The organism is Acinetobacter sp. 1000160 (assembly GCF_000588715.1).
Lineage (GTDB): Bacteria > Pseudomonadota > Gammaproteobacteria > Pseudomonadales > Moraxellaceae > Acinetobacter > Acinetobacter courvalinii.
Genome location: NZ_JFWP02000001.1, coordinates 403,700 through 634,385 on the forward strand (window position 1 = coordinate 403,700; position 230,686 = coordinate 634,385).

The 230,686-nt window shown below is 41.1% G+C and carries 228 protein-coding genes and 1 pseudogene (2 of these 229 cut by a window edge); 82 read left to right on the forward strand and 147 right to left on the reverse strand.

Annotated elements, in window-relative coordinates:
* From J699_RS16370 to J699_RS16350, 5 genes are all read right to left on the reverse strand, one after another.
* Window positions 1–543, reverse strand: the 5' portion of a protein-coding gene (locus J699_RS16370; RefSeq protein WP_318533238.1) for a TonB-dependent receptor. Its footprint begins 2,619 nt before the window's first position; only the first 543 of its 3,162 coding nucleotides appear in the window; its start codon is at window positions 541–543; the stop codon falls past the left edge of the window.
* A gap of 196 nt (window positions 544–739) precedes the next feature.
* The gene (locus J699_RS16365; RefSeq protein WP_032869662.1) at window positions 740–1,750 is read right to left on the reverse strand and encodes a FecR family protein; all 1,011 of its coding nucleotides are present in this window, start codon (window positions 1,748–1,750) and stop codon (window positions 740–742) included.
* A complete protein-coding gene (locus tag J699_RS16360; protein ID WP_032872596.1) occupies window positions 1,751–2,269 on the reverse strand; it encodes a sigma-70 family RNA polymerase sigma factor in 519 nt (172 codons plus the stop codon).
* Window positions 2,270–2,565: 296 nt separating this feature from the next.
* On the reverse strand, window positions 2,566–4,974 hold the full coding sequence (locus J699_RS16355) for a TonB-dependent hemoglobin/transferrin/lactoferrin family receptor (RefSeq protein ID WP_416202124.1): 2,409 nt from the start codon (window positions 4,972–4,974) through the stop codon (window positions 2,566–2,568).
* Between the two features lie 106 nt (window positions 4,975–5,080).
* A complete protein-coding gene (locus tag J699_RS16350; protein ID WP_032882687.1) occupies window positions 5,081–5,773 on the reverse strand; it encodes a type 1 glutamine amidotransferase domain-containing protein in 693 nt (230 codons plus the stop codon).
* Between the two features lie 89 nt (window positions 5,774–5,862).
* On the opposite strand from J699_RS16350, the gene J699_RS16345 reads away from it, so the two are divergent.
* From J699_RS16345 to J699_RS16335, 3 genes are all read left to right on the forward strand, one after another.
* Window positions 5,863–6,282: a MerR family transcriptional regulator gene (locus J699_RS16345; RefSeq protein ID WP_005285892.1), complete on the forward strand. Its 420-nt coding sequence runs from the start codon at window positions 5,863–5,865 to the stop codon at window positions 6,280–6,282.
* A gap of 105 nt (window positions 6,283–6,387) precedes the next feature.
* Window positions 6,388–7,191 (forward strand): type 1 glutamine amidotransferase domain-containing protein, encoded by an 804-nt coding sequence (locus J699_RS16340; RefSeq protein WP_032869775.1) that lies wholly within the window; start codon window positions 6,388–6,390, stop codon window positions 7,189–7,191.
* Between the two features lie 181 nt (window positions 7,192–7,372).
* Window positions 7,373–8,410: an acetoacetate decarboxylase gene (locus J699_RS16335; RefSeq protein ID WP_032869658.1), complete on the forward strand. Its 1,038-nt coding sequence runs from the start codon at window positions 7,373–7,375 to the stop codon at window positions 8,408–8,410.
* 309 nt (window positions 8,411–8,719) lie between these two features.
* Here the strand turns inward: J699_RS16335 and J699_RS16330 are convergent, their stop codons facing one another.
* Window positions 8,720–9,958: an NADH:flavin oxidoreductase/NADH oxidase family protein gene (locus J699_RS16330; RefSeq protein WP_032869655.1), complete on the reverse strand. Its 1,239-nt coding sequence runs from the start codon at window positions 9,956–9,958 to the stop codon at window positions 8,720–8,722.
* A gap of 173 nt (window positions 9,959–10,131) precedes the next feature.
* Window positions 10,132–10,962 carry an alpha/beta fold hydrolase gene (locus J699_RS16325; protein ID WP_032869652.1) on the reverse strand — a complete coding sequence of 277 codons (831 nt, stop codon included), beginning with the start codon at window positions 10,960–10,962 and terminating at the stop codon, window positions 10,132–10,134.
* 427 nt (window positions 10,963–11,389) lie between these two features.
* Between J699_RS16325 and J699_RS16320 the strand changes: the two genes are divergently transcribed.
* From J699_RS16320 to J699_RS16305, 4 genes are all read left to right on the forward strand, one after another.
* Window positions 11,390–12,286 carry a hypothetical protein gene (locus J699_RS16320; RefSeq protein ID WP_032869647.1) on the forward strand — a complete coding sequence of 299 codons (897 nt, stop codon included), beginning with the start codon at window positions 11,390–11,392 and terminating at the stop codon, window positions 12,284–12,286.
* A gap of 35 nt (window positions 12,287–12,321) precedes the next feature.
* Complete coding sequence (locus J699_RS16315) at window positions 12,322–13,566, forward strand: saccharopine dehydrogenase family protein (RefSeq protein WP_032869644.1); 1,245 nt, start codon at window positions 12,322–12,324, stop codon at window positions 13,564–13,566.
* 56 nt (window positions 13,567–13,622) lie between these two features.
* Window positions 13,623–15,068: a coniferyl aldehyde dehydrogenase gene (locus tag J699_RS16310; protein ID WP_032869641.1), complete on the forward strand. Its 1,446-nt coding sequence runs from the start codon at window positions 13,623–13,625 to the stop codon at window positions 15,066–15,068.
* Window positions 15,069–15,157: 89 nt separating this feature from the next.
* A complete protein-coding gene (locus J699_RS16305; protein ID WP_032869639.1) occupies window positions 15,158–16,144 on the forward strand; it encodes an NAD(P)H-quinone oxidoreductase in 987 nt (328 codons plus the stop codon).
* A gap of 61 nt (window positions 16,145–16,205) precedes the next feature.
* Here J699_RS16305 and J699_RS16300 read toward each other — a convergent pair whose 3' ends face one another.
* Window positions 16,206–17,183 (reverse strand): NAD(P)H-dependent flavin oxidoreductase, encoded by a 978-nt coding sequence (locus J699_RS16300; RefSeq protein ID WP_032869637.1) that lies wholly within the window; start codon window positions 17,181–17,183, stop codon window positions 16,206–16,208.
* Window positions 17,184–17,461: 278 nt separating this feature from the next.
* Between J699_RS16300 and J699_RS16295 the strand changes: the two genes are divergently transcribed.
* Window positions 17,462–17,764: a DUF3817 domain-containing protein gene (locus tag J699_RS16295; RefSeq protein WP_032869634.1), complete on the forward strand. Its 303-nt coding sequence runs from the start codon at window positions 17,462–17,464 to the stop codon at window positions 17,762–17,764.
* A gap of 70 nt (window positions 17,765–17,834) precedes the next feature.
* On the opposite strand, the gene J699_RS16290 is transcribed toward J699_RS16295, so the two are convergent.
* From J699_RS16290 to J699_RS16275, 4 genes are all read right to left on the reverse strand, one after another.
* Complete coding sequence (locus J699_RS16290) at window positions 17,835–18,866, reverse strand: M20/M25/M40 family metallo-hydrolase (protein WP_032869631.1); 1,032 nt, start codon at window positions 18,864–18,866, stop codon at window positions 17,835–17,837.
* Between the two features lie 186 nt (window positions 18,867–19,052).
* Window positions 19,053–20,516, reverse strand: a complete 1,464-nt coding sequence (gene iaaH, locus J699_RS16285; protein ID WP_032869629.1) for an indoleacetamide hydrolase — start codon at window positions 20,514–20,516, stop codon at window positions 19,053–19,055.
* A gap of 68 nt (window positions 20,517–20,584) precedes the next feature.
* The gene (locus J699_RS16280; protein ID WP_032869626.1) at window positions 20,585–21,316 is read right to left on the reverse strand and encodes a response regulator transcription factor; all 732 of its coding nucleotides are present in this window, start codon (window positions 21,314–21,316) and stop codon (window positions 20,585–20,587) included.
* 125 nt (window positions 21,317–21,441) lie between these two features.
* Window positions 21,442–22,461, reverse strand: coding sequence for an AraC family transcriptional regulator (locus J699_RS16275; RefSeq protein WP_032869624.1), 1,020 nt, complete (start codon window positions 22,459–22,461; stop codon window positions 21,442–21,444).
* A 114-nt stretch (window positions 22,462–22,575) separates the two neighbouring features.
* Between J699_RS16275 and J699_RS16270 the strand changes: the two genes are divergently transcribed.
* From J699_RS16270 to cueR, 4 genes are all read left to right on the forward strand, one after another.
* Window positions 22,576–24,108, forward strand: a complete 1,533-nt coding sequence (locus tag J699_RS16270) for a flavin-containing monooxygenase (protein WP_032869772.1) — start codon at window positions 22,576–22,578, stop codon at window positions 24,106–24,108.
* Complete coding sequence (locus J699_RS16265) at window positions 24,109–24,951, forward strand: SDR family NAD(P)-dependent oxidoreductase (RefSeq protein WP_032869622.1); 843 nt, start codon at window positions 24,109–24,111, stop codon at window positions 24,949–24,951. It begins immediately after the preceding gene.
* 295 nt (window positions 24,952–25,246) lie between these two features.
* Entirely contained in the window at window positions 25,247–27,733 is a 2,487-nt protein-coding gene (locus J699_RS16260) for a heavy metal translocating P-type ATPase (protein WP_032869620.1), read from the forward strand.
* Window positions 27,734–27,744: 11 nt separating this feature from the next.
* A complete protein-coding gene (cueR, locus tag J699_RS16255) occupies window positions 27,745–28,203 on the forward strand; it encodes a Cu(I)-responsive transcriptional regulator (protein WP_005230570.1) in 459 nt (152 codons plus the stop codon).
* Window positions 28,204–28,301: 98 nt separating this feature from the next.
* On the opposite strand, the gene J699_RS16250 is transcribed toward cueR, so the two are convergent.
* The 5 genes from J699_RS16250 to J699_RS16230 form a co-directional block, all read right to left on the reverse strand.
* Window positions 28,302–28,490, reverse strand: a complete 189-nt coding sequence (locus tag J699_RS16250; RefSeq protein WP_004653564.1) for a heavy-metal-associated domain-containing protein — start codon at window positions 28,488–28,490, stop codon at window positions 28,302–28,304.
* 105 nt (window positions 28,491–28,595) lie between these two features.
* Window positions 28,596–28,937 (reverse strand): ISC system 2Fe-2S type ferredoxin, encoded by a 342-nt coding sequence (fdx, locus tag J699_RS16245; protein ID WP_032869619.1) that lies wholly within the window; start codon window positions 28,935–28,937, stop codon window positions 28,596–28,598.
* A gap of 107 nt (window positions 28,938–29,044) precedes the next feature.
* Complete coding sequence (locus tag J699_RS16240; protein WP_032869617.1) at window positions 29,045–29,356, reverse strand: DUF305 domain-containing protein; 312 nt, start codon at window positions 29,354–29,356, stop codon at window positions 29,045–29,047.
* Between the two features lie 279 nt (window positions 29,357–29,635).
* Window positions 29,636–31,840 (reverse strand): OsmC domain/YcaO domain-containing protein, encoded by a 2,205-nt coding sequence (locus tag J699_RS16235; RefSeq protein WP_032869615.1) that lies wholly within the window; start codon window positions 31,838–31,840, stop codon window positions 29,636–29,638.
* Between the two features lie 247 nt (window positions 31,841–32,087).
* Window positions 32,088–32,960, reverse strand: a complete 873-nt coding sequence (locus tag J699_RS16230; RefSeq protein WP_032869613.1) for a LysR family transcriptional regulator — start codon at window positions 32,958–32,960, stop codon at window positions 32,088–32,090.
* Window positions 32,961–33,049: 89 nt separating this feature from the next.
* Here J699_RS16230 and J699_RS16225 point away from each other — a divergent pair, with 89 nt between their 5' ends.
* The 3 genes from J699_RS16225 to J699_RS16215 all read left to right on the forward strand — a co-directional run bounded on the left by J699_RS16225 (window position 33,050) and on the right by J699_RS16215 (window position 34,842).
* A complete protein-coding gene (locus J699_RS16225; RefSeq protein ID WP_032869611.1) occupies window positions 33,050–33,949 on the forward strand; it encodes a DMT family transporter in 900 nt (299 codons plus the stop codon).
* Window positions 33,950–34,034: 85 nt separating this feature from the next.
* Window positions 34,035–34,394, forward strand: coding sequence for an ArsR/SmtB family transcription factor (locus J699_RS16220; RefSeq protein ID WP_005230578.1), 360 nt, complete (start codon window positions 34,035–34,037; stop codon window positions 34,392–34,394).
* Window positions 34,372–34,842, forward strand: a complete 471-nt coding sequence (locus J699_RS16215) for an SRPBCC family protein (protein ID WP_032869608.1) — start codon at window positions 34,372–34,374, stop codon at window positions 34,840–34,842. The genes J699_RS16220 and J699_RS16215 overlap by 23 nt, the downstream gene beginning before the upstream one ends.
* 612 nt (window positions 34,843–35,454) lie before the next feature.
* On the opposite strand, the gene J699_RS16210 is transcribed toward J699_RS16215, so the two are convergent.
* The 7 genes from J699_RS16210 to J699_RS0218340 form a co-directional block, all read right to left on the reverse strand.
* The gene (locus J699_RS16210) at window positions 35,455–36,258 is read right to left on the reverse strand and encodes an SDR family NAD(P)-dependent oxidoreductase (protein ID WP_032869606.1); all 804 of its coding nucleotides are present in this window, start codon (window positions 36,256–36,258) and stop codon (window positions 35,455–35,457) included.
* Window positions 36,259–36,616: 358 nt separating this feature from the next.
* Complete coding sequence (locus tag J699_RS16205) at window positions 36,617–37,780, reverse strand: hypothetical protein (protein WP_032869604.1); 1,164 nt, start codon at window positions 37,778–37,780, stop codon at window positions 36,617–36,619.
* Window positions 37,777–39,114 (reverse strand): TolC family protein, encoded by a 1,338-nt coding sequence (locus tag J699_RS16200; protein WP_032882688.1) that lies wholly within the window; start codon window positions 39,112–39,114, stop codon window positions 37,777–37,779. Before J699_RS16200 ends, J699_RS16205 begins: the two co-directional genes overlap by 4 nt.
* Complete coding sequence (locus tag J699_RS16195; RefSeq protein ID WP_032869598.1) at window positions 39,111–40,697, reverse strand: GH3 family domain-containing protein; 1,587 nt, start codon at window positions 40,695–40,697, stop codon at window positions 39,111–39,113. Before J699_RS16195 ends, J699_RS16200 begins: the two co-directional genes overlap by 4 nt.
* On the reverse strand, window positions 40,694–41,482 hold the full coding sequence (locus tag J699_RS16190; protein WP_171070871.1) for a hypothetical protein: 789 nt from the start codon (window positions 41,480–41,482) through the stop codon (window positions 40,694–40,696). The genes J699_RS16195 and J699_RS16190 overlap by 4 nt, the downstream gene beginning before the upstream one ends.
* A gap of 186 nt (window positions 41,483–41,668) precedes the next feature.
* Window positions 41,669–43,216 carry a DHA2 family efflux MFS transporter permease subunit gene (locus tag J699_RS16185; protein WP_032869594.1) on the reverse strand — a complete coding sequence of 516 codons (1,548 nt, stop codon included), beginning with the start codon at window positions 43,214–43,216 and terminating at the stop codon, window positions 41,669–41,671.
* Between the two features lie 20 nt (window positions 43,217–43,236).
* Window positions 43,237–44,298, reverse strand: coding sequence for an HlyD family secretion protein (locus J699_RS0218340; protein WP_032869592.1), 1,062 nt, complete (start codon window positions 44,296–44,298; stop codon window positions 43,237–43,239).
* A gap of 731 nt (window positions 44,299–45,029) precedes the next feature.
* On the opposite strand from J699_RS0218340, the gene J699_RS16180 reads away from it, so the two are divergent.
* Complete coding sequence (locus J699_RS16180; RefSeq protein WP_032869590.1) at window positions 45,030–45,902, forward strand: bile acid:sodium symporter family protein; 873 nt, start codon at window positions 45,030–45,032, stop codon at window positions 45,900–45,902.
* 54 nt (window positions 45,903–45,956) lie between these two features.
* On the opposite strand, the gene J699_RS16175 is transcribed toward J699_RS16180, so the two are convergent.
* From J699_RS16175 to J699_RS16130, 11 genes are all read right to left on the reverse strand, one after another.
* On the reverse strand, window positions 45,957–46,958 hold the full coding sequence (locus J699_RS16175) for a 2-dehydropantoate 2-reductase (RefSeq protein WP_032869588.1): 1,002 nt from the start codon (window positions 46,956–46,958) through the stop codon (window positions 45,957–45,959).
* Window positions 46,959–47,112: 154 nt separating this feature from the next.
* Entirely contained in the window at window positions 47,113–47,988 is an 876-nt protein-coding gene (gene hchA, locus J699_RS16170) for a glyoxalase III HchA (protein ID WP_032869586.1), read from the reverse strand.
* A 108-nt stretch (window positions 47,989–48,096) separates the two neighbouring features.
* Window positions 48,097–49,101 carry an NAD(P)H-quinone oxidoreductase gene (locus J699_RS16165; protein ID WP_032869584.1) on the reverse strand — a complete coding sequence of 335 codons (1,005 nt, stop codon included), beginning with the start codon at window positions 49,099–49,101 and terminating at the stop codon, window positions 48,097–48,099.
* Window positions 49,102–49,105: 4 nt separating this feature from the next.
* A complete protein-coding gene (locus J699_RS16160; protein WP_032869582.1) occupies window positions 49,106–49,984 on the reverse strand; it encodes an AraC family transcriptional regulator in 879 nt (292 codons plus the stop codon).
* A 218-nt stretch (window positions 49,985–50,202) separates the two neighbouring features.
* Window positions 50,203–50,706, reverse strand: coding sequence for a hypothetical protein (locus J699_RS0218345; RefSeq protein ID WP_032869580.1), 504 nt, complete (start codon window positions 50,704–50,706; stop codon window positions 50,203–50,205).
* A 123-nt stretch (window positions 50,707–50,829) separates the two neighbouring features.
* On the reverse strand, window positions 50,830–51,522 hold the full coding sequence (locus J699_RS16155; RefSeq protein ID WP_032869579.1) for a GntR family transcriptional regulator: 693 nt from the start codon (window positions 51,520–51,522) through the stop codon (window positions 50,830–50,832).
* A gap of 6 nt (window positions 51,523–51,528) precedes the next feature.
* On the reverse strand, window positions 51,529–55,134 hold the full coding sequence (gene uca / locus J699_RS16150; protein ID WP_032882689.1) for an urea carboxylase: 3,606 nt from the start codon (window positions 55,132–55,134) through the stop codon (window positions 51,529–51,531).
* A gap of 19 nt (window positions 55,135–55,153) precedes the next feature.
* On the reverse strand, window positions 55,154–56,992 hold the full coding sequence (atzF, locus tag J699_RS16145; protein ID WP_032869572.1) for an allophanate hydrolase: 1,839 nt from the start codon (window positions 56,990–56,992) through the stop codon (window positions 55,154–55,156).
* Between the two features lie 248 nt (window positions 56,993–57,240).
* Window positions 57,241–57,597 (reverse strand): winged helix-turn-helix domain-containing protein, encoded by a 357-nt coding sequence (locus J699_RS16140; protein ID WP_032869570.1) that lies wholly within the window; start codon window positions 57,595–57,597, stop codon window positions 57,241–57,243.
* Between the two features lie 59 nt (window positions 57,598–57,656).
* Window positions 57,657–58,766, reverse strand: coding sequence for an S-(hydroxymethyl)glutathione dehydrogenase/class III alcohol dehydrogenase (locus J699_RS16135; RefSeq protein ID WP_032869770.1), 1,110 nt, complete (start codon window positions 58,764–58,766; stop codon window positions 57,657–57,659).
* A gap of 14 nt (window positions 58,767–58,780) precedes the next feature.
* On the reverse strand, window positions 58,781–59,056 hold the full coding sequence (locus tag J699_RS16130; RefSeq protein ID WP_004653592.1) for a metal/formaldehyde-sensitive transcriptional repressor: 276 nt from the start codon (window positions 59,054–59,056) through the stop codon (window positions 58,781–58,783).
* Between the two features lie 296 nt (window positions 59,057–59,352).
* Here J699_RS16130 and J699_RS16125 point away from each other — a divergent pair, with 296 nt between their 5' ends.
* The gene (locus J699_RS16125) at window positions 59,353–60,861 is read left to right on the forward strand and encodes a phospholipase D family protein (RefSeq protein ID WP_032869569.1); all 1,509 of its coding nucleotides are present in this window, start codon (window positions 59,353–59,355) and stop codon (window positions 60,859–60,861) included.
* A 14-nt stretch (window positions 60,862–60,875) separates the two neighbouring features.
* On the opposite strand, the gene J699_RS16120 is transcribed toward J699_RS16125, so the two are convergent.
* The 4 genes from J699_RS16120 to J699_RS16105 all read right to left on the reverse strand — a co-directional run bounded on the left by J699_RS16120 (window position 60,876) and on the right by J699_RS16105 (window position 64,452).
* On the reverse strand, window positions 60,876–61,499 hold the full coding sequence (locus tag J699_RS16120; RefSeq protein WP_032869567.1) for a class I SAM-dependent methyltransferase: 624 nt from the start codon (window positions 61,497–61,499) through the stop codon (window positions 60,876–60,878).
* Between the two features lie 19 nt (window positions 61,500–61,518).
* Entirely contained in the window at window positions 61,519–62,109 is a 591-nt protein-coding gene (locus J699_RS16115) for a uracil-DNA glycosylase family protein (protein ID WP_032869565.1), read from the reverse strand.
* A 302-nt stretch (window positions 62,110–62,411) separates the two neighbouring features.
* Entirely contained in the window at window positions 62,412–63,830 is a 1,419-nt protein-coding gene (locus J699_RS16110; RefSeq protein ID WP_032869563.1) for an iron-containing redox enzyme family protein, read from the reverse strand.
* 145 nt (window positions 63,831–63,975) lie between these two features.
* Window positions 63,976–64,452 carry a hypothetical protein gene (locus tag J699_RS16105; protein WP_032869561.1) on the reverse strand — a complete coding sequence of 159 codons (477 nt, stop codon included), beginning with the start codon at window positions 64,450–64,452 and terminating at the stop codon, window positions 63,976–63,978.
* A gap of 437 nt (window positions 64,453–64,889) precedes the next feature.
* Here J699_RS16105 and J699_RS16100 point away from each other — a divergent pair, with 437 nt between their 5' ends.
* Together J699_RS16100 and J699_RS16095 are read left to right on the forward strand one after the other, a co-directional pair.
* A complete protein-coding gene (locus J699_RS16100; protein ID WP_032869559.1) occupies window positions 64,890–65,567 on the forward strand; it encodes a DUF421 domain-containing protein in 678 nt (225 codons plus the stop codon).
* 237 nt (window positions 65,568–65,804) lie between these two features.
* Window positions 65,805–66,455 carry a glutathione S-transferase family protein gene (locus J699_RS16095; protein ID WP_032869557.1) on the forward strand — a complete coding sequence of 217 codons (651 nt, stop codon included), beginning with the start codon at window positions 65,805–65,807 and terminating at the stop codon, window positions 66,453–66,455.
* Window positions 66,456–67,179: 724 nt separating this feature from the next.
* On the opposite strand, the gene J699_RS16090 is transcribed toward J699_RS16095, so the two are convergent.
* The 11 genes from J699_RS16090 to J699_RS16045 form a co-directional block, all read right to left on the reverse strand.
* The gene (locus tag J699_RS16090; protein WP_032869555.1) at window positions 67,180–67,806 is read right to left on the reverse strand and encodes a glycine zipper; all 627 of its coding nucleotides are present in this window, start codon (window positions 67,804–67,806) and stop codon (window positions 67,180–67,182) included.
* A gap of 386 nt (window positions 67,807–68,192) precedes the next feature.
* Window positions 68,193–68,786: a DUF4142 domain-containing protein gene (locus J699_RS16085; protein ID WP_032869553.1), complete on the reverse strand. Its 594-nt coding sequence runs from the start codon at window positions 68,784–68,786 to the stop codon at window positions 68,193–68,195.
* A gap of 1,093 nt (window positions 68,787–69,879) precedes the next feature.
* Window positions 69,880–70,221, reverse strand: coding sequence for a hypothetical protein (locus J699_RS16080; RefSeq protein WP_032869767.1), 342 nt, complete (start codon window positions 70,219–70,221; stop codon window positions 69,880–69,882).
* Window positions 70,222–70,604: 383 nt separating this feature from the next.
* Window positions 70,605–71,624 carry a spore coat U domain-containing protein gene (locus J699_RS16075; protein ID WP_032869551.1) on the reverse strand — a complete coding sequence of 340 codons (1,020 nt, stop codon included), beginning with the start codon at window positions 71,622–71,624 and terminating at the stop codon, window positions 70,605–70,607.
* Window positions 71,615–74,074, reverse strand: a complete 2,460-nt coding sequence (locus J699_RS16070) for a fimbria/pilus outer membrane usher protein (protein ID WP_032882690.1) — start codon at window positions 74,072–74,074, stop codon at window positions 71,615–71,617. The genes J699_RS16075 and J699_RS16070 overlap by 10 nt, the downstream gene beginning before the upstream one ends.
* Before the next feature lie 9 nt (window positions 74,075–74,083).
* The gene (locus tag J699_RS16065) at window positions 74,084–74,788 is read right to left on the reverse strand and encodes a molecular chaperone (protein WP_032869547.1); all 705 of its coding nucleotides are present in this window, start codon (window positions 74,786–74,788) and stop codon (window positions 74,084–74,086) included.
* 71 nt (window positions 74,789–74,859) lie between these two features.
* Window positions 74,860–75,390 (reverse strand): spore coat U domain-containing protein, encoded by a 531-nt coding sequence (locus J699_RS16060; RefSeq protein ID WP_005286003.1) that lies wholly within the window; start codon window positions 75,388–75,390, stop codon window positions 74,860–74,862.
* Between the two features lie 616 nt (window positions 75,391–76,006).
* Window positions 76,007–76,453: a hypothetical protein gene (locus J699_RS0218350; protein ID WP_032869545.1), complete on the reverse strand. Its 447-nt coding sequence runs from the start codon at window positions 76,451–76,453 to the stop codon at window positions 76,007–76,009.
* Between the two features lie 295 nt (window positions 76,454–76,748).
* Window positions 76,749–77,066: a hypothetical protein gene (locus tag J699_RS16055; protein ID WP_032869543.1), complete on the reverse strand. Its 318-nt coding sequence runs from the start codon at window positions 77,064–77,066 to the stop codon at window positions 76,749–76,751.
* A gap of 375 nt (window positions 77,067–77,441) precedes the next feature.
* Window positions 77,442–77,684: a hypothetical protein gene (locus J699_RS16050; protein WP_005230642.1), complete on the reverse strand. Its 243-nt coding sequence runs from the start codon at window positions 77,682–77,684 to the stop codon at window positions 77,442–77,444.
* A gap of 223 nt (window positions 77,685–77,907) precedes the next feature.
* The gene (locus J699_RS16045; RefSeq protein WP_032869541.1) at window positions 77,908–78,675 is read right to left on the reverse strand and encodes an AraC family transcriptional regulator; all 768 of its coding nucleotides are present in this window, start codon (window positions 78,673–78,675) and stop codon (window positions 77,908–77,910) included.
* A 101-nt stretch (window positions 78,676–78,776) separates the two neighbouring features.
* Here J699_RS16045 and J699_RS16040 point away from each other — a divergent pair, with 101 nt between their 5' ends.
* Window positions 78,777–79,919: a multidrug effflux MFS transporter gene (locus J699_RS16040; RefSeq protein WP_032869539.1), complete on the forward strand. Its 1,143-nt coding sequence runs from the start codon at window positions 78,777–78,779 to the stop codon at window positions 79,917–79,919.
* A 73-nt stretch (window positions 79,920–79,992) separates the two neighbouring features.
* Here the strand turns inward: J699_RS16040 and J699_RS16035 are convergent, their stop codons facing one another.
* From J699_RS16035 to J699_RS16020, 4 genes are all read right to left on the reverse strand, one after another.
* Window positions 79,993–80,208 (reverse strand): hypothetical protein, encoded by a 216-nt coding sequence (locus J699_RS16035; RefSeq protein WP_032869537.1) that lies wholly within the window; start codon window positions 80,206–80,208, stop codon window positions 79,993–79,995.
* A gap of 20 nt (window positions 80,209–80,228) precedes the next feature.
* Window positions 80,229–81,335 carry a minor capsid protein gene (locus tag J699_RS16030; RefSeq protein WP_032869536.1) on the reverse strand — a complete coding sequence of 369 codons (1,107 nt, stop codon included), beginning with the start codon at window positions 81,333–81,335 and terminating at the stop codon, window positions 80,229–80,231.
* Window positions 81,336–81,675: 340 nt separating this feature from the next.
* Entirely contained in the window at window positions 81,676–82,809 is a 1,134-nt protein-coding gene (locus tag J699_RS16025) for an OmpW/AlkL family protein (protein WP_032869534.1), read from the reverse strand.
* A 222-nt stretch (window positions 82,810–83,031) separates the two neighbouring features.
* Complete coding sequence (locus J699_RS16020; RefSeq protein ID WP_032869532.1) at window positions 83,032–85,215, reverse strand: TonB-dependent siderophore receptor; 2,184 nt, start codon at window positions 85,213–85,215, stop codon at window positions 83,032–83,034.
* 465 nt (window positions 85,216–85,680) lie between these two features.
* Between J699_RS16020 and J699_RS16015 the strand changes: the two genes are divergently transcribed.
* From J699_RS16015 to J699_RS16000, 4 genes are all read left to right on the forward strand, one after another.
* Complete coding sequence (locus J699_RS16015) at window positions 85,681–86,481, forward strand: hypothetical protein (RefSeq protein WP_032869529.1); 801 nt, start codon at window positions 85,681–85,683, stop codon at window positions 86,479–86,481.
* A 655-nt stretch (window positions 86,482–87,136) separates the two neighbouring features.
* Entirely contained in the window at window positions 87,137–87,544 is a 408-nt protein-coding gene (locus J699_RS16010) for a hypothetical protein (RefSeq protein ID WP_032869525.1), read from the forward strand.
* Window positions 87,545–87,550: 6 nt separating this feature from the next.
* Window positions 87,551–88,372: a hypothetical protein gene (locus J699_RS16005; RefSeq protein WP_032869523.1), complete on the forward strand. Its 822-nt coding sequence runs from the start codon at window positions 87,551–87,553 to the stop codon at window positions 88,370–88,372.
* A gap of 243 nt (window positions 88,373–88,615) precedes the next feature.
* Window positions 88,616–89,209 (forward strand): undecaprenyl-diphosphatase, encoded by a 594-nt coding sequence (locus J699_RS16000; RefSeq protein WP_032869521.1) that lies wholly within the window; start codon window positions 88,616–88,618, stop codon window positions 89,207–89,209.
* 107 nt (window positions 89,210–89,316) lie between these two features.
* Here J699_RS16000 and J699_RS15995 read toward each other — a convergent pair whose 3' ends face one another.
* The 14 genes from J699_RS15995 to J699_RS15930 all read right to left on the reverse strand — a co-directional run bounded on the left by J699_RS15995 (window position 89,317) and on the right by J699_RS15930 (window position 101,399).
* Window positions 89,317–90,165: a hypothetical protein gene (locus J699_RS15995; protein ID WP_032869520.1), complete on the reverse strand. Its 849-nt coding sequence runs from the start codon at window positions 90,163–90,165 to the stop codon at window positions 89,317–89,319.
* Between the two features lie 405 nt (window positions 90,166–90,570).
* Window positions 90,571–91,020 carry a hypothetical protein gene (locus J699_RS15990; RefSeq protein WP_005230669.1) on the reverse strand — a complete coding sequence of 150 codons (450 nt, stop codon included), beginning with the start codon at window positions 91,018–91,020 and terminating at the stop codon, window positions 90,571–90,573.
* A 253-nt stretch (window positions 91,021–91,273) separates the two neighbouring features.
* Window positions 91,274–91,534 (reverse strand): hypothetical protein, encoded by a 261-nt coding sequence (locus J699_RS15985; protein ID WP_005230671.1) that lies wholly within the window; start codon window positions 91,532–91,534, stop codon window positions 91,274–91,276.
* A gap of 172 nt (window positions 91,535–91,706) precedes the next feature.
* Entirely contained in the window at window positions 91,707–92,804 is a 1,098-nt protein-coding gene (locus tag J699_RS15980; protein WP_032869518.1) for an LLM class flavin-dependent oxidoreductase, read from the reverse strand.
* Between the two features lie 185 nt (window positions 92,805–92,989).
* Window positions 92,990–93,688: a histidine phosphatase family protein gene (locus J699_RS15975; RefSeq protein WP_005230676.1), complete on the reverse strand. Its 699-nt coding sequence runs from the start codon at window positions 93,686–93,688 to the stop codon at window positions 92,990–92,992.
* A gap of 189 nt (window positions 93,689–93,877) precedes the next feature.
* A complete protein-coding gene (locus J699_RS15970) occupies window positions 93,878–94,750 on the reverse strand; it encodes an MBL fold metallo-hydrolase (protein WP_032869516.1) in 873 nt (290 codons plus the stop codon).
* A gap of 2 nt (window positions 94,751–94,752) precedes the next feature.
* Window positions 94,753–95,172 carry a DUF6691 family protein gene (locus J699_RS15965; RefSeq protein ID WP_032882691.1) on the reverse strand — a complete coding sequence of 140 codons (420 nt, stop codon included), beginning with the start codon at window positions 95,170–95,172 and terminating at the stop codon, window positions 94,753–94,755.
* Window positions 95,172–95,588, reverse strand: a complete 417-nt coding sequence (locus tag J699_RS15960) for a YeeE/YedE family protein (RefSeq protein ID WP_032869512.1) — start codon at window positions 95,586–95,588, stop codon at window positions 95,172–95,174. Before J699_RS15960 ends, J699_RS15965 begins: the two co-directional genes overlap by 1 nt.
* 133 nt (window positions 95,589–95,721) lie before the next feature.
* Window positions 95,722–96,198, reverse strand: coding sequence for a DUF6438 domain-containing protein (locus J699_RS15955; RefSeq protein WP_005230682.1), 477 nt, complete (start codon window positions 96,196–96,198; stop codon window positions 95,722–95,724).
* 158 nt (window positions 96,199–96,356) lie between these two features.
* Window positions 96,357–97,061, reverse strand: coding sequence for a 2-C-methyl-D-erythritol 4-phosphate cytidylyltransferase (ispD, locus tag J699_RS15950; RefSeq protein ID WP_032869510.1), 705 nt, complete (start codon window positions 97,059–97,061; stop codon window positions 96,357–96,359).
* On the reverse strand, window positions 97,045–97,416 hold the full coding sequence (ftsB, locus tag J699_RS15945; protein ID WP_005230686.1) for a cell division protein FtsB: 372 nt from the start codon (window positions 97,414–97,416) through the stop codon (window positions 97,045–97,047). Before ftsB ends, ispD begins: the two co-directional genes overlap by 17 nt.
* A gap of 125 nt (window positions 97,417–97,541) precedes the next feature.
* On the reverse strand, window positions 97,542–98,831 hold the full coding sequence (gene eno / locus J699_RS15940; RefSeq protein ID WP_005230688.1) for a phosphopyruvate hydratase: 1,290 nt from the start codon (window positions 98,829–98,831) through the stop codon (window positions 97,542–97,544).
* A 45-nt stretch (window positions 98,832–98,876) separates the two neighbouring features.
* Window positions 98,877–99,734: a 3-deoxy-8-phosphooctulonate synthase gene (gene kdsA / locus J699_RS15935; protein WP_005286061.1), complete on the reverse strand. Its 858-nt coding sequence runs from the start codon at window positions 99,732–99,734 to the stop codon at window positions 98,877–98,879.
* Between the two features lie 33 nt (window positions 99,735–99,767).
* Complete coding sequence (locus tag J699_RS15930) at window positions 99,768–101,399, reverse strand: CTP synthase (protein WP_005230692.1); 1,632 nt, start codon at window positions 101,397–101,399, stop codon at window positions 99,768–99,770.
* Window positions 101,400–101,769: 370 nt separating this feature from the next.
* On the opposite strand from J699_RS15930, the gene J699_RS15925 reads away from it, so the two are divergent.
* Window positions 101,770–102,276, forward strand: a complete 507-nt coding sequence (locus tag J699_RS15925) for a hypothetical protein (RefSeq protein WP_032869765.1) — start codon at window positions 101,770–101,772, stop codon at window positions 102,274–102,276.
* 74 nt (window positions 102,277–102,350) lie between these two features.
* On the opposite strand, the gene J699_RS15920 is transcribed toward J699_RS15925, so the two are convergent.
* The 4 genes from J699_RS15920 to J699_RS15905 form a co-directional block, all read right to left on the reverse strand.
* Window positions 102,351–103,436 carry a YheT family hydrolase gene (locus J699_RS15920; RefSeq protein ID WP_032869508.1) on the reverse strand — a complete coding sequence of 362 codons (1,086 nt, stop codon included), beginning with the start codon at window positions 103,434–103,436 and terminating at the stop codon, window positions 102,351–102,353.
* Window positions 103,437–103,450: 14 nt separating this feature from the next.
* Window positions 103,451–104,170 (reverse strand): SGNH/GDSL hydrolase family protein, encoded by a 720-nt coding sequence (locus J699_RS15915; protein WP_032869506.1) that lies wholly within the window; start codon window positions 104,168–104,170, stop codon window positions 103,451–103,453.
* A 39-nt stretch (window positions 104,171–104,209) separates the two neighbouring features.
* Window positions 104,210–104,617, reverse strand: a complete 408-nt coding sequence (locus J699_RS15910; protein ID WP_005286072.1) for a nuclear transport factor 2 family protein — start codon at window positions 104,615–104,617, stop codon at window positions 104,210–104,212.
* Between the two features lie 67 nt (window positions 104,618–104,684).
* On the reverse strand, window positions 104,685–106,709 hold the full coding sequence (locus J699_RS15905) for an NADPH-dependent 2,4-dienoyl-CoA reductase (RefSeq protein WP_032869504.1): 2,025 nt from the start codon (window positions 106,707–106,709) through the stop codon (window positions 104,685–104,687).
* Between the two features lie 124 nt (window positions 106,710–106,833).
* On the opposite strand from J699_RS15905, the gene J699_RS15900 reads away from it, so the two are divergent.
* Entirely contained in the window at window positions 106,834–107,394 is a 561-nt protein-coding gene (locus tag J699_RS15900; protein WP_032869502.1) for a PadR family transcriptional regulator, read from the forward strand.
* On the forward strand, window positions 107,394–108,314 hold the full coding sequence (locus J699_RS15895) for an alpha/beta fold hydrolase (protein ID WP_032869500.1): 921 nt from the start codon (window positions 107,394–107,396) through the stop codon (window positions 108,312–108,314). The genes J699_RS15900 and J699_RS15895 overlap by 1 nt, the downstream gene beginning before the upstream one ends.
* Window positions 108,315–108,360: 46 nt before the next feature.
* On the opposite strand, the gene J699_RS15890 is transcribed toward J699_RS15895, so the two are convergent.
* Entirely contained in the window at window positions 108,361–109,404 is a 1,044-nt protein-coding gene (locus tag J699_RS15890) for a 3-deoxy-7-phosphoheptulonate synthase (protein WP_032869498.1), read from the reverse strand.
* A 616-nt stretch (window positions 109,405–110,020) separates the two neighbouring features.
* Between J699_RS15890 and J699_RS15885 the strand changes: the two genes are divergently transcribed.
* On the forward strand, window positions 110,021–111,592 hold the full coding sequence (locus J699_RS15885) for an ATP-binding cassette domain-containing protein (RefSeq protein WP_032869496.1): 1,572 nt from the start codon (window positions 110,021–110,023) through the stop codon (window positions 111,590–111,592).
* 57 nt (window positions 111,593–111,649) lie between these two features.
* On the opposite strand, the gene J699_RS15880 is transcribed toward J699_RS15885, so the two are convergent.
* From J699_RS15880 to argC, 5 genes are all read right to left on the reverse strand, one after another.
* Window positions 111,650–112,012, reverse strand: a complete 363-nt coding sequence (locus J699_RS15880) for a YnfA family protein (protein WP_032869494.1) — start codon at window positions 112,010–112,012, stop codon at window positions 111,650–111,652.
* Window positions 112,012–114,297: an ATP-dependent Clp protease ATP-binding subunit ClpA gene (clpA, locus tag J699_RS15875; protein WP_004772396.1), complete on the reverse strand. Its 2,286-nt coding sequence runs from the start codon at window positions 114,295–114,297 to the stop codon at window positions 112,012–112,014. The genes J699_RS15880 and clpA overlap by 1 nt, the downstream gene beginning before the upstream one ends.
* A gap of 733 nt (window positions 114,298–115,030) precedes the next feature.
* A complete protein-coding gene (clpS, locus tag J699_RS15870) occupies window positions 115,031–115,444 on the reverse strand; it encodes an ATP-dependent Clp protease adapter ClpS (RefSeq protein ID WP_165569270.1) in 414 nt (137 codons plus the stop codon).
* 22 nt (window positions 115,445–115,466) lie between these two features.
* Window positions 115,467–116,216: a DUF6776 family protein gene (locus J699_RS15865; RefSeq protein WP_032869492.1), complete on the reverse strand. Its 750-nt coding sequence runs from the start codon at window positions 116,214–116,216 to the stop codon at window positions 115,467–115,469.
* 81 nt (window positions 116,217–116,297) lie between these two features.
* Window positions 116,298–117,347: an N-acetyl-gamma-glutamyl-phosphate reductase gene (gene argC / locus J699_RS15860; protein WP_032869490.1), complete on the reverse strand. Its 1,050-nt coding sequence runs from the start codon at window positions 117,345–117,347 to the stop codon at window positions 116,298–116,300.
* A gap of 295 nt (window positions 117,348–117,642) precedes the next feature.
* On the opposite strand from argC, the gene J699_RS15855 reads away from it, so the two are divergent.
* From J699_RS15855 to J699_RS15845, 3 genes are all read left to right on the forward strand, one after another.
* Window positions 117,643–119,160 (forward strand): hypothetical protein, encoded by a 1,518-nt coding sequence (locus J699_RS15855; protein ID WP_032869488.1) that lies wholly within the window; start codon window positions 117,643–117,645, stop codon window positions 119,158–119,160.
* A gap of 144 nt (window positions 119,161–119,304) precedes the next feature.
* A complete protein-coding gene (gene phoA, locus J699_RS15850; protein WP_032869486.1) occupies window positions 119,305–120,789 on the forward strand; it encodes an alkaline phosphatase in 1,485 nt (494 codons plus the stop codon).
* Between the two features lie 124 nt (window positions 120,790–120,913).
* Window positions 120,914–121,525, forward strand: coding sequence for a CDP-alcohol phosphatidyltransferase family protein (locus J699_RS15845; RefSeq protein ID WP_032869484.1), 612 nt, complete (start codon window positions 120,914–120,916; stop codon window positions 121,523–121,525).
* On the opposite strand, the gene J699_RS15840 is transcribed toward J699_RS15845, so the two are convergent.
* Complete coding sequence (locus tag J699_RS15840) at window positions 121,522–122,217, reverse strand: M48 family metallopeptidase (RefSeq protein ID WP_032869482.1); 696 nt, start codon at window positions 122,215–122,217, stop codon at window positions 121,522–121,524. The genes J699_RS15845 and J699_RS15840 overlap by 4 nt on opposite strands.
* Window positions 122,217–122,888 carry a ribose-5-phosphate isomerase RpiA gene (gene rpiA, locus J699_RS15835; RefSeq protein WP_032869480.1) on the reverse strand — a complete coding sequence of 224 codons (672 nt, stop codon included), beginning with the start codon at window positions 122,886–122,888 and terminating at the stop codon, window positions 122,217–122,219. The genes J699_RS15840 and rpiA overlap by 1 nt, the downstream gene beginning before the upstream one ends.
* Window positions 122,889–122,992: 104 nt before the next feature.
* On the opposite strand from rpiA, the gene ilvA reads away from it, so the two are divergent.
* The 4 genes from ilvA to J699_RS15820 all read left to right on the forward strand — a co-directional run bounded on the left by ilvA (window position 122,993) and on the right by J699_RS15820 (window position 127,278).
* Window positions 122,993–124,531, forward strand: coding sequence for a threonine ammonia-lyase, biosynthetic (gene ilvA, locus J699_RS15830; protein ID WP_032869478.1), 1,539 nt, complete (start codon window positions 122,993–122,995; stop codon window positions 124,529–124,531).
* A 152-nt stretch (window positions 124,532–124,683) separates the two neighbouring features.
* Window positions 124,684–125,049, forward strand: a complete 366-nt coding sequence (locus tag J699_RS0218360; protein ID WP_032869476.1) for an SCO4402 family protein — start codon at window positions 124,684–124,686, stop codon at window positions 125,047–125,049.
* Between the two features lie 239 nt (window positions 125,050–125,288).
* Complete coding sequence (locus J699_RS15825; RefSeq protein ID WP_005286116.1) at window positions 125,289–125,939, forward strand: potassium channel family protein; 651 nt, start codon at window positions 125,289–125,291, stop codon at window positions 125,937–125,939.
* Between the two features lies 1 nt (window position 125,940).
* Window positions 125,941–127,278, forward strand: a complete 1,338-nt coding sequence (locus J699_RS15820; protein WP_005230730.1) for a TrkH family potassium uptake protein — start codon at window positions 125,941–125,943, stop codon at window positions 127,276–127,278.
* Here J699_RS15820 and J699_RS15815 read toward each other — a convergent pair.
* From J699_RS15815 to J699_RS15805, 3 genes are read right to left on the reverse strand one after another with little or no spacing between them, the layout of a single operon-like run.
* A complete protein-coding gene (locus J699_RS15815) occupies window positions 127,266–127,793 on the reverse strand; it encodes a cysteine peptidase family C39 domain-containing protein (protein WP_032869473.1) in 528 nt (175 codons plus the stop codon). The two genes, J699_RS15820 and J699_RS15815, sit on opposite strands and share 13 nt — an antisense overlap.
* Window positions 127,794–128,960 carry a phospholipase A gene (locus J699_RS15810; protein ID WP_032882692.1) on the reverse strand — a complete coding sequence of 389 codons (1,167 nt, stop codon included), beginning with the start codon at window positions 128,958–128,960 and terminating at the stop codon, window positions 127,794–127,796.
* Window positions 128,961–128,980: 20 nt separating this feature from the next.
* A complete protein-coding gene (locus J699_RS15805; RefSeq protein WP_032869469.1) occupies window positions 128,981–131,920 on the reverse strand; it encodes an insulinase family protein in 2,940 nt (979 codons plus the stop codon).
* Window positions 131,921–132,351: 431 nt separating this feature from the next.
* Here J699_RS15805 and J699_RS15800 point away from each other — a divergent pair, with 431 nt between their 5' ends.
* The 11 genes from J699_RS15800 (at window position 132,352) to J699_RS15760 (ending at window position 140,612) form a co-directional block, all read left to right on the forward strand.
* Window positions 132,352–133,365, forward strand: coding sequence for an adenosine kinase (locus J699_RS15800; RefSeq protein ID WP_032869763.1), 1,014 nt, complete (start codon window positions 132,352–132,354; stop codon window positions 133,363–133,365).
* A gap of 16 nt (window positions 133,366–133,381) precedes the next feature.
* The gene (locus J699_RS15795; protein ID WP_104021878.1) at window positions 133,382–133,687 is read left to right on the forward strand and encodes a Rieske (2Fe-2S) protein; all 306 of its coding nucleotides are present in this window, start codon (window positions 133,382–133,384) and stop codon (window positions 133,685–133,687) included.
* A 22-nt stretch (window positions 133,688–133,709) separates the two neighbouring features.
* Window positions 133,710–134,321 (forward strand): OB-fold-containig protein, encoded by a 612-nt coding sequence (locus J699_RS15790; RefSeq protein WP_165569271.1) that lies wholly within the window; start codon window positions 133,710–133,712, stop codon window positions 134,319–134,321.
* Between the two features lie 553 nt (window positions 134,322–134,874).
* Window positions 134,875–135,066, forward strand: coding sequence for a cytochrome oxidase putative small subunit CydP (gene cydP, locus J699_RS15785; protein WP_004653758.1), 192 nt, complete (start codon window positions 134,875–134,877; stop codon window positions 135,064–135,066).
* The gene (locus J699_RS15780; RefSeq protein ID WP_005230736.1) at window positions 135,066–136,643 is read left to right on the forward strand and encodes a cytochrome ubiquinol oxidase subunit I; all 1,578 of its coding nucleotides are present in this window, start codon (window positions 135,066–135,068) and stop codon (window positions 136,641–136,643) included. Before cydP ends, J699_RS15780 begins: the two co-directional genes overlap by 1 nt.
* Window positions 136,640–137,785 (forward strand): cytochrome d ubiquinol oxidase subunit II, encoded by a 1,146-nt coding sequence (gene cydB / locus J699_RS15775; protein WP_032869465.1) that lies wholly within the window; start codon window positions 136,640–136,642, stop codon window positions 137,783–137,785. The genes J699_RS15780 and cydB overlap by 4 nt, the downstream gene beginning before the upstream one ends.
* Before the next feature lie 14 nt (window positions 137,786–137,799).
* Window positions 137,800–137,901 carry a cytochrome bd-I oxidase subunit CydX gene (gene cydX, locus J699_RS19035; RefSeq protein ID WP_000270276.1) on the forward strand — a complete coding sequence of 34 codons (102 nt, stop codon included), beginning with the start codon at window positions 137,800–137,802 and terminating at the stop codon, window positions 137,899–137,901.
* 4 nt (window positions 137,902–137,905) lie between these two features.
* Window positions 137,906–138,202, forward strand: a complete 297-nt coding sequence (locus tag J699_RS15770; protein ID WP_005257841.1) for a cyd operon YbgE family protein — start codon at window positions 137,906–137,908, stop codon at window positions 138,200–138,202.
* Between the two features lie 202 nt (window positions 138,203–138,404).
* Window positions 138,405–138,662 carry a hypothetical protein gene (locus J699_RS15765; RefSeq protein WP_032869463.1) on the forward strand — a complete coding sequence of 86 codons (258 nt, stop codon included), beginning with the start codon at window positions 138,405–138,407 and terminating at the stop codon, window positions 138,660–138,662.
* A gap of 1 nt (window position 138,663) precedes the next feature.
* Window positions 138,664–138,951, forward strand: coding sequence for a hypothetical protein (locus tag J699_RS0218370; RefSeq protein WP_032869461.1), 288 nt, complete (start codon window positions 138,664–138,666; stop codon window positions 138,949–138,951).
* A gap of 2 nt (window positions 138,952–138,953) precedes the next feature.
* Window positions 138,954–140,612, forward strand: a complete 1,659-nt coding sequence (locus J699_RS15760; protein ID WP_032869459.1) for a PepSY-associated TM helix domain-containing protein — start codon at window positions 138,954–138,956, stop codon at window positions 140,610–140,612.
* Window positions 140,613–140,705: 93 nt separating this feature from the next.
* Here the strand turns inward: J699_RS15760 and J699_RS15755 are convergent, their stop codons facing one another.
* Window positions 140,706–141,395 (reverse strand): DUF2057 family protein, encoded by a 690-nt coding sequence (locus J699_RS15755; protein ID WP_032869457.1) that lies wholly within the window; start codon window positions 141,393–141,395, stop codon window positions 140,706–140,708.
* A gap of 1,166 nt (window positions 141,396–142,561) precedes the next feature.
* Window positions 142,562–143,023: a hypothetical protein gene (locus J699_RS15750; protein ID WP_032869761.1), complete on the reverse strand. Its 462-nt coding sequence runs from the start codon at window positions 143,021–143,023 to the stop codon at window positions 142,562–142,564.
* A 421-nt stretch (window positions 143,024–143,444) separates the two neighbouring features.
* Between J699_RS15750 and J699_RS15745 the strand changes: the two genes are divergently transcribed.
* Entirely contained in the window at window positions 143,445–143,933 is a 489-nt protein-coding gene (locus J699_RS15745; protein ID WP_032869455.1) for a pyridoxamine 5'-phosphate oxidase family protein, read from the forward strand.
* Window positions 143,934–144,143: 210 nt separating this feature from the next.
* On the opposite strand, the gene J699_RS15740 is transcribed toward J699_RS15745, so the two are convergent.
* The 5 genes from J699_RS15740 to J699_RS15720 all read right to left on the reverse strand — a co-directional run bounded on the left by J699_RS15740 (window position 144,144) and on the right by J699_RS15720 (window position 147,599).
* A complete protein-coding gene (locus tag J699_RS15740) occupies window positions 144,144–144,740 on the reverse strand; it encodes a nitroreductase family protein (protein ID WP_005230755.1) in 597 nt (198 codons plus the stop codon).
* A gap of 132 nt (window positions 144,741–144,872) precedes the next feature.
* Window positions 144,873–145,463, reverse strand: a complete 591-nt coding sequence (locus J699_RS15735; RefSeq protein ID WP_032869453.1) for a tetratricopeptide repeat protein — start codon at window positions 145,461–145,463, stop codon at window positions 144,873–144,875.
* A gap of 101 nt (window positions 145,464–145,564) precedes the next feature.
* Entirely contained in the window at window positions 145,565–146,680 is a 1,116-nt protein-coding gene (gene ftsY, locus J699_RS15730; protein WP_032882693.1) for a signal recognition particle-docking protein FtsY, read from the reverse strand.
* Between the two features lie 116 nt (window positions 146,681–146,796).
* Entirely contained in the window at window positions 146,797–147,126 is a 330-nt protein-coding gene (locus tag J699_RS15725; protein ID WP_005230763.1) for a hypothetical protein, read from the reverse strand.
* Between the two features lie 113 nt (window positions 147,127–147,239).
* Window positions 147,240–147,599: a hypothetical protein gene (locus J699_RS15720; RefSeq protein ID WP_005286172.1), complete on the reverse strand. Its 360-nt coding sequence runs from the start codon at window positions 147,597–147,599 to the stop codon at window positions 147,240–147,242.
* A gap of 226 nt (window positions 147,600–147,825) precedes the next feature.
* On the opposite strand from J699_RS15720, the gene J699_RS15715 reads away from it, so the two are divergent.
* The 3 genes from J699_RS15715 (at window position 147,826) to J699_RS15705 (ending at window position 149,341) form a co-directional block, all read left to right on the forward strand.
* Entirely contained in the window at window positions 147,826–148,059 is a 234-nt protein-coding gene (locus tag J699_RS15715) for a hypothetical protein (protein ID WP_005230766.1), read from the forward strand.
* 334 nt (window positions 148,060–148,393) lie between these two features.
* A complete protein-coding gene (locus J699_RS15710; protein WP_009512710.1) occupies window positions 148,394–148,771 on the forward strand; it encodes a DUF2750 domain-containing protein in 378 nt (125 codons plus the stop codon).
* A gap of 138 nt (window positions 148,772–148,909) precedes the next feature.
* Entirely contained in the window at window positions 148,910–149,341 is a 432-nt protein-coding gene (locus J699_RS15705; protein ID WP_005230768.1) for a CBS domain-containing protein, read from the forward strand.
* Window positions 149,342–149,401: 60 nt separating this feature from the next.
* On the opposite strand, the gene J699_RS15700 is transcribed toward J699_RS15705, so the two are convergent.
* Window positions 149,402–150,616, reverse strand: a complete 1,215-nt coding sequence (locus tag J699_RS15700; protein WP_032869451.1) for an aspartate aminotransferase family protein — start codon at window positions 150,614–150,616, stop codon at window positions 149,402–149,404.
* A gap of 164 nt (window positions 150,617–150,780) precedes the next feature.
* On the opposite strand from J699_RS15700, the gene grxD reads away from it, so the two are divergent.
* Window positions 150,781–151,122, forward strand: coding sequence for a Grx4 family monothiol glutaredoxin (grxD, locus tag J699_RS15695; protein ID WP_004772459.1), 342 nt, complete (start codon window positions 150,781–150,783; stop codon window positions 151,120–151,122).
* Between the two features lie 51 nt (window positions 151,123–151,173).
* Here the strand turns inward: grxD and J699_RS15690 are convergent, their stop codons facing one another.
* Window positions 151,174–151,497 (reverse strand): hypothetical protein, encoded by a 324-nt coding sequence (locus tag J699_RS15690; RefSeq protein WP_032869449.1) that lies wholly within the window; start codon window positions 151,495–151,497, stop codon window positions 151,174–151,176.
* Between the two features lie 88 nt (window positions 151,498–151,585).
* On the opposite strand from J699_RS15690, the gene J699_RS15685 reads away from it, so the two are divergent.
* Both J699_RS15685 and J699_RS15680 read left to right on the forward strand, forming a co-directional pair.
* Entirely contained in the window at window positions 151,586–152,014 is a 429-nt protein-coding gene (locus tag J699_RS15685; protein ID WP_032869447.1) for a guanosine-3',5'-bis(diphosphate) 3'-pyrophosphohydrolase, read from the forward strand.
* Between the two features lie 55 nt (window positions 152,015–152,069).
* Window positions 152,070–152,990 carry a LysR family transcriptional regulator gene (locus J699_RS15680; RefSeq protein WP_005230772.1) on the forward strand — a complete coding sequence of 307 codons (921 nt, stop codon included), beginning with the start codon at window positions 152,070–152,072 and terminating at the stop codon, window positions 152,988–152,990.
* A gap of 31 nt (window positions 152,991–153,021) precedes the next feature.
* Here the strand turns inward: J699_RS15680 and map are convergent, their stop codons facing one another.
* On the reverse strand, window positions 153,022–153,816 hold the full coding sequence (map, locus tag J699_RS15675) for a type I methionyl aminopeptidase (protein WP_032869446.1): 795 nt from the start codon (window positions 153,814–153,816) through the stop codon (window positions 153,022–153,024).
* A 358-nt stretch (window positions 153,817–154,174) separates the two neighbouring features.
* Between map and brnQ the strand changes: the two genes are divergently transcribed.
* Entirely contained in the window at window positions 154,175–155,476 is a 1,302-nt protein-coding gene (brnQ, locus tag J699_RS15670; RefSeq protein ID WP_032869444.1) for a branched-chain amino acid transport system II carrier protein, read from the forward strand.
* 422 nt (window positions 155,477–155,898) lie between these two features.
* Window positions 155,899–156,159, forward strand: a complete 261-nt coding sequence (locus J699_RS0218375) for a hypothetical protein (protein ID WP_005230776.1) — start codon at window positions 155,899–155,901, stop codon at window positions 156,157–156,159.
* Between the two features lie 13 nt (window positions 156,160–156,172).
* On the opposite strand, the gene J699_RS15665 is transcribed toward J699_RS0218375, so the two are convergent.
* Window positions 156,173–156,628 (reverse strand): hypothetical protein, encoded by a 456-nt coding sequence (locus J699_RS15665; RefSeq protein WP_032869442.1) that lies wholly within the window; start codon window positions 156,626–156,628, stop codon window positions 156,173–156,175.
* 136 nt (window positions 156,629–156,764) lie between these two features.
* Here J699_RS15665 and J699_RS15660 point away from each other — a divergent pair, with 136 nt between their 5' ends.
* Both J699_RS15660 and J699_RS15655 read left to right on the forward strand, forming a co-directional pair.
* Window positions 156,765–157,622 carry an alpha/beta fold hydrolase gene (locus tag J699_RS15660; RefSeq protein ID WP_032869439.1) on the forward strand — a complete coding sequence of 286 codons (858 nt, stop codon included), beginning with the start codon at window positions 156,765–156,767 and terminating at the stop codon, window positions 157,620–157,622.
* 639 nt (window positions 157,623–158,261) lie between these two features.
* Window positions 158,262–158,726, forward strand: coding sequence for a MarR family winged helix-turn-helix transcriptional regulator (locus J699_RS15655; protein ID WP_005230779.1), 465 nt, complete (start codon window positions 158,262–158,264; stop codon window positions 158,724–158,726).
* Between the two features lie 50 nt (window positions 158,727–158,776).
* Here J699_RS15655 and J699_RS15650 read toward each other — a convergent pair whose 3' ends face one another.
* From J699_RS15650 to J699_RS15630, 5 genes are all read right to left on the reverse strand, one after another.
* A complete protein-coding gene (locus tag J699_RS15650) occupies window positions 158,777–159,442 on the reverse strand; it encodes an SOS response-associated peptidase (protein WP_005230780.1) in 666 nt (221 codons plus the stop codon).
* 79 nt (window positions 159,443–159,521) lie between these two features.
* The gene (locus tag J699_RS15645; protein WP_005230781.1) at window positions 159,522–160,142 is read right to left on the reverse strand and encodes a 2OG-Fe(II) oxygenase; all 621 of its coding nucleotides are present in this window, start codon (window positions 160,140–160,142) and stop codon (window positions 159,522–159,524) included.
* A 181-nt stretch (window positions 160,143–160,323) separates the two neighbouring features.
* Window positions 160,324–162,486 carry a malate synthase G gene (locus J699_RS15640; protein ID WP_009512736.1) on the reverse strand — a complete coding sequence of 721 codons (2,163 nt, stop codon included), beginning with the start codon at window positions 162,484–162,486 and terminating at the stop codon, window positions 160,324–160,326.
* A gap of 290 nt (window positions 162,487–162,776) precedes the next feature.
* On the reverse strand, window positions 162,777–163,922 hold the full coding sequence (gene zapE, locus J699_RS15635) for a cell division protein ZapE (protein WP_004772477.1): 1,146 nt from the start codon (window positions 163,920–163,922) through the stop codon (window positions 162,777–162,779).
* Window positions 163,923–164,040: 118 nt separating this feature from the next.
* Window positions 164,041–165,060, reverse strand: coding sequence for an AraC family transcriptional regulator (locus J699_RS15630; RefSeq protein ID WP_032869437.1), 1,020 nt, complete (start codon window positions 165,058–165,060; stop codon window positions 164,041–164,043).
* Between the two features lie 155 nt (window positions 165,061–165,215).
* On the opposite strand from J699_RS15630, the gene J699_RS15625 reads away from it, so the two are divergent.
* Window positions 165,216–166,730: a flavin-containing monooxygenase gene (locus tag J699_RS15625; RefSeq protein WP_032882694.1), complete on the forward strand. Its 1,515-nt coding sequence runs from the start codon at window positions 165,216–165,218 to the stop codon at window positions 166,728–166,730.
* Window positions 166,731–166,966: 236 nt separating this feature from the next.
* Window positions 166,967–168,193 carry a multidrug effflux MFS transporter gene (locus tag J699_RS15620; protein ID WP_032869433.1) on the forward strand — a complete coding sequence of 409 codons (1,227 nt, stop codon included), beginning with the start codon at window positions 166,967–166,969 and terminating at the stop codon, window positions 168,191–168,193.
* A 25-nt stretch (window positions 168,194–168,218) separates the two neighbouring features.
* On the opposite strand, the gene J699_RS15615 is transcribed toward J699_RS15620, so the two are convergent.
* Window positions 168,219–168,794 (reverse strand): TetR/AcrR family transcriptional regulator, encoded by a 576-nt coding sequence (locus J699_RS15615; RefSeq protein WP_032869431.1) that lies wholly within the window; start codon window positions 168,792–168,794, stop codon window positions 168,219–168,221.
* Window positions 168,795–169,002: 208 nt separating this feature from the next.
* On the opposite strand from J699_RS15615, the gene J699_RS15610 reads away from it, so the two are divergent.
* Window positions 169,003–169,920 (forward strand): lysine exporter LysO family protein, encoded by a 918-nt coding sequence (locus tag J699_RS15610; protein WP_032869429.1) that lies wholly within the window; start codon window positions 169,003–169,005, stop codon window positions 169,918–169,920.
* 12 nt (window positions 169,921–169,932) lie between these two features.
* Here J699_RS15610 and pyrF read toward each other — a convergent pair whose 3' ends face one another.
* Both pyrF and J699_RS15600 read right to left on the reverse strand, forming a co-directional pair.
* Window positions 169,933–170,613 carry an orotidine-5'-phosphate decarboxylase gene (gene pyrF / locus J699_RS15605; RefSeq protein ID WP_032869427.1) on the reverse strand — a complete coding sequence of 227 codons (681 nt, stop codon included), beginning with the start codon at window positions 170,611–170,613 and terminating at the stop codon, window positions 169,933–169,935.
* 113 nt (window positions 170,614–170,726) lie between these two features.
* On the reverse strand, window positions 170,727–171,275 hold the full coding sequence (locus tag J699_RS15600; protein ID WP_005286223.1) for a helix-turn-helix domain-containing protein: 549 nt from the start codon (window positions 171,273–171,275) through the stop codon (window positions 170,727–170,729).
* A gap of 89 nt (window positions 171,276–171,364) precedes the next feature.
* On the opposite strand from J699_RS15600, the gene J699_RS15595 reads away from it, so the two are divergent.
* Together J699_RS15595 and J699_RS15590 are read left to right on the forward strand one after the other, a co-directional pair.
* On the forward strand, window positions 171,365–172,021 hold the full coding sequence (locus J699_RS15595) for an AzlC family ABC transporter permease (RefSeq protein WP_032869425.1): 657 nt from the start codon (window positions 171,365–171,367) through the stop codon (window positions 172,019–172,021).
* On the forward strand, window positions 172,018–172,344 hold the full coding sequence (locus J699_RS15590) for an AzlD domain-containing protein (RefSeq protein WP_032869423.1): 327 nt from the start codon (window positions 172,018–172,020) through the stop codon (window positions 172,342–172,344). The genes J699_RS15595 and J699_RS15590 overlap by 4 nt, the downstream gene beginning before the upstream one ends.
* An 83-nt stretch (window positions 172,345–172,427) precedes the next feature.
* Here the strand turns inward: J699_RS15590 and J699_RS15585 are convergent, their stop codons facing one another.
* From J699_RS15585 to J699_RS15450, 28 genes are all read right to left on the reverse strand, one after another.
* On the reverse strand, window positions 172,428–172,793 hold the full coding sequence (locus J699_RS15585) for a lipopolysaccharide assembly protein LapA domain-containing protein (RefSeq protein ID WP_005230795.1): 366 nt from the start codon (window positions 172,791–172,793) through the stop codon (window positions 172,428–172,430).
* 14 nt (window positions 172,794–172,807) lie between these two features.
* The gene (locus tag J699_RS15580; RefSeq protein WP_004653854.1) at window positions 172,808–173,110 is read right to left on the reverse strand and encodes an integration host factor subunit beta; all 303 of its coding nucleotides are present in this window, start codon (window positions 173,108–173,110) and stop codon (window positions 172,808–172,810) included.
* A 156-nt stretch (window positions 173,111–173,266) separates the two neighbouring features.
* Window positions 173,267–174,949 (reverse strand): 30S ribosomal protein S1, encoded by a 1,683-nt coding sequence (gene rpsA / locus J699_RS15575; RefSeq protein WP_004639293.1) that lies wholly within the window; start codon window positions 174,947–174,949, stop codon window positions 173,267–173,269.
* 115 nt (window positions 174,950–175,064) lie between these two features.
* Window positions 175,065–175,745: a (d)CMP kinase gene (cmk, locus tag J699_RS15570; protein ID WP_032869420.1), complete on the reverse strand. Its 681-nt coding sequence runs from the start codon at window positions 175,743–175,745 to the stop codon at window positions 175,065–175,067.
* A 9-nt stretch (window positions 175,746–175,754) separates the two neighbouring features.
* A complete protein-coding gene (locus tag J699_RS15565) occupies window positions 175,755–176,195 on the reverse strand; it encodes an SRPBCC family protein (protein WP_005286233.1) in 441 nt (146 codons plus the stop codon).
* A 66-nt stretch (window positions 176,196–176,261) separates the two neighbouring features.
* Complete coding sequence (gene tadA, locus J699_RS15560; protein ID WP_032869418.1) at window positions 176,262–176,771, reverse strand: tRNA adenosine(34) deaminase TadA; 510 nt, start codon at window positions 176,769–176,771, stop codon at window positions 176,262–176,264.
* A 6-nt stretch (window positions 176,772–176,777) separates the two neighbouring features.
* Window positions 176,778–177,902 (reverse strand): enoyl-CoA hydratase/isomerase family protein, encoded by a 1,125-nt coding sequence (locus tag J699_RS15555; RefSeq protein ID WP_171062204.1) that lies wholly within the window; start codon window positions 177,900–177,902, stop codon window positions 176,778–176,780.
* Window positions 177,899–178,612: a uracil-DNA glycosylase gene (gene ung, locus J699_RS15550; RefSeq protein ID WP_005230812.1), complete on the reverse strand. Its 714-nt coding sequence runs from the start codon at window positions 178,610–178,612 to the stop codon at window positions 177,899–177,901. The genes J699_RS15555 and ung overlap by 4 nt, the downstream gene beginning before the upstream one ends.
* A 43-nt stretch (window positions 178,613–178,655) precedes the next feature.
* Window positions 178,656–179,252 (reverse strand): 6-pyruvoyl trahydropterin synthase family protein, encoded by a 597-nt coding sequence (locus J699_RS15545; protein WP_032869416.1) that lies wholly within the window; start codon window positions 179,250–179,252, stop codon window positions 178,656–178,658.
* Between the two features lie 107 nt (window positions 179,253–179,359).
* Window positions 179,360–180,319, reverse strand: a complete 960-nt coding sequence (gene gspK / locus J699_RS15540; protein WP_032869414.1) for a type II secretion system minor pseudopilin GspK — start codon at window positions 180,317–180,319, stop codon at window positions 179,360–179,362.
* Between the two features lie 4 nt (window positions 180,320–180,323).
* Window positions 180,324–180,938 (reverse strand): type II secretion system minor pseudopilin GspJ, encoded by a 615-nt coding sequence (gene gspJ, locus J699_RS15535; protein ID WP_005230818.1) that lies wholly within the window; start codon window positions 180,936–180,938, stop codon window positions 180,324–180,326.
* Window positions 180,935–181,393, reverse strand: coding sequence for a type II secretion system minor pseudopilin GspI (gspI, locus tag J699_RS15530; protein ID WP_228133435.1), 459 nt, complete (start codon window positions 181,391–181,393; stop codon window positions 180,935–180,937). Before gspI ends, gspJ begins: the two co-directional genes overlap by 4 nt.
* Window positions 181,394–181,430: 37 nt before the next feature.
* Window positions 181,431–181,979: a pilus assembly FimT family protein gene (locus J699_RS15525; protein ID WP_005286249.1), complete on the reverse strand. Its 549-nt coding sequence runs from the start codon at window positions 181,977–181,979 to the stop codon at window positions 181,431–181,433.
* A gap of 11 nt (window positions 181,980–181,990) precedes the next feature.
* Complete coding sequence (locus J699_RS15520) at window positions 181,991–182,599, reverse strand: TetR/AcrR family transcriptional regulator (protein ID WP_005230824.1); 609 nt, start codon at window positions 182,597–182,599, stop codon at window positions 181,991–181,993.
* A gap of 41 nt (window positions 182,600–182,640) precedes the next feature.
* Complete coding sequence (locus J699_RS15515) at window positions 182,641–183,414, reverse strand: TatD family hydrolase (RefSeq protein WP_032869412.1); 774 nt, start codon at window positions 183,412–183,414, stop codon at window positions 182,641–182,643.
* Window positions 183,415–183,438: 24 nt separating this feature from the next.
* The gene (locus tag J699_RS15510; protein WP_005230829.1) at window positions 183,439–183,783 is read right to left on the reverse strand and encodes a PilZ domain-containing protein; all 345 of its coding nucleotides are present in this window, start codon (window positions 183,781–183,783) and stop codon (window positions 183,439–183,441) included.
* A gap of 358 nt (window positions 183,784–184,141) precedes the next feature.
* Window positions 184,142–184,447 (reverse strand): hypothetical protein, encoded by a 306-nt coding sequence (locus tag J699_RS15505; RefSeq protein WP_032869410.1) that lies wholly within the window; start codon window positions 184,445–184,447, stop codon window positions 184,142–184,144.
* A 204-nt stretch (window positions 184,448–184,651) separates the two neighbouring features.
* Complete coding sequence (locus J699_RS15500) at window positions 184,652–185,635, reverse strand: DNA polymerase III subunit delta' (protein WP_032869756.1); 984 nt, start codon at window positions 185,633–185,635, stop codon at window positions 184,652–184,654.
* Window positions 185,636–185,639: 4 nt separating this feature from the next.
* The gene (gene kdsB, locus J699_RS15495) at window positions 185,640–186,401 is read right to left on the reverse strand and encodes a 3-deoxy-manno-octulosonate cytidylyltransferase (RefSeq protein WP_005230832.1); all 762 of its coding nucleotides are present in this window, start codon (window positions 186,399–186,401) and stop codon (window positions 185,640–185,642) included.
* Window positions 186,402–186,410: 9 nt separating this feature from the next.
* Window positions 186,411–187,418 (reverse strand): tetraacyldisaccharide 4'-kinase, encoded by a 1,008-nt coding sequence (gene lpxK, locus J699_RS15490; protein ID WP_032869408.1) that lies wholly within the window; start codon window positions 187,416–187,418, stop codon window positions 186,411–186,413.
* Between the two features lie 2 nt (window positions 187,419–187,420).
* Complete coding sequence (gene msbA / locus J699_RS15485) at window positions 187,421–189,148, reverse strand: lipid A export permease/ATP-binding protein MsbA (RefSeq protein WP_009512732.1); 1,728 nt, start codon at window positions 189,146–189,148, stop codon at window positions 187,421–187,423.
* The gene (locus tag J699_RS15480; protein WP_005230836.1) at window positions 189,145–189,573 is read right to left on the reverse strand and encodes an ExbD/TolR family protein; all 429 of its coding nucleotides are present in this window, start codon (window positions 189,571–189,573) and stop codon (window positions 189,145–189,147) included. The genes msbA and J699_RS15480 overlap by 4 nt, the downstream gene beginning before the upstream one ends.
* Before the next feature lie 14 nt (window positions 189,574–189,587).
* Window positions 189,588–190,217, reverse strand: a complete 630-nt coding sequence (locus J699_RS15475) for a MotA/TolQ/ExbB proton channel family protein (RefSeq protein WP_032869406.1) — start codon at window positions 190,215–190,217, stop codon at window positions 189,588–189,590.
* 47 nt (window positions 190,218–190,264) lie between these two features.
* On the reverse strand, window positions 190,265–191,152 hold the full coding sequence (locus tag J699_RS15470) for a ParB/RepB/Spo0J family partition protein (protein WP_032869404.1): 888 nt from the start codon (window positions 191,150–191,152) through the stop codon (window positions 190,265–190,267).
* Window positions 191,149–191,931: a ParA family protein gene (locus J699_RS15465; RefSeq protein WP_005230839.1), complete on the reverse strand. Its 783-nt coding sequence runs from the start codon at window positions 191,929–191,931 to the stop codon at window positions 191,149–191,151. Before J699_RS15465 ends, J699_RS15470 begins: the two co-directional genes overlap by 4 nt.
* A 17-nt stretch (window positions 191,932–191,948) precedes the next feature.
* Window positions 191,949–192,584, reverse strand: a complete 636-nt coding sequence (gene rsmG, locus J699_RS15460) for a 16S rRNA (guanine(527)-N(7))-methyltransferase RsmG (protein WP_032869402.1) — start codon at window positions 192,582–192,584, stop codon at window positions 191,949–191,951.
* Window positions 192,585–192,758: 174 nt separating this feature from the next.
* Window positions 192,759–193,448: an N-acetylmuramate alpha-1-phosphate uridylyltransferase MurU gene (murU, locus tag J699_RS15455; protein ID WP_032882695.1), complete on the reverse strand. Its 690-nt coding sequence runs from the start codon at window positions 193,446–193,448 to the stop codon at window positions 192,759–192,761.
* Complete coding sequence (locus J699_RS15450; protein WP_032869398.1) at window positions 193,448–194,461, reverse strand: aminoglycoside phosphotransferase family protein; 1,014 nt, start codon at window positions 194,459–194,461, stop codon at window positions 193,448–193,450. Before J699_RS15450 ends, murU begins: the two co-directional genes overlap by 1 nt.
* A gap of 118 nt (window positions 194,462–194,579) precedes the next feature.
* On the opposite strand from J699_RS15450, the gene J699_RS15445 reads away from it, so the two are divergent.
* Together J699_RS15445 and J699_RS15440 are read left to right on the forward strand one after the other, a co-directional pair.
* Window positions 194,580–197,042 carry an LPS-assembly protein LptD gene (locus tag J699_RS15445; protein WP_032869396.1) on the forward strand — a complete coding sequence of 821 codons (2,463 nt, stop codon included), beginning with the start codon at window positions 194,580–194,582 and terminating at the stop codon, window positions 197,040–197,042.
* Window positions 197,042–198,358: a peptidylprolyl isomerase gene (locus J699_RS15440; RefSeq protein WP_005286291.1), complete on the forward strand. Its 1,317-nt coding sequence runs from the start codon at window positions 197,042–197,044 to the stop codon at window positions 198,356–198,358. The genes J699_RS15445 and J699_RS15440 overlap by 1 nt, the downstream gene beginning before the upstream one ends.
* 107 nt (window positions 198,359–198,465) lie before the next feature.
* Here the strand turns inward: J699_RS15440 and fba are convergent, their stop codons facing one another.
* The 3 genes from fba to J699_RS15425 all read right to left on the reverse strand — a co-directional run bounded on the left by fba (window position 198,466) and on the right by J699_RS15425 (window position 201,172).
* Complete coding sequence (gene fba / locus J699_RS15435; RefSeq protein ID WP_005230849.1) at window positions 198,466–199,503, reverse strand: class II fructose-bisphosphate aldolase; 1,038 nt, start codon at window positions 199,501–199,503, stop codon at window positions 198,466–198,468.
* A gap of 203 nt (window positions 199,504–199,706) precedes the next feature.
* Window positions 199,707–200,858, reverse strand: coding sequence for an ATP-dependent RNA helicase RhlB (rhlB, locus tag J699_RS15430; protein ID WP_005230851.1), 1,152 nt, complete (start codon window positions 200,856–200,858; stop codon window positions 199,707–199,709).
* Window positions 200,859–200,959: 101 nt separating this feature from the next.
* Window positions 200,960–201,172, reverse strand: a complete 213-nt coding sequence (locus tag J699_RS15425; protein ID WP_004653893.1) for a cold-shock protein — start codon at window positions 201,170–201,172, stop codon at window positions 200,960–200,962.
* Window positions 201,173–201,529: 357 nt separating this feature from the next.
* Here J699_RS15425 and J699_RS0218380 point away from each other — a divergent pair, with 357 nt between their 5' ends.
* From J699_RS0218380 to J699_RS15405, 5 genes are all read left to right on the forward strand, one after another.
* Window positions 201,530–201,769 (forward strand): sulfurtransferase TusA family protein, encoded by a 240-nt coding sequence (locus J699_RS0218380; protein ID WP_032869394.1) that lies wholly within the window; start codon window positions 201,530–201,532, stop codon window positions 201,767–201,769.
* A 131-nt stretch (window positions 201,770–201,900) separates the two neighbouring features.
* Window positions 201,901–202,770: an RNA polymerase sigma factor RpoH gene (gene rpoH, locus J699_RS15420; protein ID WP_005230860.1), complete on the forward strand. Its 870-nt coding sequence runs from the start codon at window positions 201,901–201,903 to the stop codon at window positions 202,768–202,770.
* A gap of 107 nt (window positions 202,771–202,877) precedes the next feature.
* Window positions 202,878–203,243, forward strand: coding sequence for a DUF423 domain-containing protein (locus J699_RS15415; protein ID WP_032869392.1), 366 nt, complete (start codon window positions 202,878–202,880; stop codon window positions 203,241–203,243).
* 9 nt (window positions 203,244–203,252) lie between these two features.
* A complete protein-coding gene (gene thiS / locus J699_RS15410; RefSeq protein ID WP_032869389.1) occupies window positions 203,253–203,450 on the forward strand; it encodes a sulfur carrier protein ThiS in 198 nt (65 codons plus the stop codon).
* Window positions 203,451–203,473: 23 nt separating this feature from the next.
* A complete protein-coding gene (locus J699_RS15405) occupies window positions 203,474–204,259 on the forward strand; it encodes a thiazole synthase (protein WP_004639328.1) in 786 nt (261 codons plus the stop codon).
* Between the two features lie 329 nt (window positions 204,260–204,588).
* On the opposite strand, the gene J699_RS0218390 is transcribed toward J699_RS15405, so the two are convergent.
* From J699_RS0218390 to yaaA, 4 genes are read right to left on the reverse strand one after another with little or no spacing between them, the layout of a single operon-like run.
* Window positions 204,589–204,990 (reverse strand): hypothetical protein, encoded by a 402-nt coding sequence (locus tag J699_RS0218390; protein WP_032869387.1) that lies wholly within the window; start codon window positions 204,988–204,990, stop codon window positions 204,589–204,591.
* Window positions 204,980–205,603, reverse strand: a complete 624-nt coding sequence (locus tag J699_RS15400; protein ID WP_032869385.1) for a metal-dependent hydrolase — start codon at window positions 205,601–205,603, stop codon at window positions 204,980–204,982. Before J699_RS15400 ends, J699_RS0218390 begins: the two co-directional genes overlap by 11 nt.
* Window positions 205,604–205,612: 9 nt before the next feature.
* On the reverse strand, window positions 205,613–205,876 hold the full coding sequence (locus J699_RS0218395; protein WP_005286314.1) for a hypothetical protein: 264 nt from the start codon (window positions 205,874–205,876) through the stop codon (window positions 205,613–205,615).
* A 21-nt stretch (window positions 205,877–205,897) separates the two neighbouring features.
* Window positions 205,898–206,680, reverse strand: coding sequence for a peroxide stress protein YaaA (yaaA, locus tag J699_RS15395; RefSeq protein WP_032869383.1), 783 nt, complete (start codon window positions 206,678–206,680; stop codon window positions 205,898–205,900).
* A 126-nt stretch (window positions 206,681–206,806) separates the two neighbouring features.
* Between yaaA and J699_RS15390 the strand changes: the two genes are divergently transcribed.
* Both J699_RS15390 and J699_RS15385 read left to right on the forward strand, forming a co-directional pair.
* Window positions 206,807–207,436, forward strand: a complete 630-nt coding sequence (locus J699_RS15390) for an alpha/beta hydrolase (protein ID WP_005230875.1) — start codon at window positions 206,807–206,809, stop codon at window positions 207,434–207,436.
* Between the two features lie 133 nt (window positions 207,437–207,569).
* Window positions 207,570–208,268: pseudogene (locus J699_RS15385) on the forward strand (DUF2157 domain-containing protein); the annotation flags it as partial.
* On the opposite strand, the gene rtcR reads toward J699_RS15385, so the two are convergent.
* Window positions 208,269–209,870 carry an RNA repair transcriptional activator RtcR gene (rtcR, locus tag J699_RS15380; RefSeq protein ID WP_032869381.1) on the reverse strand — a complete coding sequence of 534 codons (1,602 nt, stop codon included), beginning with the start codon at window positions 209,868–209,870 and terminating at the stop codon, window positions 208,269–208,271.
* 67 nt (window positions 209,871–209,937) lie between these two features.
* Between rtcR and J699_RS15375 the strand changes: the two genes are divergently transcribed.
* The 6 genes from J699_RS15375 (at window position 209,938) to J699_RS15350 (ending at window position 215,429) form a co-directional block, all read left to right on the forward strand.
* Window positions 209,938–210,900 (forward strand): ribonuclease Z, encoded by a 963-nt coding sequence (locus tag J699_RS15375; RefSeq protein WP_032869379.1) that lies wholly within the window; start codon window positions 209,938–209,940, stop codon window positions 210,898–210,900.
* A gap of 297 nt (window positions 210,901–211,197) precedes the next feature.
* Window positions 211,198–212,466, forward strand: coding sequence for an RtcB family protein (locus J699_RS15370; RefSeq protein ID WP_032869376.1), 1,269 nt, complete (start codon window positions 211,198–211,200; stop codon window positions 212,464–212,466).
* Between the two features lie 29 nt (window positions 212,467–212,495).
* Complete coding sequence (locus tag J699_RS15365; RefSeq protein ID WP_032869374.1) at window positions 212,496–213,053, forward strand: hypothetical protein; 558 nt, start codon at window positions 212,496–212,498, stop codon at window positions 213,051–213,053.
* A gap of 27 nt (window positions 213,054–213,080) precedes the next feature.
* Window positions 213,081–213,539: a DIP1984 family protein gene (locus J699_RS15360; RefSeq protein ID WP_004806564.1), complete on the forward strand. Its 459-nt coding sequence runs from the start codon at window positions 213,081–213,083 to the stop codon at window positions 213,537–213,539.
* Between the two features lie 258 nt (window positions 213,540–213,797).
* On the forward strand, window positions 213,798–214,847 hold the full coding sequence (gene rtcA / locus J699_RS15355; protein ID WP_032882696.1) for an RNA 3'-terminal phosphate cyclase: 1,050 nt from the start codon (window positions 213,798–213,800) through the stop codon (window positions 214,845–214,847).
* Window positions 214,848–214,859: 12 nt separating this feature from the next.
* On the forward strand, window positions 214,860–215,429 hold the full coding sequence (locus J699_RS15350) for an RNA 2'-phosphotransferase (RefSeq protein WP_005230896.1): 570 nt from the start codon (window positions 214,860–214,862) through the stop codon (window positions 215,427–215,429).
* Window positions 215,430–215,447: 18 nt separating this feature from the next.
* Here the strand turns inward: J699_RS15350 and J699_RS15345 are convergent, their stop codons facing one another.
* From J699_RS15345 to pheA, 4 genes are all read right to left on the reverse strand, one after another.
* A complete protein-coding gene (locus tag J699_RS15345; RefSeq protein ID WP_032869372.1) occupies window positions 215,448–216,908 on the reverse strand; it encodes an aminoacyl-histidine dipeptidase in 1,461 nt (486 codons plus the stop codon).
* 103 nt (window positions 216,909–217,011) lie between these two features.
* Window positions 217,012–217,395, reverse strand: coding sequence for a hypothetical protein (locus J699_RS15340; protein WP_005286345.1), 384 nt, complete (start codon window positions 217,393–217,395; stop codon window positions 217,012–217,014).
* 287 nt (window positions 217,396–217,682) lie between these two features.
* Complete coding sequence (locus tag J699_RS15335) at window positions 217,683–219,932, reverse strand: bifunctional prephenate dehydrogenase/3-phosphoshikimate 1-carboxyvinyltransferase (protein WP_032869370.1); 2,250 nt, start codon at window positions 219,930–219,932, stop codon at window positions 217,683–217,685.
* A 75-nt stretch (window positions 219,933–220,007) separates the two neighbouring features.
* The gene (gene pheA, locus J699_RS15330; protein ID WP_004772565.1) at window positions 220,008–221,117 is read right to left on the reverse strand and encodes a prephenate dehydratase; all 1,110 of its coding nucleotides are present in this window, start codon (window positions 221,115–221,117) and stop codon (window positions 220,008–220,010) included.
* 195 nt (window positions 221,118–221,312) lie between these two features.
* Between pheA and J699_RS15325 the strand changes: the two genes are divergently transcribed.
* Both J699_RS15325 and J699_RS15320 read left to right on the forward strand, forming a co-directional pair.
* A complete protein-coding gene (locus J699_RS15325) occupies window positions 221,313–222,251 on the forward strand; it encodes an alpha/beta hydrolase (RefSeq protein WP_032869752.1) in 939 nt (312 codons plus the stop codon).
* 116 nt (window positions 222,252–222,367) lie between these two features.
* Entirely contained in the window at window positions 222,368–222,994 is a 627-nt protein-coding gene (locus J699_RS15320) for a hypothetical protein (protein WP_032869365.1), read from the forward strand.
* Between the two features lie 50 nt (window positions 222,995–223,044).
* On the opposite strand, the gene J699_RS15315 is transcribed toward J699_RS15320, so the two are convergent.
* Window positions 223,045–224,190, reverse strand: a complete 1,146-nt coding sequence (locus tag J699_RS15315; RefSeq protein ID WP_032869363.1) for an acyl-CoA dehydrogenase family protein — start codon at window positions 224,188–224,190, stop codon at window positions 223,045–223,047.
* 247 nt (window positions 224,191–224,437) lie between these two features.
* On the opposite strand from J699_RS15315, the gene J699_RS15310 reads away from it, so the two are divergent.
* Complete coding sequence (locus tag J699_RS15310; protein WP_032882698.1) at window positions 224,438–225,436, forward strand: glycosyl transferase family protein; 999 nt, start codon at window positions 224,438–224,440, stop codon at window positions 225,434–225,436.
* A 62-nt stretch (window positions 225,437–225,498) separates the two neighbouring features.
* On the opposite strand, the gene J699_RS15305 is transcribed toward J699_RS15310, so the two are convergent.
* From J699_RS15305 to J699_RS15295, 3 genes are all read right to left on the reverse strand, one after another.
* Complete coding sequence (locus tag J699_RS15305; RefSeq protein ID WP_032869359.1) at window positions 225,499–225,999, reverse strand: hypothetical protein; 501 nt, start codon at window positions 225,997–225,999, stop codon at window positions 225,499–225,501.
* Window positions 226,000–226,100: 101 nt separating this feature from the next.
* The gene (locus tag J699_RS15300) at window positions 226,101–226,373 is read right to left on the reverse strand and encodes a YeaC family protein (protein ID WP_032869357.1); all 273 of its coding nucleotides are present in this window, start codon (window positions 226,371–226,373) and stop codon (window positions 226,101–226,103) included.
* Window positions 226,370–227,278 (reverse strand): NAD(+) kinase, encoded by a 909-nt coding sequence (locus tag J699_RS15295; RefSeq protein WP_032869750.1) that lies wholly within the window; start codon window positions 227,276–227,278, stop codon window positions 226,370–226,372. Before J699_RS15295 ends, J699_RS15300 begins: the two co-directional genes overlap by 4 nt.
* A gap of 234 nt (window positions 227,279–227,512) precedes the next feature.
* On the opposite strand from J699_RS15295, the gene mrcB reads away from it, so the two are divergent.
* Both mrcB and J699_RS15285 read left to right on the forward strand, forming a co-directional pair.
* On the forward strand, window positions 227,513–229,927 hold the full coding sequence (mrcB, locus tag J699_RS15290; RefSeq protein WP_005230907.1) for a penicillin-binding protein 1B: 2,415 nt from the start codon (window positions 227,513–227,515) through the stop codon (window positions 229,925–229,927).
* A gap of 21 nt (window positions 229,928–229,948) precedes the next feature.
* Entirely contained in the window at window positions 229,949–230,494 is a 546-nt protein-coding gene (locus J699_RS15285; protein WP_032869355.1) for a tetratricopeptide repeat protein, read from the forward strand.
* A gap of 2 nt (window positions 230,495–230,496) precedes the next feature.
* Here J699_RS15285 and J699_RS15280 read toward each other — a convergent pair whose 3' ends face one another.
* On the reverse strand, window positions 230,497–230,686 hold the final stretch of the coding sequence (locus J699_RS15280; RefSeq protein WP_032869352.1) for an NUDIX domain-containing protein. The gene runs 722 nt beyond the window's last position; the window shows 190 of its 912 coding nt (coding positions 723–912); its start codon lies beyond the right edge, outside the window; its stop codon occupies window positions 230,497–230,499.

The window sequence follows — 230,686 nt, forward strand, 5'->3', positions numbered from 1 at the left end:
GAAGCGCTCAATATAGTCTTTGCCTGCATAGACTGAAGAGCGGTTGGCATCATACACCCTGTTACTGCCCTGAGTATCACGATTTTCCTGACCAAAGACTACAAGCGGAGTCAAGCGAACGGCTACTTCATCATTCTGAATCTGCTGAGAAGTTGTATTATTGATTAATGTCGTTGTGGGCGCAGTGATACGATGGGTATTTTGAGTCGTGTTAGGCGCCAGCGTATAGCCTTGGCCGACTTTTAGGGCATGAAATGTTGAAGAGGCTAAAATGTGTTGAAAGCCTTGTTCCAGCGCAAAGCTACCTTTTAAACCCGAACTGCTTTGTCCTTTTAACTGTTGCGCATCAATGGCAATTGAGGTACCGGATTGTTCTGCAAACTGGTTCAATACATTGGCCAGGGATCCTGCCGGAATATCGTAGGTCTTTATATCCGCAGTTTCCGCATAGGCGTGTTGTAAAGGCAACGTTAAACTACCTATACACACCGTATGTATTGCAAATGCGAGTGTTGAAAATCGAAATAAGTTCCGATTTTGCATTTTCCCTTTTCCAGTGTTGTTCATTGTACCGCCCCGGTAAATCGAAATAAGAATCATTTAATATGTTTGAATAAAATGATCCAAATGAATTGCTTCTACTTACTATGACGAACAGCTTTGAAAAAAGTGGAACCTGAATTTAAAAAAAAATTTAATTTTTTTGAACATAAATAGATAAATGCCCGCCATATTACGGTCATTGGGTATTTTTTGTGGTAACGACAACCAGATAAGGCGTAATTTGATACACCTCTATCACTGGAAAAACGCTTGCCAATAATTTGAGTGAATCATGGGTCTGGTCCAAAGGCAAAACGGCATTGACTTGAATCTTATGTAATGCCGCTGAGTTAAATAGGATTTTGCCCTTATAGTTTTGATCCAGTTGTTTTAACACCTGATCAAGCGGCAAATTTTCTACCATCAGCTGATGTTTCTGCCATTTTTGTTGTTCATTATAAATATTGACTGTGGACAGTGCTTGTATGCCGTGTTGATTCAGACTTACAGCCTGGCCTGCGTTGACAATGACGGAGGGTTGGGAATACCCATTGGCCGCATGTACCCGTACCTGGGAATGTAACATTTTTAACTGCGTCGCTTCAGTTGAGTAGTCCACGCTGAACGCCGTACCTAGCGCCTGAATCTGGCCATGCGGCGTTTTGACAATCAATGGCCGGTGCGGATCTTTGGCTACATCGATATAGATCTGCCCTTGTACTAATTCGATCACACGTTGCTTGCCCTGAAAATTGACGTTGACGGCGCTCTTTCCACGTAAAATCAGACGAGAACCATCTGCCAAGGTTTGATCGGTCCATTGGGCCGTATCTCCTTGAATATCTGCCGTCAAATAAGCCACAGAATAATTCGTTAAAAATAACATTCCACAACTGAACGCAAATAAGGCAAGCGAAAAAGCACTTCCTGCACGCAGATATTTATAGGTTTTGCTAGAGCCCAACCCTGCCTTAAGCGCAGATTTAACCAGCTTTTTATCAGGGATGGCTTGAGATACGATCTGAATCGAATGGATGCATTGCTCAATATCTGCGGCTACTTTCTGATGATGCTGACTGCGCTGTTTCCATTGGTTAAACTTCAATTGAGCATGATGACGTGTCGATTCGTCATCTGAGCTGAGTTGCACAATCCATAGTGCCGCTTCTTCTACCAGTTGACGCTGATCAGGTTGATCTATCGCCATTTATACCGCATCCATAAGTAGTCGTGCCTGATAGCACTGGACCAGACAGCTTGCCAGATACTTTTGGATCATTTTGCTTGATACACCCAGTTGCTGTGCGGTTTCCTTATGGGTGTAGCCTTCCAGATAGTGCAGAATAAACGCCTGTTGGGCTTTGGCAGACACCCCTTCCAGTGCCTTGCACAGTTGTTCAAGCGCCTGAATAATCTGCATCTGGTCTTCTGGTGAAGCAACGGCGTCCAGCATGTATTCCATCTGGCTTAAACCATCCAGATATGCTTGCTCGATACGCTTGCGGCGCACCTGATCAATCAGTAAGTTCTTGGCAATAGAGGTTAGATAGGCACGCGGTTCTTTGATCCCTAAAAGTTCATCACGGGTCTGTAGAAGTTTAATAAATGTATCCTGAACCAGATCAGCCGCTTGCTCGGTATTGCCCAGTTTTTGCCTCAACCATTGGTGAAGCCAGCCACGATGGTTTTTATATAATTCATCTATAAGCAGCGGGGTTCTGTTCACAATGATCTGACTCAAACAATGCATATTTAAATGATAATAATTATCATTAACAAAAGTCAAGGTGGATTGAAGCTTTCTCTGATTTTTATGTTAAATACATGATATATTGATTGAAATATCGACAAAAACTAAAATTACTAGTGAATTTTAAAAGAGTAAAAATCTTGTCTATTGGTTATTTAATGGTTTTAAGCCGGCAACCACTTCATCTGATTTATACAGCGCCACATGCTGGTTGAAGCGCTGTACGGTTGAGTGATGCATTCAGCTTTAATGAATTTACTCTACAGAGAAGGTTAAAATTTCTGGGAAATACTGAATTTATAATCCCGGCCTGTGCCAGTCATATATTCACCCAGATACATCTTGTAGTCTCGATTAAACAGGTTATCAATCGATATATTTAAGGTAGGCCCTTTTGTCCCGATCGGTTGCCAGTCCACATAGACACCATGCAATGAATAACCTTTGGTTTTCGGCAGCGAAAATGAAGAGGCAGCGATAGATTTGTCATTGTCCGAAAGACTACGGTCTTGTGCCGCCACAAAAATCCCGCGCCAGCCCATCGTTAGGTGATGCTCTGGCACATTCACGCCCAAAGTTGCTGTGGCTTTTCGCGGTGGAATATCGGTCATCCAGGTTTTCTGGTCAAACCATGGGTTGACTGGGGAGTTATCTCGTTGCCCGCGAATATAAGAATAGGTTAATCCGGTAAACCACATGGGCTGGTTATAGAAAAGCTCGGCCTCATAGACTTTGATCGTATAATCATTCACATTACGATAAAAACCATGAGGATATTTTCCATTGCAGTCATTGATGCTGCCATTGCCGCCGTTGGCATTGTTTTCAGCTTGTGCTTTGCAGAAGGTGGAACGGTTACGGAAGATTTCATCAGATCCACGATTACGATGATAGGTCAGGCGAACTTGTAAATGGTCATCTTCGGCAAATACATCATCGAAGTTCATTTCATTGCCTAAGCGAAGCGCGAACATTTTTTCAGGCGATAAATAACGACTGGTTGAAGGTACAGAGGTGATCGCGGATTGCACATAATATTGTTCATCGACACGGGGCGCACGCCAGGTTTTACTGATATTGGCAAACCAGGTCAGATAATCGGCCTGCTTCCAAGCCAGTGCTAAACGCGGCGACCAGCCAGTGTAGGTTTTGCTTGAATAATCATGTCCCGCTTCAGGGTCGTTATAGCGTGACGCACGGTTCGGTTTACCCGTGTTGGTAATATGGTCGTAGCGAATAGAAGGCGTAATGGTGACATTATTGATCTGATATTGGTCCTCCACAAAGGCACTCAGCATCTGCTGATCCCCAGCCGGCATATAATTTGGCTCATAATAACCAAAATTATAATCTGGCTTTTTCGAGTTGGTTTTATCGTAAATCAGGGAGTTCTGCTCCATTTTCTGATATTGCGCACCGACTTTTAATTTATGTGTGCCATAGTCAGTATCAAAATCACTGATATTACTGAGTTTAAAAGCCGTGTTGGTATAAGTGACCCAGCTTTCATTGCCCAAGGTTGCAGCTGATCCATTCACACTCGGTAAGCGCTGGTCATGTTGATCTGTCTTGGAATACGAAGCCGTGGCTTTAAAGTTCACATAAGGATTGGATGCCGGATTGAACTCATAGCCGATGGAATAGCTGCTATCTTTCTGGTCACGGTAAACCAGGCGGCGTTTCCATGCCTCTTCATAGCCATATTTCTTAATATCGGCTTCGGTTGGTACTGCATCCTGATCACGCATGGCAGCAAAAGGTTCCCAGCCATCATGCCCGCTTTGCATGGCATTGAAAGTGATTTTCTGACTGTCGCTTGGATGGAAATTCAGCTTGGCCAGATAGGTGTTTTGTTCTTGGGCGGAGTATAAAAATTTTGTGCCGTCTGGGCGGGTCACATTGCCACTATCACGATTGGTGTAATAAAACATGCCATCGACCAGGCCATTGTTGCTTTGAGCATAAACCGCACTGGTATAAGTATTTTGCTGGTTATTGGAAAAACGCGAATACTTTAAAAATGCACCGACCTGCTGATCATCTTTCAGTAAATCCGTTGCATCTTTGGTTTCTAGTGTTACTTTACCGCCAAAACCACCATTACCGACTTCAACATTATGCGGCCCTTTATCGACCGTAATTTTCTTTAAAATTTCGGGTTCAATAAACACTGAGCCCTGCCGATATTTATCAAAACTTTTAACCGAGTCATCCAGGGTAATCGGAATATCCTCGACACCGCCCATCCCTAAAATATTAATGGTCTGCCCACCTGGTCTTGGAGAACCCGCAGATCCTACACTGGGCATATGATCCAGCAATTGTGCGACATTATTGGCTTGATAACGGTCAATAGCTTTCTGGTTTAATACACTCTGACCAAACTGGAGGGTATCGTCTTTTTCGGCCTGTACCACGATCGGTGTCATCTGATAAATCTGGTTCTGGGCATTACTTTGGGCCGAACTCTGAAGTGATTTATTTGATAATGACGTTGTGCTTTCGGCATGGCCTAACGGCTGCACTGCAACGCTTTGGCCCGCATTTAAATTCATGGATAACGCTATCGCAGTTGCCAACAACAACGGTTTACAGACCATACCCTGTGTAAGTGGCTGATTCAGATGTGATTCACCAAGAATTGCACTGTGTTTCTTGGTGAAATTAAGGGAGTGTGTCATTCAATTATAAAACTTTACCTAATTGATAATAATTATCGTTTACATTTGTAATTTTGTAAACAAAATCATGTTATTTTTCTATCAATTAATCTGCTTATCCGCTCATTTAAGCTTTTTCTAATGCTTCAATGATGGCTAAAGCAGTCACACGTGCTGAAAAAGGATTCTGCCCCGTAATCAGCTTGCCATGCTGAACCACATTTGGCATAAACGGAATCAGTTTCTTTTCATATTTCGCGCCACGTTGTTTAGCAAGTTGTTCGGCATTATAGGGCACTTTTTTCGCCACCCCTGCCAGTACTTCTTCACACCAGGCAAAACCGGTCAGTTTTTTACCCGCAATCAGATATTGTCCATTTGCAAGCTGAACATTGAGCAATCCACAATAACCATGACAGACACTGGCAACGATGCCACCATGCTCATAAATATTGCTGGTGATCTGTTGCAGTTCAGGATTGTCTAAAAAATCCCACATCACGCCGTGCCCACCGGTGTAATAGATCACATCGTAATCTTGCCAGTTGATCTCAGCAGGTTTTTTGGTGGTTTCCAGCAACTGCATAAAGGCAGGATCATTTTTGCGCTTTAAGACAGATGCATCCGCGACGAAACGCTCCAGTGATTTGGGTTCAATTGGAGAGTGACCTCCCAAAGGGCTTACAATATCCTGAATATAACCCTGTTTCTCAAATTCATCGTAGGCATGGGTCACCCCCCGGAGCCATAAACCAGTGGGACGATCAACTGTTTCATATTGAGCAATATTGGTCACCACATGCAGGATACGTTTAGACATTTTTCACCTCAGCTTTTACATTATTTTTAGTCTTGCTTTTAGCCCACTATAAGTCTAAAGTTAGCTTTAATGTCAAGAGGAAATCAGTAATGAATATTAGCGAATTATCAAAACAAAGCGGTTTAAGTACGCCTACGATTCGTTACTATGAACAGATCAAACTGTTACCCAAGGCAAAACGTAAATCTAATGGCTATCGGGAATATAGTGAAAATGATCTGAAACAATTATTCCTGATCCAGCAAGCACAACAGGTTGGCTTTTCGCTGACAGAGATCAAGGCTTTTTTACCGTCGAATGTGACGACTTGGGATCACGATATCCTGATTGGTTTGCTGGAAAGTAAAATTAAGGATATTGAAGAATTAGAACAGAAACTGGCCATGAGTAAACTCAATCTTCATATGATGATTACAGCAATTAATAACAAGCCGGATGAAATTACCTGTGAAGAAAATGCACAGCGCCTGCTCAATCTTTATTATACCGCTGATAAAGCTGAAAAATAATCATCTTTTCTAATGGTTTTTGCTGAGCAACGGATAGGAAGCTATTGACCTTAAAGCCTACTTTAAGCATAGGATGATTGACAGGTGATTGATGAGGAACCTGTCATGTTGCAACGTTGGAATTTTCAAAAGTGGTGGATCAGCCTATTTATGCTGGTCTTTTCGGTTAACCCCGTCTTTGCTGGTGAACCTGGGCAAAATGTACACACCCCGTCCTTAGGCAAAATTCTGGTGGTGATGACCAACCACTCAGCTTACCCTACCCGTTCAGACCATACTGGCTTATGGCTAACCGAACTTACCCACTTTTATGACATTGCTCAAATGGCTGGTTATGACATGGATTTTGTCAGTCCGCAAGGTGGCGCAGTTCCACTGGATGAGCGTAGCTTAAAACCAATTTATCTGGATAAATCTGCCAAAGCTCATTTAGCCGATCCTAAGTTTATGCAACGTTTAAACACCACGCTTGCCCCGAAAGCGATTGATCCATCCCGCTATAAGGCCATTTATTATACTGGTGGTCACGGCACCATGTGGGATTTTCCAAACAATGAGGGCCTGAAAAAGATCAGTGAGCAGATTTACCAGCAAGGTGGCGTGGTCTCTGCTGTTTGTCATGGTGTAGGAGGCTTGCTGCCACTACAGGACAAAAATGGCAAAGCTTTGATTGCAGGCCGAAGCGTGACCGGATTTGCCAATATTGAAGAAACCCTTTCAGGGATCAAGTCCCAAGTCCCTTTTTCCTTAGAAAATGGATTGGTCCAGCGCGGTGCAGACTACAAGCGTGCCTGGGTTCCATTTACGTCTTATGTGGTTGAGGATGACCGCATTATTACCGGACAAAATCCACAGTCGAGTAAAGAAATTGCAGAAGCTGTGGTCAAACGTCTCGCTACTTTAAAATAAAATATCGCTTGAAAAGCCAGATTTTTGAATCTGGCTTTTTAACATCCCCCCTGTTCAGTGAACTGATATCTCCCTACTGATCCATTCTTCCCGTGCATGGCTTGCATAAAATCCTGCAAAAATGCTTGACCTTAAAGTGAACTTTAATCTTAGCATTTCAAATATGAACCGGAGGAATCTCATGAATTTTAATCATCGTTATTTAAATCGCTCTATCTCGGCGATAGCCGCAAGTGTGTTACTCAGCACTGCAACTTATGCCATTGAGCCGAAGCAACCTGCCAATACCACACAGGACACAGCGCAAACCACAGTGGTCGAATTTGGTCCGTACAAAGTCAATGTACCTAAAGGTGGTTATTACGATCGTTTTCGCATGAATCCGGATCTAGATGAAGTGGCAAAAGATCCAGCCGCTGGAAATATTGATTATTTCCGTACTATTCCTAAAAAGCTGGTGGAAACCCGTGTGGGGAAAGTCTGGTCACCGAATTTTTACTATCGGACCAGTAATGTGCAATTGTTGATGCTTGCCCCAATCGCAAAACTAAAAGCCAGGCTTCCTGCACCCCTTGAACCTTTGCAGCCTTTTCCTGGCTATGGTCTGGTTTCACTGACCTTCTTTTCTTATGCTGTGGGGGATGTTGATCCATACGATGAAGTTTCGGTTGCCATTGTGGTTCGTCAGCCCGGTGCACATCATTTCAATAGCACTGAACTATTGAGCTCAATGCGCAGCCATAAATACTATGGTCATGTACTGGCTTTACCTGTCGATACGGAAATAGCGCGTGTCCGTGGTGTCTATGGCTACCAGTTGCCCAAATGGCTGACACCGATTGACCTGAATATTGGCAGTCAAACACTGAAAGCCCAGATTTTTAATACCGATGGCACCCCAGATCTAAGCCTCAGCGCAGCTTTGCCAAAAATTAAAACAGTGAAGCCACAGTCAAGAATTGAAACCAAGACCATGTATCAACTGGTTGACGGGAAATGGCACAGCACCTCGGTCCAATCAAATACACTGGCATTTGGACAAAAGTTATTTCCAAAGGATGTGCAACTGGTGCGTAGCGGCGGCCCACTGACGAAGCTTCTGGATGATTTAGGTGCAGCGAAGATTTTACGTCTGGATGTGGTGAAAGATGCCCAATTGGCACTGAATATGCCAGTTGCTTATCCTGCACTGGATCAAGCCAGTCAGCATAAAAAATAAATGTATTCCATAACTGACACCCGCTTTCAGACTGAAAGCGGGTGTTTTTTTATTTGAGTTAAGCTAGTTATCGTTCTAAGCAGAAAACAAACTTGAGAATTACCATTTTAGTCCATGATTTTTCTTTAGTTTTAGGTCAAGCGAATCATCTTATACACGACAGCATAGGTTGTAGCGCACTTGCTTTGATCTCATTGTCTGCCTGTAGGGTGCAAAAAGAACCATAACTAAAAAAGCCAATGGCAGAGGGACTGTCATTGGCTTTAGCTTCAGGATGTAACCGATAAAAACATGTCCAAGCTGTATCTTTTAACAGGCTGCACTATAGTGACGCATCCGGTTTTTATAGAGACGGGTGCGGCGTGCCATCGCAGCTTGTTGCAGAATTAGTGCCCATGCTGGAGAAACTTTAGGATTCGGGCGTTTTCCAAGGCTGAGTTTACGCAACTGAAATTTTACTGTAGCCATATTGGCCAAAGACGCCAGCGTTTTGTTTTTCCAGTGGATAGGCTTTAATTCAGGTGCCGTGTTCTGCCCTTGCTGCCATTGATGAGGAAGATTCGGCTCGATAGCCAAAGCAGTGGCAATCCCGACCATATCCACGCCGCTTTCAATCACCTGTTCCGCCACCTGTATACGGCGAATTCCACCCGTGACCATCACGGGCATCTTGGCGACCTTACGAATCTCCTGTGCAAATTCCAGAAAATAGGCTTCACGGGCCAAAGTGCGGCCATCGCGTGCCTGACCTTGCATGGCTGGTGCTTCGTAGCTACCACCAGACAACTCGACCAGATCTACAGCCAGTTCATTTAGCATCTGCACCACTTGCTGCGCATCTTCGGCACTAAAACCACCACGCTGGAAATCTGCCGAATTGAGTTTTACTGCAACAGTAAAGGTATCAGCAACCACAGCGCGTACTGCTTTAACGATCTCGATCAGAATGCGTGCCCGATTTTCCAGAGAACCACCCCATTGATCCTGTCGTTTGTTGCTCAGGGGGGAAAGGAACTGGCTGAGCAGATAACCATGCGCTGCGTGAATTTCAACCCCGGTAAAGCCGGCTTTTTCACCCAGACGTGCGGTATTGGCAAAGCGGTCAATCACTTCCTGAATCATGGCCTGATTCATTTCAATCGGTGTATTAAAACGATCTGACATTTTGCCCAGATCTAATGCAACCGCCGAAGGTGCCCAAGTCTCCTGACCTAAATTGGATTGCATCTGACGCCCCGGATGATTGATCTGCAACCACACTTGTGCGCCTTTAGAACGACCGATTTGTGCCCAGCGTTTAAAGCTTTCCAGATGCTGTTGATCTTCCAGCACCACACCGCCAGGTCCGGTCATGGCACGGCGATCGACCATCACATTACCGGTAATGATTAAACCAACGCCGCCATCCGCCCAGGCCTGATATAAACGCATCAGTTCTTCCGACGGTGCATGATTTAAGTCTGCCATATTTTCTTCCATAGCAGCTTTGGCAATGCGGTTAGGGATCTCGGAACCATTCGGGAAAACCAGTTTTTCAAATACTTTCATTATTGTGACCTCATTGAGTATGGATTTACTTTAAGATTAAAGCTCACTTTAATGTCAAGAGGTTTATCAAATGGAATAAGATATTTTTTATAAATATTTTTAGATTCAGTTATTTAGATCATAAAAAATAGAGGCACGTAGGCCTCTATTTTAATTATGCTAAGTAAAATGGATTATTGACGAATAAATGCCAGTAAATCAGGATTAATCACATCCGCATTTACGGTGAGCATCCCATGTGAGAAACCTTTATACGTTTTTAACGTGCCGTTTTGCACTAGCTTGGCTGACAATGCGCCCGAATTTTCATAAGGAACCACCTGATCATCATCGCCATGCATCACCAGTACGGGCACTGAAATCTTTTTCAGATCTTCTGTAAAATCGGTCTGGGAAAAAGCCACAATGCCATCATAATGTGCTTTGGCACCCCCCATCATGCCTTGGCGCCACCAGTTCCAGATCACAGGCTCAGATGGTTTGGCATCAGGACGATTAAAACCATAGAAAGGACCGGCCGGCAAATCATAATAAAATTGCGATCGGTTCTTGAACAACTGGTTTTGCAAGTCATCAAACACTTCTTTCGGTAAGCCGTCAGGATTATTCGGCGTTTTCACCATAATCGGTGGTACAGCACTGACCAGCACGGCTTTGGCAACATTTTCTTCGCCATGACGCGCGATATAATGCGCCACTTCCCCGCCTCCGGTGGAATGTCCGATATGAATGGCATTCTTGATGCCAAGATGTTGCACGACTGCAGCGACATCATCGGCATAATGATCCATATCATGTCCATCCCAAACCTGACTGGAACGACCATGCCCACGACGATCATGTGCGACGACACGGAAACCTTCGTTTAAGAAAAAGAGTAACTGGGCATCCCAATCATCAGAACTGAGTGGCCAGCCATGATGGAAAAAGAGGACCTGTGCATCGCGTGGACCCCAATCCTTATAAAAAATCTCTACACCATCTTTTGTCGTAACGTACGCCATCTTTGTTTCTCCTGTGTAAGCTTTACACTGTCGAGTCATGATCTATGTTGTAATGCATGTCAGTAAAATCACATTATTTTTAAGACTATCCGCAGGGATAGTAACCCTATACTAAGATTAAAGTTCACTTTAAGGTCAACACTTTTTGTCCCATTCTGATCATAAAAATGTAATTTTATAAATCATAAATAAAAGATAATTTTTAACATTAATATTTGAAATAAAAAAATTTATTTAATTTTAAAAGTATTCAGCTGTCTGTTGTGTTTACATCAATTCAACCTATCCGATGCAGGTTTTTCTAAAACTGAAACTTTAGGGCTTGACATTAAAGTCGACTTTAATCTTATAGTGATTTCAGGTGAAAAGTGCTTTGGGTTCCAATATAGGCATTTTAAATGACTTGATCAATGAAAGGTTAACGAAGATGAACAGCAATAAACAGTTTACTGAAGTTGAATTTGGACAGCACAAGGTGAGCGTTCCTAAAGGCGGCTACTATGACCGTTTTAGAATGAATCCGGATCTGAATGAAGTTGCTCAGGATCCTGCTGCCGGAAATATCGATTTTTTTCGCAAGATTCCAAAACAGCTGGTGGAATCGAGAGTGGGTCCGGTCTGGGCACCGAATTTTTATTATCGTAGCAGCAACGTACAAGTTCTTATGTTAGCGCCGCTGCAACAGCTAAAGCAAAAGTTACCCTCTCCTTTGGAACCGTTACATGCCTTGCCAGGTTATGGATTGGTTGCACTCACCTTCTTCCATTATTCTGTTTGTGATAACGATCCTTATAACGAAGTTTCAGTTGCAATTGTAGTGCGTAAACCCAATGCACATGGGCCACATATTCTGGAGTTAGCAAACTCGATCCGTCAACGTCATTTCTATGCCCATGTATTGGCCCTGCCTGTTGATACCGAAATCGCCCGCGTGCGTGGTGTCTATGGCTATCAACTGCCGAAATGGCGTACCGAGATCAATGTCGAGATCGGCCCCGAACAAATTAATGCTAATCTGACCGACACTCACGGTAAGGTTGATCTCAGCCTGACTGCGGTGACACCGCCTTTAAAACCGGTGAAATCTGAATCCCGAATGACTGAAGCCACCATGCTACATCAGGTTGATGGCAAATGGCATCAGACACTGGTGCAATCCAATCCGCTCTCGTTTGCACAGCAGTTATTACCAGAAAAAGTCGAACTGATTCGTCATGGTGGACCTTTAAGCCAGTTACTGGATCAGCTGGGTGCCTCCAAGATTCTTCGTCTGGATGTGGTGGAAGATGCTCAGGTGGTACTGAATTTGCCAAAACCGCTTTAAATTTCAAACAACTTAAAAATCAAGGAAAATAAACAATGACACAAAGCAATTATGATCTTGTTGTATTCGGTGCGACCAGTTTTGTCGGGCAAATCCTGACCAAATATCTGGCAGAATATTTGTCGACCCAACATGAACAATTGCGCTGGGCCATTGCCGGTCGCTCTCAACAAAAATTACAAGAACTGAAAAATAGTTTAGGTCGTTTGGGTGAATCGTTGCCCATCCTGATCGCGGATGCGGGCAATCCAGCTGAACTGAATGCCCTGTGTGCACAGACACGTGTGGTGGTTTCAACAGTTGGGCCTTATGCCTTATATGGTGAACCGCTGGTTCAGGCCTGTGTGAACAACGGTACAGATTATTGTGATCTGACCGGCGAAACCCAGTGGATCAAAAAAATGATCGAGAAATACGAATCTCAAGCCCAACAGTCTGGCGCCCGTATTGTGCATTGTTGCGGTTTTGATTCGGTTCCATCGGATATGGGGGTTTATTACTTACAGCAACAGGCACAAAAACAGTTTGATGCGCCGGCAACCCAAGTCAGCATGCGGGTCAAGACCTTAAAAGGCGGTGCATCCGGCGGTACGGTTGCAAGTCTCATCAATGTCATTCAGGAAGCTGCAGCCGATCCTGCCCTGCGTAAAGATCTGGTTAATCCTTATGTGCTTTGCCCACCTGATCATGGCAACAGCCAACGACAAATTTATATTAAATCCGCGAAATTTGATCCTGATTTTAATGCATGGATTGCGCCTTTCGTGATGGCAGCGGTCAATGAGCGTGTCGTGCATCGTTCTAACGCTTTATCGGGTAATGCCTATGGTCGCAATTTTAGTTATAACGAAGCCATTTTAACGGGCGAAGGCTTAAAAGGACGTTTCAAAGCCTTAGGCGTGGTTTCTGGCTTGGGCGTCTTCATGCTCGCAGCAGTGACGAAACCGGTAAGCCAGCTCATGGAACGTTATATGTTACCAAAACCAGGTGAAGGTCCGACACCAGAACAACAGCTTGCAGGACGGTTTGATTTACGTTTTATCGGTAAAACCGAAGGAGGACAAAAACTTAGGATCAAAGTGACGGGCGACCGTGATCCGGGCTATGGGTCGACCGGAAAAATGCTGGGACAAGCCGCCTTGAGTCTTGCACTTGATCATTATAAAGAAGGTCAAAAGACGGGGCGTTCAGGGGGCTTCTGGACACCAGCCAGCATGTTTGATGATCGGTTTATTCAACGGTTGACTGAGCATGCTGGACTTACCTTTGAACAGATTTGAATCTAGCTGAAAACTAAATGTCGGCAGTTGATCTGCCAGAATTTATGAGGTTTAAGATGGACACTTTAAACAATAGTAGTAATGTGAATAATCTATCCGAAATATTGAGACAGCAGCGTCAGGCTTTTTTAGCCAGCGAGCCGCCGAATTTAGAACAACGCAAAGCCAATCTGGCGAAGCTACGTGCAGCGGTAATCGCCTATCGTACTGAGTTACAAACGGCTGTCAGTGAAGATTTTGGACATCGTTCAGCCCATGAAACAGATATCATGGAACTGGTTGGCGTTGTACAGGCGATCGATTATTTATCACGTCACTTACGTCGATTCATGAAAACAGAGCAACGTCATGTCAGCCTGATTTACCGTTCGGCAAAGGCCTATGTCGAATACCAGCCCAAAGGGATTATTGGCGTAATGTCACCATGGAACTACCCTGTTTCATTAACGCTGATTCCGCTCGCCACTGCATTGGCCGCCGGTAACCGGGCAATGATCAAACCATCAGAGCTAACGCCACTCACCAGTGAAGTGATGCATCGTATGCTGGCAACTATTTTTTCAGTTGATGAAGTTGCTGTGATTCTAGGTGGGCCTGAGGTAGGCGCTGATTTCAGTGCCTTAGCGTTTGACCATTTATTATTTACCGGCAGTACCGCTGTGGGTCGCAAAGTCATGCAGGCCGCCAGTGATCATCTTGTCCCGCTCACGCTTGAGCTTGGCGGTAAAAGTCCGGTAATTGTTGCGCGTGGACATGTCAATCGTCGGACCATGACCAGTATTGTGTATGGAAAACTGTCCAATAGCGGACAAACCTGTGTTGCGCCTGATTATGCACTGGTGCATGAAGATGATCTGGAAGATTTTATCCAGCAATTCAATGAAACGGTGACACAATTTTACCCCGATGGACCAGATTGTCAGGATTATAGTTCGATAGTAAGTGAGCGGCACTATGTACGTTTGCAAGGGCTGCTTGATGATGCGCGTCAGCACGGTGCGCGGGTGATTGAAATCGGGGTAAAACCTGAATCAGCGTCAAATCGTATTCGTACCCTGGCACCTAGTTTAGTGGTGGGCGCACAGGACGATGATGCCATTATGCAGCAAGAAATCTTTGGGCCGATTTTACCGATACGCACCTACCGTCATATTGATGAAGTGATTGACTATATTAATCAGCGGGATCGTCCACTTGCCTTATATTATTTTGGGGAAAAAGACGCGGACTGTAAAAAGTTATTGAGACGAACCACATCGGGTAATGTCGGCCTCAACAATACCATCATTCATGTGGCTCAGGATGATTTACCTTTTGGTGGTATCGGACCAAGCGGTATGGGAGCCTATCACGGCATCGAAGGTTTCCGCTCCATGAGTCATGCCAAAGGTGTTTTTGATCAAGGAAGCTGGAATCTTCCTAGTCTGCTACATGCCCCATTCGGTAAACTTATGGAATTGGCCCTTGTCGCCACCTTAGGCAAAAACAAGTCGGGTGCTTAATTCTGGTTTAACTCAATGCAGTAGTTGTTCTTTGTTGGCACTACTGCAGTCTATGCAAAATTATAAAATATCGAATAAGGTTCAATCTTATGAAATGTATTACCTTTAACGGTGCGGGTGGCCCCGAAGTTATTACGGTCAGTGAAAGACCAATGCCGGAACTGACCGATGACGGCGTCTTAATTGAAGTAGTTGCTGCCGGAATTAATGGACCTGATGTCATGCAACGTCAGGGCTTATATGCACCGCCACCGGGTGTGACCGATATTCCTGGACTGGAAGTCTCAGGTATTGTCAAACAGGTGGGGAAATCGGTCAGCAAATTTAAAGCGGGTGACGAGGTCTGTGCACTGGTACCGGGCGGTGGCTATGCTGAATATGTGGTTGCTCATCAGGACAATGTACTCTTTATTCCCGAAGGACTGACTTTGGTAGAAGGCGGTATTTTACTTGAGACCTTTATGACCGTCTGGTCGCATTTATTTCAGCATGCCAAATTCCGTCCGAATAGCTCGATCCTGATTCATGGCGGGACATCAGGTATTGGCACGACAGCCACCATGTTGACCCGGGCATTTGGTGCAACGAAAATTTTTACCACGGTTTCAAGTGCTACACAACAGAAGGCAAGTCTGAGTATTGGTGCCGATGTTGCCATTAATTACAACGAACAGGATTTCGTTGAAGAAGTTAAAAAACATACCGATGGTAAAGGTGTGGATTTTGTTCTGGATATTATTGCAGGCGATTATATCCAGCGAAATTATGAAGTTGCTGCGATGAATGGTACGATTTTACAAATTGGTGTCTTAAAAGGCCTCGCACAGAACCTCAATATTTTTCCGATGCTGGCAAAACGCCTTACCCATACTGGCGCAACTTTACGCTCACAGTCACCCGAAGCCAAAGCGGAAGTCATGTCAGCCTTGCAGGAAAAAGTCTGGCCTCTAATTTCTAAAGGCCAAATCAAACCATTACTTTATCAGTCTTTTGATCTGGAACAAGCGCGTCAGGCACATGAGTTTCTAACCCAGGGACAACATGTGGGTAAACTGGCATTAATTGTTCAAAAATAATGATGATAGTGCTTTGAAAAGCACTAAAATTATGATTTTCAGCGCTTTATTTCATCAAAGGCTAACCCAGCATTAAACGTTGTCTGGCTGCAAGATATTCTCTTTCAAGACGATCAACCAGCTCGGCAACCGAAGTGGTTGCTTTCACTGCATTTAAACCTTGACCACATCCCCAGATATCTCGCCACGCTTTCACTTTATGCTGTGTACCATCTTCACTAGAGGTACTAAAGTCCATGTCTTTTAAGTTACCTTCTGGCAGATTGGCTGGATCAAGCCCCGCTGCACGAATACTGGGGGCCAGATAATTACCGTGTACGCCGGTAAACAGGTTGGAATAGACAATCTCATCTGAGTTATGGTCTACGATAGCCTGTTTGTAAGCAGCCGTTGCATTGGCTTCATGGGTTGCAATAAATGCAGAACCGATATAACCAAAATCAGCGCCCATTGCCTGCGCGGCCAAAATGGCATCCCCTGTCGAAATTGCGCCTGATAAGGCCAAAGGTCCATCAAACCATTCCCGGATTTCCTGAATCAATGGAAATGGATTTTTCACGCCAGCATGTCCGCCTGCGCCAGCAGCCACCGCGATTAAGCCATCTGCCCCCTTTTCAATCGCCTTTTGGGCAAAGCGATTATTAATCACATCATGCAAGACTACGCCACCATAGCTATGCGTGGCCTCATTAATTTCAGTACGGGCGCCTAGAGAGGTAATCACGATCGGCACTTTATATTTAACGATCAGTTCCATGTCATGTTCGAGGCGATTATTACTTTTATGCACAATCTGGTTAATCGCAAATGGCGCCGCAGGACGGTCAGGATGTAAGGCATTGTGTTCCGCAATTCCGTCAGTGATTTCCTTGAGCCATTCCTCCAGTTTTTCTGCCGGTCGTGCATTTAAAGCTGGCATTGACCCCACCACACCCGCTTTACACTGGGCGAGCACCAGTTGCGGTGTACTGATGATAAATAATGGAGAGGCAATCACAGGAAGTCTGAGGTTGTTGAACACTGCTGGAATTTTTGACATGACTTCTACTCTTTTAACGATACATTATTATTTCCATAGACTCAGCCATTCAAAATCATGAAGGCTTCGTTGTTGATTCAGTTGATCATATCGGGACAATAATTTTTATGCAACAAGTTGCATAAAATCAATTAATGAAATGATTTTATCAATCCTGCTGGAGCATCGTGAATCAAGCCATTCCCAAGCAAGTGACTCAGTTGCGCAAGCGTTATGACCGATAAAGATGTTATGCTTCAGTCATTTTTAAGTTTTTATTCTTCTCCTGAGACGATGTTATGAGTATTACCATCCAAAAACTGCAACGTTTGCGCCTGGCCTCCATCCTTGAAGCGGTAACTTTATTACTTCTGTTTGTGGTTGCCATTCCTGTTAAATATGCTTTTGATCTGCCTGTAGCGACCAAAATTATGGGACCAATCCACGGCGTGGCATTTCTTTTCTATTTGTGGAATCTGATCAGCACGGCTGCGGTATGGTCGAAAGCGGAATTACTGAGATTATTTATTCTGGCATTTATTCCTTTAGGTGGTTTCTTTAACGAAAAATATATCGCCCAGCGACAAGCCAATATGAAATAGCACTAGATGCCATGACATAAAAAAGGAAATCCTGAGATTTCCTTTTTTATCATTCACAATAATTTTAGAATTATTTTTTATCGAGTGACTGGAGTAAGTAAACTACCGCATCACCTGCCAGTTGCATCGATTTTGGATCGACCTGCTCAATGGTATCACAGGCTTTGTGATAGCACGGCGCGAACTCAAGCTCATCACCTTTCATTTGTTCATTAAACAAGATGACAGAGGTCACAGGCACTTTACCTAAAAATGGAGCTGTATCACTAGCCGTTAAGGTGGCGACATCCTCTTTAATTTTTAAATTTTTTGCTTTAAAAAATTCTTTGAGCGTATTCTCCAAGGCTAAATCACCGCTATGGCTTGGTATACTGCGTAAACCATCGAGTAATGGTTTATAGTCCTGCTCCTGCATGCCACGTTCTTTTAACATTTTTTCCATCTCGTCTACTGATGACTTATCGCCATCTGCAATCAGGATTTCAGGGTCTTTGGTGCCCACCATATCCACATTGATATAAGCCTTAATCGCCTTTAACTGTTCAGCAGTCAGTTTTTTCACATAGGCTTGAGACCCTGCGATTCCTACTTCTTCCGAATCCCAGAATGCCAGATGAATGCTATGCTTGGGCTTTATGTTCTGTTGAGATAATTGTGCCATTAACTCAAGTAACAAGGCGACGCCGGAGGCATTGTCATTGATTCCGGGCCCCATTTTGACCGAGTCATAATGGGCTCCCAGTAGAATAATGTCTTGTTTCGATTCACCCGGAATCTCTACAATAATATTCTGTCCTTTGGTCTTTTCACGATTTTCGAAAGCCTGAAGTTCTGTGGTAAAGCCTGCTTTCTTGGCGTGATCTAAAATATAATCTGCACTGGCCACACCACCTTGCGTCCCCACTGCGCGATTGCCACCATGCTGTTTGGCAATTTGTTCAAAAACATGTAAATGCGTCATCATCTGTGCCGCATCCATTTTGAAACCAGATTGACGTACCTCTTCAATTTTTTCTTTGGAATCTTGCTCGTTTTTTTGACAGCCACTGATTGCAAACATACTACTTAATACACAAACAGCTAAAATTTTCTTTAAAAACATAAAATAAACGTAAACCGATTCTTATAAAGTCAGTCTAATACTAGGGTTGAGCACGCGGATTTGCCATTTCATTTTGTATCCTTTGCCGTTATTGATTGAGTCAGCCTGAGGCCGCTAGTAATTTCAAAAATGACAGACCAAGCCCGTTTTCAATGCAACGGGCGATGTATTGCGGCTCTCATTATTTTAGAGAGGATTTAAATTGCTTAAAATCTGTTCCAAGACCTGTCCAATGGCTAAAAGTTGATGATCCGTATGCGGTAGTCCATCAATTTCCAGCCCTACAGGAAGTTGTGATTTTTTTCCTAAACCAATCGGTAAACTGAGCCCAGGCAAGCCGATATTACTGCCCGGATCGGTATTGCGGATCAATCTCTGGAACTGATCAATCGAACTGACCTGCTCATCCACGAGTGGTGCCACAATTGGTGAGGTGGGAAAGATCAAGGCATCAAGTTGATGCTCCTGAAACACTGTCTGGTAAAGCGCCAGCAGTTGTGGTCGAGCTTCCTGTATGGCTTTTTGATATAACGGTTGTACGGGTAGTGATTGCCCCGTCTCATCCATGAGCATTTCCGGCAATATATTCTGCTGAAAGATATGTTTTACATCTGGACTTGAAATCTGCTCGACCAGTGCTTCCAGACCGAGATTGATCTGCTGGTGTTTTAAATAGTCAATCAGGTCATATTTACCTTCATAAATCACCAATGGGAATGAAATATGCTGGTTGAGTTGAGCTAAATCCGGCATATTTACGGGAACAATTTCGATGCCTGCGGTTTTTAAGCAATGCAGTGCCGCATGTGCCTGTTCATGCACATCCTCATCCAGATCCTCCCAAAAATAGGCATTGACTCCAAGCCTGATCGGTCGGGTCGGCAATGCAATAGGCTGAGTTGATGGAGCAATCAACTGGTCCACCAGAATAATATCAGCTATACAATGTGCCATCGGCCCCGCGGTGTCCCGTGTATGTGAAATCGGGGTGATATCTGCTTGAGCATAGCGTCCAACCGTTGGGCGAAAACCAACACAACCATTTAAGGCACTGGGTAATCGAACCGATGCACCTGTATCCGTCCCCATTGCAATCGGCACCATGCCAGCAGCGACTGCAACGGCACTGCCAGAAGAAGAACCGCCCGCGATATGTAAAGGATTAACCGCATTACGCGTACCGATCACATCGTCAATATGCATGGCGGTGTTATAACCCGTCACCCCGAATGCCAATTCATGCATATGGGCTTTGCCCACCACAATTGCACCTTGATCAATCAGGGCCTGAATCACGGGAGCCGTCGTTTTAGGCCGGAAATCAGTTAAGGCTGGGGTTCCTGCCGTATTCGCAAAACCAGCAACATGGATATTATCTTTCACCGCAAGCAATATCCCAATCAAGGCGGGGCAAGCTTTCCCATCCGCCATATGTTGATCCCAGGACTGCGCTTGTTCAAGGGCCGCTGCTTTATCGACATTAATAAAGGCATTTAAGCCTTGCTGCTGTTCAATCTGGTCAAAATGAAAATGGACGAGCTGTTCACAACTGACTTTGCGCTCACGAACCAAACGGGTAACTTGGTCAATGCTGGCTTTATTGAGGTGAATGATTTGATCCGCATTTAGTTTTTGATTGATGTTGAGCATGGTGACTTAAAATCCATTTAAGTAATTGTTGTGCTAATTTAGTACAGATATAAAGTCACGTGATATCCTCAAAATTGAGGAGTTGATTGACAATGGATGAGCCGTGCCATTTCGGTACGATTATGACAGCCCATTTTTTGCATGGCATTTTTAAGATGGGTCCTGACCGTGGTAAAACCAATCTCAAGTAAATTGGCAACCTGTTTATCGCTTAGTCCCTTCGCGACTAACATTACGACCTCCTGCTCGCGTGGCGTTAAAACATCGGGACAAGATAAATCCATGGCTAAGGCTTGGGTCAGATAAGGTTCCAGCAGGTTTAATATCCTCTTCTCACGGTCACTGAACATGACTGAATCTTTGGCGCGCCAGATACGCAGGTCTCCAAGATCCATGCCATTTCGTACAAAATAAACATTCAGGCCATGATAGAGACCATAAGGCCGTAAAAATTCATTGTAGTAATCTGTTTTTTTAAGCGCGCTTGCAGAAATGATTTCATTCACAAAGGTGGGATGTTGCCGCTGGCGAAGCTGTGCCGTGATCGGATCATTGTGCTGCCAAATGGTGTCATATTCCAACATGGCTTTGTGATCAATTTGCCACATGATGCCTTTTCTGGACAAACGCTGTTTTGCATCCCAGATATAGGATGCTGCAAAATCTGCACGTAACAAGGTCGCAATGTCTGCAATAAGGCTTTCGCGTAAGCTTTGCTGTCCTTTTCCCGAGCCTAATTTCCAGAGTATTTCGGAAAAAAGACTAAACTCCGCTGGACTTAAATCCTGTTCTAAAAGCATGGCCTGCTACCTTTCTATCTTCCTGATATCTGTCCACGCTTCAATCAAGCTGAACAGTGATTCCCTTTTGTTTATTTCGCTTTCCTCTATCTTTTATATGCCACGGAATCGTTATTTTCTACACTTTATTTTTTTAATCGGGTTGCATGAGGTGTTTTGCCATACCAGCGTTTGTAGGCATGAATGAAACTGGCAGGCTCAGCATAACCCAGCCATTCGGAAATTTGCTCAATAGACGTTTGGGTTAAAGACAGATAATAGTCTGCAAGTATTTTCCGCACTTCCTCCCTGATCTGGAGAAATGTTACCTGCTCTTGAGCCAAATAACGACGCAAGGTCCGTGAGTTTAAATGCAAGCAATCCGCAACCTCCTCCATCGACGGAATTTCACCTTTGTTATTCATCAAGACTTGCTGAACCTGATGGGTATATTTCTTTTGGGGTTGTCGTTTATCCAGCATCTGTCGGCATTGTTGTTCCGCAGCCTGTAGCACCAGCTCATTGGCCATACTGAGTTTCTGGTCTATTTTTCCGGCATTTAATACAATCAGGTTTTTTAATGCACCAAATTCCGGGCTAATTCCAAATAGCTCAACATAAGCCTGAGTTTCTCCATGAGCTTGAAATGAAAACATGATCTTTTGACAAAGTTGATCCTGAATTAAATCGCGTTGCACGGTCATTAGTGCAGCGACATCTCGCTGAATAATAAACTGCCATAAATTTTGTGGAATCCCTTGATCCACCACGATCTCGATTTGGATATCGTGTGTAGCCGGATGTTCTGATACCACAAACTGGCTAAATGCAAAGGACAAGGGAAAATAGGCCAAGGCAAAATTTAAGGCTTCACGTATATTGGCACTACTGATCAAAGCCAGTCCTAATGAACCAAAGGTGGTAAAGTGATAACGGGTTCCAATTTCCAGCCCGAGCAAAGGTCGATGTCCGAACTTCTCTACCAGATTACGGATCAGTTGCAATTCTTGCTGCCCTGTCACCAGCATATTCGGATCAAGTAGCTGGTGTTGCTCTATACCAGTTCCAGTCAGAATCTGGCTATGACTGGTCCCGAGCTCTGCGGCAAAATCAGCCATCAGGCGAACACTATGGATACTTCGTTCGTAAGTCCATAAGTACTTCAAGCGTCTTCTCCGTGTCCGCTAATCACAATATTTTGTCCTGATCCATCCTCTAAATCAATGCATGAAACGATTATTCTGCATGCAGTACATGATATTTATTCACTTGAGTCGGTTATGTCTAAACAACAATTATCTTCAAACAACAATATACGTATCGCCATTATTGGAACAGGCTTTGGTGGCTTAGGGCTAGCCATTCAGCTCAAACTTGCCGGTTTTGAACAGTTTACCTTATTTGAAAAAGCCGGTGATGTGGGTGGTGTCTGGCGTGACAATACCTATCCTGGCGCTGCCTGCGATGTGCCTTCCCATCTATATTCCTTTTCCTTTGAGCAAGAACTGGGCTGGAAAAACCGCTATGGTTCATCACAGGAAATTCATCAGTATTTGAAGCATTGCACAGAAAAATATCAGCTCTATCCACATATCCAGTTTAATACTGAAATTGCCAGCGCTGATTTTGATGCCACCCAAGGTGTCTGGCAGATCCAGAGCTTAACCGGAGAAAGATTTGAGGCAGAATTTCTGATTGCCGCCGTCGGTCAGCTCAACCGACCTGCTTATCCCAAAATTAAAGGCTTGGAGACTTTTAAGGGTAAGACTTTCCATTCTGCACGCTGGGATCATGACTACGACTTAAATAACAAACGTGTGGCTGTGATTGGTACAGGTGCCAGTGCGATCCAGTTCGTTCCTGAGATCGCTAAGCAGGTGGTGCATTTAGATATTTATCAACGTTCTGCTCCTTATGTGATTCCTAAACCAGACCGTATTTATACCAGTCTGGAACGCAAAGCATTTCAAAAGCTTCCGGTTTTACAAAGCCTTGATCGCGTATTTCAATATAGTTATAACGAAATTCGCCTCAAGAGCTTTACCGCTACGCTGAACGAAATTCCATTAGCCGAATATATTTTCCAGCGACATATCCGTGCAGAAATTAAAGATCTGCATTTTCGCCACCGTCTGATGCCTGATTATCCGATTGGTTGCAAGCGTATCCTGATCTCCAATCACTGGTACCGCAGTCTGGTCCGCCCCAATGTCGAGGTTATTGATAGCGCGATTCAAGAAGTCACTGAAAATGGTATTATCGATAAAGATGGTAAACACCGCGAAGTCGATACCATTATTTATGGAACAGGGTTTGCGGCAACCGAGTTTATGGCGCCCATGCAAATTACAGGACTCAATGGCAAAAGATTAAAAGACCAATGGGCCGATGGCGCAGAAGCGTATTTGGGATTAACCGTCAGTGGCTTCCCCAACTTCTTTATGCTGTATGGTCCCAATACCAATCTTGGGCATAACTCAATCGTGTATATGATTGAAAGCCAGGTGAACTATATTCTGGATGCCCTTCAAGCCCATATTCAAAACAATTTAGCCTTTACCGATCTTAAAGCAGAGATTCAGACCCAGTTTAATCAGGAAATTCAGGAGCGCATGAAGTCCACCATGTGGTCGCAAGGCTGTACCAGCTGGTATCAAACCGCGACGGGGAAAAATACCAATAACTGGCCGGGTTTTACACTGGAATACCGTCAGCGCACCCGTCGTTTTGATCTGGAAAACTATCATCAGTTGACCCGGTCATCCCATACTCAAGGGCAGGCACAAGCTTTAGAACAACAAATGGCGGTTTAAATGAAAACATTCAAGAATAAGGTGGCTGCGATTACAGGTGCGGGTTCAGGTATTGGTCAAGCCCTTGCCGTTGCGTTGGCAAAACAAGGTTGTCATCTGGCTTTATCAGATGTCAACGAGTTGGGGCTAGCCAAGACCCAAAACTTGTTAAAAACCTATCCTGTCAAAGTCACCACGCAGGTGGTTGACGTGGCCAAGCGTCAGGAAATGGCAGATTGGGCGAAAACGATTGTCGAGCAGCATCAGCAAGTCAATCTGATCTTTAATAATGCAGGTGTTGCCATGGGCAGTACCGCAGAAGGTGTCAGCTATGAAGATCTGGAATGGCTGATCGGGATTAATTTCTGGGGTGTCGTGTATGGGACCAAAGAGTTTTTACCTTACCTGAAACAAAGCGGTGACGGACATGTGATCAATGTCTCCAGCATGTTCGGGCTGACCGCACAACCGACGCAAAGTGCTTATAATGCCAGTAAATTTGCAGTTCGCGGTTTTACCGAGTCCTTACGTCAGGAACTGGATCTACAAGGTTGTGGAGTCAGTGCAACCTGTGTACATCCGGGAGGCATCCGCACCAATATTGCCAAAGCAGCACGTATTAACAATAGTGTTGAGATTCTGGGAATGGACCCGCTAAAAAGTCAGGATGCTTTTGACAAGATATTGAGAACCCCTGCAGAGCAGGCAGCACAACAGATTCTCACTGCTGTGCTGAAAAATAAACGTCGTTTACTGATTGGCGCTGATGCAAAAGCAGTCGATGTATTGCAACGAATTTTACCACAGGGATATCAGAGGATTTTTGCAACAGCCACTGCCCTACAAGCCAGATTCTTGTCATAAAGCCTAATCTAGGGTGATCGATCATTTGTTCAATAGCCAAATGGTCGATCGATGATTGCACAACCTTTTTCCGATTTTTTTTATTCAAATCCTTTCGCTGCCGATAAAATATCATCATTTAAAACAGTCGGTTTTATTCCGACATCACTTCGCTTACTTTTTAAATTTTGACCAAAACGAATAATTTGTCTGGCTTAAGCAATAAAACAGTCCATATTGAAAATCCCCTCTTGACCTTCCCATAATGTTAAGGTCTATGCTTGAAGCAATCGGATTAGCGCTATAGGTATAACTTATGGAAACGCAAACAAATACAGATGCTCAAAATATAAAAGTTTCACTTCAGGTAGAAGGCATGACCTGTGCCAGTTGTGTTGGACGTGTCGAAACAGCACTCAAAAAAATCGACGGCGTTCAGTCTGCGTCAGTGAATCTAGCCACAGAACGTGCCGATATCACACTTGCCAAGCCCGTAGACCGACAAGTGCTGATTCAGGCCATTGAACGAACAGGTTATGATGTTCCTGCATCGACAGTAGAACTCTCTATTGAAGGCATGACCTGCGCTTCCTGCGTCAGTCGGGTAGAAAAAGCCTTAAATGCGGTGAATGGCGTAAGCACTGCCAACGTCAATTTAGCAACAGAACGCGCTACTGTAACAGGTACAGCCAGTATTGAAAGCCTGATCGCCGCAATTGATAAGGCGGGTTACGATGCCAAAGCAATTCAGGCTGCTACGCCAGACCAAACTGAACAACTGGAGAAAAAGGACCAAGAACGTGCAGAACTCAAACGCGACCTGATTATTGCCACAGTTCTAGCATTGCCTGTGTTTATCTTGGAAATGGGTTCGCACTTGATTCCCGGTGTCCATCAACTGATTGAACAAAGCATTGGGATGCAAAACAGTTGGTACTTACAATTCGTTTTAACCAGCTTAGTCCTGATTATTCCGGGGCGTCGTTTTTATCTTAAAGGTCTTCCCGCTTTAGTTCGTTTAGCACCCGATATGAACTCTTTGGTGGCAGTCGGTACACTGGCGGCTTATCTATTTTCACTGGTTGCAACCTTTACACCACAGTTACTACCTGCAGGCACGGTGAATGTTTATTACGAAGCAGCCGCTGTGATTGTAGCCTTGATTTTACTCGGTCGTTTTCTCGAGGCCAAAGCCAAAGGACGTACTTCCGAAGCCATTCAACGTTTAGTCAGCTTACAGGCCAAAGTTGCCCATGTTTCTCGTAATCATCAGGTTATTGATATTCCAATCAATCAAGTGCTTGCGGGCGATTTTGTCATTGTAAAACCGGGTGAAAGAATTCCTGTTGATGGTGAAGTCATTGAAGGCCAAAGCTTTGTCGATGAATCGATGATTACGGGTGAGCCGATTCCTGTTGAGAAAAACATTGGCAGCCAAGTGGTGGGTGGAACCATTAACCAGAACGGAACTTTAAGTTTTAAAGCGGTCGCTGTCGGTGGCGACACCATGCTGGCACAGATTATCCGTCTGGTCGAGCAGGCACAAGGTTCTAAAATGCCGATTCAAGCCGTGGTCGACAAAGTGACCTTATGGTTTGTACCCGCAGTGATGATTGCCGCTTTACTCACCTTCCTCGTATGGCTGATTTTTGGCCCATCACCTGCTTTAACTTTTGCACTGGTCAACGCCGTAGCTGTACTGATTATTGCTTGTCCATGTGCCATGGGCTTGGCAACCCCGACTTCGATTATGGTCGGTACCGGACGTGGCGCAGAACTGGGTATCCTGTTCCGTAAGGGTGAAGCACTACAGCTGTTAAAAGATGCCCAAGTGGTTGCCGTTGATAAAACAGGCACCTTGACCGAAGGTCATCCCGTACTGACTGATTTTGAAGTGGCATTGGACTTTGAACGCAATGATGTGCTCAGTCTTGTTGCAGCAGTCGAATCACTGTCTGAACACCCGATTGCCAAAGCGATTGTCGATGCGGCAAAAAATGAAGGTTTAGATTTGCCAAAGGTTGACCGCTTTGATTCAGTCACTGGGATGGGTGTCAATGCCACTGTACATGAACGCCAGAACATCTATATCGGTGCAGATCGTTATATGATCCAACTTGGCTTAGATATCGGCTCATTTTCCCATACAGCACAACGTTTGGGTGATGAAGGCAAATCTCCGCTTTATGTGGCAATTGATGGCGCTTTGGCAGGGATTATTGCAGTTGCCGATCCAATTAAAGACACCACGCCTGCTGCCATTCAAGCGCTACATCAACTGGGTTTAAAAGTGGCAATGATTACAGGTGATAATGCCCGCACTGCACATGCCATTGCCAAACAACTAGGTATTGATGAAGTGATTGCCGAAGTGCTACCTGAAGGTAAAGTCAATGCCGTGCAGAAACTGAAAGCAAAATATGGCCATATTGCCTTTGTCGGTGATGGAATCAATGATGCACCAGCACTGGCGCAGGCAGATGTCGGCCTTGCAATTGGCACAGGGACTGACGTGGCGATTGAGTCTGCGGATGTGGTGTTGATGTCTGGCAACTTGCAAGGCGTAGCCAATGCAATTGCCTTGTCTAAGGCAACCATTGGCAATATTCACCAGAACCTGTTCTGGGCCTTTGCCTACAATACCGTATTAATTCCAGTGGCTGCGGGTGTGTTATACCCTGCTTATGGTATCCTGATGTCACCGATTTTTGCCGCGGGTGCGATGGCACTTTCAAGTGTATTTGTGCTCGGTAATGCGCTACGTTTACGTCGTTTTCAAGCACCGTCTGTGCATAAAGGCTAATGGAGAACCTTATGAATATTGGTAAAGTTTCTCAAGCTTCAGGTGTAACCGCCAAGATGATTCGTTATTACGAGCAAATTGGTTTGATTCCTGCGGCAGGACGCAGCAATGCAGGCTACCGTTCTTATTCAGACAATGACGTGGAACGTTTGAAATTTATCAAACGCAGTCGTGAACTGGGTTTCTCAGTCACGGAAATCACCGATTTACTGGATTTATGGAATAACCGCAATCGACAAAGTGCCGATGTAAAACAACTGGCTCAGGCACATATCCAAAAGTTACAAGAGCGTATCCAGGACTTGCAGCAAATGGCGCAAACACTCCAGAATTTAGTCGATTGTTGTGCGGGTGATAATCGTCCCGACTGTCCGATTCTGGAAGGATTAAAAGAACCTAGTCATGAAATCAAGGACATCCATCATCATAATGATCTGCTCTCGCTGTCTCCACTCACTGGGCGCAAGTAGAACACAATAAAAGGCGATCTTGTGATCGCCTTTTATTTTTTTCCATTCTTTTGACACAAAAAAGCGGCTGTTTTAGCCGCTTTTGATTCCAGAACAGATTAACGTGGTGGAAAACCTGCTTCAGATAAAGCCTCGACCACTTGTTGTTGTGAGGCTGTCGTTTCAACCTTAACACTACGATTTGGTGGATCTGTAATGACTTTTGCATTGGCATCTACCGCTTGGATTGCACGGGTTACGCCACGTGCACAGCCACCACAAGTCATATTTTCAACGTGAAATTCCATTGCAAAACTCCATTCAGTTATTTAAGAAGATAAACACACTATAAAGGTTGCCATAATGGTAAGGTCAAGCCTTTTACACATTAAAATAAACAATATTTCATCTAATCATTCCTTCTTTTCGGAAACATAATTGATGGTGTATTTGGGGATTTCTATTTCTAAAGGCTGATCCTGAATATTCACCTGACAAGACAGTCGAGACTCTGGACTTAACCCCCAAGCACGATCAAGCAAGTCTGCTTCAACATCATCCATTTCCTGCAAACTTTCAAAGCCTTTTCGAATAATGACATGACAAGTGGTACAGGCTCCTGAAAGATCACATGCATGTTCAATTTCAATCCCATGATCGAGTAAAGTTCTACACAGGTTTCCACCCGTTTTAATGTCGATAATGCTGCCTTCTGGACAGATTTTTTCATGTGGGAGAACGGTTATCTTCGGCATATTCGCTACCTTTCTTTCTAATTAGAAAAAGCTGTAATCAATAAAAAGCAGTTGTGATTCAGCCTTTTACTAATGGAATTATCAAATCAAGAATAAGATCGAAGGCTTTATAATAGATGCCGTTGCAACCAAGCATTGATCACTTTAATTTCAATCTCTTGTGCCAACATAATGTTTTTTGCCAGCATGCGAACTTCTGGATCATAACAATATTTCAAGGCGACCTTGGCCATATCTACCACCACTTGATGATGTGGAATCATTCCACGCATAAAGTCGATGTCGGCATTGCCGGTGTAATTGATTTGCATATCTACATGCATACGGCTGGTTAGTTCCATATAAGCACGCGTAGAGAGACTATAAATATCACTTGAATCATTTGGGGTAGGCGTTATTGCCGATTGTTGTTCACTCATTATTATTTCCTTTCTATTCAGCAGCACCACATTCATTTCAGATGTGATTGACATGCTATATGGATAAAAATAAAGGGAGTGACACCGTCAATAGATCAGAGTTTCTATCTCATGTGGCACAGTTACCTTTATGAAAGACACTGTAGTCCTTCCAATAATTGCAAGGTCAAGCCATCAATTGATTAAAATTTTGAGTGATTAAAAAACAAAGTTTTATCGGCCCTAAATAAAAAAGTGCATGATCAACATGCACTTTTTTAAAACGATACCTATAGTGTTTTAGCCATTTAAGCCAACTGCCTTAGCACGTGCTTTATGCAATTTTTTATAGCTGTCGATGAGACGTAAATGACGATCAAGCCCTTCCAGTTTCATACTGGTTGGTGTGAGGCCATAGAAACGGACCGTACCTTCAACAGAACCAACCACAGCATCCATACGCTCATTGCCAAACATACGGCGGAAATTGGTTTCGTAGTCTTCAAGCTCCATTTCATCATCGAGTAAGACTTCCAACACCACATTCATGCATTGATAGAACAAACCACGCTCTACCGTGTTGGTATTGTATTGCAAGAAAGTCTCAACCAATTCTTTCGCTTCTTCAAACTGCTCTAAAGCAAGATAGATCAACAGTTTTAACTCAAGCAGAGTTAACTGACCCCATACCGTATTGTCATCAAACTCAATCCCGATCAAGGTCGTAATTTCGGTATAATCATCCAGTTCGCATTCTTCTAAACGCTCAACCAAGGCTTCCAATTGTTCGTCATCTAAACGATGTAGATTAAGAATATCTTCACGGAATAAGATCGCTCTGTTGGTATTGTCCCAAATCAGGTCTTCTACCAAATAAATTTCAGAATAATCAGGCACCAAGATACGACATGCGGTTGCACCTAAGTGCTCATACACGGCCATGTAGACTTCTTTGCCCATTTCTTCAAGGATGCCGAACAATTCTGCAGCTTCTTCAGCATTTGAATTTTTACCTTCATTGGTGAAGTCCCACTCGACAAAGTCATAATCTGATTTGGCACTAAAGAAACGCCAAGAGACCAAACCACTTGAATCAATGAAGTGTTCAACAAAGTTGTTTGGTTCTGTCACTGCATTGCTTTGGAATGTCGGTTGCGGTAAATCATTCAAACCTTCAAAACTACGACCTTGCAGCAATTCAGTCAAACTACGCTCTAATGCCACTTCCAAACTTGGGTGCGCACCAAATGAGGCAAATACACCGCCTGTACGTGGATTCATTAACGTCACACACATCACAGGGAATTGACCGCCTAACGATGCATCTTTGACAAGGACTGGGAAGCCTTGCTCTTCTAATCCTTGGATCCCTGCCACAATACCTGGATATTTGGCCAATACTTCTTGCGGCACGTCTGGCAATGCAATTTCGCCTTCTAAAATTTCACGCTTAACCGCACGTTCAAAAATTTCAGATAAGCATTGAACCTGAGCTTCTGCCAAGGTATTGCCCGCGCTCATCCCGTTACTGAGATATAAGTTTTCAATCAGGTTGGATGGAAAATACACGACTTCATCATCAGATTGACGTACGAATGGCAATGAGCAAATACCACGTTCTGTATTACCTGAGTTGGTGTCATATAAATGCGTACCGAGCAACTCATCATCAGGGTTATAAATTTCTAGACAATATTCATCCAAGATTTCTTTTGGTAATTCGCCATTTGGACCCGGTTTAAACCACTTCTCATCTGGATAATGTACAAATTCTGCATTGGCAATGTCCTCACCCCAGAATTGATCGTTATAGAAGAAGTTACAGTTTAAACGCTCAATGAATTCACCTAAAGCCGAAGCTAAAGCACTTTCTTTGGTTGAGCCTTTACCATTGGTAAAGCACATTGGCGATTGGGCATCACGGATATGCAACGACCAAACATTGGGTACGATATTACGCCAAGATGCGATTTCAATCTTCATGCCTAGGCCTGCCAGAATCCCTGACATATTGGCAATGGTTTCTTCTAATGGTAGGTCTTTACCTGCAATATAGGTGCTGCTTTCCGAAGCCAGGCTTGGCATCAATAAGGCTTGTGCATCTGCATCAATGCTTTCAACTTCTTCGATCACAAACTCTGGACCAGTCTGGATCACTTTCTTAACCGTACAGCGATCGATTGAACGCAAGATGCCCTGACGGTCTTTTTCAGAAATATCAGCGGGTAATTCAACCTGAATCTTAAAAATCTGTTTGTAGCGGTTTTCAGGATCAACAATATTGTTCTGAGATAAACGGATGTTGTCTGTTGGAATATCACGTGCGGCACAATACACTTTGACAAAGTAAGCTGCACATAACGCAGATGAAGCAAGGAAATAATCAAATGGCCCTGGTGCAGAACCATCGCCTTTATAACGAATCGGCTGATCGGCGATTACCGTAAAGTCATCAAACTTCGCCTCTTGTCGAAGATTGTCGAGATAATTAACCTTGATTTCCATGCGAGCACCTAAATATTCTTATGTGTTGCAAGTACATAAGATTGAAAATAATAATCGATAAGCCGAATCGTGGATCACAAATAGACTTAAAAAACTGTGGCTAAGGTCGTCTTATGACTCTATCTAAACACTGACCTTAGTAATGATGGGCGCTATTATAGAAGTATTTTGTGTAATTGATAACTTTTGTCTGTTTTTCTAGCCTATTTATGAACAATCAAGCAGGTTTTAGCATACTGACCCAAACCTAGAGTTGCACGGCAAGCTCAACAAAGGCTTTTGCAGTCGGTGACATCTGCTGTTTATTCTTTACTGCCAAGCCAATAGAACGCTTGATATTGGGAGATAATGGGCGTTTGACCACATTGGGGTAAAGCGAAAGAATATTTGTGTCGAGTGCTAAATCTGCCACAATTGAAACCCCTGCACCCTGATTGACCATATTTAAAATCGACAGGATTTGCGACAAGTTATACTTAATTTGTGGGGTGAGTTGTGCAGCCTTAAACAGTTCCATGACATGGTTTTGACTGCCCGCACTGGTCATTATAAAAGGATGATCAAGCAGCTCTTGTAATTGTACCGCTGGCTTTTGTGCGATCTCTAAATCGTTTGGCAATAAAGCAACAAAGATATCCTCCAGCAAAGCAAAACTATCAAAGCGGGTTTCAGGCAGTACCACAAACCCAAGATCAACTTTGCGTTCATCTATCCACTGTAATACGTCTTTATCAGTTCCTTCCATAACCAGTACCTCAACCTCAGGATAGTGCTGTGCAAACTGTTTTAAAATCAGCGGGATCAGCACATTGGAAGACGATGCACCAAAAGAACCGATCCTCAAGGTTCCTGTTTTCAGACCTTTGAGATCCATCACTTCTTGCTGAATCATGTGAGCAACATTCAGGATTTCATTCGCATAAGGTAGTAAGCGTTGTCCTGCAGCAGTCAGCTCGACTTCATTATTATTTCGATAAAACAGCTGGGTGTGCCACTTCTTTTCCAACGCTTTGAGTGCATGCGAAATTGCTGACTGTGAAATATTCAGTAGTTGTGCAGTATGGGTAAAATTTTTTAGTTCCGCGAGCTTGGAAAATATTTCGAGTTGGGTCAGGGTCATCACGACGCATTCATGAGTAAAAGCTCATTTTACTATAAAAATAAATTAGTTTTACGATCTGATTCAATTCTATATTGATTAAAAATTGCATGCGTCACTTCGCCATTGCGCTTTCGAGTTCCACTGTTTATTTGAAGCTGATCTGTGTTGCCTTAATGTGGGGTGGAACCTTCATTGCAGGACGCATTGTTACAGCGGAACTCTCCCCAACCCTTTCTGCATTATTACGTTTCGGGTTTGCTGCCATCTTACTGGTGTTGATCTTATTGAAAAGCACGGGAGGATTTCCCCATCTTTCTGTACAACAACATGTCTATGCTATCTTGATGGGATTGACGGGTGTGCTTGCTTATAATTTATTTTTCTTTGCTGCTCTGTCCAGAATTGAAGCAGGCAGAACTGCACTATTTGTGAGCTTATCCCCTATTTTAACGATTTTAGTCATGCGGATGTTCTTTCAGGAAAGGCTAGGTCGAATCAATTACTTAGGTGTATTCCTCGCTTTATTCGGCACATTGATTGTAGTGAGCAAAGGTGAATTTTTTGCTGCCTTCACTCAATCTTTCGGGATGGGTGAAATGATGATGTGCGGTGCAGTCTTGAGCTGGGTCATTTATACGATTTGTTTTAAACAGACTCAAGCCCCAGCCTTAACCATGACCACCTATTCGGTACTATGGGGTACAGGTTTTCTTTTACTCAGTGCATGGCCGGAATTACGTTCTAGCGGGTTGATGGATATTTCGTGGAGCAGTTGGCTATCCATTCTTTATTTAGGTGCTTTTGGGACAGTCTTGGCATTTATCTGGTATGCCGAGGCGATTCACAGTATTGGAGCATCACGAACCATTGTATTTAATAATCTGGTGCCTGTATTTGCAGTCTTACTGGCATTTCTGATTCTGAAGGAACCCATCACCTGGTCTATGCTGCTTGGTGGTAGTCTAAGTTTTATTGGGGTTATTTTAACCAATAAACAAGAAAAATAGAGCGATAAAAGTTGCAATAGAAACTTAGCTTTTTAGCTAAGTTTTTTGTTGACAGCTGTCTATTTTGTGCGCAATATTTAGCTCTATGGCTAAGTATGATTCTAAACTCGATATGTTATTCAGTGCTCTCAGTGATCCAACGCGTAGAGATATCTTAACGCGACTGTCTTTTGGGGCAGCATCGATTACTGAACTGGCTGAACAACATGATATGGCTCTGCCTTCTTTTCTAAAACATTTAAATAAATTAGAACAAGCAGGACTTATTCATTCAGAAAAAAATGGACGAATCAGAACTTGTGCTCTGACTCCCGAAGCTTTCACCCCCATGCAAAATTGGTTAAGTGAACAACGGGCAATCTGGGAACAAAGACTTAATCAATTTGATCGTTATGCACTCGAATTAAAAAGGAAAAGAGAAAATGAAACTAGATCCAAAGACTGATTTAAAACTGGAAAGAGTGATAGATGTTCCGCGTGAGCTGGTTTGGGAATGCTGGACCACACCTGAACATATCCAACACTTCTTTATTCCTCGCCCTCACTCGATTAAAGCCTGTGAAATTGATTTAAGAGTGGGTGGAAAGTTCAATACCATCTTTGATGTTGATGGTAATGAAATCAAAAATGAAGGGGTTTATCTGGAAGTGATTGAAGGCGAAAAACTGGTCTTTACCGATACCTATACCGAAGACTGGAAACCTGCTGAAAATCCATTTATGACCGCAATTCTGTTGCTTGAAGATGCAGGCGATGGCGCAACCAAATATACCGCAATTGCCAGACACCGTACTGCTGAAACTCGTCAACAACACGAAGACATGGGTTTCTTTGAAGGTTGGGGAACGGTGATAGATCAACTGGTTGAGTATGCTAAAGGTCTGAAAGCATAATTTACACATTACACCTAGCAAACTCCTCAAGCTTTAAATCGCTTGAGGAATTTTTTTATGACTCAAATGCGTCCCACTTCTAAATATGGAATTAGACTTTTATCAAAATTGAGAGGTTGATCCCTCATCTTGCTAATTTTAACTAGTACTTTTTTAATTTTATGATTTATATTTTTTATTTAGAATTTCGACGTTTTCTAATTTCACAAGTTTAGTTGTTTGGTCCGTATTCATGAAAAAATACGCATCTTTATTGAAGATATTCATTAATAAAGAATTAGATTTTTTTTGATTATCTAATGTTTATTTCTTAATTTCGCAAAATATATGAAAACTTTCATTAGTTTGTGCCGAACGTAGCTTGAAATTAAGTTCAAAATTACTTATTACAGAATCCCATAACACTAATAAAAATGTAGCGGATTTCCCGTTAAAATGGAAACAAGCTTTATTAATATAGTGTCAATATTAATTTTTTAGATTTATCAACCGCATACAGGTTGATAAGAGGTGACGAATATCCGCAATACCACATTCTTACACTCGGTTTTTAAATGGTTATAAAAAAGAAAACTCTGTAGCCCCTGTATGGAGATACAGAGTTTTTAAAATTTAGCCACGTTGTGAAGAAATGTTTCCACCATCGACTACGATTTCAGCGGCAGTAATATAGCTTGCTTCATTTGACAATAAGAATCGTACAACTCGACCAATTTCTTCTGGTTCGCCAAGACGTTCCAGTAAAATACGCTTCTCGAAAAAATTTTCTGGCAATACCTCAATCGATGATTGGACCATGGGAGTACGGATTTGACCAGGTGAAATAGAATTTATTCGAATGCCATCACGTGCCAGTCGATCCGCTAATGATCTGACCAAAGATAACATTCCTCCTTTTGCAGCGCTATAAATTGGATTTACGGCGTTACCAAGCGTTGCGTTAATTGATGTAATTGCTACGACAGCAGAGTTTTGATTAAGGCTAAAATCCTTATACAATTTTTGTACTAAAAGGGCTAACGGCCGTAAATGGGTATTCATCCCTGCTGCCCATGAGTCTAAAGTGATTCCTTCAAGTGAACCATTGTCGACTATTCCAGCGGAATGAACCAGTCCCCCTATTGTTCCCATGGCCTTTCGGCTTAAATTAATAGCCTCTTCATAATTTTCTGTTTCTATTATATCGATACCAATACCGATTGCGGGTGTAGAAAACTCTGCAGAAATCTCCTCTGCACATTTTTCAGCTTTTTTTTGATTAATGTCCCAAATTGCGACAGGACGACCTACCGACGCTAAAGCTCGAGCTGAAGCTAAACCAATGCCTGATGCACCTCCTGTTATAATAACTCCTGTATTTGGAGTATCAATCGTTGGCGAAAGACGGTTTGTTAAATTTGAACTACTACTTTTCATCGATATCTATCCTTAATTAGAAAATAAAACCATTCCGATATTATTTTAAATATTCGAAACAATGCTTAAACTAAATAAAAATAATAAACAAACAACAAAATAATTTAAATTATAGCTAAATAAATACAATTTTTATCTTTTTGGGTTGAATTTATTAACCTAAGAAACAAATAATAAAGGTGGGTTTTTTATTTTAAATAATTATATGTTTTATAATGAACAAGGATTGCATTAGAACTATTGGAATGGTATTTGATTAAATTGTTGATTATACTTAAAACCTGAAAACAGAATCCACGTATTAAATATAAAAAGTTCCTCAAAGCCTAAAAAATTGAGGAACTTTTTATGATTTAAATCAAATACGTCCAACTTCTAAATACGGAATTAGATGCTTATTAAATTTGGGACGTGGATCACCCTGAAAACTAATAAAACCGTGCATGCCTGTTAAGCGTTCACCTTTGTAAAACTGATTGAGCTGAAAACGTGGATCTTGATGTGACAAGGTAAAGCTCACAACTCCTACACCTCGCTGCTTAGATATTTTCTGTGCATCTTCAAGCATTAAATGATGCAGTGCTAACTGCTGGGGATGGCACAACAGGCTATGTAATACATGATATCTCACCGAGTCGCCAAGTTTAGGTAATGGCATGCCTTTAGTCACTTTGGTCAATACATTATAGATTGGACGTACGAGGCCAATCGCTGAACTGTAATGCAGGATTTTGGTCTGTTTAATGGTATGTTGGTCCCATAATCCAAACATTCCCACAAGTTTTCCATCTTGAAAATAAAGCTGAAAGTCCGAGAGTTGTAGACCCGAAAAATAAGGGTGTCCTGCATGTAACTCGGCAAAATTATAAGCCGGGATAAAATTATAATGCTGCGACATTTCGGCAATAAACCGGTTCATTGCGGTAATATGTTCGGGTCGAGCCTGACATGTTTTAATCTCCCCCCTCTCAGTTTCAGTCCTGTGATTTAAAAACGCTTTAATTGTTCTTTTGTTTCCCAGATGCGTTAGTGTCAGTGTTTCGATTAAGCCTTCATCATAATAATCAGGAATCCCGCTTTTTCCAGTTTGTATGGCTGCTCTTGCTGCATAGTTATCATTAAAGATAATCATCTGGCTAAAATCAGGTTCATGCAGGGTCTGCTTGACATGCGCACCCAATACTTTAACTAAGGATTTGCCACGATAGTTTGGATCGACACGCAAATCACTGGCATAGCGCACATTCTGTATTGCCTTATCGACATAGCACGGGCGATGACCATTGCTATAACAGGCAACATTCTTTTGATGTTCAGTATCTTCAATGACCACATGCAGCTTATGTCGATACAGAATATCTGAAGCTTTAAAATAGCTCGGTTCACGCTGAAAACTGATTTGTACGCCTTTGGTGGTCATTGGCACCGCAATCAGTGCACGTAAGGCCTGATCGTCAGCCAAGGTTGCTTCACGGGTAATCAAGCTGTTTTGATTAGGGGATGTCGGTGGGTTTGTTTTCATTGATTATTCACCTGTGTAGCCGTCTGGTCTGGGACCAGCTGATTTAATTGTCCCATCTGATCCAGGAGTTGATAGACATACACGACTTCGTCCTGTTCATTGACGGTTTTTTGGGTCTGTACGTCCAATAATTTTTGTTCGGTATTGAGTAGATCAAAGGTGGTTTTGGTACCTAAGTCGAACTCTTTTCGGGTGTAGACAAATGCAATCGATGCTGCATCTATGGCATTTTGCAGTGCCTCTTTATTTTGTCGAATACTTTGCAGCTGTGCATATGTAGTTCGTGCCCGCTGATTTAAATCAAGCTCAAGCGCCCGGATCTTTTGATTAGCCAGATCGACATCGGCCTGCGCTTTACGAGTATTGGCCCGGTTCAGGCCATCATCGAACAAAGGCACATTCAGTTGTACGCCCACCATGTAATTGTTACTTTCAGAACCGATATAACTTGCTTCATGCTGCTTGCCTGCTCGGCTGGTCAGCATGACTGTCGGCCAGAGTTCCCGTTTGGTTAGGGCATATTGTTTCTCAGCAGCCTGTTTTTCATATTTACCGCGCATCAATGCAGGATGACGGTTAGTTCTCGCTAAAACTTCATCCACGCTGTTTGGAATTGCTGGCAACTGTTTGATGGCAACAAGATTATCTGCGGTTAAACCAGTAATTTGATAAAACTGTGCTTCACTCACGGTAAGATTGGATTGAGCCTGTGTAATATCAGCTTGGCCTTGGGCCACTTGGGCCAGAACCTGAGCCAGATCGGCACGGGTAATCATACCCACGTCAAAACGCCGTTGTGATTCATAGAGCGAGCGTTGCAGATTCGACATGGTCTTTTTCCGTAGCTCTAAAATCGCCTTTTTCTTTAATACATCGGTATAGACCATCACCGTATTCAGAATGGTTCCCGATCTTTGGTCAGATAAACCCTGTGCCTGTGCAGATAACTGGTTCTTCGCTACTTCAACGCCCAAACCATGCCGTCCGGACGTATAAACGGGATAGTCCAGCTGTAATTGCAGACTTCGGCCTTTGCGGTTGCCTTCGGTTGGAAACATGACCTGAGCAGGTGTTTCCACCCGCTCATAATCAAGTTGGCCGACCAGATTAACTTTTAAGCCATCCCGTTGTTTAGCCTGCTCCAGCATGGCAGTGGATTGACTGACACTTAAGCGGCTGACTTCGAGTTGACTTTCATGCCTTAAACTCGCTGACAAAGCCTCATCTAAAGTCATGGCATTGACTGTATTTGAAGCGGATAGCAGTCCCGCGCACAGTACAAGATGCGTGGGCGTTAAAAACGGCTTACTAAATTGCGTCTTCCCTTTCTTCATAGTTGTTCCAAACTATTCAGGGTAATTTTCTTTAAGGGTTCAGGCTTGATATTGCCTTCGATAATGCCATCAAACATCACCAGCTTTTTATAGGCATTCCAGCCATCCGGCGCTTGACGAATCTGTGGTTGATCCAACTGACCTAAGTTACGGGCAAGTTCATAATGAAAATTCTGACGCAAAATACGATCAATATATTCATCGTTAACACTGTGATGAATTTCCCCTTCAAACAGAACGCAATAAAACGGTTTAACCTGTTGTTCCGTATCAATCGCCAGCAATGAGATGGCTTTAGAGTCGGTTTCGTTCAGTTGTGAAAGCAGTTGCTGTGCTGTCTCTGGAGCAAGCTTTTCACCGACCAGATCGACACCAAAACGGCGTCCCTGAAACTCAAAGCAAGGAATCTGTTGCAGAAAACCGGTGACCCGTAAACAATCATCAAGACAATATCGTAGTAGGCCATTTCCCGACGTGATGATTGGACTCACCACATCACCCACTTTAAGTTGCCATGATGGGATAATCTGGCCCTGTTTCTCTCCCTCAAGATATTCAAACTCGTAAAAATGACTTTGATAAGCTAACGGATATTGATCGTTATACGGAATGGTCACCACACCTTCAGTTGCCCATAGACCTTTGCCCTCGAACTGCACATCAGGCAGTCTCTGCTTTAATTTTTCAGCCCAGGCTTTAGAGCCCGCGGTATCCCAACTTGAAACCAGACTTAATTTTGGCCAAAGCTGCTTAAAATCAATGTGCTCACCATTAGAACTGTTGATTAAGGCCTGTGCACTTTCAGGACTATAAGGTGCCGTGACGTCTTTCAACGAATTTTGGCGCATACCCCATAATCCACTTTCCAGCACTTCAATCACTTCCTGTTGCAGGGCTCCCAGACGTTCCAGCAACTGTAGTGCAAAGGTTGGACTCCATACCGAGATCATGGCTAGATTTCGATTAGCTACCAGATAACAAATGGTTGCAAACAATGCATCATCGGCATTTGCAGCAAAGGCCACATTACTTGGAACAGCTTGGGTAAACTTGGATAAGATCCGTTTACCCATGCCTAATAATGCACTGTCATCATTCAGGTTTTTGTCTTTTAAAACTTCACGCTGGCTTTCTGGCAACCATGACACGGACCAGTAATGTGTTCCAGAACCGAGTTGTGGACACTTGCGGTACATGCTGGCTAACCAGGGAGCAATGGCATGATCGAGCTGATCTAAAAACAGTTTGGTATAAGGAATAAACTTAATCTGTTCACTTGAACCACTGGTTGGCTGAAAACGCACCAGCTTACTGCTGGAAAGTGCAAGCTTTTGTTCACGATAGCGCTGGATATCTTCTCGCCAGGCGCCGTAACGTGTAGCTGGAAATGATTTTATAAACTGTTCATAATTTTGCACTTTTTTATCTTTTGCAAAGGTTGAGGTCTGTAAAATCGAATGCAAAATTTGACGTTGTGTTGCTTCTAATGCATTAAAGCGTTTGGTAAAGTTACGATCAGAGGCATCACACCATTGTTTTAAAATAAGATGCGAGCCGGTTGTCAGCCATTCAGCAGCTTTCATTGGATCGCCTCCCGACGGTTGGTTTTAGAGATTGAAAGCGCCTCACATTTGCCTTTACTGGTCGGCTTTGTCATCAGCTTTACCGGAAAACGGGCAATATCTTTCCAACCCATACGCCCAATACATGGCAGCTCGGTACCCATTGTCCAGGTCGGATTTTTCTGTTCAAAGAAATTAATATTCGGATTTTTCTCTCTCATTTCAGCCGTAATCGGGGCAATTTCGCCTTTTAATGGCTGATAATCCTCGCCAAAATTTAATAATCCTGCTTCTTTATCATAATATTCGCCAAAGAAATTTTCACAATAATGCTCAATCACTGAAGAGAGATGCTGGTTTTCATCTTTAATATTGGGGTAATATACATAATAGTTATTGGCAAGTAGCAAGTAGGTCTTATAACCTTTAGAAATCAGTAACCAGTACAGTTCATTAAATGGATATCTGATTCTGAGTTTAATCATCAGCTTGAGCATGGCACTTTGAAGTGAGCGCGTTCCCCAAAACTCTCTTAAAACAACAGTATCGCCACTAAATAAAACGGTATAGTCCTTGCCATTCAAATAGAAATGTTGCACCACGACGGTAGAGAAACCAACGATCTCATTAGTCTGTGCATTAAAAATCAGGATTGCACCACTTTTCTTTTTAAAATCATCCACGAAAATAGAAAATCTGGTGTTTTCATAATATTGTTCATAAATCGAGTACATCACTTTTAAGCGATCAAGATCGATTTGCTCTTTTTCAAGATATTGACCATAGGTACGTTCTTTCTGGTTCAATTTTGAAATTAGTTTATATGTGGTATTAATCATAATACTTCACCTTCTACATCTAGATATGCGAGTTCCCCGATCTCATACAGAGATATTCAAAAACTCATCTAAGTGTTGTTTTTATAAAGGGATCTTTTTTATATAAGCCCTATTGTTTTTGATTGTTTAAACTTACCCTCTGTTTTTGGATTTCTACATATTCATTTTTTTCCCCCGATCCATAAATATAGTTAAAAATGCGGTCATAAACATAATGATTGCGAGCATGCGTAATAAATCATTAAAACTTGATGTCAGCGCCTGATAATGAATGTCACGATAAATCATGCTCAGCGCAATTTGCTGTGCGTTTGAACCAACCTCCTGATATTGCGCCGTAAGCTGATCCAGTCTTTCGACGAAGATCCAGTTCTGGGGATTCATATACTGATTAATTTGAGTGACATGTAATGCGGTCAGCCAATCCAGTGAAGAATTAATCAGCGCCAATCCCACTGCTCCGCCAATATTACGCATCAGGTTGTAAATCCCGCTGGCATCAGCAACCTTACTTAGCGGTAAAGTACTCATGGCCAGATGCGAAACTACAATCAGGCAGATCATCAGGCCTATTCCGCGATAAATTTGCGGCCAGAACATAAAGTCATAATCGCTGTGAATGCTAAGATGTGAATTCAGCCATACACCAAAGCCCGCCAGAATCATGCCGACGAATACGGTTTTACGGGTATCAAAATTAGGAATCAGCCAGGCAAGGAATGGGGCAAAAAAGAACATCACTACGCCGGTGACCATCATGACGTGACCAATCTGACTACTGTTCATTTCTCTTACCTGCCCAAGAAAGACCGGAATCATATAGCCCAAGCCATACAGTGCCATGCCGATCACAAAGGTAGTAATCGCACTGAGGGTGAAATTCTTGTTCTTGAATACGCTTAAATCGAGTAAAGGTTTAGGCTGAGTAAAGCTTCTGGAGAAGAAAATCATGCCACCGATCAGACAGACCATAAAGGCGATACGCACACCCGAATCTGCAAGCCAGTCATGTCGAGCACCTTCATCCAGAAAATATTCCAGTCCACCCAAGAACATCGCCATACCAAGCAGGCTCAGCCAGTCCATAGTTTTAATCAGTGAATAATTAGCGCGGTCAATATTGGGCCCTGAGTAAATCACGGTGGCAATAATAATTCCGGGAATGATGTTGATCAGGAACATCCAGTGCCATGAAAAATTATTGGTGAGCCAGCCGCCTATGGTTGGACCAATTGCTGGACCTAAGGTACTGACCATGCCAAAGGTCACCAACGGTAAGGAACGCTTTGCCTCAGGAAACAGCAGATATAATGCCGTCATTGAGGTTGGAATCATGCCACCGCCCATAAAGCCCTGAATCGCACGAAACACCAGTAAGCTTTCCAGATTCCATGCCAGTGCACAGAGTAAGGAACTGATGGTAAATCCCACTGCACAAAGGGTGTAATAGACACGGGTCGAGAGTACGCGCGAAACAATGCTCGACATCGGAATGGCAATGATCTCTGCAATCAAGTACACCGTTTGAACCCAGGTTACTTCGTAACGGCTCGCACTCATCCCTGCCTGAACTTCGTTTAAAGAACTGGCGACGATCTGAATATCCAGAATTGCCATAAAATTGCCAAAGATCATGGCAGCAAAAATGGCCCATGCCGTTTTCGGGGGGAATTTCCACTCATTTTCAACAGCCTGATTCATCACTTATACCTGATTTATGCTTAAGTTCTGAGATCAACGGTCGCACTGACCGACATGCCTGGCTTAATCAGATCGATGTGTGGACTTGAATCGATACTGATGCGTACCGGAATACGTTGTACGACTTTGTTAAAATTTCCCGTCGCATTGTCAGGTGGCATCAGCGAAAAAGTTGCTCCTGATGCCGGAGAAAAGCTTTCGATTTTTCCGGTATAAGTCAGGCTTGGATAGGCATCTATTTTGAGTTTAACTTGCTGTCCAATATGCATTTTTTCTATTTGTGTTTCTTTGAAATTGGCCTGCACATATAAGCTTTTGTCTGGAATGATCGCCATCAAACGCGTTTGCGGTGAGACACGCGATCCCTTCTGGATTGCAAGACTGCCAACTTTACCAGATACAGGACTGACCACTTTGGAGGAAGCCAGATCAATCTGATAAAGGTCCAGACTGGCATTGGCATTTTCAATATCAGCTAAAATCTGGGCTCTACTCGCCTGCAAGCTGCCCAGTTGTGCTTCTGCGGCATTGACCGCAGCTTGTGCCTTGCTTAGTTGTGCCTGTGCGGTCAAATATTGGGACTGAATGCCTTCAAAGTTTTGTCGGGTAATCACCCCATCTTTTAACAGGTTTTGATAGCGTTCAAAATCTTTTTTCAAGCGCGATAGATCAGCTTGTGCTGCAATAACACCACTATTTGCTTCACTGATGGATGACTTGGCTGATTTTTCATTTTGTTGCTGCACTCCAAGTGCTGCTTGTTTTAAGGTCACCATAGAACGGGCCTGGTCATAACGGGCCTGATAATCGCGATGATCCAGTATTGCCAAGGTTTCCCCTTTTTTAACAACCTGATTGTCTTTAATAATCAACTCAATGACTTCACCTGATATCTTTGGCATCACCCAGGTCAGATCTGCCTGAACATAGGCATTATCGGTAGACTGATAATGTCGATATACAAAAAAATAATATATAATGCCGATGAGAAGTAATAACAGCAGCACACTAAAAACTGCTCCTGTTATTTTTTTTCGACTTTGGAAATTAGTGTCAGTTTCTAGCTGAGCGACGTTATCCATATTGATTCCGCTTATTTGTCATACTCAATTTTTTATTTTCACCAATAAAATATTGGGATCTTTTTACTTAACTCTTCACCTGTTTTTATTCAATAAATCATCACAGGATGAAATTGCTGCTGATTATCATTCTTAAGTCAAATAAATATCATTGACCGTTTTGACATGCATTTTTTCTATTTCTGTCAGTAGCACGAATCTTATAAAAACTATATTTAAAAATGATGTAATTTAAGATGTGGCCTATTTTGTTGATCTAAATTTGTTTTTTATAATGTTCTACTCTATTGTTAATGCTATATATATTTACTATAAATGAGTTAAGGAAAAATTTTCTGCTGAACAGAACAGGTCTATGCATTTGCTTATTTTGCATACACAATCTGCTTTTTGTAACTGATTTAAAATAACGTTGTAAAAATGTAAAGATAATAGAAATAATTTTTATATCTTATTTTCTTATAATCTAATTTTGAATCATTTATCATCCATTTGACAGATTTATGACAGAAAAACAAATAAATTGTTTAATCGGCATAAATATTTAGAATTAATAAAAGAAATTTATTAATTGGTTATTTATAGTTGATAATGATTGGATTTGTTTGTGTGGTAGTTGTTGTATTGGCTTCATTATGCCAAATGCATCAAAAACTATAGAGTGAATATTTTTATAGTTGATAATATATAAATTTTTTTAATATAAATTTAACCCAAAGGAATAAATAGTAATGGATTCTGGATTAATCACCCTTTTCTTACCCATCGCACTTGCGATTGTCATGGCTGGTTTGGGCTTGGAACTCACTTTAAAAGATTTTGCCCGCGTCACCAAACATCCCAAAGCGGTCATCATCGCCCTATTTTGCCAGTTGGTTTTATTGGTCGGGATTGCATTGCTGATTTGTAAACTACTGGCGCTTCCTCCACTACTTGCTGTCGGTTTAATGCTGCTGGCTGCCTCACCTGGTGGATCGACTGCAAACCTGTTCAGTTACTTATATAAAGGCGATATTGCTTTAAACATCAGTTTGACCGCCATTAATGCATTAGTGGCAGCCCTGTTTTTACCTTTTATTGTCAACTTCGCCATTTTGCACTTTATGAATGAGGGCCAGCAGCTTGGACTACAGTTTTCTAAAATTCTGCAAGTTTTCCTGATTATCTTGGTACCAGTAGCAATCGGGATGCTGGTGCGTCATTTTGCGCCACATATCGCAGAAAAGTTAAATCGGCCAGTCCGAATTTTTGCGATTGTTTTCCTGCTTATCATCATTGCTGGGGCGATTTTTACAGAAAGAGAAAATCTGCTGGCGTATTTGGGACAAATCGGTTTCGCCACCGCATTATTCTGTGCCATTAGTCTAGCGGTCGGTTATTTTGTTCCCCGATTGTTTGGTATCAGTTCCTATCAGGCCCGTGCCTGTGCCTTTGAAATCGGCATTCATAATAGTACCCTTGCCATGACCATCGCGCTTACCGTCATGGCCAGTACAACCATTGCGATGCCAGCCGCGGTGTATTCTATTTTTATGTATATCTTCGCGACGATCTTTGGCATTTTGATTACCCGCTTTGGTCCACCCGTGACTGAAAAGTCTTAAGTACTTATTATCACCACTAGCGTATAACTGATTTTCAGTGATACGCTATTTTAATTACGCGACTTCTAGCTGTTGTTTAAGCGCTTGTGCTGACCATGCCTTGGGCGATGTTTCAGCCTGTTTAATCAATTGAATCAATCTAGCATTGACTGGTGCTTTCAAATTGAGTTGCTGTGCTAAACCAACAACTTCCCCATTAATCCAGTCAATTTCTGTGCTTCGCCCTGCCATAAGATCATCGGCCATCGAAGAGCGTGCCAGCGGATCAATCGCTAACATATTTTTGCTGACAACATTAAACATAAAATCTGGCAGGCTTAATACCCTAGGAATAATCTGCGCTGGCAAAGCAGTGAGTTGAGCAGGTTTGATCCCTGCAATTTTAAGCAGTTTTAACGCTTCCATTTGTGCCATTGCCAGACATTGACGATATCCCCGAATAGAAAGCTGTTGCTTTAAAGGAAGTTGTGACAAGGCATTCACTGAATTATTCAGATTAAGAATTAACTTGGCCCATTGTACTGCCTGCATATCAGATGCAAGTTTGAGTTCCAATCCAGCAGTTTTAAATGCACTTATCAACTCATGCATTGGCTCGTGCTGCTGGGTATATAGAGCTCCTTCTGTACCTTGATGAAACCTACCATTTCCTAAAGCCGCAACATTAAAAGGAACCATGCCTGCAAGAATGGTTTGGTTGGGCAGAATCTGTTTTAAAATCTCCGCATTTCTTAAACCATTTTGAAAACTGATCATCAAGGTCTTGTTTGTTAAAACAGATTTTAACTCATGCGCAACTTGCCCAGTGGCGGCCGATTTAACACAGACAAAAATAATATCTGCTTGCGCTGCAAGCTGTGGATCATCACTCAGTTGCAACTGGTCTGCTGCAATGGTGTGTTGATACCCAAGATAATCCGAAACCGTCAGGCCATATTGTTGTAATTGCTGGCGAATTTTGGGGCGGACAATTAACTGGACATTGCATCCTGCAGCGACCAGTCGACCACCCAGATAGCAACCAATATTACCCGCACCATAAATACATATTTTCATTTAACATCCTGTTCAGTTCACATCCATGTGAGTAACTTTAACCTTAAGTCATAATAGAGATTGTCAGTAAATTGGCAATTGATACAGCTATTTAGATTGAAAAGTTAAAAAAGCCCAACATTAGATGTCAGGCTTTCATTTTTATCTCAAGCAATTAACGTAGCTCTGGATCGGCCAATAAAGTGCTTGCTGCCAATTTGCCTAAATTGTTTGAAGCCAGCGGACTATCACCCGTCAGTAATTTCCGGTCCTGGTGCACCTGACCTGTAATTCCTGTGTTTAAGATTTTAACGCCAAGCTTTTGCAGATTTTCACCGACCAACCACGGCAGTTGTCCTGGCATATAACCAATATCAATATTCGCGCCTTTATCTAAAGCATCAGGGAAAACACAAAGCTGATAGTCTTTGAAAATATAGTCTTGTGGATTTTCATCAACCGCCGCGGCAAGTAATGCTGCTGGTCCATGACACAAGGTAATCACATATTTATCGTTGGCAAGCGCCCACTTTAAGAGCTGTTTGACTTCCGTACTGTGTGGAATCTTCGCCAGTACACCATGCCCACCGGGAATAAAGAGTCCTGCATAAGGAGAATCAGCACTTAAGGCTTGCTCGAGTACATCAGCAAGTTTTAAGGGTGCTTTGAGCTGTTTCTCATATTTTTTATAGGTGTCAAGTACCACTTGTTCTTCGTTGGGCATCGCCCACATTTCCAGCTTAACCGGATTGCCTGACAGTGTCGCCACGTCAAAGGCAAAACCTGCATTATCCAGATGGAACATGGGCAATAGCATTTCCACGGGGTGATTGCCGGTAGAAAAGAATTTTTCATTTTGCATCAAGATATAACGTTCGTCTGTCGCGATCATCAAAATCTTTTTATCGCCCTGATACGGCTGTGGATAGGTTGTACCATCATAATCCGTTTTAGCAGAAGTATACTGGCTCAATGAATACGGCGATGGAAAGAATGCGTTATCTTCCGCACGGTCTGGTGTTGGATTACGATCATCGGTATTTGTTGTCATTTCAAGTTTCCTCATTGCATCGTTTTATTGATATCCATACTGCTGCAGTAACCTGCCATACTCAAGGACTGAGTACGAACAGGCATGGAATGAACATAATCAGGCAAATTAAGACTTAATTTCGAGTACCACCTTGCCAGTATGCTGGCTGCTTTCTAAACACTGATGTGCCTGTGCGACATCCTCAAAAGCAAAGGTTTTATAGATAATTGGCTTACATTGCCCTGCCTCAATCAAAGGCCAGACAAACTGTTCAAGATCCTGAGTAATCTTAGCCTTTTCTTGATTGGTTCTGGCACGCATGGTTGAGCCAGTGACCACTGCACGTTTCAGCATTAATTCCTGTATATCAAAGCCGTCAACTTTACGGCCGCCCATAAAGCCAATAATCACCAGTCGACCATCACGCTTTAACAATCTCAGGTTTTGGTTGAAGTAAGACGCACCGATAATATCCAGAATCACATCTACGCCCTGCCCATCGGTCAGCGCCAGAACTTCTTTTTCAAAATCCTGAGTTTTGTAGTTAATGACCTGTGACACAGCAGATAATTTTTCAACTTTGTCATCACTCCCCACCGTGGAGAAGTTTTTAATGCCCATGGCATGGCATAAGCTGATTGCGGTTGAACCAATCCCACTGGCACCGCCATGAATCAGCACGGTTTCATCTGTCTTTAATTGACCAATCTGGAACAGATTCGCCCAGACGGTGAAATAAGTTTCGGGAATCGCAGCGGCCTCAACAAAACTGAGATTTTTTGGAATCTTCAAGCTTTGATTGGCGGGGACGGCACAATATTCAGCGTAGCCACCGCCGTTGGTGAGTGCGCAGACTTTATCACCCACTTTAAACTGAGTGACTTGAGCACCTACTTGTGCGACCACTCCTGATACTTCCAGTCCGGGAATAGGCGTAACGCCTTTTGGCATCGGATATAATCCTTGACGCTGTAAAATATCTGGTCGGTTAATTCCAGTTGCGTAGACTTCAATCAGGATTTCATCTGCTGTAATTTCTGGGCGTGCTCCCTCGGCAAGCTGTAACACTTCAGGGCCGCCTGCTTGAGTAATTTCAATATATTTCATTTGTTCTACGCTATTTTGATTCATCTGATCATGACTCCGTTTCAGTATTCGATTCAGCATGTTTGGGCGGAAAACCAAACTGCTTTTTAAATTCTCGGCTAAATTGAGAAGAGCTCTGATAACCAACAGCATAAGCCGCCTGAGCCACACTTTGGTCTGCGTTTTGCAACAATTGTTTTGCCTTATGCAACCGGACGACTTTTAAATATTGCAAAGGCGAATGTTGTGTCATCTGTTTGAAGGCTTTATGAAATGCAGAGGTACTCATATTGGCTTGCTCTGCCAGCATGTCTACAGTGAGCTTTTCGGTAAAATGGTGCTGGATATACTCGCAGATTTTATAAATAGGTCTGAGATTGCCTTGTGCCACCAAGCCTTTTAAGGCATCTGCCCCCGCATGTTGTATCACCCGATAAAGCAGTTCTCGTTTAATCTGCTCGCCTAAAACCAGCACATCCTGTTCCGAGGTCAATGTCTGTAATAAACGATTCAGCACACTCGAAATGGCCTGATCATATTCGATCACACTCATTCCAGTGGTCAGTGGCTTAAACTGGTAATTCTCGAAATAGGTTTTTGCAAGCAGCTCATTCACAGTGTCTGCGTCCAGTTTCATACTGATCGCTATCATCGGGGCTGCCACACTGGCAATGGTGTCACAGTCAAAAGGCATTGAAACAGAAACTATCAGGCATTGACCTTGTTGAAAGGAATAGGTTTCTGTGCCGATATAACCGCGCTTTTGGCCTTGTAAAACAAATACTAGGGTTGGTTCCTGTAATACCGCAATTGGTGGTGTGTTGTGGTCAACTCGCATTAACACAATGCCGTCAATCGCTGTGGCAAAAAAGCCTTCTTTCTGAACCAGTTTTAGAAATGAGTTGATCAGTGTTTGGTCATTCATCATGTGTCATCTGATGATTTGAAATATGATTTTTATTATTAAATAGCAAACAGATAAAAACTGTTAGTTTTATGCAGAATTAGGCATGGAATGAAGAGTTTTATGAAGCTCAGCGGATGTAAGATTGAATGTATTTCCTAATTTAACTGAACATTTCTACTTATTTTTAGGAAATAATAAAAACCCATTACTCACAAATGAGTAATGGGTTTATTAATATTTTACGGTTGTGATACTACTGTGTATTTACCAACTGGTAAATTCCATTTAGAAAGAAAAGCAGTATAACTACAAGATTTTTGGAAATATCCTACTTTAAGCTCCTCTCCTATACCATTTTTTTCACAACGAAATACGGCTTCATAATTGCCATGAGTTTCAATTGAATACTCTAACTTGACAAGTTTCATGTCTTTAAAACAGGATTTACCTTCAGGTGGATGAACCCATGTAATAGAATGATTTGAATAACTACTAGAACTTATAGCCATTTTTGAGTATACAGCTTCGATATATTCATCCTTTAATTCTGGATAACTCTCAAATGAAACACGATCACAATCACAATAAATTATATCTCTTTTGATCATGTCATTCCCACGATCCAAGATATCTTTTATTTCAACAATTTCCTGAGTTTCCTGAGAGTGAAATAAAAAATAATTCAAAAAGATGGAAGCTATTATAATCAGTAGAATCTGATACTTTTTTATAAATTTTTCCATTTTATTTCTAAAGATATATAGTTTACGATATATAAATTACCAGCATTTACCTCTATTAGAAATACACTCATGTCTAATAATTTTTACTTCATAATCAATTGAGAGTATTCGGTCAATTTAATGTTAGTAAAACTGACTCGAATCCAACATCTGTAGAGTAATTTTTTTCACTTCATCACGACTTTGCATGATATGCGCTTCAATCGCGCTGATCGCTTGTTCGGTTTGTCTCTCAAAAATAAAACCTAATATTTTTTGATGTTCCTGATAAGTCGCTTCAACCCGATAATCTTTGGAAAAATCCAAACGGCGGATAATCCGGATCCGTTCACTCAAATCACGATGAATCCTTGCCATTTCATTGTTTCCCGAAGCACGGACCAAAGCACAATGAAAATCCTCATCTTGCTGAGAGAGCTGCTTAATATCTTTTAAATACTCAGACGGTTGTATCAACCACAGTGCTTTTAATACCGACAACTCAACTGAATGATGGTGATCCATCTGACAGAGTTTTCGAATCGAATCTTTTTCCAAAACAATCCGTACATCATACAATTCTTCATAATAACGAAAATTGAGCGGTCGAATCTGCCAACCGCTCCGAAAGCTCACATCGACATAGCCCTCTTGTTGCAGGCGATACAAGGCTTGTCGGATGGGGGTACGACTCACCTCATAGCCCTTAGCAACTTCAGACTCAGTGAAGCGTTCACCTGGCATCAACTTGAAATCAAAGATGTCATTCTTGATGCGTTGGTAAACCAGCTCAGACAAATTGTCTGAGCTTTTTGTTGTTATTTTTGTTTCTTTCATTCAACCCTATTCCATATATACCAATGGTTCACCACTGTGTACGGTTTGTCCGGCCCTACAGATAATGGCTTTGACGATGCCATCTTCCTCTGCATAAACTGGCAGTTCCATTTTCATGGCTTCAATAATAGCAATAGTCTCTCCTTTTTTGATCTCTTGGCCATGTTCAACAAAAATTTTCCAGATATTGCCGGTCATTGATGCATTTAAAGCAGAAAGATGGCTGTAATCGACCTGACTGTCTTGTTCTACCTGCTGCTCAGGTTGCACTGCAAACTCTTCTTTCCAGCGACTGACTTCGGTACTAAAGGCCTGTTGCTGCTTCTGTTTAAATGCTGCAATGCTTTCCGCTTCATTCTCCAGGAACTGTATATAGTCAGCATAGTCGAACTCGGTTTCTTCAATCTGAATCTGGGCTCGGCCATTTTCAAAATCAGCACGCCATTGATTGAGTTCGGCTTCAGTGACAGGGAAATATTTAATCTGGTCAAAGAACTGCAAGAACCATTGTTTATCACCAAATTGCTTGTTCTTTTTAAACTTGTTCCAGATCGGCAGCGTTCGCCCAATCAACTGATAACCACCCGGTGAATCCATGCCATAAATACACATGTACATCCCACCAATACCGACGGTACCTTCTGCGGTAAAGGTCCGTGCAGGGTTGTACTTGGAGCTGAGCAAACGATGACGTGGATCGATTGGCACAGCACAAGGTGCTGTTAGATAAACGTCGCCCAAACCCAGGACCAGATAGTTAGCATCAAAAATGACATCTTTGACTTCATCACGATGTGCTAGACCATTAATACGTTGGATAAAATCAACATTATTCGGCAACCACGGTGCTTTGGCGCAGACACTTTCCTGATAGCGCTCCACTGCACCTAAAGTTGCACTGTCTTCAAAAGCCATTGGTAAGTGCACAATACGCGATGGAATCTTAAGCTGGCTTAAATCTCCCATTTGCTCTTCAAGTTTAAGCAATTGTTGAATCAGCTCGGCTTGAGTAATCACCAGACCATCATATTTAATCTGTAGTGAACGAACACCGGGTGACAGTTCTAAAACTCCAGCAAGATTGGCAGCGCGAATCATTTGAATCAATTGGTGCACACGTAAACGTAACGCTAAATCTAAAACGTTTTCACCATATTCGAGCAAGATATAGCTATCTCCAGCTTGGCGATACACCGTTTTTGGCGATAATTCTGTTTGTTCACGTTGTGCCAGAATGGTGGTAAAGACATCTTGAGCTGGCTCAATGGTTTCAATGACTTTGGCAGCGGCAGCAAAGTTCTGGATATTGTCAATTTGCTTACGTTCTAGATCGTTGGCCTGCTCGACTGTAATTGGATAAAAACGGATTTTATCATCGGCTTTCAACTGGCCTACTTTCCATAGTTCTGCTTTGGCAATGGTCACCGGACACACGAAACCACCAAGGCTAGGACCATCTTTTGCTAAAATTACAGGGAAATCGCCGGTAAAGTTGATCGCACCAATTGCATATTCACAATCATGCACGTTGGATGGATGTAGGCCTGCTTCACCGCCATTCTCTCTTGCCCAGCTCGGTGTCGGTCCTGAAAGTCTGACGCCTAAACGGTTTGAGTTAAAGTGAACCGTCCACTCAGAAGCAAAAAATTCTTCCACATATTCAGGTTTAAAGAAATCAGGCGCACCGTGTGGACCATACAGCACTGCAATTTCCCATTCATTGCTATGTTCAGGAATAAGCTCTTTGGATAAGGCTCGAGGCTCATCAATCGCAAGCGGTAATTCCGCACTGGCAAGTTCTGCATCAACCATTTTGATCATGTCACCAACACGTAAAGTACGTCCTGCATGACCACCGAAATTACCCAATGCGAAGGTTGAACGGCTACCCAAATATAGGGGTACATCCAGTCCATCACGCACGGCTAAGTAAGTACGGCAGCCTGATGCCACCTGTCCTATTTTTAAAGTCTGGCCTGCTTTGACCTTAATCGGTTGCCAAAAGGCAATCCGTTGATCATCCAACACGGCAGTACAACTTGCACCTGTTAATGCAATGATGGTATCGGTATGGAACTTCAAGCTTGGTCCCACCAAGGTAAATTCAAACCCCGCGGCTTTTGCGTCATTGCCCACAATGCGATTAGCCAGTTGGAATGCATAATCATCCATAGGACCTGATGGTGGTACACCAATATCCCAATAGCCTGTTCGTCCCGGGTAGTCTTGAATTGAGCTCAATGTACCTGCTTGGATCACTTCAATGACTTTCGGTGAATAATCAAAATTATCGAGCATGCGGGTCCAGATTTGCATGGATTCAAAACGTTGATCTGAGACAATGGCACGGGCATAATCCAGATTGGTGCTGATGCCATTTAAACGCGTTTCAGCCAAAACTGTTTTTAATTTTTCGATTGCAGTATCACGATCTTCAGCATGCACAATAATCTTGGCAATCATTGGATCGAAATACTGGGAAATTTCGGTGCCTGTCTTCACCCAAGTATCCACACGAATGCCTTCTGGGAATGACACTTCGGTGAGCACACCCGGGCTGGGCTGGAAATTTTTAACAGGATCTTCAGCATAGATCCGAACTTCAATTGCAGCACCTTGCGGTTGGATATTGCTGAGATAGTCCCAATCCAATGCATCGCCCGCCGCGACTTTAAGCATGCACTCGATCAGGTCGAGACCTGTCACCATTTCCGTTACCGGATGCTCCACCTGTAAACGGGTATTCACCTCAAGGAAATAAAATTCATCCCGCTTGGCATCATAAATAAACTCAACCGTTCCTGCACTGCGATAATTGACGGAACGACCCAGTTCAACTGCGGCTTGATGGAGCTTTTTACGGGTTGCTTCAGGTAAGTTCGCTGCTGGCGTTTCTTCAACCACTTTTTGGTTACGGCGTTGCAATGAGCAATCGCGCTCACCAAACGCGACTACTTGACCTTTGCCATCGCCAAAAATCTGTACTTCGACATGACGTGCTTGATCAATAAAGCATTCAATAAACACACCTGCATCTTTAAAGAACTGCTCACCAAGGCGTTTTACACTTTCATACGCTTCAGTTAATGCCTGCGGGGAGTCACAACGGGTTAAACCGATCCCGCCACCACCTGCAGTGCTTTTGAGCATGATTGGATAGCCAATCCGTTCAGCAGCTGACAATGCTTCTTCAAGGCTATCAAGTAGTCCTGTGCCCGGTGTCATTGGAACATTCGCCGCCGCAGCCAATTCACGTGCACGATGTTTTAGGCCAAACTCCAGAATCTGTTCTGCAGTTGGGCCCATAAAGGCAATATTATTTTCTTCACAGGCACGAGAAAAATCGGCACTCTCAGACAGGAAACCATAGCCCGGGAAAATCGCTTCTGCCCCAGTTTGTTGAGCAGCTTGAATCAATTTTTCGATACTTAAATAGGTATCGGCAGGGTTTAAGCCTTCCAGTGCAATGGCAATATCGGCATCCTGCACATGTTGCGCATAACGATCGCTGTCGGAATAAACCGCCACACTGGTAATACCTAATTTTTTCAGTGTTCGAATTGCCCGAACAGCAATTTCACCACGGTTTGCAATAAGTACAGTCTTAAACATGATGATTTCCCCCTAAAAATTAATTGGCTGTATTGGCGAGTTGCTGATCTGCTTGACTGTTACGATGCTGGATATATGCTCTCCAGCCGCCAAAATGGCTGATATTCTCGGCATCGCCTAAGCCATAGGGTTCACAGATAAAGCCTTTCACCCAACGGCCATCTTCAAGTTCGACATTGCCCATGCCCAATGGGGTTGGAATTTCTGCCACAAACTCACCGAAGCGTGCTGCAGGTACATCCCAAAGCTCGACAATGATGCTTTGCCCATCTTGCTGGCGAGCCAAACCCGGTTTTGGTGGAACTGTGCCATTCAATGCATACAGTGCATAATCTTGAGAAGTCTTGGTGGTTTCGACATGAACCGCACCACGCGTGGTGAGTTGGAAATTTAATGGCATCCCGGTTAGATGCGCCCCTACAACCGCGACCCGAATATGATGAGGAGACAGTAAAGTTGCTGTATTTGTAGATAAAGGCTTATCTATAGCACCGAGTTTCAGTGCCAGATAGTTCTGCCAGGCTTTGCCGAAGTGCACCAGCGCTGCGTCATGCCAGGCAGGAGCAATCAAGGTGATACCAAATGGTAAATTGTCTGCTCTAAAGCCGGCAGGTAATGCCAAGCCACTTAAATCGGCAAGGTTGGTAAAATTGGTATAAGTCCCGAAATGCGCGTTATATTCAATCGGGTGCTGCTGCATTTGTTCAATGCGATAAATCGTCGGTGACGTTGGCACGATCAAGGCATCAAACTCAGCCAAACTCGTTTGAATTTTTCGGCTTAAGTCCTGCTTTAAATATTCAGCATTGTAGGCATCCACCGCAGAATATTTTTCACCTTGTTGAATGATCTCTAAAACGGTCGGGTCAAAATCAGCCGCATTGGTTTTGAGTAGACTGGCAGCCGCAGTGGTACGCTCTGCCACCCAGGGGCCTTGATAAAGTTGTGCTGCAAGTTGCTCAAAAGCAGAAAAATCAATCGGCGTGATTTCTGCATTTAAACTTTCCAGTAATTGGATGGTATGTTGAAAGGCTTTCTCTGACAGCTCGTCACCAAAGAAGTTCAATTTATCCGGAATGGCAAATTTCAATTTACTGGAAAAACGTGCAGGTACATTTTTCGGGTGCTGACGTGAATAGCTATCGAAAGCATCATAGGCTTCGGCCTGATTCGCCACCAATTCCGCATCAGAAACCGTCAATGCAAAAATAGAAATACAATCAATGCTCTTTACCGCAGGTAATAAACCGCGATTAGAAAAGCGCCCTTTGGTTGGCTTTAAACCGACAATATTATTGAAGGCTGCTGGCACGCGACCTGATCCTGCAGTGTCGGTTCCCAAAGAAAATGGTACCCAACCTCTTGCCACAACACTGGCCGAACCCGAGCTTGAGCCACCACTGACATATTCAGCTTTAAAACTATTTGGCACCGCCCCAAAGGGTGAGCGTGTGCCAACCAGACCTGTGGCAAATTGATCAAGGTTGGTCTTGCCAATGACAATTGCACCAGCCTGTTTCAGTAAACGGACTGTCTCGGCATCTTGCGTAGCCACCGTATTGAGAGCCTTACATGCCGCCGTAGTAACAAAGCCAGCCACATCAATATTGTCTTTGACGGCAAATGGTACACCGTATAACGGAAACTGTTTATGCAGATGGTCAGCATCTTGAGTCAATTGCGTTAATGACTGAATCTGTTGTTCCAATAGTTCTGGGCTGACAACAGAAATCCAGGCAACATCATGAGGATCAATTGCTGCAACCAGTTCTTTTAAAATATCCAGCTGAATTTCTGTGTTTAAATACGCGGCTTGCCATTCAGAAATTGTCCAGCCCAAAGTTTTTAGTTGATGCATTTTATGAATCCTATCTTGTATACAAGTTTGAATAGATAAATGCAGAAACTGTGCCAATTTTATTTTTATATATAAATTAATTACTTAATATCTTATATAAATATGAGTGAACATCTAGGGTTTCGTTGTGGTGCTAAAAAATATCTTGTGCGAATCAATGTGCGCTATAAACCAGCAGATGATTAGAGAGAAAGTTAAGATTAAGGAAATTGTGGAATAAGGCGTATTAATTTTTTATGCTTATCGGATTATTTATTTAATTTTAGAGAGTGTGTTAAATCTTCAAACTCAGTTGCGACAGCCTGAATCGCTTGCTGCTCCATGGTTCTAAATTTTTTAAGTACCTCTTGCCCTAATTCAGTCACCACTGCACCACCACCATGCGTTCCGCCTGTTTGGGTATCGACCAGATGAGAATGAAAGCAATGATTCATGGTGTCCACCAACTGCCATGCACGGCGATAACTCATCTGCATGGATTTTGCCGCTTGGGAAATTGAACCTGTACGCTGGATCGCTTCAAGTAGCTCAGCCTTACCCGGACCGAAAGCAATCTGCTCATCAGATAAGACTCGCACATGTAGCTTTAATTGTGCTTTTGACATTTCATATTACCCAAGATTTGATGATGCATTTCACATCATCAAATCCTATCATTATAAAGTTAGAAATGAATTACCGTGCGAATTGACTTGCCTTCATGCATTAAGTCAAAGGCTTCATTAATATCATCCAATGGCATGGTGTGCGTTACGAATGGTGCCAGCTCAATCTCACCTTTCATTGCATCTTCCACCATTTTTGGTAATTGGCTACGGCCTTTTACACCACCAAAAGCAGTTCCCATCCATTTACGTCCTGTTACCAACTGGAATGGACGGGTTGAGATTTCCTGACCTGCACCTGCAACCCCGATAATCACCGATTGTCCCCAACCACGATGTGCGCATTCCAGTGCAGAGCGCATGACATTGGTGTTGCCGATACATTCAAAAGAATGATCAACGCCCCAACCGGTCATTTCAACAATCACTTGCTGAATCGGCTGTTCATAATCTTTTGGGTTAAGGAAATCAGTTGCACCAAACTGTTTTGCCAATTCAAACTTATCAGGATTGGTATCAATTACAATAATGCGGCCAGCTTTGGCTTGACGTGCGCCTTGTACCACAGCAAGGCCGATACCGCCTAAACCAAACACAGCAACACTGTCGCCCTCTTGCACCTTCGCCGTATTATGTACTGCGCCAATACCAGTGGTCACACCACAACCCAATAAGCAGACTTGTTCATGATTGGCTTCAGGATTGATTTTTGCCAGAGACACTTCTGCAACCACGGTATATTCACTAAAAGTTGAACACCCCATATAGTGATAAATCGGTTGGCCCTGATAAGAGAAACGCGTGGTCCCATCTGGCATCACACCTTTACCTTGGGTGGCACGTACTGCCACGCATAAATTGGTTTTACCCGATTTACAGAATAAGCATTCCTTACATTCAGCGGTATACAGCGGAATCACATGGTCACCCACTGCAACACTGGTCACACCCTCACCAACTTGCACCACAACCCCAGCACCCTCATGACCCAGTACTGCGGGGAAAACACCTTCCGGGTCGTCACCTGATAAAGTGAAAGCGTCAGTATGGCAGACCCCGGTATGGGAAATTTTAATCAGGACTTCCCCTTTCTTGGGTGGTTCAACATCCAGCTCTACGATTTGTAATGGTTCGCCTGCGGCAAAAGCAACGGCTGCACGAGATTTAATCACAATGACACTCCTTACTTTAAATAAGATTTAAGAATTTTACTGACTTGAATGAGCTCTTGACTGCGTTGTAACTCTGAAGATTCGCCAACGACCAAGGTATCTTTTAAATGAATTTCGAGAAGTTCGGTCATCAAACCATTTAATGCGCCACGAACTGCACAGATTTGCTGCAAGATATCAGCACATTCTGTGTCATTTTCCAAAGCACGCTCTACACTTTGAACTTGACCCTGGATTCGTCTTACACGTGTGAGAATCTTTTTTTTATCCTCTAATTGTTTAGGCATAATGTCGACCACATTAAATCTAAAAATATACTATACACCAGTATAGTAATAGAACTCAATGTTTGCTTATTGATAAACTTAAAAGGCTCGCTTTTAAGAAGAATTGAGATAGAAAAATTAAGTTTTTAAAATGATAAAATATTGATTATATTTATTATTACATTTAAACCTTGGAACCCAAAAGCGTTTAGAGATATAACAAAATCAAACATCTATACATTATTGTTGGACTGGCACGCTTGATCAATAAAATCATAAACAATTCATACCATTTTAAAATCATGGCTCTTGTTATTATGTTTGGAATGGGCGGCTGTTCTTTGCCCCCTAATCAGAACCATGATCGGAGTAACTCCTTGAACATTAAAACAAAGTGGATGAATGATCCACAAGCCGATCTTAATATTGAAAACGGTTTAACGGCTTTTTTAGCTTTGGATGATGCCTTTTTAAGTATGGCCTCACGGATGCATTTGATTCGAAATGCCCAGCATCAGCTGGATTTACAATACTATATCTGGAATGATGATGTCATCGGCAACATGATGTTGCATGAATTGCTCAAAGCAGCAGACCGCGGGGTAAAAGTCCGTTTACTGATTGATGATCAGAATGGCATAAAACTAGACAAAACCTTAAAAGCCCTCGCCCGACATCCAAATTTTGAAATCCGTATTTTCAATCCCTATAAGTTTAGACATTTACGTTTTATTGATTATGTATTCAGGCTGAAACAGATTAATCATCGTATGCATAATAAGCTTACCATTGCCGATCATTCGATTGCAGTAACAGGTGGCCGTAATATCAGTAGTGAATACTTTGATGCAGGCGAGCAATTCCAGTTTAGCGATATGGATATTTTATTCTACGGTAAAGCAGTCGATCGCGCAGAACAGGTTTTCGATGAATTCTGGTCCGATCAACTCAGTTATTCAACAGAACAGTTAATGGGTGCTGGTTCACCGCAGCAACTTGAGGATTTAAGAAATAGCTATAAAGCCTTAGATCAGGTTGATACCCCGACCGAAGATAAACTCGAGGCCGCACAAGATTATTTAAAACTTCGCCTACAAAACTATCCGGTGCAATGGGCAAAAGCGCATTTTGTCGCTGATCACCCGAGTAAGGCCTTAGGAAAGGCCAAAAATCAGCAGCTTTTATATGCTCAAGTTCTGAAAATTATGGGTAAACCTGAACAACATATGGAGTTGGTCTCCGCTTATTTTGTACCGACTCAACAAGGAACTGCCTACCTCAATCAACTCTCTAAAGATGGGATAAAAGTACGTGTCCTGACCAATAGTCTAGTAGCTAATGATGTCGCCGTGGTGCACTCTTTTTATAGCCAATACCGAAAACCACTGTTACAAAGTGGTGTACAACTGTATGAGTTTAAACCGAATATTGAACGTAAAAAACGAACCTGGTATGAAATTGCGACTGGGAGCGTAATCCCGGTGAAAGGCAAGAATCGCTCCAGCTTGCATGCCAAATTTTTTGATGTCGATGGCAAGGTGTTTATTGGTTCATTTAACTTTGATCCGCGCTCTGCGCATTTAAACACTGAAGTTGGTTTAGTGGTGGAATCTGATCATTTACAAGACCAGATTACGGCTATGCTGGATCAGCATTTGCTACAAGTGGCCTATCAGCTCAAACTAGATCAAAATGGCAATATTGTCTGGTATGAACATAAGCCAAATGGTGAAGTGGTTGAGCATCATCATGACCCTGAAAGCACCAGATTCCAGCGCTTTACCATGCATGTTGTGTCTTATTTTCCAGTTGAATGGATGATGTAACGAAGCTTGTTTAGTTAAACCCAATTGATCTCAAATAAACATAGCCCTTCTATCTCTAACGGCATCTTGATTTGTGTAAAAGATGCCTGTTCAAGTGCATTCATATGCTCTTGCCTGGTCATATAAAGCTGATCATTCTGCATAGCATGTGCTGCACACAAATGATCACATACTAAATAATGGCCTTGAGGTTTTAACAAGGTTTTTGCGATTTTATGAAAATTGGTTGCATAGCGTTTATGTCGCAACTCGTGTAATGCTTGATGGATAATGATCAGATCATATTGCTGAGTAAAAGTATTTTGCCAGCCAGTCTCTTTAAAATTTCCAACAATATAGGTTGCCCGAGCTCTCTCAGTATTATTAAGTTTTTCTTGTGCCAGCTGATGCATTGCTTCTGAAAAATCAAAAGCGGTATATCGAAGATCAGCAAGTTGTGAGAGCAAATGTTGAGCTAAAAATCCAGGTCCAGAACCAAGTTCCAATACATGACATTGTCCAGACACATGCTGTCTAATTAGATTGACATAATATTCAAAGAAATCCTTTCGCCACGGTCTTTTCACATTCGCCGTTTGTTGCCATTCCAAAGCATCAGCGAAAATTCTTAAATCAATTGGGCTTTCAACATCCTTCATTTATTTCCCTTTTATATAATTAAATTAAACCAATTTGCTTAAAAAATTGCTGATATACCTCTGCTTTCTTTTCCAGTGCTAAAGGATATGCGCGTGATGACGACGGTAAACGATATAAATTCAACTCCCGATCGAGATGTTGAACCTGTACAGATTGACCAATCAGCGGTTTGATCGGCTGATTGGGAAAATGCTGCATCAATGTATCGGTGGCCTTATCTCCCGTGGTCATGATGGTATGACACAGGGGAATCTGTTTAAGTAACTTTGATAAATCTGTCGGTGTGACAATTTCTAAAAATTTATCTGAAGCATTCCCTTGTAAGCGTTTTATCTGATATGCCGTATCAAATATTCCGACACCAATCTGAGTCAGAAAATCCCGGATCAGTTGCTGTTTAAAGTTTTTATTAGGTAAATCTAAAAAATGATTTTTATCTTGAAAGAAAATTAAACCAAATATCCGCCACATATCGTTCTGATAATTAGGATAGTAAAAATTCATCTTCCAGCGGCTTTGGGGCGGCGGAAAACTACCGAGCATCAATAGTTTGGTATTGGAAGGTAAAAACGGTTGTAATGGATGTGTTTCTATTTCTATATCAGTCATTTATATCAATAGCCAAATTTTAAATTGAGTGAATCATTTTGTTTATTTTATAGAATTTTCCAGTTTTTTGCTCGGTTCTTTTGTTGGTGAAAATTTCGCCTTAACAAAATTTTAACAATATCTTTTTCTTCTTTGAGCTTTCTATTTGCCGATTTGACAGAGTTAATTACACTGAAACTACTGCATTTCAGGCACATAAATATCTCACTAAAAATAAGAAGCTGCTTTTCTAGTTATAAGAATAAACCAGCTTACGTAAGTACTATGCTGGTTTATTCTTAATGATTTATATCAGACCAGAATTAAGCAAAAGAAGCTGTTAAAGCCGGAAAAAGTGACAGAGTAAATTGTCTAGTTCCCCACAAACCAGCTTGCGTATTATGGATATGAGGTGCCAGATAAGGTATTAACATATTCATACGCTTTTGAAAATCCGCCTCATTATCATAAGATTTCTTAAGAAAAGTCAGTTCAAAATCAAACGTATTTTCTAAGTTCTCTTGAATAACATTTCCGTGATTAGGTTGCCGATTCCATCCCTTAAGATTCGTTGTACAAGTGTTATCTGAACCTTGAATCCAATCATAGATCATCTGTTTTTCAGGATAACTGAAAACACCAAACATCTTACCGCGATCATCATCAATCAGTTTCCAAAAGCGGCTTTCCTGCACGTCCTCGCCTAACTTAATCCAGTTTTTACGAATCAAAGCGTCTAAAAAGGCGACTACACTTTCATCATCCCGCAACCATTCATTAATATGGCGATTTTCTATGCGACATTTATCACCATGAATAAAGCGGCCTACTTTAGCTTTTTTAATTAAAATCTTTTCGACATTGTTGCGAAGATCAAGATTTTTTATGATCTCGTTAGAACCAATACCTATATCATTTAGGTAGTATCCAATTTTTACACGGCGAAGAAATTCTTCTTTATCCTGGTAGCATTCGGCAACTTTAAATACACCTTGCAAGGCTTTTTGAGCGTGGCCATTATCAAAATTATCAATCGTAATATGCAAATTAAAATAGTGTGAATCAATGCCCAGCTCTTTCAATTCATAATTACTGACGAGTAAATGTAATGGAAGCTGCTCATAACCTAAATTGAAACCTAAAATTTCTGGTATATATTCAGCTGGTGCATAGGCCAATGCAAGTTGTACTGCTGCCTGAATATAATGTTCATCACTCAAAAAATTCTCAAAATCATTTAATTCCAGCTGATCCAGCAATTGCTGATAAAGACAAACATGATTGAGTGTTGGTGAACCAGTCCCTAGTTCGTCTAAATAGATCGAAATAGCTTCACTATACAGTGGATTTTGCCAGTATTTACATAAACTATATAACCAGGATCCATCGACCATTTTTGTCGGGCTAATTTTGATTAAAAATTCTAGCGCTTCACCAACATTGGCAAAATATTCACGCCCTCCTTTTTGTTTTCTACGCTCCAGATAAGCCTGAAATGATTCACACGCCTGAATGTTCTTGTTCTTAAGCCAGGACCCTAAATCCTCTAACTTTTCAGGAAATTTATGTTCATCAATGTGTCGAGCTTGCATAAACCGGTGTAAGCAAATTTCAGCAAAGTTTTCCTTTTCAACTGTATCCCGCCCATGCTCATTAAAAAATCTGACGATTTCTCTATGAGATAATGCCATGCTTTTCTGATGATTCGGCTTTCGTACTGGTTGCATTGTTGTAGTAACCATATCTTATTATCTCTTTTACTGCACTTTATTAAGAGAAACGCATTTACTTGTCTTTTTAAACAAATGTTATGTTATCTCTAAGTTAAGAATGCATAAAAAATCTGAGTATGATAACCATTTCTTACATTTCAATATTTTGTCATCTTTAAGAAAGATTATTTTTTTTGAAATCTGCACTGTCAAAATATGAAACGATTTCCTTATAGGCATTGCTAATATTATTTTTGCCAAATATTTCATGATCCTCAACTTGTCGTAAATTTCTTTTACCTTTAAATGTAAACGTAAAGTCTTCAGGTATATTTTTATATAAAGGAGGAAGTTTCTTATCTCCACCCTCTGTCATTTTTTCTATAAATCCAGCCAACCAAAGTATAAATTCCCCTTTATTTTTGTAATTAGGAATTAAACTCAGATCAAACTCAGACTCTCTCTGCTGAGCTTTTATAAGTCCTTGCTCCATATCAATAAAATTTACTAGGAGTTTGAGCTCTGTATCTTTTAGAACCTTTCTTAATCCCTTAAAAATTAAATTAACTAGTTCTTGAGAATCATAAGTAAAAAATTGTTTTTCCTCAAGAAAATTATACAGCTTGTCAGCTATGCGTAGGTATTGTGCCATTCTTATTATCCTAAAGTTTTAACTTATTCAAATTAAAGTATGACTTTTCAAGTATTAATAAATGTAACGGTTTAAGTGTTGTATGTTTTTCCCATAGTATTAATGTAAGTAATAAAAAATATAAATCACATTATTTTTATATTGTGTGATGAGTTAAATATAATGTAGGCTAAAAAATAATAAAATATTACAACTACTTTTTAATGTTTAAAAATTGTGCATTTAAAACCAAGTATAAAGGTCGACTTTAAAAAAGTAAAATAATATTTAGCGCTATTATATAAATTTATATTTTTTTATTTTAAATCAACTAGTTAACTCTTCTTTAATGCTTTTACAACCATAATAAATAAATTAATACTCATCTCCACCATTTGTTACTAAAAATTGTTTATTTTATGGATTAGATAAGTTTTTTTGGAATAGGAATAAAAAAGATGGATCTTTTTAAAATTTTTATTGGTGATACAACCTGGAGCTTCACTTTAGAAATCATAATCCGCTGTCTGGTTATGTTCTTTGTTATTATCAGTTTTTTAAGATTGTCTGGTAAACGTGGTATTCGACAGCTTTCGATTTTTGAACTTGCAATAATTTTATGTTTAGGGTCGGCTGCGGGCGATCCAATGTTTACTGAAGATATTCCAATCATCCATGCGGTAACCGTTTTTATCATTATTCTATCTCTTTACCGGTTGACCACCTGGAGCATGGTAAAACAAAAAAAGATAGAGGATCTATTAGAAGGAAAAGCTCTTTGTGTAGTCAAGGACGGTCTCCTTGTTTATAAGGACTTTCTTAAACAAAGTTATTCTCATGATGAGTTCTTTTCAGAAATGCGACAACAAAATGTTGAGCATTTAGGTCAAATTAGAACGGCTCTTCTCGAGACAGATGGTGCATTAAGCATGCTATTTTATGAAGATAGAGAGGTGAAATGGGGCCTACCCTTATTTCCTGATAATTACTGCAAGGCCAATGTTCTTAAAGTAAATACTTTTTACTCTTGTATGAAGTGTGGTGAAACTAAAATATTAAATGTAATCGATCAGGAATGTACTCGCTGTAAACATCATAGCTGGGCTGAATCTTTAAAGACATATCGAATTGGTTGATCAATTCATCTATAGAATTACTAGTTCCTCAATATTGCTCGCATATGCTAGCGCATGAGGTGATACAAAAAGAGTTCTCGCTCTGCTGCAAGAAGCCGACCCCAATCTTTCATTACATTTCTCTATTATCTTTAATCCTATAAGCAATTGATTAGTTGAAGCAATAAACTTAAGTGTATATTGAGAGTTGTAGAACATGTGGAAATTACCTATAATTTTTTTAAAACCGGAAGTATCATGATTACATTACATCACTTAAACCAATCGCGTTCTTTTCGAATTTTGTGGTTACTTGAAGAAATTAAAGAACCTTATCAGTTGAAATGCTACTACCGAGACTCAACTACTCATTTGGCCCCTGAATCACTAAAAAATATCCATCCTTTAGGAAAATCTCCCGTGATTGAATGGCAAGGTAAAGTCATTGCAGAATCGGGCGCTATAGTAGAGTTATTAATTCAAAAACTCGCCCCACACCTAGCACCAGATATAAATGACACTGCCTATACAGATTACCTACAATGGATTCATTTCGCTGAAAGTTCTGCCATGGTCCCATTTCTCCTAAAAATGTTTAATGCGATAGAAATGAAACATGGGACTAAATTGGCATTTCTAGAAGACTATGCTCAAGTTGAATTTGATAAAGTCTTTGGTTTTTTAAATGATTATCTAAAGAATAAAAAGTTTTTAGTAGGAGATCGTTTAACTGGAGCTGACTTTATGATGGGATTCGGACTTCATGGCTTAGTCCATAATATGGGCCAAGGTGAGCATTATCCGCATATTCAAAGCTATGTTGAGCATTTGGCCCTTCTTCCAAGTTGGAAAGCAGCAGAAAAGATTGAAAAAGATAGCTTAATCTTAATCTTAAGAGATAAAAAATAAGGATAACTAAGAAAATTTGCAAAGAGATTAACCAATAGTGTTTTCAGGATCTCTGCTGGAGATATCAGTACTAAAAGTATTTAAAAGGCAAAGGGACTATGTTTTTCGATAAAAAAAGCCCTTGGTGATCACACTAGGGCTTATGCTATCAAACCATCCGAATTATGCCTGTTCTTATCAAGTATCAGGATTGGCAAAACCAAAATAATGTTTTTGTCATAGAACTCTTGTTACATTAGTGTTGATTTTTCATTACAAAGGTTTTTTTATTCGTCTTTTCTGTATCCAAAACAGAAAAATAGCGGCAAGCTTTGTCAACTTACCGCTATTTTTTTACTCAAATAAATGTAAAGCAATAACACTCAGGATCAAGCTTGGAGTTTATCTTTTGCAATTTATATGTAGAATCTCATTTTCACTTTCTACCATAAATTTATAGTTCTACACTTATTTAGCCCTATAATTTTCTAATAATTTATGTGTAAGTAATGTATGTTTCGCTGCACTATTTCGTTCTATATGATTTGAATCAGTTAACCCTCTGAAATAAATGTTTCTAAATAGCTTTAACACTGATACCAACATGAAGAATATTATTGTTGATATTGTGAGCTGTACATCCTAGTAAAAGAACAACAATGCTGAGTATAGTAGTTATAAAAATGGAGGTTGTAATATGCGCAAAGTCTCCCCCATAGAGGAGACTTTCTAAGTATTAAATGACTTAAGGAGTAATTTTCTCCCATCCATCTTTTACAGCAAATTTGGCTTCCTCCCACTGTAAACGTGAACTGCCTTTAACTTGCTCCCATTTAGTTTTCAATGTAGATTCAACCTCAGAAAAATTAATTTCTGCATTATTATGCACGCGATTTTCATAACCTAAACGATAAGCCGCACGATAATCACGATCATATTCTAGATTCTTGCTTTCAGTATAATATGGCATTTTTTTATAGTTTTCTCGCCAATAATTATCTTCTTGCCAGTAATCACTATTATCTTTTTTATTATCTGTTTGGGCTATGTCATTACCTGCTATTGCCCCTACCACACCACCAATAATCCCCCCAACAACAGCACCTGGAGGGCCACCAACAACACCAAATGCAGCACCTACCGCCGCTCCTCCCAGGGTTCCTGCACCTGTAGCCACCAAATTCTCTCCCCCTTCATTCATATCGGGTACATGATTGTTATTAGACGGCGGAGAGTTTAAATCTGGACGAGCATTATCAATTGTGGATGAAGTATCTTGTAACGGTTTGCTATTTGATACATTACCATTAGAAGATGGCTCTTTTTGAGTCGTATGATTACCATCTAAATTTGTTTGTTTTGTATTTACCATTTTCTTACTCCCTATATTTTAAAATCTAGTGTCTTTCAAAAGAGCTGGGATATTAAAAGAACTTTTGAAATATGCTTGATGATTATTAGTATAATTCACCTTTGGGTTAGTTGTGTTTTACAACTGTCCCTATTAAGTAAGGAGATGTTATTAATTAAAATAATTATTTCTCATCGATAAAAATTATTTTTCAAATAGTCATTATAATTATATCTTTCTTCATCCCACAATTATTATATTTCGCTAGATTAAACATTACCCATAACATTTAAGCTTTACACTGCCCTGCTGAAAATAATGATTTTATGTATACGCAATTTAAAAAATCCTAGTTAATTGATACTAGACTTTTTAAAAATATTTTTAAAAGATATTATGACTGTATATTACTTCATCTTTTTAAATGTATCTTCAGCCGTTTTTAGATGTTTCGCAACGGCCTCACGTGTTTGTACGAGCATATTTTTTAATTCAGAACTTTTCGTGTTTGGTATCAATTGCTTATCAATGATCGTCAAAACCCTACGGTGACCTTCAACTTGACTCATGATATAATTTTTATCAGTATCTGATTTTGTTTGATTAAGCTTGCTGACAATTTTATCACTATCATTTTGCAATGATTTACTAAGATTACTGGCTTGTGAACTCAACTTTAAACGACTTGCTAATGCTTGTGCATTTTTTTCATTGGCTGAATGTTCATTAATCATCATTTCAGCATATTTCTTAGCTTCATCCATTTTTAGCTTTGACAATGCAGTTTTCGCCTGCTTAATTTCACCATTATTAGCTGTACTTAATATCTTAAAAATTTGACTATCAGTCAAATTTTCATGGTTTTCATTTAATATTTTAGAGTGATTCTTTTCATCATTTATAGTTTGTTGATTCGCTGCCATACTCTCAAATGCACTAAAACTTAAAACACCACTAACTGCGATACAGCTAATAATTTTCTTCGTTAAAATAGCTTTCATACCAATATCCTTTAACTTAATTCATGAGTATTTCCACTTATGGGAAGCTTTTTCATATTTCCATTCTATATCCCTACTTGTAAATTCAAGATTAGGATCATTTGTTCATAATTTTAAACAGCCATATTTATACCACTCGTTGAATATTCTTCGTAAAGGGTTAATAGCTCATTTAAAGTAGATGATATAAATTCAATAAAGAATCCTACATCTGTATCCAATATTATTAATGTAAATCTAAAATAGATATAATTTTAAAAAACATAAACTTAAAAACAATTTTTATTTTTTATTTTACGAAATTAACAATAAAGTTCGTTATATTTACTTATAGATACTAAAACTTAAATTAAGCATGTCTAAAGAAAATTTAAACCAATTCAACATATTAGTACTTGTATAAAAAACATTCTCCTAAAGACTTTAATTCACACATTGCACACAGACAGTGACATGCACTTTTGTAGATATCGAATGAGCTGTGCATCCCGAAAATAGAAGGCACAGCAATGTGAAGTTATAAATTAAATCATCTAAGAATATAGGAGAAATCAAATGCTCTACCCGTGCTTATGCCACGCTGCTTAACCAGAGGTAAACCATCAAATCAATAAAAAAAGCCCTGAGTGATCACACTAGGGCTTACGCTATCAAACCAACCGAATTATGCCTGTTCTTATCAAGTATCAGTATTGGCAAAATCAAAATAATGTTTTTGTCATAGAACTCTTGTTATACAAATGTTGATTTTTTATTACTAAGGTTTCTTTATTTGTCTTTTCTGTATCCGAAACAGAAAAATAGCGACAAGCTTTATCCACTTGCCGCTATTTTTTACTCAAATAAATGTAAAGCAATAACACTCAAAATCAAGCTTGGAGTTGATCTTTTGCAATTTATATGTAGAACAGCATTTTTATTTTCTACCATAAATTTTTACTCCTACACTTATGTAGCCCTATAATTTTCTAATAATTCATGTTTAAGTAATGTATGGTTCACTGCACTATTTCGTTCCATATGATTTGAATGAGTTAACTCTCTGAAATAAGTATTTCTAAATAGCTTTTATAGATGACACTGAAAAATTGAATTATTTATCTAACTTGTAGCAGATATTCATACTTCCTTTTTCCTGCTTGTAACAATTCCAGTCATTGTGTTTATAGCTTTTTGCAACCAATACATCTTCTGGGGTAGTGCCTAAGTAAGGTTTACATACTCCTCCACAAGAAGTTGATTGCTCAATCAAATATTCTTTCTGATCAAATTCGATATATACAAACTTTCCCCCATAACTTTTACCTTTTTGAATTGAGCAGGAAAACGTTTTTTTATCATTTTGCAAAAAACATTTGCCGCTATGCTCAGTAATTTCATAAGCAAAACTTGTGTTTGATATGAACAAAAAAGTGAATAAAGAAATCCATTTCATCAGTAGCATGTCCCAAAAAAATACCCACAAGAGGTTTTTGTGGGTTCTGAAAGAAAACGAAACTTGCTTTTTAAGCTTAGTTTGACTGAGATCAATATTTCATATTTATCAATTATATGCAAACCTTTTCATTTTGATTGAGTAACATCGCGTGCTTTTTAATTGCAATTTTTAGTTATGCACATACTGGATTAACAATACAGCACCCATAACATGTATATCAACAGGCCTTCTGGTAGCAAAATCTACTTAGTTGGAACGTTTAATCTTCGAACTGACACAAAAATAGATTGACTGAAAAGCTGCGTACAAGACCTTAAAAAACCGCTTCAATAAGCGGTCTTTATAGAAACGAGTTTGAGTTTTGAATTTTTTGAAATGGCTTAATACGTGACCGTAACCACCACACTATCTGAGTAATTCCCTGGAGTGCTTGCAATGCTGGTACCTTGCGGAATTTTTCCATAAACAGGAGTACTTTGCGCGCTCCCTGTACCAGTTTTTGAGACGCCTCCTGCACCCCCAACATTGGTGACACCACCTGTAGCATCCCATACCGTACTATAACTAGAATCTTTATAGAGCTGATACGGAATAAATCCATTATTACCGTTGCTCATGCGCCTAAATCCACCACTTATACGATTATTACCATCGCCTAAATAAATACTATAGGGCGTTCCATAATTACACGTGGTATTCACAGCTCCTTGAGTTATGTAGTCTCTTTTTGTCACACCTATATCGTTAATATTGCCAAAATCAACATTTGAAGTTGAGTTTAATTGACACAGACTTGGAACCACGAAGTTAGCTGTAAGCAGTGTATCGCCTGAATCCCAGCCCCCGATTAAATCACCGCACACTAAGCCCAATGCATCCATATCCCAATAGAGCCGAACTGTAGCCGTATATGTTCCTTGAGGATAGGCGACAAGCGATCCTGTTCGGGCAGGCACTTTCACGTTCACTGAGTAATTAATGATATTGTTTGAAGCCACGGTTCTTACTGGCCCATACCAGACATTAGAGGTTTGGTTAGCGGTGGTAGACCCTGCTCCACCTACTGTAGCGGCTACGGTATAAGGGAGTGAAACATTATTAAGACTATTGGTTGTTCCGGTAAAAACGGTTTTCATGCACATATAGGCAGAAGTCTGGGGAATTCCCAGAGTCGTACAAGTAATTGTTCCTGATAGGTTTACGGTAGCATCACTATTAATATTTGCTGCGGTATAGGTAAAAGTACTGTTGGTAGTTCCAGTTACCGTACAGGCAGCATGGGCTGGACTAAAAAATGCGTAAAACAGATAAAACAAGCAAATACCGAGGAGATATTTCAAAAACCATGGAAATTTATTGTCGCTCTCTATTTGAGTCTTATTAAAAATTCTTATCGACATATATAAGGTCCCAATTTCTGAGTTGAGTACTGATTGCTGTTATAGCTGAAGTCAACTTGGCACGAGCCATGATCCAGAAGATCAACTTCAAGTTTGTTTTGCTTTAATAGATTTTGAATAAATACTTCACCGTCATAACCCACTACGCCCTGTTGTTGTCCATTAATTCGAACCGAATAGCCCGGCAATAACGGTTTGTTGTTTTGATCCACAAGTCTGACTAATCCGGAAATAACCTGATGCGCACCAAAGTCAACCAAGGTTCCTTGGCGATAGCCGACTACGGTTTTTTGGTCCGTCGCTTTAACGCTCCAATTTAAAGGAAGATAGGACGGATCTAAATAAATGTGATTCTCTTGATATGGCATGAGGCTAGGAATGAGGAACCGACCGGCCTTATCGGTAAAACCTAAATTAACCCCACCATTTAGAATCTGGCTTTGCGGTCCGGCATTGGTTACCACTGCATAACCTTCGCCAATTTCATTGGCTGCAAAGATGCGTCCCGCTGCTGCAACCAGTGAACCCGTTGCTGAAAGTGCCACCTGGTCGTTATCTCCAGAGCGATTATAACGTCCGGTCAGGTAGGCTGCGCGAGCGCGGTAAGAAGCATAGAGCGAAGCATTGTTTTCTTTGGCATCCTGATCTCGTTCCACATAACCGCCCCATCCAAATGAACCGATTTGCGGTTCTGACAAACCAAATATTTCCTGGCGATAATTCAAGCGGCCGCTGTCACTCGACACACTCGTGATTGCATTGAGTTTGCTAGACGGGGTATAGCGCAGCGCAAAGTAAATGCCATAGTCTTTGTTATTTTCATAGTCTTTATAGGCAGAGGTATAAAACCCCCAGTTTTTGTTAATACTTCCGCTTAAATTGGCAGACAGCAATTTGTAGGAATTATCGCTGTATTTGATCTGGTTATACCCGAGATAAGCGCCATAGCCTGCATAAAAGTTATAGTTAATCCCTGCCCTGAAAATTTCATCTGCCAGTGCGCTATAGCTCAGATAGTTTTGTGATTCGGCATTGATCTGGTTATCTTTTAAATATCTGACTTGAGAGACACGGGCAAGGTCAAAATAATTATCAAATACTTTGCGGTAACTGCTGCTAAATGAAATATTCTTACTAATTCGCCCTTCTAGGCCAAGCAAGGCCGAATAGCCATTTTCATCTTTATACTGGCTTGCTGCGATATCCGCATTAATCACTGCAATACCCCAAATATTCTTGGCAAATCCTGTGCCGAGATTCGAAAGACCGTCTGTCGAAGCTTCCACACCACCGCTCAATGTCAGTGAATTGCTGTAACCGTATCGGATCGCACCGGATGCAAAGGTAGCATCATCATATTGGTTTGATTTTAGCCCATAGTTATAACGTGGAAGCCCGACATCTACTGAAAACTCATTAATGTCTTTTGCCAGAATCTTGGAGGAAAAATAGTAAGGTTTTTTGGTAATACTTTGCTGTCCGGTTGCATCGGTAGTCACCAGCGTAACTTCATTCCCGGAAATAAACGGAAGCTGTTTAATGTCAAATGGCCCTGAAGGCACCAGTCCTGAATAAATCTTTTGCTGGTTGACGTATAAATCAAGTGTCGAAGGCAGTGCGGCCGAACCGGAGAACTGCGGCAATGCCGAGGTCACTATATCGCCGCGCTGGGTATAGGCGCTGGACCACTGGAAACCGGCAAGACGTACACTACTGCCCCAGTCAGGACTATTGGAAATAAAGTCGCCCAGGGTATATAGCCTGATTTTTTCAGGATCGACATATTGCCACTTTGTTTCCAGACGTACCCATTTTTCATGGCGATCATTATTGTCATTGCTGCCATTATATAAAGCGCCTGAAGAAAAATTACCGAGCGCACTGTTAAAAATGCCCTCAACGGACCCGGAAAAGGTATTTTCGTCATTGATGATGCTGTTATACAGGCTATAGTTGAGAATAGCCGCGTTTAAGGGTTTCATCTTGAGAAAATCCGGACTGGTGATCTGCTGGCCATTGAGGTCCACTGCATAGCCTGTCAACATGCTCGAAGGAACCTTTAACTTTAGAGCCTGCTCATTCTCTTGGTATTGAAACTGGATGCCTTGTAGATCATTAATACATATCCATTGGTTTTCAGGCGTCTGTGCATCTATTTTCAGTCTTAATGCTTTTAAGTCTCGGGCACGGATATACAACTTGCCCTGCTTAGATTGTTTCACCGCAACCAAGTCTTCAGACGCATTGGTATTCATGGAAATATTTAAAAAAAGCTGAGTAAAGTTAAGATCTTGTTCCGGTCCGGCATCCTTTGCCTGCGCAAACTGGTTATTGCGATTAATCGCATCTGGCACATGAGGGGTTGCGGTATTGGTATGATCTTGAAGTTGCTCAGCAAAACAATATGCAGGAAGATATGCAACACATAAGACACCTATAATGTATTTCATATAAGCCTCTTAAATTGTTGTTTTCTTACCATTTATTGTCAGAGATACATTGTATTTATGAGTTGGCTGATATGTAAAATTATCAATCGGGTAACTTCGGCTCTGCTGTCCAAGAATATAACCATTCACGGTGTTTACTTTTATGGGATAACTTTTTCCTGCGGTCGTATCAACAAGCGTTAAATCATTTAAAAGCGCATGTCGATTTCCAATATTGCTCATCTTTAAAGACGGCGTCTTCTGATCAGGATCTATTTTCCAATTCAGTTGAGTAATCGCGTCTTTATCTACCACGAAAACGGGTAATGAAGAGCGAAGTAATACATTTAGGCCTTGCGCGGTTTTACGGCTATCCATTGGCTTGGGTAACTCATCAATAATAATACGATAGGTTTTTTCACCAGAAATCGCTGCCGGATTAATTCTGACTACACGCAAGTTATAAGAATCATTCGCTTTTAATTTTAAAAAAGGCGGGCTAATCGCAATCTCATCGGTCGGAATTAACTCATCTTGTCCATTGTTTTGTATCCATTTAAACACCCGAATCTGCAAATCAGTACTTTCATTCGACTGGTTAAACAGACTGATCGAAGAAGCATTTTGATTACTCAATAATTCTACATTCACAGGTGAAATTCGGATTGTAGCTGCATTCAAAGTGCTAGATAGAGATAAGAATAAACTTGTAATAATAATGATGTTTTTTTTCATGACTTACTCAAATAAATCTTTTAAAGCATTAGCCCTTTCAAAGGGCTAACAGTAGTTCTTGTTTATAAACATTAATAAGTTACAGTCACTGTTACTGTGTCTAAATAACTTCCAGCGCTTGGTAAAGTGGTGCCGGCTGGAATACGGCCATAGACGTTAACAGTTTGAACATTACCCGTCCCTGTACCACTGTAGGCAGTTGTGGCAATACCGATTGCTGTTGCGCGACCCGTGTCCGAGAAAAGGTTATAAGGAATATATTCGGTCGTGGTTGCTCCACCGATCATACGACGTTGGGTTGATAAAACATTCTGTCCACCATCAAATGACAAGGTCCAAGGTACGGTGTTATTGCAAAGGACTCTGATCGGGGTACCGCCTGTGGTTGTAGTGTCTGCGTCTACATTGCCCGCAAGTGAACTTAATGTGCCAAAGTCTAAGACTGCATTTGAAGTGGTACCTGTGGCTGAGGTATTTAAAACACAGCTATTGGTTACTGTCGCTCTAACAGTCAATGTACCCGTTGCTGTAGCGGCATTTGCTGTATTGAGAGAAAATAACCCAACAGCAATTGCTGATAAATAATAAAAAGTCTTTTTCATGGTTTAAACCTTTTTACATTAAATTGTTGGAATGAATAGATGTGAAAAAACTAACCCTTAACATTACAATCGTTTTAATTTGACTGCTCTTTTAGAGCTTATTTTTTTACCCTATTTTTGGCATAATACATAAATAACTTTTATTAAAGCACTACTTTTCATTTAAAATTGCTATAACAATACTGTTTTCACCCAAATTAACCAATTACTTACATCAAAAAAACAATAAATTTAAATATTTGTTTTTCCTATATTTTAATTAAGATGAAATATAGTTCTTCTCAAGTCATCATGCATAAATTTATTCTTGAATTTTCAATGAAATAAGATTGGGTTATTTAATTCTTTATTATTTAAAAAATATATTAAAAGTACAGTTTTATTATTTCCTAACACAAGCCTTTGATGATTAACTAAATATTTTCTTAGAAAGGTTTAAAGTTTTTGTATACCTAATGATTAATTGTTTAGTCATAATAAATTAATCCACCCACTATTATTATTTATTTTTTAAATATTTATTTACATATTAATATACTTTACGACTAATCAAAAAAATGATGACATGTAGTCATTTTTAATAAAAAACTGTGACCTAACTAATGATTTGATATATTTATTGGTCGCTTAAATTACCTTTTTGAATAAATAGTTTAAGAAAAATACCTGTGTAGAGAGCAACTGAAAGGCACCACAAGATCAGGTAAATATTATGATCAAACTTGACCATATTTATAATAAGTTGATTCAGAGGATCGCTATCTGACATGAGTGCACATAGAAACAAGGATACATATGCAAAGAAACCCATTCTCAGAACATAGGTAGTATTCTTCAGAAGATAGATTATGCTGCCAAGAAAAATGCTTATGATCCCGAAGAACCACAACAGTAGGCTTTCGTCTTCATTTGAGCCTTGCATTTCTCTCAAATAAACAAATTCACCACCGCCATAGGGTACATAGGTGACAAAGCCTTTTGTAAAGGATTCAAAGCAGATCGCAAAAATGCCTGAAAGAGCGAGAGTAAGCGCCAAGTAATGTTTTAATTTTAAATTTTTCATGGTCTGGAGTAGCTCTTACAGGGTGTTTAATATTTATCTAATCTGCACGGAATAGCAGTACAAACCTTACAACTGGCTGATTTAGAATAAACGATTTCCCGTAAAGCTTATCTGTTTGATGCTTGCAACTGCTTAGATAAGTTTGATCGCTGGACATGCTGCAAAGCAGTAAAAATCTCCAAAGAGTATAAACGTCCTGATCAGAAGGAAAAAACTGAGTCAATGCAACAAATTATTAATGACCAGCAATAAACCATTAAGATAAAAAGCCCACATCTCGTGGGCTTCTCATTTCTTACTTCGCTGAATTCACACCAACTATAAACTGACTACAGTTTGAACCTTCTGATGCATTCGCTAAATTCTTTTCAGAGAATTTAAATTTCGATGCAACCGATGCATAATCTTTCTTTAAGCTCTGACCAGTCAATTCACCTAACTGTTTCACCTGTTCAGTAGTTAAAATTTGATGTTCAACTGCCTGATTAACCATTACACATGCAGTAGTCATTACATCATAACGCGCAGCAGTTTTAGAGTAGCCAATAGCGCCAAGAATACCACCAACAATTAAACCAATAATGACGGAAAAAGTGACATGCATTTTATTCATTTTAAGTTACCAACATTTAGCTAAGTTTTGATATTCAACACATAGGTTGAAGTCATCTCTACGTCGCATACAAAAATAAAAGACCAAAACACTAAGCGCGTAAAAAACAAAAAAGGCACATTTCTGAAGTAATGTACCTTTCTTTTAATTCTGTAAAATTAATTGAGAACATCAATAATTTTATGCTTAGTTTTGGTTAGGATAAGGTCATACGGATGAAAGAAAAAGTTAGGAACTATCAATTTTATTGATGGTTAAGTGAAACTTCACAAGAAAAATCGTATATTCATATTAGTTTTGATGTGTAGGGCTTTTTATAAATTCTTTAATGCTCAGCTCTTTCCTTTAGACAATAAAAAACCGCCTTGCAGCGGTCTAGGGTTGATTGTCTATCTTATAGATGAGATAGCGCTCATCTATCATCTGGTTAACTATGGGTTTTTTCAACTTGTCTTGCAGCTTATCTGGTAGTAGGTCACCGTTTTCCAGATACAACCATTTATAGACTGGGATAATTTTAACTTGACAATTTATGTCCATCCCGACTTTAGGATCGACAACTTGCCTAATTTTGATCATCTCTCCTGAATCAATATCTTGTAGGGTGATGATGGGCATTTAAGGCTCCTTTGTGGAAAAATATTATACCACCTCAACCAACAAGATTTGAGATTAAACTATTGATATTTCATTTTTTATATGAGAAATCCTGATATAAAAACTGTACTTAACAATGACTACTTTTCTCCTGCTCAGAACGCATCAAATAGAACCTACACGCTATTGTGAAAATCCTCGCGATAAAACCTGTTCCAGTCGTGATTAGTTTGCTCGTTTTCTCTCAATAGATTTTATTCAGGTATCGGCTTGGAGTTGTCCCGGTATGCTGCCGAAAAAAAACGATAAATGCACTATCACTGATAAAATCCAGCTGCTGGGCAATCTGACTTATTGGTAGCCCTTCCGACAGCATCTCCATGGCTTTCAATAATCGCCACTGCTGTCTCCAGCTTTGGTAATTCATACCTGTGTCCCGGATAAATATTCGGCTAATCGTACGTTCACATGCACCGACCCTTTGCGCAACTTGGCTCAACCGTGGCGGTAACTCGCCCATACGAACACTGTCCAGCCATAAGTCAAGTCGCCCATCTAAAGGATAGCGTAATTGCCAGTTTTCAGTTTTTGCCGCCTGTATTTCTTCACTAAAAACCGTGATTAGACTGGTTTGTTGTTCTGCCTTCATGCCCCAGGGCCAAAATGCCATCCTTTCGATAACTTCAAAAAATAAAGGATTGACCTCAACGATCTGCAATGGCAATTGAGCGAAGGTCTCTGTCGGTGAAAAATACAATGAGCGATACGCCATCACCCCACGCATGATTGCGCGATGCGTTGTGCCGGCAGGAATCCAGGCTGCACGGCGTGGTGGAAGCAAACACAGCGTTTGATCTAATTCTATGGTGATACTGCCGGCCGCCGAAAAAAGTAACTGATGACGACGGTGACTATGCCGACCGGAATCATGTACCCCCATATCAGAGGCAATCCCAATGACGGGATCAGAAAAAATATCCGGATCAAAAAGAGCATCCGCTGCAATTTTCACAACTTGTCCAATAATAAATATATCTAGTCGTTATTATTGTAATCAGACATCTCGGTTTCAACAATAATGCCCATTCAATACTTCTAGAGATGAGATACGGCATGAAGGTTTCAGCACGTCCGCCCTTATGGTTATTAACCCTGCTGATTATGTTTCCGCAACTGGTTGAAACTATATACAGTCCTGCACTGCCGCACATTTCCAGTTCATTTGCTGTCAGTCATGAACAAGCGGCGCAGACCCTTTCTGTTTATTTCATCGCTTTTGCAATAGGTGTCGCAGTATGGGGCTGGGCCAACGATAAAATTGGTAGACGCCCTGCCATGTTGTTAGGACTGATCTGCTACGCGGCCGGAACCTTGTTCGCAGTCATAACAACAGAATTCAGGATATTATTAATTGCCCGTATGCTTTCCGCCGTTGGCGCGGCAGCAGGATCTGTGGTCGTTCAAACCATGCTTCGGGATAGTTATGAATCGGTAAAATTAGCCCGTGTATTTTCACTGATGGGCGCAGCACTGGCCCTCAGTCCTGTGTTTGGTCTGGTTAGTGGAGGATGGCTGGTGAGCCATTGGGGCCATATGGGGATATTTATCGCCTTATCCTTATTCGCCCTGTTTTTGCTGATTCTCAGTGCTACTTTGCTCCCTGAAACCCTTCCTGTTCATTCACCCCATATTCGGATAGGAACATTAGCTGTAAAAATGTTTCATGATTCCTCACTATGGCGAAATGCCATGTTGGTTGCTCTACTCAATACAATGATTTTCAGCTACTACAGCCTGGCGCCATTCCTATTTAAAAATCTTGGCTGGAGTTCTGAGACATTTGGATGGACGGGATTATTACTGGCAATCTCTGCTCTGATGGGTAGTTTCATTAATCGAAAACTGCTTGCCTCCCAGATTAGACCAGAAACACTGGTTGTTCAGGCCTGTAAGCTGGCGTTGCTCGCTAGCCTTATTGCCTGGGCTTTACAGACAACAGCATGGATTTTAATCCCTGTTGCAGGCATTGTTGTTGCCTATGGCATTGCTATCCCAAATATTTTGAGTCAGGCACTACGACATTATCGAGAACATGCTGGTAAAGCAGGCGCCTTATTTGGACTGACTTATTATTTACTGTTGGGTAGCATGCTTGGCCTTGCAGGTCTGGTGCAACAATTGGGACTGGTACTTAGTGTCTGTGCATTAGCTGCTTTATTTTTTAAGCCGCAGTTAGATTCAGACTCGTTAAAATAAGTGAATAAACAGCATTATGACGTTTTTTCAGCTAACCAGATTGATAAAAGCCCTTTGAATCTGATCAATCAGCTTAGTCAGATTCCTGCGTTCTGACCGTGACACTGGTAAAAACATATTTATCTGGACGGTCGATCTCAGACACATCGGTAAAATTCAGGTAAATATCTTGAATATTTACTCCGGTCTCAGTTTCAAACTGATTGACCAATTCTGCAATCTGAACCGTGAGCGCCTTTTCCAGCGCTTGCTTGCGTTTCTTACATTCCACGACTGATACTTTTGACATTTTAAACACCTTAATTTGCTTTAAATTCCCAACACTTTAAAGGTCTGTTCATCCAGAAGTCTTAATTGCTCCAAGCTATACAGCTCGCCTTCAGGATCAAAGAATTTATCAAAATCAAACTTACCCTCTTTGTAGAGCTTATAACGTTTCGGGCCAAGCCATTCTTTTTGAAAGAAGTCATCTGTTTTGTTAAAAAACTCCTTGAACGTGATATTTGCATCTAACTGGCCAGTCAACTGCTCGCGTTCGTGTTTAGGAATATCCTTCAGTTTACGCTCATCCATCACATAAGGACGTTGGCCTATAAGTTGCCCATCTTTATCAACCGGCACCAACGTACTCCGACAATTCGGATGTAATGGCGGGATACGTTTTGCTGGATCATTAATTTTCCAGACTGAACCATCTAGGGCGGCACACAGTTTTGAAGTTCGTCCATCCAGTACACTGATGAAGCGGATATATTGAATATCCAGTTCTTTAAAACTGTTTAAATAAGCCTGATTGGAGACATGACTACGTATAGTTCTTACCGTACGTTCAATATCCTTTCTGCTACTATTTAAAAGCCCGTCCTCATATTTCAAGCGTTTGGTTCCACGAAGCCGTTTAATGATCTGATAATTGCTCATGCCGGTATTCATGCCATCCCGAATTGCATATTCCACTCTCTGACGCGCAGTTTCAGCAATTTTAGATAAAAGTTCATCTACCAGCGCACCGCCTGCCAAAGGTATATGTTTTGCGTCTATATAAAGCTGTTCGCCTTTATCGGTCTTCTTGGCGTGACCGAGAAGTTTGGCCATATAGTTGGCTTCATAGCCGGCAAATGAAATGGCTGATACGGTAAACCTTTCAGGTATAGCAATATCAATTGAATTAAACCATTGCTGAATCAGTTTCTGGATCGCACGTAGATTTGCGGTGGTGTACTGACCACCCGCAAGAGCAGTCTTTTCAACAGCATTTAATTCATCGAGTAGACCATTTAATCTGCTCAGCATATCCATCGTTTCATCATTAAAGATGCCAAGCAGCTCATTCACAGAGCGTGAAGCGGCACGATATAAATAGGCCTGATGCTGGGTCAGAATATTAAACAGAATTTTTTTATCATGATTGGCCATAAACCGTTACCTCTATAGCGGTGAAGTCTCCTGTTCTACTGCTAGACGCTCTAATTCATCTTGATCTTCATATTGTGGTAATTTCCCGGTCACCAGATATTTTCTTTCAGTATGTCCAGAATGAATTCTTGCCCGCTAGTACAGCTTGGTAAAGTTATTTAGCAAGTTTGATAACTGAATACTCTCTATAGCGAACTCAAATTGCACTATAAAAATATAGTTTGGGCAGATCCAGCTTTAAATATCAGGCTGCCTATTTCGCTAAGATGATCAAGAGACGATGGAAACGGTCATGTCACGTTGACTCGCAACTGATGCGAGTCAATTTCAAAATGGCAATTTAAAAACGATATCCCACACCTAAAAATGTAATCAAGGGATCAATATCTACTTTGGTTGAGGCGTGAATCAATTTTTTCCCAGTATTTTTATCGATTACATCAATATTCGCCCTATTATTTAACTTGGCATAAGATACAGAACCGACTGCATACCAGTTTGAATTAAAATCATAGGTCGCTCCCAAGCTAACAATAGGTGCAATCGCATCGGTAGTTTTTACTTTGACATAAGGATTTGCACTAGAAATTTTTCCATCTAGAGCCGCACCGGCTTGACCATCCAGAACATTCTGGATCATATGTCCAGCAGCAATTAAATCGCCGTGAATTTGATGATTCAGCTTTATATCCGTGAAGCGTGAATACATGATTCCAGCACCAATATATGGCCGTAATTTATTTACACCTGATTTGCCGAATTGATACTGAGCTTCTAATGCAGGCGTCCAGGCACGTACTGAAGCAGCTTTAGATTTATTGCCAAGATTAGTGATTGGAATATCCTGTAATAGATCTAACTTATCGCCGATCACGCCAGCGGCCAATCCTTCAGGATTTGCAAAACCGGATAGCGGCGCATTAATTTCTCCCTTGCCCTTAATATCGACTTTGGGAGGTATACCGCCAATTAACTGTAAGGACACATTGTCGTTAATATAGTAATTAAACATGAGTCCCAAAGTATCTACATCTTCAGCCTCAAGTCCGGTTCCTTGTGCTTCCCACCGTCCTAATCCGTTTATCGTGGCTGTACCGGTAATATCAGGTGAAACCATATCATTTTCATCCACCAGGCCTAATATCTGGCCTATAGAGGGTTGAGGGTTACCGTCCTGATCGACAGGATGGCTAAACACCATATCCAGAATTTCCTTGGCATTTTCCCCGGTTGTCAGTGTGGCATTTGGATCTATGGATTTCATAAAAGCCGTGGTAGAAATCGCGCCTACTTTAGCCCTCGTTCCATTCGCAACTGCAGTATTGATATTAAAAGGATTTGCCTTACCTTGAGGCATGACATGCAACCAACCCGCTGATACAGAAAACCGCTTAAATTCTGCATGTACTGTCTGTGTTCCCGCAATAACTGCGAAGGCGAGTAGATTCCCGCCGACTATTTTTAATATTTTCATTTCTTTTCCTTGAGTTATTTAAAAGGGTTCCCGTTAACCCTCCTTTACTATATTTAGATTTTTTAACAAATGATAAAATTTCGGACAGATAGCATTTACACAAAATCAATGCAGGAAAGAGAAAAAGTCGAAGTAGAATGAAGTCATTGCAAAGCTAAATTTAACTGAGTGACATGAAAAAGCCCTCTATTGAGGGCTTTAAAAATGCAATGATTTGAAGAGTTAGAAGTTATAACGTACGCTGACGGTGGCACTGCGAGGTGCTGCCCAGTTCATGGTATTGGCACCAATACCATCATAGTACTTCTCATCAAATAGGTTATCGACATTCAATTGAAGTTTAATATTTTTATCGACCTGATAGCCGAGCATGGCACTCGCAAGCACATAGGCATCTTGCTCAATACGTGTGCTACCGGTTCCAGTATAATATTTACTCTTATAATTTAGGCCTAAGCCTGCACTCCATTGATCTAACTTATATTTTAAAAACAGGTTAGACGTAGTCCGAGAGTTGGTAGTATTGACCTTTACTCCTTTGGCATCTTTGGCTTCGAAGTTAGCAATGCCGAAGTTAACTCCCCAATTGTCATTGATTTCTCCATCTGCTTCAAACTCAAAGCCTTTGCTTTCAACACCATCTACCCCACGATAAGCCTGCTCGTTTGTACGTACACCATTACGAATCACAAATTCTCCTGGTATTGCTTCTGCAAAGTTAGCTTGCTCAATCTGGAATATTGATAATGCCGTGTTTAAGCGTCCATCAAACCATTCACTTTTAACCCCGATTTCGTAGTTCTTACCATAACTTGGATCTAGATACTGATCATTGACGTCTTTACGGTTTTGAGGTTTAAAAATTTCGGTATAGCTCGCATAGACAGAGTGATCACGTGCGAAATCGTAGATTGCGCCAATATACGGCGTAAACTCGTTATTAAACTCGCGATTGCCCACACCATTTTCAGATTTATATTCCCAGTTCGATAAACGGGCGCCAGCAATAATTTTTAAGGGATCAAGGATTTGGAATTTACCTGCGACATAAGCTGCTGTTTGCGTCGTTTCATTCAATGCATTTTTGCCATCCAGAATAACAGGTCGAAGTAGCGCTTGTGCCATATTGTTATAATCAAGCGGCCCACCTAAATATTTTTCAATTTCACTTTTTGCATTCGATCCGCCAAAAATGTCTTTGGTTTTTTCATTTTTATTCCAGGAACCTCCAATGATGATCTCTTGCGGGCGGTTAAATACCTCGAACGGCGCATTGATAAAAACATCGATATTGTTCTCTTCATTGGTCGCTTCTGCCCCGTACACTGAAACATTGTCGGTTTTACCATCTGCATTTTTTAATGGACTGGTATTGGTGGCTTTATCAACTTTTCCGCCGGTATATAACAATAAAGAATCGGTATCTTCTTTCCGGAAGGTATAGGCGATATTGAAATTAACATCATTGAACAAATTCTGTTTTAAATTAGCAAATACAGCGGTGGTATTCACATCCCAATGCGTCCAAGGCGCCGTGACGGTAAGGCTTCTTGAAAAATTGGTGCGTGTTCCATCGTTATAAAATGCAGGTGTGCCCCCCCAACGAATTCCATCACGATTTAATTCCTGATAGGTTGCCCCCAATGACATGCTGGTTGTATCACTGAGGTCATAATCAACAGCACCATAAAATACGTTGCGTTCTTTCTCATAAAAATCCATAAAAGATTTTTCATCAGAATGTTTGACAAACACACGGCCACGTAATGAACCGTCTGCATTAAGCGGTGCAGAAACATCGGCCGTGCTACTCCACTGATTCCACGAACCAAGTGAGGTACTGAGGTTACCTGTCAATTCTTTGGCATTAGCATGTTTGCGCACCATATTTAATGCCATTGCAGGATTACCTGCTCCTGTCATCAGTCCACTCGAGCCTTTGACCACTTCAATCCGGTCATAAATATCGAGATCGAGGTCGCCTGTGCCTAAATTGGTCGTACTCGGCATCCCATCAATTAGATAATAATCCACCTGAAAACCACGTGCGAATACAGACTGGCGTTCATCAGTACGGGAAGTTGAAACGCCTGTAATATTATTGGTTAATGCCTGAAAAGAATTGATATTACGATCATCCAGATACTCTCGGCTAAAGACCTTGACTGATTGTGGCGTATCACGCAGCGATAAATTTAGTTTTGTTGCCGTGCTGGTACTTTTCGCCGTATAGCTTTCAGATCCCTCTGTTATGGCAGGATTTTGTTGTTGTGCTTGTACTTTAATTGTCGCCAAGGTGGTTGTTTCATTGACGGGCTCTGCAAATACAATAGATGGGATGGTCAAGGCGATAGAAAATGTTAATGGATGTAATTTGAAGGCTTTTCTAAAGGGAGAGTTGTACATAAGAAAATTCCATAATAACCAATGTGCTGTACGAGATCCTTGTTGCTGCTTTATTCCTTGTTACACAGCAGCAAAATTTCGGAACAAAAATTAACATGAATGATAATTGTTATCAATCATTAGTTGAGAACGATTATTATTTATTTGGCTGACGAGTAAAATACAATGACTTAACCTAGGCTTTAGCAGCCATCGCATACTTATAAGACCTCATACGTATCCAATAGAGTCTGGACAGCGATTAAGTAATATTTTTGAAGTCTTAGAGCTAGAAGGGAGAAGTTAATTTTAAAGTATTGGTTTATTAAAAAAATCATAATTTTAAGTTATATGAATTACGAAAATGAACAATATCTACGATTGAACTCTATTTCTGATTACAAAAAATGAAAATATTTCTCATTTAGAGGATAAAGAAGAATCCTATGATTTGCGCCTTTAAAATATTTGTATCACTTGATTCTAATGACCAAACTTCTCATTCCATTATTATGTTTTACCACCCTATTCGGCTGTTCAACAAAAGATACAGAACTATTGCAAGCCTATCAGCCTCTCACAGCAGCAGAACTGACAGAGGAGGAAAATTATGAACTATGTTCTGATTCAGCCTATTCATTATGTAATCATCAATTTCAATTAAAAAAATTAGGATCTTTAATGGTAGATACAAACCAGGCACCTGCGCCAACAATTGGCGTGGATATCGGATCGGAAAGTATTATGGGTTATGCTCACCCCTACCATTACACTGCTTCAATGATACGGGATGGCAGAAAAGTACATTTTAATTCTATTAACTTTCATAAAGTCAAAGCGATAGCAAGCTATAGCGTTGCTGAGGAATTTCAGAAAGTCATTGAACAAACACGAAGTTATAGCCTCGAAGGAGAGATACTTCGTTTTTATAATGCGCAAGGAAAAGAAATCGCTGAATTTATCAATAAAACGCCCACTTTACTTGAAGATGAATGGGCAGGATATTGTAGCGCTTTGGGCACTGAGGCCGAAAAAGTTGTTGAAAGATTTCAGGATGGCTTAAGCATTGGAAAAGCCAAAAGTCTGGTCAATACAGAATATAAAATTAATCAGGAAGTTACAGCCAGTATTTTCGAAAAAATCTCTTCTAAGCCTTTTGCGCAATGGGATGAAATCCCTGATGAATTGATGGAAGACTGCAAGATAAGTTATTTACCTCGAGATATCGCAGAAATACCCCGATTTGATAGCGAAAAGAATATCTTACTCAGCAAACTATTAAATTAAACTTTGATTCTTTTCATTTTTAAGATATTCGAAAATTTGAACTTGAGCGATTAAGTTCATTTTTTCGAAGTCCACTCCCTACCTAACGTTTTAAGGCGAAATCATGAGATTTTTATTTGCAATCTTAGGCATAGTTATCGCATTTATACTGTCAGCATGTGCTGAAATGACTTACTTTCGACTGACCAAGCGGTTTTACCCGCTTGATCATGGGGTGAGTGTTTTCCATTATGTATATTTTACCGTGCTGTTGCTTTCCCCACTGTTGGGTGCGATATACGGCTATAAATACTGGACCAGTAAACGGAAAAAGTTGTTATGGTTTTTTCCTGTTTATTTTATCGTGATGTATCTGTTTCACTGGTACTCCGCTGTTTATGCTGGCTTCCCCTTCTCTGCATGATTCAGTCATTATTTAAAGCAATTACTCTACTATTCACATAAAAAATTAAAAATATTCAGCGGTTAGATATAATAAAACACGATTGGTAAAAAATGTGTTTTATTATATTTTTCAATATATTAACAAAATAATAGATCTAATAAAATTTTCTAAAACTTTATTTATTTACATTTTATAAAAATATATAAGATGAATTGGAAAACAATATTCAGTATAAGCCTTCTATCACGTCATAAATTATAGGTAAAATAAATGGTTTTAAAAAACCTACTTCTTTTAACCTGCTTAATTGTAGCAACGCCCTGTGTATTTTCCGCTACCGTTCCTGCCGAAACATTTAGTCGAGCCAACTGTAAATTCTATGTTCCAAAAATTGGTTATGGCTGGGACAACGAATCCATTTCTTATGATGCCTTAACAGGTAAACATAAAAATATGTATGCCAAGACGGATCAAAAAGCAACTAACGGGAATATCCGTACCGATCACTCAAGCAATCCGGAAGGCTATCGGGTAAGAGCGGGTTTTGTAGACCCAACAACAGATAACAGATTCTGGAATGTTTCTGGAACGCATTATGAAACACTAGACAGTGGTCGCGCTGTTTCACAATATACATCAGCAAAAGACTGTAACGGCAAAATTGGTCAAATTTTATAAGATATTATGAATAAACAAAAAACTTTTCTGATCCTTGCATTCATCATTGTGGCTCTTGTATCTATTGTGCTATTTATCCAGTCTCAAAGCGTTGTAGAAACCCAAAGATTAGGGAATGGTAAACAAGATGCCATACCTTCGGAAAATACTGCTTCGACAGAAATGAAAAGCTTAAATCATGAGCGAGAGACTGTAGTTAACACGCAAGCACTTCCTTCGACCCATTCTTCAATTTTATCTTTTGAGCGGGATTTGAAATCTTTACGTCAGAGATACCCGGATGGTGTTTTGTATATCACCCTTGCTGAATCAAATTTACCAAAAAGTCAGAAAGAAGCCCTTGCTAAAGAATTTGATAACTTAAACCGTTATGGCAGTTTCAGCGGCGGTAAAATTACGCATGAATTTTCTCATCTCGATAAGAAAAGAGCAGCGTTAAAGCAAGAGAAAGCTTTAGACTTTGTACCAACCAATACAGATAATTTATTGCCCGGTATGGATCTGACTGGTAAATGGTATTCTGGGGCAATTAATGAAGGTAAATACAACTCTTTGTATCGCCTGTATGAGGGTCAAGGAGAACAGAAGTTGGAAATTACTGAAATGTACCTGAATCCTAATAATAGTTCGATTGTTGAGGTGTACAAAGAAAGTCTGAACTATAACATCAACAATGTTCCAATGACGATAGAAACACTAAAGACAGATAATAATGCCGATATCTACAACGTTCACTTCAATTATAAAGATAGATACTATTCGTTATCGACACTGAACCTCTCTCGCAATCAGGTCGAGACTATCTTAACAACTTTAACCCAACCTTGATCGGTCAAAAGTTAAATCCTATCAATGATGCCACTGGCTAAACCTTGGCATCATTCTAATTTATAGTAGGTTCAATAGCCTCATCTCCCATTCATTCCTTAGAGTCAGGGCGAAGCTACACTGATCAAAATAGTGTTATGACCATTCATGCTAATTTCGGTTTTTAACAAAGACACAGCAATCCTCTTCCGAAGTGAGCCCCCGGAATTGATATACTTTTCCAGTTTTGTTTAGGTGAATTGTATGTCTTTAGAGCGTTTAAATTTAAGTTTATTTCATTCATTAAATGCCCCGGAAGTGGCTTCTGACTGGACGATTAAAACGGCTATATTCATAGCAAATGACTTGTTTTATATCGTGGTTCTCTTTTTTCTTATCTGCTGGTTTAAAGGCGGCCTCAATGTAAAAAAACAAATTATAAAAGCAACTTTTTTTACCCTATTGGCCTTTGTTATCGGCAAAATAATTTCTGGCTATTTCTACTCTCCACGCCCTTTTGTCATGGAAGTCGGAAGAACACTAATCGATCATGCACCAAGTGGATCATTTCCGAGTAGTCATATGCTCTTTTTTAGCACGATTGCTTTTTCACTGTTATTTTCAAAAAGAGCTGTCGGTTTAATATTTTTAGGCCTGGCTTGGTTAGTTGCATGGTCTAGAATTTACTTAGGCGTACATTTTCCTCTGGATATGCTTGGCGCATTTACCATCGCATTTTTACTTAATCTCTTAGGCATGCCATTGTGGAAATCGTATGGACAATATATCGTTAATCCGCTCATACATCTATACAATTTAGCTTTCTCAAAATTATTAAAAAATGGATATATTCGTTAATAATATTAAAGCTAAAAAATCTATCGTTTTTTATACCCTCAATCGATATTAAACAAAAAGCCCTCTGTCGAGGGCTTTCATGGCTTTTGACCTGATTTTTTTAATTTCTAGAATCGATAACCGACCCCAACATAAGTAATCAGCGGATCAATATCAATCTTGGTTGTAGCGTGTATTAATTTACTACCCGTATTTTTGTTAATGACATTGATCGTTGCTTCATTATTCAATTTTGCATAGGAGGCTGAAGCTGTCGCGGAGGCTGCTTTATCGTAGCGATCAAGATCAGTAATCAATAAATTGTTTTTCAGATATATTTCGATTGGAGGTAAGGTTGGATCATAATCTGGCGAAGTAGGATCTTGTGGGAAAGGATGGCCGATGGCACTAAAAGGAGCATAAACAGCCCCCTTTCCTTCTAGATCAACTTTTGGTGGAATACCGCCAATAAGTTTCAATGAAACGTTGTCTGTTAGATAATAATCAAACATTAATCCTAATGTATCAATGTCCTTAGCCTCAAGTCCCGCATTTGATTTCCATTTATCTATCCCATAAATGTCTGAATAACCTGTAAGACTGTAAATGATTGCCTCCCTCTCCTCTGGCGTTTGAGAATCATTCAAGTTCCATTCATAATAGTTATCAAGTTGCTTTGTCTTAATCACACTATTATAAATGTTAAGTTGAAAGTTTTGAGGGTCCGCTTTTTCTAAAGCATCATATTTAGCCAAATCTACATTGTCTAAAATAGTTTGGCCTTTAATCATACCTACATTAGCTTTAGTTCCATTTGCGACATTGGTATTGATGTTAAATGTATTTGCCTTTCCTTGAGGCATAACATGCAACCAACCTGCCGAGACGGAGAACCGTTTAAATTCCTGAGCGTAAGTTAAGTTGGTTAAGCTTATTAAAGTGGATGCGATTACAATTTTTGTTGCTGTTTTTTTCATTTTATTTCTTCCTGAAATTCCACATTACCTGATTTAGTAATATGTTTTTTGAATATAACCATAAATATTTTTTTATCAAACAATAAATTTTACTTGCTGACAAAAGGTGACTAATCATCTTTTTTCTGTGATGAAATATGCAAAACCAGGTGTCAGAGTTTTCAAATTTAAGACCAGTCACAACTTTCTTAAAGCAATAAAAAAACCAGCCATAAGTGACTGGTCTCATTTAATCTAATAAAATAACTAACTAATACATGAAGTTATTCTATTTTTAACTGCAATACTTTATTTATCTTTTATTAAGACGTTCTACATTCTGATGAAAAAAACTAACTTAAGCCTTTTCCATGTTAAGTAAAAAATATTTATTTTATTCATAGAGTTAACTTAGCAATAAAAATATTATCTACAAGTTTCATTATTCAAAGTAACACTACCCAAGGTCTCTCCGATTTTATTTTTATAAGACACTTCAACTTTATGATCATTAACACCCATATACTTCGCATTGTATAGCTCTTTACACCAGACCTGATAACTATCCTTAGTACTTATAAAATCAGCCAAATCTTTTTCTTCAGCTTCCGAGATGTCGGCAGCTGGACTAAATGTGACTGAGGAATAGTATGGTGTAGTTGAAGAGGAGGTTATTTTTACCAACTCGTTTGATTTATAACCTATTGAATTTGAATGATTCTCAGTAGATTTTTTAAAATACTCTGTCGCTCGTTCAAGGTCTATAAACTTGAAATCTTGCCCGATAATCCCGAGTTCTTTTAACTCATCATCAGTATTCGCTGTTACATTAAAACTCAAAGCCAGTAGCATTGAAGTAATTAAAATTCTTGTCATAGAAACACCCCTTTATTATGCAGGTAATTTATCAAAAGGCTAAGATGAAGTCATTAAAAAAATATATAAAGTTGATTTATTTTTTTAAATAATAGAAAGTGGGATAACAGAGTGTATTTAACTTTGTCATTGCATTTTTCTTCCCATAGAAAATTTTTATCTAATCGTTAACTATTTGAATATATTACAAGATTATTATATTTTCAAAATACCCTCTATATTAAGAGGGTATTTAAAATGGATTTTAGATGATTCAAGCATTAAACTGAGTTTGAGTCATCTCCCCTAAATAACAAATTGACATGGCAAACAAGTTCACAGGTTGGGTTGAAGGATCACTTTTTTTGATCCATTCGGCTCCAATTGCATTCAGTTCATTCAGTTTCGTTTTGGATACAGGCGGCAGAAATGACTCTAAGGGCAGTTGAATGTTGAAACTTCTGGTATTACCGTTATGGCTTGCATCATTAAAAGTATAACCAATCAAGTACCAATGATATTTTTGTTCAGACATTTTTTATTCTCAAGTTGAATAATTGAGATATTTTTATAACATAAAAAATCAAAAAACAAGCTCAAAAATCATTCAACTGCTTGTTTTTTGATATAGAAATAAATTAAACAAAGAGTAGTATTTAACGTTTGAATAGTCTTTACCTACAAAGACTATCCAGTCGCTCCAGAAATCAGCAAGCTGCTCGAAGCAGTCCTTTTTCTTTTAAAATTGGCATAACCTGATCCCTAAAATATGGGAATTCCTGCGTATAGTTTAAAAACGATAAGGTACTGCCTGAGAAACCCGTTTGTTGTAAAGAAATTAATCCGTCCGCAACCTGCTCTGGTGTCCCTACCAGCGGGTAACCGCCGTGGCCCACTACGATTCGTTGGCGCAGACCTTCAAATAAGTCAGGTGGAAACGATTTACAAAATGCGAATAAAGTATCAATTAAATGTTGTACCGCAGCTTCATCGGCATTATTCAATTGTCGATCCCATTCCGCTTGCGCTTCTTCTTCAGTAGGACGACAAATCACATGGGAAAAAGTTAATACTTTAATATTTCTATCAAGTGCTTCGGCTTCTTTCTGAAGCTGTTTAATTTCTATCACGGAACGTTCAAGATCGGATGCAGGAGTGAACAAAAAATCTGAATTTTTAACTGCAAACTCTCGGCCCTCTTTTGAACCTGCTGCATTAAATAACGGTGGGGCCGGTATCAGATTCGGCTTGCCATAGGTTCCTTTGGTTTGAAAGAATTTTCCATCCCAGTTAAATGGCTCAGAACTTTGCCAGATTTTTTTAACCAGTTTGCACCACTCATCGGCATACTCATATCGGGTTGCATGATCATCGGGTAACTGCAATCCCATTGCATCGTATTCTGGTTTATTCCAACCAGCCACGATATTCAATCCAACCCGATTTCTGCTGATTTGGGCCATGGTCGAAATTTGCTTGGCGACTACGACGGGATGATTTAGTGCAGTATGTAATGTAGCAAATACATGAATATTATTGGTTTTGGCTAATAAAGCTGAAGTCCAGGTCACAGTTTCCAGCACGGTACCATGAAAGTCCTTTTTGCCGCCGTGTCCGATAAATCGCGCAGCAGATAAAAGAAAATCAATCCCGGCTTCATCCGCCATTTGTGCCAGTTCCAGATTTTTGGCCCAACTGGCATCCCAACCATCTTCCAGTGTAGAAGCAGTCAATCCTCCAGAGCAATTAAAGGCAAAAATACCCAATTTAAAATGATCAGATAAATTAAAGTTATGTTGAGACATATTTTTTCCTTTTTTAAAATAAATGAATAAATTAGATTTTTTGTTTATCAAGTAAAAATTATAGCTGAGCAAGTATTTAAAATTTTTTAATTATGTGAAATATATTTTTTCTCAGTGCCTTAGTCTTTCTATTGCTTCTGATGATGATTACCTTAAATACAGAATCAATATGATACCCAGCTTGTTTAGAGCCAGGTTAACAAGTCCGGATTTTTTGATTTAATAAATTGATGTTCATTCATACTGATGAGTTGAAGTTGACCATTATTCAATTTTAATGTTGTCACACTCGTATTTGCAATCGACCAGCTGAGTGCAAAAGTACGTTGTACACTTAGCTCAAGTAATTTTCCGATAATCACGGAAATTACACCACCAGACGTATATACGATCGCTTCTTTAGGCTGTTGTTCTGCTAATTCTATACACAAATTCTGTAAAGCCTGATCTACTCTGGTTTTAAAAATGGGCCATGATTCATCGTATTCATGATGAAACGCTTCATCAGCCCAGCGCTCAATCGCCTTATCAAAGATTTGCGCCAGATAAGCTCTAGGGTCGACTTCTTTAAAGATATCCTGCTTTAATACTTCTGGCTGGGAAAATCTGGGTTCATACAATGAAAAGACCTGATGATGATTAAACTCATTCCATAAACCATCTGTTTTATACAACGCTTCAGGAAAACACTCGCGCAAAGAGATTTGTGTGGTTTGCTGGTGACGCTTCATACTGCCTGAGACGATAAAAGGCTGTTCAGTAAAAATATTTTTAAAATATTGACCCAAAAGTTTGGCTTGTGCTTCACCATTTTCTGACAGCTCATCATAATTAGTTTTGCCAAATGAAGCCTGGCCATGTCTGACTAAATAGATGGTGGTCATTTTTATATCCTAACTGCTACGAGTTCCAAAATAAGAGCTAGTTTTAACATAGCCCTTTCATAAAGTACAAAATTTTTGTTTTGTTTTTCATTGACGATTGCTTGTGCTGCTGTTTAGATCTTTATATTTGCTTAGGCTATTTTGAGTCTAAACATCAAGGTGGCAATGCTTTGCCACCGTTTCCATGCATCAGGATTTGAAATAATTTAAAGGAAGTTTTAAATAACGAATTCCATTTGCTTCTGGTTCAGGAAAACGCCCTGCATCCATGTTGATCTGAATCGCAGGCAAAATTAGCTTGGGCATCGATAAAGTTGCATCACGCTCCTGCCGCTTACGCACAAACTCCTGTTTCCGGGTGTTGGCATTTAAATGAATATTGGATTGTTTTTGTGCTTGAATGCTGGTTTCGCAAATATATTCATCGCGCCCTTCTGGTTTATAGTCATGACAAAGAAAAACCCGGGTCTGTTCTGGTAATTGGTAAAGTTTTTGTATCGAATCAAATAACTGGTCTGCACTGCCTTTAGGGAAATCACAACGTGCTGTACCATAATCAGGCATAAACAGGGTATCACCGATAAAAACGGCATCCCCTATCACATAGCTCAAGCATGCCGGTGTATGACCCGGCGTTGGAATATTGTATGCCTCTAACTGCCCGATCTTGAAAGATTCATTATCTTTAAATAAATGATCAAATATTTGTTGGGAATTAAAATACTTTATATCAAGATGATAGATCGCACTGAAAGTCTCCTGAACCACGGCAATTTTCTCACTCATGGCAATCTTTCCGCCAAGTTGTGACTTTAAATATTGCGAAGCAGTTAAATGGTCCGCATGTACATGCGTTTCCAGTATCCATTCAACTTTTAAGCTATTATTTTGAATATACCCAATGATTTCATCCGCATGTGTAGTAGAAGTTGTCGCAGAAGCTGCATCATAATCCAGTACACTATCGATAATTACACAATGAAGAGTTTCTGGATCAGTCACAACATAGCTAAAGGTATGACTATCGTCATCAAAAAAAGCTTTCACTAGTGGATTTGACATTGCTACTCTCCTCGCGATTTAGCCCAAAGATGATGAATAAACATACCGATTAACATGGCAATAATGAAATACCAGATTGGGGTATAACCCAGCCCGATCAAGGTGATCGCGGGTGTCGGGCCGATCCCTCCAATTCCCCAGCCGATTCCAAATAGTACAGCGCCGACAATAAGCTTTTTATCAAGCTGGCGATTTTGAGGTAAGACGATCGTTTCTCCCAAGATCGTTCTAGGATGACGGATTGCTTTTTGAAAAGGAATAAATGCCACAGCAATTGCACCAATCATTACAAACATTAAACTGATATCCCAATCACCAAAGATATCTAAAAAACTTAATACTTTTGCTGGATTAGACATGCCGGAAATAATCAAACCTAATGCAAATATGCTGCCAAAGATAAAGGCAAATAAGTTTTTCATTATATTGCTCCGAATAGATGGCGTAAGACATAAACGGTTAACATTCCTGCCAACATAAAGGTCATAGTTGCAATCATTGAACGCAGAGATAAACGGCTAATTCCACAAATTCCATGACCGCTGGTACAACCGGAACCTAAACGTGTACCAAAGCCCACCAGTAAACCTGCTACCATCAACACAACCGGAGAAGAATTCAAATCAATCTGTGGTTTTAAAAATAGTTGATAAATGAAAGGTGTACCCATGAGTCCCAGTAAAAACCAGAAAGCAGAACTTCCGACAAAGGATTGAGGATGCAAAATTTGTGAAATTAAACCACTGATGCCAGCAATTCGGCCATTTACATACAAATAGCCAACAACAGCCAGACCAATAAGAGCCCCACCAAGGAGCGCCAAGACAATGCCAGACATGCGTCACCATAAAATCATTATATATTTTTATAATATATTATTTATGAAATTAATTAAAGCAATTAATTTACTTTATAAAAAAAGGCTTAACTACTTTAAGTAATCAAGCCTTTTAATTAAGCCAAAAACCAGCTTAACGTACTAAATCTTCAATACCGATCAATTTAGGTAATTTTTCAATCACTTTATTTAACTCAGCATTTGCCGGTGAAATACAGCCAGTGTAATGGCTTAGTTTTGTTACCGTACCGTCCGCTTGTTTCCATGCAAAATATGCACTTTGCTGGTCAGTTGCAGTTTCTGCACAACCGGTGGTTTTAACACTTGCACCTGTGGCAGGACGATAAGTTTGAAGCTCTTGCTGAAGCTTTTTATAAACAGAAGGATCAACTTTTAAATCCTGAGTTCCAGTCACCTTGGTATACTGTTTACCATCAAAATGAACAGCGCCTTCAGGAGTAATCTCAACAGAATAGATTGGACATGCGCCAAAGCATGGACTGGTAGAATAACGAATCGTTTCTTGAGCAGTCTCTTGTGGTTGTTGAGGAGTCGTTGCACAGCCCACTAAAGAAAAAGTAAAAAGGCCCGCAAGTAATAATTTTTTCATTTATTGATCCATTGTTAAGTATGTTATTCAAATTTAACAAATCGTCAGTTTTTTGTCATTTAGGTTAATGTAAAAAAACAGTAAACTTCACTTAAGTTTACTTAGGCTATTTATAAAAAGAGCACCTTAATCCACCTTTTAGCTAAAAAAATTAAAATCTAAGATGGGTTTTGAGATTGTAGAATCAGTCGTGCCAGTTCAAGATCATCGGCATAGGTGATTTTAATGTTGTCCGATCTTCCCTGTACCACTTGCACAGGTTGCTGTGTATATTCCAAAGCACTGGCTTCATCTGTTATCACAATATGATCAGCCAAGGCCTGCTCAATAGCATTTTTTAGCAGCCCCAATCTTGCCATTTGCGGAGTTTGGGCTTGCCATAACAATTCACGACTTACCGTTTTATCAATCAGATTTTGCTGCGCAACCTGCTTTAAGGTATCACGAACAGGAATGGCCAGAATTGAACTTTGATTTGAATGCTGTGCTGAATCCACCAGACGGGTTAAACAATCTGTCGTTACACACGGACGTGCCGCATCATGAACCAGTACCCAGTCATTTTCATCTGCGATTTCAGATAAATACATCAAAGCATTTAAAACAGAATGCACACGCTCTGCACCACCTTCACAAAAATGCAGTTTATCTTTATGTTGAAATGCTAGTGTCGCGGCAAAATGATCTTGCTCACCAATGGCCAGTACACATCCGGCCAGATCAAGTGTATGAAGGCGATTAACAGTATGCTCAAGCACAGTATGATTTTGAATATACTGATATTGTTTTAATTCGGTTTTGGAAAAACGACTGCCCGATCCCGCTGCTGGTACAACCGCCCACAGCTTAGTCTGGGTTTTCATTGGTTGCCGTATCTTCTTTTGCGTTTGGATCAATATAAATCGGTTTGTAATGGGTACTAATTGTACTCATTTGTACAAAGGTTTCATTTGGCTTAATTAAACCTAAGTCTAGACGGGCATGCTCTTCAATCGCTTCGCTGCCATTTTTCAAATCAAACACTTCGGCTGCCAAAATACGATTACGTTCTTTTAACTCAGTATTAATTTCAGCTTGCTGACTGATTTGCTGAGTTAAGGCTTGGTGAGGGAAATAACCACCCTCACCTAACCAGAATTGGTACTGTAAGCTTGCAACCAAAACGACTGCAAGCAACAGAATCAATTTACTCGAGGTCGATCGAAATATCTCTAACATGAAAAAGCCCCTACATCCTTCTGAAAGGAAGATCATCTGCGAATTCTATAGGATTATGAATTTGCAGAGTTTCTCTCTTTTGTAAAGAAAGATGATCAGAAGTTTTCAACATAGATTATTTGACCTTATTTTAGACCTTTGAATTCAGCTTTACCGCGGTAAGCTGCTTTCGTTAACTCTTCAATACGAAGCAATTGGTTATATTTCGCGACACGGTCAGAACGGCAGAGAGAACCTGTCTTGATTTGACCCGCTGCTGTACCAACTGCCAAGTCAGCAATTGTTGAATCTTCAGTTTCACCTGAACGGTGTGAAATTACAGTGCTATAGCCATTTGCTTTTGCAAGGTAGATTGCATCTAAAGTTTCAGTCAATGTACCAATCTGGTTGTATTTGATCAGAATCGAGTTACCGACTTTCTCATTAATACCACGTTGTAAAATCTTAGGATTGGTTACGAATAAATCGTCGCCAACCAACTGGATTTTGTCACCCAGGATTGATGTTAAGTAGCTCCAGCCTTCCCAGTCAGATTCATCTAGACCATCTTCAATCGAAATGATTGGGTACTGGTTTACAAGACCAGCTAAATAGTCAGAGAACTGGTTGCTTGTGAATGCTTTATTGCCTTCACCCGCAAGGACATATTGACCATTTTTGTAGAATTCTGAAGATGCACAGTCAAGTGCCAGCATGATATCAGAACCAGCTTTGTAACCCGTTTGACCAATCGCTTCAAGAATAACAGTGATTGCTTCTTCGTTTGAACGCAAGTTTGGCGCAAAACCACCTTCATCACCTACAGCAGTGTTTAAACCTTTCTTGTTTAAAACTGATTTAAGCGAATGGAAGATTTCTGCACCTGCACGTAATGCTTCAGCAAATGATGTAAAGCCTACAGGCTCAATCATGAACTCTTGAATATCAACATTGTTGTCTGCATGCGAACCACCATTGATGATATTCATCATTGGTACAGGCATCGTCAAAGTCGTTTGACCACGAAGATCTGCGATATATTGGAAAAGAGGAATTTTCTTTTCTTCAGCAGCAGCGCGAGCAGCAGCCAATGACACAGCTAAAGTTGCGTTAGCACCTAATTTTTCTTTGTTTTCAGTACCATCAAGTTCGATCATCGTATTATCGATGTCTTTTTGTTCGAATACTGATTTGCCCACTAAAGCGTCACGGATAATCGTATTTACGTTATTAACCGCAGTTTTAACACCTTTACCCAAATAACGTGCTTTATCGCCATCACGAAGTTCTAAAGCTTCACGAGAACCAGTTGAAGCACCAGATGGCGCACATGCACGGCCAACAACACCAGATTCTAAAATAACGTCTGCTTCGATGGTTGGGTTACCACGAGAATCCAAAATTTCACGTGCACGGATGTCAACGATTTGGCTCATGAACAATTCCTCTGTTGAATGAAAAACAAGATGCAAATTATTGCATCAGTGGGTATCTAACTTTTTGAATCCTTTAACTAAAGTATCCAATTCTTTTAATTGTGCCAAGAATGGCTCAAGCTGAGATAAACGCAATGCACATGGTCCATCACATTTTGCAATTTCCGGTTCCGGATGCGCTTCCAGGAATAAACCTGCTAAACCGGTTGCCATACCCGAACGTGCTAAGGTTGTGATTTGCGCACGACGGCCACCCGCAGAATCAGCACGTCCGCCTGGTGTTTGTAAAGCATGGGTTACATCAAAGAATACTGGCACATTCATTTCTTTCATGGTGTCAAAGCCAAGCATATCTACAATCAGATTGTTGTAGCCAAAAGCTGAACCACGTTCACAAAGAATGAGTTTGTCATTCCCGGCTTCCAGACATTTATGCAAGATATGACGCATTTCATGTGGCGCTAAGAACTGTGCTTTTTTGATATTGATAATGGCTTGGGTTTTTGCCATTGCTTCAACAAGGTCAGTCTGACGACTGAGGAAGGCAGGAAGCTGGATAATGTCTGCAACTTCAGCGACAGGCGCTGCCTGGTAAGGTTCATGGACATCGGTAATGATTGGCACATTAAAATGCTTTTTAATATCTGCCAACCATTCGATACCCTTTTCCAGACCGGGGCCACGGAATGAATTCAGGCTCGAACGATTTGCCTTGTCAAAGCTTGCCTTGAACACGTAAGGAATATCTAAGCGTTTGCAAATATCAACATACGTTTCAGCAATTTCAAATGCTAAATCTTTCGATTCAAGTACGTTCATTCCGCCAAATAATACAAATGGCAAATGATTTGCCATTTGTATATCGCCTAAACGTACAACTTCTTGTGGTTTTAATTGTGACATTTAAACTATCCCAGTTTATTTAAAACTCAGTATTTACTTTTGGTGCTGATTTTTAGCAGCCCCGATAAAACTAGCAAATAATGGGTGTCCATCACGTGGTGAACTTGTAAATTCCGGGTGGAATTGTACAGCAATAAACCAAGGATGTTCAGGAATTTCTACAGTTTCAACTAAATGTTGTACTGATGAATAACCTGAAATTTTCATACCAGCTTGTTCAAGTGCCGGAATAAAACGATCGTTCATTTCATAACGATGGCGATGACGTTCAGTAATTTCAGCTTTGCCATAGACTTCACGTGTTTTAGTGCCTTCAACCAGTTCTGATTTTTGTGCACCTAAACGCATGGTCCCGCCCAAGTCAGACTCAAGGCTACGTTGCTGTAATTCACCACGTTCATCTAACCATTCAGTGATTAAACCAATGAGTGGATATTTAGTTGAACGGTTAAATTCAGTTGAACTTGCTTCTGGCATCGCTGCAACGTTACGTGCATATTCAATCACGGCCAATTGCATACCTAAACAGATGCCAAGGAATGGAATCTTGTTTTCACGTGCATATTGAATGGCTTTCATTTTGCCTTCAGTACCGCGCTCACCAAAACCACCTGGGACCAAGATCGCATCAGCTGTACTTAAAACACTAATGTCTTGCTGTTCAAGCTCTTCAGCATTGACATAATCAATCTGAACTTTAACGCGGTTCTGGATACCTGCATGTAGAAGTGCTTCGTTTACAGATTTATAAGCATCTGGAAGTTCTACATATTTACCGACCATTGCAACACGTACGGTATATTCTGGGTTCAGTAATGCTTCAACCACATTATCCCAATCTTCAAGATTTGCTTCTGGAAGATCATTGAAACCAAAACGTTCGCAAATCAAGTCATCAACATTCTGTTCGTAGAATGTACGTGGAATTTGATAAATGGTTTTAGCATCTTTACATACCACAACGGCACGCGCTTCAACATTGGTGAACAATGCAATTTTACGTTTAGTATCAACATCGACGTCGTATTCGGTACGGCAGATCAGGATATCTGGCTGAATACCGATTGAAAGAAGTTCTTTCACAGAATGCTGGGTTGGCTTGGTTTTCAATTCCGCAGCAGATTTGATATATGGTAACAAGGTCAAATGCATGAGCATTGTGCGTTTATGACCCAGCTCAACCATAAGCTGACGGACTGATTCCATAAATGGAAGTGATTCGATATCACCAACAGTCCCACCAATCTCAACGATTGCAACGTCGTAACCTTCACCTGCGCGAAGTACGCGTTCTTTAATGTTATCGGTAATATGTGGAATAACTTGAACCGTACCACCGAGGTAGTCACCACGACGTTCTTTGTTTAAAACGTCCTGATATACACGACCGCTGGTAAAGTTATTCAGTTTGGTCATTTTCGCACGACGTAAGAAACGTTCGTAATATCCCAAATCTAAGTCAGTTTCAGCACCATCCTCTGTGACGAAAACTTCACCATGCTGAAATGGACTCATGGTACCTGGATCGACATTAATGTATGGATCCATTTTTACCATAGTGACTTTTAAGCCACGAGCTTCCAAAAGTGCAGCAACAGAAGCAGCAGAAATACCTTTACCTAGTGATGAAACCACACCACCAGTGACAAAAATAAAATGGGTCATTGAGTTTCTCGTACAATCGAGCCGAAATCGGCCTACAATGTTGGGCAATTTTACTGTACTCTGCCCCTATAAAGCAAAGTCAAACCGCATCAATTCAAAGAACTATAAACAACTGGTTATTCTATCAGCATTTTCGATAAAAATTTACGGGATTTGTCGATTTTTCATTCTTAAATTACGTTTCATCGTGCAAATTTGTCCTCAACGCCGTTAAAAATCTGTTTTTCAATTCCGACAAATGAACCATTCGGCTGACGACAATTTGCAAGCAATTATAAAATATAAACAAACTCAACAAAGCATGGGGATTTCTTCACTTACTTTTACTGTTATAATTGCGGCTGTCCTTATTCAATATGTTGTTTTAGCAATGGCAAATAAAAAACTTTTAATTTGTGCAGCACTGGCGACTGGTCTTTTATTAACTGCGTGCGTGAAAAAAGAAGAACCTAAAAACGAAGAGCAGCAAGACCAGACCACGACTGAAACTCAAACTCAGCCACAACCTGAACCTGAAAAAATTCAGGAGTTTGAATCGCTAGAAAGTGTTGATAAGCAAGAAGCTCCTGCGGCGACTGTTGAAACAACGCGTGAACAAACTGAAAATACCACCACTGAAATTCGTCGTGAAATCCGCCCTGCTCAGACTGAAACACCTGCTGCAACCGAGACGCCACGTACTGAACAACCAAAACCGGCTAAGACAGAACAGCCTAAAGCTGAGCAATCTGTAAAAGCTGAACCAAAACCAGCGAAAGTAGAGCAGCCTAAAGCTGAACCAACTGCAAAAGCGCCAAAATCATCTACACCAGCTCAAAGTGAAGATGATGCTGTTGCCGCTGCGATTGCTGCTGCTACGCCTGCATTAAACAACTAATGTTTTAATCGCTTGCTGTAAAAAGCCATGAGCTGACTCAATTGCAGCTCATGGCTTTTTTTATTTCTATAACATTAATAGTTCTTAAAAAAATCAGCCATCAAACGTGAAGCCCAAGATTTCACACTCAACGTTTCATAAAAACCGCAATGGCTGCCCTTCTTGGTGGTGACCACCGCTATATTTTCCATCTGCTGTATGGCTTCTTTATACGGCTCCAGATTCTTGATAGAGCATACTGGATCATCTTCGGCATTCAAAATCATCAATGGAATTTTGACATTTTCAAATACATAGATCGGGTTGATGGCCTGACAATAACTTTGATAATCCTGAAATCCTGCCATTTCAAAATATTCTTTCTCAAACTCTTCCAGGCTGGTTGTGGCAAGCACTTTTTCTATAGATGCAAGCTGTGTCCATGTGTTCTGATAGGGATAAATGAAGTATTTAAACAGCTTCTTGGTCATCATCTTGCTATAAAACGGATGGACATTCTTAAAGCCAATTTCTGTGTTATAGCCTGGACACATTGCAAATGCAGCTTTGAACGGTGTATCTGCACCTTGTTCACCTAAATAGCGCACTAACAAACCGGTACCCGCAGAAGAACCAACGGCATATAAGTCAGAATCTGGAAATAAGCGTTGAATATGCGCCAATTGTTCTTTTAGATCACTGGTCGAACCAAATAGTGAAATGCGTGGCACAGGCATCGGTAACCCCGCATGACCACGGCGCAAACACAACGCAATTCTCCATCCGGTATATTCATGCAGGTCTTTGACCAGTTCGCGCATACTCTCAGGTGTACCGGTTATGGTATGCATGATCACAACCGTCGGCGTATCTGCCGGTAAATCATAGCCATACCATGCAATTGCCGTTACCCCACCATCCTGCATGTGCAATTGCTCGATTCGATCATATTCGAGTTTGACCATCTTTTTACGAATCACATCAAAATACAGAAGATGGAGATGGGTATTGCTCAGCCACGGTGTTGGACGATATTTTTGCTTTAATTGCGGTAATTTTTCCAGAACATCTTTAATTTTCCCTTTAGGGTCATAATACATTTTCGGTTGTTCGGCACCGAGCACTGTATCAAAAAGTTCTGAACCTAAAACTTTGATTTTATCTAAAGCTGATATACCCATATCTAGTACCGCCTCTAATGATGAGTAAATGTTTGTCGCACTAAAGTAGCGACCTGTTGTCCCCAGATGGCATAAATTTCTTTGCCAGGATGAAAACCATCGCTGGCCATTGGCAGATTCATCGCCTGAAAAGTTTCTACATCATATTGAATGAAATGAAATTGCGACTGCGGCGCCAGCCATTGTTGTAATACTTGATTCATCTGTTCTGCATATTGTCCAAATAACCAGGCCAAAGGATTCGGCAAGGCTGGAAAATGCTGCATCGGTGGTACACCAGACACAATAATAAGCTTGGGCTGAAACTGTTGTTGGATATAACTAAAAAGTTGTTTTTGCTGTTTCAACCAAGACTTTGCCGAAGTCAGTTTGGTGACGTCATTGACACCAATCGAGGTGACGATTACATCATAACATTGCTGATCTAACTGTTGTACTGTTTGGTAAACTTGTGCAGTGGTATCGCCTGTTTTTGCTTGCAGTTTCCATTGTAAGCGATATTCATTTTGCAACTCGGAAATGATGGCGCCCGATAAAGCCTGTTGTTGGGTTTCCACTCCCACGCCAGCAGCAGCTGAATCTCCGATAATCAGCAGAGACAATGGCTTGCCTTGGCCAATAACACCTTCGCGCGCGCCATCGGCCTCTAAAAGTCGTGGTGTATTTTTACGAACTTTCCTACCCTGAATGAGTAATACAGGCAATAAAGCCAAAGTTGAAAGTTTTAACCACATTTTAAATCTCTTTATATTACTTAGGCTATTTTTAGCACTTTAGTTGGGTTGATACTTGGCAAATCTTGCGCCCATCTTCTCTGCCAATGCTGCCAAACCACTCATCGGACGGATCATGACTTCAAAATCAATGATTTTTCCTTGCGCATTAAAACGAATCATATCAATGCCCTTGAGCGATTTCCCGCTGACATTGGCACTAAATTCCAGCACTACATTCTCACCATCTTCAGTATAAAATTCCCGGTGATAAGTGAAGTTCTCAAATACCTGAATCACATTGGTCAAAATAAAAAAGACCACATGTTTGCCTTCATAAGGTTTATAAGCAACGGGTGAGCGGAATACCACATCTTCTGCGAGCAAGTCATTCAACGCAGACAAATCGCCAGCTTTGATCATGTCATGCCAGATTGCTAAGGCTTGTTTTGTTGTTTCAAGTGTCATTGGTATTTTCCTTCCTATCTAAAAGTGAATGAGCACTTCCTCTCATGAGAAAATGCTCATTTCCACCTTATAAAACAGCTGCTAATTCAGCACCTTGACGAATTGCACGTTTGGCATCCAGCTCACCTGCTTCTTTCGCGCCCCCAATCAGATGAACATTTTTACCATCTGCTTTAAGTTGGTCGAACATTGCAGTATAGGATTCCTGACCCGCACAAATCACCACATTATCCACTTCAAGCACCCGGCTCTGACCATCAACGGTAATATGTAGACCTTGGTCGTCAACCTTGTCGTAGCTCGCTCCCGCAATCATTTTCACATCACGATGTTTTAAGCCCGTACGGTGAATCCAGCCCGTAGTTTTACCTAAACCAGCGCCAACAGATGCTGTCTTACGTTGTAATAAGTAAATTTCACGTTCTGACTTTTCCAACTCAGCTGCTTTTAATCCGCCGACATGCTGATAAGTTGTGTCAATTCCCCACTCTGCATAGAACTTTTCAGGGTTTAAGCTGCCACTATCCCCTTCGTGGGTTAAGTATTCTGCAGTATCAAAACCAATACCACCGGCACCAATAATGGCAACACGCTTACCGACAGGTACACGCTCTTTTAAGACCTGGATATAGCTCAACACTTTTGGATGATCAATACCTTCGAATTGTAATTGACGCGGGGTCACACCTGTTGCAACCACGATATCATCATAGTTGGCCTGGCTTAGCTCTTCATAAGTGGCCGTATGATTCAGTACCAACTCAATATTCGGCTGTAATTCAATCTGGCGTTTGAAATAGCGTAATGTCTCGTAGAATTCTTCTTTACCCGGAATAGTTTTGGCGATATTGAATTGACCACCAATCTGGTTGCTGGCATCAAAGACTTTCACTTTATGACCACGACTAGCCGCATACACCGCAAAGCTCAAACCTGCTGGACCAGCACCAATCACGGCAATATTTTTGACTGCATGGGTTTCTTTAAAAATTAGTTCTGTTTCATAACACGCACGCGGGTTGACTAAACATGTCGCAATCTTCATTGAGAAAATATGGTCTAAACAGGCTTGGTTACAACCGATACAGGTATTGATCTCATCACTACGGCCTTCACTGGCTTTCAATACAAACTCAGGATCGGCCAGCATTGGACGTGCCATAGACACCATATCGGCATGACCAGAGGCCAATACGTGTTCCGCCATTTCAGGAGTATTGATACGGTTTGAAGTAATTAAAGGAACTGAAACTTCACCTTTAAGCTTTTCAGTCACCCATGTAAATGCTGCACGTGGTACTTTGGTTGCAATGGTTGGGATACGCGCTTCATGCCAGCCAATCCCTGTATTGATAATGGTTGCACCGGCTTTTTCAATTTCTTTCGCCAGTTGAATCACTTCTTCCAGCGTTGAACCACCTTCAACCAGATCTAGCATCGACAAGCGATAAATAATGATGAAGTTTTCACCGACCAACGCACGGGTCCGCTTTACGATTTCGATCGGGAACCGAATACGGTTTTCATAACTACCGCCCCATTCGTCATCACGATGGTTGGTACGGGCCGCAATAAATTCATTGATCAGATAACCTTCCGAGCCCATAATTTCAACCCCATCATAACCTGCGTATTGTGCAAGCTTGGCGCAGTTGGCAAAGTCATCAATAGTTTGCTGCACTTCGGCTGAAGTGAGGGCTTTGGGTTTAATCGGGTTAATTGGCGCCTGAATCGCAGATGGTGCCACAATCTCAGGCTGATAAGAATAACGGCCAGTATGCAAAATCTGCATGGCAATCTTACCGCCCGCCTCATGCACAGCTTGGGTAATCACTTTATGTTTGTCTGCTTCGGCAATACTATCGAGCTTAGACGCATGCGCGAAAGTCAGGCCAGCATCGTTTGGTGAAATTCCACCAGTGACAATTAATCCAACATCCCCTTTGGCACGTTCCGCATAGAATGCAGCCATACGCTCATAACCTTGAGGTGCTTCTTCCAGGCCAACATGCATAGACCCCATAAGCACACGGTTTTTTAAAGTGGTAAAGCCCAAATCAAGTGGCTTTAATAAATGTGGATAAGCTGACATGTTTTCTCCTTTGGCTCGCATTCTGCTTGCTAATGCAACTTGTTGCATAAAGTTATAAACAAGATTTGATTTTTATGCAACATATTGCATAATTCTGATGAGTCATTTTTTATTATGGAACATCATGTCACTCGCCCATGTTTTATTGACCAGCTTATTGGAAAAACCAAGTACAGGTTTTGACTTGGCTCGTCGCTTTGACCGTTCAATGGGCTTCTTTTGGAATGCGACTCATCAGCAGATCTATCGTGAACTCAACGGGATGCTGAAAAAAGGATGGATTTCGACTTTAGAAGAACAAGCTGCCAACAGCCGTAAAAAAACTTATCAAGTTGAACAACTTGGAAGAATACAACTGGCTTCATGGATTGAACAACAAAGTGAACCCGCACAATTACGCGATGATCTTATGGTCAGGTTAAGGGCTGAAGCTCAACTGGGCGGCAATAGCATTTTGCCGGAGCTGGAACGCCATCTATCGCTTCATAAGGAAAAATTAAGCCTTTATCAAGCCATTCATGCTAAAGATTTTGACAATAACGAACCCACCAACCGTGTACTGTTCATCCATAAAATGATTCTTGAACTTGGTATCATTACAGAAAGTGAATGGATAAAATGGTTGGAACAGATGATCCCTCAATTGAGAAAGTTTGAGGAAGCAAACGAGACTGGAGAACAATAATGCCATTTTATAGCATGCCGGATCAGGAAAAATTATTTGTACGACGTGTCGGTGAAGGTGAACCTGTGCTGGTGTTGTCAGGTCTGGGCATGCAAAGCTGGCAATGGCTGCCTTTCTTATTTGCCAATCGCAAACAATATGAATTTATCATTCCGGACTGGCGCGGTTTTGGCGGTTCAAAACATTGTGCGATTCCGGATCTCGATGCAATTTCGAGCCACTGGAATGATGTAAATAGTCTCATTCAGCAACTAAAACTGGATCAGTTTATCCTGATGGGCTATTCCATGGGAGCGACCACAGCTATGCATGGCATGAAGCATGGTAATTTGGCCGAGAAACTCAAAGCATATTTACATATTGACCAAACGCCAAAGATCTCTGTTGATGACTCCTGGCAGTATGGCTTATTTGGAGAAAAGCATCCGCAATTTAAAATCCTCCTGCTCGATATTCAAACCTTGTTGCTCGAGTACAAATATGCACAGAAGCTTGAAGATTTACCGAATGATATTCGCTATAAGCTAGTGAGCTTATGGGCCGCCTTTATTGAGCTACAAGGCAGTAATAACTATAGTCCGAAAATTTTCAAACTGGCGCTCAATCGTCCTTTCCTACAAAAGTATTTACTCCCGATTCAACGTCTGGATTACTTGCTTTGGTATGTAGAAAACTATCTTAACCATGATGAAGATTATCGCGATGCAATTCGCCAGTTAAATTGCCCGACCACCTTCTTTATTGGTCGTGAATCTACCCTGTACCCTGAAATGGGACAAACCCTGATCGCAGAGAGCTTGTCAAATGCGACAGCGGTTTATTTCGAACGCTCTGGGCATACGCCTCTGATTACTGAACCAAGAAAGTTTAGTCAGGAAATAGGTCATTTTCTTGCGGCTCATTCTATTCAGGCCGCTTAAATTAAGCTGAATAAAAAAGCCAGTCTGATGACTGGCTTTTTTAGCTTTAGTTTTTATGTCGCATTTGTTCAGCCACATCCAGCAAAGCCTGTGCTGTTTTATCCCAACCCAGACAACCATCAGTAACTGACTGACCATACGTCATATCACAGGAAATTTTTTGATTACCATCCACCAGATGACTCTCAATCATCACACCGCGTACTTTCGATTCAGCACGCTCTGCAATAATTTGCTGCAAGACTTGGGGTTGTTTTAGCGGATCTTTGGCACTATTGCCATGACTACAATCAATCACCAATGCCGGCAAATGCTTATGTTTGAAATGCATTGCCTGAATTGATGCCAGATCATAATTCGTACCATGATTTGAACCACGTAAAATCAGATGTGGCAATGGATTACCTGCACTATGCAGAATCGCAGGCAGACCTTGTTGGGTCATACCGAGAAATTGATGTCCGTTCATGGCAGACTGAATCGCATCTAAAGCGATCTGGATCGAGCCATCGGTGCCATTTTTAAAACCAATGCTGTATGGCATGTGGCTGGCAATTTCACGGTGAATTTGTGATTCGCTGGTACGCGCACCAATTGCACCCCAAGCCAGCAAGTCATCAAAGTAACCTGTCGCCATTGGGCTTAAGATTTCACTGGCAATCGGCAAGCCTTTTTCCACCAGTTGCAAATAAAGCGCACGGGACTTTTCTAGGCCCAGTTGTAAATCTGATGATCCATCTAAATTTGGATCGTATAAAAAACCCTTCCAGCCCACTGTAGTACGTGGTTTTTCAATGTAGGCACGCATCACCAGGAAAATCTGATCTTTGACTTGTTCTTGGAGTTGTTGCAGTCGATCAGCATATTCGAGTACTGCGACAGGATCATGAATCGAGCAAGGCCCGGTAATCACTATTAGGCGATGATCTTGCCCTGATAAAATATTTTGAATCGTTTGACGATGTTTTGAAATTTGCTGCGTTAAAGTTGCAGACAAGGGATACTGCGCTTTGAGTTGTGATGGCAAGCTAAGCATTGATTCTTTTGTGTGTGTTTGTGGTTGTGTCAAAGCAGTATTTAAAGCATTCATTTTTCAATTCCTTTGGACTGGCCTTCTTCGCAGTCCTTTTCATTTATTTGAGCAAGAGTGATCTAAGCGATGTTGATTTTTTTGCAAAGTAAAACCAGGTGATCTTGCTAAAATATGAATAATTAAATGTGTACATGCTATTTCTCCTAAAATAATGATTGTTAAAGCATAAAAAAACCTGATCGGTGTTGCCGATCAGGTATTAACTGGTTGGGCAACCCTTTTTGCTGCCCGAAACACATCAGGCAACGATTAATATTGCCAAAAATAAAAGTATGCGTTTGTGTTTACAGTATGCTTTAACATGTTTATTTCAAATATCTAAAAAACTGTGTCTAAGTATTAAATTACGCACTATTTCAGCATTTGACAAGCATTTTTTATGTTTTTTTAATCAGCACTTCAAAATCCTGAAATTTGACCTTTGCTCGCTTAACTCATAGAATAGATGAAAAATACAGCAATCCGAGATCACGCCAATGAAGTAAGTCCTATTTTTATCATCAAAATCCATTTTTATTTTTGATGTGCAAAATAGACTTATCTATCATTTAGCAACACTTACTAAAATTATCTATATTTCTCTATTTTGCATATCCTGTTTATGAGGTTTCTTATGACTCAGCAGGCATGTATCGTTTCAAATCTATCGCTTGAATTCGCACAGCACAAAATCTTTGATCAGCTCTCATTCCAGCTTCCCTTAAATCAGTTTTGCGGGTTGATTGGACGTAATGGTCAAGGTAAATCACTATTAATGTCCCTGCTTCAGGGACAATCGACTGAACTCGCTTATTCAGGTCAAATTAACTGGCAATGCCCACATCAGCATCTTGCTCAGCTTCAGCGTGTACAAGCCCATACCATTGCTCAAGCGTTGGATATTGAAGATTTATATCAGTGCTTTGAACGGATTCAGCAAGGTACGGCTTCATTTTCCGATTATGATCAAGTTGAACAGCTCTGGCATTTACCCACCGAATGGCAACACCTGCTAGAAAGTGCAGGATTACCTACTGCACTGTATACACCGACTCAACATTTGAGTGAAGGCCAAAAAACCAAGCTTGCGCTTTGTCGGTTATTCCTTTTTAAAGATCATTATCTTCTTCTAGATGAACCGAGTAATCATTTAGATACTCAGGGACGACAATGGTTGATTGAGCAAATGGCACAACACCCTACTGGCGGTTTAATGATCAGTCATGATCGACAGCTACTGTCTCATGTGCAGGGTATTTTTGCCTTGAATCAACTGGGGCTACATTACTACGGTGGCAATTATGCACTCTATCAGCAGCAACATCAGCGACAAGTCGAAGCATTGTCAAATGCAGTACAGCAAGAAAAACGCGAATTAAAACAGCTGAAAGAGCAACATCATCAGAGTCAGATGAAAGCACAAAAGCGTAAAAAAACAGGTGAAAAATTAAGGGTCTCTGGTTCTCAGGCTCCTATTTTATTGGATGCCAAGAAAGAACAGTCTGAGCAATCGCTTTCACACCTGCGCAAACAGCAGAGCAAACAGCTTGCAGATGCAAAAGATGGGTTGCAGCAAAAACAAACGCAACTGGAACACTTTAAATCCCAGTCTTTTGAATTTACTCAAACGAGCGATAAATCAGGTGAAATCTTACGCTGTCAGCAATTACAACTGACTTATGCAAAAACACAGCCAATTGATCTAGCCCTATCCGCTGGTGAAAAATTGCATTTAATTGGCGCAAACGGTACGGGTAAATCCACTTTACTCAAAACCCTTCAAGGCTTAATCCCGTCACTTGCAGGAGAGATTTATTGCAAAGTAAGTGCTGTCTATCTGGATCAGAATCTTTCATTACTCAATGAAAATCTATCTGCTGTTGAATATCTATGTGGTATAGATTCAAATCTGACCGAGCAACAGGCACGCACCCTATTAGGCAACCTACAAATCCGTAGAGATAAAGCCCTGAGCCCTTTAACAACATTGAGCGGTGGAGAACGTCTGAAAGTGGCATTATTGGGCTTAAAACAACAAGCAGTTGAGCTGTTACTTCTCGATGAACCAGAGAACCATCTCGATATTGAATCTCGTGAGTTACTGGCCCAAGCGATCCGCTCTTTTAATGGCGCTGTGATACTGGTGTCGCACGATGAAAGCTTTGTTGCAGAATGCGGAATCCATGCAAGCTATCTACTCAGTTAATACTTATAGGACTAAATATCAGCATGTTGATCATTTGTGCTCCATGCTGATATTTATTTAACGCACCAAACCTTGCGGCTGTAAAATAATCAGGCAGGCGCCACAAACAACAACGATCCCACCCAAAATATCCCAACGTGTCAGCATGACTTGATCAACATAACGCAGCCACAATAAGGCAGTGAAAACATAGATCCCACCATAAGCCGCATAAATACGACCCGATGCAGCGGGATGTAGGGTTAGCAGCCAAACAAATACAGCCAGACTTAAGGCCGTAGGAATCCATAACCAATGTGACTTTCCTTGATTTAAAATCAAATAAGGAAAATAACAACCTAAGATTTCAGCAATTGCTGTGACGAAAAATAACCCAAATACTTTAAGTACTTGGGTTATTGAGAATGAAATTTCAAACATTAAGCAGGTTCAGCACTCGGGTTAATATGATCTTCAAATACTTCCAGTTTTAAACCGACTTCTTTGCCATTTTCTGTTTTCACAGAAACTGCAACGTTACCGCCATGCTCAGCAAGCTCACCGAATAGAATCATCTCGGCAAGTGGTTTTTTCAGATGTTCCTGAATCAGACGTTGCATTGGACGAGCACCCATCAGACGGTCATAACCGTTAGTTGATAACCAGTCACGTGCACTTTGATCGACATCCAGCACCACCTGTTTCTCATCCAGTTGCGCTTGCAGCTCGGTCAAGAACTTATCCACTACTGAATCAATAATCGTGGTTGGAAGTGCTTTAAATTGTATCACGCCATCTAAACGGTTACGGAATTCAGGTGAGAATGCACGTTTCATTGCATCCTGATTGTCTGAACTATGATCTTGTTCAGTAAAGCCAATGCTAGCACGGACTATACTTTCAGCACCGATATTGGTAGTTAAAACAATAATCACATTTCTGAAATCAGACTTTCGGCCATTGTTATCGGTCAAAGCACCATGGTCCATGATTTGCAACAACAAGTTAAAGACATCTGGATGCGCTTTTTCAATCTCATCAAGCAAGAGTACACAATGCGGATTTTTATGAATCGCATCAGTCAGTAAACCACCTTGATCATAGCCCACATAGCCCGGAGGTGCACCGATCAAACGGGAAACCGCATGACGTTCCATATATTCCGACATATCGAAACGAACCAGTTCGACACCTAAAAGCTTGGCAAGCTGTTTAGTAACCTCAGTTTTACCTACCCCTGTTGGGCCAGCAAAAACAAAACTACCCACTGGTTTATCTGGCGCTTTCAAGCCGGCACGAGACAATTTGATCGCTGATGAAAGTGCCGTAATAGCTTCATCCTGCCCAAACACCACACGTTTCAGATCACGTTCCAGATTCTCAAGTACGGACTTGTCATCTTTAGAAACCGTTTTCGGTGGAATACGGGCAATTTTGGAGACGATATCCTCGATATTTTCAACAGAGATAGTGGTACCATCTACTTCCGCTTTTAAACGACGTTGCGCACCTGCTTCATCAATCACATCAATGGCTTTATCTGGCAAGAAACGGTCATTGATAAATTTCGCAGACAACTCAACAGCCGCAACTAACGCTTTATCATCGTATTCAACATGATGGAAATCTTCGAACTTGTTTTTCAAGCCACGTAAAATTTCAATCGTTTCATTGATACTCGGTTCATTCACGTCAATTTTTTGGAAACGACGAGACAATGCATGATCTTTTTCAAATACCTGACGATATTCCTGGAAAGTGGTTGAACCAATGCAACGCAAGCTACCATTTGCTAATGCGGGCTTGATCAGATTCGATGCATCCATGGTGCTGCCCATGCTCGAACCAGCGCCAATAATCATATGAATTTCATCAATGAATAGAATCGCATTCGGATTCTTTTTCAAAGCATTCAATAACTGTTTCAAACGCTTTTCAAAGTCACCGCGATATTTGGTACCTGCAACAAGTGCACCGATATCCAGACTATACACTTCAGCATTTGCCAATGGTTTTGGCGCTTTACCGTTCACGATTAACCAAGCCAGACCTTCAGCAATTGAGGTTTTACCCACGCCTGGATCACCCACTAAAAGCGGGTTATTTTTACGACGACGACATAAAATTTGTGCCGCACGCTCAATTTCTTTTTCACGTCCAATTAAAGGATCTGTTTTACCCTTTTGAGCTTCAACATTTAAGTTAAGCGTATATTGCTCTAATGGGCCTGCATTGGCAGACGCCGCATTTTCACCTTCAATATCTTCAACTTCTTCCTCAACCTGAATCTCATCTTTACGTGTGCCATGCGATAAGTATTGAGTTAGTGTCAAACGGTTAATTTGATGACGTTTAAGTAAATAAACGGCAAAAGAATCACGTTCCGAATACATTGCAACCAGTACATCCGCACCTTCAACAGTACGATCGCCGCCGCTTGACTGAACATGAAAAATGGCACGTTGCAGAATTCGATCAAAACTCTCTGTTGGATGAGGAGCCTGTTCACTATTATCACCAAGTTTCGGGGTATGTTGCTCTACATATTCCTCTAGTTCTTTACGCAAAGTAACGATATCAGCCCCACAGGCTTTTAACGCATTTACGGCTGAATCATTATCCAGCAAGGCAAGCAACAAATGTTCAACTGTCAGAAACTCATGTCTCTTTTGACGAGCCATGCTAACAGCCAAACGTAACGATACTTCTAATTGACGACTGAGCATGTAACCCCCTTATATCTTGGGCTCTATCAAAAAAAGAGAATCTTTTAATGAAAAAGCGAATTATTAACTTGATCCGCTGAGCTTCTGTAAACGTGATTGAATATACATCTACAAGTCTCTTTGCTTCATATTCTACTGTTAGCATTAGTTGACTATCTTGGTCAAGTTTCAAAACAAAGTATTGTTGTAAAAATTCAATTACAAAGTGGATAAAACCCACCAATTTGATTAAATATTCAGCAAATATGATAATTTACTTAATAAATATCAGAATAATGTAGTTAAAGTGAATTTTTCAAATGTTAATTAGGGTTCATAAAAATCAAGCCAATATGATTTAACAATTTAAGGATGAATACTAAATCTCAATATAATCATCATGCGCGAAATTCCTGAGAAGCATAGAGACTTCTCAAGAGTTTTTGCTAGGGATTTTATAGAATAAGAATTAGTTTTAATGCTTTGATTCACAGTATATGAGCCATAATGGCAAGGTCTTGCACTCGGAACAAAGCTTCGCTTTTCTTAGCGCTTTCACTCGCAACATATGAGCCATAACATGGCGCAAGGCCTTGCGCATGAGGAATGGAATTCCGCAAGTGCTTCGCTTTTCTTAACGCCTTCACTCACAGCATAGCTGTTCGTCTTGCGCAGCTAAAAAGCGTTGCTTTTCTTAACGCCTTCACTCACAGCATAGCTGTTCGTCTTGCGCAGCTAAAAAGCGTTGCTTTTCTTAACGCTGCTCAGGTTCGATCTGGCATAACAATGGATGACCTTGCGCGCGGGCATAGTTATTCACCTGATTGGCTTTGGTTTCAGCGATATCTCTTGGATAAATGCCTGCTGTTCCCTTACCTTCATAATGAACAGTCAGCATCACCTGACTGGCCTGATCAAAGTCCATACCAAAATAACTTTGTAGAACTTCAATGACAAAATCCATTGGAGTGTAATCATCATTCATTAAAACCACCGCATATAATGGCGGACGCTTTAATTCAGGTGGGGCTGTCTGTACAACCACTTCACCTTCATGATCTTCCTGCGAATCACTTAAACGTGGATTTAAGTGCCAATCGACATAACCTGATTGATGAAAAGAGTTTTTCACTTCACTTAAATTCATTTGACGCTTGTATCTTCGCATATCCAGTTCTTAATCTAAAAAATTATTGAGCATTCGCTTCGGCTTGAGGAATTTCTGACACAAAGGCAGAACTTACATCCACAGGCTTACCACGTTGCCAGCTAAAACGTTTAATGATCGGTGTACCTGATCCAGTTAAGCGCACTTCAATAAATTGCGGCGTAAAGCCTTTTGGCATGGTCCAGCGGCCAGTTAAACGCTCAAAATCCTCAAAGTTGAAGTTTTTATCTTCTAAAGGTACGATTAGAACTTCAGTATCCTTAATTAGACGTAATTCGACTGAACCTGAAGCACGGCGTTTGTTCGGGCTGACCTGAACAAGATCAATCTGATATTCATACGCATTTTCAGGTAATGACTTAATTGCCATATTTTGAATCGTTAAACTTACACCACCACGTTGTCTGAGGATTTCACGATAAATCGCATTCATTCCCTCAAACTGGGCTTTGTCCGCATTGGCCTGATTCACAGATTTGAATAGATCATCTGCGTTGCCTACTGCCATATCACGCTCTTGTACAGCCGCATTTAAGCTCTTACTCACAGCATCCAAAGCGGTCTTCTGTTTCTGGACAACATCGACCAATTGTTCCGCATCAGCATCGTAACCAACAACGGTTAAACCCTGACGGTGTCCGACAGTATAACCCAGCATAAAACTACTACCGATCAGAACGGTAGCACCAATAATCAAAGGTAAATTCGTTTTTAAAAACTTATTTTTTTCAACGGAACTGTCTGGTGAAGTAGTCGGTTCAACGTTTTCCATCATCATCTCTATCGTTATGATTTGCATCAAAGCACACATTAAAATCGAAATTTAAATGTGTGTGAAGTAAAAAAGCGTTTTTTATGGTAATAAACCAATGCCTTCTAAGCCAGCAGCCTCATCGAAACCGAACATGAGATTCATATTTTGAATCGCCTGACCCGCTGCCCCCTTCACTAAATTGTCCTGAGCCACCAACACAATCAGCTTATTCGGCTGTGGGCGATAAAGTGCAATTCTGAGCTCATTCGCACCGCGAACACTACGAGTTTCTGGTGAGCTATTTGCAGGCATCACATCAACAAAACGTTCATCTTTATAGAAATCTTCATAAAGCTTCTGCAAGTCTGCTTGCTGTCCCTGTTCATTTAAATCCACATAAATCGTGCTCAACATACCACGAATCATCGGAACCAGATGTGGAACAAAAATCAGTTGATCAAACTGTCCTTTTTGACATGAAATATTTTCCAGTGCTTCAACAATTTCTGGGTGATGACGATGTCCAGCAACACCATAAGCCTTGAAATTATCTGCATTTTCACTGTAGATCATACCTAGACTGGCTTTACGACCAGCACCGGATACACCCGATTTTGCATCCACAATGATACTTTGTGTATTGATTAGTTGCGTCGCCGTTTTTAGCAATGGCGCTAAACCCAATTGTACTGTGGTTGGATAACAGCCAGGATTACCAATCACTTGCGCCTGTTTGATCTTTTCGCGATTTAATTCAGTTAAACCGTAAACCGAGTCTTTCAGAATCGCTGGGCAGCTATGTTGCATGCCATACCATTTCTCAAATTGCTCAAGATTTTGTAAACGAAAATCGGCTGCCAGATCAATCACTTTAGTGCCAGCAGCCGTTAAGGCTTCTGCATGCTGCATGGCAACGCCATGCGGTGTAGCGAAAAACACCACATCACATTGTTTCAACTGTTCTAAATCCAGATCTGAAAACTCAAGTGTCGTGTGGCCACGTAAACTTGGGAACATATCCGCAACGCGCTTTCCTGCTTCTGTACGAGAAGTGAGAATACGAACTTGAACCTGTGCATGTCTAAGTAATAGACGTAATAGCTCAACCCCTGTGTATCCAGTTCCACCAACAATACCAACAGAAATCACGTGTGACACCTCTAGCTTTCATTTAGGCCAGTAGTATGGCAGTTTGCCCTGTTTTACACAATCTTCAAGTCTCTAACTTTTAACAAAATAAAGATGGGTTAGCTAAGAAATTGATAGACTGATCTTCATTCTTTATGTTTCCTGAATGTTTAATAAAGTTCAAAACAAACGGTTTGAAGCAAAATGATTTCACCATTGGTCAAGAAACACTATTGTTTCCGCTAGCGATTCGAATAGAATAAAAAACATTGCGGTAATAATAAATTTCATGGATGCAAAATTTTGGAGAGCTGGAATGCCTTCTTTGAAACAAAAACAAAGATTAAATCACTATATTTGCTTGGGACTCAGTACCCTGCTATTAAGTTCAACATTGGTTGGATGTGGAAGTGGTGAAAGTCAAGCAAGGGTAGAGACCACACCTACGGTTACAGAACCCAAGCCAAAGAACTTTAGTATTAAAACTGCCGTTGAAATGCGCGATGTGGTACTTAAAATCTATGACAATTTTGACAATACACTGATTTTAGAACAAAAATTAAGTACTACTTCTAATATTAATGTTACTCTGCCGCGCACTCTAGATAAACAGCGTTTATATCGTATTGAAATATCAACCACACCTAATTCATTGGTTTATGATTTTCAAACTGGTCAATACCAAAATATTTCAATGACCTTACACAGTTTGGTTGAAGTCAATACCAGTAATCTAACCCAAACAATTTATATCAATCCCAATACAGAAGCTGTTTATCAGCGTGCTTTAATACGCTCAGGCAATTTACCAACGGATAGTAAGATCAATCCAACAAAAGTAAGTGCATCCCAATTAAATCTTGCTATAGCCGATATCAATTCAGCTTTAACCAATGCATTTTATCAACTGGATATTCCAAATTTAAATCCTTCTTATATTTTGAATGTATTCTCGCCCTTAGACGCAACGTTAAATACAAACTTATATGTCAATACCTATCTGAGTTTTGGCTTTATTCAACAATGGATCAATGCCTATCCTAATAATAACTTTGCTGAATTTACCAAGAACTTGGCGATCGATTTAAAAGATGGCTATCTGGATGCAAAAACAATCCGTGGTGATCAGAGCTCATTAACAAGTCTAGTTCCACCAACCCCAGACAATATTGATCCTTCTAAAAATAACTTGGTATTTATTGCAGAAAATCAAAAAAATACGAGAGACACTTTTGCTAGTTCGCTCAAACAGGCAGTTTTGCAATTGGCAAATCGCTATAATCAGGCCTCTACAAACCCGCAAGCTTATACATTATTACAGCAAAAATCCTATGCTGGAAATGGCCCTACCAATAACACCAACAATGCATTCCGTGTCATTGGTGCGGGTGACTACCGTCGTGCTGTCGGCTTTTCAGATAGCACCCAAACCTGTAATGGTTCTATTTTCCCATGCAAACAAGGTATGACAGGCATTAATATTGTTAGTGCAAGTTTACCTTCAATTGAATATCTAATAGGCAATTACAAGGATATCAGCAGCAACTGTCAACTCAATATCCGTGCAGATGGAGAATTAGAGTTAATAAGAAATGGGCAAACATTTAGCTCAAAACTGGACGGCGATAGCACTGACAATCTATTACAGGTTGATAAAGCCAATTTTGAATATCTACTGAATAGTAGTTCTACCGAACCCAACAACAGTACCTTACAATATAATTTCATTCAGATCAGAATCAAAGCCAATCAGGTAATCAGTGCAAGTGCTGGGCTTGACAATCGTAAAGCTCCAGATCAACTGCAAACAACACAATTACAATGTAGTTTTTAAAAACTTAAAATATTAATGAAGGCACTGGAATTTCGATTCCAATGCCTTTTTAAAATAATATAAAGAAATCAAAATATAATTTTAACCAAACCTTAACATTTTATTATTACTATCCATTTCAACTAATATTTAGGTTGAAATTAAGTGAAACTTAAACCATTACTTTTACCAGCCCTTATTTCATTGCTTGTTGGTTGCGGAAGCGACAATGATTCCGCTAATAATAACCAGCCATCCCCACAACCCAAACCGCCAACAACAGAACCTCCTATTTCCTCTCCCAACCCACAGCCCGGAGAATTATTAGAACCGGGTGCAAAAGGTAATATTCGTCAGTTCGGTGGTGCAACCCGCTTAAAACAAGAACGTACCCAAGCTTTAAAAAATTCTTTAAGTGACAAGACCGTAAAAAATATTATTCTGTTTATTGGTGATGGCACCAGTGACTCCGAGATTACCTCAGCCAGAAACTATGCCGAAGGTGCTGCGGGTTACTTTAAAGGTTTAGATGTACTCCCTTTTACCGGAAGTTATACCACCTATGCGCTGGATAAGAATGGTGCGATTGATTATGTTACAGACTCGGCAGCTTCTGCGACGGCATGGGCTTCAGGGGTTAAGACCTATAACAATGCACTAGGTGTAGATATTTATCAAAAACAGCATGCCACTATTCTGGAACTCGCCAAGAAAGCTGGTTTTGCGACGGGAAATGTCACCACCACAGAGTTACAGGATGCAACGCCTGCTGCTTTGGTTTCGCATATCAGCTCACGTAAATGTTATGGACCAAATGAAACCAGCAAACGTTGTCCCGAAAGCGCACTTGAGAAAGGTGGATTAGGTTCAATTACCGAACAGCTTTTAACAACTCGAGCAGACGTGACTTTAGGCGGCGGTAAGAAAACATTCTATGAAGTAGCAAAAGCAGGTCCTTTCCAAGGCAAGACCTTACTTGAACGCGCGAAATTAGAAAACTACCATATCGTCGAAGACCTCAACGCGTTAAAAGCAGTTGATCGTGCCAATCAAAACCAACCTTTACTCGGTTTATTTGCAGATGGAAATCTTCCTGTGATCTGGACAGGTCCAGCAACTCAATTGAATGGACATAAAAAGGAGGCGGAAAGTTGTAGAGATAATGCTGAATTTAGTGCTTCTACCCCCCGCTTGGCTCAAATGACTGAAAAAGCCATTGAGTTACTTCAACCCAACCCTAAGGGTTTCTTCTTACAGGTTGAAAGCGGTTCAATTGACAAAAGAAATCACGCAGCAGATCCATGCGGTCAAATTGGTGAAACCGTACAACTGGATCAAGCCATTCAGGTGGCTTTAAAGTTTGCAAAAGAACATGGTGATACCCTGATTATTGTTACAGGTGACCATGCGCATACCAGCCAGATCATTCCTGTGGATGGTGACAGCCCTGGTCAAACAGCAGCACTCAAAACCAAAGATGGCGTCGCAATGGCAATTAATTATGGCACTGCACCTGAAGGTAAAAGCCAGCATCATACCGGCGCCCAGGTTCGTACAGCCGCTTATGGTCCGCGTGCTGCCAATGTATCAGGCTTACTCGATCAAACCGATTTATTCTTTATCATGCGCGATGCTTTAGGTATTAAATAAAATCGTTTTAAACACGACAGCAGCCTTTCGAGGCTGCTGTCATTTACATGAAAGCGATCATGTTAAAACTGTTTCATTTATCCAGATGCTATACTCAAAATAATCATGCTATTTCATTTTATTCATGTCTTTAAAATATAAAATTCCGACCTTGCTGATTTATTTCAGAGTCATACTCGGTTTTCTCATCGTCGCAGTGACTTTATTTCAACCTGAATTTTATCCAGTCTATACCGTTATTTTTCTTACCCTTGGTCTGCTTAGTGATATCTTTGACGGCATGCTTGCCCGACATCTCGGGGTTTCAAATGAGCGCTTACGACGACTTGATTCTAATGTTGATCAAATCTTTTTTATTTGTGCAATCGTTTCGATTTACCTGCAACAGCCGGCTTTTTTCCAACAACATCTCTATCCAATCATTATTTTAGTTGCATCTGAAATGGCGATTTATGTGGTGAGTTTTATTAAATTTCGCAAGGAAGTTGCCACTCATAGTCTCGGTGCCAAAGTCTGGACTTTATTTTTATTTGCACTGTTGGTGCAAGTGACCCTAACAGGACAATCCCACATTCTGTTCCTGATCGTGTTCTGGCTAGGAATACTGACCCGTGCAGAAATCATTGCTATCATTCTTGTGCTGAAACAGTGGCAGAATGATGTTCCAAACCTTAAACAGGCCTGGCGTATCCGAAAAGGTTTAGCTGTACAACATAACCGCTTTTTTAACGGCTAATCCTTTTTATAGTACCAACTCGGTAATTGAATTTGCTTCAACTGCTGACGATGTACAAGATAATGTGGATCATATTTGGCAACTTCATTCCAGAACGCAGCACTATGATCAAAATGTCTGGTATGTGCCAATTCGTGTACACAAACCGCCCTGACATTGTGTTCAGGCATCAGCGCCAATGCGGCACTGAGCATAATGTCATGTTTGGAGCTACAACTGCCCCAACGGGTTTTCGGATTCCGAATACTACAAGATTGATAAGCCAAGCCGATTTCCTGACTAACCTGATCCAGATAATCAGGTAAAAATTGCTTGGCATAGGCCATGACAGCCGCCTGCAACGCTTTCTCCGACGCCGTATCTCGTATAAAGATGGCTTGTTGTTCCCAATCAAACTTAAAAATATGTCGTTGTGATTGTCGAATGATCTGAAACGGTTGAGAATGAAAAAATAATGAAAGTTGCTCGGGAAAATCTAGGTTCTGATTAAATTGTTTTTGTTGTCTGCCCCAGGTTTCAACCAGCCATTGCTCAGAGTTATTTAAAAACTGCTGGATCTGTTTTTTACTGCAAAATAGTGGAACCGTTAAACGAATACCTGTGGGTTCCACACGCAAGCGCAGATTTCTCGCCCTTGCATGTCGAACCACTTTAATTTCAGGTAATAAGGTTTCTAAAGAAACTGCCTGCATTATTGTGCAGTACGCTCTTCGATACCATTATTGGTTGCAACAATCGCAATACTCGCTGCATTGATTGCAAAGATACCGTTCGTGACCACACCTGGAATATCGTTAATGGTTTTTTCCAGCTCAAGCGCATTCAGAATATTTAAGTTAAATACGTCCAGAATCACGTTACCGTTATCCGTCACCACACCTTCGCGATAAACCGGGTCACCGCCTAAAGCGACGATTTTACGTGCAACAGCAGAACGTGCCATCGGAATCACTTCAACAGGAAGTGGAAAATCACGGCCCAACTGGTCAACCCATTTCGAATCATCAACGATACATACAAATTTCTTTGCAATCGAAGCAACGATTTTTTCACGGGTTAAGGCAGCACCACCACCTTTGATCATATGCATATGACGGTCAATTTCATCAGCACCATCTACGTAGGCATCCAGACCACCCACAGAGTTCATATCAACCACTTCGATGCCGAGCTTCTGCAAACGCTCAGCTGTTGCATTCGAACTGGCAACTGCCGCCTCTAATTGCAATTCAGGCAATAAATCAATTAAAAAATTAACGGTACTTCCTGTTCCTACGCCCAAAATGCCGCCTTTAGGCAAATGTTTCAAAGCTGCTTTTGCCGCAGCTTGTTTTTTTTCATCTTGGGTTGCATATAGACTCATGACTTCACTCAACTATTTTGACATTTGCTGCAAGAAAACAGCGCAAATGCACGGGGGTTTGCTACAATGATCGTCTATTTTAAACTGTTATAGGGAAGAAGAACATGCTGTCTCGTGTGGTACGACAAATTTTACAAGCAACGGTTTACGATGTTGCAATTGAAACACCGCTTGAAGCAGCTCCACGAATTAGTCAGAAAATTAATAATAACATTCGATTTAAACGTGAAGACTTACAACCCGTATTCTCTTTCAAACTTCGCGGTGCTTATAACCGCATTAGCCAGTTACCTAAAGATCAGCTTGAGCGTGGTGTGATTTGTGCATCCGCAGGTAACCATGCGCAAGGCGTAGCGTTATCTGGGAAAAAATTAGGTATTCATGCCATTATTGTGATGCCAAGCACCACACCGGATATTAAAGTTCAAGCCGTCAAAAGTCTGGGTGGCCAAGTGGTGCTACATGGCGATAGCTTCGACGTTGCCAATAAATATGCCAAACAACGTGCAGAAGATGAAGGACTGGTTTTCATTCCGCCTTATGACGATGAGCTGGTGATTGCCGGTCAAGGCACCATTGCCAATGAATTACTGCGTCAATGGCGTGATGTTGAATATGTATTTGTAGCTGTGGGCGGCGGTGGATTGATTGCAGGTGTTGCAGCCTATCTCGGTGAAGTCGCGCCACATGTCAAAGTCATCGGTGTCGAGTACGAAGAATCGGCATGTTTAAAAGCAGCACTGGAAACCGACGAACGTGTGGTGTTACCACATGTGGGTCTCTTTGCCGATGGTACAGCGGTTGCGCAGATTGGCGAGTTGCCCTTTGATATTATCCGACTGCGTAAATCAGATAATTCAGGTCCAATCGTTGATCCAGTTATCGTAACTGTAAATACTGATGAGATCTGTGCTGCGATTAAAGACACCTTTGATGAAAACCGTAGCATTGTTGAGCCATCAGGCGCCATGGCCTTGGCGGGCATCAAGAAATATGTTGCAGAGCATCAATTGACCGGTAAAAACATGGTCTCGATTGTGTGCGGCGCCAACATGAACTTTGACCGTTTACGTTATATTGCAGAACGTACCGAGTTAGGTGAACGCCGTGAAGCCATTTATGCCGTGACCATTCCTGAACAAAAAGGTGCCTTCCTGCAGTTCTGTCGCGCCCTTCAAGGTCGTAATATTACTGAGTTTAACTATCGTGCCAGCTCAAGCAATCTGGCGCAAGTCTTTGTCGGCATCAGCCTCAAAGGTGGTGAAACCGAACGCCATGAAATTCATGAGATGTTGAAACAGCAATATGAAGTCGATGATCTGTCTGATGATGAAGTGGCAAAACTGCATATCCGTTATCTGATTGGCGGTCATGCCAATATTGAAAATGAGCGTTTGTTCCGTGTTGAATTTCCGGAGCGTCCAGGTGCACTACTCACCTTCCTTGAACGTTTAGGGCCAACTCATAACATTACCCTGTTCCATTACCGTAATCACGGTGCAGCAGAAGGTCGTGTACTGGTCGGTCTGGAAGCCACGGATGCCAAACAGAATCCCGATGGTCTGATTGAAACATTAGAGCAAATCACTTATCCATATGCTGAAATCAGCAACAATATTGGTTATAAGCGTTTCCTTAAATAAGTAGCTTAACGACTTAAAGCCGGCATGATGTCGGCTTTATTTTTTTAGAACAGAAATGAATCTTGTATAATATCAACTTAAACAAAATTGTCTGTCTTGTTCCACTATTATAGTTAAACGAGACATAATCAGCCTAATATAGTGAAGAAAACATGATAAAGTATAAAGAAAGAAGAGAAAATTTAATTGTATACTTAACAGATCTAGCCACTTTTCCCTATAGATTTAATATTAAAGAAAATAAGCAAATTCTTGACATGGATTTAGATGACATAATTCATTTTTTCTTCGATGATACTCAATTAGCGAATAATACTGCCCATGAGTTAACTTGGATTTTAGAGTCCGAAGAAGAGATTCGTATCATTAAAGAGCTAACCGAAATTTTAGATAAAATACTCAATAAATATGGAGTGCATTTATTAGATACCGATTACATTTATAAACCAGAATGGAAAAATGTAATTAACACGGCTCAAGAAGCCTTAGATATAATTAAAAAATCCAACTTTAATTAGGATATATCTATATTTAACTCATTCCAACACTACGCTAGCAAGGCCCAAAAATTGAAGTTGCAACCAAAAATATTTGCTTGATGTAATTAAATTCCCAACAATATTCCTTGTAAATTTTGTTTTGTCCGAACGATAACCAGTCTAGCTTTTTCAACCCAAACAAAATCATTACAAACCCATCCATTGATCCATTTTAAAATGAAGAAAAAGACATTTTTATCATTTAGTTAAGGACAGTTATGGCACAGTTTGCAGTCATTGGTTTAGGTAGTTTTGGGGCAACTGTTGCGTTGGAACTTACCCAATTGAAACATGATGTCATCGGGATCGATACCATCAAACGCAATGTGGAAAATCTGGCGGACCGTATTACACATGCAGTGATTGCCGATGCTACAGATGAACATGTTCTGGAAGAACTGAATATCCAAAATTGCGATGCCGTGGTCGTTGCCATTGGCGAAGATATTGAAGCCAGTATTTTGTGCGTACTCAACCTGAAAAATTTAGGCGTCGAGAAAATTCTGGTTAAGGCTAAAACCAAGGCCCATCATACGATTCTTTCCCATTTAAATGTCAGCAAGATTATTCATCCAGAAGAAGACATGGGGGTTCGTGTTGCTCAGGCATTAAACTATCCAATGGTGAGCCGCTATATGGCACTGGATGACGATCATTATATTGTCAAAGTTCCAGTCAATGAAAAGCTCAATAATGTCAATTTATCAGGGATTTTGAAGCAAGAGCCCAATATCAAACTGTTATTACTTAAACGTGACCAGCAGATTTTTTATGACACTGATCCAAATTTCACCTTAAAAACAGATGATGTGCTGATTTTGGAAGGCTCGCTTAGCCACCTCAGAAAACTTTCAGGATGTTTTGCATAACATGGCATTGAAAATAAACTCCCAAAAAATTTTTAACCTGAGCCCGCCTTCTTTACTGGCCATTGGTTTTTTAAGTTTTATTGTCATCGGCACATTATTACTGAAACTCCCGATTGCCAACAAAGGTAACGTGAGCTGGATGGATGCCTTATTTACTGCGACATCAGCGGTGACCATTACCGGCTTATCTGTAGTGAATCTAAATGAGTCATTCAATCATTTTGGGCAGTTTATTATTCTGTTATTGATCCAATCCGGTGGCTTGGGTTTTATGACCTTCGCCATACTGGCAGCGTTAAGCCTAGCACCCAAGTTAGGTCTTAAACAGCAAATGATGGCACAGGACAGCCTTGGCCAAACCAGCCTGTCTAAAGTCACCTTTGTCGCCAAAGGGGTAGTTTTATATACCCTACTGTTTGAGCTGATTGGTGTTGTGATCTTAACCGCCTCGTTTGCACCGATGTACGGATTTGCCCGCGGCCTTTATTATGCTATCTTTTACAGCGTGTCTGCCTTTAATAATGCTGGCTTTTCCCTATTCGATAACAGTCTGATTAATTTCCAGAGCCATTACCTGATCTGTTTAACCATTAGCCTGCTGTATACCCTAGGCGGGATTGGTTTTCTGGTCTTAATTGATGTTAAACAGAATAAGCGCTGGAGCAAACTGACACCAAACAGCAAACTGATCCTGAGTACCATCGCGATTCTGAATCTGGTCGCTTTTATCCTGATCTGGTTATTAGAGTCCAATAATCCGCTGACACTCGGCTCGATGAGCTTGGGTGAACAAGCCATGAATGCCTGGTTTCAGGCCACCGTTCCCCGATCTTCTGGGTTTAATACCATCGATACCGGCGCAATGGAACATAGTACAGCCTTACTGACCATGTTATTGATGTTTATTGGTGGTGGCTCTCTGAGCACTGCAGGTGGCATTAAAGTCGGTACGTTTGTGATCCTGTTGCTGTGCGTGCTTTCTTTTTTACGGCGTAACGAAGAAATCCGGATCTTTAATCATTCCGTTTCAGCAGAAACAACCTATAAAGCACTTGCTGTGACGGCAATTACAGGCATGCTGGTGTTTGTAGGTTGCTTTATCATTTTCTTGCTTGAACCAAAACTGGATGTACTGGACCTGATGTTTGAAGTAGTTTCTGCCGCCTGTACTGTCGGTTTATCACGTGGCGCCACAAGCCAGTTACATGACGGCAGTTTGTTTGTACTGAGTCTATTGATGTTTACAGGTCGACTGGGGCCTTTAACCCTTGCCTATTTGATTGCAACACCGAAAAAGAGTCGTTTAAAACACGCCAATGCCAATATTCAGATTGGATAAGCATGAGTAGGCTGCTCAATTACGATCACCTGCTGGCAGATGCCATCAGCCTGACGTTGTTGCTCAAATACAGCTTTAGACATCACATCAAAATGATCACAGAAACTGACTTCCTGTTCATCAATTGAATACAGCAAGGACTGATTACCCACTCCTTGCAAGGTGTCGTAAAACACAATCACAAAGTGACCCTGTTCAAAAGTATACTGAATCTCAGCATAGGTTAAAGCAGCCTCGACAGAAATTCCGAGACGCTGTGCCTCTGCATAATACTGCTTTTCATTTTTATCGATATTGGGATCAGGCGCCGTATAAAATGAAACGCTATAACCTAATTTCTTCATGGCTACAGCCAGCGCAATCGTGAATGTGCCATCTATACGATCATGACCACACAGCTGGATCAGGTCAGCAATATCAATATGAGTTTGATATTGCTTTAAGATCAGCCATAGGGCAAACACCCCACAATTTGCTTCAAGCTGTAATAAGGGTTCTGGAATATGTAAACTCATTTAATACCAGTTCATCAATGAAACACCCAAGCCCGCATAGGTTGCACGATGGTTGTAATCAATCAGACTTTCACCATAACCGTCAAATAGTTGCAAATGACCACGCAACTTCCCTGTGATCGGGAATGCCCAGTCAAACTGCACCGCACCGTGTGAACGATCACCACCTTTTAAGGAGTGACGCAACATCAGAGAAAAGTCGTTATCGCCCTTCCGGTAAAATGCGGTTAAATCACCACGACCAATATAATCTTTAATATCCGGGTTATTGTCATCTTTAGCATCTTCTTCAACGCGATACCAAGGACGCAACATCAGTGCAAAGTTATCTTTTTCAAAACCAAGATTAAAAATCACACGGTTCCAGCTTCGCGATAACGGATCAGAACGGCCATTGGACTGGTGATTCAAGGTCACCCCAAGCAAGCGCGCATTCAGACCCAAAATTTCATAATTGGTTCTAAACATCAAGCTGGCTTCAGGCTCGTAATTGGTCTCACGGAAAGGTCGCGACTCATCCGAATTATAGACTTGCCAGCGTGAGGACTGGGTATAGCCTAACCAGAGGTCACCGTTATCGCCAAAGATGTTTTCCCAAGCCTTGGTTTTGAATGAGATCTGGAACTTGGCTTCACTTGAAGTCAGCTCCTGCTTGTCTTTGACCGTATTTTGAGGGTTTGGACTGCTCGGAAACTCATTCTTGTCACTGGTCCAGAATACAGGCAACAGATAAACCGGTTGATAGGCACGGATATTCCACACCCCTAACTTACTTTCTTCTGACAGTTCCCAACGACGATCCAGCAAAGAGACATTAGGATCAAATTTTGGTGCGGCACCCAGAATATGCAGATCACTCACCTTCTGAACCACTTTTTCTTTTAAAGATTCAGGTTGAGCTCTCACCGCACTGGCTGCAGCTGGTGCGGCAGCCACAGCGACCGCGGGTTCTGGCGCCTGCAGTTGTGACTGGATCACCACCGGTGCCTTAAAAAGTGCATCATAACATGCCAGACGCTCAGCATTTGAAGCCAAGGCCACACACGCATCCGCGGTTGCAGGACTGGCAGGTGCAGTCGCTTCCGCGTGTGCCAGCGATGTAGTCAAACCAAGTATCGTCAGGACACTTAGCTCCAGATAACTACGCTCAAAAGATTTGAACGCCATAGATTTCTCCAATTTTTCTTTTAATTGACTTGCTTGATGCTAAACCCAAGTTTCTGCAATTCTTCACGTTTCGCAAATGGCGCCACCACAGCTTTCACAGGTTTTTGAGCCAATAAGTACTGTTTGGCAACGCGTTGTAAATCGTCCAGATTCACATTTAACAAGCGTTCACGCAAAATCTTGCGGAATTTTGGTGTACGTGCATGCAGCAATGCATAACATGCCGTAATTGCTTCACCCGCCGGAGAACCTGGTTTATCCATACTTGCAACTAAGCCCAGAATCGCTTCTTCAAGTTGATGTGGCTGTTGCTCGGTATTGATTAACCATTGCACACTGGCTTCAAAATCATTAAACGTTTCAGCTAAGCGTGGATCACGGTAGCTATAGAAACGGAACGAACATGCGTTACCATCATAGCTTGCACCACCGCCATAGGCACCGCCTTTTTCACGAATGGCACTATGCAGGAAACCATTGCGTAAATAGGCAGCCAGCACCATCAACGGTGCTGCATCCGGATGCGCCACATCTACCGCCTGATAGGCTGACGCGCAGAATTGAACATTGGCTTGAATCAACCAGGCTTCATCGTCTGAAGTATTGACCTGTTCAACTGCCGTTAAACTCACAGGTGCCTGATCAACAGCCAGTTTGTCCCAGACATTTTGCACTTCTTCAACCAAACGGTCTGATTGATGTTCTTCACAGACCAATAAGAATTGTTTAGGCGCTTGTAGTAATTTACGGTGAATCGACTGTAACTCGCCAATCAATGCTTGATAAGCAGTATCATCCTGATCAATTTTGGTCACCAAGTCACTGAGCCAGTTTAATGCGCCCAAGCCGGTGTTATGATAATCACGGCGCGCCAAGGCACTCATTTGTCGAGATGCAGCCTGCATCGCATAGCTATGACCAGAACCAGACAAACGTGACTGCCAACGCGTTTTACGCTGCTGTAATAATTCAATAATGCGATCTTTCTCATCAAAACGGAGCTGCTCAAAAGCGAGTTTCAATAATTGAATGGCATCCAGCTTTTGGGTCAGCGATTTGGTGGTTAAAGTAAGCCATGCACTGATCCGGTCTTTGTCGTCGACCTTACTGCGCAAAGAAGCGCCCATACCTAAACCGCCACTTACGGCTGTCTGAATCTGCTGGAATTCAAGATAATCATATTCACCAGCGCCGACTTCACCCATCAGGATAGACAGCAAGTTGAAGTAAGGTGACTGAACAATCTCATCCGGGATCTGAATCAATACCTGTTGATAGTAAATCCCATTGGTGCCCGCATGATATAGGTTTAATGGGGTATCCAGACCATTACAGATAATTTCACGCAACTGGCCTTGAACGATCTGCAACTCGGCTGGGACATCTTCCAGACCGACTTTTGGTAGTAGCTCAAGGTTGTCAGGGGTATCCTGACGCTGTTTTAATGCTGCGGTTTTTGCTTCAATCTCGACTTTCTGTGCATCGGTTAAAGTTGCAGTAATGTCAGCCAGTCGCGCCTGTTCTGCCTGTTGCTCTTTCAACGATTTGGTTGCATCCGGAACCAAGGTCATTTGTACACGGTGCGGGTTATCCAGCAAGTGAGTCTGAATCAGGTTTGACAACCACATCGGGTCTTTCAACTCTTCTTTGACTTGTTCAATCGCAGAATCCACATCCCAGACATGCACCGGATCACTATGGTGAATGGCACTGCCCAATCCATTTAAGATCAGACTGAGTCCATACGGCGTACCATCACCATTAATTTCACGTTGATGTAATTCGATTTGATGCAGAATGGCATCGACAAAATCAGTATCAACCGGCTTGGAAGCCACCTCTTTCAGAATATCCAGAATGCCATTTTTAAAGGTTTCTGCATGTTCAGCATTTGAACCTTGCACCCCGCAATAGAAGGTCATTTCAAAATTGCTGTCATCAACGCCCATTAAAGGACCTGTTGATTGTGCATAACCACAGGTTTCCAGATAGTGACGTAATGGCGAAGCCGAATTCTCTAATAAAATTCCTTCGACCAGACGCATCCCTAGACGTAGTTTGGTATCACTGGTTTCTGGCAACAACCATGACATCACATGATAGGTTTTATCTTTTAAATCTTCACTATCAACCGCATAGCTTTCAGTTACTTCGACCGGAGCCGTTAAACGCTTCTCAGGTTTTGAGTATAAGGTCGTGCCTTGAGAGAATTTATGTAATGCCAGCGTCTCAAACTGTTCTTGCAGGTCATAGGCACTTTGGTTACCAAAGGTCATGAATACTGCATTACTTGGGTGATAATGGGTTTTATAGAAATCAACCAGTTGCTCATAGCTTAAATCTGGAATGTCTTTCGGATCACCACCAGAGTTATAGTGATAAGTTGTTTCCGGGAACAAATGGTGCGCAAGTTGATGATAGAGCTGATCGGTTGGAGAGCTCATCGCGCCTTTCATTTCATTAAAGACCACACCTTTGTAAACGGCCTGATCATTTTCAAGCTCGATGCGGATCCCTTCCTGAGCAAAGTCTAAAGGGTTCAGATTGGCAGCAAAAGCGGCATCTAAATAAACAGACAGTAAGTTTTGAAAATCTTTTTTGTTTTGGGTCGCAAAAGGATAAGCGGTCCAGTCTGCCGCAGTAAAAGCATTCATGAAAGTATTCAGCGAACGGCGGATCATCAGGAAAAACGGATCGCGTACCGGAAACTTCTCGGAACCACATAATGCGGTATGCTCTAAAATATGTGCCGTTCCTTTTGAATCCATAGGCTGGGTTCTAAATGCCACCAGGAATACATTTTCATCGTGATTGGTGGCCAAATGATAGTGAACTGCACCAGTTACTTTATGCTTATATTCTGAAACTTGAATATCGAGTGCTTCTACATGGTGTTGACGTAATAGCTGAAACGCGGGATGAATAGTTTGGGTAATGCTTTCAGTAACATCTACAGTCATGTGATCTCCAATTTATCTCTATTAAATCATTACGATTGATTATAGAGAGTCTACCGAAGAATACGTATCGATATCCATGTAAATTACTCTATTTTTGTAGAAAAATGCAGCGCCTAAGCGAAAACAACATTTCCTCAAATCTTCTAGAAATTACCCTGTGCTATTCCAACAGATTGATCACCCTGACTTTAAATAGGAATCAGCGGCTGGTGCAGTATCTATGAACAGATTAAGTCACTCAAAATAAGCCTTTATTTATGATTGGCTCTACTCCTAGAAAGATAGATCGGTTCTCTTGAACCCAATCTTGCTCATCTAATTGTCTTGATTTGACTGTAATGCCACGATTTGCTGAATTTTCTTCAACAAACTATTGTAATCCTGAGCATTGGTGTAAACTTTGCTTTTTGATTTTTACTGTGATGACAAACATGGCAACTGTTGATCTTTTTGCAATTGGTAATGCACTCATTGACCAGGAATTTAAGGTTTCAAATGAGTTTCTAACGCAACAAGGATTGCCAAAAGGCACAATGCATTTGGCCGATGGCGAAACACAGGCAAATTTATATCAAAAATTACAAGCGACCCAAAACTATAAAGGCCAAGCCAGTGGCGGTTCGGCAGCGAACACCAGCGTTGCTTTTAGTGCTTTAGGCGGTACTGCATTTTATGGTTGCCGTGTCGGCAACGATGAACTTGGCTCAATCTATTTAAGCGGTTTAAACGAAGCAGGTATCCAAACAGCCAACCAATCTATCAGTGAAGGCGTAACAGGCACCTGTATGGTGCTGATTAGCCCGGATTCTGAACGTACCATGCAAACTTATCTCGGTATTACTGCTGAACTGACCGCTGAACAGATTGACTTTGAACCGTTAAAAACAGCGAAATGGTTGTATATCGAAGGTTATTTATCGACCAGTGATTCGGCACGCGTTGCAGTAAAGCAGGCACGCGCGCTCGCCAAAGCACATGGTGTTAAAATTGCCCTGTCGCTTTCTGATCCTGCAATGGTGCAATATGCACGATCAGGTCTAGAAGAACTTCTGGATGAGGGTGTGGACCTGCTGTTCTGTAACGAACAGGAAGCACTGATGTTCACCGAGACAAAAAATCTTGAAGCTGCAATCGAAATGCTGAAATTAAAAAACCAGCAGCTTGTGATCACGCAAGGTGCCAAAGGTGCAGTGATTGTAGATGCAGCCCATCAGTTCCATGTCAATGGCCGTGCAGTGGAAGCCGTCGATACTAACGGCGCGGGTGATGCATTCTCAGGTGCGTTCCTGTATGCAATTAATGCAGGTTTAAGCTTGGAAGCTGCCGCTCAACTTGCTATTTTAATCTCTAGCGAAGTTGTAGCACAATTTGGTCCACGTCTAAGTGTCGAAAACTACGCAGAACTTTTAGAACAATTTAAAAAAGCTCAACAGGAATGTGCTTAACATGGAAAAGATTTGCATGACTGAAGAAGTCCCGGAGCGTGAGTCTCGTGCATACGATACGATGAAAGGGACCACCATTTTCATTACTCAAAAAGATGGCAGTTTTTATGCCTATCAGAATGTTTGCCCGCATTTGCAAACAGAACTTGAGTTTTTGGAAAACCAGTTTCTGGATCAGGATCGCGAATATATCCAGTGTTCTACTCACGGTGCATTATTTTCTGTCGAGACAGGTGAATGTATTTCAGGTCCCTGTCTGGGTGAATTTCTTGAAAAAGTAAATCTGGAAGTGCACTCGGATGGTGGTATCTATATTGATTGATGCTTAAATCATGAATTCTGCAATGACTGAGTTTTTTCTCAACTACTACCTGATGCCATTTCATATGAGCGTCGTGGCTTTGATTGTGCTTAGCATTGCAGAAACCATTGGTATTTTTATTGGTTTGCGTCCAAGCCACTTGGTCAAGAAGCTGGCACCGGAGTGGTTACTGCACTCACCTTTGCTAGATGTAAAGTTTTCCAAATACCTGATTTTTGTTTTCTTACTGATTAACTTTAGTTTTGCAGGCTATTTTCTGGAACTGTCGTTCTTTGCCTTACAGCATTACTTTATTTCACCCTATTATTTATTTGTTCCTGCGCTGGTCATCGACATCTTCTTTACCGTGTTTATGATTCACTGTCTGGATCAGGTCATTAAACCCAAAGTCATCCATACCCATACAAATCTGGTGGGCCGGCTCGCAACGATCTCAACAGGTAATGCCCGTCCAGGTTTTTCAGCTCAGGCGCGTGTTCGTGATGAATTCGGACAACTGTATTATGTACAGGTTGAACCCGAATACGGCGAACTTGAATTGCAATCACAAGTGTTGCTGATCAGTCAAAAATCAAATTCGCACTATCTTGCCAAGAAGATTTCGCTTTCCAATAATCTGTTTACTCCAGACTAAAACTCCCCCGATAACGTTTAAAACGAACTTTAAGCGCAAACCAAACACTTTGTTACAAAAGTACACAATAAAAAGTTTAGATTTGTACCTTCCCTTTTTAAATGATTCGTGATCTAGAAATCCCCAAAAAACAAAAGTGATGTTGATCACATTTTTGCAAATAAATCCAAGCTAAATACTAGGTTTCATGAAAATGAGATCGTAAAAATATTTTAAATTGATAACTAAAATGATAAGCCTATGTATATATTATATATTTTATATTCATACTATTTTAGTTGGTTTAATTTTTATTTAATTTATTTTAAATCATAGCTTTTTAATCAGGTTTAATATTATAAATACAACTGTTTTAATCAGATTTAAAAGTTAATTCCAATTATTTTAGTCGGTTAAATAAAATATTTTAATTTTTAACCAAAATAAGTATAAGCTATTGTTTTTAATGTATTATTTTAAATAAATTATTTTAAAACCCTTAAAGGTTTATTTTTAATACTTTTTATTTAATAATGTTTTACATCTTTTAAAAATGTGTATGAGGCTAAGTTCTATGAACACGAGTTCTCAAGATCCAAATCGGCGGCTCATCCGAGAAATCACGATTATTCTTATTATTAAAGTTGCACTTCTCTTGGTGATTAAACACATCTGGTTTGACGCCCCTACGATTCCAAAAGATTTTAACAATGAAGTTGCCGAGCGTATTGCTGGTGACATGTCTAAAACTCAGGAGACACGTTGATGATTTCTGAAAGCGTGGTCGATCTTTCGCGGTTCCAATTTGCAATGACCGCAATGTATCACTTTCTTTTCGTCCCTCTTACTTTAGGTCTGGCTTTTATCCTTGCCATTATGGAAACCACCTATGTGATTTCTGGCAAGGAAATCTATAAGGACATGACCAAATTCTGGGGGAAACTCTTCGGGATTAACTTTGCCTTAGGTGTAACCACTGGTCTGACCATGGAATTCCAGTTTGGGACCAACTGGGCCTATTATTCTCACTATGTCGGCGATATTTTCGGTGCCCCGCTTGCCATTGAAGGTTTGATGGCCTTCTTCCTTGAATCCACCTTTATCGGTTTGTTCTTCTTTGGCTGGGATCGCCTGTCTAAAGTCCAGCATTTAGGTGTGACTTGGCTGGTTGCAATTGGCTCGAATATGTCTGCCTTGTGGATTCTGATTGCAAACGGTTGGATGCAAAACCCGGTCGGTGCTGCATTTAACTACGAAACCATGCGTATGGAACTGGTGGACTTCGGTGCGTTGATCTTCAACCCGGTTGCTCAGGTGAAGTTTGTGCATACCGTTTCAGCAGGTTATGTCACAGGTGCGATCTTCGTGCTTGCGATCTCTAGCTACTACCTATTAAAGAAACGTGACTTACCGTTTGCACGTCGTTCATTCGCGATTGCTGCCATTTTCGGTTTAGCGTCAACACTTTCTGTGATTTTGCTTGGTGATGAATCAGGCTATGAACTCGGTGATGTTCAAAAAACCAAACTTGCTGCAATCGAAGCTGAATGGCATACCGAACCGGCACCTGCTGCATTTACCTTATTTGGTCTCCCAAATCAGCAGGAAATGCGTACCGATTATGCAATTAAAATTCCTTATGTGATGGGGATTATTGCTACGCGTTCTACAGACAAAGAAGTGACTGGTTTACGTGACTTGATGAAAGAACATGAAGTGCGTATCCGTAACGGTATGGTGGCTTATAGCGAGTTGGAAAAACTGCGTGCGGGTGACCGTTCTCCAGACTTACTGGCTTCATTTGAGAAAAATCAGAAAGACTTAGGTTATGGCCTACTCTTGAAAAAATATTCTCCAAATGTGGTTGATGCAACTGAAGAACATATCCAAGCCGCGACCAAAGATACTATTCCAAATGTCGCTGCTCTGTTCTTCTCATTCCGTGCGATGGTGGCTTCTGGCTTCCTGATGTTATTGCTCTTCCTTTTAGCAACCTGGTCCGTGGCAAAACGTAATGCCGAAGATAAACCTTGGTTACTTAAATTTGCTTTGTTTGCTCTCCCGCTCCCATGGATTGCAGCTCAAACAGGTTGGTATGTAGCTGAAGGCGGTCGTCAACCCTGGTCAATTGGTGAAATCTTACCAACACACCTGTCTGCTTCAAGTATCAGTACAGGCGATGTATGGGGTTCAATTATTGCGCTGGCTGCGTTCTATACCGTACTGCTGATTATCGAAATGTACTTAATGATCAAATTTGCGCGTCTAGGTCCAAGCTCGTTACATACAGGTAAATATCACTTCGAAAAACTCGAAGCAAAAGCTGGGGAGGCTCAGTCATGATCGAATATGAACTCCTAAAAATTATCTGGTGGGTACTGGTTGGTGTTCTGCTGATTGGCTTTGCCCTCACCGACGGTTTCGATATGGGCTCAATGGCACTCATGCCATTCGTAGGTAAAACAGATTCTGAACGCCGTGCTGCAATCAATACGATTGCACCGCACTGGGATGGTAACCAGGTCTGGTTCATTACCGCTGGTGGTGCTTTATTTGCAGCCTGGCCAATGGTTTATGCCGTTGCCTTCTCCGGCATGTACTGGGCCTTGCTTCTAGTTCTATTTGCCCTGTTCCTGCGACCTGTCGGCTTCGACTATCGCTCTAAATTAGAGAATACCCAATGGCGTACCTCTTGGGATTGGGGGCTATGTATCGGTGGTGCAGTGCCTGCACTGGTGTTTGGTGTGGCATTCGGCAACTTGTTTCTCGGCGTACCCTTCAGTCTGGATGACACCTTACGTTCACAATATACCGGTAGCTTCTTTGCCCTATTAAATCCCTTTGCACTGATTTGCGGTATTGTTAGCTTATCGATGCTATGTGCACACGGCGGGGCCTGGTTGATGCTACGTACCGATGGCGATTTACATAACCGTTCTGCCAAGGCAACACAAATCATGGCAATTGCCTTCCTTGTATGCTTCTTGGCTGCGGGTGCCTGGTTATTCTTCGGCAATATCTCTGGTTATAGCTATGCGACTGCGGTGAATACCAATGCTGCGCTGAATCCGCTTGCCAAAGAAGTGGTGACCAATGCCAATCATGGTTGGTTCAATAACTACGCAACTTATCCGATTACGATGGCTGCACCTATTGTTGCAATTTTAGGTGCGCTATTGGTCATCATTAGTGCAGGCAAACATAAAGCGGCTGCAAGTTTTACAGGCACAAGCTTGATGATTATCGGTGCAATCCTGACTGCCGGTTTTGCATTATTTCCGTTCTTATTACCATCAAGCATTGATCCAACATCAAGCTTGACCATGTGGGATGCTGTTTCCAGTCATAAAACCCTCGGGGTAATGACAGTTGCTGCATGTATCTTCGTACCTCTCATTTTGATCTATACCTCTTGGTCGTATTACAAAATGTGGGGCGTCATCACCAACAAACACATTGAAGAAAATTCACATAGTTTGTACTAATCAGGAGATGTGACATGTGGTATTTTGCATGGATTCTAGGCATTTTGATGGCATGTTTTGCAGGTGTACTCAGTGCACTGTATATCGAACACCATCAAAATTTAGATGAGGAATAATAAAATGGCTGAAGCAATGACAACACCGAAGAATCGTAAAGCGCAAGTGCTTGCAATGACCATTTCGTTTTTGTTGGCATTGCCCCTTGCTGCTATTTTACTGGTCCATCCATCGCTGATGCTGGATGCTAACGGACACTATAATCATAGCCTGCTGATGCTGGTGATGATTGGAATTTCTGGTGGCTTCGTGCATGGGGTTGGATTTGTGCCAAGATTCTGGTTATGGAAATGGTTATTTAGCCCTTATATCGCCTGGCCTTTGATGGTTCTCGGGTACTTTATCTGGTTAGGCCAGTAAGTTATTTTCCATTACTGTATCTTTTAAAAAAAGGCTGCCAGATCTGGTGGCCTTTTTTAATTTAGACCGTAAATAAAATTCTTATGAAGTAGCCTGACAAATTGCTCTTTGCTAGTACGATCTTAATAAATTTCTATATAAGCTCTAATTCTGCTAAAATTTAAATAATAATTATTATCATTCATATTTGCAGATTTTACCTATGTCTTTAAAACTACTCGGAATCATAATTTCGCTTCTATCCTGTCTGGGTCTTTATCTCAGCCATCCTAATCAGATTTTCTTAAAAACCCAACTGGGTCGTTATTCTTTTTATATAGCCCTCATCGGTTTATTGCTCGGTTTAAGCATGTTGCTTTATGCGTTGCCTTTACTCGTGGCAATCTTGATCTGGCTTGCAATTGCGACACTGGTCTGGTCATTCGCGCCTCTGCTGATGTTCATAAAAAGGCCAAATTAAAATGAATCCACTCAAACAAAAACTTCAACCAGACTGGTGGACAAAAACGCTTACGGGTTGTTTTCTTGGCTTGAGCTTTGCGATAGCGATCGGTGCAATCATTGTTCTACTCAGTAAATCTCATACAGATTCTTCCCTAGCCCCTCAGTTAGGCATGTGGTCGATCCCGTGGTTCTGGCTATTTAGTTTCTTTATGGTCTATTTCATCCCGAAAGGTTGGCAAAGTATTGTAATTTTCAGCATTGCGAATGTGCTTGCTTATGCCCTGTTGTTCTGGTTGAGAGGTTAAAAATGAAAGTTCGCGCAGATATCATTAAAACAGGTAAAAATCTTCATACATGGGTCGGAGTCAGTGCCGGTATTCTTCTCTTCATCTGCTTTTTTGCCGGTGGACTAACCATGTTCCAGCACCAGCTGAGCCAATGGGCAACGCCTCCTCAACAAAAACTAGCGGCCATTCAACCTAACCAATATAACCAGCTCGTTGCACAGGTACAGGCACAATATCCAGAGACAAAGCAAGCCTTTACCCTAAGTTTTAACTCACCAGAAGGACATAATGCGCCGATTCAATGGCAAGCAGCACATGAGTCAGCGGAAGATCATCACGGAGTTGATATCGCTCAAACCAGTATGTTGGCGACACTCGATGCCAATGGTCAGTTGATTGCTCAACAAGAGAATGTATCTAAATTAGGTTGGCTGATTGAACAACTCCATGAAACCGCAGGTATTCCCGGCATGATGGGACATCATACTGCGGGTGTTATGGTAATGGGTGTGGTTGCAGTTCTCTACTTTCTTGCAATCATGTCCGGTCTGATCGTGTTATTGCCGACATTGATCAAAGATTATTTTGCGATCCGCCCAGGTAAAAATAAGAAACGTTTTTGGTTGGATACCCATAATGTCATTGGCATCACCAGCTTACCTTTTCATATCATTATCAGTGTAACCGTCGTTGTTTTTGCCTTTCATGATATTTTCTATAGTGCACTTAGCCAGCTGGTCTCAAAAGACAAACCACTTTTTGAACGACCGCCTGCGGTAAAAATTGTTGATCCAGCTCCACAGCTCGATGTAGAAAAGATTTTCCAGAATATACAGAGAGCTGCCCCTGATTATCGCATTGATGGTATCCGTTTCAACCAGCTGGATCATCCTGAACGGGCCTCTGCATTCGTTGCACTGTATCATCCGGATCGGATGCTACGGGGTGATACGTTTGATTATATGAATTTTAATCCTTATCAAAATTCACCATATCCAACCAAAACCCTCTCAACAGAAGAAAGCACGGCTGCGTCACTGATCCGTTCTATGTTCGCACTGCATTTTGGTAATTATGGTGGCGAACCCATTCGCTGGATTTATTTAATCTTTGGTTTAGGTGGGGCTTATTTATTTTATTCTGGCAATATCCTGTGGATTGAAACCCGCTTAAGGAAACAGAAAAATCCTAATCTGCCCGCTCCACAACAACGTAAGGATGTGATGTTTATTACTAATCTTACGATCGGTGCGTGTCTAGGCTGTATACTGGCAATATGTGTGAGCATGCTGGCTGGACGATGGGCCTACGTCACTCCAATGCAATTACAAAGTCATAACCATGTATTTATGTATAGCTACTATTTTGTATTTATTGCTTGTATTTTATACAGTTTTCTTATTGGCGCAGCCAAAGCATTAGCTCAACTCTTCTTAGCCATTGCGGTAATTTTATTGCTGATTCCATCCACCTCTATTCTCGCTTATCTATTTCCTATTCAAGGGTTATGGTATTCAACAGGATATTTAATCTGGATAGATATTGTTGCGATATGCTTCTCTTTACTGTTTTTACGCTTTTACCAACAAGCAAGAGATCGAGCACAAAGTGCACCAAATGGTTCGATCTGGTCTACTCAAAAATTGGATCAGGCAGTTCTGACAGAAAATCAGGTATAACGTACTGCTAGATATTAAGAAAGAAACACTCTAATTATTTTTTAGAGACATAAAAAAGCCGATGAGATCATCGGCCTTTTATGGATATGAAATTTAGTTGCTTTGACCAGCTAACCATGCCATGAATTTTTGACGTTCAGCCTTAGATGCTTTTTGCCATAAATCTGCCATTTGCTGATCGGTCGTCTTTGCTGTTCCCGTTGGGGCTGTCGTTGTGACCGCAACTGGCGCAGATGCAACAACCGCTGCTTGTGAGTTAGCTCCTGAATAAACAGGTGCTGGCTGGTTTACAGCATTGTTTTTATTCTTTTGCGTTAAATCTAGGGTCCGGCTTAGGAAATTATTTCCTGTAAACCAGGGTTGCGCTTCATTGTTCGCACCGGTTTGTTGTACTACAAGTTTTTTATTTTGATCATATAAAGCAACTGTAGGTTGATCGGCATATTTTTTGGCAGCATCAAAGTCTTTTGGTGCATTTACAAGCGCCAGACTATAAGACTGATTATCCTGCAAATTAGCTGCCTGAAGCGTGACTACACCGGATTTAACGATGTCATGTTCACCGTTCAAATGCTCGAAATATTCACGATAACGCACATTGACTAGCAAATTACCAGGATCGACCTGATAATTATTTTTCTTTGAAGGAATTAATCCATTATTTACTTCCTGACCATTTACAGCAAGAATCACGATTTCTTCAGGTGCAGTGATTGTGACTGCTGAAAAAACTAAACTACTTGATAATAACCCTAAAGCAGCAACACCAACTCTTAAAGACATTAGACTCTTCTCGTTATAAACAATTTATGAAACCGTATGCACTATGCAATGCGATTATGACGATTTTATGACAAAAATTAAAACTGTCTATTGCAACAATTTAGCTTTTTTTCAGATATCTACAGCACAAAATCAACATAAGCCAATAAATTGATTTAAGCTATTATTTATAAAGAGAAATATTACATGATTTAAAAATGTCTACAAAATCTTTCTGCAATTTTTCACATAAGTTACCTAGCCTTTGATTTTGCTAAAGTTCATACAAGTATCACGGCGATTAAAGGTTTATTCCAATAAGCTTTGTTCTATTGTTATGAATGTGAGCGAAAAAATATTTCAAGCCGTTTACATCATCATATCTCATCAACAGGATCAACCTTGCAATGTGGACGTCTAAAAACGCTAGACATCATTTTTGCCAGATTAAGCCTCATCTCAGTTCGGGCTTACAATATAAAATAAACATATCAGTACTGCGAGCATAATGCTTGCAAGCACCAAATAGAAATCTACCGTATTAAAGCTTTTTAAAAACTTAAAAATATTCATAATTATCAACCTCTTTTTATTAAAATTTTTATATCAGATTAGATGTAACGCTTTACGATAAGTTTGCAATTAGAATGTTTCAATTGTTGTCAATAGGTAAATAAAACTGTGTAATTATATCTAAATCAAAAGATATCCAGCATAAAAAACCACCCACAGGTGGCTAAAGACAGACTTTGATATTTAATTGGGGTTAATAAAATAAAAATATACAATCAACATCAGCAACACAATACTTGCCAGTGTTAGATAAAATCCCGTTGTATTAAAGCTTTTTAAAAATTTGATAATATTCATACTTTTCAACCCCTTGAAAAGTAAATTAAAGTAGCACAAAAAGTTAGATTTTTAACCAAATAGTAAAAAATAATTGATTCAACCTTCAGCTCACCTGCACTGCTTTTATAAAATAATTTCACCTATGCAAACTTGATTCTCAACGAGATCAGCCACGCATGAGAACTGATCTTTTCATCAGCTTATTTATCAATAGTACATTAATCCGCCTATAAAAATAGCGATATTCTACGACATGAGAGTTCGCTTCTTAGATAGCAAAGATGTGGGTAGTTCAATAAACTGTCTACCCCATCTTTTAAGACAAGGGGAACTTTTTAATCTCCGATAGGAATCGTTAATTTAAGCTGGTCGCTTCGATGCGCTATAGGCGAAGGATTGTATTTTACAATTTTCTGTTGATAGTCCCGATTTGAAATTACTCCTCTATTACGGGCTTTTTCTAATGAACTGAGTTGCTGACCATTTCCATGCGCATCTAAAGCCCCATAATGTCTATGCTCCAGATAATACTGGGCTCTATCATGCGGACTCATGTTAGCGGTATTTGCTTGAATTTCGTGTAAATTCTCTAAATCTTGAGTGCGCTGATTGATCTGATCCTGTTCTTGCTGTTTCAATGACTCAAAAAAATCGACCTGCTGATCGTTTTTGAGCTCCAATTGGGTGTCCTCTTTCTTCAACACCAATATAGACTGAGGCTTAGCCAATAAATCATCAGCACTAAACACCGAACCAGAAGCAACCGTACTTATAGAAAGAATTAGTATTTTTTTCAAAAAAGCCACCCGTTAAAAAAACAAATAAAGACAAGTGTATATTTTACACTTTTCACATAATTATTTCAAATTTAGCATTATAAAACAAAAACTTATAATTAAATCCGCAAATCATAACCAGTTATAAAAATGAGCAGAGTTCAGCAATTCCAGCTTCCCACTCTCATACTTTTCAAGGGAATTAATTCACGCGTTGATGTTTGTGCCCAAGCTCAGCTCTCATGGGCTTAATTATCTTTTGACACGTTTTAAGCCATTTTTCTAAAAGAATTGAGATCATTCGATTTAAATATTTTTTAATAATTTCATTAACAGGAAAACAGCATTTCTAGCTGGATAAAACAAATAGCGCACAAACCGAAACCCTTAACCCTTTTATTTTCAGGGATATTGAAAAAACAAACTTTAGGAGAATTTCGTCATGAACAACCTGAATAGTGAATATCAAGAATTAAATCAGCTACTTAAAGGTATTAAATTTGCCATGATCACGTTTATTTCTGAAAAAGGTCATTTGCATTCAGCACCAATGACCACACAGGATACTGATTTTGATGGAGTGGTCTGGTTTTTAGGCTCTAAAAGTTCTGAGCTTGTAAAAAGTATTCCTCAAAATAGTCAAGTCAATTTGGGTTATAGCAATATATCAAATAATGACTACGTCTCGATTAATGGTGTGGCTGAGTGTGTAAATGACCCTGCAAAGCTGGATGAAATATGGTCTTCGGCTTATGAGGCATTCTTTGAACAGGGTAAGACCGATCCTGACATTCAACTGCTTCGTGTGAACTGTAATGGAGCCCAATACTGGAAAGGTTCAGGTAAGATAGCGACCCTTTTTAAACTGGCTAAAGCTTCGGTCACAGGTGAATCGGAACAATTGGGCACAACCAAAAGCATTTCCCTGTAAATTGATTGTGTTTATTCAAGACAAGCTTCATTTAGTCATACATTCAGCAGGTAATGTCCTGTCCTTCATTTTAACTGTTAGACCTCTTACTTCACGTATAAATGATGTCTAGGCTATCCCATTGGGATATACAAGATAAATGCAATCTGCATATTTTATGCAAACAAAAAAAGAGCACCTTGAGTGCTCTTTTTACTGCGCAGTCTTTACTTAGTTAAAAGTTTTGAAACGTGCTGCATCATCCATATATGTTTTTTCACCCGCAGCAGCTTCGATAGAGCCGAATACCAACTGAGCGCGTAATTTCCAGTTCGCAGGAATATCAAATGTTTCTGCAACTTCAGCATCAATAATTGGATTGTAATGTTGTAATGACGCACCAACACCAATTTCAGATAAAGCAGTCCAAGTGGCAAACTGTGCAATCGCACTTGAATGTTCTGACCATACTGGGAAGTTATCTGCATATAACGCAAATTGTTCTTGTAAACCTTTCACAACATCTTGGTCTTCATAGAATAACGCTGTACCAAAGCCTGCTGCAAAGCTATCAATTTTCGCACTTGTATTGGCGAAAGCTTCTGCTGGAACCATTTTACGTAATGTTTCACGTACGATTTCCCAGAACTTAGTATGAGATTCACCATATAAAGTCACAACACGAGAAGTTTGTGAGTTAAATGATGATGGGCTTTGTTTTACAGCTTCACGGATCGTTTCTTCAATTGTGGCTTGGTCTACGGTCAGGTTTTTACCAATTGCATAAATTGTACGACGTGATTTAATACTATTTAAGAAGTTGCTCATGTTGTTATTCCTACCTTGTGCCCTGAGGCGTTATCTTGGATTGAATGTAGTGTATAACGACATATTTTTTAGGAATAGTCTAAAAAACATGACAGATCGTTTTATTTTTGAAACAATTAAAATCCTGTTGCATTAATCCGCTTCTGCGCTCGCTTCTTCTGCCTCAACCACAGGAATCACCCAGTCTTTTGAAATCATTTTGTATTTCTTCTGTCCTGCTTGATCGAGTTGCTTGAGTAAATAAGACATCCTTAAATAATGCTGTGCATCCAGATCTCCCTGTTCGGCTGCCTTAAAATACCATTGATGGGCTTTATTATTATCTTTCTGCACACCTCGCCCATGCGCATACATCACCCCCAGATTATATTGTGCATTGCTATCTCCTTGATGGGCTGCACGTTGATACCACTCAAAAGCCTTTTTATGATCCTGTGCGATCCCTTTGCCATTTTCATACATCCAGGCTAAATTATTCTGAGCATTTACATTTCCTTGATCTGCGGCCATAAGATACCAATGTACTGCTTTAGCATTATCTTGTTCAACTCCGTCGCCATCTGCATACATCGTCGCTAAAGAATATTGTGCTTCACTATCGCCTTGTTCAGCATTTTGGGTGAGTGTGTTTATGGCATCAGTCACCCCTAAGGCCAACACCGGACTTGTACCTAACAGACTGGTTAACATAATAAAGGCTAAAGGTTTTAATAAAAAATTCATGTTAAAGGCTCTTTTTTAAATTATTCGTGTGTTTTTTAACCGCTTATTTTTAAACAAAATAAAAGCCGAAAACTCGGCTTCTATTACATATAAAAAACGATTTATTTATCTGTTTCAAATAACGCAGCAACGAATGATTTCGCTGAGAATGGACGTAAATCATCAATCTTCTCACCTACACCAATATAGCGAATCGGCACATGAGTACGGCTTGCAATATTGAACAAGACGCCACCTTTTGCTGTGCCATCCAGTTTGGTAATGGTGATACCGGTGAGACCAACAGCCTCGTCAAACAGCTGTACCTGATTAATCGCATTTTGACCGGTGCCCGCATCTACAATCAGCATGATTTCATGCGGTGCGGTTGCATCGATCTTTTGCATGACACGTTTTACTTTTTTCAACTCTTCCATCAGGTTAGCTTTGTTTTGCAAACGCCCAGCGGTATCTGCAATCAAAACATCAATACCTTTGGCGCGTGCACTTTCAAATGCATCAAAGATCACCGACGCACTGTCAGCGCCATGGCCCTGTGCAACGACTGGAATGTCATTACGCTCACCCCAGATTTGCAATTGTTCTGTTGCGGCTGCACGGAAGGTATCACCCGCAGCCAGCATGACTTTCTTGCCTTCACCCTGTAAACGCTTGGCCAGTTTACCGATGGTTGTGGTTTTGCCTACGCCATTTACACCCACCATCAAAATCACATACGGTGATTTATTCGGATCAATATGTAGCGGTTTAACACGGGGTGCCAATAAAGCAACCAATTCTTCCTGTAGTGCCTTGTATAAAGCATGTGAGTAAATTAAATCTCCACGCGCAGTACGTTCAGTCAGATTCGCAATAATGGTTTTGGTCGCATCCACACCAATATCTGCCACTAAAAGCTGCTCTTCAACTTCTTCCAAGAGCTCATCATCAATTTCTTTACCGCCAATCAGAATGTTGACCATACCATCCGTAAAACTACGGCGGGGTTTGGTCAATCCATCTTTCATACGACCAAAGAAACCTGTTGATTTGGCTTCTTCTTCAACCACTGGTGCAACAGGTTCTACCGCAGCAGTAACAGCTGGCTCTACTGGCTTTTGTACCGCTGGCTCTATAATGGGAACATCGACAGCAGGTAAACTTGGTAAGGTGACATCATCATCGCCGATATCAGCATTTATCAAGAATTTATTTTGCATATTCGATTGCTGTTGCATGTCGATTCCTTGAAAGTAAAGCAGCTTTTAAAATGGGGCCAGTCTAGCATAAATTGCTATCCTTTTCCCGAATAAGGCAATGCATTCATTTATAATGGAAATGAGTCGCTTAAAACTCACTCATCTTCTTTTGCCATCGCTGGATATTGTTTAATCCGGTTCGATTCAAATTGATAAGCATTTAATAATTTTAAATAATTAATACGGCGAATGGGAGTCTGCTCTAACACCTCAATGGCCATATGCTGGGTCCGCGGATGGCTGGCCTGATGAGCAAACTGCACCACTTGCTGATATTGCAATGAACTGACTGGACGTAATAATGCGTTATACGCAAGTATAAAAATGGACAAAATAATAATAGCGACCAAAATATTATAAAATTGGTCGAGTTTGAATCCTACTCTGGATTGCATCAATTTATGTTTAGAAAGTATAGACAACATAACCTACCTCGAATTAGAGGTAGTGTATGTCTCTGATTCGCTTAGGACAAGTACCACGTTCAATAAGTCACAATTCCACAACCTATTGAACGTGCAAATAACTTTAGCGGTGATTAACTGACCAGCGAACGTACAAAAGCAAAGTACAGGATAAATGCGATCATCACCAAGACAATGAAAATCGCAAACATGCCGACTCCACTTTCTGCATCAGCGGGATGTAAATCGTCATCGTCTGCAATATTCCTCAGCTCGCCATCATAAATTTTATAAAAACGGTCTTTCTGCTCAGGACTTAAATGGCTGGCAAAGTCATACACACGTTTGCGTTGTGCCAGACAATAGTCACCTAAATGAATTTCCTGATGAAAGATCGCTTCATCCAGTAATTTACGGTGATGATGCGCTAGCGCAATGATCTGGCTTTCTAATGGTGGAACATCAACATTCACACCATCAATGACATTTGACATGTTATTCTCCTTTTCTCTTATTCTCACTTTGATTCTACTTAAAATTATTTGTGGTAAATGTTTAATCGTGTAAGCTTTTATTTACGCAAAATTGCTGAATATATTTGACAATTCCATCAATTTGTCATATTACTTTAATAATTCTAAGTTAAAGTAGCTTAAATTCGAAGTAGTATAACTTTGGATAGAATTTGCGGTAATCATAATTAAAATAAGGAGTTATTATATGATTCAACATGTTACACACCATGAACTAGAGCATCTATATGCAAATGCGGTCAATACAATTCAATCGCAAAAAAACTTCCAAGATGCAGTAAAAGAGCTTGAGGAAGTTGCTAAAGCAGGCCACGGCAAAGCGGCACTATTTTTAGCAGAATTGTATTATCAAGGCTTCCGAGTAGAACGAGATTCCTTAAAAGCCCAGTATTGGCAGAAGATGGCAACCCTTCAAGCTTAAAGAAACGTCCTTGCGCTATATCAAAGCTTTTATCGCTTTGATTTGCTCAGGTGGCGTTTTTTTAATGCCTGTTAAATTATAATTTATAAAATGATCTCTACTTATCCATTCGTACTGCATTAAAACATTAAGCTACCCAGATCAAATTTCCTGATTACTAAAAACACAATAATTCTAATTTATCCAACGCCTTAGCTTACAAATTCAAAGAACTTACCAAGCAATTATCTAAGCAACTACAATATTTGCTTACGATTTTAGTCAATTGTTAAACATAAATGACATCTAGATTTCTTATAATGAGCCATAAGTTTAAGAATATTAGTTCAATAACATGTATCGCTTTAACCATTTTCAGCCGGTTTCACGAGAGTTGATGATTAAAATTTCAATTCTAAAAACAATGATGTACTGTGGTGCACTTTGGGGCCTTTACCATCAAGGTTGGGCAATCAAATCAGATCAGGACGGTCATGTCTTCCCTTTCTGGCTCAATGGGGTTCAAGCCCATCGTTATGCCAAGGCCAACTGGAAACACTACACGCCACGGAAAATTACCCCCAAGGACTTTCATGAGTCCTTGCTTCCCACCTTAACCCGTTTACAGGTTGAACCTGCATTATTCAACTCATCACACCGCAAATTTAAGCTTTCAACCCAGCAAATGCAGCATTTCTTTTTTATGCCACGCGAAGCGGTCATACCTGCTTAAAACATACCTGCAGACCAATGATGACTTTTTGAACATTTATGCGCAAAAGTTATCATTGGAATGAAATTAGCGCTTTGCAATTAAAAAAAATACCGTTAAGTTAAATGAAAACGACAATACAACACAGGTGGATAAACAATGACAATCGTTGCTCAAGTCATCAAGAATAAAGCAGTACAATCCATTTTTACGATTTCACCCAATGCGACTGTACTTGAAGCAATTAAGATCATGGCCGAGAAAGGTGTTGGTGCCTTGGTTGTTGCTGAAGATGAAAAAGTCGTTGGCATTTTTTCCGAACGTGACTACACCCGCAAAATTGCCCTGATGGAACGTTCTTCCAATAATACGCCTGTTGCAGATATTATGACCTCAAAAGTGATCTCGGTCAGCCTGAATCATACCGTAGAAGAATGTTTACAACTCATGACCGATCGACACTTACGTCATCTGCCAGTACTGGATCAGGAAAAGCTGGTGGGCTTTATCTCGATTGGAGATCTGGTAAAAGCAGCGATGGACGATCAACGTATTCTGATTGAACAGTTACAACAATATATTTCTGGTTGATTTTAATCAAACATAAAAAAAGGGCAAATGAATTGCCCTTTTTTTATGAATATTAGCTACTTAAGCTTTAAGAAAATTCTGGATGGCAGGTACCAGACGTTTAAGCAATTCATCTGCTTGTGCTTGAGTCATATTCAAAGGTGGTAGTAAACGCACCACAGAACCTGCAGTCACATTAATAATCAACTGATATTGATCACGTGCAATAGCAACCAGCTCGGCACAGTCTTTTGGCAATTGGATCCCGATCATCATTCCGAAACCACGCACCTGAACATGATGATCCGCCAATTGCGCTCTTAACTGATCAACAATATACGCCCCTACGGTTGCCGCATTTTCAACAGCATTCTCTTTTTCCAGTGTATCCAGCACCGTGTAAACCACACGTGATCCCAATACCGTACCGCCATAGGTTGAACCATGACTGCCTGCACCAAGCAAGCCTACCGCTTTACCTTGGGTCATCACAGCACCTACAGGAAAGCCATTCCCCAAACCTTTTGCCGTGGTCATGACATCAGGAATGATATTGGTATGCTGATAGGCAAAATATTTACCGGTACGGCCATTCCCTGTCTGTATCTCATCTAGCATCATCAACCAGTTGTGTTGATTACATAAAGCACGTACCTCTTCCAGGTAGCTAAAACCTTGTGGTGCAGTATTTACCCCACCTTCGCCTTGAATGGGTTCGATCAGGATTGCCACAATGTCAGGATGATGAATGGCTGCTTCCTGAATTGCTTCAACATCACCAAATGGCACACGAACAAAGCCATCTACCAAGGGAGCAAAACCTTCCTGTACTTTCTTGTTACCTGTTGCAGATAAGGTTGCAAGTGTACGGCCATGGAAAGATTGTTCTGCCACTAAAATTTTAGGATTAGCAATCCCTTGTTGCGATCCGAACTTACGCGCAATTTTAATTGCGCCTTCATTGGATTCCGCCCCACTATTGGAGAAGAAGATTTCCTGCATTCCAGAAACTTCAGCAAGTTTTTGTGCTGCCGCAGTTTGCCAGGGAATTTCAAATAAATTACTGGTGTGAACCAGAGTTGCAGCCTGTTCAGCGATCGCCTCAGCAATTACCGGATGGGCATGCCCTAATCCACATACCGCAATCCCGGTTAATGCATCTAAATACTCGGTTCCATCTGCGGTATATAAATGCGCCCCTCGCCCTCGTACAAAGCTGATCGCCTGACGACCATAGGTCGCCATAAGATGTGTGGGTTGATCAGGTTGCACGGGAGCAAGAGTGATATTAGTCATAACAAACTCAATCTATCAGTAGTTGTAGTGGAAAAAGTTATATAAGCAAAAACTTGCATAGATTGAAAGCTTAAAGTCACTTTTATACAAGAAAAATCTTTTGCAATCCTCCGCCACGCTTTTTTTTAGGTATAATGCAGAAAGATTAGTAGAGGATCCTATCTATGACGGAACAAGCGCGTGATACAGTAGCGTTAATTCGTGATCAAATTGCGAAACACCCTGTTTTACTTTACATGAAAGGCACTCCACAATTCCCGCAATGTGGTTTTTCTGCTCGTGCAGTAGAAGCACTTAGCCAAATTGGTCGTCCATTTGCCTACGTAAATATCTTGGAAAATCAAGATATTCGTGCAACTTTGCCGCAAATTGCAAACTGGCCTACTTTCCCACAACTTTGGGTCAATGGCGAGTTGATTGGCGGTAGCGATATTATGCTTGAAATGTTCCAGAATGGTGAGTTAAAGCCATTGGTTGAACAGTACAGCCCAGCGCCTGAAGCATAAGCTGTAAAGCAAAAAGCCAATCACATGATTGGCTTTTTTATTGGGAGTTGTTTAGTTTTGACTAAAGCCTACATAGCGGAACATACCTTCTACCCCCAAATCGGCTTTAAAAATTTTCATTTCAGGATAATTTGCCTGACTCACCGTGGCGAAAATATTCATATTCGGATCTTCATGAATTTCATCAACCGATTGTGACAAAACCTCGTCGAAACGATCGGCGATAAATTCAAAGCCTAAGTCCATGGCCATAAATAAGGTATGTTCACAAGGTTGGATATACTGTTCCTGTTCCCAGTCTAAAACAGCATGCTGACAAAACGGGCACGTAATATTTTGAGTTGCATCGGCAATATGAATAAGTTGATAGGACATAATAATAGAGCATCAAAAATTTGATCCAGTTTAAAAGAATATGATGCCTGAATCTATCGTCTATACTTTGAATGAGAGGATTTCAATCATGGCAACACTTGAACGGGCGATTTCTCTTGCAGCACAGCGGCATGCAGGCCAAGTAGATAAAGCCGATGCCCCCTACATTCTGCATCCCTTGAGAGTGATGCTCAACATGCCGGATATTGAGCACAAAATCGTTGCCGTTTTACACGATATTTTAGAGGATACCGCCACCACGACGGATGAGCTATATGCGCTTGGTTTTCCCATGCATCTAATCGAAGCGATTATTGCCCTGACAAAACAGCAAGGCGAATCCCGTATACAGGCTGCGCAGCGCACGGTACAGAATCCGATTGCACGTATTGTGAAACTGGCTGATCTCACCGACAATATGGACTTATCACGGATTCAGTCTCCGACAATGAAAGATTTTGAACGATTGAAACAATATCAACAGGTTCGAGATATCTTATTATCCCAAAATGTTTAATAATTACATTTATACTGTTTTAACCTGAACACAATAAGCTGGAGTTTATAGCGTAATGCTAACGGATTTAGATGATTTTTATTGCTTTGCGCTGGTGGTTGAACACGGCGGTTTTAGTGCAGCAGAACGTGCAACCGATATTCCTAAATCTAAACTCAGTCGTCGGGTATACAACCTCGAAGAGCAACTTGGCGTACGTCTGATTCAGCGTAGTTCGCGTCATTTCGCCGTGACCGATATCGGGATGGATGTATACCGCCATGCACAAGTCATGATGAATGCGGCGCAAGCAGCGCATGATGTGGTCAATCATTTAAGTAGCCAGCCGCGTGGTGTGATCAAAGTCAGTGTGCCGGTCGACATTGCCCAGAACCAGATGGCAAAAATCCTGCCAGCTTTCTTGAAAAAATATCCTGAAGTACGTGTTCAGATGATGGTGAGCAATCGCCGTGTAGACGTGATTAATGAAGGTATTGATCTGGCCTTACGGGTGCGCTCTAAACTGGATGATGATCCGAATCTGGTGCTCAGACAATTTGAAGCGATTGAACAACGGCTTTTTGCCAGCCAGGCCTATTTAAATGAATTTGGCAATCTCACTACACCAGAACAGCTCCCTGAACATCGAATTATCAGCATGGCTGAAGATCATCTTGATCAGCAATTTCTGTTAACGGGTCCAGATCAGCAGCAGAAAAAGATTAAGGTCAACCCGGTCATTATGGGCTCGAATCTTTTGATGCTGGCCGAGCTGGCAACACAAAATTGTGGAATTGCCTTATTACCGGACAGTATTGCACAAGACTTTGTTAAAACAGGACAGCTGGTGACCGTACTACCAGAGTGGACCGCTCCACATGGTATTTTCCATGCCGTCTATCCATCCCGTCGTGGCTTGTTACCCGCTGTACGTGTCTTTATCGACTATCTGGTTGAGCAGCTTACACAATGCTCAACAAAGAAAAGGCCCGGTTAATTTCCGAGCCTTTTCGACATCACAATAATAATCAAACGGCTGGATAGTGCCCTGTACCTTCCGGCCACGGAGTAAGTAATTCAAAACCATCATCCGTTACCGCAACCATATGTTCCCATTGCGCCGACAGTGACTTATCTTTGGTGACCACTGTCCAGCCATCGTTTAGCTCTTTGACATGAGGTTTGCCTGCATTGACCATCGGCTCAATGGTAAAGACCATGCCCTTTTTCAGAATCATGCCCTGGCCCTTTTGTCCATAATGTAAAATATTGGGCTGTTCATGATAGATACGGCCAATACCATGCCCACAATATTCTCGAACAATGCTATAGCCTGCATTTTGGGCAACGGTCTGGATTGCATGCCCAATATCACCTAATGTTGCACCCGGTTTGACCGTATGAATGCCTGCCAACATGGCTGCATAAGTGGTTTCGACCAGTTTCTTGGCCTCAGGGCTTGGTTGACCGACAAAATACATGCGGCTGGTATCACCGAAATAGCCATCTTTAATCACGGCAACGTCGATATTCAAGATGTCACCGTCTTGCAAAATCTTTTTGGCAGAAGGAATCGCATGACATACTTCTTCATTCACAGAAATACAGGTCGTCTTGGTAAAACCGTGATAGCCAACATTGGCTGGAATCACCTGCAAGGTATTCACAATATAATCATTGCAGATATCATCTAAATATTCAGTTGAAACACCCGGTTTAATATACGCACCGATCATTTCTAACACTTGTGCCGCCAAACGACCTGAGATTCTTAATTTCTCAAGATCTTGTTCAGTTTTAATGGTCACAGTAGAAGCTCTCATTCGAGATTTTCCTTATTCATCTATCAGATTAATTTCACATGCAAGCAAAAGATATGAGGGCTGCATAAAGTATTTCAATAGTTGTACGCCCTTGCATGAAAATCTTCAATCTTTTTAAGACTAAAAGCGTACTTTTATTTTACATTTAATTTCGATTGTGCTGATTGAAAAAAGACATCAGCACTTTTTATTTTATGAGTTTTAAAAACCTTTTCAATGCATTAGCTTTACCATAGCTAATTATATGATTTTCATAATTTCTTTTTAGTCAAAAAACAGACAATTTTCACATAAATTAGTTTCAAAAGAACGCTTTTTTATTCTAAAATTTGCACTTTTATTTTATGCCTCCCTCTTTATGAATCAACTTCGTACAGGAGATATCATTGCTTTAGGGTTTATGACCTTTGCGTTATTTATTGGCGCAGGCAATATTATCTTTCCTCCTATCGTTGCGCAGCAGGCTGGTGAACATGTCTGGCTGGCCGCTTTCGGTTTCTTAATTACTGCAGTTGGTTTACCTGTAATTACGATCATGGCTTTATCTCGCATGAAAGGCTCGATCGAAATCATCAGTTCGCCACTTGGCCGTTTCTTTAGCTTACTGCTTACCATTGCTTGCTACCTGACTGTAGGACCGCTATTCGCGACACCCCGTACAGCAACCGTTTCTTATGAAATTGGCTTTGCACCTTATTTTGGTACTTCAGATAGCAGCCTCTTTATCTATAGTATTGTTTATTTTGCTTTTGTGACTGCAGTTTCGCTGTATCCCAACAAATTGCTCGATACTGTAGGCCATGTGCTGGCACCTTTAAAAATCATTGCCCTTGCCATTTTAGGGATTGCCGCTTTTGCTATTCCAACCGGTCTGATTTCACCCGCAGTGAATAATTATATCAGTAGTCCGGTATCTGAAGGCTTCGTTAGTGGTTACCTCACCATGGATACCTTAGGTGCGTTGGTATTCGGTATTGTTATTATTCAGGCAATTCAATCTCGCGGTGTCACAGATACCAAGCTCATTACCAAATATGCCATTATCGCAAGTTTGATTGCCGGTGTAGGACTTACCCTGGTCTATATCAGCTTATTTAAACTGGGTTTAGGCAGTCACGAAGTTGCACCTGATGCAGCCAATGGTGCCATCATCCTTCATGCTTATGTACAGCATGCGTTTGGTGATTACGGTTCTTACTTCCTCACCTGTCTGATTTTCCTTGCCTGTATGGTGACTGCAATTGGCCTGACCTGTGCTTGTGCAGAATATTTCAATGAATTGACCGGTTTATCTTATAAATTGCTTGTTTTCATTCTGACTGGCTTCTCGTTATTAATTTCCAATCTGGGTTTAACCAAGCTGATTGCCTTCTCTGTACCTGTACTGAGTGCCATTTACCCACCAGCAATTGTTGTGATCATGCTCAGCTTTTTCTGGCAGCGTTGGAATAATCCTTCTATTGTGGTTGGATCAGTTACCGCTATTGCGTTCCTGTTCGGTATTGTTGAAGCAATTAAAGCTGCCGGCTTTACCGCACAACTTCCAGCATTTATTCAGCACTTACCTTTAAATGAACAAAACCTTGCATGGTTACTCCCATCCTTGGCTGTTCTGGTAATTGCGATTGTGATTGACCGGGCAATGGCTCAGAAAAAGTAAAATGATTTGTCGTTAAAATGATGTTTTACCCAAACATGATTTTAGCTATACAAAAAATGTTCTTTTATCCAATGTTCATTTTTTGTTTACGACAAATCTTTCTTTTTTGATCAGGCAAGCATAAAAATTACTTATTTACATTGATGTGGTGATAGTAGATATTTTACGATAAAGTGATATCACTCACTTTATATACCCCTTATAAATATTTCATATTGTAAAAATATCGACCAATATTTAACTAAAAAATACCATAAATTAATATAAAAAATACTTTAAACCTTTATAAATCAATACATTCAAAAATTTATTTTCAAAATCCCCCTTTTTGCTCTTGAAATGCTCAGAAAATACCAGTACAACTTAAAAAACAATTCAGACAAAAACGCATGGTTTTGTCGTCACAACAAGGAGGGATGGAGATGTTATCAATACATTTCAACAAGCAAGTCTTCATTAACGCTCTGAAGGCAAATGATACAGTAGTATATGCAACCACAACGCTCGCCTTAATGGTCACGTTGTTATTTCAAGGCACAATTAAAGGTAATTTAAAACCTGAATATTTTGCATATGCATTGATTGTCTCTGTTGCCTTTTGTATGTGGGCGATCGTCGATCGAAAGTTTCGACAGTTAAGCGTAGCACGCCAAAAAAATTCTCTAGGGAGAATGGATGAGTAATCATCCATTTTTTTTAATTTAAAAACTTCGCTATTGTTCCACATAACAACACTGTTGTAGCGCCTAACTCGACAATAATTAAAGCTAACATCATCAACGACATGCACCATGCTGGCAAATTCAACTGCCCTACTTTATGCGGTTGCTTAAACTGATTGGTGGTGTCCTTTAATACACCATGCAAGATATAAATCAAAATCGACATCGCAAAAAAGAATAAGTTTGCAACCACACAGAATAAAACAAGCTGATCAGATAAAACCGTGAAATAGCTAAGTGCAGCTAAAATCAGGCTTGCAGATGCATATAGCAGACTACTCCGATGAGCGATATCCACATAATAGTGTGCTCTGGCCAGTTCAGACTGTCTGATCTGATAATACTTCCAGACCCCGGTTACCATCCCCACCCAAAGAAAAATACCACTGAATACAATAGCCAATTGCGTTGCTGTATTTAATACATACATGTTCTTTCCAGTTTTCCTATACTTTGTTTTATACGGTTATATAACATAAAGTTTGACTTTTAAGTCATTTTTTAAACAGGTTTCTTTTTGGAACTTATGTAAAGTAATCCTATATATACATAAGAGTATCGTTTCCATGAATAGCGTTGAATCTTTCTGGATCAGTTGCAAGGATGGTTATCAACTTGCTGCTCAATTCTATCCAGCACTCAATTCCGATAAGTCCTACCCGATTCTAATCTGCCCAGCGACTGGTATCACCAAAAATTTTTATCATGCATTTGCCCAATGGTTGAATCAACAAGGTTATCCAGTATTGAGTTTTGATTTCCGTGGAATTGGGGAATCCTTACATGGTGCATTAAAAGACTCAACAGCAAGCATTAATGACTGGGGAATGTATGATATTCCTGCTGCAATTGAGGCATTGTTGAATCGTACACAAGCGGAAAAAGTCATTATTGTTGGCCATAGTGCCGGAGGACAACTGCTTGGCATCGCATCAAATTATCACAAGGTTGCCAAAGTATTAGCAATTGCCGGCTCAACAGGTCATGTCAAAGGCCTCAAAGGTAAAACCAAAGTACTTGCCCCTGTGATGTTCAATGTCATTTTCCCGGTTTCGAGCCTTGTTAAAGGTTATGGCGCAACTCAATTTATCGGGATGGGTGAAAACCTGCCTAAAAACGTTGCAAAGCAATGGGCTGAGTTTTGTAGTAAGCCCGGTTATGTCATGAATGCCATAGGTAAAACTATTTTTGAAGATTATCATCAGCAAATTCAATGCCCTATCACATCGTTCTGGGCAACCGATGATGAAATTGCCACGCACAGCAATGTCAAAGATTTACTTCGTTTGTATCCGAATGCACAGACCAAATTAATTGAACTGAATCCGCAACAGCTCGGTTATAAGCGGATTGGACACATGCTGATGTTCAAGAAATCACATCAAAAGATCTGGCCAATATTGGAAAGTGAATTACGGATTTAATCTGGACGGTTAAAAAGGTTTAAGTTCATTGCCTGTTCTGCTTTGCGCATCTCAACCTGTAATCCTGTTGAGATGCGTTTTTTTATGTGCCATTTCTAAAAAAATAAAACAACCTGATCGTTCTAAGCATCTTTTTATAAATTTACGAGAAAAGTGTGACAAAGAATGTATTTATTCATCTTTTAAAAAAGATTTCACAAGTCACATTTTAACCAATTGTTCAAAGCAAACTTATGTATTTACTATTTATTTAAGCTTTATTTATTTTATAAATATATTGATTTTGTATATTTATGACATTTTAGACAGAAATTTTTATAAAAATGTCACGTCAAAATTCGTATTTTTTTTCTACAATACAAATATTCTATAGTCCAGCACAGCTGTAAAACTGTAGAATCCCGTTAGGGGTCAGACGACTGGATAGTTCATCTTTAATAGCTGATTTATGTGACTTTTATGATGACTTCTCTATTCAGAACAAAGATAATTTAAAAATTATCTTTGGACAAAGATGTTAAAAATGGAATGTTAAAAAAATCAGGAAAGGGATTTTTGTTAACAGGCAAATTGTAGACATTTCATGGAATCTTAGAGCTAAATTGGATTAGCTCCTTGTGCAAGCATAGGAAATAAGTAATGCCAAAAAAATATGCGCGTTTTTTACCTACAGCCGATTCATTTAATCTGGAAGACTTCCCTTTTTACTGGATTTCTCAAGTAAATGCTCAGTATGTCCAAAACATCGATAATGTACTGAAAAAGTATGGTCTAGACAATTCACGTCGCCGTATTCTGATTGCCTTGCACGTCAAACCTCATGCCAGTGTGTCTGAACTTTCCGAAATGGTCATTTCAAAAATGTCGACCACAACCAAGATCGTGTACCGCCTCAAAGATGAAGGCTATATTGATACTTATTCGTGCAAGGAAGATGGACGTATTACCCGTGTTCATCTGACTGAAAAAGGTCAGGAAATGATTACCAAAATCAATGATCTGACCGCCATAATCCTGGAACAGTCTTTTGACGGTTTGACACCATTACAAATCGAGAAGACCATGGAAATCCTGCGACATATGTTTAAAAATCTCGCACGTTAATACAATGATAAAAAAGGCTTCATCAGGAAGCCTTTTTTTTGATTTGAAAATTAAAAATCAAACATATTTAATTGTGGTGTGACTTTTTCTATTTTTGCCTTTGGTACATGTAGGCACTCAAACTCTTCCACCGGAAAACCTTGCATAAACTCATACAGCTGATGAGGTTGTTTTAAGCTTAACCATTCATCTAAGCGCTCATGCGGGATCACCACTACCGATCGTTTAACATCACCCGGTTCATGGAAATCCTTCATCATCGGGTGGTCTATAGCGTCCATGGTCAGCATGGTAGCCGAACGGATCACCTGATCATTCAGTTTGCGGATCTCATACAACGCTGCGATGAAGAAAGCTTTTCCATCTTTGCGACGGACTGCCCAACGTTGCGGCTTATTGTCAATATATTTACTTTCATAAAACTCGGTGACTGGAATGACGCCGAACTTACATTTGGAGGCAGCTTCCAGAAAACTCGGTTTTTGAAACAGTGTTTCATGTCGGGCATTATAGGTATGCTTGGAAATATTGGTATCTTCCGACCATTTTGGTACCAAGCCAAATAACACCTCACGCCATTCATAGCCGTGGTCCGATTTAAATAGCAACGGGGTTTTATAGCTCGGATAGACCTCTTCCACATATTCGAATGGAATCGGAGGCAAGCCCAACTGCAGAGCCTGTTCAATGGTCAAGGGTTTAAAATTGGCACACATGACTGTTATATGGGTGTAATTCGCAAAATTTAAAGTTAAAAAAAGGAGGTTTATTCACCTCCCTTTTTATGGAAAAAATTTATCCAAATAATTTTTTCATTTTTGCACTTAAGCCATGAATAAAGCGATGCTTGGCATTGGCTTTATCGCTGGTTAAAAAGTTAATCTGGATTGATTGACGTTGTCCTTCATAAGGAACATAGCCATGCCAGCCATTATCAGTGACTTTAAAGGCAACTAATGTCCCTGGACCCGCATCAATCTCAGCCACATAGTCATCCATGTTCTTTTCATCATTCAAGATACGTAGACGACCTGTAGGCGCATCCCAAGATTCATTTAAATAAATCAGGATAGTCAGCAGTTTGGTTTTTGAATCCGAGTGAATCCGGCCATCTTTTTGACGTGAATAACCACGTAACGTGATCATCATCGGATGTTCCATTACATCCACATCAAATTTTTCAGTTAAAATCTGGCGAAATTCTTTGGTATCTAATGATTTTAAGAAACGATCAAAATTAGGCTTAATTTCAACATCTTCAATGTTATAGCTTCCACCTTGTTCAATCTTTGGAAAATCCTGAATCACAGCTTTTACTTCACTGTCTACAATTGAATTTTCCACCACAAAGTAAGGATATGGCGTAGTTGAAACCTGCGCCTGTTTTAAAGCATCTAATTTTAGAATTTGTGACATCGCTATGATTCGGCTAAATGATCAAACTACGCTAATTATAACAAATATTTCAGCGCTAATCTGTTTAATCCTGTTTTTAACAATATTTGATCCTCACCCAAACAAAGCAAGCAGATACCTCGTTTTTCTGAATCGCAGCTATAAAAAAAGCCTCCGAAGAGGCTTCTTTATTCAGATGAAATTAATCACCGGTATAACCTTTTAATTTTAAACGCGCTGCGTGGAGTAATGGCTCTGTATAACCCGATGGCTGCTCTGCACCTTTGAAGATCAGGTCAGACGCTGCCTGGAATGCAATACCATCGAAGTTAGGTGCCATTGGCGTATAAAGTGCATCATTGGCATTTTGCTGGTCTACAATCACAGCCATGCGCTTAAGCACTTCTTCAACCTGTTCACGCGTTACGATCCCGTGACGCAACCAGTTTGCAACGTGTTGAGATGAAATACGTAATGTTGCTCGGTCTTCCATCAAGCCAACGTTATTGATGTCTGGCACTTTAGAACAGCCAACACCTAAATCTACCCAGCGAACCACATAACCCAAGATACCTTGACAGTTATTTTCAAGTTCGTTGTTTAACTCTTCTGCAGTCCAGTTGGTTTCTGCTGCAAACGGCGGTGTTAACAAGTCATCTAAAGACAACATGTTTTCAGCAGCCAATTCGTCTTGGCGTGCTTTTACATTGATCTGGTGATAATGCAAGGCATGAAGTACCGCACCTGTTGGAGATGGAACCCATGCACACGATGCACCTGCATTTGGATGCGCAGTTTTAGTCGCCAACATATCTTTCATGCTGTCAGGTTTTGGCCACATGCCTTTACCAATTTGCGCTTTACCTTGTAAACCACATGCCAAACCAATGGCAACGTTACGGTTTTCGTAAGCAGCAATCCATTTTTGTGTTTTAACTGCTTCTTTACGAACAACTGGTGCAGCTTCCATAGAGGTATGGATTTCATCACCCGTACGGTCCATAAAGCCCGTGTTGATGAAGATGGTGCGGTCTTTTGCAGCAGCAATACAGTTCTTCAGGTTGACTGAGGTACGGCGCTCTTCGTCCATGATCCCGATTTTGAGCGATTTTTCTGGTAAACCAATCGCTTGTTCAGCACGTTCAAACAATTCAACGGCAAACGCAACTTCTTCTGGACCATGCATTTTAGGCTTAACGATATACATTGAGCCTTTACGAGAGTTTTTATTCTCGTTTTGACCACGAATATCCGCAACGGTAAGTAACGGCGTGATTAATGCATCCATGATGCCTTCAAACACTTCTTCGCCATCTACAAGGATCGCAGGGTTTGTCATCAAATGTCCAACATTACGGAGCAACATCAATGAACGACCATGTAAAGTGGTTGTACCACCAATCAGGTTTTGAACGGTACGGTCTTTATTTAAGGCACGGGTAATGGTTTTACCATTTTTCTCGATTGACTCTTGCAAGTCACCTTTCATCAAACCTAACCAGTTACGGTAGCCTTCAACTTTCTCTTCTGCATCGACCGCAGCAACCGAGTCTTCCAAATCCTGAATCGTAGTTACAGCAGCTTCAAGGGTTAAGTCTTTGACACCAGCAGCATCAGTTTTACCTACAGGGCTATTTGCATCAATCTCAATGATTACGTGCAAGCCATTATTTAATAAAACGATTTCTGCAGGAGCCGCAGCATCGCCATTAAAGCCAACAAATTGAGATGGATGCGCCAAAGCAGTGGTTGAACCATCTTTTAAAGTCACGGCCAAAGCGTTGTTGACCACCGCATATTGGGTTGCATCTGCATGTGAACCTTGTGCCAATGGGAAAGTCTGGTTTAAGAAGTCCTTAGCAAAAGCGATAACCTTGTCACCACGTACCGGGTTATAGCCCTTACCTTTTTCTGCGCCACCTTCTTCAGAGATGACATCTGTACCGTAAAGCGCATCATATAAAGAACCCCAACGCGCATTGGCTGCGTTTAGGCAGTAACGTGCATTACGTACAGGTACCACCAATTGTGGGCCTGCAAGTAAAGCAATTTCTTCATCTACGTTTTCAGTGCTGACTTTGAAGTCTGCAACTTCAGGTACCAGATAACCAATTTCGGTCAAGAATGCTTTATAAGCATTAAGTTCAAATTTATTATTACGATGCCATTCATCAATCTTCGCTTGAAGATCATCACGCTTAGCCAATAATGCCTTGTTCTTTGGGCTAAGGTCGACAACGACTTGCTCGAAGTTTTTCCAGTAAGTTTCACTCTCTAAACCAGTCCCTGGTAAAGCTTCATTTTCGATGAAATCATAAAGTTCTTTAGCAATCGCTAGCTTGCCTTTTTGAATACGTACAGTCATTGTCTTTCCTGATGGTGCTAACTTTTTATAACAAGAATTCTAGTATACTGATTTATACTAGCCTGAATAGTAATATCACATTCCTAAATAGTAAGCATTTTCCCTATTAGACGTATTGACAAACAAGATTTTTTATATTTATCAAAATATCAAATACAGATACTTTTCTTTTTAGTTATGCAACATACTCCCTTTTCAAACTTATCTAGTTATAACAAAATTCAATCAGGAATAAAGCGTTATGCACGTAACTTTATAAAAAAAGGCATTCCGAAGAATGCCTTTTTAATTTATGAGGTCTGTGCGACCTGAATCTGCCGATGCTCCGAATGCAGATAATCATCCGATTGCATTTCCAGTAAACGTGAACGCGTCCGTTCAATTTCAAATGCCAGTTTCTCACCTTCATACAGATCAATGATTGAATCTTCAGAGGTAAGAATCAGTTTTACGCCACGGTCATAAAATTCATCGACCAGATAAATAAAACGACGTGTCCCTTCAGACAGGAAATCAGTCAAATGCGGAACATTACTTACCAATACGGTGTTATAAATGTTGGCAATTTCAATAAAGTCGGCCGGACTACGCGGTTTAAAACATAGTTCCGAGAATTCACACCACAATACATCTTCAGTATGACCTAAAGTCTCTACTACACGATTATTGATCATGATTGGAGAATTAGATTGTGCCTGCGTCTGGGTCAATGCTTTAAAACGACCTGATAACCATGCTTGGGCATCATCGGTTAATGGATACTTGAACAGTTGCGCTTGTTTCAAGACGCGTAGACGATAATCCACACCGGCATCTACGTTCAAGACTACGCAGTTTTTCTTGACCAGCTCAATGGTTGGCAAGAAACGGTCACGATGAATCCCGTTCTTATACAAGCCATCTGGTGCAATATTTGAAGTTGCAACCAGTGTAATGCCACGTTCAAATAGCTTCTGGAATAAATCGCTCAGGATCATTGCATCAGTAACGTTCGATACGAAAAATTCGTCAAAGCAAATTACAACAGCATCTTTATAAATCTGATCCGCAACCAAATCTAAAGGATTGCGTTGACCTGAAAGCTTATTCAACTCTTTGTGGACATGTTGCATAAAGTGATGGAAGTGCATACGCATTTTACGGCGGAATGGAACAGATTCATAAAACTGATCCATCAACCACGTTTTGCCACGACCTACACCACCCCACATATAAACGCCTTTCGGATAGGTTTGACGACGGAAACGTCGAAACGCTTTCTTGGAAGCCTTATAACGGGTGAGTAACTCTTTCCATACTCGGTCTAACTCTCGCACAGCCTGAGCTTGTGCTTCATCTGGCATGAATTGTCCTGACTCAAGTGCTTGAGTATAACGCTCAGCAGGTGACGTTGGGATAAATGCAGTGCTATGTGAGTCTGGTTTAGAATTTGACATAAGGTGTTATTGCAATTTTAATTGGTGAAAATTATATCGAACATTCTGTTCAATGACATTAGATTTTAGGCTTAATTATCATGGAGTTTAAACATCATAATGTACCATTTTTAATCATTTAATGATTGCGGTTATATTGTCTTGGACTCAGTCCAAACCATCTTTTAAAAGCATGATTAAACGCTGCCGGTTCAGAATAACCTAACATTTCGGCCACCTGTTCAATCGAATATGAACTGTTTTCGATGAATTTTATCGCCTTCTGTTGAATCAGCTTTTCACGAATTTCCTTATAGCTGGTCTGCATTTGCTGCAATTGATGTCTTAACGTGCGCTCAGGAATATGCAAGGCACAGGCCGTTTCCGCCATGGTCGGAATGACACCGTTTTGCATTTCCAGATAATCCTTCACATACTCCACCACGGTCAATTTCAGACTGGCACTTTTTTCTAGATTTTGAATATCCGCTAGGCATTTTTCTTCATAAATGCGATAGGTCAATACATCAGCAGAGGGAATTTTAATGTTCAGTATTTGGGTATTTTCTAATATGAAGGCAGCCTCTCTACATCCAAATTTGACATCCTGCCCATAATAATCCTGATACGCTGCAAGCAAATTTAAGTCTTTCGGACGGGTAAATGGCAATTCGATCCGGATATTCGGGATCTCCAGTCCCATCATTTTAAAAATATCTTGTAAGAACTTATAAGTCCCTGAAATTTCACATTGTGCGCGCAATTGCCCTAAATGTGTATTCAGGTCAACCGGCTGATAGAACAAATAAATAAAATCTTCTTTAATTTCGAGATGTAAAGAACCAAACAAATGGGTTAATTGCTGAAACTGCACACCATTCAACAATGCCTTATGGAGAGTTTCACTGGTCACCAACAGCATCAGGAATGGTCCATAACCGGCCAGCGCATAATGCTGCCCGATGAACAGACCTTGTTCAGGTGAAATATCCTGACTAATATGTTGCAAGATATCCCATTCGATCTCATCAGGAATAATTGAAGCTGGATCTAAGGCATCGGCGTGTATACCCATATTGGCTAAACGTGCATCCACATCAATGCCGACATGACGCATGCCCTGAATCAAATACATCAATCCGAGGATAGATCTCTTCATAGTTCCTAATGCAGTTCTCAAAACTTTAATGTTTTACTATAAAAACCTGAGCAAATGAATTGCCGAAATGGTCAAGTTTTACGTCGGTACAATCATATTTAATCTCGATAAAACCGTTAAACTGGCACAAAATTTAGCTGTACAGGATATACGCTATGGGTAATGTAACCAAAAATGCGATTCAAAAAACAAAAGTGGCAATTATTGGTGCAGGTTTTGGTGGTTTAGCGATGGCCATTCGCCTGTTGCAAAGTCAAATTAATGATTTTGTAATTTTAGAAAAAACCAATGACGTCGGTGGTACATGGCGTGAAAACCAATATCCGGGGGCAGCATGTGATGTGCAGTCACATATGTATTCCCTGTCTTTTGCGCCAAAAACCGACTGGTCAAAACGTTATGCAGAAGCAGATGAAATTTTTACCTATATTCAGGACATCACAGCACAATATCAATTAAAAGACTATTGCAAATTCGGACATGAAGTGACCAAAGCCGAGTTTGATGAAAACCGCAATGTCTGGACCCTAGACTTTAAAGATCAGGCCACCCTCGAAGCGCAATTTGTGATCTTTGCTTCTGGCCCGTTGCATGTTCCACAAATTCCTCATGTCAAAGGCATTGAAAACTTTAAGGGTAAAGTCTTCCATTCGTCTCAATGGGATCACGATTATGATTTAACGGGTAAATCCGTTGCATCTATTGGCACTGGTGGTAGTGCCATTCAGTACATTCCAGAAATTGCACCCGAAGTTAAACAGCTCTATGTATTACAACGTACTGCCGCCTGGGTCATTCCACGTGATGAACGTAAATACTCACAGCTCAGCAAAACACTCTTTAAAGCGTCGAATATTTATCGTCAGATTCACAGACCCCGCCTGTACTGGACCAATGAATCTCGTGTTGTACCGATTGTGCAGCCACAAATCATGAAATATGGCCAAAAACTGGCAGAAGCTTTTATCCGTTTCCAGGTCAAGGATAAAGAACTGGCGAAAAAACTGACTCCAGATTTTGTCATGGGCTGTAAACGTATTTTGATTTCTAATAAATACTTCCCGACCTTTAACCGTGACAATGTTGAACTGGTGACGGATGCTATTCAGGAAATAACAGCGAACGGCATTATCACTAAAGATGGCAAAGAACGCCAAATTGATTGCCTGATTTATGGTACGGGCTTCATTACCGATCCACGCATTTATTTAAAGCATTTCAACTGTATTGGTCGTAATGGCATTGAACTGAAACAGGCATGGAAAGATGGTGCGGAAAGCTATTATGGTATCAGCACCAAAAACTTCCCGAATTTGTTCCAGTTACTTGGACCCAATACCATTCTTGGTCATAACTCTGTAATTTTCATGATCGAATCACAAGTGAACTATATTCTGCAACTGATTCAAACCGTCGATCAAACCAAGACGCAAGCTGTCGAAATCAAGCAGGATGTTCAGGATCAGTTCAATGAACGTGTACAAGAGCAACTGAAAGGTACGGTCTGGCAAGCGGGTGGCTGTAGCAGTTGGTATCAAGCTGCTGATGGTAAAAACTTCTCGCTATGGCCAACCTACACTTGGAGATACTGGCTTGAGACACGCAAAGTAAACGTGGCTGATTATAATTTTATTAGTCACTCAACTGCTGCCAAATCCGATGCTGCATAATTAGCAAAATACAGCTAAAAAGCCCTTGAACGTCTCAGGGGCTTTTTTATTTTAGAATGATACAACGACTTACACCTCCTACTTGTCCTCTGTTTATTTCCTTATCTTTTCCAATTTAAAACCGCATTTCTTTTTATAGGCAAAAACAAAAAATTCATGCTAAGATTTTAACTACCTACCGTTAGGTAGTTAAATAATGTCTGTTCACTTCCTTCCTATCCTAGAGTCTACAAGATATGCAATCTGCTCCGCCAATCTCTAAAATCAGTTGGTCTTTGTTACTGCTGCTGTCCTTATTTACCGCCTTAGATGCACTGGCAATTGATATTTATTTACCTGCATTTCCACTACTTGCCGAAAGCTTTGCAACCACACCTGGACATATCCAGCTCACCCTGTCGGTATTTCTGATTGGTCTTGCTATAGGTCAAGGGATGTATGGGCCTTTGCTGGACCGTTTCGGTCGACGCAGACCGTTGCTGATTGGTATTGCAATCTTTATTTTGGGTTCATTACTGGCTGCAATTGCACCGTCGATTGAATGGTTACTGGCTGCGCGATTCTTACAGGCCATAGGCGCATCGGCTGGATTAGTGGTACCCAGAGCAATTATTTCCGATGTATGTGATGCACAAAGTAGTGCCAAAAACTTTTCGATCCTGATGCAAGTGATGATGATCATTCCCATCATTGCACCTTTATTCGGTAGCTTTATTCTTCGATTCGGATCATGGACACTTATTTTTTATATATTGGCCGTACTCGGTATGCTCTTATGGCTATGGGGCAATTACGCCATACCCGAAACCTTAAAACCTGAGTATCGCCAGCCACTCCAGCTCAGCACCATCAGAACCAGCTATCAAACATTGAGCTTAAATAAAAGCTTTATGGCGTATACCCTTGCAGGTGGTTTTATCTTAGGTGCTTTCTTTGTTTACCTAAGCCAGTCTCCTTTTATTTTTATTCAGCATTATCATATTCACAATGAAACTTTTAGTACCTTATTCGCAGCCAATGCGATTGGACTCATCATTCTTGGACAAGTTTCAATCCTGTTATTGAAACGCTGGTCTGCGCAACGCTTACTGGTACTTGGGATGTGTATATTTAGTGGGGCCAGCTTGATTCTGCTAATGAGTGTATCTTTTTATGATTTAAGCTTGTGGCAATACATTGTTCTTTTGGGACTAAGTATCTGGTCTACAGGATTTATCTTTGGTAACGTCACCGCACTGACCATGCAACAAAGCCCACAGCATTTAACGGGCGCGGCCTCATCATTCATGGGTTTACTCCAATATGCTTTTGCTTCACTGATTGGTTTTATTGTCAGCTTTATGGACGTTAATATCAGCCTGCTTCCTGCAAGTTTATTCATCTGTGGCAGTATCGCACTGGGCTTATCTATTTTTGCCGCCTCAGGACAACGGGCACGCTTTCCAGTTACAGAAGCTGAATAATGATATTCACACGCATCAGTACCTTTTAAATTGAGGTACTGATCAATACATTCAATGCTTTTAAGATGGCATCCAGACGAAGTCGGAACTTTTCTCGACCGCCATAGATCAATTCACTTTGCAATGCATCCACAAAACTCATGCATATCCGAGCAAGTGTCTGGGAATCGAGTTGATGCTGATTTTTAGCCACTTTAGAATTCTGGATCGCTTGCGAAAATAGCTGTTCCAGATCAGCCATAAACATATGCATCGGCTCAATCACCTGATCATACAAATGCACAGGTGGACTGATCAAAGCATTCATCCAGAACTGAACCGCATAAGACTCATTAAAGCGCTGTTCAATACTGATAAAATAATCATGCAGTTGTTGCTGTAGATGCTCTCCACCTTGCAAAATTGTTTTGGCATATCCCAGTTCTTCATCAATCATGATGGGAATCAGGCTAAGATAAAGTTCATCCTTATTCTTAAAATGTGCATAAATCGAAGGTTTTTTTATACCAACATCAGTCGCAATTTCATTCAATGACGTGGCGGCAAAGCCCTGTTTTGCAAAACGTTCCAATGCATATTTTTGAATCTTAGCTGCTGTCACAAATCATCTACCTCTTGTACTGATAAAAGTATATTTCACCTGATGCGATATGCATAGCTGAATCAGCGCATTCAATCTGCATATCCCAATAGCATAAGAATTCCAGAAGCTTTACAAGCCTAAACTTTCTTGATCAAATGATATATAAACCTACCCAAGTATAAGATTTCCCTGCATAATAAATCAGCACTGTAAACGCTCTGATTGTATGACCTCTTTCGTTCTGATTTTCCAGATTTTTGTTTGTATTGGCTTAGGCTATTTTGTAGCACCACATTTATCTCCGTCGCTAAAAAAATTTGTCTTTAAAATTCTTCCCTATTTTTCTTATATTTTACTGGTCAGTGTTGCCTTTGAACTGACTCAGGCACTGAATCATATTCAGAATCCAGCAACCATCTTGCCACCTGCGCTACTCATTGCATTTACCACGTCAATTGGTTCTTTTTTCATTTGTTTAATGACCTATAAGCTGATTGATCGGCAAAGTGTGCAAGGGAAAATCTCACTGCACCTGTTTCTCAATGCGCTAAAGAATATTGGTAAAGCCTTTCTGGCCTTGGCGGTCGGGATTGGCTTGGGGATGCTCATTCAAAGCTTAGAGCTGCATATTGCCTTTAATAGCTGGTATTTATTACTGATCTTTATTTTCTTGATTGGCGTTGAGCTGGCCTTTACTCAATTCGATCGTAGCTGGTTAAGCTGGAAAATTTTACTGGTGCCCGTGGCTGCATTCATCGGATCTTGTCTGGCAGCAATTCTGAATTATTTTATTCTATCGAATCATTATAACCTGAATGAAGTCATGGCTCTAGCACAAGGTTATGGCTGGGATTCAATGTCCGGGATTTTATTTACCGAACTGCATTCGGCCAAACTGGGAGGTATTGCCCTGTTAACCGATTTATTTAGGGAAATTTTTGCAATTTTATTGATGTATTGTCTAGGTTGGCGCTTTCCACGCTCGGCGATTTCCAGTGCGGGTGCGACTTCAATGGATGTGACGCTTGCGATGGTGAAACAGTCATGTGGCACACATTATGTCCCACATGCCATGATGAGTGGATTGATTCTGTCGCTGCTCGCACCACTCTTGATCAGTTTATTTCTTAGTATGACGTTTTAACCTTCGACTTCATTAAATCGAAGCCAAAATTGATTTCAACATCTCAGTCGGTTTTTCCGCTTTAGTGATTGGACGACCAATCACTAAATGCGTTGAACCATCCAGCATGGCCTGTTTTGGGGTTACAATACGTTTTTGGTCATCCGCATTTGAACCCTCTGGACGAATACCCGGTGTGACCAATGCAAACTGCTGACCTAACAGGTCACGAAGGATTTTAGCTTCTTGGGCTGAACACACCACACCATCCAGTCCACTTTCCTGTGTAAGTTTGGCTAAACGCTTCACCTGTTCAACTGGCTCGATATCCAGACCGATATCGCGTAAATCTTCACGTCCCATTGAGGTTAAAACAGTCACTGCAATCAGTTGAGTCTGATAGTTACCTGCTTTCAATCGCTCAACACAGGTTTCCATCATCTTGCGGCCACCTGAAGCATGCACATTGACCATCCATACCCCTAAGTCGGCAGCAGCACATACCGCTTGAGCTGTGGTATTGGGAATATCATGGAATTTTAGATCAAGAAAAACGTCAAAACCTTTGTCTTGCAAGTTCTTCACAATTGATGGGCCTTCATGAGTAAAAAGCTCTTTGCCAACTTTTACACGGCAAAGTGACGGATCAAGCTGATCAACAATTGTTAAGGCGTCATATTGGCTTTTTGCGTCTAGGGCAACAATAATACTCACGAATCTAGTTCCATCACATAAAAATCAGTTAATTATAAAGTGATTCACCCCATGAACAAAGTAACAATCTACGCATAATGCAAAAAAGACTTTCTAGCACAGGGAAATCATCTCTATCTTTGTTCAGAGATCAGGATTGCTCGGGTATCCGCTTGTAAAGCTTCAAAGATATGCGGTTGATCGGCAGGATAACAAATGTAGTCTCCTTCATTAAGCAAGATCGGCTCGGAAATTAAACCGACTCTGGCCTGACCTTTCATAATTACAATATGTTCAATGCTGCCGATAGAATGCGGCTGACTACAACGCGGTTCACCGGGCTGGGTGGTGAGCATATACACATCTCGTCGGGCACCTGTTGGACAATTGGCCAATAGAATAGCCTGATAATGGGCAATTTCAGATGAAACGGATGGCCCTTCACCAAAACGTATGACCTGCGTTTGTGCAATATTACTTTCCATTAACTTGGCAAATGGAATATCCAAAGCCACACACAAGGCCCACAAGGTTTCCAGACTGGGATTGCCTTGTGCAGCCTCCAATTGCGATAAGGTTGATTTGGCTATACCTGCACGACGTGCGACCTCAGCCAACGACAATCCTGCTTTTTGTCTCTCTCTTTGCAATCCTTTTGCAACAATTTCAATTGGCAACGCCATAACCCACCATAAAAAACGAATGTTCGTTTTGACGAACGATATAAGATTAATCTATTATAACGTACGGTCGTTTGATATAGAAAACAAAGATGCAAGATAAACAGCGGTATCACTTAATCAAAGCCATTATTCTCATCTCGGTCGCAACAGGAATTGTCGGGATTTCTCTCGGCTCGGTAGCGGCCAGTTTTAACCTGCCCATGTGGATTCCTCTAGCGCTTTCCTTAACGGTACTGGCAGGTGCAGCGGAATTTACTTTTATTGGCATGATTGCGACAGGAGCCAATCCGGTATTTGCAGCATTCACAGGCATACTCATCAATTTGCGTCATTTACCTTTTGGATTATCTGTCGCAACCTTCATTGAGAAGAATGTCTATCACTTTATTGCCTGTCATATCATGAATGATGAAAGTGTCATGTTCGGGCTAAGTCAACAGGAACCACATTTAAAGAAATGGGCTTACTGGATGTGTGGTGTAGGTATCAGCATACTTTGGCCGCTCGGCGTGTTCACCGGTTATTTGATGAGTAAAAATATTCCGGATATTTATGTATTTGGTATTGATGCAGCATTCCCGGCCATTCTTTTTGCCTTGATCCTGCCCATGCTCAAGAATAAGACCACACGCAATCGAGTATTTCTAGGTACCTCGCTTTCCCTGGCTTCTATTCCCTTACTCCCAACAGGCCTTCCTGTTTTAGTGTCTATGCTTGGTTTAATGTTAGGTCGGAAAACGAAATGAAATACAGTGAGAGTTATATATTTATCGGCGTTGTTGTACTTGCTTTAGGGACCTATCTGATCCGTTATTCAGGCTTTTATCTGGCAAATCGCATCGAGATTAAAGAACATCATAAGCAGTTACTGGCAGATTCTGCCTGTGTTTTGCTGTTCACCTTAGCGGTATTCAATACCCTTTTTACGGAAGCCCATTTTAGCGGCATCAGCAAAATAATGGGGGTTTCGGTTGCGATCATTTTTGCATGGAAAAAATATTCGCTTATTGTAGTAATTTTAGTGGCGATGCTGATTACAGCTGCGTTGAGATATTTGGGTCTGCCATAAAACAAAAAAAGCTCTTTAAAGAATAAAGAGCTTTTAAATGCCTTATACAATCATCAAGATCTTATAAGGCTGCAATATAAAGATTATAACGGATTACGTGGATGGCTTTCCGGGTTAATATCCAGAATGGTTTTCTCATGTCTTACATTTGCAGCAGCTTCTGCGGCAGCTTGCTGTGCAAGTTGAATTTGCTCTTTACGCAGATGATCGATATCTTTGCGTAATCGCTTAATTTCCCAACTGGTTTGGAAAACACGAAAAACCTGAACGCCAAGAAGTAGTCCAACAACAATACCTAAGACCAAAGTCAATAAAAGTAATAACCCCAAACGCATTGCTGGAACTTGAGTAAATAACAAGTCTACTTGTAGCTCAGCTGGGTTTTGAAGCACCAAAGCAAGTGAATAACCAAAAATGGCAACGAGTAATGCAATTAGAACATAACGCATAAAGACCTCAATACTTATTCAGCAGATTCGTTTACTGCGTCACGAAGTGCCTTACCAGGTTTAAAGTGTGGAACTGCTTTTGCTGCAACATCAACCGACTTACCTGTTTTAGGGTTACGCCCTAAACGTGGCTCACGATGATGCAAAGCAAAACTACCAAAACCACGAATCTCAATACGATCACCGCTTGAAAGTGCTTCGATCATTTGATCAATCATAATCTTAACTGCGTCTTCAACTAAAGGTTCAGCCAAGTGTGGGTTTTTAAGCGCAATCCGTTCAATTAAATCAGATTTATTAAGTGCTTCAGTAGTCATTGATGACCTCTTTAATTATTGCTACTTCCAATGTTTTTAATAATAACCTGTTTAAATACAAAACGGTAGCGCAGTACATGATTACTACGCTACCGTTTACAGTATTTTTGTATAAAAAAGTACGTCTCTGTTACAAGAAACGTACTTTTTAACAAATTACTTCATTTGAGCTTTAATTAAGTCACCAATAGTCTTAGGACCATTGCTTTCTGCAGCTTGAGTCGCAGCAGCTTGGCGAGCATTGTTCACAGCTTCTTTCTCTTCAGCTTCGTCTTTCGCTTTGATAGACAAGTTGATAGAGCGAGATTTGCGATCAACGTTAATGATTTTCGCTTCAACTTCTTGACCAACTTCTAGGAATTTAGTCGCATCTTCAACGCGGTCACGGTTGATTTCAGAAGCTTTAAGTGTTGCTTCGATGTCATCAGCTAATTTAACTGTAGCACCTTTAGCATCAACAGCAGTTACAGTACCTTTAACTAAAGCACCGCGCTCATTCGCAGCCAAGAAGTCATTGAATGGATCGCTGTTTAATTGCTTGATACCAAGGCTGATACGGTTACCTTCAGCGTCTACAGACAAGATAACTGCTTCAACTGTGTCGCCTTTCTTGTAACGACGAATCGCTTCTTCGCCTTGTTCGTTCCAAGAAATATCAGACAAGTGAACTAAACCGTCGATACCACCGTTTAAGCCGATGAAGATACCGAAGTCAGTGATTGACTTGATTGTACCAGAAACTTTTTCGCCTTTTTCATGCGCTTTAGCAAACTCTTCCCATGGGTTAGCACGAGTTTGTTTGATACCCAATGAAATACGACGACGTTCTTCGTCAACTTCAAGAACCATAACATCAACTTCGTCACCGATCTGAACAACTTTAGATGGGTGGATGTTTTTGTTCGTGTGGTCCATTTCTGAAACGTGTACTAAGCCTTCAACGCCTTCAGCGATTTCAGCGAAGCAACCGTAGTCAGTTAAGTTAGTTACACGTGCTTTAACGATAGAACCTTTAGGGTAACGGCTCATGATCGCTAACCATGGATCTTCGCCTAATTGCTTAAGGCCTAAAGATACGCGGTTACGCTCGCGGTCAAACTTAAGTACTTTAACTGTAACTTCTTGACCAACTTCAACAACTTCTGAAGGGTGCTTGATACGCTTCCAAGCCATATCTGTGATATGTAGAAGACCGTCAATACCGCCAAGATCAACGAACGCGCCGTAATCAGTAAGGTTCTTGATCGTACCTGTAACTGTTTGACCTTCTTCAAGTTGAGCAAGTAATGCTTCACGGTCAGCTGAAGATTCAGCTTCCATAACTGCACGACGAGATACAACAACGTTGTTACGTTTAGCATCAAGTTTGATTACTTTGAACTCTAACTCTTTACCTTCAAGGTGAGTAGTGTCACGGATAGGACGAGTGTCAACTAAAGAACCCGGTAAGAACGCACGTACAGGACCGATGTCAACAGTGAAACCGCCTTTAACCTTACCAGAGATAACACCAGTAACGATTTCGCCGTCTTCAAAGATTTTCTCAAGTTTAGTCCAAGTTTCAGCACGTTTCGCTTTTTCACGTGATAAAACTGTTTGACCCATACCGTTGTCAAGCGCTTCAACAACTACGTCAACAGTATCACCAACTTGAACTTCAAGTTCACGTTGTTCATTTAAAAATTCAGCACGGTCAACAACGCCTTCAGATTTAAGGCCAGTGTCAACAGTAACCCAGTCAGAATCGATACTAACAACAGTACCTTGGATGACTGCACCCTTTTCAACGTTGAGGTTTAATTCACTTTCTTCAAAGAGGGCTGCAAAAGATTCGGTCATGATATACCTGATAAAGTCCGCGGTCTTGGATCAGACAAGGCCGGTTTAGTTAAGTTGTTACATTGTCCAAAAAATCTGATCAAGCAATGCTTCAACTGAAAATAAAATGGTCTATCTATTGAATACGGCTATCGATATAGTCCACCATTAACTGAAACACTTCATCGATGCCTATTGTAGAACTATCAATGATATACGCGCCTTCAGCTGGCTTGAGCGGAGCAACAGTTCGCTCCATATCTCTTTTATCTCTAGCCTGTATGTTAGATAAAATGTCGCTTATTTTAGCATCAAGACCCATACCCTGCAACTGTTTTACACGACGCGCCGCACGAGATTCAGCCGATGCGGTTAAATAAATCTTGGCTTGGGCTTCTGGAAAAATCGAAGTCGCCATATCACGTCCATCGGCAACCAATCCTGGCGGTTGAATAAATGCGCGTTGACGTTCGAATAAAGCTTTTCTCAACTCCGGAACAGCCGCAACTCTAGAAGCGTACTCACCGACCTGTTCGGTACGGATGGTATTGGTGACATCAACCCCTTCCAGAAAAATCAGTGTCGCTGCTGGTGTCGATTTAAATTCAATATCGAGCTGGGTCGCATATTTAACACACTGCTCCAACTGGGTATCCAGTTGATCGAGTAAGCCATGCTGAAACAAAGACAGCCCAAGTAAACGATATAACGCACCAGAGTCTAATAAACTAAAACCATAATGTGCGGCAATTTTTGCAGCCAATGTGCCTTTACCAGAACCACTTGGACCATCAATCGTAATAATATGAACTGTCATTCCCATCTCTTATGAAGCAACTGATTTGGCTAATTTTGAAAAACCTAGTGTAATCGCTGCTTTGAGTTGTGCAAGAATTAATTTACTTACAAAAGGTGCTTTTGCTGTAAATTCAATCTTATAAGTGACCAAAGTTACAAAAGGTGTGATTTCTTTAAAGTCAATTTGCCCTAAATGGTGTTTTACCAAAGGGTTATTGATCAACTTATACTCAATTCGTTTATTCTCTTCCAATAAGGTGATTTCTTCTTGTAGCGGTTTAATCGGTCCAAATCCCATGCGGCGAACAGAACCGATTCCGTCAGGACGTTCTGGATCAGCCGAATCCTTCACACGAACCACCTGTAACGGTGCAAATGCCTTGTTATAGGTGGCGTGTTTTGACAACAAGTCAAAAACCTCAGAGATCGGGGCATTGAATTCTTTTTTTATCGTGATTGCATTACGCATAACTTCGCCTTTTGATTTTACCCAAAAATATTGGAGGCTTAGTGTGCCACAACTCATGAGACATTTTTAATCATTTAAGGACGTTTTTGACGAACGGATTTTCTTCTTTTCACTTCGTCTCTGTTTGAAAAATTCACTCAGCTGCAAGGAACAATGCGCTTGCAGACATCCTTGTTCAAAAACAAATTTATGATTGTAATAACCGCTTTCAAGCAATTGACGGGCACTAACCAGAGAACCAGCTTTGGGCTCTGTAGTAGCAAAAACCACACGCTTTACCCGTGCATGCACTAAAGCCCCCACACACATGGTGCATGGTTCAAGCGTGACGTAGAGGGTTGTATCTTCCGGTAGCCGATAGTTATTTAATGCCTGACAAGCGGCACGCAACGCCTGTATTTCTGCATGTGCAGTGGGATCTGACAGTTTAATCGGTGCATTGTAGCCCGCACCAATGACCTGCTCATTACTAACCAGAACGGCACCGACAGGAATTTCTCCCTGTGATGCCGCTAATGCAGCCTGCTCATAGGCAAGCTGCATCCAGTATTCATCATTATGATTTTTTACAGACATAGCAACTTAAGCAATCACGCCATAGTGCTTTAATAACGCATTCCAGCTCTCAATATTGGTTACAGGCGCACAGTCACCCAAGATGCCTTTAAGCGTTAACTGTTCAGTTGCTTTCCATTCAGGTGACAAATCTTTATCGACCAGACGGGCGCGCACACCTTCAACGAAGTCAGGATGGCGGATTTTCCATTCAGAAATTTGCGCTTCCAGGGCAAATACTTCATCCCATGCATGACCTTGTTTACCCCATTGCCATAACAACCAGGTAATCGCCGCCGTGCTTGGTGAACCCTTTTGCAGGTTTTCACTGGCCTGACGTAACCAGTCACTACTTGCATCACTGAGACCAATAATCGATTGATAGTCATATTCAAAGCTCTGACCACGACAAACGCTATGAATCACATCAATGGAATTTTGCAACGGCCCCGCAGCAACAGGACGATGTAAGCTATTCAAGGTATCGTCAATGGCACGGAATGCACCTGCTGGATAATGGTTCCAGTCGACATTTAACACTTTTTGCAGCACATTATCACGTTGCGCTTCACAGATATGCGTTGCCCAACCGACACTGAATGCACCCGCTGCAGTCATGATTGAACCCGTTAAACCGGTAAACAATCCGATTTGACCACGATCAGCCAGGAAACGGCTTGCACCGACATCTGGATATAAACCAATATTGATTTCAGGCATTGCCAGACGCGAATATGGCGTCACCAGACGGAAAGGTGCTGCCATAAACAGGCCAAGGCCACCACCCATGACATAGCCTTCGCCCCAAACCACAATCGGCTTTGCATAATTGTGTAACAGTAAATCCAGTGCATATTCTTGCTGGAAAAACTGGTTTGCTGTTTCCACTTCCTTATTGATGACGAGCTGACGTAATTTACGCACATCCCCGCCTGCACAGAAAGCCTTTGGTGTGGTCGAATCGAACCAGATTGCCTTGACAGTTTCATCTTCATGGAAATGTTCAAAGACTTTCAGTAGCGCACTTACAATCGGTTCATCTAAAGCATGTAACGATTTAGGGCGATTAAGACGAATGATTCGCCAGCCATTTTGTGCATGTTCAATAACCAAATCAGGATGATAGCTATTTAAGTCGGGAGAAGTCATTATGCGTCCAATTGCCAGTCTATAGGCTCAATGCCATGTTGTTTCAAATATTGATTGGTTTTAGAAAATACTTTGCAGCCAAAGAAACCACCCCGGTTTGCAGCAAGTGGTGATGGGTGAGCTGCACTAAGCACAAGATGCTTGTTACGATCGATACGTTGCCCTTTACGCTGTGCATAAGCACCCCATAAAATAAACACGATATGTTCACGCTGCTCGTTCAATACATCAATGACCGCATCGGTAAAGTCTTCCCATCCCTGTTTTTGATGTGAAGTGGGCTGTCCTGCCGCGACTGTCAGTACACTGTTAAGCAATAACACGCCCTGTGCTGCCCATTTACTCAAGTCACCATGACGAGAAACCGGAACGCCCAGATCGGTATTTAATTCGTGAAAAATATTACGCAAAGACGGAGGTAATGCAACCCCTCTTTGTACAGAAAAACTTAAACCGTTGGCCTGATTCGGACCATGATAAGGGTCCTGTCCCAAAATCACGACCTTTACTGCATTTAACGGTGTGGTATTTAATGCATTAAAAATCTGTTTGCTTGGAGGATAAATGACTCTTTCTGCGAGTTTTTCTTGTTGTAAAAACTCACGTAAATTATCCATTTTAGGACTCAGAAGAAACTCTGACAATGAGATTTTCCAAGACTCGTCCAACTGAACTTTATTAAGTTTGTCCTGTTGCTGTTCAGTAAATTGCATCAACATTCCTTGAAATAGATTCTTTTATTTAAGTGAAAATTACTTAAATATTAACTTGTAATTCTACATTCGGATTCTGGAATTTTGTTCCTTTTTTCAGGTTTTCATACATCTGGACATCACTCCATTCAGCCTGTACCTGCTCTGAAAAGACAATCTGTTCCAGACTCAATTCACCCATTTGTATATTTTCAATATCTTCCTGAAAACTCTGTGCATAGCCCGTATCAGTTTCATGAACAATGACGGAGTAAACCTCAACATCACCTTCACCATTCTGGGTTATGGTTGAAGTTAACACTTGCTGGGCGAGAAAGAAAAAGATACGCGAAAACTGTTCTGCCGAAGGCGAAACCGGCAAGGAAATCCAGCGTGCACTAAATGTTTTACATGCATCAATATAAGCAGGATCATCTTTCTGCCAGAAACAAATGGCATGGTCGAAGCTATCATATAGCTCTTTAATCACGCCTTTAAGCAAGCCGAAATCATAAACCATTTGTCCATGATCCAGCTTTGACGCTTTTAATAATAATTCAACTTTATAACTGTGCCCATGAATCGAACGCTTACAACGGTCCGATGTACAGTTACGTACAATATGAGCATTCTCAAACTTAAACAATTTACGAATTAACATGCACCAAGCTAATCTTTATCTGCAAACGGATTTTATTATAAAGCAAAAAAACATGGATTGGGATTGATTTTAAACCTTGTCACCATTTGACAAATCAATCTACACATTTACTGGAAAGGTGAAAGACTTCTTGAATAAACAGTCACTTGCTTATCTTTACGCACCAAAGCACTGGTAAATTGACGCTTCCGTTCGCTTAAAACCACTTCAATCTGTGCGGTAAAATAATTGGATTTACTGTCCAGCAAAGCTGTTGCATCGGCTTTGTTTGCTTCATCTATTCCAGAAAAAACACTTAATTGCCATAAATCATCCACATTATTGAAATAGGTCAGGTTGGCCTGTTTGGTCTTTAATGCTTGTTCAAGTGCTTTGACATCAATCTTTGGATCGATACTGGCCAATAGCAGTGCTGGTGCTGTATTCATATTGACCTTGGTGTATTCGGGTAATGCCGTGACATAAGCTTTAATCAAATCATAATTTTTACCTTCAAAGCCTCTCACCAGTTTCAATTCTTCCACACTATGAAACTTGGTATTTGGTGTGAGATAAGCGGGATCCAAGCCCTGATAATAATTACTTTCCGCACCCATCGCACCTGTAGTTTCATCATCAACATCCTGCCAGTCAATCACTGCCTGACTGAGCTCTGCGGGCAGACCAACCCGTTGCAGCAGCTTTTCAAACCAGCGTCGCGAAGCCTCATCTACTTGGGTTCCATCCGCCTTGACCAGATTATTCAGGTTAAATTTGCCCGACTCATCGACTAACCGCCCCGCAACATAGCCATCATCCACAGGAAATGGCGGCATCGGTTTGGCCCAGTTTTCCTGTAAATGATCAATACTTTCACCATTATCACTGTCTTGGATCAGCAATTCCGAAAAAAATGCTTCTGCACTTTTGGCATACAGTAAGGACTGGTTCTGACGTATCAAATAGCCGGTATTCTCGGCAGTATTGGTCTGTCGTTTGGCAATGGTTGCCGCCAGAATTGTGGCCAAGGCGACCATCACCAGAATGGTTAACAATGCGATGCCATGTTGAGATGAGTGATTTTTCATGGCATTACTGACCGCCCATATCTGGATTGTTTAACAGACTATAGATCCACTCATAATCGGTCCCCGCAACCGTTAACTGAATTTTGATACCACGGGGTAATTTCTTCAATTCAGCGATATTACTTGGGTCACTGTTTTCAGGCCATTGCGTCAATTCTTGCGGGTTCAATACCGTCAGCTTAAATTGGTCGACATTTTCCAGCAAAGTACTTGAAACAGGTTGTACACGATTGGGAATATTCAGATTCGAATATTTCAGACGATAGACTTTCTTTTGGGCAGCATCATAGCGGTATTCAATACGCTCATAAGGAGACAAACCCTGTTTCAATGGATCAGAAACACCTGCCTTGCTAAATGCAAAGTGCTGATCATTCAACACCAGCGCCGCTTGCAACTGTCGGCCATCATTAGCAGTTAAAGGAATCATCTGCAGACTGTCTCTTAGCACCTGCTGATAGGCATCCTGCAAGGCAAATAAATGCATTTCATGTTCGGCATTGCGATCTTTGACTTTTAATAGATAGTCAAAAACTTTCCAGCCCAGCATCGAAAGTACTGCAAAGATTGCAATGGCAACCAGTAATTCGACCAGGGTAAATGCGCGTGTGTATTTCATTGTGTTCTGGCCTTTGCAGGATAGTTAAAGAACACAAGATTGGTAATGCCCGCTTCGACCTTGCCTTGTTCATTATTAAATAAGCTGACTTGCAACTCGATCCGCTGGATCTTCGGACTAATCGTCGATTGTGCTTTTTTATCAATTTGCCACGTTTCACCTTGAGATGTGACTTGCTTGGATTGCGTACCCTCCAGCCACTCCTGGTTCATTTCCATCATCGCCACTTCATTCATCGCTACAAATTGTGCTTTGGTTCTTAAAATGGCATTCGATGTTGACTGGGTGTATTGCATTGCCACCTTGGTTAACGCAATTGCTGCAACTGCGAAGATCGCCAGCGCCACCATCACTTCAAGTAAGGTAAATCCTGAAGCAGGTCTCCGCCGAGCAACGCTCGGCCCTGCTGCAAGACCGAAAGCTATGCTTGAGGTGTAAGCTTTCTGTGCTTTCATAAGACAACAAGCATTTTCTGGAAGACCTGTTAAAGAGTTAATTTTCATTGACCTTACCCAAATGATCCAGCTCTAACTCATGTCCAATCGGCTGTTGCTCATAATAAAACTGGATTCGAACAGGTTTGGCTTCACCGTTTCCGAACCAGATGAGTTGAGGAGCCTTACCACCCAGTAAATCTTCATTTTTGGCTTTGTTATAACTTGCCGTATCTAAACTTTGAATCGTTAAAGAAACATTATTGGGCAATTGACGGGTCTTAAATTCTTTATAGAGTTGCCAGGTGCGATCAGCCTGCTGAATCTGTTCACGGCTCTGGTCATGATATTCAAACAAGTTATAACTAAAAGGTGCGACATCTGTTGCATTTTGAGTATTTAAGGCAAAGACTTTGGCCTGATCAGTTGCTTCTTTATTGATTTTCTTCAGATCAAGAATAAACATCTCTCGGGCTTGCATGGCCCTGCGCTGGTCAACGCCACCGATATTCAAAACCACGAGAGATGCCATAATCGTCATAATCACGATCACCACCATCACCTCAATCAGGGTAAAGGCTTTTTGCGAATGCTGTGGTGATCTCATGCGTTTTTCAACTATGCAAGAACAGGTTCGACCAGCTTCGGCAATGCCAAAGCCTGCTCAATATAAGCAACACGTAAAGTGTCTCGAGAACCTAAATAGCGTTGATAAAAACTCGAATTCAGAATCACCGCTGCACCATAGGTCAGAGACCAGATTGAAGCAAGATAATCACGTGTCGTCATGGTACTGTTTATATCCAGTAAATAACTTTCCGTCATACGGATAATGATACGCAGACGCTGTCTACGCACTTTATATAATTCACTGAATAATAATTGAATACCTTGTCCCGTGGTAGAAAGCCGCTCTTCGATCTGATGGAAGAGCGCAGTACGCTCTGGGTGATGTAGATGGTGCAACATAAAGAAAGCCAGATGTTCAGGAAATGCTTTTTCGGTATCCTGAATCATTTCCAGCAACATGCGCTCATTACGAATAATCAGCAACATATAGAGTTCATCTTTACTTTGAAAGTGCTTATATAACGTGCCCTTTGCAAGATCCAGCTCGGCAGCCAGCGCATCCAGCGTCATGCCTGCCTCACCATTTTCTAATAGGAGTTGCTCCGCGATTTGAAAAATTAATACTTCTCGTGCTCTAAACTGAGCTTGACGATCCATTTTCACGTAATAACTCTCTTTCCTAGTACAACAAAAACCGTTTATTTCAAATTTAAGAGATTTTCAAAATTTTGTGTTGTAATCATGCCAATCTCTTCAACCGATTTATCATATACATCACTTAATGCTTTTGCTACAAAAGGAACATATTTCGGTTCATTGCTTTTACCGCGATAAGGCACTGGTGCTAAGTAAGGACTATCCGTTTCGATGAGCAAGCGATCAAGCGGTACCTGTTTAGCCACATCACGCAAATCCTGCGCATTTTTAAAAGAAACAATTCCGGAGAAAGAAATATAATAACCACAATCCAGAACGGCTTTTGCTGTTTCCCAATCCTCGGTAAAACAATGCAAAATACCATGTGTAGACTGCTCTGCACGAATAATATCAATGGTATCGTGCTTGGCTGCACGGGTATGCACAACCACAGGTTTTTTTACGATTTTTGAAGCTTCAATGTGTCGCGCAAAGCAACGTTTCTGTTCTTCAACAAAATCCGTGCTGTGATAATAGTCCAGACCGGTTTCACCCAAAGCCCATACTTTATCGGACTGGGCCAGATTGACCAGATAGTCTGTTGTTGCACGCGCCATGACCTGTTCATCCTCGCAGGGATGAACACCCACCGAATAGCCAACGTCTTTATGGCGGGCAGCAATTTCTGCCAGCTTGACATGATCTTCAAGATCAACCGAAATTCCCATGAATTTCGACACACCAGCAAGACGGGCTTGTTCCAGTGCCTGATCCAAGTCGCCTTGATAAGGACTTAAATCCAGCATGGTTAAATGGCAATGCGTATCAACAAACACTCTTCTATCCTATTTACTTCATTACTACATGGTATAACTTGGGCGATCCAGACCTTTAGATCCCGCCAGCAATTTCTCAGCTTCATTTTTATAATACACGCCTTTTTCACCTGCGAGCTGTATGGCAAAACCTTGTGGCTTAAAATGCGTCTGTTTATGCGAAATCCAGATCACTTTTCCGGTTAATGGAATCTTTTGCGCTTGTTCCGGCAATGTGGCCAGTACAAAAACCTCCTGTCCCATTTTTACTGCCTGCTTGGTTGGCACAAATAAACCACCGCCTTGGACAAAAGGCATATAGCTGGATTGTAAGGTCGCTTTGTCTGGAATATTGACCTGTATAATTCCGCCCATCATTTGTGGTTGCATAACTTTCCCCTGTTCAATACTAAATCATTAAAATACAGAACGTGTACTTGCGATTTATCTATAAAACTTCAAACGATATTTATCGGATTTATAGCATCATCTTTCATCTTCGTTCATTTAATATGTATACGTCTTTTATGACTGAATTATAGAAAACAATCCAGCAAACAACAAATGATGTTTAGGAAAATTGTGTTTTAAATACAGAAAATGAAATTTATTTACCGCTTGCCGAATCATGCACGCGCTTGGTTTAGAATAGATGACAATCGAAAAGAAATGACAAGAAATTTAAGGGCTTGATTAAAAAACCGCTGTCATCAGCGGTTTTCAATTCAATCATGCAAAATAAAGTGGTTTATTTTTCAGTACACTTATAATCAAAGTCTAACTTACTGATCATTTGATCAGTATTTCTGGCAATGACCGAAATATTATTGGCTCCGGCTTCAATATAGAATTTGCCACTAAACTGACTGACGCCTGAACCTCGGACATGATTAAAAGAATAACTGTACACACATTCGTAAGCCTGTGACCCTGTATTGGAGGCATTAATCTGAAAAGACGACCCATTAATATTTGAAACGAACTTGGGTTCAGCCATTGCCATAGCTGGTAAAAGCATACAAGACAATGCAATCGCGATAGATTTGTTTTTCATCTCGATATTCCTTATTTTTTAATATTATTGTGAAGTGTTTCACATTTTATATTCTTTTTTGATCAAGGATTAAAGAGCAATGTACATTTTAGATACAATTTTTATATAAATCTCGCCAAGCAGGATAAGGCATTTATTTTCAAACATTTCCTTTACCCTGCTGTTTTACTCAGATCAGAAACCAGCAGAATGATTTAGATAAACTCAAGCCACATTCATGAGCTGAATAAACAACTCATCCATGACCAGTTGTGTTTGAACATTCTGCTCAACCATGCGCTTTTTCTGTTGCAAGTCAGAATAGATGGTAAACAGCTGCTCAAGGTTGTAACACTCAACCAGCTGACTAAAATCCAGATCATCATTCTTAAGTGTCTGGTTGAGTTTCAAACTCACCAAATCCCCCAGCAGATATTCAAACATGGTCAAAAACTCTGAAAAACTGAGCTCTTTCGACCACTTATTTGAGTAATGCAAAGGCATGTTTTTTTCCGCAACCAACTTCAGCCAGTCGGCAAGAAAGAGAGTACGTTTCTGTAGCCAGTCACTTTTTTCAATTTCAATCGCGGTCAGCGGCATATCATTGGCAAGATTTAATAATAATGACACTTGTTGCGATGAAATTTCTGGAATTTGCTGTTTGACAAAAGTCTGCGCATCCTCAAGCGTTAAACGATCTAACGCAAAATGCTGTAATCGACTGCGAATGGTAGCGGGTAATTTCAGATAATGATCAGCAAGTAAAATTAATACAACGCGCTCGCCGGGTTCTTCCAGTGTTTTCAATAAAGCATTTGCCGAAGCCGTGTTTAAGGCTTCGGCAGGCTCGATGACCACAACACGCCAGCCTTCCCCGGTTTGTTGCACAAATGGCAGTAGGTCGCGTATTTTCTCGATTTTGATTTTTGCATTTTGTTTTTTATTTTCTTCGTCTGTGGTGATATGTACATAATTCGGATGCGTATCCGATTTCAGCCACTGACAGCTAGTACATTCACCACAAGCCGCTTGCGCCTGTTTATTTAAACAAAGCACCCAAGCGACAAAACGTTCTGCAAACTCTTTTTTGGCGCAGCCTTGTTTGCCATAAAACAGTAGCCCATGTCCAAGATGAGGAAATCTTGTACTGAGCAGTTGCCATGTCTGTGCATGCCAAGGGTAAAGGGTTTGTTTGTGTGTATCGACCATCATCTTATTCAAATGCACTCACAGGTAGAGTATTGAGACGATCTAAATCTGCCTGTGTGTCTACGCCCGGGGGTAAATTCGCTTCCGCGACATCAATGGCAATACGATGGCCATTTTCCAAAACCCGTAATTGCTCAAGGCTTTCCAGCTTTTCCAGATTACCCTGTTCCCACGTCACATATTCTTGTAACAATTTCACACGGTAAGCATATAAACCTAAATGGCGGAATGCCTGGGTATGTAATGCGGCGACAGCTTGCTTGGCACCATCACGATCGTAAGGAATAGTCGCACGACTGAAATAAAGCGCCTCATTACGCTTATTCATCACCACTTTGACAATGCTGTCACGTTGAAATTCATCTAACTGATGAATCGGTTCACACAAGGTCGACATTGAGCATTGCGGATGATCAAGCAAAAGCTGTGTGACCTGCTGTACCAGTTGAGCTGGCAATAAAGGTTCATCCCCTTGTACATTGACAATCACATCATCTGCTGCCCACCCCTTAATCCGCGCAACCTCACTTAAACGATCGGTACCAGAGGGATGTTCAGGATGGGTTAGAACCACATCTACGCCTTCTGCCTGACAGACTGCTGCAATACGCGGATCGTCTGTTGCAACACACAAATCATCAAAACCAGCAACTTTTTTCGCCTGATCCACCACACGCAAAATCATCGGTCGGCCATGAATCAGGAGTAAGGGTTTTCCTGGCAAACGAGAGCTCGCAAAACGAGCAGGAATAACAATATGCTTCATGATAGATCTCTAAGAAATTTGAATGCCAACCTGTTTTAATTGCTGTTTTAACAACTCATAACAGTCAGGCGATAATACGGCTTCGACGGGGACCACCCAGATCGGAATATTAAATTCAGGGTGTTGCTTTAATAATGCCTTAAATTTTACGGCATCCTTTTCAGTGGTGATGATCGCATCTGGATTATCAAAGCTCAAATCAGCGATTTCATAATCATGATGATCTGGAAATTCATGCGCCTGATACTGATCAACCCCGAGCTTATTCAATGTCTGGTAAAACCGTTGGGGAAAACCAATACCGACCACCGCATTAAAATACTGTTTTGGCTCAAACCAAGGTGTATTCATATGAGGATTTAGCAGATAAGGCTGGCCCACTTCCAGATGCATATTCTGCCGAGGTTGTGCCGCTTTGGTATGTTCAATCACCGTACTGTGGTTTAAGCGAGATTTAGGTTCTCTTAAATAACCTTCCGGCAACAGTTTCTCATTGCCCAGACCACGATGCTGATCCAGCACAATCCATTCTATATCGCGAGCTAGAGCCCAATGCTGTAAACCATCATCACTAATAATCAGATCAATCTGCTGATTTTTCAGTAAGAGTTCAATTGCAGCCTGTCGATTGGGACCAACAGCCATAGGTACCTGAGTCGACTGGACGATCAGACAAGGTTCATCACCAGCAATATCTGGTTCGGATGTTTGGCTAACCAAAAGCGGAAATGGGCCTTCAGCGCCATAACCCCGACTAATCACGCCGACCCGAACACCCTGCTGTTGCAAGTATTTGACCAACTGGATCAGCAAAGGGGTTTTGCCGCTACCACCGACCGTGATATTACCAATCACCATGACCGGAACGGGGGCTTTATAGACCTTTTTTAATCCACTTTTGTAAAGTGCCTGATTGGTACAGAAGCCCAATCGATACAACCATGACAGTGGGCGCAACACCACCAACCATGAAGCCTGTTCATTCCAAGCATCCTGTATACGTTGCGCCATCGACATGCTTAGTCTTCCTCAAAATTGCGTTGATGTAATTGATAATACATACCATGCTTGGCCAACAGCTCAGCGTGGGTACCTTGCTCAATAATCTGGCCTTTATCCATTACCACAATCAGATCGGCATTCTCAACGGTGGATAAACGATGGGCAATCACAATCGTGGTACGCCCCTGCATTGCTTCGTCAAATGCTTGCTGGATAAAATATTCAGACTCATTATCCAGTGCACTGGTTGCTTCATCAAGAATCAAGATTGGCGAATCTTTAAGAATCGCACGGGCAATCGCAATACGTTGACGCTGACCACCAGAAAGGTTTAAGCCCTGCGCCCCCAGAATGGTGTCATAGCCTTGTGGCAGATTCATGATGAAGTCATGGGCATAGGCTGCTTTTGCGGCCGCAATCACCTGTTCATCACTTGAATCCTGTAATTGACCATAGGCAATATTGTCACGTACTGAACGGTTAAATAGTACAACCTGCTGATTCACTGTGGCAATTTGAGAGCGTAAATAAGCCAGCTCAATTTCTTCGACCGCAATGCCATCATAATAAATCTGACCTTCGCTCAACTCTTGAAAACGTGGCAACATGTTAACCAATGAGGTTTTACCCGCACCAGAACGCCCCACCAGCGCGACCGTCTGTCCTGCCTTAATGGTTAAAGACAAATCTTTAATTGCATGGGTACCATCTTCATAACGTAAATTGGCATGATCAAATTGAATATTGCCTTTTAAAACTGGCTTCAACTGACCATTATTCACTTCTTCAGGTAAATCCAATAACTCAAATACCGAGTGTGCTGCAGCCAGACCACGTTGCAATTTTTCATTGATATCGGTCAAATTCTTGACCGGTTTAGAGATCAAACCCGCAGCGGTAATGAATGAAATAAATTCACCCGCAGAGGTATCGCCAAACACCTGTGGACGGAGTGCCAACCAGAGGATGATTGCCATCGCCATCGACAACAACAGCTGAATGATTGGACTGTTAATATTTTGCACCACAACCATTTTCAGGCCGCGACGTAAGTTTTCCTCAGAAGACTTATAAAAACGCTTCTGCTCAAACTCTTCGCCGGTAAAGCTCTTTACCACTGAGTTTGCAGTAATGGTCTCCTGTACCACATGGTTTACATCGCCCATGGTATTTTGTACCTGAATCGAGAGCTTACGCATCTTCTTCGATGCGATTCTAACCAGAATACCAATAAACGGCATGAAAACCACGATGCACAGGGTTAAACGCCAGTTGGTATAAAGTAAATAACTCAACAGGCCAAGAACAATCAAACCGTCTTTAATCAAGGTCTGCAAAGACTCAGAGGACGCTGCGGTAAGCTGCTCAACGTTATACATCAGCTTTGCACTGATATGACCGGCACTGTTATCGAGATAATACTGAGCTGGCAGTCTTAAAAGCTTTGCATAGACTTCCTGACGAATACTGAATACCAGACTCCGTGAAATCACCGCAGAGAAATATCCACCGAGGAACAAACCCACGCCACGGAAAAACATAAGCAAGACAATCAGCGCAGGAAACCAGTCCAGATTCTCTCGACTACCATTTTGAATTGCATCGATAATGTATTTCAGCAACTTTGCCACAGAGACTTCTGTGGCAGCATTGATACCAAAACCAAGCAAGACAAATAAGGCAACGCCCCAATAAGATTTTAAATATGATATTAAGCGGACATAAACCTTAAAATCTTGATTCACTCAGTAAAACCTCTAGTTGGAACTTTAGTGCTGATATTGACGTTTACGAAGCCGAGCTGCCCAGCCACATCCATCACCCGAATCACATCTTGATGAGTGGCTTTTGCATCAGCAGCAATAATAAACATCAAATCGCGACGATCTTGTGCCACCTGCTTGATGGCCGTACTTAAATCAGCAATATCTTTACTGGATAAAGCCTGACCATTCACAGAATAATGCCCTGTGGAGTCTACCATGATTTCAATTTTATGATCGAACTGTTTAGGCGGAACACCTTGTGCATCAGGCAGTGTCAGATTTATACGACTTTGCTGACTAAAAGTCGTGGATAATAATAAAAACACCAAAATAAATAACAAACAGTCAATCATTGGTGTCAAATTAATATGAATATCTTCAACTTGAGAACGTTTAAATTTCATGATGCCACCCCGGCTCAGCTTGCGCGACGGTGTTCTTGTAAAAGAGACGCTTTTTTATAGAAAAGCGCAGCATGAAACAAAGTCGATTGCTGTTCCAGCTCTGCAATATATTCATGCACGACACGTTGAAAATAACGATAGGCAATCATGGCAGGAATCGCAATCAGCATCCCCACTGCGGTCGTAATCAATGCTTTTGAAATGCCGGGCATCATCATGCTGGCATTACCTGCAGAACCCACATCAATTACCAGGAAAGATTCGATAATTCCCAGCACCGTACCCAGCAACCCCAGTAAAGGTGCAATTGCACTTAAAGTCCCAAGAAAATTAATATTTTTTTCGAGTGCGCCGATCTCTTGTGAAGCAGTTGCTTCCATTTGCGCACGTGCAAATTGTTCACCTTGTGCCTGATGATCATAACCTGCTTTTAAGATACGTCCGAGTGGACTTTTTAAAGCTTCATCTTGCTCAAGCTGGACAATTACCGTGTCAGCATCTGTTGCATTGACCAGTAAGGCCTGAGGTAAAACTTGTGATCGCTTTAAACGAATATAGCGTTCAATCGTAATCGCAACCGTAAAAATTGATGACAGAATAAGGGGCAGCATTAACCAGCCACCCGCTTTCACAAGTTCCCACATATTATTCCCCAATAATATTTAAAATATAAAAGGACGTATCCTAAATATTAGTTAGGTAAACAAATATTGAGGATTCCATCCAACTCATCCAATGAGTGATAGTGAATGACCATTTTTCCTTTACCTTTCTGGTTATGGTCAATTTTGACATTTGCTCCGAAACGCTCTGAGAGTTTCTGGGTCAATTGTTCAATGTCAGGAGAAAGCTGCGCCTTTTCCTTTTCAGGTTTTGGTTCACTCCACTCACGTACTAACTGTTCAGTTTGACGTACCGATAAACCTTTTTCAATCACGATTTGCGCCACTGAAATCTGGTCTTTGGTTTTTAACGCAAGAATAGCACGTGCATGTCCCATATCGATTTGACCCTGTTGCATCAGGTCTTTAATCGGATCTGCAAGGCTCAAAAGACGCAGTAAATTACTGACCGTGGTACGTGCCTTACCGACAGTATCGGCAATTTCCTGATGGCTTAAACCAAACTCATCATGGAAACGCTGTAGAGCCATTGCCTGATCAATTGGATTTAAATCCTGACGCTGAATGTTTTCAATTAACGCCAGGGCAATCGCCACCTGATCGTTCAGATCACGGACAATTGCCGGAATTTCAGTCAGACCTGCCAATTGCGCCGCGCGCCAACGACGCTCACCGGCAATAATTTCGTATGGATGCTGCTCATCCTCAACAGGACGAATCACAATCGGTTGCATGACACCATGTTTTTCAATCGATGCTGCAAGCTCTTGTAGATCTTGTTCATGAATAAAGCGACGTGGCTGATATTCACCACGCTTTAATAAATTGACATCAATCTGCTTGAGTTGACCATGGTCCAAGGCCTGTGCTTCAAGTTGCAATTTCTCTTTCTGAATTGAACCTAATAGCGCATCTAAACCACGACCTTTAGCCAATCCGCGTTTTTTGATGCTCATACAGCACTTCCTTTTTTCACTTTACTTTTCTTCAATATTTCTGCAGCGAGATTCAAATATGAAACTGCGCCTTTAGAGCTTTTCTCAAAATAGATCACAGGTAAACCATGAGCTGGCGCTTCCGCCAAACGGATATTCCGCGGAATCACGGTCTCGTATAGCTTTTTACCAAAATATTGCTCTAACTCGGCAGAGACATCACGTGTCAATGCGTTACGAGCGTCATACATGGTACGTAATACCCCTACAATTTCCAAGTTTGGATTCAGGGCTTTTTGTATACGATCAATGGTCTGTGTCAGGTCAGCCAAGCCTTCCAGTGCATAGTACTCACATTGCATTGGAATAATCACGCCATTCACGGCAGCCAAAGCATTGACCGTAATCAGACTTAAGCTTGGTGCGCAATCAACAATAATATAGTCAAAAGCAGAAGCGACTTCTTGCAGTGCGTTTTTCAGAATGAATTCACGCCCTTCCTGCTCTGCAATTGCCAGTTCTACCCCAGCAAGTTCACGGTTCGCACCTAAAACCTTATAACCGACTTCTGCTTTTTGAATCGCAGTTTCAATCGGCACTTCACCCAGCAACACATCTGTCACCGAATACAGTAAATCATTCTTTTGAATGCCCGACCCCATGGTGGCATTCCCTTGTGAGTCCATATCAACCAACAAGACACGTTTTTTCAAGATCGCCAAAGAGGCAGCAAGATTGACTGCTGTCGTGGTTTTCCCTACACCACCTTTTTGGTTTGCAATCGCAATAATTTGAGCCATGATTACCCTTAATATTTTTATTGAATACGTTGAAGTAAAAGTAAATGACGTTGTTCATCTAATCTCGGGACACGAAGTTCAATGATCTTACATGAATACTCATTTTTCATTTGCTCAATTTCATCAGCTGGAATCAAGCCTTTCATTGCAGCAATAATACTCTGCTCATGCATATATGGTTGTGCTGCATCGACAAAGTCAGTCAAAGACGCAAATGCGCGACTTGTAATGACATCGAACTGACCAAGCTCACCAATACTCTCTTCATTTTCAACACGTGTCTGAACGGCAATGACATTTTGCAGTTTCAAATCAGCAATAAACTGCTTCAGGAACCGGATCTTTTTCCCGTTCGAATCCAGCAGCACGCAAGCACGTTCTGGCTGACATAATGCAATGATCATGCCCGGCATTCCACCGCCAGTCCCTACATCTAATAAACGACCTTGTGGTAAATCATTCAGGATACTTAAGCTATCTAATAAATGTTTAACCAGCATTTCCTTCGGGTCACGAATCGCCGTTAAATTATAGGCCTTATTCCACAGCACCAGCGCATCTTGATATTTCAATAAGAGTGTTAGGACGTCCTCACTCAGGTTCAGACCCAGAGCTTGACTACCTTGCTTTAATTCTTGAAAAAAAGGATGCATAACAGTGCAACATCTCGATAAATTTGCTGTGCAGTATACCGATTTCTGATACAAGGCACAGTAGGACTTGTTGAACGATTATGCAGTTAATCATTTACAGACATGATAAACTGCATAATCCATTAAGTTTTTGTCTTTTCTTAGGCAAATCCAAGATAGACAAAGCAATTTTTATTATGCAAACGCACCTTGCTTGATCTGCTGATCAAGCTGTTCTAGACGCTCAGGTGTCCCGACGTCGACCCAGACGGCCTGCATCTTTTCTGCTGAAACTTGCTGCTGTTGCATCGCCTCTTTCAACAACGGTGCCAAAGGTCGCTTGCCATGTTCTAGCCCAATAAACATGTGTGGCGCTAAAACAGCAACACCGCTATAGGTTAAGGCTTCGCCCAACTGCTCCTGCTCAAAAGTATAAGCTAAATCATTTGCCAGGATGAAGTCTCCCTTTAAATGTTGAGGCGGGTTTTCGACCAAGACCAAATGCGCCTGCTTATCTTCTAACTGAACATTTAACAGCGTTGAAAAGTCCATCGTTGTCCAGACATCCCCATTCACCAGAATGAAAGGCTCATCACCCAGTAATGGCAAGGCATTGATGATACCGCCTGCCGTTTCCAGACCTTCACCTTCGTGCGACCACAAGATCGTCACACCAAACTGAGAACCATCACCCAACGCAGCAACCAACTTATCACCTAACCACGCGGTATTGATCACAATTTCGGTGACACCAATTTTCTGCAGTTTTTCAATGTGCCAGACAATCAGCGGTTTCCCACCGACTTCTAGTAGCGGCTTTGGTGTATGCAACGTCAGTGGACGCATGCGATTACCTAAGCCAGCGGCAAGAATCATCGCTTTCATTATGCTGCAACCTCGTAATCACCATATTTGGCAACAAACTTAGGCATCACCACATCACGGATAAATTGCATAAACTCATTCAATTCATCATAGCCTTGGCTTTCTTCAAGTAAGTACCACATTACACGCGGTAAGTCTTTTAAATAGCCTGATTTACCATCACGTTCAAACAGACGCACAAAAATGCCTAAGATCTTGATATGGCGCTGAATCGCCATCAGGTCGGCATCACGTTTAAACTGCTCAAAACTACGATTTTCTTTGGCAGAAGCTGGCAACAAGTTATAGAACACTTCAAACCATTGATACACACGTTCAGCATTCCACTGCACATAGGCATCACGGGTAATCGAAATCAGATCATAAGTATCTGCACCAATCACCGCATCTTGAAAATCAATCACCCCCAATTCCTGTTCACCTTCAATTTTCATCAGATTACGACTGTGAAAATCACGATGTACAATCACTTGTGGCTGTTGAGTCGCTTCAATTGCCAGAAAGTCAAACGCTTGCTCAATGGTTTCCAACTGCTGCTCTGTCGGTTGAATGTTTAATGATGGTAACATCCACTCGGTCAGTAAACGCATTTCAGTCATGAGCTTTTCATAAGAATAAGCCGGTAAATGAGCCTGCCCATCCACCTGTTGCAATTCAATCAACTGTTTAAAGCTTTGCGCATAGTATTCATCTACTGTCTTATCATTCAGTAAGGTGGATAGCACCACATCCCCAAAATCTTCCAGTAGTAACAAACCCTGAGTCAGGTCTTTGGCAACAATATGCGGAACACGCACACCATGTTGGTCAAAAAACTCATCGATATTTACAAATGGTGCACAATCTTCTTTTTCAGGCGGCGCGTCCATGAGCATATATGTTTTGTTTTGTAACTTGATTCGCGCATAACGACGAAAGCTTGCATCTCCTGCTAAAAAGTTGATCTCGAACTGATCGGATTGGAGAGTGGCATGAAGCCAAGTTTGTATCAATTGTTCACGTTGTGTATTCATTTGCAATAAAATCTAAAACTAGCTGAGATTTTGAAAGCTTAAGTGTAGCCACTTATCAACTTTTTCTCTATGATGCGACAATAATTAATTGTGAATTAGCGTACTGGTTAATGAGACAATGAAACATCAGTTTAAATTTAATCCTTTAGCAACAGCTATTTTGACACTCTTGTGCGGCGGCTCGATTCAATCCAGTTTCGCGGCACCAGCTGATGCTGTCTCTACGCTTGACAACAAACAGCTCAAAGCAGCCATTCGAAATCAAGGACAGCAAGACCAGGAAAGTTATCCTGGAGAAAGTTTTTTCCAGCAATATTACGTAGACAAATCTGCACCAGAAGCACAATTGCGCGACAACCGCTATTTAAGCTCCTCTTTTTGCCAAGGCACCTGGGTTACGCCGATTAATCCCGAAACCAAGGCAGGCGATGCAAGTACAACCACCTCGGTGATTACAGCGGATTATGGACACTACAATCCAGCGGGCGACTCTGTGCTTCAGGGCAACGTGGTTATTGATCAGGAAGGTCGCACTATTCGTGCCGATCAGGTGACCATTGATTCGACTCAAACGCATGCCAATGCCGAAGGCCGAGTGCAACTAGCGCAATCTGGCCTGCTCACCCAAAGTGATGCGATTAACTATAATTTAAAGACCCAGACCGGGGATTTAAATAACAGTTTCTATATCTCAGAACAACAACATGCACATGGTCATGCCAGTCAGATCAAACGTGCCAATGAGAATCTGGTGATTTTTAAAGATGCGAGTTATACCGCATGTCCACCAGAACAAAAACCGGCATGGAAGATTCAGGCCAAAGAAATTGAGTTAAATCAGGATACAGGTCGTGGTGTGACCCGTGGTACAAAATTTTACGTAAAAGATGTACCCGTCCTTGCCGTTCCTTATTTCAATTTCCCAATCGATGACCGCCGTACCACAGGTTTACTCAGCCCAAACTTTGGCTATAGTAATGATGGTGGCGCTCAACTTGCTGCGCCGGTTTATCTCAACCTTGCACCGAATTACGACCTTACGCTTACACCAAGCTTTATGAGCAAACGTGGTGCAAAGTTAGATGCCGAATTCCGCTATATGACTGAAAACTTCGGTTCAGGTCGTATTTGGGGTGGTTATATTGCTCAAGATAATCAATATGATGATCAGGACCGTGAAGACCTTCACTTCATTCACAACTGGAAGATTGATGACCAGTGGTCGACCAATCTTGAATATAACTACGCATCAGATAAAGATTATTTTGCTGACTTTAATAACAACCCCAACACCCGTACTGATCTGAATTTACGTCGTGCCTGGGAACTCAATTATGGCAACGGTATTCCTGGTCTTAGAGCACAGCTAAAAGTTGAAGACTTCCAGACACTGGATAAAACCATTAAAGATGCAGACAAACCGTATGCTCGATTGCCACAATTCTTATTAAATTATGTCACAGGCGACCCACAAGGTCTTCAGTATGAATTTAATAACGATACCGCATACTTCAAGAAATCCATTAAAGATGGTTCTGCACTGGAATCAAGCGGTACCCGTATCTATAACCAGTTTGCAGTCAGATACAACTACCTGACGCCATCATGGTTCTATGTGGTACCAGAAGCTTCTGTTCGCAGTATCAACACATTCTATGATAAAGACGCACAAGCAAGCCAAGGCTCTGACAACCAAGAGAAATCCGTAGTTGTACCTCAATTCACACTTGCTACTGGAATGACCTTTGAAAAAGACGGCAAGTATTTACAAAGCATTTCACCTCGTGCTTTTTATGCTTATTCACCTTATAGAAAGCAAGACGATCATCCAAACTTTGATTCGACCTCTGCGTCCATCAATTACGATCAACTATTTAACCCCTACCGTTTCTATGGCCATGACCGCTTAGATGACAACAACTTCTTGTCACTCGGTGTAACTTATAGCCTTTTAGATACCGAAGGCCTTGAACGCATCAAAGCCAGTGTTGGACAAAGCTACTATTTCAGTGATCGTCGTGTCAGCCTGAATGAAAAGCCAGATGAGTTTGATACTCAACGCCGTACCGGTCCTATTGTCAGTCTGTCTAGCCAGCTTAATCAGAACGTTACCATTAGCTCTAACTCAGCCTGGATGGAAAATGGCGATAATGCACAACGCGATTTCCAAGCCTACTATACCGGTGATAAAGGTAATCTATACAACTTAGGCTATTTCTATAGAAAGAAAATTGAAGATCGTCAAAACTCTTATGACCAAGTGGTTGCATCCTTTATACAACCTGTAAAAGACAATTGGCGTATTATGGGTCATGCTCAATACGACATCGACAACAACGTGATGCGCGAATATTTACTTGGCGTAAATTACGAATCTTGTTGTTGGGCTGTGTCAGTCTATGGCCGTTCTTACTATAACGATCTGGATGACCCAAATACCCCAGACGTTCGTAAGAAGAATGCGGTTATGGCTGAATTCACACTAAAAGGTCTTGGTGCTTTAAACAATAAGCTCGCTTCACTTCTGGAGAATAGAGTTTTAGGTTTCAACAAAATTAATCAATCTTGGACACAACGTTAATGAAGATAAAACCTTTTCAACATATCTTTAGAGCCACTGTTCTCGCAGCCCTAATTTCTTCATCAATGCAAAGCTTTGCTCAACCAACGGATGAGGTTGTGGCAATTGTGGACAATAGTGTCATTCTTAAAAGTGATTTAGAACAAGGTGTTGCTGAGACAGAACATCAATTAAAAGCACAAAACAAAACAGTTCCACCGCAACAGTACTTGCAAATGCAGGTTTTAGACCAACTGATTGTCCGCCAAGCCCAACTTGAACAGGTCAAGCGTTACGGCATTAAAGCGGATGAAAAAACCTTAAATGCTGCAGTGCTGAAAGTTGCCAATCAATCAGGTGCCAACTCGCTAGAAGCGTTTCAGCAAAAACTAGACGCTATTGCACCTGGTACTTATGAAAACTTGCGTAACCGTGTTGCGGAAGACCTTGCTATTGGCCGTTTACGTCAACAGCAAGTGATGTCACGTATCAAGATCAGTGATCACGATGTTGAAAACTTCCTGAAATCTCCGGAAGGTCAAGCCGCACTCGGTACACAGGTTCACGTGATTCATATGCGTATTTCCGGTGACAATGCCGATGCCGCTCAGCAAGTTGCTCAACAGGTTAAACAATCACTGTCAACCAGTGATGATCCTAAAGCCATCAGCAGCAAACTTTCGACTGCCGCTGTAAAAGTCGACGGTTTGGACATGGGCTTCCGTTCACTGTCAGAGATTCCGACTGAACTGGCAGCGCGCATCACCCCACTTCAAGTGGGACAAACAACTGAACTGATCAATGTTCGTGATGGCATACATGTCTTAAAGTTACTGGAACGCAAACAGAATGATCAAAAAGCACTGGTACCACAATACCAGACGCGTCACATTCTGATTCAGCCTTCTGAAGTGGTGAGCCTGGATCGTGCTAAGCAAATGATTGATAGCCTCTACAAACGTGCTAAAGCGGGTGATGATTTCGCGACCTTGGCCGCAACTTATTCAAATGATACAGGCTCGGCACGTGATGGCGGTAGTTTAGGCTGGGTTAGTCCTGGTGTGATGGTGCCCGAATTCGAAAAAGTCATGAAAGAAACGCCAGTTGGACAAGTCAGCCAACCGTTCCAGAGTCAATTCGGCTGGCATATACTGCAAGTAACCGATACTCGCCAGCAGGACATGACCAAAGAAGTGCAAGAACGTATGGCACGTCAAATTCTGGGTGAACGTCTGTTTGATACTGAAGTCGATAGCTGGATGCGTGAACTTCGCGCCAATGCTTATGTTGAAATCAAAGATGCCAACCTGGACTCTAAAGCTCAGCAAAAAAAGTAAGTTAAGCTCAAGTAGAATGCCAGCCATGTGCTGGCATTTTATTTTTCCAAAAATGACATAAAAAAAATAGCGGCACTAGCCGCTATTTTTTGTGCATTACAAATAAATTATTTGTAACGATCAACCATTTTCTCTAAAGAAATTGGACGAATCTTGTCTGCATGCCCTGCGGTACCAAATGCTTCATAACGCGCAACACAGATTTCTTTCATTGCTTCAACAGTTTCGCCAAAGAATTTACGTGGATCAAATTCACTTGGTTTTTCTGCCATCATACGACGCATTGCACCCGTAGAAGCCAAACGTAAATCGGTATCGATGTTAATCTTACGCACACCATGTTTGATCGCTTCAACCAGCTGATCTACAGGTACACCATAAGTTTCTTTAATATCACCACCGTACTGGTTAATCACAGCTAACCATTCTTGCGGCACAGAGCTTGAACCATGCATTACAAGATGCGTGTTTGGCAATGCAGCATGAATTTCTTTGATACGGTCAATTGCAAGAATATCGCCTGTAGGTGGACGAGTAAACTTATATGCACCGTGTGACGTACCAACAGCAATTGCCAAAGCATCTACATTGGTATCCGCCACGAACTGGGTCGCCTCTTCAACAGAAGTCAGTAATTGAGAATGATCCAGTACGCCTTCAGCGCCTACACCATCTTCCTCACCTGCCATACCGGTTTCAAGGCTACCTAGGCAACCAATCTCACCTTCAACAGAAACACCGCAAGCATGCGCCATTGCAACCACGCGACGGGTTACATCAACGTTATAATCATAGGTTGTTGGTGTCTTACCATCCGCACCCAGTGAACCATCCATCATCACTGAGCTGAAGCCCAACTGGATCGAACGTTGGCAAACATCTGGACTTGTACCATGATCTTGATGCATTACCACTGGAATATGTGGCCACTCTTCAATCGCAGCTAAAATAAGGTGACGTAAGAAAGGTGCACCTGCGTATTTACGCGCACCAGCCGAAGCTTGCACGATGACAGGTGAATTTGTTGCATCCGCAGCGAGCATGATTGCACGCATTTGTTCTAAGTTGTTTACATTAAACGCTGGTACGCCGTAGTTATATTCTGCAGCGTGATCCAAGAGCTGGCGCATTGAGATTAGAGCCATAATATCCTCCCAGGTAATGCGCCATATTCTACATGTTGATTTATTTCAATTCAGCAACTAATCACAGGAATTATAAAAAAATCTTTAGTGTTTTGTGTAATTTGGGTAGCAAATCTTACTAAATAATCAAAAAGGCCAAATCACGGAATGATTTGGCTTTTTTTCAGAAGCAATCGTTTAGTCTTAATCAAACATATTAAGACTTAGCAATAACCTTCTAAACGCGTTAAAGGCAATTTCTTACCAATTGCTTTTTCAATTTCAGGCAAATAGAAAGCATCATCTTCCGACAAGAAACTAATACTCACGCCTTGTGCACCTGCACGACCTGTACGGCCAATACGGTGAACATAATCATCCGACTGTTCAGGTAAGGTAAAGTTAATCACATGCGAAACACCATCAACATGGATACCACGCCCCGCAACATCGGTCGCGATCATGATATTGTTCTTACCCTGCTTGAATTGATCCAGCATCTTCAGACGCTTATCTTGTGCAATTTCACCTGATAACATCCCCACACGATAACCATCACGTTTCAAATGATCATACAAACGACGCACCTGATCACGACGGTTGGCAAAGATCATCACTTTATCAATCGGTTCTTCACGCAAGATTTCTTGCAACAGTTTGTATTTATCTTCTTTCGCAACCACATAAACGCGCTGTTCAACATCGTTATTGGTTTTTTGCTCAGGCTCGATTTCAACTGTAACCGGCTCAAACAACCATTGACGGGCAAGATTGAGCACATCATAGCTAAATGTTGCAGAGAACATCAGGGTTTGGCGTTGCTCTTTAAACGGTGAAAAACGAACAATTCTCTTCACTGACGGGATAAAGCCCATATCGAGTAAACGATCTGCTTCGTCAATCACCAAGAATTCAATTTTGTCTAACCAGACTTCTTTTTGCTCGACAAAATCAATTAAACGGCCCGGTGTAGCCACAATAATATCAACAAAATTACGGTCCAGCATTTTCTTTTGCTTTTCAAAATCCACACCGCCCAACAAAGTGACCAGGTGCAAATTTGAAAATTTGGTTAATGCTTGCGCATCACTTTCGATCTGTAACGCTAACTCACGAGTTGGCGCTAAAATTAACGCACGTGGCTCACCACGAAAACGCTGTTCTTGAACTGGATTATTCAACAGATCATTGATCACGCTAATCAAGAAGGCAGCCGTTTTACCGGTACCCGTTTGCGCCCGACCAATGGCATCATGCCCTGCTAATGTATATTTTAAAACCTTTTGCTGAATTGGGGTCATTTTTGTAAAACCCAAAGCATCAATCGCTTTCTTCAACTGCGGATGTAAATTTAAGGTTTCAAAACCAGTCGTCATATATGCTCTCGAACCATCAATGACCAAAAGAAAGTGGCTATTATAAACAAAAACGCCCCAAATTACATTGGAGCGTTTTTATATTGCGTTAAGGCAACAAATTAGTCTAAAGGCTGAACGTTTTCAGCTTGGAAACCTTTTTGTCCTTGAACAACACTGAATTCTACACGTTGGCCGTCACGTAAAGAACGGTGGCCATCGCCCATAATTGCGCGGAAATGAACGAATACGTCATCACCACCATTACGCTGAATAAAACCAAAGCCTTTAGTGTCGTTAAACCACTTTACTACGCCTTGTTCACGAGCTGTCATAAGTCAATCCTCAGATATTGAAAGATAAGGACCTTCCGGTGTTGCAAACAGCAGAGCCAACAAGGTTTTAAAATATTTATAATTTTAAAGCTTGTAATCATTCTGTAAAACTATCAACAATTTCCGGTTACATCCATTTGTTATAGGGTTTATTACATTAATTGTGTATTAAACTCTTCCTAAAACGCATCGAGCTTATCACGGGTTTATAACAATTAATAGAATTATTTTTAGTTATTTCCATCTGTTCTATCTGTTTTTTTCAATAATTTAGCTGTTTTTTTTAATGGAATTTTTATCATAAAAATTACGCAGAAATTTGTTAAGATAATTTTGAATGAAGTGATTTAATTGAATATGACCGACACAATCAACACCCCGGATATCATTGATGCATTAGGACAACCCTGTCCTATGCCCTTGCTGATGTTAAAACGCGCTTTAAAAAAAGCGGGCCATTCCAAACAGTTTTTGTTGAAATCATCTGATCCACATAGTGAAATTGATGTAACACGATATTGCCAAATTCAGCAACTTCAATGCCAGACACAAAAAATTTCAGAGCATGAATTTCACTATTTAATTGAATCTATGTGATTCTTTGCTAAACTCTTGGTAAAGATAAAATAGTTTACTTTACATTTCTATACTCAAATTTCCTTAGTGATGAAGAGCATTCGCATTAAGATGAAATTGTTGACTTAAATACCATCCTATAAGGAGAATCCATGACTACTGACAGCAGCAATCAATTGATGCCCCTGTCATTGTCTGCGCCAGGTGTAAACCTTGGTGCATATATCAGTACTGTCAATCAAATTCCAATTTTAACGGCCGAGCAGGAAAAAGAACTTGCTGAGCGTTACTATTATGACCAAGATCTTGATGCTGCCAAACTTTTGGTAATGTCACACCTCCGCTTTGTCGTACATATCGCACGGAGTTACGCAGGTTACGGATTGCCACAAGGCGATCTCATCCAAGAAGGTAACCTCGGACTGATGAAAGCAGTGAAACGTTTCGACCCTAATATGGGGGTTCGTTTAGTTTCTTTTGCCGTGCACTGGATCAAAGCTGAAATTCACGAATATGTGATCCGTAACTGGCGTATCGTCAAAATTGCGACCACCAAGGCACAACGTAAACTGTTCTTTAACTTGCGTAGCCTCAAGAAATCGAGCAAGCGATTGACTTTGGAAGAAGCCAAATCGATTGCCAATGATTTGAATGTTACACCTGAACAGGTGTTAGAAATGGAAGGTCGTTTAACTGCCTATGATGCTGCGTTTGAAGCTCAAGGCGATGATGATGACGATACCCCGCATACCGCACCAGCATTGTATCTCGAAGATAATCGTTACGACCCTGCACGTCTGATTGAGGAAGAAGATTACGAAGAGCAAAGCACTTCTGCCTTGCATGAAGCGATGGACCAGCTGGATGATCGCTCACGTAATATTTTACAGCGCCGCTGGTTAGATGATGACAAATCCACTTTGCATGAACTGGCTGCAGAATATAACGTTTCTGCTGAACGTATTCGCCAGCTAGAAAAAAATGCAATGGAAAAAATCAAAACCGCCATGTCTGCGAGTTAAGATTAATTCAAACACAAGGGCTTTTATGCCCTTTTGTTTTATCTGACTTTGTTTAAACACCCGAATATGTTAACTTTGTTCATCAAGTTTCTAGTTCCATTATCATTATGTGGATAGCAATCTCGGCACTTAATCTTGCGCTTGCAGTGATGTTAGGCGCTTTCGGTGCCCATGGCCTCAAATCTTTTGCCACACCAGAACAACTGGCTTGGTGGAATACAGCAACCCAGTACTTTTTCTATCATGCGATTGGATTACTGGTTTTAGGTGTCCTACATAAAACCACTGCAACCTTCCCTATAAAAATTCCTTATATTTTGATCCAAATTGGCATCATCTTTTTCTGTGGTTCGTTGTACATTATGGCGCTTGGTCTGCCTAGAATCTTAGGTGCCATCACCCCGATTGGCGGTGCATTTATGATCGCGGGCTGGATCATGCTCGCATGGCAAGCAATTAAACATGCGAAATAAGGATTTATCATGCATATCTATTTAAACGGTGAGTCACTCGACACGCCTTGTGAAAACCTACAGCAATTGATTCAAAGCTTAGCGCTTGAAGGCAAACGCTTCGCTGTAGAGAAGAACCAACAGATTATTCCGAAAAGTAGACTTGAGCAGACATTGATTGCTCCTGAAGATCGTATTGAAATTATTCAAGCTGTTGGTGGCGGCTAATTGGCTAAAAATGGAGTAAGCCCATGCAAGATTCCCCTTTAATTATTGGTTCACGTACTTTTCAATCACGTTTATTGGTCGGAACTGGTAAATATAAAGATTTAAATGAAACCGACTTAGCCATTCAAGCAAGTGGTGCAGAAATTGTCACCGTTGCGATTCGCCGTGTGAATATCGGACAACATGCCGATCAGCCGAATCTGCTTTCAGTGATTCCACCAGAGAAATACACCATTCTGCCGAATACTGCTGGCTGTTTTGATGCAGATAGCGCGATTCGTACCTGTATGCTGGCTCGTGAGCTACTTGATGGTCACAATCTGGTAAAGCTTGAAGTACTCGGCGATGAAAAAACCTTGTACCCGAATGTGACAGCAACGCTTAAAGCAGCGCAAACCTTGATTGATGATGGTTTTGAAATCATGGTTTACACCTCGGATGACCCGATTGTTGCGCAAGAACTTGAAAGCATGGGCTGTGTTGCCATCATGCCTTTGGGCAGTTTGATTGGTTCAGGTCTCGGTATTTTGAATCCACATACCATTTCCATCATCAAAGAAAATGCCAAAGTTCCTGTATTGGTGGATGCTGGTGTGGGTACTGCCAGTGATGCTGCGATTGCGATGGAACTCGGTTGTGACGGCGTACTGATGAACACGGCGATTGCTGCGGCTCAAAATCCAATCTTGATGGCTTCTGCGATGAAAAAAGCCGTTGAAGCGGGCCGTGAAGCATTCTTGGCGGGTCGTATGCCGCGTAAGCGTATGGCCAATGCCAGCTCGCCTGAAACGGGTTATTTCTTTAAGTAAATCAACTCAGCATGTTTTTGGGCGAACACAGTTCGCCCTTTACATTCACAGAAATTATTTTTAGACGATCATTAGTATTAAAAATATAAGTAACATCGCTACAGTAAAATTAGGAAAAGAGGCGATTTATGACAAAGTTTATTTTAGAACCAATGTACGAAATCATTCCAGTTCAACTCGAATATGGCGCTGAGGAATTTTTTGGGAACCCCCTTTTGAGACACTTAAAGAAATTATAACGTGATGGGAAAATAAAGAAGATTTAGATATTTATAAGAATGATGTTATGGATATTCTTGGTGGGGGTGTAATACGACCCTAATGGAGTTTTATTTTTTCAAATTATATTGATCTCTTAGGTTTCTAACAAAAGGCGTTATATTCCAACTATCCTCTAACGACTCTACACCATTTGCCCAATAAAGAACCGTTTGTGTGTGCAAGTCAAGATGATTTTCAACAATCAATAGAGTCCGATACCAACGACTATCGTTCTCTAAATTATCCACCTCTTCAAAAGATTGAAAAAGCATTTCAATCAGCAGAAATCGTTCATCTTCTGTAATATCATTTAGATCATAAGCATTTAAAAAATCATTTATGTGGATTGCGTCAGCAACTTCATATTCCCAATCTTGCATATTATCGTGATAAGGTAAGTTTAATCGCTTTGCCAATGCTACCCTAGCATTAGTGTTAGGGAGCTTAGGAATATTTGAACTATTTCTCATCTAATATTTCTTTCAAATTCCTTCTCGCCCTTTGCTCAAAATTCTGTTGAAAATATTCGGTTTGATACAACGGTTCAGTCTGATAAAAATGTGCGAGAACTTGTTTTCTTTTAATCAAATAAATATCTGGATCTACCCAAGCATATTCCTGCTTAATCTGCTGTTCATATTCTTCAAAACGCTCTGGCGAAGCTGCTAAAATCGCCAAATCAATATCCAGTAAAAATTGCAAATCCAACTCATTCGTCGATTCGTGCTTTTGCGTGGCAACAATCCATTGCTTTATCTTCTGAACGATATCAATTGATAAATCTTGAGCCAAATACTGTTCAAATAGCTCTGCACTTTTCAGCTCATTATCTTTTGCTTGCGGATCATAGATCGCATCATGAAACCAGAGTGCTAACTCAACTGAATAAGCATCTTTTAAATCAGGTCGAATTGAATCAAGTAAAACCAGACATTCATACAAGTGCTGAAGCGTATGATAAGCCCGCTGTTTTTCACTATAGGCAGCAATCAACTTGTTAAAAATTTTCTGCGGTTCAGAGAAATGATAATGCCGATGCAGCTCAAACCATGATTTTTCTAATAAGCTTAAATATTGCTGCATTGCTCATCCTCATTGAATTGCTTTATTCAGCCACTTTGCCAAGGATTCAGCATCTTTACGCTCCAGAAAAAGCTGGTACAAGGTACAGGAACCAAACTCATGTTTCAGTTCCTGTTGACGGACAGGATGATTACCAAACCGGAACCGTCGAGTGCCATCCGTATCTAAAGGCAATGCATACACCCCATAACTCCGAGGTTCGGTCAGATGCCCTTTGATTCGGACTTGATCAGACGATATCGCGTATTTTAATAAATGTTGTTTGGTTAACATCCCACCCTGCCTAGGGTAAAACTAAGCTGCGTGCTGTTCATCTCGTTTAAAGACCAATTCTTTATCCGATGAACTTTCAGCATCAAAGTAATACCCTTCACTATCAAATGCTTTTAATTGTTCTACTTGGCTTAATTTATTTTCAATCAAGTATCTCGCCATTAGCCCACGCGCTTTTTTCGCATAGAAACTAATGACTTTGTATTTTCCGTTTTTCTGATCCAAGAATACAGGCTTGATGATTTCTGCCTGAATTTTCTTTTCATTCACAGATTTATAATATTCGTCAGAGGCCAAATTTACCAACACTTTTGCATCAATTTCAGCTAAATCCTGGTTAATTTGATCGGTGATAATACTGCCCCAGAATTCATATAGATTATGGCCACGTGTATTTTTCAATTTAGTGCCCATTTCCAAGCGGTACGGCATCATCAAATCCAATGGACGTAATAAACCATAAAGACCAGACAACATACGCAAATGCTGCTGTGCAAAATCAATATCCTGATCGTTTAAGTGATAAGCATCTAAACCGGTATACACATCGCCTTTAAATGCAAACAAGGCTTGACGTGCATTGGAAAAATCAAAATCTGCATTCCAGTCACGGAAACGTTCTACATTCAAGGTGGCGATTTTCTCGCTCACGGTCATTAACGATGCGATTTCACTCGCAGAAAGCTTGCGACATACATCAATCAACTGCTGTGATTGTTCTAATAAACGTGGCTGAGTATATGTATCCGTAGGTAAAGCCGTTGTGTAATCAAGTGTTTTCGCTGGAGAAATTAAAGCAAGCATAATCAATCAAAAAATAAATTTAACTTGATGAAACTATAACAGTTGATAATTTTTAATGCCAATTCGTGTTTTCATTCTTCATTATCGGTAAAATAGTGGATTCTTCCATTATCCATTGCGTATCTTATGTCTGAGCAATTATTCATCCAGGGTCCTGTTGGTCAAATTGAAATGTTTGTCGATCAACCTCAAGGTGAAGTCACAGGTTTTGCTGTGGTCTGCCATCCACATCCCTTGCAAGGTGGAACACCAAATCATAAAGTCCCTGTACTGCTGGCTCAGATTTTTAATGAAATGGGCTGTGTCGTGTATCGCCCTAGCTTCCGTGGTTTAGCTGGCAGTGAAGGCACCCATGATCAGGGACACGGCGAAACGGATGACATTATGGCGGTAATTGAATATGCACGTGCAAAACATGCAGGTTTAACCTTCTATGCGGGTGGTTTCAGCTTCGGTTCTCACGTATTGGCAAAATGCCAAGCCCAACTCAGCGAAGAATTACGTCCCAAACAACTGGTGTTATGTGGCTTACCTACGGGTTCGGTCGTCGATTTACGTCATTACAAGACCCCGGCTATCGACGGCGATATCCTGTTCGTTCATGGCGAGCAAGATGATATTACCCTGCTCTCAGATATGATCGCGTGGGCAAAACCACAAAAACATCCGATCACGATTTTGCCAGGCGCCAATCATTTCTTTACAGGTTATCTAAAACAATTGCGTCAGGTCATTGCCCGTTTTTTAAAACTGTAGACTTAACAACAAATTACTAAGAAAAATATACGTGTTTTGAATCCAATGTCTGTTATATCAGTAGAGATGTACAGACATTGGGTTCTTTAATAATGAAATTCAATAAAAAACAGGGACTTTTTTTAAAGCAAAGTCTACCGCAGCCTCCGTCGCCTATTTCGGACAAGCAATTGATACAGGCAGTGGTCATTTTTCTTTGTTATTTCTGCTCTCCACTCTTATTTATGCCGCACTTGCGTTCTGGTTCCCCTCAAAACTGATCTGGGTGTTCTCGCTGCTTGCGCTCGGCTCATGGTTTGGAACAGAAACTGGCTATATGTCAGGTTGGGGGGCCTATTATCTTGGGATGAACTTCCCGTTACGCTTTGTCTTTTTTGGCGGTGCCTTGATTGGCTTAAGCCTGCTATTTAAACGCTATGCGCATTTTAGAGACTTCGCCCATCCAACTTATGTCATGGGACTGCTTTATCTGTTTATTGCCTTATGGATTCTCTCGATTTTTGGCAATTATAGTGACTTGAGTAGCTGGTATAACATTAAACAATACGAGTTACTACATTGGGGCGTTTTATTTGCCTTTATTGCCATCATCGCGATTGTTTATGGTTTAAAACATGATGATGCCACCTCACGCGGTTTTGGTATCACTTTCCTATTTATTAATCTCTACACCAAGTATTTTGAGTTCTTCTGGAATGGCATACACAAAGCTATTTTCTTTATCTTGCTCGCTGCATCTTTCTGGTGGATTGGCCGACATGCCGAAAAACTTTGGAACTTGGAGTTTCTACCCAACCAATCCAGAATCAAGAAAGACCATCCACTTGAATGATTACTGAAAATCACGCCAACTCAAGCCAAACCGGGCCAAATACTTTTTGACCCGGTCGCTGTCATTGGTGGTGTTACGTTGCTGGCGTGAAGCAGCAAACAGTTGGCGTCCAGCATCTGCCATCGATTTGGCATGTTCACAGACTTGTAGCACGCCACGCAGTTGAATCTGATCAAATTCATCAATCTCGCTCAACTGGGTTTGATCTAAATATTTGAGGAGAATATTGATATCTTTAGATTGGTTTAGTGTGGTTTGAATCGACCACAGTTGCTTTAAACGCTCAATCTCTTTTTCCACCGTTTCCAAACGGATCAACTCACCACTGGATAATGTCGCTAATCGGGTCACACTGGCGGTTAAATCCCGGAAATTCCCCTGCCAAGATGCTTCTTTAGACTTAGCAAATTTCAAATACACATCAAGTGCATCACGTTGAAAACGCAATTGACGTTGATGATTCGCTGCAAAACGCTGCAACTCAAACTCAACATTCGGGGCAATATCTTCAATTCGATCTTTAAGATTCGGTAAAAAGAAAGTCCATGTATTCAATCGTGCCCATAAATCTTCACGGAAATGACCTGCTTGCACCTCTGCCCTAAGGTCTTTATTTGTCCCTGCAATCAGTTGAAAATCGGCCTGAACCTCTTTATCACTTCCAACAGGAAAGAAGGATTTATCTTCGAGTGCCTTGAGCAGCATCGCTTGCTCATCTAGCCCAAGCTCACCAATTTCATCCAGAAATAAAATACCCTGATCAGCACTTTTTAATAAACCTGCTCGTGAAGCCGCTGCACCTGTAAATGCCCCCTTGATATGCCCAAACAAACTCGACATGGCACTATCGCCACGAAGTGTCGCACAGTTCACATCAATAAAACGCCCACTCAAATGAAACTTGTCTTTCTTTAACTGAAAGATTTGTTTGGCTAAATGCGATTTACCTACCCCTGTGGCACCCATAATCAAAATCGGTGCACTGGAACGTGTCGCCACCAACTCAACCTCGGTGATCAATTGATTAAATTCATGGTTATAGGTTGAAATATTGGCTTTCAATTGTTGCCAGTTTTGTTGCTGTTCATCTTCAAAACGTTGCTTGAGCACATCATAACGTGACAAGTCCAGATCGATGACCCGGTATTCACCTTCTGGCGTTTTTTGTTGGTTGGGTGCACTTTGAATCAGCTTGGCAGGTAGATAATTGGCATCGACCAATAGATACCAACAAATTTGCGCAACATGAGTACCTGTGGTGATATGCAAAAGATAGTTATTGTTTTCCGTATCAAAAGGATAACTTTTCACAAAATCATACAGCACACCATAGACCTCGGCAAAATCCCAAGGATCACGAATACTGACACGCTGGCCTGAGACAGTGGTCGATGGCGATAGCTGCTGGGCATCTTCAGCAATAAATTTAACTAGATTATGATGTTGTCGATCATGCAACAGTACCAGTTCATCCACCATCAGATCTTCATGCATTAAAAGGCTCAAGGTTGGACGCCAGCGTTGCCAGCGGTCAGGACGCTTGCCCTGATCTAAAGTAGAGCCGACAAAGCCAATCACGACAGTTTTCTTTGCATTCAGCATAATTTCTATAATATTTTATATATGACTATCATATACAATACGCATTTCAATGATAAATTCCAACAATATGCTTCATTTTACTTTTTTAGGCACCTCTTCTGGTGTACCCACACTCACATGCAACGTCTCTGGCCTAGCCATCCGTAACAGCAAGAATAAAGACTGGATCTTGGTCGATGCTGGCGAAGCTACACAGCATCGTATTCAACAGGCCAAACTTTCATTGCAAAGCCTAGTTGCCATCTGTATTACCCATGTTCACGGCGATCATTGTTATGGATTGGTTGGCTTATTGGCCAGTGCAGGTATGAATGCCCGTACTGCGCCTTTAACTATTATCGCACCTAAAGAAATTCAACAATGGATTGAGGTTACCGCACAATTAACGGATTTACATTTGCCCTATCCACTCAACTTTATCGATGTGAATGAAGCAACTCAGATTCTATCGTTAACCGATGAACTCTCGATTCAAGCTCATCCACTGAGTCACCGCGTACCTAGTTTTGCATTCAGTATTATTGCGCAATACACCCAAAAGAAACTAGATACACAGGCTTTAGTTCAACTCGGCGTACCCAAAGGTAAAGCTTGGGGAGACTTACAACACGGTCAAGATATTCAGTTTAATCAACAAACGTTGAAAGCAACTGATTTCACTCAAATCCAGACGCAACGTATACATGCCATCGTGGGTGGAGATAATGATCGTCCTGAGTTATTAGCGCAAGCATGCCAAGATGCCCAACTCCTTATTCATGAAAGCACCTACACCCAAGCTGTTTTAGATAAAGTGGGCTCAGGCCCCATGCATAGTTCTGCAAAGAGAGTTGCAGAATTTGCTCAACAGCAAGGGCTAAGTAATCTGATCTTGACGCACTTTAGTCCACGCCATCAGGACTATGCCGGGCAACAAGCAATTGCTGAAGAAGTTAGAAAATTCTATCAAGGCAACTTCTACTTAGCTCATGATTTTGATCAATTTAGCTTAGATGATATAGGCCAACTTACAAAAATTGAAAAATCCTAATAAGTTTGCAGTATGTGAGGAGCTGGATAAAACCCATAACAACATATATATCTTTTAGGATACTTTTATATCTTAATGAATATAAAAAATTTACTAAAACCAAGCCTTGATTGCAGCTTAAAAGATATTTAAAAATTTTATTTTAATTATTTATCAATAATTTACTAATTATAAAAATTAAATTTAAAAAAACTGGCACAGTCAGTGCAATAGTATAGACACACAACATCATTGGGATCTTGTGAATATCACCTGCCTGCAAACGCTTGGCAGGCAGGCTTTGAAAGGAAAATGAAAATGTCTGTCGTTGAACAAATCAACCAACAAGCTCAATTTGAACAAGAACAGCAACAACGTGCTTATCAAGTTTTAAAAAATGAAACGGGTATGCCGGTAAAGATGTGGACCAATGGTGTGCTTGTTGATGACAACTCCAAACAACAATTACTACAAACCGCACAAATGCCGTTTATTTATAAATGGATGGCCGTAATGCCCGACGTTCATTTTGGTTTAGGTGCCACCATCGGAAGCGTGATTCCAACCAAAGGGGCGATTATCCCTGCTGCAGTCGGTGTCGATATTGGTTGTGGGATGATGGCAACGCGTACCAGCTTAACTGCTTCTGATTTACCCGATAATTTATATGCTTTACGTACCGAACTGGAACGTTTGATTCCGCATGGAATGACCAAACGTGGACGAGATAAAGGTTCTTGGGAAACTCCGCCTGAAATGGTAGATCAGGCCTGGGCTGATTTAGTAGCAGACTTTGAATTGATCTGTGCCAAGCACCCTCGCCTAAAAAACACCAATAATCGTAAGCAGTTGGGGACATTAGGTACTGGAAATCACTTTGTCGAAGTCTGTTTAGATGAACATGACCATGTCTGGATTATGTTGCACTCAGGATCTCGCGGTGTCGGTAATGCCATCGGTAATCATTTTATCGAACTGGCGCGTAAAGATATGCAAAAGCATTTTATTAACTTACCTAACAAAGATTTGGCATATTTAGTCGAAGGTACTGAGCATTTTGATGATTATTGGTTTGCTGTCGGTTGGGCACAGCGCTTCGCCATGAAAAACCGTGAAATCATGATGCAGTCTGCGATTAAAGCCTTAGCAACGATTATCCCAAAACCGTTCCAAGCACGTTTGGAAGCCGTAAACTGCCACCATAACTATGTGGAAAAGGAACAACATTACGGCGAAGAAGTGATGGTAACCCGTAAAGGTGCTGTACGTGCGCGTTTGGGAGAATATGGAATTATCCCAGGTTCAATGGGAGCCAAGTCTTTTATTGTTCGTGGGCTTGGAAATCAGGAATCGTTCTGTTCATGTTCGCATGGTGCAGGTCGTGTCATGAGCCGTGCTGAAGCAAAACGTCGCTTTACCGTAGAAGATCAGATTGCGCAGACCGAAGGTGTTGAATGTCGCAAAGATGCTGCGGTAGTTGATGAAATTCCATCGGCTTATAAACCGATTGAAGATGTCATGAAAGCACAGCAGGATTTGGTTGAAGTGGTGTATACATTAAGACAAGTGGTCTGTGTTAAGGGCTAAATACCTGAGCACAACCAGAAGGTGCATATATGTTTGTCCAATTAGATCATTTGAAGACCAAAGAATTACAATCTGATCTTGATGCCATACAAGCTGTATTTGAAGTTTTTTTGTTTGATGTCGCACATCAAAGGGAATCTTCGAATACGCTGACTATTCATCCACAGATGCTATTGAATTGTGAAAGTTTAGCCTTGGAAAAAACGTTAGACTTGAACTCACTAGCGATAGAGCAATTAGATCGTAGCCTTGTAGATCTTGATCGTTTGGACAGACCTGATTTATTTTCTGGACATAATTGGTTTTTGAGCTTGTTAGAGGCAATCATTGATCCACCATATGGAACAACCCTTGCCCCGTCTCATCGGGCAGCATTCTTCCGAGCATTTTTGCAGCTATGCCTTTTTACGGAGAAAGACTGTGAAATATATGATTGGGTTGGCTACCCAGGTAGTGCTCGGGAAGAAAGTTCTGAATGGAATGATTATTTTGAACCTGGCCGAGAATGGTGGGGTAATTGGTGCTTAACCATTTATTCACCAGAGCAAAATAAAGGCTGCTTACTACTTGCCAGCTCAACAGACTAAAGAATAAATTTTTTAGGAAAATAAAATATGAAACTCGCAGAAGCATTGTTACTTCGAAGCGATCAACAAAAAAAGCTCGCTTCATTAAAACAGCGGATCAACGCCAATGTATTGGTACAAGACGGTGATGAACCGAGCGAAGATCCAAATGAACTGATCAAACAGGTATTTGCTTTAACCCAAGAAAGTAATCAACTGATTTGTCGTATTCATTTGACCAATGCGCAAGCAAAGCTTGAGGATGGCAAAATTCTGCTGTCCCTATTAAGCTTGCGTGATAGTTATGCTGAACAGCATAAGATTCTGGTTGATGCGATTGCCAATACCCATCGTGAACCTGATCGTTATAGTTCACGTGAGATCAAATGGAAGAAGGTTATCCCTGTTTCCAGCTTGCAAAAACAAGCCGATGATATCAGCGCGAAATTACGCGATTTAAATATCAAGATTCAGGCTGCCAATTGGCAAATTGATTTAGTCGAATAGACAACAAATTTTGTGAATCTAGTTCACAAGCATAGTTTGGGCATACTGGGCGAGTACAAGATCCTGCGTTACTCCGATCTGAGGGATTGAAAATAATTCAGGCGGCTATGGCAGTATGTGAGCCGTGCATCAATCTTCACTGATTAGGCTCAGCACCATGCACCTAGCAAAGCTTTGCCGAAAGCAAAGTCACACGTTACTTCGCATTACCATGTACTGACAGTATGTTCATTAAATTACAAAATAAGGAAAATAGAAGTGAATAAAGCTTTGGCAAATATGCCAGCAACCATCCAGATTGATGGTTCACAAGGTGAAGGTGGAGGACAGATTTTAAGAACTGCCCTTGCCCTTTCAATGATTACAGGTCAAGCATTTGAATTAATTAACATTCGTGCTGGGCGAAAAAAACCAGGCTTAATGCGTCAACATCTGGTCTGTGTACAGGCATCTCAACACATCAGCCAAGCCTATGTGGAAGGTGCTGAACTTCATAGCCAGCTTTTGTACTTCGCACCCCAGCATGTACAAAGTGGAAAATACCAATTCCAGATTGGTTCGGCAGGAAGTACGACACTGGTTTTACAAACGCTCTTACCAGCTTTGTTATTACAAAATGAAGCCAGTGAATTGACTATTTCTGGTGGCACTCACAACCCGCTTGCGCCAACGGCAGATTTTATCGAGCAGTGTTTTTTGCCAGTATTAGAAAAACTTGGAATAGCGGTCGAGTTTAAGTTAAATAAAGCAGGCTTCTTCCCGATTGGTGCTGGTGAAATTCAAATCAAGATTCAGCCTTGGCAACATCGAAATAAACTAAATTTACTAGATCGTGGTACTTTGCAAACGACAAAGGCATTTGCGGCAGTACTTAACCTTTCCGAAGAGACGCAAATTGCACAACGGGAACTGGCAACCTTAAATAAAAGACTAAAACTGGATACGCAACAGCAATTTCATTTAAACGGCATTAGCCAAGGTAATACGGCCTATGTCAAAGTTGAACATCAACAGCACATTCAGCTATTTACCGCTTTAGGTGAAATGCGCAAAAGTGCAGAACAAATTGCCAATCATTTGGCGGAACAGGTGAAGCAATATATTAATTCTCAAGCTGTAGTAGATGAGTATTTGACAGATCAGTTGCTATTACCTTTGGCATTGGGTCACGGTGGTGAATTTACGGCACAATGTATTAGTGAACATACCCGTACACAGGCTGCAATGATTGAAAAATTTATTGATTGTGAAATTAAGTTTATCGAACTCGACCAAAACCTGTTTCAGGTCAAAGTAAACGTAGAATAGTGAATATTAAATATGAAAGAACATACTCAAATAAGCAAATTTTTAAGCCTGATATTACGACATAAGCCTGAACAAATTGGGCTTCAACTTGATCAAGAAGGTTGGGCAAAAATTGCTGAGCTTATTGAAGCTGCACAACAACACAATGTTCCTCTAGATGAAGCATTACTCCAAGTCATCGTAGAACAAAATGATAAAAAACGCTTCCAAATCTCAGAAGATGGTTTGATGATCAGGGCTGTGCAAGGCCACTCAACAAATACGGTACAACGGCAAATGATTGCGCTTGAGCCACCACAATATTTATATCATGGCACAGCGAGTCGATTTATAGATTCAATTCAGACGCAAGGCCTAATCGCTGGACAGCGCCATTATGTGCATCTAAGTGAAAATAAAGAAACGGCTTTGAATGTAGGCCAACGCTATGGTAAGCCTGTGCTATTTTTGATTAACACACTACAAATGTATAAAGATGGTTTTGAGTTTCATCAGGCAGAAAATGGTGTTTGGCTAACAATACATGTACCAACACAATATTTATCATTGATTGATCAGACCAAGACAGGATCATTGGTCTGATCTGATTACAACATTAAATTAAGCTACACTCTCCAAAGCTGTCACCAGCAACTTCCAGCATTTTTCTACGGTATCCACTTTAACCCGCTCTCCCGGTGCATGCGCACCCTGAATATCCGGACCAAAAGATACCATCTGCAAATCAGGATAATGCTCCGCAATAATGCCGCATTCCAAGCCCGCATGAATCACTTTTAAATTTGGCTCAATCTTAAATGCAGATTGATAAGCTTGTTGTAGGCATTTCAATGCAGCTGAATCTGGATTCGGTGTCCAACCTGAGACTAAGGGCGTTAATTCAGATTGAATCTGGAAATTGGCGAAGTGCTGTTGAATGTTATGTGCGAATGTTACCGCTTCTTGGTTCACCATCGAACGAACCATAATCAAAGTTTTGACCTCATCTTTGGTCAGTTTGACCACACCAATATTATTCGAGGTTTCAACCACATCGGGTAAAGCACTACTCCACTGTGCAATACCATATGGACATGTTGCCAATGCCTGCAACCAAGCTTGTTGCTGCTGCAATGAAATAACTTCGTTTATCTGGTTGGCATTTTGCTGTACACTGATCTGTAGCTGGTCATCAATGCCTTGCAGTTTCTGCTGCCATTCAGCTTGTATTGCTGCAACTGCTTGTTCTAAGTCAGCCAGTTGTTCAGTTTCAATTGCAATCGTCGCCACTGCTTCACGCGGGATAGCATTACGCGCTGTTCCACCGACAAATTCAACCAATCGACCATTGGATTGTGCCAAATACTCATTGAGGAAATGGGCTAAAATCACATTGGCATTACCACGCCCCAGATGAATATCAACACCAGAGTGTCCACCTTTTAGTCCTGACACTAGCACATCTACATAAATTAAATTAGCGGGTGCTATTTCATATTCAAGTGGCTGTCCTACTTCAATATCAATACTCCCAGCACAGCCAAGATAGAGTTCGCCCCATTCCTCTGTATCGATATTAAATAACCATTGTCCAGTTAACACCCCTGCCTCAAGTAAACGGGCGCCACTCATTCCCGCCTCTTCATCAATGGTTAGCAGAACTTCGATCGGACCATGCGCAATATCATTTGATTCTAATACTGCTAACGCCAGTGCAACTCCAATGCCATTATCGGCACCCAATGTGGTATTTTCAGCAATCAGCCAGCCGTCTTTTAATACAGGTCGAATGGGATCTTTGAAGAAATCATGTTGGGTCCCGCGATTTGCCTGAGTCACCATATCTAAATGGCCTTGCAGAATCACACCTGCAACGTGCTCTTTATGTGCTGTAGCAGCTTTTCGAATAATTAAATTGCCAACGTCATCGACATAAGTTTCTAGGTTACGCTGTTCCGCCCAATCTTTTAGATGTTGTCTGAGTTGTTGTTCATGTTTGGAAGGTCTAGGAATCGTACATAAGGTCTCGAAATGTTGCCAGACCACTTGCGGAGATAATTTAGAAAAATCGACCTGTATCATGCACCTATACTCTCAAATAAAGCGTTTAAACCAATATACACCATACACCTAAACGGTCTTGATGTTAAATCACTTCATTTAAGATTGTATTCGTAAAACTGTCTTAGCTTTTCCAGACAAACTGAGAAAAACTATGTTCGGCTTTTAAGCTATTTTCCACGGCTTGGGCCAATTGGCGAATAATACTTTGTGTCTCAATGCGCTCAAACCAAGCTTGTTCTTGCTGTGGATTGGCTGAGATTTCACAAAGAATATGTCCTTCGGTATCCTGTTGCGAACATAAAATCGAAAGCGGCAATTGGTGATTGTCAATACATACTTCAATTTTTTCATGTTCATGACGAATATGCTGCGCATCGAAGCCATATTGTTCTAATTGTTTATACAACAATGCCGCCACGTATTCTTGCGTGATATAGCATTCATTCGGTGGATGATCGACCACTCCATGTTTTGGGCAATCTGCGATAAATTGCAAGGTTTTCATGCTATTCCCTCTATTTTTATATTTTAGCGCTGTACCACAACCCAAATCCAACGCATATACTCTGAATTATTATATATACAATTGTCTATAAACGATTAGCTGATTGTCTTAGTTGTATTGTTAAATTGATAAATTTCGACCCGATTAGATATGTACATCAGCAAAGTCATCATTTTAAGTATTTAAACGCTGAGTGAAGGCATTTAACAAATTCTTTTTAGCGATAAATACATAAAAAAAGCAGCATTCAACCGTCTTGAGCTGAATGCTGCTTTAATCAAATCAGATTACTGATTGACTACACTTAAATCCAATCCGGCCGAATTTGCAAGCTCGGTAAAGGTTGGGAAACTTGTCGCTACGGTTTCGGTCCCATGAATGGTGATTTCACCTGAAGTACGTAGACCCGCCATGCTAAAACTCATGGCAATACGATGATCATGATGTGATTCAATTTCACCACCTGTAAAGATCGGTGACCAGTCCCCAGACTTGCCTTTACCTTCGATGATAATGCCATCTTCGGTCGGGGTACAGTCGATACCCATGATTTTCAAGCCATCTGCCATCACTTGGATACGATCAGATTCTTTGACACGAAGCTCAGCAGCACCCGTCAACACGGTTTGACCTTCTGCACATGCAGCAGCAATGAACAATGCCGGGAATTCATCAATGGCTAAAGGTACTTGATCTTCTGGCATGTGAATGCCTTTCAGGGTTCTTGAACCTTTGATATGAATATCTGCAATCGGCTCACCACCTGCGATACGTTCATTCTCAACCGTCAGGTCAGCACCCATTTGCTTGAGGATTTCGATCACACCTGTACGCGTCGGGTTAATCCCAACCGCTTCCAGCACCACATCGGCACCTTCGGTAATCGCAGCACCGACCATAAAGAAAGCAGCTGACGAAATATCTGAAGGCACCTGAATATCAGTACCGACTAATTTGCCACCACCGACAAGCGAGATTTTATTGCCTTCAGTTTTTACATCATAACCAAAGGCACGTAACATACGTTCAGTATGATCACGGGTTGGTTCAGGTTCAGTCACCGACGTTTCACCTTCAGCCCATAAACCAGCCAATAAAATACCTGATTTCACTTGAGCTGATGCCATCGGTAAATCGTATTGGATTCCTTTAAGTGCCTGACTGCCGGTAATACTCACAGGTGGCGTACCTTTCTCGCCTGTAGTCTGGATGAGTGCACCCATTTCACGAAGTGGTTTGGCAATACGCTCCATTGGACGTTTAGACAATGACGCATCACCCGTCATGACTGAATCAAATTTTTGCGCAGACAGCATGCCAGACAGCAAACGCATACTGGTGCCTGAGTTACCCATATATAAAGCACTTGCTGGTGCTTTTAAGCCTTGCATGCCCACACCATGAATAGTGACTTCACCATTCTTCGGTCCTTCGATGCTCACCCCCATGTCTCGGAATGCCTGCAAAGTTGCGAGTGCATCTTCACCTTCCAGAAAGCCGGTCACATGGGTAGTGCCTTCTGCAATCGCACCAAACATAATCGAGCGATGTGACACAGATTTGTCACCTGGTACGGTGAATTTACCTGTAAATGTTTTCTTTCCCGGTAAAATGCTAAATTGCTGTGTCACCTTGTTTTTCTCCATCAAAGGTTTTTTGGCTAACATATGATTAAAATGTTGGCGTGCTGCCTGCGCGTGGCCTAATAGCCCCATCAACGCTTGCGAATCTTCCTGTTCAATCAGTTTCTTTAAAACGGATAATTGCTGTTCAAAACCATCAACCGCATTCAAAATTGCGGTTTTATTGGCAAAGAAAATATCATGCCACATCTGTGGATCACTGGCTGCAATCCGAGAAAAGTCCCGAAAACCACCGGCTGCATAACGGAAAATATCTAGATTATCTTCACGATTTGCCAGTTGTTCCACCAGATTGAATGCCATTAAATGCGGTAAATGACTGGTATGCGCCAACACTTCATCGTGTTTAGCAACATCCATGCAAATTACTTCTGCTTTTGCCGCAGACCAGAGTTGAATCAGTTTTTCAACTGCCCACGCTGCACTGGTCGGCAGTGGGGTCAAAATCACTTTGTGATTGACGAATAAATCAACTTTACCCGCATGTACCCCAGTATGTTCTGCACCTGCAATCGGATGCCCCGGTACAAAACCGACTGGTAGCTTTTCTCCAAACACTGCTTTTGCAGCTTCAACCACATTGCCTTTGGTACTGCCCACATCGGTAATAATGGCATTGTCTGCAAGATAAGGCTTGATCTGTTCCAGCACTTTTTGTGTTGCACGCACAGGCAAGGCTAAAACAATTAAGTCTGCATCCTGAACTGCTTCTTCTGGCGCCGCATAACCGTGTTGAATCAGGCCGAGTGCCTTGGCATCTTCTAATGTTTTTTTTGAGCGGGTTGAAGCCACAATTTGAGATGCAAGTTGTTCTGCCACAATCACACGGGCAAGACTCGATCCAATCAGTCCAAGCCCAATAAATGCAACTTTTTTAAATAATGGTTGAGACATAAAACATATTTGCCTAATGAGACGACTTTGATATGGATAGATACCGAAGTCATCTATCCATTCGATAAAACGGGATTATAAAACAGCGATTGGATATGAACCGAGTACACGTAACTCTTTCACCATTGGACGGATTTCTTCCAATGCCGCCGCAACATTTTCCTGTCCGATATGCCCTTCTAAATCGATAAAGAATACATAGGCCCATTTTTCAGGTAATGCCGGACGTGTCTCAATACTGGTCAAGCTGATTTGATGCTTGGCAAAAGGCGCAAGAATTTCCAGCAAAGCACCCGCACGATCATGTGCAGAGATCAATAACGAGGTCTTGTCATTACCGCTTTGAGGAATCTTCTCACGACCAATCACAAGGAAACGTGTGGTATTTTCAGGATTATCTTCAATATTACTATGTAAAATCTCAAGATTGTACATGCTTGCCGCAATATCAGAGGCAATCGCAGCAGAATGCCATTCGTTACGAATACGGCGTGCCGCTTCTGCATTTGAGTTCAGTGCAACACGCTCAACGCCCGGATAATGTGCATCTAACCATTTACGACATTGAGCCAAGGTTTGCTGATGCGCATAAATCTGCTTGATGCTGTCTTTACGGGTATTTTCTGAGACAAGGAACTGATGATGGATACGAAGCTCAACTTCACCGATCACATTGACAGTCGATGCTTTAAAGCAATCCAGTGTGTGGTTCACAATCCCTTCAGATGAGTTCTCTACAGGAACAACACCATAGTGCGCGCTGCCCGCTTCAACTTCACGAAACACTTCATCAATGGTCGGTAATGGACGTACAACCGCATCTTTACCAAAATGCTTTAACACCGCAGAATGGGTATATGTCCCTTCTGGCCCTAAGAATGCAATGCTTTGTGGTGCTTCAAGCGCCAGACATGCTGACATGATTTCACGGAATAAACGTGCCATGGTTGCATCAGACAAAGGGCCCTGATTACGCTCCATGACTTTACGCAGCACTTGCGCTTCACGTTCCGGACGATAAAACAGTGGATTTTCTTCGGATGCAAATTTCGCTTTAGCTACCGCTTCTGCCAGTGTCGCACGGCGGTTGAGTAACTCTTGGATTTGTTGATCAACACTATCAATATCGTTACGAATTTGTTCTAAATTAAGTGAATTCGATGTGTTTTGTCCATCGTTTACCATTGAATGCAGCCTCAGCAAAATCATCTATAAGAATGGATTACAATCTATCTATGAATCGATTATCCGAGCTAGAGTATAACAATACTTTTAAGCATTAAACACGCTGAGTTTTAACTCTTTTTCTGATTAAACTTTATTGATAATGATTTTCATTATATATTACTTGTCAAAATTTTGATGGGTGTAAATAAAGTGATGTTTAAACATCTTGGGATTTTGACTTTTTCTCTGCTCATGGCAACACCACTGGCTTTTGCTCAACCCAATACCTCCAGTTCAAATAAAGCGCCTCTCAAAGCACAGACCAATATTCAGCAAAGCTTTGTAATAGCATCCAAATATACAAAACATGATTATCTGATTCAGATATCGGTTCCTGCTGGTGAAGCTCCACAGCAAGGTTTTCCTGTGCTGTATGTACTGGATGGTAATGCCGCATTTGATAGTGCCGCCAATATCGCTAAATCTGTGGGTGGTGGTGCCAATCGTTTAGGTTTGAGTCCGGTCGCCATTGTTGCGATTGGTTACCCTAAACAAAGCACTTTTGATGTAGAAAAGCGCGCTTTAGACTATACACCTCAGGCATCGGCTGAGTTTCAAAAGCAAGCCAAGTACACTTATGGTGGTGCAGACCAATTTATTCAATTTATAGAAAAAGAGCTAAAGCCTGCAATTCAAACCAAAATTAAAGTCAATTCACAGCAACAGAGTTTATTTGGGCACTCCTTTGGTGGACTGTTTGTTTTACACACTTTCTTTAGCCAACCACACATGTTCCAACGTTATATTGCCGCCAGCCCTTCACTCTGGTTTGATGATTATGCACTGCTCAACAAACAAAAGAACTGGTTAAAGAATAAAGCAAATCGTGCTCAAGAGATCATGCTGATGACCACAGTGGGTACGCATGAACATGGACGAAGCCCAACACTAGATGCTGAATCCTTGCAAAAGCAGAACAACTTCTATCAAAACTTTAATCAGCAACGTTCAAAGCATTTCTTGTTCTGGAATTACAGCCATCCTGCCGAACAGCATCTCACCAATATGTATGCCAGCTTGCCGAAAGCGATTATGTTGGCAGGTTGTCAGCCGCAAAGTTGTTCAAATCTATTTGATGAACCAACGCCATAAATCTTGAATAAACACAACTGAATTTAAGCGAACGATTCTCTCCGCTTAAATTCAGACCTTTTGATAAGATAGATTGGTTATACTGCGAAAAGATCTCATAACAATAGTTAAATACAATGCATAAGATTTCCAGCTTAGGTTTATTGAGTCTAATCAGTATCGGTTTAACGGCATGTGGTGGCTGCCCTATGATTGCAGGTTGCAATGGCACCGACCGATCGCCTTACTTTATCACCCCGCTAAGCAATCAAGTTCGTGGACTACCTGTCCCGTCTCAAACCAAACTGACTTATCAATCACAACACTTTAGACAGATGCATCAGCAAACGCATGCCTTAAAAGAACAAAACCTAACAGGCATCACCTTGCCAGAAAATACCGCAATCCTTTGGGGAGGTATGCCGGTTGATAAGTTTTTTCAATTTTCAAATCCCGAAATGAAAGGTTTTAGCGTCTACCCTGCAATGGGATTTAAATCAGAACAATCGAATGTGTTCTTAAATTTATGGAAAAGTTGTGAAAGTGACTTAAGCATTTATCTAAAAAACCCAAATGACTGGTCATTTAATCCATCTAATATGCAAATAAGAGGCTGTGGCCGCTTTCAACAACGCAGTGAATATACGGAAGACCTTTTTCGGCAAGATGAAGCCGATGAGTTTCTACGCAAGATCAATCAAGCCCTACAGCAATTGCCTAAACAGCAAAATTATCCAGTTCTTTATCGATCGAACAAATCGTAAAAACAAAACAGCCCGCTTTCAAGCAGGCTGTTTGACGAGATAAATGCGGATTAAGCTTTACCGATAATGCCACGCGCCACAATTTCTTTCATGATTTCGTTGGTTCCACCATAAATACGCTGAATACGCGCATCAACGAAGAAACGTGAAATCGGGTATTCAGTCATATAACCATAACCACCAAATAACTGAAGCAAGTTATCTGCAACTTTCATTTGCATGTCAGTACTGAAGCTCTTCAATGCCGCAGCAGTTTCTACATCCAGTTTACCTTCGTTATATAGCTCAACGTTTTGGTTATAGAAAGCAGCAGTTGCCAACTCATCAATCTTCGCTTGTGCCAAGACAAAACGGGTATTCTGGAATTGTGAAATTGCCTGACCAAAGGCCTGACGCTCTTTGACATACGCCGTTGCCAATTCAATTGCACCACGAATTGCGCCTAAAGCAGTGGCAGCAATCGCAGTACGTTCACGTGGAAGCTCCTGCATCAAATAAGCAAACCCTTGCCCTGCCTGACCCAGTAATTGATCTTTCGGCACTTTGACATTATCAAAGAACAACTCTGAAGTATCTTGTGAATGCAAACCGATTTTGTCGAGGTTAGTGCCCTTTTTAAAGCCTTCCAGATGCGTATCCACCAGCATCAGTGACACACCTTTAGCACGTGCTTGAGGATCAGTTTTCACTGCAAGCACCACCAGATCAGCATGTTGACCGTTTGAAATAAAGGTTTTCGAGCCATTTAGCACATAGTGATCATCTTGCAAAATGGCACTGGTCCGCATCGCCTGTAAGTCTGAGCCAGCACCTGGTTCAGTCATGCCAATGGCACCCACCACTTCACCTGACACCATTTTTGGTAGCCAGTACTGTTTTTGTTCTTCTGTTGCAATGTGCTGGATATAAGGTGCAGCGATTTCAGAGTGGCATGAAATTGCAGTTGATAATGCACAGTAGCCCGCACGCGCCGACTCTTCGACCAACATGAGTGAATAATGGGTTGGCACACCATAACCACCGTATTCTTCCGGGACATCGACACACAAAAATCCATTTTCGCCCAATGCCGTCCATACTGAACGTGGCATGATGCCTTCGCGTTCCCATTGCTCATAATGCGGTGCGATCTGCTCGCTCATAAAGCGCTTAAAGTTATCACGGAAGAGTTCCAAATCTGCATCGTAAGCTAACATCATTATTTCCTTTCGCTTTCTTTGTTCTTAAAAATTCGTTCGCAGTCATGCTAATAACTTTTAGATAGGATGTCATGTCCCGTTTACATCAAATCACTAGACTGATTCGGTCAATAATTTTGTTTGCATCTTGGTTCTTTAAACCACAATTGCTTATTGATTAAACAGCTTGCTGGTTTTTTTATGCTACCTGACCCGATTTTATGTCATATTGATCTCATTCTCAGTGACAATCCTCAATACGGCCATGAACACAAAACGAAATATCTATAAAACTGCAGAACATCCATTTGCTCAATATGTTCGTATTTTGGGTAAAGGTAAAACCGGTTCACGTTCGCTGAGTTATGAAGAGGCCTATCACGCTTTTAGCATGATCTTGCAAGATGAAGTACTGGATGTGCAGTTGGGTGCATTCTTGATGTTGTTGCGTGTTAAAGAAGAATCCGTTGATGAACTGGCAGGTTTTGTTCAAGCCACGCGTGATCAACTCAACTTTCAGCCACTTGAGGTCGATCTGGACTGGTCGTCTTATGCAGGCAAACGTAAACACTATCCTTGGTTCTTATTGGCAGCACTCACTTTAGCGCATCATGGTTATAAAATTGTGATGCATGGTGCAGCGGGTCATACTATTAACCGTGTTTATACTGAGCAGGTTTTGCAGTACTTAGGCTATTCTATTTGCCAGAATCAACAGGATGTCCGTGAGCAACTTGAACAGCACAACTTTGCCTCCCTGCCACTGGAAGCAATTTCACCGATTTTAAGTGACCTGATTTCACTGCGAAATGTGATGGGACTGCGCTCTCCGATTCACACACTGGCACGCCTGATTAATCCATTTAATGCCAAAGCCACTTTACAAGCCATTTTCCACCCTGCTTATCGTAGTTCACATCAACAGACAGCGTTTCGTTTGGGTTATCAAAACAGTGCCGTGATTAAAGGTGAAGGTGGTGAGTTTGAACGTAATCCTGATGCCAAGACCTTGATTTGCGGGATTAAAAATGGTGGGTTGTACGAATACGAACTTCCAAAATTGACACCAGACCGTAGTCCGATTGAAGAAGAACTTGATCTGGCTGTGTTTAAAGCAGTCTGGCTGGGTGAGCAGACGCATGAATATGGTGAATTGGCAGTCGTTGAAACCATGGGAATTGCGTTGTATACCATGGGTGTAGTCAATAGCTATGATGAAGCGATGGATAAAGCCAAAACACTATGGGAAAAGCGTCTGAACTAAGTCAAAATGGCGATTTCAAGTAAAAGAAATCGCCATTCATTGAATAAAATATACAGACTATTTTATAAATTTTTCGATTCAAGGATTGAATCTCTCGTAATCACAATAGAATCAGCAATAACTTTACTTTTTTTGAAAAGCCCCCCAACAACAAGCCGGCACGAAAGATTATCTGTTAATAACCCCTCAATCTGCGTCTTCCTGAGGCAGGTATTCATGGATTCATCTTCACAGACTTTAAAAGAACCCGATGAAATATACCTCCCATGTTCAACATGCTCTTCATCAATCGAAACAGATCCGATGACGACATAATCTTGTATGGGCGTGCATTTAAAATGTGAATATTTATAGTTTCCCTGAATATAAAAATGGTGAAGGCTTCTTTCAGCCACCATATTAAATGTAAAAATATCACCACTCATCCCGCTGATTTGAGAAGCAGTTAATTTGTCTAAATGAACATGTTGAACAATTTCATCATCTCCTGCCATATATGGGTCACAGGCCGAAATGAATAAGCAAAGAAATAACGTTAAGTATTTTTTATTATTCTTCGTCATACAATTTGTAAGAACCTTCCAATTAACACTCAGAGTCGATTAATCACTAGTCTTATAAAAAATGCCCCGATCATCGGAGCATTCTAATCATTCAATTCATCTTAAACAAAACGAATCGGCTGAAATTCAGGTTCATTTTTGTGATGGTCGTCATCACACTCTTCACCATCTTTTTTGGTACCACGGTCAATATAACCACTGCGCTGTTCTTTTGGTAAATTTTCCATTTCCCAGGCATAAACGGCTTGCATACAGGTTTCACGCTGTTCTTTGGTGAGTGCAACGCCATTTGGCCATTTACCAATTTCAACAGCAGTACGAAGACGCTCAACAATTTCAGGATTTAAAATAGCGAGCATTTGTTCAATATTCATGAGTCATCCTGTTGAAAAGATTCAAAATCTTGATTCCACCCTAATTTGGTACGGCATGCCATATAAAAGTCATAACCTGGTGGATGTAATAAGCTTAGTTTAAACGGATGTTTGCGGATATGCACCGTGTCACCTACATTTAATGCAACACTATGTTGACCATCGGCACTCACCATCGGCAGAACACGATTTTCACGAATGGTAATCTTGATTTCACTTTGTCCACCCACCACGATCGGACGTGATGACAAGGTGTGCGGATGCATCGGCACCAGCGCGATCGCATCCATACTAGGATGCAGAATCGGCCCTCCGCCTGAAAGTGCATACGCCGTTGAGCCCGTTGGGGTTGAAACAATCAGACCATCACTGTGCTGACGATAAACATATTGCCCATCAATGTTCAGCTCGAAATCGATCATATGCACCGATTTACCTGAGTGTAACACCACATCATTCAATGCAATCGCATCATAAATGGTTTCACCATTGGTACGCACTTCCATTTCCAGTAAGAAACGGCGGTCCAGTTGAAACTGGCCTTGTAACACCTGATCCAGTTTAAAAATGGCTTCAGCTGGCTTAATATCGGTTAAAAAACCGAGTCTCCCCCGGTTAATGCCGAGCACAGGCGTACTATAGCGTACCAAAGCACGTGCAGCATGGAGCAATGAACCATCACCACCCACCACAATCACTAAATCAACGACTTCACCCAATAAGTTTCGGCTCACGGTCTGACCATGACTATAGGGGACAAGTTTTGCGGTTTCCTGATCAAAAACGGGGTTTAAACCTAAATTGATCAAATGATCATGAATTAAACATAACGTTTCTACTACAGAATACTTGTCTGGTCGTCCAATGAGACCAATATTTCGAAAGGATTTATGTGAAATTTGCACGAATAATTCAGCTCCGTCGCGGTTATCGACTATCATATCATTAACAACCTATGTTGCGTTGATGATTGATTAAAAAGTATAAAAATGTCTATCCGTTGCTTTTTTATACCTTTAATGTCAACACATGCTTAAACTTTTTATTGCATGTTGCTATTTATTCACAGTTTTATGATTGCAAAATGACAATAAGCTATCGCATCATTACCGTCATTGTTTTGGTTTTAACGCAAATCTATGAAGTTTGAACGTGGTATTGGTTTTCTAGCACTCATTTTCTCAATGTTAGTGATAGGTGTCTTTGTTGCCTTTAGTATCTATCTGATCCGATTGGATAATATTATTCGTGACAAGTTTGAAGGTCAGCGTTGGGACATCCCTGCCAAGGTGTTTGCTCGCCCATTGGAAATCTATGCCAATGCACCGATTACTCAGGATAATTTTACCCAAGAGTTAAAATTACTGGGATATAAGAATACGGCTAACTACGACAAGTCGGGTAGCTATGTGGTTCAGGGCAACCAGATGTATGTGCATACCCGTGGTTTCGACTACGGTGATAGTACTGAGCCTGAACAGGTGCTGGAACTGGCCTTTGCCAATGGCGAAGTCAGTGAAGTGCGCTCTACCAAACCCTCAAATACAGGGATTGCTCGCTTAGAACCTTTATTGATCGGTGGTATCTATCCGCAACATAATGAAGACCGCGTTCTCATTAAACTGAATAAAGTACCTAAAACCCTGATCGAAGCCTTGATCTCGACGGAAGATCGTAACTTCTATCACCATCATGGTCTTTCGATCCGTGGTACTGCACGTGCTGTCGTCAGTAATGTAACAGGTGGACGTCGCCAAGGGGGTTCAACCTTAACCCAGCAATTGGTCAAGAACTTCTATTTATCACCGGAAAAGACACTGAAACGTAAGGTCAATGAAGCCCTCATGGCGCTATTGATTGAATTACATTACAGCAAAGACGAGATTCTGGAAGCTTACTTAAATGAAGTGAACTTAGGTCAAAATGGTAGCTATTCGATTAATGGTTACGGTTTGGCATCACAATTTTACTTCGGTCTACCATTGCGTGAACTGAATATTTCCCAACAGGCCTTTCTGGTTGGTCTGGTTCAAGGCCCTTCTTTGTATAATCCTTGGCGTAATCCAGAATCAGCGAAAAAACGCCGTGATGTTGTCTTAAACAACATGAAAGTGATGGGCTATTTGACTGATGCTGAATATGAAGATGAAATTGCCCGTCCATTAAATGTGGTCAGCAAGCCAACCTTAGGCCCTGCTAAATTCCCTGATTTCCTGGATATTGTGCGTCGTCAACTTCGTACCGAATATCAGGAGAGTGATATTACCAATCAAGGACTGAGAATTTTCACAACCCTTGATCCAATCGCACAGACTCAGGTACAGAACGCATTTAAGAGTACCGTCAGCCGTTTAGCCAATGCCAACCCGGGCCGTTTAAGAAACCTGCAAGGTGCGGTACTGGTTGCCCATCCTGAAAATGGTGAACTGGTTGCAGCCGTAGGTTCAACTCAGGACTTTACCGGTTTTAACCGGGCTCTTGATGCCAAACGTCAAGTCGGTTCTTTGCTTAAACCGATCATTTACCTGAATGCAATCGAATCAGGCCGATACACCTGGGCCAGCCCGATTGAAGACAGTGCCGTCAATATTCCAATTGATGGTGATAAAAGCTGGACCCCGAAAAACTACAGCGGTGGTGAGCATGGTGTTGTACCAATGCAACAAGCTCTAGCCAACTCATACAACTTATCCACTGTCCGTTTAGGCAATGAATTTGGTTTATCTGCGTTCAGCAATAAATTAAGACAGTTTGGTGTGACTTCAGATATTCCGGCCTACCCTTCGATCTATCTGGGCGCAGTGAATATGTCACCGATGGAAGTCTTGAGCATCTATAGCAACTTCGCGACAGGTGGCTTTAAATATCCGCCTCGCTCGATCCGTACGGTGGTGGATGCCAAAGGGCATTTACTTGAACGTTATGGCTTAAATGTACAACAGACCATTGACCCTGCTGCAGCCTATATCCTGAACTTTGGCTTACAACAAGTAATGCGTTCTGGTACCGGTCGCTCTGCCTATAACAGCTTGCCTGAATCATTAAATCTGGCGGGTAAATCAGGTACTACCAATGACACCCGCGATTCATGGTTTGCAGGTTATTCGGGTAATCATGTTGCAGTGGTGTGGCTAGGTCTCGATGACAATAAAGTCACAGGTTTAACTGGTTCATCAGGTGCACTTCCTGTCTGGACCAATGTGATGAAACAACTTCGTCAAGAGCCTGTTAATCTGCGTCAGACCGATAACGTGCAATGGCAATGGATTGATAGCGCCAGCGGTGATTTATCTGCGCAAGGCTGTGATGGCGCAATGTATATTCCTTTAATGCGCCAAACTGTGCCACGTCGTGCCACGCTGTGTGGCCAGTCTCATTATGAAGTGGAACCGACCTATATTCCACAAACAGATGAAACACAGGGTGATCAGCAGGACGATAGCATTGGTAACTATATTCGTGAAAGTGAAAATCAGATGGATACAGACTTATCCAATCGTAGCCCGGCACGTGTGATTTCCAGCGGTAGTTATAACGGTAACGGTGAGAACTAAGCCTCAAAAGGATAATTGAACATGATGAAGAAAACAGCAGTTATTATTGGAATGCTTATACTGGCGGGTTGTACCACGGCACCTGAAAAGGCGCCAAGCAAGACCACGCCAACTCACCCACCGAAAAAGGAAAGCCAATCCTCTTCCGGAGTGAAAATCACGCCTTATGATCAAAAAGAGATTAAGCGTCAAAGCGTTCCTGTGGTTGTGCCGCAACAAAAGGTGCAGCAAAAGTTTAATGATGGTAGCCAACTGCCGGCATTTAAAACCTTGATGCAAAAAACCCAGGTCGCTTATAAACAGCAACAACTGGCAGAAGCTGAACGTTATGCCCTTCAGGCACAACGTATCGCGCCACAGGCCACGGAAACCTATTTGTATCTGGCTATGATTGCCGATCAACGTAAAGAATATGCCAATGCAGAAGCATTGGCCCGCCGTGGCTTAAGTTATGCGCAAAGCAATGCCATGAAAAATCAATTGTGGTTAATTATTCTGAAAGCCAGTGAAGCCCGCAATCATTCGGTGAAGGCTCAAGAAGCGCGTAGAGCCCTTCAGGCACTTTAATCCTAGTCAATTGCACTAAACTGACGAATCCCGGCAAGCCCATAAGCATGATGCTTTTGGGCTTGTTTTAATTCAGCAGGTGCAACCCCCCCTAAGGCAAACACAGGAATATCACTGGTTCGGGCGAGTTCTTCAAAACCCTCCCAGCCCAATTCTTTCGCATCAGGATGCGTTTCAGTGGCCTGTACCGGA

Coding starts and splice junctions, on each gene's coding strand:
- J699_RS16365 (WP_032869662.1), bottom strand. CDS start 1,750: ATGGCGATAGATCAACCTGATCAGCGTCAACTGGTAGAAGAAGCGGCA.
- J699_RS16355 (WP_416202124.1), bottom strand. CDS start 4,974: ATGACACACTCCCTTAATTTCACCAAGAAACACAGTGCAATTCTTGGT.
- J699_RS16350 (WP_032882687.1), bottom strand. CDS start 5,773: ATGTCTAAACGTATCCTGCATGTGGTGACCAATATTGCTCAATATGAA.
- J699_RS16345 (WP_005285892.1), top strand. CDS start 5,863: ATGAATATTAGCGAATTATCAAAACAAAGCGGTTTAAGTACGCCTACG.
- J699_RS16340 (WP_032869775.1), top strand. CDS start 6,388: ATGTTGCAACGTTGGAATTTTCAAAAGTGGTGGATCAGCCTATTTATG.
- J699_RS16335 (WP_032869658.1), top strand. CDS start 7,373: ATGAATTTTAATCATCGTTATTTAAATCGCTCTATCTCGGCGATAGCC.
- J699_RS16330 (WP_032869655.1), bottom strand. CDS start 9,958: ATGAAAGTATTTGAAAAACTGGTTTTCCCGAATGGTTCCGAGATCCCT.
- J699_RS16325 (WP_032869652.1), bottom strand. CDS start 10,962: ATGGCGTACGTTACGACAAAAGATGGTGTAGAGATTTTTTATAAGGAT.
- J699_RS16320 (WP_032869647.1), top strand. CDS start 11,390: ATGAACAGCAATAAACAGTTTACTGAAGTTGAATTTGGACAGCACAAG.
- J699_RS16315 (WP_032869644.1), top strand. CDS start 12,322: ATGACACAAAGCAATTATGATCTTGTTGTATTCGGTGCGACCAGTTTT.
- J699_RS16310 (WP_032869641.1), top strand. CDS start 13,623: ATGGACACTTTAAACAATAGTAGTAATGTGAATAATCTATCCGAAATA.
- J699_RS16305 (WP_032869639.1), top strand. CDS start 15,158: ATGAAATGTATTACCTTTAACGGTGCGGGTGGCCCCGAAGTTATTACG.
- J699_RS16300 (WP_032869637.1), bottom strand. CDS start 17,183: ATGTCAAAAATTCCAGCAGTGTTCAACAACCTCAGACTTCCTGTGATT.
- J699_RS16295 (WP_032869634.1), top strand. CDS start 17,462: ATGAGTATTACCATCCAAAAACTGCAACGTTTGCGCCTGGCCTCCATC.
- J699_RS16290 (WP_032869631.1), bottom strand. CDS start 18,866: ATGTTTTTAAAGAAAATTTTAGCTGTTTGTGTATTAAGTAGTATGTTT.
- iaaH (WP_032869629.1), bottom strand. CDS start 20,516: ATGCTCAACATCAATCAAAAACTAAATGCGGATCAAATCATTCACCTC.
- J699_RS16280 (WP_032869626.1), bottom strand. CDS start 21,316: ATGCTTTTAGAACAGGATTTAAGTCCAGCGGAGTTTAGTCTTTTTTCC.
- J699_RS16270 (WP_032869772.1), top strand. CDS start 22,576: ATGTCTAAACAACAATTATCTTCAAACAACAATATACGTATCGCCATT.
- J699_RS16265 (WP_032869622.1), top strand. CDS start 24,109: ATGAAAACATTCAAGAATAAGGTGGCTGCGATTACAGGTGCGGGTTCA.
- J699_RS16260 (WP_032869620.1), top strand. CDS start 25,247: ATGGAAACGCAAACAAATACAGATGCTCAAAATATAAAAGTTTCACTT.
- cueR (WP_005230570.1), top strand. CDS start 27,745: ATGAATATTGGTAAAGTTTCTCAAGCTTCAGGTGTAACCGCCAAGATG.
- J699_RS16250 (WP_004653564.1), bottom strand. CDS start 28,490: ATGGAATTTCACGTTGAAAATATGACTTGTGGTGGCTGTGCACGTGGC.
- fdx (WP_032869619.1), bottom strand. CDS start 28,937: ATGCCGAAGATAACCGTTCTCCCACATGAAAAAATCTGTCCAGAAGGC.
- J699_RS16240 (WP_032869617.1), bottom strand. CDS start 29,356: ATGAGTGAACAACAATCGGCAATAACGCCTACCCCAAATGATTCAAGT.
- J699_RS16235 (WP_032869615.1), bottom strand. CDS start 31,840: ATGGAAATCAAGGTTAATTATCTCGACAATCTTCGACAAGAGGCGAAG.
- J699_RS16230 (WP_032869613.1), bottom strand. CDS start 32,960: ATGACCCTGACCCAACTCGAAATATTTTCCAAGCTCGCGGAACTAAAA.
- J699_RS16225 (WP_032869611.1), top strand. CDS start 33,050: ATGCGTCACTTCGCCATTGCGCTTTCGAGTTCCACTGTTTATTTGAAG.
- J699_RS16220 (WP_005230578.1), top strand. CDS start 34,035: ATGGCTAAGTATGATTCTAAACTCGATATGTTATTCAGTGCTCTCAGT.
- J699_RS16215 (WP_032869608.1), top strand. CDS start 34,372: ATGAAACTAGATCCAAAGACTGATTTAAAACTGGAAAGAGTGATAGAT.
- J699_RS16210 (WP_032869606.1), bottom strand. CDS start 36,258: ATGAAAAGTAGTAGTTCAAATTTAACAAACCGTCTTTCGCCAACGATT.
- J699_RS16205 (WP_032869604.1), bottom strand. CDS start 37,780: ATGAAAACAAACCCACCGACATCCCCTAATCAAAACAGCTTGATTACC.
- J699_RS16200 (WP_032882688.1), bottom strand. CDS start 39,114: ATGAAGAAAGGGAAGACGCAATTTAGTAAGCCGTTTTTAACGCCCACG.
- J699_RS16195 (WP_032869598.1), bottom strand. CDS start 40,697: ATGAAAGCTGCTGAATGGCTGACAACCGGCTCGCATCTTATTTTAAAA.
- J699_RS16185 (WP_032869594.1), bottom strand. CDS start 43,216: ATGAATCAGGCTGTTGAAAATGAGTGGAAATTCCCCCCGAAAACGGCA.
- J699_RS0218340 (WP_032869592.1), bottom strand. CDS start 44,298: ATGGATAACGTCGCTCAGCTAGAAACTGACACTAATTTCCAAAGTCGA.
- J699_RS16180 (WP_032869590.1), top strand. CDS start 45,030: ATGGATTCTGGATTAATCACCCTTTTCTTACCCATCGCACTTGCGATT.
- J699_RS16175 (WP_032869588.1), bottom strand. CDS start 46,958: ATGAAAATATGTATTTATGGTGCGGGTAATATTGGTTGCTATCTGGGT.
- hchA (WP_032869586.1), bottom strand. CDS start 47,988: ATGACAACAAATACCGATGATCGTAATCCAACACCAGACCGTGCGGAA.
- J699_RS16165 (WP_032869584.1), bottom strand. CDS start 49,101: ATGAATCAAAATAGCGTAGAACAAATGAAATATATTGAAATTACTCAA.
- J699_RS16160 (WP_032869582.1), bottom strand. CDS start 49,984: ATGATGAATGACCAAACACTGATCAACTCATTTCTAAAACTGGTTCAG.
- J699_RS0218345 (WP_032869580.1), bottom strand. CDS start 50,706: ATGGAAAAATTTATAAAAAAGTATCAGATTCTACTGATTATAATAGCT.
- J699_RS16155 (WP_032869579.1), bottom strand. CDS start 51,522: ATGAAAGAAACAAAAATAACAACAAAAAGCTCAGACAATTTGTCTGAG.
- uca (WP_032882689.1), bottom strand. CDS start 55,134: ATGTTTAAGACTGTACTTATTGCAAACCGTGGTGAAATTGCTGTTCGG.
- atzF (WP_032869572.1), bottom strand. CDS start 56,992: ATGCATCAACTAAAAACTTTGGGCTGGACAATTTCTGAATGGCAAGCC.
- J699_RS16140 (WP_032869570.1), bottom strand. CDS start 57,597: ATGTCAAAAGCACAATTAAAGCTACATGTGCGAGTCTTATCTGATGAG.
- J699_RS16130 (WP_004653592.1), bottom strand. CDS start 59,056: ATGCCTAAACAATTAGAGGATAAAAAAAAGATTCTCACACGTGTAAGA.
- J699_RS16125 (WP_032869569.1), top strand. CDS start 59,353: ATGTTTGGAATGGGCGGCTGTTCTTTGCCCCCTAATCAGAACCATGAT.
- J699_RS16120 (WP_032869567.1), bottom strand. CDS start 61,499: ATGAAGGATGTTGAAAGCCCAATTGATTTAAGAATTTTCGCTGATGCT.
- J699_RS16115 (WP_032869565.1), bottom strand. CDS start 62,109: ATGACTGATATAGAAATAGAAACACATCCATTACAACCGTTTTTACCT.
- J699_RS16110 (WP_032869563.1), bottom strand. CDS start 63,830: ATGGTTACTACAACAATGCAACCAGTACGAAAGCCGAATCATCAGAAA.
- J699_RS16105 (WP_032869561.1), bottom strand. CDS start 64,452: ATGGCACAATACCTACGCATAGCTGACAAGCTGTATAATTTTCTTGAG.
- J699_RS16100 (WP_032869559.1), top strand. CDS start 64,890: ATGGATCTTTTTAAAATTTTTATTGGTGATACAACCTGGAGCTTCACT.
- J699_RS16095 (WP_032869557.1), top strand. CDS start 65,805: ATGATTACATTACATCACTTAAACCAATCGCGTTCTTTTCGAATTTTG.
- J699_RS16090 (WP_032869555.1), bottom strand. CDS start 67,806: ATGGTAAATACAAAACAAACAAATTTAGATGGTAATCATACGACTCAA.
- J699_RS16085 (WP_032869553.1), bottom strand. CDS start 68,786: ATGAAAGCTATTTTAACGAAGAAAATTATTAGCTGTATCGCAGTTAGT.
- J699_RS16080 (WP_032869767.1), bottom strand. CDS start 70,221: ATGAAATGGATTTCTTTATTCACTTTTTTGTTCATATCAAACACAAGT.
- J699_RS16075 (WP_032869551.1), bottom strand. CDS start 71,624: ATGTCGATAAGAATTTTTAATAAGACTCAAATAGAGAGCGACAATAAA.
- J699_RS16070 (WP_032882690.1), bottom strand. CDS start 74,074: ATGAAATACATTATAGGTGTCTTATGTGTTGCATATCTTCCTGCATAT.
- J699_RS16065 (WP_032869547.1), bottom strand. CDS start 74,788: ATGAAAAAAAACATCATTATTATTACAAGTTTATTCTTATCTCTATCT.
- J699_RS16060 (WP_005286003.1), bottom strand. CDS start 75,390: ATGAAAAAGACTTTTTATTATTTATCAGCAATTGCTGTTGGGTTATTT.
- J699_RS0218350 (WP_032869545.1), bottom strand. CDS start 76,453: ATGAAAAATTTAAAATTAAAACATTACTTGGCGCTTACTCTCGCTCTT.
- J699_RS16055 (WP_032869543.1), bottom strand. CDS start 77,066: ATGAATAAAATGCATGTCACTTTTTCCGTCATTATTGGTTTAATTGTT.
- J699_RS16050 (WP_005230642.1), bottom strand. CDS start 77,684: ATGCCCATCATCACCCTACAAGATATTGATTCAGGAGAGATGATCAAA.
- J699_RS16040 (WP_032869539.1), top strand. CDS start 78,777: ATGAAGGTTTCAGCACGTCCGCCCTTATGGTTATTAACCCTGCTGATT.
- J699_RS16035 (WP_032869537.1), bottom strand. CDS start 80,208: ATGTCAAAAGTATCAGTCGTGGAATGTAAGAAACGCAAGCAAGCGCTG.
- J699_RS16030 (WP_032869536.1), bottom strand. CDS start 81,335: ATGGCCAATCATGATAAAAAAATTCTGTTTAATATTCTGACCCAGCAT.
- J699_RS16025 (WP_032869534.1), bottom strand. CDS start 82,809: ATGAAAATATTAAAAATAGTCGGCGGGAATCTACTCGCCTTCGCAGTT.
- J699_RS16020 (WP_032869532.1), bottom strand. CDS start 85,215: ATGTACAACTCTCCCTTTAGAAAAGCCTTCAAATTACATCCATTAACA.
- J699_RS16015 (WP_032869529.1), top strand. CDS start 85,681: ATGACCAAACTTCTCATTCCATTATTATGTTTTACCACCCTATTCGGC.
- J699_RS16010 (WP_032869525.1), top strand. CDS start 87,137: ATGGTTTTAAAAAACCTACTTCTTTTAACCTGCTTAATTGTAGCAACG.
- J699_RS16005 (WP_032869523.1), top strand. CDS start 87,551: ATGAATAAACAAAAAACTTTTCTGATCCTTGCATTCATCATTGTGGCT.
- J699_RS16000 (WP_032869521.1), top strand. CDS start 88,616: ATGTCTTTAGAGCGTTTAAATTTAAGTTTATTTCATTCATTAAATGCC.
- J699_RS15995 (WP_032869520.1), bottom strand. CDS start 90,165: ATGAAAAAAACAGCAACAAAAATTGTAATCGCATCCACTTTAATAAGC.
- J699_RS15990 (WP_005230669.1), bottom strand. CDS start 91,020: ATGACAAGAATTTTAATTACTTCAATGCTACTGGCTTTGAGTTTTAAT.
- J699_RS15985 (WP_005230671.1), bottom strand. CDS start 91,534: ATGTCTGAACAAAAATATCATTGGTACTTGATTGGTTATACTTTTAAT.
- J699_RS15980 (WP_032869518.1), bottom strand. CDS start 92,804: ATGTCTCAACATAACTTTAATTTATCTGATCATTTTAAATTGGGTATT.
- J699_RS15975 (WP_005230676.1), bottom strand. CDS start 93,688: ATGACCACCATCTATTTAGTCAGACATGGCCAGGCTTCATTTGGCAAA.
- J699_RS15970 (WP_032869516.1), bottom strand. CDS start 94,750: ATGTCAAATCCACTAGTGAAAGCTTTTTTTGATGACGATAGTCATACC.
- J699_RS15965 (WP_032882691.1), bottom strand. CDS start 95,172: ATGAAAAACTTATTTGCCTTTATCTTTGGCAGCATATTTGCATTAGGT.
- J699_RS15960 (WP_032869512.1), bottom strand. CDS start 95,588: ATGTCTGGCATTGTCTTGGCGCTCCTTGGTGGGGCTCTTATTGGTCTG.
- J699_RS15955 (WP_005230682.1), bottom strand. CDS start 96,198: ATGAAAAAATTATTACTTGCGGGCCTTTTTACTTTTTCTTTAGTGGGC.
- ispD (WP_032869510.1), bottom strand. CDS start 97,061: ATGAAAACCCAGACTAAGCTGTGGGCGGTTGTACCAGCAGCGGGATCG.
- ftsB (WP_005230686.1), bottom strand. CDS start 97,416: ATGTTAGAGATATTTCGATCGACCTCGAGTAAATTGATTCTGTTGCTT.
- eno (WP_005230688.1), bottom strand. CDS start 98,831: ATGAGCCAAATCGTTGACATCCGTGCACGTGAAATTTTGGATTCTCGT.
- kdsA (WP_005286061.1), bottom strand. CDS start 99,734: ATGTCACAATTAAAACCACAAGAAGTTGTACGTTTAGGCGATATACAA.
- J699_RS15930 (WP_005230692.1), bottom strand. CDS start 101,399: ATGACCCATTTTATTTTTGTCACTGGTGGTGTGGTTTCATCACTAGGT.
- J699_RS15925 (WP_032869765.1), top strand. CDS start 101,770: ATGGCAAATAAAAAACTTTTAATTTGTGCAGCACTGGCGACTGGTCTT.
- J699_RS15920 (WP_032869508.1), bottom strand. CDS start 103,436: ATGGGTATATCAGCTTTAGATAAAATCAAAGTTTTAGGTTCAGAACTT.
- J699_RS15915 (WP_032869506.1), bottom strand. CDS start 104,170: ATGTGGTTAAAACTTTCAACTTTGGCTTTATTGCCTGTATTACTCATT.
- J699_RS15910 (WP_005286072.1), bottom strand. CDS start 104,617: ATGACACTTGAAACAACAAAACAAGCCTTAGCAATCTGGCATGACATG.
- J699_RS15905 (WP_032869504.1), bottom strand. CDS start 106,709: ATGTCAGCTTATCCACATTTATTAAAGCCACTTGATTTGGGCTTTACC.
- J699_RS15900 (WP_032869502.1), top strand. CDS start 106,834: ATGTCACTCGCCCATGTTTTATTGACCAGCTTATTGGAAAAACCAAGT.
- J699_RS15895 (WP_032869500.1), top strand. CDS start 107,394: ATGCCATTTTATAGCATGCCGGATCAGGAAAAATTATTTGTACGACGT.
- J699_RS15890 (WP_032869498.1), bottom strand. CDS start 109,404: ATGAATGCTTTAAATACTGCTTTGACACAACCACAAACACACACAAAA.
- J699_RS15885 (WP_032869496.1), top strand. CDS start 110,021: ATGACTCAGCAGGCATGTATCGTTTCAAATCTATCGCTTGAATTCGCA.
- J699_RS15880 (WP_032869494.1), bottom strand. CDS start 112,012: ATGTTTGAAATTTCATTCTCAATAACCCAAGTACTTAAAGTATTTGGG.
- clpA (WP_004772396.1), bottom strand. CDS start 114,297: ATGCTCAGTCGTCAATTAGAAGTATCGTTACGTTTGGCTGTTAGCATG.
- clpS (WP_165569270.1), bottom strand. CDS start 115,444: ATGCGAAGATACAAGCGTCAAATGAATTTAAGTGAAGTGAAAAACTCT.
- J699_RS15865 (WP_032869492.1), bottom strand. CDS start 116,216: ATGGAAAACGTTGAACCGACTACTTCACCAGACAGTTCCGTTGAAAAA.
- J699_RS15855 (WP_032869488.1), top strand. CDS start 117,643: ATGCCTTCTTTGAAACAAAAACAAAGATTAAATCACTATATTTGCTTG.
- J699_RS15845 (WP_032869484.1), top strand. CDS start 120,914: ATGTCTTTAAAATATAAAATTCCGACCTTGCTGATTTATTTCAGAGTC.
- J699_RS15840 (WP_032869482.1), bottom strand. CDS start 122,217: ATGCAGGCAGTTTCTTTAGAAACCTTATTACCTGAAATTAAAGTGGTT.
- rpiA (WP_032869480.1), bottom strand. CDS start 122,888: ATGAGTCTATATGCAACCCAAGATGAAAAAAAACAAGCTGCGGCAAAA.
- ilvA (WP_032869478.1), top strand. CDS start 122,993: ATGCTGTCTCGTGTGGTACGACAAATTTTACAAGCAACGGTTTACGAT.
- J699_RS0218360 (WP_032869476.1), top strand. CDS start 124,684: ATGATAAAGTATAAAGAAAGAAGAGAAAATTTAATTGTATACTTAACA.
- J699_RS15825 (WP_005286116.1), top strand. CDS start 125,289: ATGGCACAGTTTGCAGTCATTGGTTTAGGTAGTTTTGGGGCAACTGTT.
- J699_RS15820 (WP_005230730.1), top strand. CDS start 125,941: ATGGCATTGAAAATAAACTCCCAAAAAATTTTTAACCTGAGCCCGCCT.
- J699_RS15815 (WP_032869473.1), bottom strand. CDS start 127,793: ATGAGTTTACATATTCCAGAACCCTTATTACAGCTTGAAGCAAATTGT.
- J699_RS15810 (WP_032882692.1), bottom strand. CDS start 128,960: ATGGCGTTCAAATCTTTTGAGCGTAGTTATCTGGAGCTAAGTGTCCTG.
- J699_RS15805 (WP_032869469.1), bottom strand. CDS start 131,920: ATGACTGTAGATGTTACTGAAAGCATTACCCAAACTATTCATCCCGCG.
- J699_RS15800 (WP_032869763.1), top strand. CDS start 132,352: ATGGCAACTGTTGATCTTTTTGCAATTGGTAATGCACTCATTGACCAG.
- J699_RS15795 (WP_104021878.1), top strand. CDS start 133,382: ATGACTGAAGAAGTCCCGGAGCGTGAGTCTCGTGCATACGATACGATG.
- J699_RS15790 (WP_165569271.1), top strand. CDS start 133,710: ATGACTGAGTTTTTTCTCAACTACTACCTGATGCCATTTCATATGAGC.
- cydP (WP_004653758.1), top strand. CDS start 134,875: ATGAACACGAGTTCTCAAGATCCAAATCGGCGGCTCATCCGAGAAATC.
- J699_RS15780 (WP_005230736.1), top strand. CDS start 135,066: ATGATTTCTGAAAGCGTGGTCGATCTTTCGCGGTTCCAATTTGCAATG.
- cydB (WP_032869465.1), top strand. CDS start 136,640: ATGATCGAATATGAACTCCTAAAAATTATCTGGTGGGTACTGGTTGGT.
- cydX (WP_000270276.1), top strand. CDS start 137,800: ATGTGGTATTTTGCATGGATTCTAGGCATTTTGATGGCATGTTTTGCA.
- J699_RS15770 (WP_005257841.1), top strand. CDS start 137,906: ATGGCTGAAGCAATGACAACACCGAAGAATCGTAAAGCGCAAGTGCTT.
- J699_RS15765 (WP_032869463.1), top strand. CDS start 138,405: ATGTCTTTAAAACTACTCGGAATCATAATTTCGCTTCTATCCTGTCTG.
- J699_RS0218370 (WP_032869461.1), top strand. CDS start 138,664: ATGAATCCACTCAAACAAAAACTTCAACCAGACTGGTGGACAAAAACG.
- J699_RS15760 (WP_032869459.1), top strand. CDS start 138,954: ATGAAAGTTCGCGCAGATATCATTAAAACAGGTAAAAATCTTCATACA.
- J699_RS15755 (WP_032869457.1), bottom strand. CDS start 141,395: ATGTCTTTAAGAGTTGGTGTTGCTGCTTTAGGGTTATTATCAAGTAGT.
- J699_RS15745 (WP_032869455.1), top strand. CDS start 143,445: ATGAACAACCTGAATAGTGAATATCAAGAATTAAATCAGCTACTTAAA.
- J699_RS15740 (WP_005230755.1), bottom strand. CDS start 144,740: ATGAGCAACTTCTTAAATAGTATTAAATCACGTCGTACAATTTATGCA.
- J699_RS15735 (WP_032869453.1), bottom strand. CDS start 145,463: ATGAATTTTTTATTAAAACCTTTAGCCTTTATTATGTTAACCAGTCTG.
- ftsY (WP_032882693.1), bottom strand. CDS start 146,680: ATGCAACAGCAATCGAATATGCAAAATAAATTCTTGATAAATGCTGAT.
- J699_RS15725 (WP_005230763.1), bottom strand. CDS start 147,126: ATGTTGTCTATACTTTCTAAACATAAATTGATGCAATCCAGAGTAGGA.
- J699_RS15720 (WP_005286172.1), bottom strand. CDS start 147,599: ATGTCAAATGTCATTGATGGTGTGAATGTTGATGTTCCACCATTAGAA.
- J699_RS15715 (WP_005230766.1), top strand. CDS start 147,826: ATGATTCAACATGTTACACACCATGAACTAGAGCATCTATATGCAAAT.
- J699_RS15710 (WP_009512710.1), top strand. CDS start 148,394: ATGTATCGCTTTAACCATTTTCAGCCGGTTTCACGAGAGTTGATGATT.
- J699_RS15705 (WP_005230768.1), top strand. CDS start 148,910: ATGACAATCGTTGCTCAAGTCATCAAGAATAAAGCAGTACAATCCATT.
- J699_RS15700 (WP_032869451.1), bottom strand. CDS start 150,616: ATGACTAATATCACTCTTGCTCCCGTGCAACCTGATCAACCCACACAT.
- grxD (WP_004772459.1), top strand. CDS start 150,781: ATGACGGAACAAGCGCGTGATACAGTAGCGTTAATTCGTGATCAAATT.
- J699_RS15690 (WP_032869449.1), bottom strand. CDS start 151,497: ATGTCCTATCAACTTATTCATATTGCCGATGCAACTCAAAATATTACG.
- J699_RS15685 (WP_032869447.1), top strand. CDS start 151,586: ATGGCAACACTTGAACGGGCGATTTCTCTTGCAGCACAGCGGCATGCA.
- J699_RS15680 (WP_005230772.1), top strand. CDS start 152,070: ATGCTAACGGATTTAGATGATTTTTATTGCTTTGCGCTGGTGGTTGAA.
- map (WP_032869446.1), bottom strand. CDS start 153,816: ATGAGAGCTTCTACTGTGACCATTAAAACTGAACAAGATCTTGAGAAA.
- brnQ (WP_032869444.1), top strand. CDS start 154,175: ATGAATCAACTTCGTACAGGAGATATCATTGCTTTAGGGTTTATGACC.
- J699_RS0218375 (WP_005230776.1), top strand. CDS start 155,899: ATGTTATCAATACATTTCAACAAGCAAGTCTTCATTAACGCTCTGAAG.
- J699_RS15665 (WP_032869442.1), bottom strand. CDS start 156,628: ATGTATGTATTAAATACAGCAACGCAATTGGCTATTGTATTCAGTGGT.
- J699_RS15660 (WP_032869439.1), top strand. CDS start 156,765: ATGAATAGCGTTGAATCTTTCTGGATCAGTTGCAAGGATGGTTATCAA.
- J699_RS15655 (WP_005230779.1), top strand. CDS start 158,262: ATGCCAAAAAAATATGCGCGTTTTTTACCTACAGCCGATTCATTTAAT.
- J699_RS15650 (WP_005230780.1), bottom strand. CDS start 159,442: ATGTGTGCCAATTTTAAACCCTTGACCATTGAACAGGCTCTGCAGTTG.
- J699_RS15645 (WP_005230781.1), bottom strand. CDS start 160,142: ATGTCACAAATTCTAAAATTAGATGCTTTAAAACAGGCGCAGGTTTCA.
- J699_RS15640 (WP_009512736.1), bottom strand. CDS start 162,486: ATGACTGTACGTATTCAAAAAGGCAAGCTAGCGATTGCTAAAGAACTT.
- zapE (WP_004772477.1), bottom strand. CDS start 163,922: ATGTCAAATTCTAAACCAGACTCACATAGCACTGCATTTATCCCAACG.
- J699_RS15630 (WP_032869437.1), bottom strand. CDS start 165,060: ATGAAGAGATCTATCCTCGGATTGATGTATTTGATTCAGGGCATGCGT.
- J699_RS15625 (WP_032882694.1), top strand. CDS start 165,216: ATGGGTAATGTAACCAAAAATGCGATTCAAAAAACAAAAGTGGCAATT.
- J699_RS15620 (WP_032869433.1), top strand. CDS start 166,967: ATGCAATCTGCTCCGCCAATCTCTAAAATCAGTTGGTCTTTGTTACTG.
- J699_RS15610 (WP_032869429.1), top strand. CDS start 169,003: ATGACCTCTTTCGTTCTGATTTTCCAGATTTTTGTTTGTATTGGCTTA.
- J699_RS15600 (WP_005286223.1), bottom strand. CDS start 171,275: ATGGCGTTGCCAATTGAAATTGTTGCAAAAGGATTGCAAAGAGAGAGA.
- J699_RS15595 (WP_032869425.1), top strand. CDS start 171,365: ATGCAAGATAAACAGCGGTATCACTTAATCAAAGCCATTATTCTCATC.
- J699_RS15590 (WP_032869423.1), top strand. CDS start 172,018: ATGAAATACAGTGAGAGTTATATATTTATCGGCGTTGTTGTACTTGCT.
- J699_RS15585 (WP_005230795.1), bottom strand. CDS start 172,793: ATGCGTTATGTTCTAATTGCATTACTCGTTGCCATTTTTGGTTATTCA.
- J699_RS15580 (WP_004653854.1), bottom strand. CDS start 173,110: ATGACTACTGAAGCACTTAATAAATCTGATTTAATTGAACGGATTGCG.
- rpsA (WP_004639293.1), bottom strand. CDS start 174,949: ATGACCGAATCTTTTGCAGCCCTCTTTGAAGAAAGTGAATTAAACCTC.
- cmk (WP_032869420.1), bottom strand. CDS start 175,745: ATGACAGTTCATATTATTACGATTGATGGTCCAAGTGGTTCTGGTAAA.
- J699_RS15565 (WP_005286233.1), bottom strand. CDS start 176,195: ATGCGTAATGCAATCACGATAAAAAAAGAATTCAATGCCCCGATCTCT.
- tadA (WP_032869418.1), bottom strand. CDS start 176,771: ATGTCTGTAAAAAATCATAATGATGAATACTGGATGCAGCTTGCCTAT.
- ung (WP_005230812.1), bottom strand. CDS start 178,612: ATGCAATTTACTGAACAGCAACAGGACAAACTTAATAAAGTTCAGTTG.
- J699_RS15545 (WP_032869416.1), bottom strand. CDS start 179,252: ATGTTAATTCGTAAATTGTTTAAGTTTGAGAATGCTCATATTGTACGT.
- gspK (WP_032869414.1), bottom strand. CDS start 180,319: ATGAAAAATCACTCATCTCAACATGGCATCGCATTGTTAACCATTCTG.
- gspJ (WP_005230818.1), bottom strand. CDS start 180,938: ATGAAATACACACGCGCATTTACCCTGGTCGAATTACTGGTTGCCATT.
- gspI (WP_228133435.1), bottom strand. CDS start 181,393: ATGAAAGCACAGAAAGCTTACACCTCAAGCATAGCTTTCGGTCTTGCA.
- J699_RS15525 (WP_005286249.1), bottom strand. CDS start 181,979: ATGAGATCACCACAGCATTCGCAAAAAGCCTTTACCCTGATTGAGGTG.
- J699_RS15520 (WP_005230824.1), bottom strand. CDS start 182,599: ATGGATCGTCAAGCTCAGTTTAGAGCACGAGAAGTATTAATTTTTCAA.
- J699_RS15510 (WP_005230829.1), bottom strand. CDS start 183,783: ATGCAACCACAAATGATGGGCGGAATTATACAGGTCAATATTCCAGAC.
- J699_RS15505 (WP_032869410.1), bottom strand. CDS start 184,447: ATGAAAAACAAATCTATCGCGATTGCATTGTCTTGTATGCTTTTACCA.
- J699_RS15500 (WP_032869756.1), bottom strand. CDS start 185,635: ATGGTCGATACACACAAACAAACCCTTTACCCTTGGCATGCACAGACA.
- kdsB (WP_005230832.1), bottom strand. CDS start 186,401: ATGAAGCATATTGTTATTCCTGCTCGTTTTGCGAGCTCTCGTTTGCCA.
- lpxK (WP_032869408.1), bottom strand. CDS start 187,418: ATGTCGATGGCGCAACGTATACAGGATGCTTGGAATGAACAGGCTTCA.
- J699_RS15480 (WP_005230836.1), bottom strand. CDS start 189,573: ATGAAATTTAAACGTTCTCAAGTTGAAGATATTCATATTAATTTGACA.
- J699_RS15475 (WP_032869406.1), bottom strand. CDS start 190,217: ATGTGGGAACTTGTGAAAGCGGGTGGCTGGTTAATGCTGCCCCTTATT.
- J699_RS15470 (WP_032869404.1), bottom strand. CDS start 191,152: ATGAGCATCAAAAAACGCGGATTGGCTAAAGGTCGTGGTTTAGATGCG.
- J699_RS15465 (WP_005230839.1), bottom strand. CDS start 191,931: ATGGCTCAAATTATTGCGATTGCAAACCAAAAAGGTGGTGTAGGGAAA.
- rsmG (WP_032869402.1), bottom strand. CDS start 192,584: ATGCATCCTTTTTTTCAAGAATTAAAGCAAGGTAGTCAAGCTCTGGGT.
- murU (WP_032882695.1), bottom strand. CDS start 193,448: ATGAAAGCGATGATTCTTGCCGCTGGCTTAGGTAATCGCATGCGTCCA.
- J699_RS15450 (WP_032869398.1), bottom strand. CDS start 194,461: ATGAATACACAACGTGAACAATTGATACAAACTTGGCTTCATGCCACT.
- J699_RS15445 (WP_032869396.1), top strand. CDS start 194,580: ATGAAACATCAGTTTAAATTTAATCCTTTAGCAACAGCTATTTTGACA.
- J699_RS15440 (WP_005286291.1), top strand. CDS start 197,042: ATGAAGATAAAACCTTTTCAACATATCTTTAGAGCCACTGTTCTCGCA.
- fba (WP_005230849.1), bottom strand. CDS start 199,503: ATGGCTCTAATCTCAATGCGCCAGCTCTTGGATCACGCTGCAGAATAT.
- rhlB (WP_005230851.1), bottom strand. CDS start 200,858: ATGACGACTGGTTTTGAAACCTTAAATTTACATCCGCAGTTGAAGAAA.
- J699_RS15425 (WP_004653893.1), bottom strand. CDS start 201,172: ATGACAGCTCGTGAACAAGGCGTAGTAAAGTGGTTTAACGACACTAAA.
- J699_RS0218380 (WP_032869394.1), top strand. CDS start 201,530: ATGACCGACACAATCAACACCCCGGATATCATTGATGCATTAGGACAA.
- rpoH (WP_005230860.1), top strand. CDS start 201,901: ATGACTACTGACAGCAGCAATCAATTGATGCCCCTGTCATTGTCTGCG.
- J699_RS15415 (WP_032869392.1), top strand. CDS start 202,878: ATGTGGATAGCAATCTCGGCACTTAATCTTGCGCTTGCAGTGATGTTA.
- thiS (WP_032869389.1), top strand. CDS start 203,253: ATGCATATCTATTTAAACGGTGAGTCACTCGACACGCCTTGTGAAAAC.
- J699_RS15405 (WP_004639328.1), top strand. CDS start 203,474: ATGCAAGATTCCCCTTTAATTATTGGTTCACGTACTTTTCAATCACGT.
- J699_RS0218390 (WP_032869387.1), bottom strand. CDS start 204,990: ATGAGAAATAGTTCAAATATTCCTAAGCTCCCTAACACTAATGCTAGG.
- J699_RS15400 (WP_032869385.1), bottom strand. CDS start 205,603: ATGCAGCAATATTTAAGCTTATTAGAAAAATCATGGTTTGAGCTGCAT.
- J699_RS0218395 (WP_005286314.1), bottom strand. CDS start 205,876: ATGTTAACCAAACAACATTTATTAAAATACGCGATATCGTCTGATCAA.
- yaaA (WP_032869383.1), bottom strand. CDS start 206,680: ATGCTTGCTTTAATTTCTCCAGCGAAAACACTTGATTACACAACGGCT.
- J699_RS15390 (WP_005230875.1), top strand. CDS start 206,807: ATGTCTGAGCAATTATTCATCCAGGGTCCTGTTGGTCAAATTGAAATG.
- rtcR (WP_032869381.1), bottom strand. CDS start 209,870: ATGCTGAATGCAAAGAAAACTGTCGTGATTGGCTTTGTCGGCTCTACT.
- J699_RS15375 (WP_032869379.1), top strand. CDS start 209,938: ATGCTTCATTTTACTTTTTTAGGCACCTCTTCTGGTGTACCCACACTC.
- J699_RS15370 (WP_032869376.1), top strand. CDS start 211,198: ATGTCTGTCGTTGAACAAATCAACCAACAAGCTCAATTTGAACAAGAA.
- J699_RS15365 (WP_032869374.1), top strand. CDS start 212,496: ATGTTTGTCCAATTAGATCATTTGAAGACCAAAGAATTACAATCTGAT.
- J699_RS15360 (WP_004806564.1), top strand. CDS start 213,081: ATGAAACTCGCAGAAGCATTGTTACTTCGAAGCGATCAACAAAAAAAG.
- J699_RS15350 (WP_005230896.1), top strand. CDS start 214,860: ATGAAAGAACATACTCAAATAAGCAAATTTTTAAGCCTGATATTACGA.
- J699_RS15345 (WP_032869372.1), bottom strand. CDS start 216,908: ATGATACAGGTCGATTTTTCTAAATTATCTCCGCAAGTGGTCTGGCAA.
- J699_RS15340 (WP_005286345.1), bottom strand. CDS start 217,395: ATGAAAACCTTGCAATTTATCGCAGATTGCCCAAAACATGGAGTGGTC.
- J699_RS15335 (WP_032869370.1), bottom strand. CDS start 219,932: ATGTCTCAACCATTATTTAAAAAAGTTGCATTTATTGGGCTTGGACTG.
- pheA (WP_004772565.1), bottom strand. CDS start 221,117: ATGGTAAACGATGGACAAAACACATCGAATTCACTTAATTTAGAACAA.
- J699_RS15325 (WP_032869752.1), top strand. CDS start 221,313: ATGTTTAAACATCTTGGGATTTTGACTTTTTCTCTGCTCATGGCAACA.
- J699_RS15320 (WP_032869365.1), top strand. CDS start 222,368: ATGCATAAGATTTCCAGCTTAGGTTTATTGAGTCTAATCAGTATCGGT.
- J699_RS15315 (WP_032869363.1), bottom strand. CDS start 224,190: ATGTTAGCTTACGATGCAGATTTGGAACTCTTCCGTGATAACTTTAAG.
- J699_RS15310 (WP_032882698.1), top strand. CDS start 224,438: ATGAACACAAAACGAAATATCTATAAAACTGCAGAACATCCATTTGCT.
- J699_RS15305 (WP_032869359.1), bottom strand. CDS start 225,999: ATGACGAAGAATAATAAAAAATACTTAACGTTATTTCTTTGCTTATTC.
- J699_RS15300 (WP_032869357.1), bottom strand. CDS start 226,373: ATGAATATTGAACAAATGCTCGCTATTTTAAATCCTGAAATTGTTGAG.
- mrcB (WP_005230907.1), top strand. CDS start 227,513: ATGAAGTTTGAACGTGGTATTGGTTTTCTAGCACTCATTTTCTCAATG.
- J699_RS15285 (WP_032869355.1), top strand. CDS start 229,949: ATGATGAAGAAAACAGCAGTTATTATTGGAATGCTTATACTGGCGGGT.